The organism is Paenibacillus pabuli NBRC 13638 (assembly GCF_001514495.1).
In the GTDB taxonomy this organism is placed as follows: domain Bacteria; phylum Bacillota; class Bacilli; order Paenibacillales; family Paenibacillaceae; genus Paenibacillus; species Paenibacillus pabuli.
In genome coordinates, this window is the sequence record NZ_BCNM01000006.1 from 115343 (window position 1) to 278244 (window position 162902).

The 162902-nt window shown below is 48.9% G+C and carries 146 protein-coding genes and 3 riboswitches (1 of these 149 cut by a window edge); of the genes, 116 read left to right on the forward strand and 30 right to left on the reverse strand.

The window, feature by feature from the left end; genetic code table 11:
- On the forward strand, positions 1–97 hold the 3' portion of the coding sequence (locus PPA03S_RS10435; protein WP_062322497.1) for a hypothetical protein. Its footprint begins 89 nt before the window's first position; only the last 97 of its 186 coding nucleotides appear in the window; the start codon falls outside the window, past its left edge; it ends in the stop codon at positions 95–97.
- A gap of 177 nt (positions 98–274) precedes the next feature.
- Here the strand turns inward: PPA03S_RS10435 and PPA03S_RS10440 are convergent, their stop codons facing one another.
- On the reverse strand, positions 275–706 hold the full coding sequence (locus PPA03S_RS10440) for an NUDIX hydrolase (RefSeq protein WP_062322499.1): 432 nt from the start codon (positions 704–706) through the stop codon (positions 275–277).
- A gap of 429 nt (positions 707–1135) precedes the next feature.
- Here PPA03S_RS10440 and PPA03S_RS10445 point away from each other — a divergent pair, with 429 nt between their 5' ends.
- The 7 genes from PPA03S_RS10445 to nfsA all read left to right on the forward strand — a co-directional run bounded on the left by PPA03S_RS10445 (position 1136) and on the right by nfsA (position 8170).
- Positions 1136–1618, forward strand: a complete 483-nt coding sequence (locus PPA03S_RS10445) for a GNAT family N-acetyltransferase (RefSeq protein ID WP_062322501.1) — start codon at positions 1136–1138, stop codon at positions 1616–1618.
- A 154-nt stretch (positions 1619–1772) separates the two neighbouring features.
- Positions 1773–2174, forward strand: coding sequence for a metal-sensitive transcriptional regulator (locus PPA03S_RS10450; protein WP_411835342.1), 402 nt, complete (start codon positions 1773–1775; stop codon positions 2172–2174).
- 48 nt (positions 2175–2222) lie between these two features.
- Positions 2223–2423 (forward strand): copper ion binding protein, encoded by a 201-nt coding sequence (locus tag PPA03S_RS10455; RefSeq protein WP_053779829.1) that lies wholly within the window; start codon positions 2223–2225, stop codon positions 2421–2423.
- Positions 2424–2590: 167 nt separating this feature from the next.
- Positions 2591–5119, forward strand: a complete 2529-nt coding sequence (locus tag PPA03S_RS10460) for a heavy metal translocating P-type ATPase (RefSeq protein WP_082704085.1) — start codon at positions 2591–2593, stop codon at positions 5117–5119.
- Positions 5120–5449: 330 nt separating this feature from the next.
- Positions 5450–6610: a YhgE/Pip domain-containing protein gene (locus PPA03S_RS10465; RefSeq protein ID WP_062322502.1), complete on the forward strand. Its 1161-nt coding sequence runs from the start codon at positions 5450–5452 to the stop codon at positions 6608–6610.
- Positions 6611–6834: 224 nt separating this feature from the next.
- A complete protein-coding gene (locus tag PPA03S_RS10470) occupies positions 6835–7443 on the forward strand; it encodes a TetR family transcriptional regulator (protein ID WP_062322504.1) in 609 nt (202 codons plus the stop codon).
- Positions 7427–8170: an oxygen-insensitive NADPH nitroreductase gene (nfsA, locus tag PPA03S_RS10475; RefSeq protein ID WP_062322506.1), complete on the forward strand. Its 744-nt coding sequence runs from the start codon at positions 7427–7429 to the stop codon at positions 8168–8170. Before PPA03S_RS10470 ends, nfsA begins: the two co-directional genes overlap by 17 nt.
- A 162-nt stretch (positions 8171–8332) precedes the next feature.
- On the opposite strand, the gene PPA03S_RS10480 is transcribed toward nfsA, so the two are convergent.
- From PPA03S_RS10480 to PPA03S_RS10510, 7 genes are all read right to left on the reverse strand, one after another.
- The gene (locus PPA03S_RS10480) at positions 8333–9139 is read right to left on the reverse strand and encodes a TatD family hydrolase (RefSeq protein WP_062322508.1); all 807 of its coding nucleotides are present in this window, start codon (positions 9137–9139) and stop codon (positions 8333–8335) included.
- 95 nt (positions 9140–9234) lie between these two features.
- Positions 9235–10044 carry an ABC transporter ATP-binding protein gene (locus tag PPA03S_RS10485; protein WP_062322785.1) on the reverse strand — a complete coding sequence of 270 codons (810 nt, stop codon included), beginning with the start codon at positions 10042–10044 and terminating at the stop codon, positions 9235–9237.
- A 133-nt stretch (positions 10045–10177) separates the two neighbouring features.
- The gene (locus PPA03S_RS10490) at positions 10178–10936 is read right to left on the reverse strand and encodes an ABC transporter permease (protein ID WP_062322510.1); all 759 of its coding nucleotides are present in this window, start codon (positions 10934–10936) and stop codon (positions 10178–10180) included.
- Entirely contained in the window at positions 10936–11226 is a 291-nt protein-coding gene (locus PPA03S_RS10495; RefSeq protein ID WP_062322512.1) for an MTH1187 family thiamine-binding protein, read from the reverse strand. Before PPA03S_RS10495 ends, PPA03S_RS10490 begins: the two co-directional genes overlap by 1 nt.
- 218 nt (positions 11227–11444) lie before the next feature.
- The gene (locus PPA03S_RS10500; protein ID WP_157284063.1) at positions 11445–12482 is read right to left on the reverse strand and encodes an ABC transporter substrate-binding protein; all 1038 of its coding nucleotides are present in this window, start codon (positions 12480–12482) and stop codon (positions 11445–11447) included.
- Positions 12483–12704: 222 nt separating this feature from the next.
- A riboswitch (TPP riboswitch) is annotated at positions 12705–12817 on the reverse strand.
- 145 nt (positions 12818–12962) lie between these two features.
- On the reverse strand, positions 12963–13718 hold the full coding sequence (locus PPA03S_RS10505) for an NAD-dependent epimerase/dehydratase family protein (protein ID WP_062322516.1): 756 nt from the start codon (positions 13716–13718) through the stop codon (positions 12963–12965).
- A 16-nt stretch (positions 13719–13734) separates the two neighbouring features.
- On the reverse strand, positions 13735–14121 hold the full coding sequence (locus PPA03S_RS10510) for a VOC family protein (protein ID WP_062322518.1): 387 nt from the start codon (positions 14119–14121) through the stop codon (positions 13735–13737).
- 219 nt (positions 14122–14340) lie between these two features.
- Here PPA03S_RS10510 and PPA03S_RS32785 point away from each other — a divergent pair, with 219 nt between their 5' ends.
- Positions 14341–14604: a DUF2798 domain-containing protein gene (locus PPA03S_RS32785; RefSeq protein WP_174532123.1), complete on the forward strand. Its 264-nt coding sequence runs from the start codon at positions 14341–14343 to the stop codon at positions 14602–14604.
- A 178-nt stretch (positions 14605–14782) separates the two neighbouring features.
- Here the strand turns inward: PPA03S_RS32785 and PPA03S_RS10520 are convergent, their stop codons facing one another.
- A complete protein-coding gene (locus PPA03S_RS10520) occupies positions 14783–16018 on the reverse strand; it encodes an MFS transporter (protein ID WP_062322520.1) in 1236 nt (411 codons plus the stop codon).
- 380 nt (positions 16019–16398) lie between these two features.
- On the opposite strand from PPA03S_RS10520, the gene serS reads away from it, so the two are divergent.
- The 35 genes from serS to sdaAA all read left to right on the forward strand — a co-directional run bounded on the left by serS (position 16399) and on the right by sdaAA (position 54378).
- Entirely contained in the window at positions 16399–17691 is a 1293-nt protein-coding gene (gene serS, locus PPA03S_RS10525) for a serine--tRNA ligase (RefSeq protein WP_062322522.1), read from the forward strand.
- A gap of 320 nt (positions 17692–18011) precedes the next feature.
- Positions 18012–19130, forward strand: coding sequence for an Ig-like domain-containing protein (locus PPA03S_RS10530; protein WP_245683570.1), 1119 nt, complete (start codon positions 18012–18014; stop codon positions 19128–19130).
- A 350-nt stretch (positions 19131–19480) separates the two neighbouring features.
- Positions 19481–20032: a GrpB family protein gene (locus tag PPA03S_RS10540; protein WP_062322527.1), complete on the forward strand. Its 552-nt coding sequence runs from the start codon at positions 19481–19483 to the stop codon at positions 20030–20032.
- The gene (locus tag PPA03S_RS10545; RefSeq protein ID WP_062322529.1) at positions 20019–20438 is read left to right on the forward strand and encodes a ribosomal maturation YjgA family protein; all 420 of its coding nucleotides are present in this window, start codon (positions 20019–20021) and stop codon (positions 20436–20438) included. Before PPA03S_RS10540 ends, PPA03S_RS10545 begins: the two co-directional genes overlap by 14 nt.
- An 18-nt stretch (positions 20439–20456) precedes the next feature.
- The gene (locus PPA03S_RS10550) at positions 20457–21014 is read left to right on the forward strand and encodes a GNAT family N-acetyltransferase (RefSeq protein WP_062322531.1); all 558 of its coding nucleotides are present in this window, start codon (positions 20457–20459) and stop codon (positions 21012–21014) included.
- A 51-nt stretch (positions 21015–21065) separates the two neighbouring features.
- A complete protein-coding gene (locus PPA03S_RS10555) occupies positions 21066–21359 on the forward strand; it encodes a DUF952 domain-containing protein (RefSeq protein ID WP_245683571.1) in 294 nt (97 codons plus the stop codon).
- A 70-nt stretch (positions 21360–21429) separates the two neighbouring features.
- Positions 21430–22020 (forward strand): DUF1572 family protein, encoded by a 591-nt coding sequence (locus PPA03S_RS10560; RefSeq protein WP_326099999.1) that lies wholly within the window; start codon positions 21430–21432, stop codon positions 22018–22020.
- Positions 22017–22607: a histidine phosphatase family protein gene (locus PPA03S_RS10565; protein ID WP_062322535.1), complete on the forward strand. Its 591-nt coding sequence runs from the start codon at positions 22017–22019 to the stop codon at positions 22605–22607. The genes PPA03S_RS10560 and PPA03S_RS10565 overlap by 4 nt, the downstream gene beginning before the upstream one ends.
- A gap of 3 nt (positions 22608–22610) precedes the next feature.
- Entirely contained in the window at positions 22611–23441 is an 831-nt protein-coding gene (locus PPA03S_RS10570; RefSeq protein WP_062322537.1) for a DUF2785 domain-containing protein, read from the forward strand.
- Between the two features lie 38 nt (positions 23442–23479).
- Positions 23480–24190 carry a 5-oxoprolinase subunit PxpB gene (gene pxpB / locus PPA03S_RS10575; protein ID WP_082704088.1) on the forward strand — a complete coding sequence of 237 codons (711 nt, stop codon included), beginning with the start codon at positions 23480–23482 and terminating at the stop codon, positions 24188–24190.
- Positions 24187–25212 carry a 5-oxoprolinase subunit C family protein gene (locus PPA03S_RS10580; RefSeq protein WP_062322539.1) on the forward strand — a complete coding sequence of 342 codons (1026 nt, stop codon included), beginning with the start codon at positions 24187–24189 and terminating at the stop codon, positions 25210–25212. Before pxpB ends, PPA03S_RS10580 begins: the two co-directional genes overlap by 4 nt.
- Complete coding sequence (locus tag PPA03S_RS10585) at positions 25212–25979, forward strand: LamB/YcsF family protein (RefSeq protein ID WP_062322541.1); 768 nt, start codon at positions 25212–25214, stop codon at positions 25977–25979. The genes PPA03S_RS10580 and PPA03S_RS10585 overlap by 1 nt, the downstream gene beginning before the upstream one ends.
- Positions 25980–26042: 63 nt before the next feature.
- On the forward strand, positions 26043–26501 hold the full coding sequence (locus PPA03S_RS10590) for an NUDIX domain-containing protein (RefSeq protein WP_062322542.1): 459 nt from the start codon (positions 26043–26045) through the stop codon (positions 26499–26501).
- Between the two features lie 415 nt (positions 26502–26916).
- Entirely contained in the window at positions 26917–27333 is a 417-nt protein-coding gene (locus PPA03S_RS10595) for a pyridoxamine 5'-phosphate oxidase family protein (protein ID WP_062322544.1), read from the forward strand.
- A gap of 473 nt (positions 27334–27806) precedes the next feature.
- Positions 27807–30086, forward strand: coding sequence for a bifunctional 2',3'-cyclic-nucleotide 2'-phosphodiesterase/3'-nucleotidase (locus PPA03S_RS10600; RefSeq protein ID WP_062322546.1), 2280 nt, complete (start codon positions 27807–27809; stop codon positions 30084–30086).
- A 213-nt stretch (positions 30087–30299) separates the two neighbouring features.
- Positions 30300–31343: an EAL domain-containing protein gene (locus PPA03S_RS10605; RefSeq protein ID WP_062322548.1), complete on the forward strand. Its 1044-nt coding sequence runs from the start codon at positions 30300–30302 to the stop codon at positions 31341–31343.
- 224 nt (positions 31344–31567) lie between these two features.
- Positions 31568–33670 carry a methyl-accepting chemotaxis protein gene (locus PPA03S_RS10610; protein WP_062322550.1) on the forward strand — a complete coding sequence of 701 codons (2103 nt, stop codon included), beginning with the start codon at positions 31568–31570 and terminating at the stop codon, positions 33668–33670.
- A 155-nt stretch (positions 33671–33825) separates the two neighbouring features.
- Entirely contained in the window at positions 33826–35118 is a 1293-nt protein-coding gene (locus tag PPA03S_RS10615) for an arsenic transporter (RefSeq protein ID WP_062322552.1), read from the forward strand.
- A 259-nt stretch (positions 35119–35377) separates the two neighbouring features.
- Positions 35378–37240 (forward strand): BglG family transcription antiterminator, encoded by a 1863-nt coding sequence (locus tag PPA03S_RS10620; protein WP_062322554.1) that lies wholly within the window; start codon positions 35378–35380, stop codon positions 37238–37240.
- Positions 37241–37257: 17 nt separating this feature from the next.
- On the forward strand, positions 37258–38136 hold the full coding sequence (locus PPA03S_RS10625) for a ketose-bisphosphate aldolase (RefSeq protein ID WP_062322556.1): 879 nt from the start codon (positions 37258–37260) through the stop codon (positions 38134–38136).
- 15 nt (positions 38137–38151) lie between these two features.
- Positions 38152–40077, forward strand: coding sequence for a PTS fructose transporter subunit IIABC (locus tag PPA03S_RS10630; protein WP_062322558.1), 1926 nt, complete (start codon positions 38152–38154; stop codon positions 40075–40077).
- A 495-nt stretch (positions 40078–40572) separates the two neighbouring features.
- A complete protein-coding gene (locus PPA03S_RS10640; RefSeq protein WP_062322562.1) occupies positions 40573–41499 on the forward strand; it encodes a phosphate ABC transporter substrate-binding protein in 927 nt (308 codons plus the stop codon).
- A 115-nt stretch (positions 41500–41614) separates the two neighbouring features.
- Positions 41615–42550 carry a phosphate ABC transporter permease subunit PstC gene (gene pstC / locus PPA03S_RS10645; RefSeq protein ID WP_062322564.1) on the forward strand — a complete coding sequence of 312 codons (936 nt, stop codon included), beginning with the start codon at positions 41615–41617 and terminating at the stop codon, positions 42548–42550.
- Between the two features lie 2 nt (positions 42551–42552).
- On the forward strand, positions 42553–43440 hold the full coding sequence (gene pstA / locus PPA03S_RS10650) for a phosphate ABC transporter permease PstA (protein WP_062322790.1): 888 nt from the start codon (positions 42553–42555) through the stop codon (positions 43438–43440).
- 12 nt (positions 43441–43452) lie between these two features.
- Positions 43453–44208 carry a phosphate ABC transporter ATP-binding protein PstB gene (pstB, locus tag PPA03S_RS10655; protein WP_062322566.1) on the forward strand — a complete coding sequence of 252 codons (756 nt, stop codon included), beginning with the start codon at positions 43453–43455 and terminating at the stop codon, positions 44206–44208.
- Between the two features lie 250 nt (positions 44209–44458).
- Positions 44459–45583 carry a phosphotransferase enzyme family protein gene (locus PPA03S_RS10660; RefSeq protein ID WP_062322568.1) on the forward strand — a complete coding sequence of 375 codons (1125 nt, stop codon included), beginning with the start codon at positions 44459–44461 and terminating at the stop codon, positions 45581–45583.
- A 217-nt stretch (positions 45584–45800) separates the two neighbouring features.
- Complete coding sequence (locus PPA03S_RS10665) at positions 45801–46511, forward strand: response regulator transcription factor (protein ID WP_062322570.1); 711 nt, start codon at positions 45801–45803, stop codon at positions 46509–46511.
- Positions 46508–47977 (forward strand): HAMP domain-containing sensor histidine kinase, encoded by a 1470-nt coding sequence (locus PPA03S_RS10670; protein ID WP_062322572.1) that lies wholly within the window; start codon positions 46508–46510, stop codon positions 47975–47977. Before PPA03S_RS10665 ends, PPA03S_RS10670 begins: the two co-directional genes overlap by 4 nt.
- Positions 47978–48006: 29 nt before the next feature.
- Positions 48007–49098: a LolA family protein gene (locus tag PPA03S_RS10675; protein WP_062322574.1), complete on the forward strand. Its 1092-nt coding sequence runs from the start codon at positions 48007–48009 to the stop codon at positions 49096–49098.
- 30 nt (positions 49099–49128) lie between these two features.
- Complete coding sequence (locus PPA03S_RS10680; RefSeq protein WP_062322576.1) at positions 49129–49623, forward strand: PH domain-containing protein; 495 nt, start codon at positions 49129–49131, stop codon at positions 49621–49623.
- The gene (locus PPA03S_RS10685) at positions 49616–51124 is read left to right on the forward strand and encodes a PH domain-containing protein (RefSeq protein ID WP_062322578.1); all 1509 of its coding nucleotides are present in this window, start codon (positions 49616–49618) and stop codon (positions 51122–51124) included. The genes PPA03S_RS10680 and PPA03S_RS10685 overlap by 8 nt, the downstream gene beginning before the upstream one ends.
- 218 nt (positions 51125–51342) lie before the next feature.
- A complete protein-coding gene (locus tag PPA03S_RS10690) occupies positions 51343–51786 on the forward strand; it encodes an MFS transporter (protein ID WP_062322580.1) in 444 nt (147 codons plus the stop codon).
- Positions 51787–51789: 3 nt separating this feature from the next.
- Entirely contained in the window at positions 51790–52008 is a 219-nt protein-coding gene (locus tag PPA03S_RS32790; protein WP_167666011.1) for an MFS transporter, read from the forward strand.
- 372 nt (positions 52009–52380) lie between these two features.
- Positions 52381–52503: riboswitch (glycine riboswitch) on the forward strand.
- Positions 52504–52507: 4 nt separating this feature from the next.
- Positions 52508–52646: riboswitch (glycine riboswitch) on the forward strand.
- A gap of 108 nt (positions 52647–52754) precedes the next feature.
- Positions 52755–53444: an L-serine ammonia-lyase, iron-sulfur-dependent subunit beta gene (gene sdaAB / locus PPA03S_RS10695; protein ID WP_062322582.1), complete on the forward strand. Its 690-nt coding sequence runs from the start codon at positions 52755–52757 to the stop codon at positions 53442–53444.
- On the forward strand, positions 53434–54378 hold the full coding sequence (sdaAA, locus tag PPA03S_RS10700) for an L-serine ammonia-lyase, iron-sulfur-dependent, subunit alpha (protein ID WP_062322584.1): 945 nt from the start codon (positions 53434–53436) through the stop codon (positions 54376–54378). The genes sdaAB and sdaAA overlap by 11 nt, the downstream gene beginning before the upstream one ends.
- Positions 54379–54623: 245 nt before the next feature.
- Here sdaAA and PPA03S_RS10705 read toward each other — a convergent pair whose 3' ends face one another.
- Complete coding sequence (locus PPA03S_RS10705; RefSeq protein ID WP_062322586.1) at positions 54624–56378, reverse strand: alpha-glycosidase; 1755 nt, start codon at positions 56376–56378, stop codon at positions 54624–54626.
- Between the two features lie 209 nt (positions 56379–56587).
- Between PPA03S_RS10705 and PPA03S_RS10710 the strand changes: the two genes are divergently transcribed.
- From PPA03S_RS10710 to PPA03S_RS10735, 6 genes are all read left to right on the forward strand, one after another.
- Positions 56588–57271, forward strand: coding sequence for a response regulator transcription factor (locus PPA03S_RS10710; RefSeq protein ID WP_062322588.1), 684 nt, complete (start codon positions 56588–56590; stop codon positions 57269–57271).
- Positions 57268–58788 (forward strand): HAMP domain-containing sensor histidine kinase, encoded by a 1521-nt coding sequence (locus PPA03S_RS10715; RefSeq protein ID WP_062322590.1) that lies wholly within the window; start codon positions 57268–57270, stop codon positions 58786–58788. Before PPA03S_RS10710 ends, PPA03S_RS10715 begins: the two co-directional genes overlap by 4 nt.
- Positions 58789–58890: 102 nt before the next feature.
- Positions 58891–59805 carry an ABC transporter ATP-binding protein gene (locus tag PPA03S_RS10720; RefSeq protein WP_062322592.1) on the forward strand — a complete coding sequence of 305 codons (915 nt, stop codon included), beginning with the start codon at positions 58891–58893 and terminating at the stop codon, positions 59803–59805.
- A complete protein-coding gene (locus tag PPA03S_RS10725; protein ID WP_062322593.1) occupies positions 59802–60518 on the forward strand; it encodes an ABC transporter permease in 717 nt (238 codons plus the stop codon). The genes PPA03S_RS10720 and PPA03S_RS10725 overlap by 4 nt, the downstream gene beginning before the upstream one ends.
- The gene (locus PPA03S_RS10730; protein ID WP_082704092.1) at positions 60519–61253 is read left to right on the forward strand and encodes an ABC transporter permease; all 735 of its coding nucleotides are present in this window, start codon (positions 60519–60521) and stop codon (positions 61251–61253) included.
- 294 nt (positions 61254–61547) lie between these two features.
- The gene (locus tag PPA03S_RS10735; RefSeq protein WP_062322595.1) at positions 61548–64256 is read left to right on the forward strand and encodes a PAS domain S-box protein; all 2709 of its coding nucleotides are present in this window, start codon (positions 61548–61550) and stop codon (positions 64254–64256) included.
- A gap of 114 nt (positions 64257–64370) precedes the next feature.
- Here the strand turns inward: PPA03S_RS10735 and PPA03S_RS10740 are convergent, their stop codons facing one another.
- A complete protein-coding gene (locus PPA03S_RS10740) occupies positions 64371–65324 on the reverse strand; it encodes an L-lactate dehydrogenase (RefSeq protein ID WP_062322597.1) in 954 nt (317 codons plus the stop codon).
- A 498-nt stretch (positions 65325–65822) separates the two neighbouring features.
- On the opposite strand from PPA03S_RS10740, the gene PPA03S_RS10745 reads away from it, so the two are divergent.
- The 4 genes from PPA03S_RS10745 (at position 65823) to PPA03S_RS10760 (ending at position 70038) form a co-directional block, all read left to right on the forward strand.
- A complete protein-coding gene (locus tag PPA03S_RS10745; RefSeq protein WP_062322599.1) occupies positions 65823–66482 on the forward strand; it encodes a polysaccharide deacetylase family protein in 660 nt (219 codons plus the stop codon).
- A gap of 140 nt (positions 66483–66622) precedes the next feature.
- Positions 66623–67444, forward strand: a complete 822-nt coding sequence (locus PPA03S_RS10750; protein WP_062322601.1) for a serine/threonine protein kinase — start codon at positions 66623–66625, stop codon at positions 67442–67444.
- 648 nt (positions 67445–68092) lie between these two features.
- Positions 68093–68839 (forward strand): type I methionyl aminopeptidase, encoded by a 747-nt coding sequence (gene map, locus PPA03S_RS10755; protein ID WP_062322603.1) that lies wholly within the window; start codon positions 68093–68095, stop codon positions 68837–68839.
- 185 nt (positions 68840–69024) lie between these two features.
- Entirely contained in the window at positions 69025–70038 is a 1014-nt protein-coding gene (locus PPA03S_RS10760; protein WP_062322605.1) for an NADP-dependent oxidoreductase, read from the forward strand.
- Between the two features lie 93 nt (positions 70039–70131).
- Here the strand turns inward: PPA03S_RS10760 and PPA03S_RS10765 are convergent, their stop codons facing one another.
- The gene (locus PPA03S_RS10765) at positions 70132–70617 is read right to left on the reverse strand and encodes a CcdC family protein (RefSeq protein WP_174532124.1); all 486 of its coding nucleotides are present in this window, start codon (positions 70615–70617) and stop codon (positions 70132–70134) included.
- Between the two features lie 465 nt (positions 70618–71082).
- Here PPA03S_RS10765 and PPA03S_RS10770 point away from each other — a divergent pair, with 465 nt between their 5' ends.
- Entirely contained in the window at positions 71083–72213 is a 1131-nt protein-coding gene (locus PPA03S_RS10770) for a hypothetical protein (RefSeq protein WP_062322607.1), read from the forward strand.
- A gap of 404 nt (positions 72214–72617) precedes the next feature.
- Here the strand turns inward: PPA03S_RS10770 and PPA03S_RS10775 are convergent, their stop codons facing one another.
- Both PPA03S_RS10775 and PPA03S_RS10780 read right to left on the reverse strand, forming a co-directional pair.
- A complete protein-coding gene (locus PPA03S_RS10775) occupies positions 72618–73190 on the reverse strand; it encodes a TetR-like C-terminal domain-containing protein (protein WP_062322608.1) in 573 nt (190 codons plus the stop codon).
- The gene (locus PPA03S_RS10780) at positions 73187–73912 is read right to left on the reverse strand and encodes an MBL fold metallo-hydrolase (protein ID WP_062322610.1); all 726 of its coding nucleotides are present in this window, start codon (positions 73910–73912) and stop codon (positions 73187–73189) included. Before PPA03S_RS10780 ends, PPA03S_RS10775 begins: the two co-directional genes overlap by 4 nt.
- A 431-nt stretch (positions 73913–74343) precedes the next feature.
- Between PPA03S_RS10780 and PPA03S_RS10785 the strand changes: the two genes are divergently transcribed.
- Positions 74344–74808 (forward strand): RrF2 family transcriptional regulator, encoded by a 465-nt coding sequence (locus PPA03S_RS10785; RefSeq protein WP_062322612.1) that lies wholly within the window; start codon positions 74344–74346, stop codon positions 74806–74808.
- Between the two features lie 247 nt (positions 74809–75055).
- The gene (locus PPA03S_RS10790; RefSeq protein WP_062322614.1) at positions 75056–75682 is read left to right on the forward strand and encodes a nitroreductase family protein; all 627 of its coding nucleotides are present in this window, start codon (positions 75056–75058) and stop codon (positions 75680–75682) included.
- Positions 75683–75830: 148 nt separating this feature from the next.
- Here PPA03S_RS10790 and PPA03S_RS10795 read toward each other — a convergent pair whose 3' ends face one another.
- Positions 75831–76517 (reverse strand): S-layer homology domain-containing protein, encoded by a 687-nt coding sequence (locus PPA03S_RS10795; RefSeq protein WP_062322616.1) that lies wholly within the window; start codon positions 76515–76517, stop codon positions 75831–75833.
- A gap of 147 nt (positions 76518–76664) precedes the next feature.
- On the reverse strand, positions 76665–77540 hold the full coding sequence (locus tag PPA03S_RS10800; RefSeq protein WP_062322618.1) for an AraC family transcriptional regulator: 876 nt from the start codon (positions 77538–77540) through the stop codon (positions 76665–76667).
- 197 nt (positions 77541–77737) lie between these two features.
- On the opposite strand from PPA03S_RS10800, the gene PPA03S_RS10805 reads away from it, so the two are divergent.
- The 6 genes from PPA03S_RS10805 to PPA03S_RS10830 all read left to right on the forward strand — a co-directional run bounded on the left by PPA03S_RS10805 (position 77738) and on the right by PPA03S_RS10830 (position 84780).
- Positions 77738–78793 (forward strand): lactonase family protein, encoded by a 1056-nt coding sequence (locus tag PPA03S_RS10805; RefSeq protein ID WP_062322619.1) that lies wholly within the window; start codon positions 77738–77740, stop codon positions 78791–78793.
- Between the two features lie 253 nt (positions 78794–79046).
- Positions 79047–80921, forward strand: a complete 1875-nt coding sequence (locus tag PPA03S_RS10810; RefSeq protein ID WP_062322621.1) for a rhamnogalacturonan lyase — start codon at positions 79047–79049, stop codon at positions 80919–80921.
- 478 nt (positions 80922–81399) lie between these two features.
- Positions 81400–82479: a sulfate ABC transporter substrate-binding protein gene (locus tag PPA03S_RS10815; protein ID WP_062322623.1), complete on the forward strand. Its 1080-nt coding sequence runs from the start codon at positions 81400–81402 to the stop codon at positions 82477–82479.
- Between the two features lie 82 nt (positions 82480–82561).
- Complete coding sequence (gene cysT, locus PPA03S_RS10820) at positions 82562–83398, forward strand: sulfate ABC transporter permease subunit CysT (protein WP_062322624.1); 837 nt, start codon at positions 82562–82564, stop codon at positions 83396–83398.
- A 40-nt stretch (positions 83399–83438) separates the two neighbouring features.
- Positions 83439–84314 carry a sulfate ABC transporter permease subunit CysW gene (cysW, locus tag PPA03S_RS10825; protein WP_062322626.1) on the forward strand — a complete coding sequence of 292 codons (876 nt, stop codon included), beginning with the start codon at positions 83439–83441 and terminating at the stop codon, positions 84312–84314.
- Between the two features lie 226 nt (positions 84315–84540).
- Entirely contained in the window at positions 84541–84780 is a 240-nt protein-coding gene (locus PPA03S_RS10830; protein ID WP_062322628.1) for a YezD family protein, read from the forward strand.
- Between the two features lie 154 nt (positions 84781–84934).
- Here the strand turns inward: PPA03S_RS10830 and PPA03S_RS10835 are convergent, their stop codons facing one another.
- Positions 84935–85852, reverse strand: coding sequence for a hypothetical protein (locus PPA03S_RS10835; RefSeq protein ID WP_062322629.1), 918 nt, complete (start codon positions 85850–85852; stop codon positions 84935–84937).
- A gap of 116 nt (positions 85853–85968) precedes the next feature.
- On the opposite strand from PPA03S_RS10835, the gene PPA03S_RS10840 reads away from it, so the two are divergent.
- From PPA03S_RS10840 to PPA03S_RS10850, 3 genes are all read left to right on the forward strand, one after another.
- Positions 85969–86394 carry a GNAT family N-acetyltransferase gene (locus PPA03S_RS10840; RefSeq protein WP_062322631.1) on the forward strand — a complete coding sequence of 142 codons (426 nt, stop codon included), beginning with the start codon at positions 85969–85971 and terminating at the stop codon, positions 86392–86394.
- 263 nt (positions 86395–86657) lie between these two features.
- Positions 86658–87290, forward strand: a complete 633-nt coding sequence (locus PPA03S_RS10845) for an NAD(P)-dependent oxidoreductase (RefSeq protein ID WP_062322633.1) — start codon at positions 86658–86660, stop codon at positions 87288–87290.
- Positions 87291–87446: 156 nt separating this feature from the next.
- Positions 87447–89120: a bifunctional ADP-dependent NAD(P)H-hydrate dehydratase/NAD(P)H-hydrate epimerase gene (locus PPA03S_RS10850; protein ID WP_062322635.1), complete on the forward strand. Its 1674-nt coding sequence runs from the start codon at positions 87447–87449 to the stop codon at positions 89118–89120.
- Between the two features lie 485 nt (positions 89121–89605).
- On the opposite strand, the gene PPA03S_RS10855 is transcribed toward PPA03S_RS10850, so the two are convergent.
- From PPA03S_RS10855 to PPA03S_RS10875, 4 genes are all read right to left on the reverse strand, one after another.
- Positions 89606–91258 (reverse strand): methyl-accepting chemotaxis protein, encoded by a 1653-nt coding sequence (locus PPA03S_RS10855; RefSeq protein WP_062322636.1) that lies wholly within the window; start codon positions 91256–91258, stop codon positions 89606–89608.
- A 27-nt stretch (positions 91259–91285) separates the two neighbouring features.
- On the reverse strand, positions 91286–92293 hold the full coding sequence (locus tag PPA03S_RS10860; RefSeq protein ID WP_245683572.1) for a BMP family lipoprotein: 1008 nt from the start codon (positions 92291–92293) through the stop codon (positions 91286–91288).
- 418 nt (positions 92294–92711) lie between these two features.
- A complete protein-coding gene (locus tag PPA03S_RS10870) occupies positions 92712–94322 on the reverse strand; it encodes a gamma-glutamyltransferase family protein (RefSeq protein ID WP_062322640.1) in 1611 nt (536 codons plus the stop codon).
- A 130-nt stretch (positions 94323–94452) separates the two neighbouring features.
- Entirely contained in the window at positions 94453–95352 is a 900-nt protein-coding gene (locus PPA03S_RS10875; protein WP_062322643.1) for an SDR family oxidoreductase, read from the reverse strand.
- Between the two features lie 172 nt (positions 95353–95524).
- On the opposite strand from PPA03S_RS10875, the gene fosB reads away from it, so the two are divergent.
- Both fosB and PPA03S_RS32795 read left to right on the forward strand, forming a co-directional pair.
- Positions 95525–95944 (forward strand): metallothiol transferase FosB, encoded by a 420-nt coding sequence (fosB, locus tag PPA03S_RS10880; RefSeq protein ID WP_062322644.1) that lies wholly within the window; start codon positions 95525–95527, stop codon positions 95942–95944.
- Positions 95945–96073: 129 nt separating this feature from the next.
- On the forward strand, positions 96074–96271 hold the full coding sequence (locus tag PPA03S_RS32795) for a hypothetical protein (RefSeq protein ID WP_157284072.1): 198 nt from the start codon (positions 96074–96076) through the stop codon (positions 96269–96271).
- 127 nt (positions 96272–96398) lie between these two features.
- Here the strand turns inward: PPA03S_RS32795 and PPA03S_RS10885 are convergent, their stop codons facing one another.
- On the reverse strand, positions 96399–97649 hold the full coding sequence (locus tag PPA03S_RS10885) for a helix-turn-helix domain-containing protein (RefSeq protein ID WP_062322646.1): 1251 nt from the start codon (positions 97647–97649) through the stop codon (positions 96399–96401).
- Positions 97650–97833: 184 nt separating this feature from the next.
- Here PPA03S_RS10885 and PPA03S_RS10890 point away from each other — a divergent pair, with 184 nt between their 5' ends.
- From PPA03S_RS10890 to PPA03S_RS10970, 17 genes are all read left to right on the forward strand, one after another.
- The gene (locus PPA03S_RS10890) at positions 97834–98130 is read left to right on the forward strand and encodes a hypothetical protein (RefSeq protein ID WP_062322648.1); all 297 of its coding nucleotides are present in this window, start codon (positions 97834–97836) and stop codon (positions 98128–98130) included.
- A gap of 114 nt (positions 98131–98244) precedes the next feature.
- Complete coding sequence (locus PPA03S_RS32250; protein ID WP_062322649.1) at positions 98245–99255, forward strand: 3-oxoacyl-[acyl-carrier-protein] synthase III C-terminal domain-containing protein; 1011 nt, start codon at positions 98245–98247, stop codon at positions 99253–99255.
- Positions 99194–100582: a preATP grasp domain-containing protein gene (locus tag PPA03S_RS10900; protein WP_062322651.1), complete on the forward strand. Its 1389-nt coding sequence runs from the start codon at positions 99194–99196 to the stop codon at positions 100580–100582. The genes PPA03S_RS32250 and PPA03S_RS10900 overlap by 62 nt, the downstream gene beginning before the upstream one ends.
- Positions 100583–101869: a diaminopimelate decarboxylase gene (gene lysA, locus PPA03S_RS10905; RefSeq protein ID WP_062322654.1), complete on the forward strand. Its 1287-nt coding sequence runs from the start codon at positions 100583–100585 to the stop codon at positions 101867–101869.
- Between the two features lie 18 nt (positions 101870–101887).
- Positions 101888–102148 (forward strand): acyl carrier protein, encoded by a 261-nt coding sequence (locus PPA03S_RS10910; protein ID WP_068964052.1) that lies wholly within the window; start codon positions 101888–101890, stop codon positions 102146–102148.
- A gap of 44 nt (positions 102149–102192) precedes the next feature.
- On the forward strand, positions 102193–103026 hold the full coding sequence (locus PPA03S_RS10915) for a hypothetical protein (RefSeq protein ID WP_062322659.1): 834 nt from the start codon (positions 102193–102195) through the stop codon (positions 103024–103026).
- Between the two features lie 18 nt (positions 103027–103044).
- On the forward strand, positions 103045–104031 hold the full coding sequence (locus tag PPA03S_RS10920) for a 3-oxoacyl-[acyl-carrier-protein] synthase III C-terminal domain-containing protein (protein WP_062322661.1): 987 nt from the start codon (positions 103045–103047) through the stop codon (positions 104029–104031).
- Positions 104018–104752 (forward strand): hypothetical protein, encoded by a 735-nt coding sequence (locus tag PPA03S_RS10925; RefSeq protein WP_062322664.1) that lies wholly within the window; start codon positions 104018–104020, stop codon positions 104750–104752. The genes PPA03S_RS10920 and PPA03S_RS10925 overlap by 14 nt, the downstream gene beginning before the upstream one ends.
- A complete protein-coding gene (locus PPA03S_RS10930) occupies positions 104749–105906 on the forward strand; it encodes an acyl-CoA dehydrogenase family protein (RefSeq protein ID WP_062322666.1) in 1158 nt (385 codons plus the stop codon). Before PPA03S_RS10925 ends, PPA03S_RS10930 begins: the two co-directional genes overlap by 4 nt.
- Positions 105899–106867 (forward strand): hypothetical protein, encoded by a 969-nt coding sequence (locus PPA03S_RS10935; RefSeq protein WP_062322668.1) that lies wholly within the window; start codon positions 105899–105901, stop codon positions 106865–106867. The genes PPA03S_RS10930 and PPA03S_RS10935 overlap by 8 nt, the downstream gene beginning before the upstream one ends.
- Positions 106868–106886: 19 nt before the next feature.
- Positions 106887–108272: an MATE family efflux transporter gene (locus tag PPA03S_RS10940; RefSeq protein ID WP_062322670.1), complete on the forward strand. Its 1386-nt coding sequence runs from the start codon at positions 106887–106889 to the stop codon at positions 108270–108272.
- 27 nt (positions 108273–108299) lie between these two features.
- Positions 108300–109481 (forward strand): arginase family protein, encoded by a 1182-nt coding sequence (locus tag PPA03S_RS10945; RefSeq protein ID WP_062322672.1) that lies wholly within the window; start codon positions 108300–108302, stop codon positions 109479–109481.
- A complete protein-coding gene (locus PPA03S_RS10950) occupies positions 109481–110461 on the forward strand; it encodes an LpxL/LpxP family acyltransferase (RefSeq protein ID WP_157284075.1) in 981 nt (326 codons plus the stop codon). Before PPA03S_RS10945 ends, PPA03S_RS10950 begins: the two co-directional genes overlap by 1 nt.
- A 23-nt stretch (positions 110462–110484) precedes the next feature.
- Entirely contained in the window at positions 110485–111783 is a 1299-nt protein-coding gene (locus tag PPA03S_RS10955) for a M16 family metallopeptidase (RefSeq protein WP_062322676.1), read from the forward strand.
- 16 nt (positions 111784–111799) lie between these two features.
- Positions 111800–113023: a M16 family metallopeptidase gene (locus PPA03S_RS10960; protein WP_062322678.1), complete on the forward strand. Its 1224-nt coding sequence runs from the start codon at positions 111800–111802 to the stop codon at positions 113021–113023.
- A gap of 16 nt (positions 113024–113039) precedes the next feature.
- Positions 113040–113750: a 4'-phosphopantetheinyl transferase family protein gene (locus PPA03S_RS10965; RefSeq protein WP_062322680.1), complete on the forward strand. Its 711-nt coding sequence runs from the start codon at positions 113040–113042 to the stop codon at positions 113748–113750.
- 120 nt (positions 113751–113870) lie between these two features.
- Positions 113871–115682: a S9 family peptidase gene (locus PPA03S_RS10970; protein ID WP_062322682.1), complete on the forward strand. Its 1812-nt coding sequence runs from the start codon at positions 113871–113873 to the stop codon at positions 115680–115682.
- A 120-nt stretch (positions 115683–115802) separates the two neighbouring features.
- Here PPA03S_RS10970 and PPA03S_RS10975 read toward each other — a convergent pair whose 3' ends face one another.
- The 4 genes from PPA03S_RS10975 to PPA03S_RS10990 all read right to left on the reverse strand — a co-directional run bounded on the left by PPA03S_RS10975 (position 115803) and on the right by PPA03S_RS10990 (position 121617).
- Positions 115803–116837 carry a phosphotransferase family protein gene (locus PPA03S_RS10975; protein ID WP_062322684.1) on the reverse strand — a complete coding sequence of 345 codons (1035 nt, stop codon included), beginning with the start codon at positions 116835–116837 and terminating at the stop codon, positions 115803–115805.
- A gap of 18 nt (positions 116838–116855) precedes the next feature.
- The gene (locus PPA03S_RS10980; RefSeq protein ID WP_062322686.1) at positions 116856–117830 is read right to left on the reverse strand and encodes an SMI1/KNR4 family protein; all 975 of its coding nucleotides are present in this window, start codon (positions 117828–117830) and stop codon (positions 116856–116858) included.
- A gap of 193 nt (positions 117831–118023) precedes the next feature.
- The gene (locus PPA03S_RS10985; protein ID WP_062322688.1) at positions 118024–119055 is read right to left on the reverse strand and encodes a ribonucleotide-diphosphate reductase subunit beta; all 1032 of its coding nucleotides are present in this window, start codon (positions 119053–119055) and stop codon (positions 118024–118026) included.
- 228 nt (positions 119056–119283) lie between these two features.
- Complete coding sequence (locus PPA03S_RS10990) at positions 119284–121617, reverse strand: ribonucleoside-diphosphate reductase subunit alpha (RefSeq protein WP_062322691.1); 2334 nt, start codon at positions 121615–121617, stop codon at positions 119284–119286.
- 781 nt (positions 121618–122398) lie between these two features.
- Between PPA03S_RS10990 and PPA03S_RS10995 the strand changes: the two genes are divergently transcribed.
- The 7 genes from PPA03S_RS10995 to PPA03S_RS11020 all read left to right on the forward strand — a co-directional run bounded on the left by PPA03S_RS10995 (position 122399) and on the right by PPA03S_RS11020 (position 127728).
- Complete coding sequence (locus PPA03S_RS10995) at positions 122399–122725, forward strand: MTH1187 family thiamine-binding protein (RefSeq protein WP_062322693.1); 327 nt, start codon at positions 122399–122401, stop codon at positions 122723–122725.
- 212 nt (positions 122726–122937) lie between these two features.
- Complete coding sequence (locus PPA03S_RS11000) at positions 122938–123306, forward strand: hypothetical protein (protein ID WP_062322695.1); 369 nt, start codon at positions 122938–122940, stop codon at positions 123304–123306.
- A 25-nt stretch (positions 123307–123331) separates the two neighbouring features.
- Complete coding sequence (locus tag PPA03S_RS11005; protein ID WP_062322697.1) at positions 123332–124564, forward strand: exo-alpha-sialidase; 1233 nt, start codon at positions 123332–123334, stop codon at positions 124562–124564.
- Positions 124565–124670: 106 nt separating this feature from the next.
- Positions 124671–124775 (forward strand): sporulation protein YjcZ, encoded by a 105-nt coding sequence (locus PPA03S_RS33660; protein ID WP_192262833.1) that lies wholly within the window; start codon positions 124671–124673, stop codon positions 124773–124775.
- A gap of 166 nt (positions 124776–124941) precedes the next feature.
- Positions 124942–125256, forward strand: coding sequence for a hypothetical protein (locus PPA03S_RS33860; RefSeq protein WP_062322699.1), 315 nt, complete (start codon positions 124942–124944; stop codon positions 125254–125256).
- A 411-nt stretch (positions 125257–125667) separates the two neighbouring features.
- Positions 125668–125952, forward strand: a complete 285-nt coding sequence (locus PPA03S_RS34495) for an anti-sigma factor (protein ID WP_062322701.1) — start codon at positions 125668–125670, stop codon at positions 125950–125952.
- A 246-nt stretch (positions 125953–126198) separates the two neighbouring features.
- On the forward strand, positions 126199–127728 hold the full coding sequence (locus PPA03S_RS11020) for an HD-GYP domain-containing protein (protein ID WP_062322703.1): 1530 nt from the start codon (positions 126199–126201) through the stop codon (positions 127726–127728).
- On the opposite strand, the gene PPA03S_RS11025 is transcribed toward PPA03S_RS11020, so the two are convergent.
- Entirely contained in the window at positions 127721–128374 is a 654-nt protein-coding gene (locus tag PPA03S_RS11025; RefSeq protein WP_062322704.1) for a phosphatase PAP2 family protein, read from the reverse strand. The genes PPA03S_RS11020 and PPA03S_RS11025 overlap by 8 nt on opposite strands.
- A 233-nt stretch (positions 128375–128607) precedes the next feature.
- On the opposite strand from PPA03S_RS11025, the gene PPA03S_RS11030 reads away from it, so the two are divergent.
- The 4 genes from PPA03S_RS11030 to PPA03S_RS11045 all read left to right on the forward strand — a co-directional run bounded on the left by PPA03S_RS11030 (position 128608) and on the right by PPA03S_RS11045 (position 132625).
- The gene (locus PPA03S_RS11030; RefSeq protein ID WP_062322707.1) at positions 128608–130023 is read left to right on the forward strand and encodes an ATP-binding protein; all 1416 of its coding nucleotides are present in this window, start codon (positions 128608–128610) and stop codon (positions 130021–130023) included.
- A 154-nt stretch (positions 130024–130177) separates the two neighbouring features.
- Positions 130178–131389: an MFS transporter gene (locus tag PPA03S_RS11035; RefSeq protein WP_174532125.1), complete on the forward strand. Its 1212-nt coding sequence runs from the start codon at positions 130178–130180 to the stop codon at positions 131387–131389.
- Between the two features lie 30 nt (positions 131390–131419).
- Positions 131420–132100 carry an oxidoreductase gene (locus PPA03S_RS11040; protein WP_062322711.1) on the forward strand — a complete coding sequence of 227 codons (681 nt, stop codon included), beginning with the start codon at positions 131420–131422 and terminating at the stop codon, positions 132098–132100.
- A gap of 150 nt (positions 132101–132250) precedes the next feature.
- Positions 132251–132625 (forward strand): RidA family protein, encoded by a 375-nt coding sequence (locus PPA03S_RS11045; protein WP_062322713.1) that lies wholly within the window; start codon positions 132251–132253, stop codon positions 132623–132625.
- A gap of 136 nt (positions 132626–132761) precedes the next feature.
- On the opposite strand, the gene PPA03S_RS11050 is transcribed toward PPA03S_RS11045, so the two are convergent.
- Entirely contained in the window at positions 132762–133520 is a 759-nt protein-coding gene (locus tag PPA03S_RS11050; RefSeq protein ID WP_062322715.1) for a TspO-related membrane protein, read from the reverse strand.
- Positions 133521–133708: 188 nt separating this feature from the next.
- On the opposite strand from PPA03S_RS11050, the gene PPA03S_RS11055 reads away from it, so the two are divergent.
- The gene (locus tag PPA03S_RS11055) at positions 133709–134701 is read left to right on the forward strand and encodes an arsenic resistance protein (protein ID WP_062322717.1); all 993 of its coding nucleotides are present in this window, start codon (positions 133709–133711) and stop codon (positions 134699–134701) included.
- A gap of 169 nt (positions 134702–134870) precedes the next feature.
- Here PPA03S_RS11055 and PPA03S_RS11060 read toward each other — a convergent pair whose 3' ends face one another.
- Both PPA03S_RS11060 and PPA03S_RS11065 read right to left on the reverse strand, forming a co-directional pair.
- Positions 134871–136502, reverse strand: coding sequence for a response regulator transcription factor (locus tag PPA03S_RS11060; RefSeq protein ID WP_062322719.1), 1632 nt, complete (start codon positions 136500–136502; stop codon positions 134871–134873).
- A gap of 5 nt (positions 136503–136507) precedes the next feature.
- A complete protein-coding gene (locus tag PPA03S_RS11065) occupies positions 136508–138334 on the reverse strand; it encodes a sensor histidine kinase (RefSeq protein ID WP_062322721.1) in 1827 nt (608 codons plus the stop codon).
- 142 nt (positions 138335–138476) lie between these two features.
- Between PPA03S_RS11065 and PPA03S_RS11070 the strand changes: the two genes are divergently transcribed.
- From PPA03S_RS11070 to PPA03S_RS11160, 19 genes are all read left to right on the forward strand, one after another.
- Positions 138477–139358 (forward strand): carbohydrate ABC transporter permease, encoded by an 882-nt coding sequence (locus tag PPA03S_RS11070; protein WP_062322723.1) that lies wholly within the window; start codon positions 138477–138479, stop codon positions 139356–139358.
- Complete coding sequence (locus PPA03S_RS11075; protein WP_062322725.1) at positions 139359–140195, forward strand: carbohydrate ABC transporter permease; 837 nt, start codon at positions 139359–139361, stop codon at positions 140193–140195.
- 327 nt (positions 140196–140522) lie between these two features.
- A complete protein-coding gene (locus PPA03S_RS11080; RefSeq protein ID WP_062322727.1) occupies positions 140523–141821 on the forward strand; it encodes an ABC transporter substrate-binding protein in 1299 nt (432 codons plus the stop codon).
- Positions 141822–142228: 407 nt separating this feature from the next.
- Positions 142229–142849 carry a TetR/AcrR family transcriptional regulator gene (locus PPA03S_RS11085; protein WP_062322729.1) on the forward strand — a complete coding sequence of 207 codons (621 nt, stop codon included), beginning with the start codon at positions 142229–142231 and terminating at the stop codon, positions 142847–142849.
- 78 nt (positions 142850–142927) lie between these two features.
- Positions 142928–144949 (forward strand): alpha/beta fold hydrolase, encoded by a 2022-nt coding sequence (locus PPA03S_RS11090; RefSeq protein WP_062322730.1) that lies wholly within the window; start codon positions 142928–142930, stop codon positions 144947–144949.
- A gap of 228 nt (positions 144950–145177) precedes the next feature.
- Complete coding sequence (locus tag PPA03S_RS11095) at positions 145178–146128, forward strand: DUF1177 domain-containing protein (RefSeq protein WP_062322732.1); 951 nt, start codon at positions 145178–145180, stop codon at positions 146126–146128.
- Between the two features lie 96 nt (positions 146129–146224).
- Entirely contained in the window at positions 146225–146896 is a 672-nt protein-coding gene (locus PPA03S_RS11100) for an AroM family protein (protein WP_062322734.1), read from the forward strand.
- A gap of 19 nt (positions 146897–146915) precedes the next feature.
- Entirely contained in the window at positions 146916–147869 is a 954-nt protein-coding gene (locus tag PPA03S_RS11105; protein WP_062322736.1) for an aminopeptidase, read from the forward strand.
- 228 nt (positions 147870–148097) lie between these two features.
- Positions 148098–148730: an aspartate/glutamate racemase family protein gene (locus PPA03S_RS11110; protein WP_062322739.1), complete on the forward strand. Its 633-nt coding sequence runs from the start codon at positions 148098–148100 to the stop codon at positions 148728–148730.
- A gap of 380 nt (positions 148731–149110) precedes the next feature.
- Positions 149111–150643, forward strand: a complete 1533-nt coding sequence (locus PPA03S_RS11115) for a PucR family transcriptional regulator (protein WP_062322741.1) — start codon at positions 149111–149113, stop codon at positions 150641–150643.
- Positions 150644–150953: 310 nt separating this feature from the next.
- Complete coding sequence (locus tag PPA03S_RS11120; protein ID WP_174532126.1) at positions 150954–151964, forward strand: ABC transporter permease; 1011 nt, start codon at positions 150954–150956, stop codon at positions 151962–151964.
- A 51-nt stretch (positions 151965–152015) separates the two neighbouring features.
- Positions 152016–152891, forward strand: coding sequence for an ABC transporter permease (locus tag PPA03S_RS11125; protein ID WP_062322800.1), 876 nt, complete (start codon positions 152016–152018; stop codon positions 152889–152891).
- Positions 152892–153170: 279 nt separating this feature from the next.
- Positions 153171–154754 (forward strand): ABC transporter substrate-binding protein, encoded by a 1584-nt coding sequence (locus tag PPA03S_RS11130; RefSeq protein WP_062322743.1) that lies wholly within the window; start codon positions 153171–153173, stop codon positions 154752–154754.
- Positions 154755–154850: 96 nt separating this feature from the next.
- On the forward strand, positions 154851–156197 hold the full coding sequence (locus PPA03S_RS11135; protein WP_245683573.1) for a M20 family metallopeptidase: 1347 nt from the start codon (positions 154851–154853) through the stop codon (positions 156195–156197).
- Between the two features lie 59 nt (positions 156198–156256).
- Complete coding sequence (locus PPA03S_RS11140) at positions 156257–157234, forward strand: ABC transporter ATP-binding protein (RefSeq protein ID WP_062322745.1); 978 nt, start codon at positions 156257–156259, stop codon at positions 157232–157234.
- Positions 157231–158193, forward strand: a complete 963-nt coding sequence (locus tag PPA03S_RS11145) for an ABC transporter ATP-binding protein (protein ID WP_062322747.1) — start codon at positions 157231–157233, stop codon at positions 158191–158193. The genes PPA03S_RS11140 and PPA03S_RS11145 overlap by 4 nt, the downstream gene beginning before the upstream one ends.
- Positions 158194–158456: 263 nt before the next feature.
- A complete protein-coding gene (locus PPA03S_RS11150; protein ID WP_157284087.1) occupies positions 158457–158909 on the forward strand; it encodes a chemotaxis protein CheW in 453 nt (150 codons plus the stop codon).
- 370 nt (positions 158910–159279) lie between these two features.
- Positions 159280–162483, forward strand: a complete 3204-nt coding sequence (locus PPA03S_RS11155; RefSeq protein ID WP_062322751.1) for a DEAD/DEAH box helicase — start codon at positions 159280–159282, stop codon at positions 162481–162483.
- A 163-nt stretch (positions 162484–162646) separates the two neighbouring features.
- On the forward strand, positions 162647–162902 hold a 256-nt coding region (locus PPA03S_RS11160; protein WP_157284090.1), incomplete at its 3' end, for a hypothetical protein.

Below are 162902 nucleotides of genomic sequence, written 5' to 3' on the forward strand. Positions count from 1 at the left end.
AATTTTGAGCGGTGTGGATATTGAGCCGCAAGCAGACGAATGGTCTGCCAAGCCATCACCTGTAGCATTTGATGAAGGCAAATCATCCAAAGAATAAGAGGAACCAAATATAGCTTAAAAAGAAGCGGGTACCGTTAAGGTATCTGCTTCTTTTTATAAGGCTATGTTAAAGTCTAATGTTGATTTTCCAGCATAAGAAAACCGCCTTGGTGAATAAGGCGGTTCTTTGAGCTATGGTCTCAGATAGTTGAATAGACTAAATAATGCTCCCAGACTATTCAAACCACTGTCTTGGTCCGATGATGTGGAATAATTGATTACTATCAGTATTCAAAGCTTCCTGTATACGTGCAATAGTGAAGTCGCTAATCGGTCTAGGCAAATCATCTACATTGTAATATTTACATTCTGTTACCTCCGCAGCATCAGGCTGTGGTTGTTGATTATGGACTACCTTACACATGAATGCAAAATGATGCATATCGTGAGCGGGTTCATAATACACGCCTGTTAAGCGACCTACGGCGACTTCAAGACCAGTTTCTTCAAACACTTCTCGCTTTGCAGTATCCTCTGCGGATTCATTAAGCTCTGATAACCCTCCTGGTAGTTCCCAATTGTATTTTCCGTAGTTATGTTTTACTAGAAGAATTCGCCCTTCTGAATCCATGATCACAGCAGCTGCCCCGACTGTTTTTTTTGACATTTCGTATCCCCTTTGATTTTTTTAGAAATAAGTTCCATATTTTAGAGGTGATTACCTGTATTTGTTGCGGTCTATTAAAGTAATCTGCCAGTTAGCTTAACAAGAATAAGCAGATAGCCGAAGTTTGGTATTCGTATCGGCACAGTAAATAGATATGATTTTACCAACATATTCTCCTTATTCGATGAGGTATTCTCATATTCCTTGCTGTCTATATAACGGAACCAAGCCAATTAATGTTGCAAATATTTGGTTGCAGCACCATTGAAGCGGTCTTTTATAAAATAAGAAAAGGATAAGCTCTGGAGGATCATCGTTCTGATATTTAAGGGAATTTTCCGCAACACGCAGTCGGGGTTCATGAATCACATCGACAGATGTTTTTTTATTGTATAATCATGGAAACGTTTGTGAGGGGAGAATGTGAAGATGAGTGAGATTAACATTAGACGGGCTGTCATCGGAGATTACACGGGAGTATCTGCATTAATGGATGAATTGCATCACTTGCATGTGGAGGCTCGGCCAGACGTATACAGAGAGTTGCAGACGAGAATGAGCCATAAGGAATATGAGCAACTACTGGGGACGGATCAGCGGTATCTATATGTTGCAGAAATGCTGGATAACAGTGAAATTGTTGGATATGCGAGCGCACAATTAAATGTTATTCAAAATGTGGACTTGTTACTGGATCGAAAGATGCTGTATATCAATGAAATCATTATGGGCAGCAAGCATCGTGGACATGGGAGAGGCAAACAATTGATGCAGGTATTAATTGAGCTTGGTAAAGAGATCCAGGTCGATAGTGTTGAACTGACCGTGTCTACGTTTAATACCGGTGCCCAGGCTTTCTATGAGCAGATGGGTCTGGCTGTACGCAGCAGCAGAATGGAATACATACTATAATGCGCCTGTACAAAGACTAATGGAAATGTCGACGTGATTGTGCAGTTGTGGGAAGCTAAATTCATCCATTTGGAGTAAAATAATGAAATGGTCTTGCATACCCCCATGGGGTACGTTAAACTTATAACAGAACGAAAGAAAAGGGGTGTTCGTGATGGAACATCAGAGCCATCCCAAGGAACCTTTGAATTCATCCGTAACAGAGATGAGTGAAGTCTCGCAGACAGATGATCTGCAAGCCACTTCATGTCATACGGCAGGCAGTGACGGGAAGCATGTGCGCAAGAGCCATCATTCCCAGCAGATGAAGGGCAACCTGATTTCCCGTTTAAACCGTGTTGAAGGACAGATCCGCGGGATCAAGGGATTGATTGAGAAGGACACTTATTGTGATGATGTGCTGACTCAGATCGCTGCGGCTCAGTCTGCTCTCAATTCGGTAGGCAAGCTGCTGCTCGAAGGTCACATGAAGAGCTGTATCGTTGAGCGCATTCAGGCCGGAGAACATGAGGTTGTGGATGAATTGTTGGTAACGGTAAGGAAGTTAATGAAGTAACTATTTTTGAATGAACTCATCATTTATATATCCAAGGAGGAACTACTCATGTCAAATATTACGTTGAACGTTACAGGAATGTCTTGCAATCACTGTGTGAAATCGGTTGAAGAAGCCGTGAAGAATGCGGGAGCGAATGGTCAGGTTGATCTGGCAGCAGGAACTGTAGCAGTTGAATATGACGAGCAAAAAGTTAATGTGGATCAGATTAAAGCAGCCATCGAAGATCAAGGGTATGACGTAGTCTAATCATTGCAGGCTTAAACTGAACTTCCCTATGCATGGAAAGGAATTCAACAGATCTTTTCCAATGAATGAGTTCATGGTTTAAGCCTGATTTTCTGTCTTTTATATACCCCTTGGGGGTATGGATCATACGATATATTTCATATCTCATGAAGAAAGGAGCTAATCACATGGATAAGTCAACGACAACGGAAAACACATCAGCATCAGAACCCGTACCTTCACCGGAAACAGCAGGATTACAGACAACACTGCAAATTACAGGGATGACCTGTGCTGCCTGCTCTACCCGGATTGAGAAGGGGTTGTCCCGAATGGAAGGGGTCAATCAGGCGAATGTTAACCTCGCCATAGAACAAGCAACCGTATCCTATGATCCGAAGACAACGAACATCAATGCATTGCGGGATAAGGTGGAGGCACTTGGCTATGGTACAGTAACGGAATCCGTGGATCTGGACATTACAGGCATGACCTGTGCTGCTTGTTCTGCTCGAATCGAAAAGGGTCTTTCCCGGTTGCCGGGTGTATCCCGTGCAAACGTGAATCTGGCGCTGGAGACGGGACATGTGGAATTCGCAGCGGGAACGTTGAAAGCATCCGATATTACGGCGAAGATCAAACAGCTTGGTTATGGCGCAGAATTGCAGCAGACACAGGAAGATACCCAATCGGTGCGTGAGCGTGAATTACAGCGCAAAAAGTGGAAATGGATGATCTCCGCTTTGTTATCTTTGCCATTGTTATGGGCCATGGTGGGTCACTTCTCATTCACCTCGTGGATCTGGGTACCGGATCTGTTCATGAACCCGTGGTTCCAATTGGTACTGGCAGCGCCGGTACAGTTTGTCATTGGATGGCAATTCTACGTGGGAGCCTATAAAGCGCTGCGTAATGGCAGTGCCAATATGGATGTACTGGTTGCTTTGGGTACAAGTGCGGCGTTCTTCTACAGTCTGTATCTGACCCTGATCAGCGGCAATGCAGCTTCGACCATGATGGATCATGGTGGGGCGGGAATGGCTGCAGCAGCCATGCCAACTGTGGAACTATATTATGAGACGAGTGCAATCCTGATTACGTTGATCCTATTGGGAAAATGGTTCGAAGCTGTAGCCAAAGGGCGCTCTTCTCAGGCGATCAAGAGCCTCATCGAACTGGCTCCGCGTGAAGCCAGAGTGATTCGTGATGGACAGGAGGTTATTGTACCGTCGGCGTATGTAGCGGTAGGTGATCTGGTTCTGGTAAAACCCGGGGACAGCATTCCTGTAGATGGCGTCGTGGAGGAGGGGCAGTCTTCTGTCGATGAATCCATGTTAAGCGGAGAGAGCCTGCCCGTGGATAAAAAACCAGGGGACACCGTTACAGGCGCTACGCTGAACAAAAATGGAGTATTACGACTGCGTGCCACCCGCGTTGGCTCGGACACGGCATTATCTCAGATTATTAAAGTAGTTGAGCAAGCGCAGGGTTCCAAAGCCCCTATTCAGCGGATTGCCGATGTGATTTCAGGCATTTTTGTTCCGATTGTTGTAGGCATCGCGGCAGTGACATTCCTGATCTGGTATCTGTTCGCAAGTCCCGGTGATTTTGCCGGTTCGCTGGAGAAGGCGATTGCTGTTCTGGTCATTGCCTGTCCTTGTGCGCTGGGCCTTGCAACGCCAACGTCCATTATGGCTGGATCAGGACGTGCGGCTGAATATGGCGTGTTGTTCAAAGGCGGTGAACATCTGGAATCAGCACAGCAGATCCAGACCGTTGTACTGGACAAAACAGGTACAGTTACCCAAGGCAAGCCCGTGCTTACGGATGTGGTGACGGCTCCAGAATGGACGGAAGCAGAGCTGCTGCAGCGGGTGGGAGCGGCAGAGCAGAGTTCGGAGCATCCTTTGGCTGAGGCGATTGTGGAAGGAATCCGAGGTAAAGGTCTGGAGTTAACCCACTCAGAGCAGTTCGAGAACATCCCTGGTTATGGTGTGCGAGCCCGGGTTCAGGGACAAGAGATCCTGGTCGGGACACGCCGACTGCTTATGGATGCGAAAGTGAGTGTTTCCGAAGACATTATGCAGCAGATGAACAACCTGGAAGAACAAGGACGTACGGCAATGCTGGTCGCGGCGGATGGACAATGGGCAGGGATCGTTGCTGTGGCTGATACCATCAAGGAAACGTCCCGTGAAGCGATTGGCAGATTACAAGCCATGGGAATCGATGTCATTATGATTACAGGAGACAATGAGCGCACCGCTCGCGCCGTGGCAGAACAGGCCGGAATCGGTAAAGTTTTGGCTGAGGTACTGCCAGAGGGTAAAGCCGCCGAAGTGAAGAAGCTCCAGGAGAGCGGCCTCAAGGTAGCGATGGTTGGGGATGGTATTAATGATGCTCCTGCCCTTGCTACAGCCGATATTGGCATGGCGATTGGAACCGGAACGGACGTGGCGATGGAAGCGGCGGATATCACGTTGATGCGCGGCGACTTGAACAGTATTGCGGATGCGATCGAGATGAGCCGGCGCACCATGGGTAATATTAAGCAGAATCTGTTCTGGGCACTGGGGTATAACGTTATCGGTATCCCTATTGCAGCAGTAGGCTTTCTGGCCCCTTGGCTGGCAGGGGCGGCAATGGCGTTCAGCTCGGTGTCGGTTGTATTGAACTCGCTTCGCCTGCAGCGAATGAAACTGAGACGCAGTGACTGATGTTCATTAGTGGATGTGGTTCAACTTTTCATTATGCTCAAGCGTGAGCATATTGCACGGTCTGCTGCGGCGGACCGTGTTTTTTATTGAGGAAAGGTGTTTGAGATATGTTAAAGGAACCTCCCTTCCCTTGTTAATAGAGGCGAGATGTGAAGTAATGATCTTTTATGAAATGGAATTCATTGTTTGCGAAACAACATCTCCTCTTTCTGAACCTTTCAGAAATAGATTGACAATATAGACATATAGACTTAAAATTTAAAACGATCGTTTGATTTAAACAATCGTTTACATCAAATTTGAACTAATCAGTAATGGAGGATATCATTTATGTTGCAGGCTTTACGCATTTTGTTAAAAAAACCGCCAGTAATTGTGGGGATCGTGACAGCACTTATGTTCCAAGTGATCTTCAGCGTGATCTGGATGACAGCATATTCCGGAGTGAATGACCGGGTGAATGAATTGACAGTTGCCGTGGTGAATGAGGATGGAGAGCAGTCCAAGGGGATTGCAGATCGCATAGCTGAGACGCTTCCTTTCCATACGGTATCTAATCTGAGTGCTGCTGAAGCACTGGATCAGTTGAACCATCGCAAAATTCATATGGTGCTGAATATTCCAGCTGGCTTTAATGAGCTGATTCAAACAGCCGGTTCCACTGCCGAAATCAAGTACAGCATTAACGAGGCTAACCCGGTTACGATCAAAAGCATGATGCAAGGTGTATCGCAAAGCGTGACGAACACGATTAACAAGCAAGCAACAGCTCAAGGTGTACAGACGGTATTAACGGCGTCCGGAGCGCCTGCGAATCAGGCGGCTGAAGCTGCTGCCAACCTGACTTCCCGCGTGGAGGGCACGACCACATCGATCAACCCGGTCAATGGTATGAACAATCAGATGGTACCGATGATGATGGTTCTGGCTTCATATGTGGGAGCCATGATTATGGGGATGAACTTGCAGACAGCGATGGGTATGCTGTCCGCTACGCACTCCCGCTGGACATTGTTCGGCGCAAGAGTAGTCATTAACATCGGGTCTGCTCTCTTGGTTTCCCTGCTGGGATCATCATTGATTGTGGCGCTGGGCGGACAGATCGAGCAAGGATTTATCGCATTCTGGATGTTCCAGGCGCTGTTCCTCTGCACATTCATGTTCTTCTCCCAGTTCTTCCTGATCTGCTTCGGACCAGCAGGAAGCCTGTTCAACATCATTTCACTGTCACTGCAACTGGTATCTTCCGGTGCAATGGTGCCACGTGAACTGCTGAACAGTTTCTACAGTGGTATTGGTCAGTATCTGCCAGCCACATATGCCGTTCAAGGTGTTCTGAGCGTTCAATTGGGCGGACCAGGAGTTCAATCCGCTGCTGGCTCAGTTGCCATTGTACTGCTCGTGGCTGTGGCTCTCTCTTTGGTCGTGACGTCGTTAAAAAAACAACGTATGCCAGCTGGGGCTCCAAGCCCAGCTCCAATGAACAGCTAATTTGCAGTAGATGTACGGGTCTTCATAGGAAATAAACAAGCCTCCCGGTGATTCTTCGCCGGGGGGTTTCTGTTTAATAATAGGTTGAGGTGGCTGGTTTTGGAGGATCAGGCAGCACACCTTGCGCTTTGATGCACAAACTTTCATAATAATACGATAGAGCAGTGTCGCTGCAGCCCCATGAGCTGGAGCAATGAATAGAACGGACAAGAGGAGCGGACGGAATGACGGAACCGGAATTGGATATAAAAATGAGGATTTTGCTTGCAGCCAAAAAACTTTTTGCACAGCAGGGGTATGACGGGACAAGTGTTCGTCAAATCTGTGATGAGGCGGGTGCGAATGTGTCACTGGTCTCGTACCATTTTGGCGGGAAAGAAAAGGTGTTCGAAGCATTATTTGAGCACTTCTTTCCTGATCATATGATGAACGAGCTGGCTGAAGAGTCCATGTCCTCCCCCGTGGAGGGTATCCAACGAATTATAGGTGAAGTTGTGAAGTTCACGATGACGGACCGGGAGATGAGTGATATTGTGCAGCTGGAAATTACGCTGCGTACCCACCGCACAGCTACCGTGTTTCGTTTCTTGGACCCCGTCTGGACCAAAGTAAGGGAACTGCTGCGAGAAGGAAAAGAGCAGGGCGTGTTCCAAATACAATCCGTATCTTATGCAATGCTTCAGGTCATGGGGGTAGCTTTGGCGCACAAACGAGCCAAGAACTCACGGTTTAGCTTTGATTATCAGGATATGAACACAGATGAGCTGGCTGAGCAGACCATTGAATTTGTACTTCGAGGATTGGGAGTGAAGGATCATGAACGAAACCATTGAATTAATGATGAAACACCGCTCTGTGCGCAAATTCAAGCCAGACCCGGTAAGTGAGCAACAGCTCGCGACCATCGTAGCGGCCGGGCAGATGGCTTCCTCTTCAAGTAGTGTGCAGGCCTATACAGTGATTGCAGTCACCGAATCGGAGCAAAAGGCCAAGTTGGCTGAATTGGCAGGTAATCAGTCTTACATCAACGAATGCCCTGTATTTCTCGTATGGTGTGCTGATCTTTACCGTTTGAGTGATGCTGCCAAGCGTCATTTGCCAGAAAAGGAATCCTATGAGGACTCAACAGAAAACTTTATGGTTGCTACTATCGATGTTGCACTTGCATCACAGAATGCTGCACTTGCGGCAGAGTCACTTGGATTCGGAATCGTTTATATTGGCGGGCTCCGTAACCGTATTGAGGAAGTCAACGAAGTGTTGGACTTGCCAGAAGGCGTTTATCCGGTTTATGGCATGTGCATCGGCGTTGCTGACCAGGAGACAGGCATTCGTCCGCGTCTGCCGCTTGATGCTGTGCTTCACCATGGCCGCTATAATGCCGAGCAGACGCTCAAAGGTGTGGAGAGCTATGATGAAACGACAGCTGCATACATGAAGGAACGTACCCAAGGGGAACGTTCTACACCATGGTCCGAATTGATGGCGAAGCGTCTTACCGAGCCGGTACGTTTACAGATGAAATCGTTTCTCGAAGGCAAAGGGTTCATGAAGCGATAATATAAAGAACACCAAATAAGTCAGTTTGGCTGGATGCCGACTGACTTATTTTTGTGTTGCACTTCTTTTATTGGGAAACCGCACAAGGTTGCGGGGGATCACTCTGATTAAATTTACTTCCTTGGCGTGAGAGTTACCAGGGTAATGGATACGCCTAAGTGCCTAAGGCAGACCATAGAAGCGTTTCGTATTCTGATAAAAGAGACGCTCGGCCCGCTCCGTTCCCATCCCGGTCACTTCGCTCCAGGCTTGAATGACCTGTCGGGTCATGGCAGGGTGTGTCATTCTCCCCTGAAAAGGACCCTCAAAGGGCCAAGGCCCATCGGTCTCTGCCATAACCTGCTCGGAGGGATACTGTCGAGCTAAGTCGCGAATTTCCTCTTCGTATAGGATATCAGGTGTGAAGGAGACAAAGTATCCGTTGCCAGCCATTCGCTGGACGGTCCGTTTGGAACCTTTGAACCAGTGAAAGTGAGCCCGGCGATAATGATACTGCTCCAGCAGATCACAGGCGATATCGGCGTCCTCGTATACAGCATGCAGTACAATTGGTTTACCGTGCCGTTTGGCTAGCTGGATAAATCGCTCCAATAGATCAATATAGCCGCTCTGATCAAAGTGCTGTCCTGCTTGTTCGGCTTCCTGTCGATCGTAGTAAGGTAATCCGACTTCCCCAATGGCTGCGGCTCGTCCGATATGTTTCTCGATCCAGTCGAACAATAGATCCTGTTCTGCCAATGGCGGAAGGGACTGTTCGGGATGGAAACCGAAGGCCGGATATACGGCACGAGGGTACTGTGAAGCGAGTTCCAGGTTGGTCCGTGCAGAAGCCAGATTCATGGAAACGGCGATGACAGCTTCAACCTGCTGGGCAGGGAAGGAATGCAGCATCTCACGTTGTTCTTCGGGTGTATATTGGTCCAGATGAAGATGGGCATCGATCAAGGGTACAAAAGCGGTTGATTGCATGGATGGACCCCTCCTTTTTGTCTTTTACCAATGATACGCAGTGTGGTCTGTGTTGGATCACCAATTTTAGGAAAATAATAACTTAAGAACCCGCACTATTTGGATAGGCGGGTTTTCTGTTGTTCTTCTCTCATCCACTGGGAAATCTGCCGTTTACGCGCAAGAAAAGCCGATTCATCCGTAATCGCTTCACGACGCGGACGATCAAAGGGAACATTGACCTCGTGTAGTACAGTCGCAGGCCGATTGGATAGCACATAGATCCGGTCAGCAAGCAATAATGCTTCCTCGATATTATGCGTGATGAACAGTACCGAGCGGCGGTTCTGTTCCCAGATATCGAGCAGCCAGCGCTGCATGTCACTGCGCGTCAGTGCATCCAGCGCACTGAAAGGCTCGTCCAGCAGCATCAGCTCCTGAGGACTGAGCAGAGCGCGCAGAAAGGCAACCCGCTGCTGCATGCCGCCCGATAACATATGCGGATAGGCTTGTTCGAACCCGGTCAGGCCCACACTGCCCAGCCACTTGCGGGCTTCTGCGAGCGCCTCCGTCCGGGATGGAGCATTTGCGGATACTTCGCCTGCAAGCAGTACATTGTCTTCAATGGTGCGCCAAGGGAAGAGGGCAGGCTGCTGCGGCATATAGCTAATCTTGCCGCGCTGTCCGGTGACATCCTGACCGTTCATCAGGATCTGGCCTTTCTGTGGCCTCAACAGGCCGCCGATGATGTGAAACAGGGTGCTTTTGCCGCAGCCGGAAGGACCGACGATAGCTACGAATTCTCCTTGTTCTACGGTCAGGGACAAACCATCCAGAACGGGCAATGTACTGCGTCGCTCGCGGAACGAGGCATGTATATCCAACACCTCCAGCGCGGGAGGTGAGTTGTTTTCTTTTATAGCCATGGCTCCATGTTCAGGACCTCTGCCACTCGTTGGAGTGGGTACAGCCCCATCCGGCGGAGTAGCTGACCGCTCGTTGTGTTCGGGTGTCATCTCGTTATCACTTCCTAACCTTTATGTGGGGCTTATATCAAAGTTATCGCTTTTGTGGCCGCCAGCGTACGAGCAGCTTCTCCATCAGCGCAATGAGCAGGAAGAGCAGCAGACTCAGTGCCACAATAATCATGATTGCTACAAATAGACGATCTGTCCGATAGGCGGACTTTTGCAGCATCATATAGTATCCAATGCCTTTGTCTGCACCGATCCATTCGGCGATAATCGCACCCATGACGCTGTACGTAGCGGCAATTTTGATCCCCGAGAACACCGAAGGCAGCGCATGTGGCAGTTCGAGCTTCCAGAAAATCTGACGCCGTTTCGCGCCAGCCATGCGCATATAGTTCATCATCGCTGCATCGGTGCGGGTCAATCCGTCCATGGCAGCTACAGCCACCGGGAAGAAGCAGACCAGGATGATGGTAATCAGTTTGGGCAGCAGCCCAAATCCGAACCAGATCAGCAAGAGCGGCGCCAGCGCGATGGTCGGAATATTTTGGCTAAGAATAAGTAAGGGATAGAGAGCGGATTTCAGAAATGGAATCAGATGCAGTACCATCGCAATCAGTAATCCCACGAGCGTTCCTGCTGCAAATCCGATCAACGTCAGCTGAATGGTCGCCCAGGCGTGCATGCCAAGTCTCCCAGCCTGAGACGATGCTTCATGAGCGATATCCGAAGGCGCAGGCAGCATCCATTTCTCAATATGGAACAGGGAGACGGCTCCCTGCCATACCGCTATAAAGAGAATAACCGCCACTAAGGGCGGCCATACGCTTTTCCAATACGCATGCATTAGCGATATTTCTCCGTCAGGGTGTCCATGCTAAGGCCATTCGGACTATGGGCGATCTTGATCTGCGAAATGATGCTGGGGCTGCCGGCTTCCACCAGAACTTCATGCATTTTGCGTACAACCTCCAGCAGCTCCTCCAGTTCTCCCTCCATCGTGGTGTCGAGTGGGTTAACCTGATATTTCAGGCCGGACTGCTGAATGACTTCAATGGCACGATCAACGTAAGGATAGGAATTTTCGCCATTTGGCGTTTTGGGAATGACTTGAATGCTAAGTAGTGTGCTTGCCATGAAAGATCACGTTTCCTTTCGGGTTAAGTTGCATGAGTTGAACCAGCTTTACACTTTACCACTCCGATTGCAGTACCCTCTTCCGATCACTGTTATCCCCGGATTTCTTTAATGAATTTTAACGGAGGAAATCCGGGGATAAAGGTGAGCGCTTCGCTTCTTCAGATGGGTTCTGCACTCTTCGTTCTGGTGTAAAAAAAGTTAAACTTAAACAACTTTTATTGGGGTAGAAATTCGTTTGTATACGCTTTGGATACATCAACCTGCTTATCAAGCAGTTTTTTGCTAAACATCCAATCGGTGTAGTTCTGCCATACTTCCTGCTTCTGCTCACCCCAGCGCGGAGCATCATCCTGATATTTCGGACTCAGCCACTTCTGGCTCGCGAGCACAAGATCCTTATCCAGATCCGGTACGGCCTTGATCAGAATGTTGGCAGCATCTTCTGGATGTTCGATCGCATATTGATATCCTTCGGAAGTAGCTTTCAAAAACGCTTTAACCAGCTCGGGATCGTTCTGAATCGTCTGTTCATTCGTTACGAGTACAGGTGTGTAGTAATCCAGTGCTTCGGAATAATCCTTCACATACAGCATGTCGATCGGTTCGCCCCGAAGTTCGGCTTCAATGCCCGTCCACGCGTAGAAAATCCAGGCGAAGTCGATATCACGTTTCACAGCGGTGAAGAAGTCTGCATCGCCCATATTAATATTTTTTACTTTGGATACATCAGCGCCTTCGCCTTCCATAATGGACTGCATCACAGCTTCTTCCACCGGGGAGCCCCAGCCACCATAAGTTTTGCCTTCAAAATCTTTGGGAGACTTGATGTTCCGATCTACGGGAGCGGCAAATCCGGACGTGTTATGCTGAATGACTGCAGCGATGGACACGAGCGGTACGCCTTGTGTGCGGGCCTGGGTCACACTTTCCTGGTAGCTTACGCCAAAGGGTACTTCGTTCGAAGCAACCATCGTATCCGCACCTCCGGCACCTGGCTGTACAATCTCGACATTTAAGCCTTCGGCTTTGTAAAAACCTTGATCTACGGCCGCATACAGGCCGGTATGATTCGTATTTGGTGTCCAGTCCAGCACCACTTTAATGTCCTTGAGGGCTGCGTTGTCACCCTCACTGCTGTTTTCGGTGTTAGTGCTGCTGTTCTCTCGTGCAGCTTCTTTGCTGCTACCACATGCGGCCACAGTTACCAGCAGTACGCACAAGAGCAGCAGACCCATCATTTTACGCCATCTCATCTTCATTTCTCTCCTTCATGTTGTCCGGCCAGTGGCGCGGGGTACTCCTTGGCTTCATATCCAAGCTTCTTGCATAAATCGACAGATTTATACCAGCTATGATCCGGATGACGTCACTTTTTTTAGCTCTCTGGCTATATAAAAGAACATTAAAAAAGCGCCCCGGTAATCCGGGACGCGTGCAGGCGTTAGAGGTGTGGCACTCCAGCAAAGAGGCTGGGCCAATTCGATATACTCCGATTCCTACGCTGGCATGATCCAGATCAGGTCTAAGGGTCAGTATCTTGGTGGGATACACTCTCAGCCGGCCATTTCCGACTCCCCTGGGAAACTATGAAGTTAAGGGCAATAATAGTTGTAATTATAGGACAGAGGCCTATGCATGTCCAGTCAGGAACTGGATAGGGGGATGGAGGCAGTAATCAAAGAGGCCATTATATATGTGTATAACGACCGCACTTGATGTGTAATATTTAGCATTTATCGTGGCGAATCATATAAGGAAATCTGACTGAGTGCAAAAGCATCGGATTTCGGGTCATAGCCTACCTGTTTTTGAGTCGCTTCCAGATTCAATCGTTTAAACCGATTATTCGAGATTCCATGCAGTATGGTGAAGGGCTCCAGATCTGCAGCTGTAATTGCTTTGAACATCAAATCACACATGTCAGCCGGACTAATATACGCACTCATATCCCGTGCCTCCAGCACAGGTCCATCCGGTTGAAAATCATCGTATGCACCAATACGTATCGCAATACTTTGTAGACCTTCGGCATAAGCAAAATAGGAAGCGAGCGATTCACCAAAACATTTGCTAACCCCGTACAAATTCCGTGGGCGTGTCGGCATGTCCGGATAGACTTGAGCATCAATAGGATACCCCTCAATCGTCTGTGCACTGCTTGCCAGAACGAGTCTTCGCACACCTTGGTCCTTAGCTGCACGGAATATATTAAATGTACCTTTGATATTGATGTCCAGCAACGATTCATAGAACCCTGCATGCGGGGAGGGATCACCCGCCAGATGTACAACCACATCCATGCCTTCGCAAGCGTGCTGACAGGCTTCGGGATCTGTCACATCAAGGGTCATAATCTCATGGCCTGCCTCTTGATACGTATGCAGTCTGTCCGTATTCAAATCCGTTAGTCGCAGGTGAAAGGCTTCTGACAAGTGTTGGGACAAGTCACGTCCAATTTTTCCGGCTGCGCCGGTTATTAAAATGTTCATAAATCAGCTCCAATTCTTAGCGTTGGAAGAACTCAATCCATTCCTTCTCGGGTCCATAGATGAAGAAATAACGATATCCGTTAGGCAGTGTAACCATCTCTCCGTCAATAAACTCGGCTTCGGTTGCCTGAATACGTTTGTACTCGGAATCAAGATCATCGACATGGATGGCAAAATGGTGCACTGTTCCTTCAGAAGGCAGCTTGTCGCTGTACCCCTGAATCAACTCAATCTCGGTCTCGTCGCTTCCATTGAAGCCGAGAAATGCCAGTTGGATGACTCCATTGGTATGAGTCACCCGGTCCTTCAATTCAAGACCCACAATCTCCGTGTAGAATCGCAGTGTGGTCTCCAGATCACGAACGGCAATGCCGATGTGGTCAATACGCTTTTGAAAACTCATGATGAAAAATCCTCCTTGTATTCAATTAATAGTTCTACCATTTTAAGGGATATCATAGGGCTGCACACTAGGGTTGTCAAATGGGAATGTTCCATTATCCGCAAGAGGAAGACTATGAAGAGAGACTTTCCAATGGTTATGGAGTTCACAGAATGTTCACTTATGTAGGGGGATCTCTGATCTTTATACTTGTCAAAGTAAACAGAAAGGATGAGAGAATTGCCAACAACAAAGAAAGAACATATTATTTTCGGATTGATGATGTGTACGGGGATGGTTCTGATGATGTCCATATACGGAATGATCTCGGCATCTCTTGCCCATCAGCCAAGCAGTGCTTCTGTATGGAGCACGTATCTTCATACGATCGCTCGAAATTTTAGCCTGGCGCTTCCTTACCAACTTATTATTCTGGGACCACTTGTGCGATATGTATTCGGTAGGTTCATCAAGGGTAAAGGAAGTGTGATTCCTTCAACCTAATAACGTTAATTCCGATCTGGAGCACCTGAAAGTATTTCCTGGGTAATCGTCCATTGCCCTGAGATAAAGAAGTAATTGTTCATTTTTAAATCAAAAAGGCTTCGTAGCGAATGCTACGAAGCCAATCTTTTTACAGCTATGATTCATTGAATTTAATTTATCTTCTGTTCTGTAGATGTTACGATGCTGAGCTTACAGTATATCTGCGCTGCCATTGATAAGTAACCACACTGATTACCAGCAGCCCGACTGCAAAAATGGCAAGCATCCATGCAGACTGATTTACCTCCAGGTGGTCGAGACTCCAGCCTGTCACCAGAGGCAGAATGGCTCCGCCCACTCCACCGGATGCAATCAGGATGCTGGGCGTGGACTCTTCTGTTCCTGGGAGCATTTTACTGGCGAAGACGAGGGCGATGGAGAACACGCCAGACAGTGCAAGTCCCAATAACAGAATGATTAGAAAAGCCGACCAGATCTGGTTGGTGAACGGAAAGATCATCAATAACAGAACGGCCGCGAGGCAGCTGTATAGAACGTAGACGCGATATTGAAACTTCTCTGCAATATATCCGGCGAAGAGTCGCCCAACGGACATCGCAATCCAGAAGCAGGTAACGCTAAGCGTGGCTCCCGCTTCCTTCATGTTCATTTTCTCAATCAGAATGGCGGGCATGAAGTTGGCAAGGCTCATTTCGGTGCCGACGTAGAGAAAGAAAAACAGAACAAATAAGGACAGAAGAGCCAAATTGCGCCCGCGATAGGTTGAACGAGACGGCTCAATGTCTGAAGGTTTTGCACCATTTGGTGATGATGCAGCATGAGCGTGTACTGAAGTGTCGTCTGAGCTGCGTCGACTCAGCTCGCTGTCCAGCTCACCGAATGAACTTTTGGCCCAGAAAATGAAGGTCATCGCTGCACAGACAGCAACAACGAGGAACGACAGCCGCCAATATCCGGCCGAGATCAGACCGCTGGCAATGAGCGGCATGACCATGGCCCCGATACCGAATAACACTTCGAGTCGGCTCATGGCAACCGCGGTATTATCTTTAATGGCAGCAATGATGATTGTACCGATGACAGCCTCAATCATTCCGAACCCGAATCCGGCTGCAGGAGCAATGACGAACATCCAGCCCCAAGGTGGCAGCAGCATGTAGGATAACTCTGCAATGCAGAGCAAGGCCGCGGCAATTAACAGACCGCCTCGTTTGCCAAAGCGTCTATTCAACCACGGAGATAACAGTACACCCCCCAGGAACCCGGCAAATTGGGCGAAAATAAGCGTTCCTCCTTGACTGTAATCCTTGCCATAATGTTCAAGGGCAACAGGCAGGATGGAGCCGAGAACGACGTGGGCAAGTCCGATGAGGAAATAGGACAAGCAGCCAATCCAAAGCAATTTTTTCATGAAGGACTCCTTCTGAAATGATGTATAAAATGAAATATGTACAAGCTGATTCAGGGCTTTCCTGAAAACAAACAAATTCTATCATAACAGCACAGGTCAAGTTGTGCACGCGGACTTGCAATTCTGGCGAAAGTTCGTATATACTGAAACACAACAATTACAGATCGGACCATGCCGTTGAAGAGCATCCAACTCGGAGGCGTTTTCGCCAGGGGAGCGATGATTTCCCCAAGTTAACCGGAACCGCCCGTTATCGCGGACCAAGAGGCTGAACCAGAATATCTGGTTCAGCAAGTTGGGTGGCACCGCGAGCAGAGCGCTCCTCGTCCCAAGGGATGAGGGCGCTCTTTGTATTTTTACAGCCAAAGGAGACGGTGACCATGTTGGAAATGAAGTGGATTCGGGAGCATGCACAAGAGGTGCAAGCTGCGGCAGACGGAAAACGAATCGATGTGAATATCCGTGAGTTATTGGAACGGGATGATGAACGGAGAATGCTTTTGCAGGAAACCGAAGAAAGGCGCAGGGAACGGAACACCTTATCGGCGAATATCGGCAGACTGATGCAATCCGGGGATCGCGAACAGGCGGAAGGTTTGCGGGCTCAGGTGAGACAACTGAATGAGCAGCTGGAGCAGATTGAAGCCAAACTTGCGATTGTGCAAGAGGAAGTGACAAGGCTGCAATGGCTGGTACCTAATGTTGTATCGCCGGATACGCCAATGGGTGCATCGGACGAGGATAATGTGGAGCTGCGGCGTGTGGGGGAGACACCGATGTTTGATTATGCGGCCAGGGATCATGTTGAGCTGGGTGAGCTGCATGATCTGATCGATATCCCGCGCGGGGTGAAAATCGGCGGAACACGAAGCTATGTGCTGAAGGGAGCGGGATTGCTCCTGCATCGGGCCGTCCAGCAACTTGCGCTTGATCTGCTGCTGAAGCATGGATTTACCCCGATGGAGGTTCCCTTGATGGTGAGGGAGAATACGCTTTTGAACACAGGGTTCTTCCCAACCGGACGGGATCAGGTCTATGAATTGGAAGGCGAGAACAAGTGGCTCGTGGGTACATCGGAGGTACCGCTGGTTTCGTATTATGCGGACGAGATTGTGGATGTAAAGGAGCCGATCAAGCTGGCTGCGGCATCGACGTGTTTCCGCAGTGAGGTCGGATCAGGCGGGCGGGATGTGCGGGGATTGTACCGCGTGCATCAGTTCGCCAAGGTGGAACAGGTGATTATTTGTGCTCCTGCTGCGGAAGAGTCAGAACGTATGCTGCAAGAGATCACGGGACACGCCGAGGAGCTGCTGCAATTGCTGGAACTGCCTTACCGTGTGGTGGCTGTGTGCACAGGGGATATGTCGCAAAAAACGTACAAACAGTATGATATCGAGACATGGATGCCAAGCCGCGGTGCGTATGGGGAAACACATTCGTCGTCGAATCTGCATGATTTCCAGGCTCGCCGTTCGAACATCCGTTGTCGTGATGCCGAAGGAAAGCTTGCATACTGCCATACGCTCAACAATACGGCGGTGGCTTCGCCACGTATTCTGATTCCATTGCTGGAGAACCATCAGCAGTCCGATGGAAGCATTCGCATTCCGGCGGCACTTCAGCCCTATATGGGCGGTGCTGAATATTTAATTTTGCCAGAGCGGCATGAATAGGAAAAGAAAAGTGGTTAGCTAAAATAGAAAGCAAATAAGGGATGTTCCAGAAGTCATGCGTATGACTTACGGGACATCCCTTTAGGGTTATTGGGTTCTAACGAATCATGTACACGCTATTCGCTCCCTTTTTCACTGGACGGAGATGTAACGAATCATAGAGACGTTATTTCCGTCGATTAGGCGTTAGGCGAAGTCATATATATATAAATGTCGAATGTTCCTCTTGTTGAAATTCTGCTCCGATAATATTCACTTTTATACAATACGTTTCCGATATAATATAATAGAAGTAAAATTATGGATTACAGGAGATGGAGATGAAGATGAAGATGAAGCGAATGAAAATAGGACTTCGAGGAATGTTTGCTCTAATTATGGTACTTGCAGTATTGGCTCCTTCTTTTGCATTGGCGGCCACAGGTGACGTGACATCTATCGAAATAACCAATAGCAGCCCACAGAAGATGAGTGTATCCGAAACAGCTAAGCTTCAAGTCATGGCGGTTATTGAAGGATTCGATAACAAGCAGGATGTCACGGAAGGAGTCACATGGTCCACAAGTAACGCGGCTGTAGTAACCATTACCAAAGGCAAAATCAAAGCTATTGCGGCTGGTGAAGCAACGGTATATGCCCAGGTTAATGGTGCGAAGGCCCAGTTATCGGTGCAGGTTCAAGATAAAATTAAAAGCATTACAGCTTCACCGAAATCCTATAATTTTGTTAAAGGCAGTGAAAGTGCTCTCCCTAAAGTAAGCATCAAACGTGCGAACGGTAAGGAAGAAGACGTCACGTCTGAGATCGTATGGTCGGTATCGAGTGCTTCGGCAGTGCTGGAGAGTGGCAAAATTAAAGGAATTACGCCGGGCCGAGTGCTTTTACAAGGCAAGTATGGCTCAGTGACTGTTAAAGTTCCCGTGGCGATCACCGATGAGATTACCAAAGTTGAAGTAACCCCTGCTGTCATGCAGCTGAATATTAAGAAATCGAAGGCGTTGAAGGTCATCGGGACCTACGCGAATGGCAAAACGATCAACCTTTCGAAACAGGTAACTTGGATCTCTTCCAATAATAATGTAGCTACAGTGAAAAACGGGACGGTCAAAACGCTGACCGAAGGACAAGCCACCTTGACAGGAACTTATCAAAATCAGACAATAAAGGCAGAGGTTACCGTCGTCCCGTTGCTCAAAAAGCTGATTACAGGTCAGAAGAAACTTATCTTATCGCCACAGGGAAGTACAACACTGAGTGTGATGGCCCAGTATGATACAGGCAAGACCACGATTGTAACGGACAGTGCGGTGTGGAGCAGCACCAAGCCAAGTGTGGCTACAGTAACAGGTGGCAAGATTGTGGCTGTAGGTAAAGGTAAAACTTCGATTACTGCCAAGTGGGGCAACAAAAAAGTGAGCATCCCGGTAACGGTAAAATAAACTTTCATTGAATGAAGCTTATCCATTGAGTTAATTTCAACATCATGAACAGAAACAGATGGGGCGTAGACATACGCCCCTTTTAGGTATAAAAAATTTCGGGTTATTGGAACCAGATGCTTAAATTAAACAAAAACGGTATTGGATGTGATGAAGCTGAATTCTTCAATTACAAGCTCAGATAACAATTTCAATGGTTTGGCTTACTTGAAGTATCTTCTTTTCACCCTATTTTCGATACTGACATTGGGGATGAATTCCACGGTTGAGGCTATGAAGAAATCAGCCTATTCGAAGTACTTGGAAGAATTTCGAATGAAATTCAGTCCTGAAAAGGAGGGAACATCTGAATGACAGATCACCTGCAACCGGAGAATTGGCCAGCGTGGGCGACAGAATCGGTAGAGATTGTGGAGCACAATCCTGAATGGAGCTCACAGGCTCTGGAAGAAATCCAGCAGCTCAGAGACTCGTTACAGCACCTCAATATTCATAGATTTGAACATATCGGGAGCACGTCCATCCCGGGATTGCCGGCCAAGCCCATTATTGATCTGATGGGAGAAGTGCAGTCGTGGGATCACATGCATATAATTGCTGAACATCTGAATCCGATAGAATGGAACTACGTTCCACCTGAACTGGACGGTCGGGAATATAGACGATTCTGGGTCAGAGTGAAAGATGGCAAGAGGGCTGTACATCTTCATCTGATGCGCCCAGGCGAGGAACGTTGGAATCGCCAAGTCCAGTTTCGGGATGTGCTGAGACAGCGCCCGGATCTCGTAGAGGCTTATGCGGCCTTGAAAGCTAAACTTGCCGATGAAAATAAGGACGACAGAGAAGCGTATACCGCTGCCAAAACGGAATTTATTTTACAAGTGCTTGATGAAGGCATTTAATCCTGTGTTAACCTTATTTATCAAAGGCAGGCTGATTTATTTCATTGCAGTTATCCTAACCATGGCAGCAGGACTGGCGTCCAGACACTTTGGTGAACTTTTACCGTACTTTGTGCATGAGCATTTCGGGGATGCCTTGTGGGCAGGAATGATCTATTTTGGGATGCGTATGGTTTGGATTAAGCGCAGCAAAGAGTTGGCGCTGATCGTGAGCCTGATTTTTAGCTGGGCCATCGAATGTTCGCAAATGATTCAGACCTCTTGGCTGAACGACGTGCGTTCCACGATGCTGGGTGCGCTTATTTTGGGGCATGGATTTCTGGTGATGGATTTGCTGAGGTATGCTGTCGGCATTCTGTGTGTGTATACGATTGATCGTTATTTCTTAAGAAATAAGAAGGCTTGATGATGGGGAGTGGCTTACGTGAATATTGAGAAGCTTTTTGCGAAATCACCCGAGTTTGAGACAGAACGGTTGATACTGAGACGACTTACGCAGGAGGATGTGGACGATTATTTTAGGTTTGCTTCCGATCCGAGCGTAAGTCAGCAAAGTTTGTGGAACTGCCATGAGACGTTGGACGACTCCGTTCAATATATTCAAAGAGTGTTAGACAATTATGAGAATAAAAGTGTCTATATATGGGCCTTTATTCTGAAGGAAACGGGGAAGCTGATTGGCCGAGGTGGCATTTTTCATCTCAATGAATCCATGCAAAGTGCTGAACTGGGGTACGCGATTGCTAGCAGTTGCTGGGGCAAAGGTCTAGCAGCAGAAGCGATGCAGCCTATTGTGGATTATTGCTTCCGGGAATTGGACTGCAATCGGCTGGAGGGGAAATGTAATGCAGGCAATATCGGCTCCGCTCGAGTGATGGAGAAGCTGGGCATGTCACATGAAGGGTTACTGCGCAAACAACTGAAGATCAAAGGTGTGTTTACAGATCAGAAATTGTACTCCCGTATCCGGGATGATCTATAATACTCCCAATGACGTGCAGGATACATAGAAGAATTTGAAGGAGGCGGAACGATGATCTACAGTATTATTTCCCAAGCGGTATGGGAGCAGGTATCCAAGCAGAGCGTGTATGCACCGGATAGCCTGGAGACGGATGGTTTCATTCATTGCTCCACCAAAGAACAGATTCCATGGGTAGCAGCCCAATACTATCAGGGACGTACGGATTTATTATTGATTGGTATTGATGAGAAGGCTTTGAAGCCTGAGTTGGTGTACGAGGATCTCTATGAGTTGAATGAATTATTCCCACATATTTATGGTGAGCTTAATCTGGATGCTGTTCGGAAAGTCATTTCCCTTTGAACCGAATGAGGACGGGACGTTTTCTTTTCCTGAATAAAGACATTTTGTGAAGGGTTGTGAACGTATGGATATGAATCAGGTATTTCTGGATACAGCCGAGAAGCAATTTTTGTATTACAAGCAGCTTGGGGAGAAAGCCATGGAGCAATTGGAATCCGAGCAGCTGTTTCAATCCTGGAATGAAGATGCAAACAGCATTGCGGTTATTGTGAAGCATCTATGGGGCAATATGCTGTCCCGTTGGATGGATGTGCTGACAACCGATGGAGAAAAGCCATGGCGTGAACGTGATGCGGAATTCGTGAATGATATCTCGACCCGGGAAGAGCTGCTCGCCAAATGGGAGGAAGGCTGGAACTGTCTGCTTGGAGCCATTCGTTCTTTTACACCGGAGCAGCTGTCTCATATCATATACATTCGCAATGAAGGACATACGGTCATGGAGGCTGTTATTCGGCAATTAGCACATTATCCCTATCATGTGGGGCAGATTATCTATGCAGCCAAAATGCTCAAAGAAACCTCATGGAACAGTCTTTCCATTCCTAGAAACGGTTCGGATCAATATAATGGCGGCAAATTTGCCAAGCCGAAGGCCCGAAAACATTTTACAGATGATGAATTACGCATAGAAAAAGGTAAAGGTGAGGAGCAGCAATGACACAGATCGCATTGATTCGCCATGGAAGCACGGCGTGGAATAAGGAAAAACGTTCCCAGGGGCAGACGGATAATCCGCTGGATCAGGAAGGAAGAGAACAGGCGCTATTGCTTGCTGCGAGACTGAGTGAAGAAACGTGGGATGCCATCTATGCAAGTGACCTGGAGCGTGCAAGTGAGACGGCCCGCATTATTGGCAACCGTTTGGGAATTCAGGAGATTCGTCTGGACCCGAGGCTGCGTGAAATGGGCGGTGGGCAGGTGGAAGGTACGACCGAAGCTGAACGTGTAGCTCAATGGGGGACGAATTGGAGTGATCTCGATTTGGGCCGGGAGCTTGCGGTTGCAGGTACGATTCGGGGCAGTGCCGCGATAGAAGATATTGTACGGCAGCATCCCAATGGAAGAGTGATCGTTGTCAGCCATGGCGCTATTCTCCGGAATACACTGCGAGGTCTGGTGCCTGAACTTGATGTGAGTGCAAAGCTGTCCAACACGTCGATCACCCGGATCACTAAGGAAGCGGAGTCCTGGCAATGCGAGTTATACAATTGCAGCGTTCATTTGGGCTCCTCCAAGGAGTTGTGATAAATGAATGCTTTGGCTTTAAAAAAGAAATTGCAGCATATTCAATCGGCTAATCTATCCACCCACGAAGTGGAGCACCCTTACGAATTAGCTCTGCATATGATGCAGCATATTGGCAGTCCAGACCCGGTTCTGCGGGATGAACTGATCTATGTTACGTTTGCGACCTGGATCGGACAGGATGTATTTACGGAAGAACAGCTTGGTCAGCTGCTACAGATGGCGCTGGATGATCAGCACCTTTTTCATGAAATCGGAGAACAAGGGACGGACAGTGTATTTACCCGAACCTTCTCTGTGCTGCTCCTGCCTCCAATTCTGAGTGTGGATCGTCAGCGGCCTTTTCTGAAAAAGGAAGATATAGATGTTATTCATCACCGGTTGACTACGTATCTGGAGCGTGAAAAAGATGTTCGCGGCTATGCCGATGATAAGGGCTGGGCGCACGCTCCGGCACACGCGGCAGATGCGGTTGAAGACCTGGCACAGTCGCCTTATATGGAGCGGGCAGCCTTGCGGGAGCTTTTGAAGGCGCTCACTGTGAAAATTACCGAATCCGGTGTAGTCTACATCCATGATGAGGATCAGCGGATGGCTCATGCAGTGGTCACCATCCTTCGTCGCAATCTGCTGGAGCAAAACGATATTGCGTCTTGGATCGATTCTCTGAATCCGACCAATAAGACGGAGGGGAGATCTCTTCTGGAGATCAGCCAGATGAGCCTGAATGTGCGCGTCTTTCTGCAGACGCTCTATCTTGCCATACGGATCGAAGACGCCGAGCCTTTTCCCGCTGTTCGCTCACTTATTTTAAAGGCTCTCGAGAAAAAATGATCAAGAGATTATAAACTTGTGGACAAGGAAGTGATAGCATGACTGAAATGCCGTATTTATGGACTGAAGAAATGCTGTCTCCTCTGGGCGAAGCAGGGGTTATGATCCGTTGTGGGGAAACGATATCCGAAGCAGTGCACCGGAGGGTCATGTCGGTATGTGCTTTGCTGGAAAAGAGCCAACTGTCAGGTATCATGGAGTGGCTGCCTTCGTTTGCATCGGTCACGCTGTTCTATGATCCATTGATTTCCCCGTACCATGAGATATGCAGGATGCTGCTTCATGAGCTGAACAAGATGGTAGAAGCGACGCTTGACCTACCCAGAACGATCATTATTCCCGTATGTTATGGTGGTGAATTGGGTCCCGATCTGGAATATGTCGCTACTGAACATGGGCTTACACCAGATGAGGTTATAGCTATTCACACATCCGGCGATTACCTGGTTCACATGATCGGATTTGCACCGGGTTTTCCGTATCTCGGCGGATTATCGGAGAGGATTGCTACGCCCAGGAGAGCCACACCGCGGCTTTCGGTCGAAGGGGGGACGGTGGGCATTGGCGGCAAACAAACGGGAGTTTACCCGGTGACAACTCCCGGCGGTTGGCAATGTATTGGACGCACGCCGCTGGCACTATTTCGTCCGACGGAAAATCCGCCAAGCCTGCTGGCAGCAGGTGATCGGGTTCGTTTTGCATCGATATCACTTCAGGAGTATCTGGAACAAAAGGAGGGCGAACGATGAGTATTGAAGTCATTCGCCCTGGTCTGTTATCCACCATTCAGGATCAAGGGAGAATGGGATTCCGCCGATATGGAGTACATCCGGGCGGGGTTATGGATACCTTTGCAGCTCGAGCTGCCAATGCATTAGTTGGGAATTCCCATGATGCGGCTGTGCTTGAGATGACGATGATGGGACCGGAGCTTCGCTTCCATGGAAATCAGCTGATTTCTTTATGTGGTGGCGATCTGTCGGCTGCTGTGGATGGCCACCCAGTTCCACTATGGCGACCGGTCTTGTTGATTGCAGGAAGTGTGCTGAGATTTGGACGATGTCGTTCCGGTTTGCGGTCCTATATGGCGATTGCTGGTGGAATCGCAGTACCTGAGATCATGGGCAGTCGAAGTACGGATCTTAAGACAGGTTTTGGTGGGGTTGAAGGACGCGCCTTGAAGGTGGGAGACAGGTTGTCGGCGGGGGAGTCTTCTCATGAAGCGCAAGCTGCTTTGCATGGATTGAGCCTGCACGCTGAGAAAAACAATCGGCGAATGCATGCACCTGCCTGGTATTTGTCTAGCAGGGAATGGCCCGTCTACCATGCTGAACCTGTGGTTCGTGTCATGCCGGGCAAAGACAGCGCAGCATTTGATGAAGATAGCATGGAACGATTCTATAAGGAGCAATATGTGATCTCTCCTCAATCGGATCGGATGGGGTATCGACTGAAGGGTACGAAGCTGGAACTCAGTCAGCCAATGGAGCGGTTATCTGAAGCGGTCACTTATGGCACGGTTCAAGTGCCAGCGGATGGTCAGCCCATCATATTGATGGCCGATCATCAGACCATTGGGGGTTATCCTGTGATCGCACAGGTGGCCCGGGTAGATTTACCGATACTGGCACAGGCTAGGCCGGGGGCAAGAGTTGGTTTTGAACGGATTACATATGAAGAAGCACAGCAACTATTCCTAGAGCAGGAGTGGGAGTGGCGGCTAACCGATCAGTTCGTTCGCAGGAGATTGGCAGGAATGGGGGACCATTAATGAACAAGGTGGATATCAATTGTGACCTTGGCGAAAGTTACGGAGTGTACCGGATGGAGTCGGATGAGGCGATTCTGCCGCTGATCACTTCAGCCAACATCGCTTGTGGATTCCATGCGGGTGACCCGGCAACGATGCGACAAACGGTGCAGCAAGCGATGGAACATCAGGTCGCTATCGGCGCCCATCCCGGTCTGCCGGATTTGCAGGGCTTTGGCAGAAGACGTATGGACATTACGCCAAGGGAAGCCTATGACATGGTGGTATATCAGATTGGCGCGCTGGATGCCTTTGTTCGTTCATGCGGGGGGCACATGCATCATGTGAAGCCTCACGGAGCCTTGTATAATATGGCTGCTGAGGACGATCAGCTCGCTGAGGGAATCGCCGAGGCCATCTATAAAGTGCAACCGGAACTGTACCTCTATGGCCTTGCCGGAAGTGCGCTGATACAGGCAGCGGATCGCATTGGACTGCGCAGTGTTAGTGAAGTTTTTGCGGATCGAACTTATGGCGTTGATGGGACGCTAACACCGCGTAATCAGCCGGGAGCCGTCATTGAGCAGACGGGACAAGCTCTTGCTCAAGTGCTGCGGATGGTGAAAGAGGGGATCGTGGTGTCCACAAAAGGTACGCTTGTCCCCATAAAGGCTGAGACGATCTGTATCCACGGTGACGGAGCGCAGGCTCTTGCGTTTGCTCAAGAAATCCGCTCGTTGCTTGAGTCTGAGGGAGTCACCCTGTCTGCAATTGGAGTTGCTGGATGAGTACTTCTGTTTATAAGGATCTGAGGGCGAACCATAATAATGGGCAAGGAGTGAAGGTGAAGCATGAAACCGATACGTAATTCGGCGAAAGCCGTCATTATACAGGATGAACGTTTGCTGGTGATCCGGCTGGAGGATCAATATGGCGACGCTTATGTTTTCCCCGGCGGAGGACAGGAGAAGGGCGAAGAGCTCAAGGATGCGGTTGCTCGTGAATGTCTGGAGGAGATCGGCCAAGCGGTGAAGGTGGGAGAACTGCTGCATATCCGGGAGTATATTGGCAGTAACCACGAATTTGCCGAGTGGGATGCGGATGTCCATCAGGTTGAATTTTATTTTGAGTGCAGATTGATGGATCCGAGGGCTGCGATCTTTGAAGGCTCCAATCCAGACGATCATCAGGTAGCGGTAGAATGGATTCCTCTTGAAGAGCTGTCTCAGGTACGTCTATATCCAAAAACAATTGGTGAGTTATTGCAAAATAAGGGTTCTTCACGCATTTACCTTGGAGATTTGAATTAAAATCAATCCAAATCAGAGAGTTATCCCTTATGTAAACATTTTAACAATTTTTCCAAAATGGTCACGTCTACGAACGGGTTCATGGATTCACCATAGTTGAGGTGGGTACACTATAAGTACAAGCTTATATACAACAACCGTGATATAAGCAAAGACATCAGAGATAGGCAATCAAGTATGCTTCTCTTTGAGATTTTAGCTTATCTACCCTAATGTTGAAGAACAGTGGAAGTAGTGAAGGGGACGGAATCGATTCTGAAGAAGCGTAGCGTGCGCCTTTATCCCCGGATTTTATCCTATGAAATAGGATTTCAAAAAAATCTGGGGATAACAGCGATCGGAAGAACGATCCGTAACCCGTAACGGCTGCCCACAAGGTTCTTCAAATATCCCCCAAACCGAAAGGAGCATTTCCATGAACCAGACTGAATTGGAACAAAATATTGTAAAAGCATTGGAAAACAACCCGTTTTGCAGTTTCTCCACGGTGGAGAATGGTAAACCGAAATCCCGCTATATGGCGCTGTTCAACGATGGAATGAACATTCATCTGGCAACGAATCGCCGTACACATAAGGTTGAGGAGTTGGAGAATAATCCGCACGTCAGCCTTTTGCTTGGTTATGAGGCGGGTGGCTCCAAGGAAGTGGTTGAGATTGAAGGCACATGCGAAGTGACAAAAAATGAAGGACTGCGGGAGCAGGTATGGAATGATGAACTGAAAGCATGGTTTGACGGTCCAAACGATCCCAATTATGTCATTCTGGACATTACACCAAGTCGCATTGAATACACTGGCAAAGATCACGAGCATCATGTGTGGGAACAGTAATCCTAAATTATGACAATCATTTCCGCATTGGATGGCAGTGCCGACGATTCGGAAAAAACATATTAAACCGTGGATGCCAGAAGGCTTCACGGTTTTTCGACTTGAATTAATCTAATATGGATATATATGTAAGGTATATGTAATATACGTTTTTAACAGCACAAGTAAACTATTCTCATCCAAAAACATGCAAAATTTGTCGAAATCACGCATGTTAACGTAAACTCAAGCGAGTATGTGCGGATAAAGTAAAAAATAATGCTTTTCAATGGTTGAACATTGCGTTATGATTTGGAATGTAAACGATACGCACAGATATGAATAGATGTTCATGTGAGATAAACTAACCTGGAATTTTGATAGGTATAATCAGAGAGCCGGTACACACAACCCATGAAATCTACCTTTATTTCTGCGCTTATTCGTTTGCTCATTAATGCATGATTCAATGTACATAACCGGGAGGGGTTATTTTGAGAAAGAGTAAAAAAGTATTATCGAGCCTGACTGCCGCTTTGGTTGCATTAAACGTGCTTGCGGTATTTCCGGTGCCTGTATCGGCTGCGGACGCTACCAAGGTTAAATTGCGGATCATGGAAACAACGGATATTCACGACAACTTGATTAACTATGACTACTATTCCGACAAAGAGACAGACCAGTATGGTCTGGCGAAGACGGCTACGCTGATCAAAAAAGCCCGTGATGAAGCCAAGAACAGCCTGCTGTTCGACAACGGTGACCTGATCCAGGGTAACCCGCTCGGGGATTATGTAGCGAAGATTGACCCACTCAAAAAGGGTGAGACTCACCCTGTATATAAAGCGATGAACCTGCTTGATTATGATGCAGGAAACATTGGTAACCATGAGTTTAACTATGGTTTGGATTTCCTCGACATGACGCTGGAAGGTGCGAACTTCCCTTACATTAATGCCAACGTATATGTAGATGACGGCGATGCCGATGAGACGAATGACAAGAACTATTTTACCCCGTATAAAATTTTGGACAAAAAAGTTACCGACGAGAGCGGCAAAGAGCACACCATCAAGGTGGGTGTCATCGGATTTGTACCGCCACAAGTAATGCAGTGGGACAGCGCTAATCTGGAAGGCAAAGTCATTGCCAAAGACATTATCGCTACTGCGAAAAAATTCATTCCACAAATGAAGGCTGAAGGTGCCGACATTATTGTAGCTATTCCTCACTCCGGGTTTGAAGATATTCCACAAACGGATCTGATGGAAAACTCGGTATTGTATCTGAGCCAGGTTGAAGGCATTAATGCCATTCTGTTCGGACATGCCCACAAAGTGTTCCCGAGCGCTGATTTTGCCGGTAAAAAAGGTGTAGACCTTGAAAAAGGTACAATCAATGGTGTTCCTTCCGTTGAACCAGGCTTCTGGGGTGACCACCTTGGAATTATCGATCTGGATCTGGAACTGGTAGACGGCAAATGGAAAGTGGCTGACTCCAAAGTGGAGGCACGCCCAATCTATGATACAGCCAACAAAAAGGCGCTGGTAGATGCGGATAAAGAGATCGTTGATGCTGTTCATGACGAGCATGAAGGTACGCTTAAGTATGTACGTGGTCCAGTTGGTGAAACGACAGCTCCAATCAACAGCTTCTTTGCACTGGTTCAGGATGACCCATCCATTCAGATCGTAACGAATGCACAGAAATGGTATGTTGAAAAACAGATGCAAGGAACAGAATATGAAGGTATTCCTGTATTGTCTGCTGGAGCTCCGTTCAAAGCAGGTGGACGTTCGGGTGCTTCGTATTACACAAATATCCCTAAAGGCACAATTGCCATCAAAAACGTAGCTGACCTGTACGTGTATCCAAATACGGTACATGCTGTTATGGTTAACGGCGCTGAGCTGAAAGAGTGGCTGGAATGGTCTGCAGGCCAATTCAACCAGATCGACCCGGCAAAAGGTGGACAACAACAGCTCGTCAATATGGACTTCCCAACGTATAACTTCGACGTTATCGATGGTGTTACGTACCAAATTGATGTAACTCAACCAGCGAAATACGATGGCAAAGCAACGATTGTAAATGCATCAGCTAACCGGATTAAAAACCTGAGTTTTAATGGTAAACCGGTTGATCCAGCACAAAAATTCATCGTGGCAACAAATAACTATCGTGCTTCTTCGTCCAAGTTGGCCAACCCGGACGGTAAACGTATCGTCTTGGCTGCACCGGATGAGAACCGTCAAGTGATCATTGATTACATCCGTGAGAACAAAACGATTAACCCGACAGCAGACGGCAACTGGTCACTTGCGCCGATCAAGCCTTCCGCAGGTGTGACGGCAGCAGCAATTAACGATCTTGAAGTGGTGTTCGCGTCTTCCCCGGATGCCAAAGCGCTGGTTGAAGCGAACCCGGCAATGTCCTTCATCGGTACGAACGATGATGGTTTTGCTGAGTATGGCTTGAAATTGACAGGAGAAGCTACCACGACACCAGAAACAGGTACGGAGCCTGCTCTAACACCTACGAAGCCGGACCCAACGCCTACTAAACCGGACCCGACACCTACTAAACCTACAACCAAGCCACAACCTGAGAAACCAGCAGGCGGCAAAGTGGTCTATGTGGTGAAAAAAGGAGATAACCTCTACCGTATCGGCTTGAAATACGGTGTGGACTGGCGCAAGCTGGTTTCCGCAAACAAAATTACAAATGTGCACAATCTCAAAGTTGGACAGAAAATCGTAATTCCCGCTTCTTAAGATCCATTAGCGGTAAATGAAGACCGACAGTCATCAGACTGTCGGTCTTCTTCATGCTATGCGGATACGTTAATCTATCAGTAACCGTCATCGTTGAAGTCACCAAAACAGTAAAGATAAATTTCAAGACCCATGCTATAATATTTACAAACTTTGGGTATATACCAGTAAACATTAATGAGATAGAATCACAAACTGGCAAGGGGGTTCTACATGAATTGCAGTGGCTGCAGTCCAATTCATCCTATAGAGGATCAAGGTACCCTGTATATGCGTCCCATCTCCCCCGCTTTGCTGAAAGCACTGCAAATGCAGGGAAGGCATGTCGAACATTCGGATGAACTCATCTGGATGCATTTTTCGAATCTTGAATCTGTACAACATTGTATTGAAGACATTCTCAAGATTGAAGCAACCCTGCCAGATACGCTAATGGTTCAGGTCACTCCACTGTATGGTCAGGCAGCTGATGATAGCTGGATTAGTCTCTCCATGCAGAATTCTCGTTTTAAGCATGCGGATCTGGTTTCCGTTATTGTGGAACATCAATTCAGCAGTCATATGCAGCCGATCGTAGATGCGTCGGAGCAGATTATTGGATTCGAATTTTTACTTCGTCCTGCTGAACAGGGCAGACCTTTCAGTGCATATGAATTATTTGAAGTTGCACGGGATACCGGATTGCATTCTTTTCTGGATCGGACAGCACGTATGGCTGCCATTGAGACGAGTGCCGTTCTATTACCACATGGTGTCAAACGGTTCGTAAATTTCCTGCCCTCCTCCATTTATAACCCCAAATATTGCCTGAATCACACATTTGAGACGATTGAACGTCTTTCGCTAGATCCTAAGGATTTCGTATTTGAAGTGGTGGAAACGGAACAGATTCAGCATATGTCCATCTTGCAGCATATCTTTGAGGTATATCGTTCTCATGGAATGTCGGTTGCCTTGGATGATGTGGGTGCCGGATTTTCGACCATTGAAGTCATGAACAAGTTGGAACCGGATTTTGTCAAAATAGATCGGAGTCTCATTGATCGTTGTGATCATGATTTGACCAAACAACAGCAAATTATCGATATTGTTGAGATGTCACGCCGATTTGGCGGGCGAGTGCTTGCGGAAGGGATCGAACGAATCGAGGAGTTTGAATTCTGCCGTTCTGTAGGGATCGACCTGGCTCAAGGGTATTACTTTGGAAAACCGGCGGCATATCCGCCACAAGGACCCTATCGAAAAACCTCTGCCTGACATGCCGTTCACATGATTGAACAGACAAGCCACTTTGCACTATGGGAGTGGTTTGTTTGACATGTTGTATTATTTTGTCACTCAAATAAATACGTTCTTTCAGCCGATATATAAGGTAGACCTTCAGATTACATGGACGTCGATATGACACCTGATTATTCAGAAGCAGGAAGGTTCTACATAAAAAGAAAAAGGGCAGATTTATTTGGAGGGGGAGAAGTGCAATGAGTGAAATTCGGGAAAAAGAGCAAGAGAAGGCAGCAACCAAGCCAGTCAAACCAAAAGATAATAAACCGAAAAAGAAGAATAAAAAGAAAAAAGGTTTTGTCTGGAACATAAGAAATAAACTGTTGGTGTCTTTTCTGGCCGTTCTACTGATACCAAGTCTGACCATAGGAATCGTTACACTGCTTATCGCCGATCATAAAGTGGAAGACCAGCTGATGGATAGTGCCAAACAGAGTGTGGACACAACAAATTCCATTATTGAGACGCATGTGGATGCAAAGATCCATGATATTAACTACTTTGCCGGTGTGATTGAGCAGGTCATGATTAATAGTCAAGGGGACAGCCCGGAGCTGGAGACGAAACTCAAACAGTATCTTGGACTGCATCCGGATGCTTTGAATATTTTTGTGGGGACGAATGAGGGTGTCATGATACGTGGTAAGGATAAGGAGTCTGCGGGAAATGCGCAAGGATCGGATTATGACCCCAGGGAACGGGAATGGTACAAGCTTGCAATGGAGAAACCGGGTACTCCAGCAGTTTCACCTGTGTCAAAGAATACGGATGGCATTGCGGTAGTATTTGTGTCCAAAACGCTTGAGGATCAATCGGGTGTTGTGGGTTTGTCCCTGAATCTGACTGAGCTGCGTGAGCAGGCGTCCATTAAGGTAGGCAAAGAAGGGTATGTCGTTATTTTGGACGCGGACAAAAACTATGTCGTATCGCCCGTTGTGGAAGCAGGTACACAAGAAGAGACGACAACACTGGATCCAATGTACGAAAGTAACGAAGGCAAATTCGATTATATCTATAATGAAGAAGCCAAAACGATGATATATTCAACCAATGAAGCGACAGGCTGGAAAATTGGCGGCACGTTGTTAAAGAGCGAAGTATCCAACGCCAGCAAAGAGATCCGGGTGGCTACCTTAATGGTAATTGTGGCGGCTACTTTTCTAACGTTGTTGTTCATTATCTGGTTTACACGTTCCATGCTTCGTCCAATCAAACGTCTGCAGGAATCTGCCAGAGCAGTAAGCAAAGGTGATCTGACCGTGAAAATGGAAACCGGGCGCAAAGATGAAGTTGGCGATCTGGCGAAGTACTTTGAACGAATGGTCGATAATTTGCGCATGATGATTCTGGGTGTACAGGAAACGACGGAGCAGGTATCTGCCTCTTCACAGGAATTGTCAGCCAGTGCAGATCAAACAACCAAAGCGATTGAACACTCTACAATGGCGATTCAGGAACTTGCCGAAGGTGCCGAGCAGCAAGTGAAGAGTGTAACGGATGGATCGGGAATGATGAGTCGTATGGCAGAAGATGTTCGCTTGATGTCCGAACGTGTGCAATCCATTACAGAGAACATGCGGCACACTTCAGGAGCGGCTTACTCCGGAAATGAGGCTGCAGGCCAAGCTGTGGAACAGATGAACAGCATTCAGGAAACGGTGGAAACATTGGCGACCGTGATTCAGACCCTGAATGCCCGGTCCGTCGAGATCGGCAGCATGGTCGATGTAATTGCCACCATCTCGAAACAGACCAACCTGCTTGCCCTGAATGCTTCTATTGAAGCGGCAAGAGCGGGTGATGCTGGCCGCGGATTCGCTGTTGTAGCAGGAGAGGTGCGCAAGCTTGCAGAAGAATCAGGTACCTCGGCAGCGCAAATTGGTGAGCTGGTTCATAATATCCGTCAGGATATGGATGCTGCCCTGAACGCTATGAATGCAGCTCAGACTCGGATGGGAGATGGGCTTCAGGCCGTGAACACGTCCGGACAATCCTTTGCCCAGATTCGAGAGGCTGTGGAAGAGGCGGTTCATACGCTGGATGAATTGTCCGAAACCACGAAGCAGCTGGAGAGTGGTGCTTCCCATGTTGCCAAAGCGATGAACGATATTTCCATCGTAACCCAGGAATCTGCTGCGAATACGGAATCCGTCTCGGCATCCTCGCAGGAACAGCTGGCATCGGTGGAAGAGATTGCTTCGTCTTCGGCACATCTGAACAGTATGGCAGAACAATTGCAAGGATTGCTCGGCATGTTCAAGATGGTGGAGGATACACCGAAAGATGGCGGCAAATCTTAACGTTTGAACGGTGCAACCGAGTACATTTTATATAGATAAAAATAAAGATAGACATTCCTCCTGCAGCCCTGTATAAATATATCGTCCGGTTGATTTCGCAAAGATTGTCGCAATCAGGGATTAGATTGATTTCGATATAGATGTAGGAGGCTCCAATGGCATATATAGCAATACTTATTTTTGTACTGACCATCACACTGGTCATCTGGCAACCACGTGGATTGGGAATCGGCTGGTCTGCCATGGGCGGGGCTTTGCTAGCGTTAATATGCGGTGTGGTCAGTCTGAACGATACATCTGATGTGGCATCTATTGTATGGAATGCTACGCTGGCCTTTGTCGGCATTATCATGATTTCATTAATACTCGATGAGACAGGTTTCTTCGAATGGGCTGCTCTTCATATGGCTAGATTGGCAGGAGGGAATGGACGCAGATTGTTTATCTATTCCATTTTGCTGGGGGCAGCGGTGTCCGCTCTCTTCGCCAATGATGGTGCAGCGCTTATTCTGACCCCGATTGTGCTGGCCATGGTACGTGCATTGAAATTCGATGAGCGCATGGTACTTGCCTTTGTTATGGCTAGTGGATTTATTGCAGATACAACCTCGTTGCCGCTGGTGGTCAGCAATCTGGTCAATATCGTATCTGCTGATTATTTCGGTATAACCTTTGTGGAATATGCGGTGCGGATGATCGTACCCAATCTATTTTCCATCGTGGCAAGTACAGGCATGCTGTTTTTGTTTTATCGCAAAAGCATCCCGCTTCGTTACGATGTCTCCGCTGCGCGTGAACCGCAGGAAGCCATTCGTGATCCGCGGATGTTCCGCATCGCATGGTTCATGCTGGTGCTGCTGTTAATAGCCTATGCTTCCAGTGAATTCTTGCCGATTCCGGTTTCGGTTATCGTTGGCACAGTCGCCCTTTTGTTCGCTATATTAGCCAGAAAGAGCGAAGTCGTTGACATGAAACGTGTAATCAAAGAAGCTCCGTGGTCGATTGTGGTGTTCTCGGTAGGCATGTACATCGTTGTATATGGACTACGCAATGCCGGGTTAACCGATTACCTCAGCCGCTGGCTTGATGCCATAGCAGATCATGGTCTGTTGGCTGCTTCCATAGGGATGGGTATGATTGCAGCAGTATTGTCTTCCTTAATGAACAATCTGCCCACCGTGTTAATTAACGCATTGGCGATCCAGGGTGCACATACCGAAGGCATTGTGCGTGAGGCACTGATCTATGCCAATGTGATTGGTTCTGACTTGGGTCCGAAAATGACCCCGATCGGGTCACTTGCCACATTACTGTGGTTGCATGTGTTAGCCCGCAAAGGGGTGAAGATTACATGGGGATATTATTTCAAGGCAGGGATGATCTTGACAATCCCCACACTATTAATCACATTGGCTGGATTGGCGCTGTGGCTATGGATATTGGGTTAGTAAACCTGGTGGTGTTGCAGGGATCGTACTGATTGTTATTGGTGTAGTGGTACCATATAAAAAAGCCAACCTTTATAAAGGTTGGTTTTTTTGCGTTTATTTTCATTCCCATAAGATTCCTAAATAGCGTACTAACTTAGTTTCTAAAAAGTGGGCATCATTAAACAAATACACGATCACTTCCTAACTATTAGGAAAGAGTATAGGCTTGGTGGATATAAAGCGCTTGCATTAGTATGAATGTGAGGAGGAAAGCCAAATGAGAAAACGTTACATTAAGCTATTGGAGCATTTAAAACAATCTGAGCATGATTTTGTGAGTGGAAGCGAATTAGCTAATTTATTTAATGTAACGACTAGAACGATTCGCAATGACATCAAAGAAATAAATGAAAATTATTTAGATAAAGCAATGATTACTGGCAATACTCGCAAAGGATACAAGTTAGTCGGGGATTTATCCAGCCTGCATAAAAATGAAGATGATGACGAAGAAAGAGCGTTTCACATTATCAAAGCTCTGTTATCGCAGACTGATTTTATTACGTATGAAGATCTTGCTAGAACACTTTATTTTTCGACTCAAACGATCCGTAAAGACGTGCAAAAATTAGTACAAACCATTCAAGCGGAAAAGCAGAACATCGAAATTGAAGCGATTATTTTCCAAGGTATAAGGCTTAAAGGAAGCGAAGTCGAGAAACGGATTTTGCTCAAAAAACTAGTCACTACCGGTTGTCTCAAACACATGCCGATAGACGAAGCACTGCAATACTATTTTGGCGATTGGTTCAGCGAATCTTCGATTCATTTTATCTGCGCTTGTATTGAAGAAGAGGTTGCCAAGTATAATTTATTGCTAAGTTTTCAAGAGTTATTCTCGATCTGTGTGAATGTTTTGATCAGTCTTAGACGGGTAAGTCTTGCACGAAAAATAACTGAACAAGATATGAGGCTGGATCATACAAGCTTTGAAGAATTAAAAATAGCCCAATCTATTCTGATCCGTCTGGCTCAAGAATTGGATGTTCCTTTTGATGAATATGAGTATCAGTATTTAGGTTACCTGCTTATCGCATTGCAGATCTTACCTAAAAAAAATGAAGAAATTGGGTATGAACACGTTAATGAAATGGAACAAAAAATCTTATCAGTGATCCAAAAAGTTGGAGAGCAATACGGATTTATCAGCCACAAAAACCAAGAGTTACTTGATCGATTATTAGCTCATATTACCAAATCATTATACCCATTAAAGTATTATTTCCCTGTCGAAAATCCTTTTATTGCCCAAATAAAATCAGAATATACCAATGCTTATAATGTCGCAGTTGTGTTGGCAAAAGAATTGCAATTTTGCTTAAATATCAAAATACCCGAAAATGAAATCGGTTACTTGACGTTACACATTATGGGCATTATTGAGAACTCTCAAGATAACAGAAAACGAATTGCAATTATTTATGGCAAAAATCTATTAGTCGGCAAGCTGTTGGAGCGTAAGATCAATCTTTATTTTCCGAATATTAAAATCGATAGTTTACTAGCTAATCATGAAATACATCTTCTTCCCGAAGGAATCGAAACGATTATTGCAACGAGCGAAATTGTAGAGAAGCAGGTGAATGTACAAAATGTCATTCTGGTAAGTGAAATGATTACCAGTGATGATATGAAAAATATTTCGATTCAGTTAAATCGTGGACTACTCAAATACTATTTATCACCAAATGATATTTTTTTCCTGGATGAAGATAATCCAATTGATTTGTTAAAAAAACTTACAGAGCTAGGCGATATTCAACATTTATATACAAGTATTGTGGAAAGAGAAAAAATGTCGAGTACCAATATGGGAAATTTGGTCGCGATGCCCCATCCATTTGAGTGTGGGGATAACAAGAAACTACGTGTACTGGTGGCAATTAATAAGCAAAAAATAATGTGGGGCGATCAGATGGCGCAGATCATTTTTCTGTTTATTCCACCGAAAAATCAGAAGGTGAATAACACCAAATTTTTCGAAGAAATTTACGATGTGTTTAGGCAGACCAATATGACAGAAAGACTGCTCCATATCACTAATTACGATGAATTTTTGGAAGTCTGGTCTTCCAAATAAACTCAGGAGGAATTTAAATGTTAATCAATATGAAAGATTTACTTAAAGTGGCGTATGAAAATAAATTTGCAGTCGGATCATTTAATGTAGCCAATAGCGAGTTTGTTAAAGTGGTGATTACAGCCGCGGAAGAGCAAAATTCACCTGCAATTATGCAGATCCACCCGAATGAAATTGATTTAGTCACTGACGGGTTTGTAGCTTATGTGCGAGAAGCCGCCTCCAAGTCTAAAGTGCCGTTTGTTATTCATCTGGATCATGGAGCGACGATTAAAGATATAACGCGTTCGATTCGCAATGGGTATACGTCAGTTATGATGGATGCATCTCATTTACCTTTTGAGGAAAATATTGCGGCAACCAAAGAAGCGGTTGAACTAGCTCATCTGGTCGATGTATCAGTAGAAGGTGAACTAGGTACGATCGGAAGTAATGAAGGCAGCTCGGAAGGTGGAGCCGACGAGATTTTGTATACGAATCCAGACGAAGCGGCGATTTTTGTAGAACAAACAGGTATCGATACACTTGCTGTCGCTGTAGGCACTTCACATGGGATTTATCCTCAATCCAAAGATCATTCGATCAAAATCGATCGTTTGAAACAAATTCATGAAAAAGTAAACATTCCGTTAGTGCTACATGGTGGATCAGATAATCCTGATGAAGAGATTAGTGAAGCAGTGAAGCATGGGATAGCGAAGATCAATTTATCAACCGATATGAAGCGAGCATTCTATAACCAATTAAGAGCGACACTCGATGCGAATCCAAATGCATATGAACCGGATCAACTGATGCCCGAGGCGACCAAAGCAGCAACAGAACTGGTGAAGAAAAAAATGGATCTGTTCGGTTCTACAGGAAAAGCATCCCTTTATAAACTGGGAGAAATTTAAGAGGAGAGATCCATCATGAAGATTTCTAATGTCTTAAAACCAGAAAATATCATATTAGATGTCAACGCGACGACCAAAGCCGAATTAATAGATGAATTGTCGCAAAAGTTAAACGATAACGGCTATTTAAGCGATATCGAGCAATTTAAAAAGGATATCTGGGCACGTGAAGAACAAGTTCCTACAGAAGTGGGGTTCGGAATAGCCATTCCGCATGCCAAGTCTACTGGAGTACAGTCCCCTGCGATTATTATGGGCAGATCATTAAGCGGTATTCAATATAGTATCGAATCATGTAATTTATTTTTTATGATTGCAGTCGATCAAAACTCTTCATCAGAGCATTTGCAGACATTATCCAAAATTTCGACTTTTTTGATGGATGAACTATTTAGAGCGAAGCTTATCCTTGCTCGAGATCAAGAAGAGATTGTTCGCTTATTTGAACAGGCAGAAGAGCAAGATGCGCAGGCGCTTCATCGTCCTAAAAAGTATGCTGGCAAAAAAGTGGTTGGAGTTACAGGCTGTCCTACAGGAATCGCCCATACGTTTATGGCAGCGGAAGCATTGAAAAATGCGGCCGAGGAACTCGGTGTACACATTAAAGTGCAAACCAATGGATCAACAGGTGTTGGAAATCCATTGACTCCTGAAGATATTGCTGAAGCTGATGGGATTATTGTAGCGGCAGATGTCAAAGTCGATATGGATGTTTTTGGCAATCGTCCAGTGATCAAAACATCTGTCAAAAATGGAGTTCATCATGCACAAGCGTTAATTGAAGATGCCATTGCTGGAAAAGGTGTCGTTATGAATCAAGTTAACAGTAATCTTAAAGAAGCAAAAGAAAAAACACGGTTAAAGCAGCCTAAAATATACAGCCATATTATGAATGGTGTATCATTTATGATTCCTTTTGTAGTCGCAGGCGGTATATTGATTGCGCTTTCTTTTATGTTTGGTATTCATGCGGCTGATCCAACTAGCCCGGACTATAATGCTTTCGCCGCTTTTTTAAGTACAGCAGGGGGGAGTGCTGCTTTTGCATTGATGGTTCCTGTATTAGCAGGGTATATTGCGTATAGTATTGCTGACCGTCCAGGTTTAGCACCTGGTATGATTGGTGGGATGCTGGCAACTATTGGAGGTTCAGGATTTTTGGGAGGTATGCTAGCTGGATTTATCGCCGGTTATACGATCCTAACTCTGAAAAAATTAGTCAAAGGCATCCCCGACTCACTGCAAAGCCTGTCACCTGTGCTGATCTTGCCATTAGTAGGTTCATTTATAACCGCCTTGATTATGTACTTTGTCATCAACAGTCCGATGGCTTGGATCAATGAGTCGTTACAAGGTTGGCTAAATGGCTTAACAGGTTCGAATGCTATTTTATTAGGAGCACTTCTTGCAGGAATGATGGCATCTGATATGGGAGGGCCGATTAACAAAACAGCGTCTGCATTTGGACTGGCGATGTTCGCCAATCAGATCTTTGAGCCTTCTGCTGCTTTGATGGTTGGAGGTATGGTTCCTCCACTGGGTATTGCATTAGCCACAACGTTATTCAAAAATAAATTTTCAACTGAAGAACGTAATGCAGGTAAAGCAGCCTATATTATGGGCGCATCGTTTATTACAGAAGCTGCGATTCCGTTTGCCGCAAATGATCCATTGCGGGTTATCCCATCCAATATAGTAGGCGCAGCGATTGGTGGAGGGATGTGTATGGCTCTAGGTATTTCGTTACAGGCTCCTCACGGTGGAATCTTTGTTATTCCGATTGCGGCAAGTAATCCATTGCTGTATATTGTCTGTATTTTAGTTGGTTCCATCGTTACAGCCTGTATGATTGGATTGTTAAAGAAACCTGTATACCAACCACAGAGTAATACAAGCGAGTCATCAGAAACGAAAGCCGTAACCACTATGAAATCTGCCTAATCGTTAAAGAGGTGGATCACTAGAAAAGTGGAGTAACTTTAATAAAGTTCCCAGCGTATTCCGTTAGAATAAATAGATTCTGCTTCTCATTAAGCATGTACACAAAGGCCAGCCTTTTATAGGGCTGGCCTTGTTTTTGTTCCTTCCCCAGGCTGAGGATTAAAATGCCTGAGACCACAAGCGCTGACACAGCGCAGGGAACGGAACGATTGTGTAAAAGCGAAGCGTTCGCCTTTATCCCCGGATGTATTCCTTGAGAAAAATAAATCATATAAATCCGGGGATAACAGCGATTGAAACAACGTCCGTTCCCGGAGCGGCCAATTCAGCGCAGCTTTCTCAAATTCATTTCAATCCTTAGTAAACATTTTTAACATTGCGTTTACAAAACAATGATTTTGAGATGACATAACAAAACTACAATGAGTAAAGAGTTGATGGTGATCAAACAAATTCACAAAACGCCATCACTAATTTGGGGGAGGAAAACAAAACATGTTTAAAAAGTTGCCGTTTATTTTGATGACCTTAACGTTCGTACTGGTGCTCGCAGCATGCGGATCGAAAAATGAAGCGGGTACAGATGGTGCCGCAAGCAATGGTGCAGGCGAAACAGCTACTGAACTCAGCGGAAATATCCTGGCTGTTGGTTCAACAGCACTGCAACCTCTGGTAGAGCAAGCTGGACAAAAATTTATGGCAGTTGATGAATATAAGAACGTAACGGTACAAGTGCAAGGCGGCGGTAGTGGTACGGGTCTGACACAAGTATCCGACGGACAAGCAACAATCGGTAACTCTGATGTATTTGCAGAAGAGAAAATCGACGACGCAGCAAAAGTGAGCGAACTGAAAGATCACCAAGTGGCTGTAGTAGCAATCGCTCCGGTAAGCAACAAAGATGCTGGTGTACAAGATTTGACGAAGCAACAACTAATCGACATTTTCTCCGGTAAAATTACAAACTGGAAAGATGTTGGCGGCAAGGATCAAGCAATTGTTATCGTAAACCGTCCTAGCAGTTCCGGTACGCGTGCAACATTTGAGAACTTTGCACTGGGTACGAAAGTAGAAGATATCCAAGGTTCGATTCAGGAAGATTCCTCCGGTACAGTTAAGAAGTTGGTAGCTGAAACACCGGGCGCGATTGGTTACCTGGCTCTGTCCTACCTGGATGACAGCCTGCAAGTGTTGAAATACGAAGGCGTTGAAGCGACGGTTGAGAACGTAGAAGCAGGAACTTATCCGGTGTGGGCTTACGAGCACATGTACACCAAGGGTGACCCTGATGCAGCAACAAAAGCATTCCTCGACTACATCCTGAGTGATGAGATTCAACAAAAAGACGTGACTGAGCTTGGTTACATCCCGGTTTCCGGCATGAAAGTAAAACGTGATGCAGCAGGCACAGTGACGAAGTAATCTTTGAACTTGCGCATACAGCGAGAGAGGCGGACCCAGGTCCTGCCTCTTTGCGCGGTTTGCTCTGAAATTCTCCCATATTTTGCATGAATTCTACTATAGAAGGATGGTTGTTATGGAACAGACCGAAAGGGGAACGGTAATGAACAACAAGTTGAAATCGCGCCGGCCCTTGAGAGAAAAGCATTACTGGGAAGAGTGGACGGGACGTATCTATACGTCGATTTGTGTCGTTTTCCTGATCGTTGTCATGTTTTCCATCGTTTATTTTGTAGCTTCCAAAGGCTTGTCGACCTTTTTCCAGGATGGCGTAAGTTTGCGTGAGTTTTTGTCCGGCAAAACGTGGAATCCAACGGGAGAACCCGCTGCCTATGGAGCGCTGCCATTCATTACAGGTTCTTTCATAACGACATTTCTTGCAGCGTTGATTGCAAGTCCGCTTAGCCTGTGTGCCGCGCTCTTCATGACGGAGATCGTACCAGGCAAAGGTAAAAAAATCTTGCAGCCTGCGATTGAGCTCTTGTCCGGTATCCCTTCCGTTGTGTACGGTTTTATCGGTCTAAGTGTGATCGTACCACTGCTGCGCAGTATCTTTGGAGGAGCGGGCGTCGGGATTGCAGCCGGATGTCTGGTTCTGTCCGTTATGATTCTGCCCACCGTAACCAGTATTATGGCGGATGCATTGTCTGCACTGCCAAAGGGTCTGCGTGAATCATCCTACGCCCTGGGTGCGACTCGCTGGCAAACGATCTATCGGGTTATTATTCCGACCGTTCTGCCTGCTTTGCTGACAGGGATTGTACTGGGAATGGCCCGCGCATTTGGCGAAGCCCTTGCTGTACAGATGGTCATCGGGAATGCACCGCATGTACCGACATCCTTGCTCGAATCGGCTTCAACGTTAACAAGTGTAATTACCCTGAGTATGGGTAACACAACGATGGGTTCTGTTCATAACAATGCACTGTGGAGTATGGCGCTTGTCCTGCTGGTCATGACCTTTGTCTTCGTCATTCTGGTTCGCCTGCTTGAAAGGAGGAACCGGGTATGAAAATGAAGGCTAAAACGGTAGATAAAATTGCAACTTCCGTTATCGTTGTGCTGGCCCTGTTCATTGTTGTTCTTCTGCTCGGCTTGCTCGGCTTCATTCTGGTACGGGGAATTGGTCAGATTAACTGGCATTTCCTGACCAGTGCACCACAGTTGCTCAAGGGCGGCGGCGGGATCGGCCCGCAGCTGTTTAACTCGATCTTCCTGCTTGTTCTGACCTTGATTATTACGATTCCGCTTGGATGGGGCGGCGGTATCTATATGGCGGAATATGCCAAACCAGGACGGATTACAAGCTTTATTCGTCTGGTGGTCGAAGTGTTATCTTCCTTCCCGTCCATCGTTATTGGTTTGTTCGGACTTTTGCTGATCGTTAACACATTTGGCCTCGGCTTCTCCCTGTTATCGGGTGCCATGGCGCTTGCCATATTTAATCTTCCACTCATGGTTCGGACAACGGAGCAAGCGTTCCGGGCCGTACCGAAGGAGCAGAAGGAGGCGGGTCTTGCACTCGGATTGTCCAAATGGAAAATTATCACTTCCATTCTGCTGCCAGTGGCTTTGCCCAGCCTGATTACGGGTACGATTCTGGCATCGGGCCGAATCTTCGGTGAGGCAGCAGCCCTGATGTTTACGGCAGGCATGAGTAGCCCGCCGCTGGACTTCACGGACTGGAATCCAACCAGCCCAAGATCGCCGATCAATCCACTGCGCCCGGCAGAGACGCTCGCCGTGCATATCTGGAAAGTGAACAGTGAAGGCATTGGTCCGGATTCCAAAGAGATAGCAGCTGGCGCTTCAGCCGTGCTTGTAATTCTCGTGCTGGCGTTTAATCTGAGTGCACGCTGGATCGGACGGGTGGTTTACCGCCGTATGACAGCATCGAAATAAGGAGGAACCAACATGGCCATACCTTTTGGTACGGAACAGTTAAGCATATATTATGGACACTTTCAGGCTGTGAAGCAGATTAGCCTGGCTTTTCCCGAAGCGAGTGTTACCGCGCTCATCGGGCCGTCTGGTTGTGGTAAATCCACGTTCTTGCGGTCGCTCAACCGGATGAACGACGAGATCGCAGGCTCCCGCACGGAGGGACATATCTGGATGGATGGCAACGATCTGAATGAGCCGGGAACCGATGTAATCAAGCTTCGTCAGAAGATTGGCATGGTGTGGCAGAAGCCTAACCCTTTTCACAAGTCCATCTACAACAATATCGCGTTTGGCCCCCGCTACCGTGGTATCAAGAGCAAGAAGGCACTGGATGAAATTGTGGAAAAAAGCTTGCGCCGCGCTGCGCTCTGGGACGAAGTGAAGGACAGACTGAACGAGTCTGCCCTATCTCTCTCGGGTGGGCAGCAGCAGCGGCTGTGCATCGCCCGCGCCCTGTCTGTCGACCCGCAGATTCTGCTGCTTGATGAGCCGGCATCTGCTCTTGACCCGGTATCTTCGGGTAAAGTTGAGGAATTGATCTCGGAGCTCAAAAAGGAGCTGCGGATCGTGATTGTTACCCATAATATGCAGCAGGCGGCACGCATCTCGGATTATACAGCTTATTTTTATCTGGGAAGCATGATTGAGCACGGGGATACGGAGCATATTTTCACCAACCCGGACAACCGCCTGACTCAGGAATATATTATGGGACGTTTCGGTTAACTGTTATCTGGGATGGAGTATGAGATAGAGATAGATTTATAGAGATAGACGGAAGCATAACACCTGGGCGAGGTCGTTCGGGGGTTATGCTTTTTTGATGTACACTTTGGATTGATTTGGGATTGTTTGCCATAATAAAAAGGATCGTGATACGATATTCGGAGTGAATATAGCGTTTTCAGAGATATGCATCATCGTTCAGAAATGGAAGGTGAAGCTTCTCTAATGTGATATAACGAAGGAGATGTGGATGATTACTACGCATACAATGTCCCATGACAACATGGCAGCCGAAATAATGAAGCTTTATTCCATGGAGAAGCCTGTGGTTTCTTTTATCCGTCATAATGAGAATCTGACGTATCAAGTCGTTGATGAAGCAACTCGGCAGAAGTACCTGCTGCGTATACATCAAGCGGCTTTTGCAAGCATGGCGGGTATTCAGCATACACAGCCAGCCCTTGAAGCCGAGATGAATCTGCTTCAAGAATTGCAGGCTACCGGTCCATTGCGTGTACAGACACCCGTCCGCAATACATCAGGAGAGTGGGTTACCCTCTGGTTGGACGAAACAGGAAAAGAGATCTGTTGTACCGTTCTGGAATGGATAGAGGGCAGGGATATTAAGCAGGGGGAGCGGCTGACAAAAGAACAAATTCATGATCTTGGCGTGCAATTGCAGACGCTGCATCAATATGGACGGCGATCAAAGGAAGCGCTCAAGCCGCAGGCAGGTCCAGAGAATTCTGAAAGTGGACAGAAGATGAATGACCATGAACAGCAAGCGGATAAGGCGATAACCTCGGAGACATCTAGTCATAGTCCTGTCTTGCAGCAAACGGGAGTACGACCAGCCTACGGATCAATCAAAGAGAATCTTGTCATGCTGGAGCAATTGGAGGAAGGCGTCAGACGTGGCATCTTTACTCCTGAGGATTTCGATCTGATTCGCGAGACGTTTGAGAACATTAACGGGCAACTCGAAACGTATCCCCACAATGCCGAGACATGGGGAGTGATTCACGGGGATATTACTCGCGGCAATCTGTTAGTGTCGGATCAGGGCATATCGATGATTGATTTTTGTTTATACGGTTATGGCTACTATCTCTTTGACGCCGGAGGTGCAGCTCTTATTTTTAATCGGGAGGAACGGGATGTCTTTCTATCGGGTTATACGGAGCAGACAGGACCACTGGCGAAGCGTGATATTCGGTTAATGGAAGGATTCATGCTGATCTTTACGTTTGGCTACTTCGCGTTTCAGATGGAGAACGAGGCGAGGCATGATTGGATGAAAGAGCGGATGCCCCTCATATGTAGCAAATTTTGCAGACCATATCTACAGAACGAGAGTATTTTCTACGAACTATGAGGTTGGTCTTTCCTATTGGATGAGTTCATCTGTATGATAAATAAATGCTAGTATATAATGTGAAATAATGAAAGGGCGTCCTGAAGATCAGGAGGCTCTTTTTGTATTCGTTTGTATTCGTTTGATGATGTATGCAGCCATTTATAAAGAAAGTATAAACTCTGCGAAGAGATGTATATTCTTCGCTACAATACAGCTATGGGAGGACGGGACAGCAATGAGAGACAGCGTGAACATACTGCTGGTGGAGGATGACCCTGAGATCGCCCGTATTCTTCGAGATCATCTGCGGCATGAGGGATATGAAGTGACTTGGGCATCAACTGGCATGGAGAGCTGGGAAGACTTCAAGGAGGGGACGTATCAGTTAGTACTGCTGGATCTGATGCTGCCGGAGATGGATGGGTTCACGGTATGCAAAAATATCAGGCTGATCAGTGACGTGCCGCTGCTCATGATGAGTGCACGGATCGAGGAAGAGAGCAAAATTAGGGGTCTTGGCCTGGGGGCCGACGATTACATTACCAAACCTTTTAGTCTGGCTGAACTCAGTGCACGCATTGAATCCCACCTGAACAGGTACCGAAGATATCAGGGTAAGAAGCTCGATTCGGGTATGCAGTCGTACAATGACGGGTTACGAATCGATACGTTGAATCAGCAGGTGCACCTTCATGCAACGAATGTGATCCTGACCAACAAGGAATGGAGCTTGCTTACACTGCTTGCCTCTCACCCAGGTCGTGCATTCACCAAGGCTGAACTCTATGAACATGTCTGGGGTCAGCCGGAATCGGGAAACTCCAGCACGGTCACGGTTCATGTGAAGAGTCTTCGAGCGAAGCTTGGAGACGAACCGCATCATCCACGCTGGGTGCAAACGGTATGGGGCAGTGGTTATCGATTTGTCGGGGAGCCCGTGGAATGAAGTTGAAATACTGGTTGATGATCGCTTTTCTCATTGTGATGTTCCTGCCTGTTGTTACTGGATGGACGCTGTTCTCGCTATACAACCATTACAACGATCAGCGAGCCGTGTCCGAATATGTGGAACTGTCCAGTCGTATGGCTCCCATCGAGCAGGCATTATCTGATCCAAGTCTGTACCAGTTGCAATCCTCGCAACCTCATGAAGAGCTCTCCAAACTGGCAAATGATCAGGTTAGCTTCAACCTCTATTTGCCATCAGGCATACGGGTATACGCATCTGAATCTGACGCACTGTCTGTGGGTGTGGGGGGTTATAACGTTAGAGGTGCGGAATTGTATCGGGATCTGTACGATATGCAATTGAAGCACCGGACCTTTTCACTCAAGAAGCCTGTATGGGAAAAGGGTGAGTTGATCGGTATTTACGAGATAACGATGCTGCGTACAGACTGGCTGGAAGGCATTTCCTTGCGCACCGCATGGGTGGTAGGCTGCTTGGTGATTTTCTTTGCTGCTCTCTATGGGACGGTGCTCTGGCTGCTATCGAGAAAACTCTTTCGTCCCATGCAACGACTGATGGAGCGAATGGATGCTTTTGCTCAAGGAACAGATGTTAAGGATTCATTCCCGGTTCGCTATGATGAAATGGGGATATTAATGCAGCAATTCGATGCGATGCAGGATACAGTCAGGCGGACGCAGATCAAAGTGAAGCAGGAGCAAAAAGAGAAAGAGCTTATGGTCGCTTCGCTATCCCATGATCTGAAGACACCATTAATGTCCATTAGTGCCTCTGCGGAAGTACTTAGCGATGATCGGCAGCTGGAACACCTTGAAAGGCGGGAATACCGGGAAGTGCTGTTTGGAAATGTGAAGCGGATGAAACAGATGATTAGTGAACTTGAGATGTATACGGCACTGGGCTCTAGTGAGTCGGAGATGGTCATGGTTGAGGTGGAAGGAGAAGAGTTCTTCGACATGTTGCTGGGAAGGTATGGGGGGCTCGCCGAGCGTGAACATGTTGATGTAAGGACGGTTGTTCGCACAGACCACCTGTACCGGGTTCATCCCGAACAACTGATGCGCCTGACAGATAATCTGATTACCAATGCACTACGCTATACGAGGACGAATGGTGTAATGGGTTTGGGGGTAATCGCTTCAGATCAGCCGCTGCCGAAATGGATCATTCCTTCGCTGGGTTTGGAGTTGAATGAGTATAGGATAGGATCTACTTTGATTCTGGTCCATAACGAAGGGCAGGCTATTCCAGGGGAACAGCTTGATCGCATATTCGAGCCCTATGTTCAACATCTGAACCAGAAGGGGAAGGGGGGAGCAGGCAGTTCGGGTCTGGGATTAAGTATAGCCAAACGGATTGCCATACGGCATGGAGGAGATATGCGTATGTGGTCATCTGAGGGATATGGGACACTGGCAGTATGTCGATTGCCCGAAATATAGAACATTCGAAACAGGAGAGGAAGATTAGAATGATGAATAAAGGATGGATGATGATTGCTACTGCCTTGCTGGCAGGCTCATTGTTTGGAGGATGTACGGAGAAGGGCATGGTCGCTATGTCAGGTGATGAGATGATCGAGAAGGTTGTATCTGCGGAAACAGAACCCGCCTCATATTATGCTGAGGGTGTGATGAAAGTATGGACAGATGACAAGCTAACTAACACGATGCATATCAAGGAATGGGTAGACGGTCAAACTGGACGAAAGCGCACGGAAACAGAGGAGAATGGCAAGGTAAGCTATGCAGTCAATAACGGAACGGAGATTACAATCTACGAAAAAGAGACGGGAACAGCGTATTCGATGGACGTATCCGACATGGGTGAACAGCCTAAACAAACCCAGAAGCAGATGTTGGTCGATCAGCTGGAACGATTGCGGGATTCCCATGATGTGGATATGAAGGGACAGGAAAAGCTTCACGGACAGGATGTCATCCATATTAAACTGACGCCGAAGGAGGAAGGTGTATTATCCATTTCTTCGGAGTATTGGGTAGATCCCAAAACGTGGATGATTGTTAAAGTCATCAGCGAGTATGGTGATGGGAAATCAGAAATGGTCTACGATCCGATTCAATATGATCCCAAATTTGCTGAGGATACCTTCGTAATCAACATTCCGAAGGGGGTTGATGTGAAGAACCTGAATGATCTGAGCCAGAGCTCGGAAGTGACCCTGGAGGAAGCGGAAAGCGCATTGGGACAACCCTTTTTGCAGTATAAGGGCGAAGGAATGAAGCTGTCGCGTATTGAGATGTCCCATACGGGTGGTGAGCTGAACCGGGATGAAGTGACCATGTATTATGTGCGCAACGATAAGGTTGAAATAAGCCTGACAGTATTCAAGTCGCCGGAAGAAAATGTGGACGAAACGCTGCTGCCCGATGAGTCGTCGATTGCAGTTCGGGACACACAGGGTTTGTATATGAAGAGTATCCGGAACATATCATGGAATGAGAGTGGGCTGCGTTACTCTGTTATGGGTGAGAATGAGGATTGGACGAAGGAGAAACTTCAAGCTTGGACAAAAGAACTGAAGCTGCCCAATCAGTCTTAATTTTATTGTAGGAGAGAGTTGAGTCACGCAATGAATAATACAGAACATAACACCGGAGAACTGCGGCGTCTCCACCCGAAAGTTAAAAAGGCAACAGCCCTGACGGCCCTGATGGTCAATGGGCTGTTGACTCTTCTTGCCATCATTTATCTGATCGTAGCATGGGTTCAGGACTGGGTACTGTGGCCGGGATGGATCAGTTTGGGTCTCTTTGTTCTGTCCCTGATCTGGTACGCCGGGGTTCTTCCCGGATTGCGTCACCGTCATTTCAGTTTTCGGGTTGCCGAAGATGAGCTGGAGATTCATTCAGGCTGGCTGTGGCATACGGATACGATTGTGCCGATGACGCGTGTACAGCAGGTGGAGCTGGAGAGCGGCCCGCTGCTGCGGAAGTACGGGCTTGCCAAAGTCAGCATCGTTACGGCTGCGGCTACACTCCACATTGCCGGCCTGGAGCGGGATGAGGCGGAGAAGCTGAAACGGAGTATCGGACATCTGGCAAAGGTGGAAGATCGCGATGAATGAACCGAAGCGACTGCATAAGCTGTATATCTTATTTCCTTTTATTAGTGCAATGAAGTCTGTTATTCCGGTCATTATTTTGCTCATTATCAAAGGCGTGAACTGGAGCGAGTTTCCCTGGTACGATTATGCTGCAGCAGTTGTATTGGTTACGCTGCCTTTTATTCTGTATGGCTGGTTTAGATGGCGTAAATTCAGCTATACACTTCAGGCAGACCGGATTGTGCTGCGCCGGGGCATATTTGTTCGGGAGGAAAAATCAATTTTTTTCAGCCGCATTCATTCCATCCAGACACAACAGCCCCTGATTCAGCGCATATTCCGGCTGGCACAGCTTAAGATCGAGACGCCAGGTGGCAATGCAGAAGCCGATGGTTTATTGCCCGCTCTGGCGATTGCAGAGGCCGAGCAGGTTGAACAGTGGTTGTACCAGAAGCGAAGTGAAGCGGCTAGAAGTGACCAAGCAGTTGTCTTCCCTGAAGGCAGTGTGGAGCAAGTTGACGTTGAGACACCAGAGGGTCCAGAGAAGAGAGAGGTACCTCCATTTGTATCCGAGCTGCCTGTACAGCGTGAGCAATTGCTTCGCCTTTCGGCCGGCAGGCTGTTTGCCGGAGCGCTTACAACGATGAATTTACCGCTTGTCGTGGTATTTGGTGCAGGGGTCTATTCATTCGCGGATGATCTGCTGCCGGATCACTTCTATGAAAGTCTGGTCGAGCAGGCTGGGCAGCTGCCAGCGATCTGGTGGCTTGGACTAGTTCCAGTCATGTTTCTGTTGGCTTGGATTCTGTCGGCTGTGCTGTTTACGATTAAGTACGCCGGATTTACCGTGGAGCAGGAAGGTGGGAATATTGCCATAGTCTCTGGTTTGCTGGACCGGAAGAAGCATGTATTTTCCCCTGGTAAGGTACAGGCAGTGGAGGTCAAGGAGGGCCTGTTGCGTCAGCCATTTGGCTATGCCGAGGTGGAGATTTATGTTCTGACTTCCGAGACTGAGAAAAAAATGATGCTCCATCCGTTGCTGCCGATGCGTGACGTGAACGAACTATTGGGTCGAATTGTGCCACAATTTGAATTGCAGCTAACTGCTGTACGGCCTCCGGCTCGCGCTCGCTGGCTTTTCCTACGTTGGAAGCTGCTTGTTGCAGCAGTGTTGGGTACGGCAGGAACCGTGTTCCTTGGTCCCATTGGTGCATTACTGTTCCTCCTTCTGCCTCTATGTGCTGTATGGGGATATGGATGCTTTAAGGATGAAGGACTTAGTATTCGTGGCAAACAGCTGATGCTCCGCCACCGGGCAATATCCCGATCTACGGCGCTGATGCGCCGCCCTCATGTAGTCACGGTTGATACGGTCGCCACGTCGGGGCAGCGAAAACGATCGTTGTTAACGGTTAGAGCTAGGCTAATGGTGAACCGGGGCGGCTGGAAAGCGACGTTCATGGAACAAGAGCATGTGAGCGTGGTGAAGGATTGGATGCGCCAGGCTTCCACCTCTGTGTAGGGATGAAAATACAAAGTGCGAAATGATAAATGAACAGATTGAAGGCTGCCGTGTTTGAAAAGGCAGCCTTTTTCTATGATTTACATCTGGAATGGTGCTGATCCACGCTGTATTTTAATATTTTGCTGCTGCGAATGAAGTTTAAATGGCAAATAATACATTTATTAGGTTTATTTTTGAGGCATAATGAAAGGGAACAAAGGGGAGGGGGTCTAGCTGTGAATGACGATCGTCAAAAGGACGATGTGACAAACAGCCAGCCAGGTGGATGGAAACATGCCGGATTGCTGCTGGATGGAGTGGGCATATCGAATCTGGGAGATTTCATATACATCGTGGCGATTAACCTCATGGTGCTGAACATGACCCATTCCCCTGCGGCTGTAGCGGGTCTGTGGATCATCTCGCCTATCACCTCGGTATGCACCAAGTTTTGGTCTGGAAGTATCATTGATCGCTATGATCAACGACAGCTGATGATTGGTGCCGATCTGATACGGGCTTTATTGGTGGCGGCGCTGCCGCTGATGTCCAGCTTATGGATGATGTACGCAGTGATGTTTCTGATCAGTATGTCTTCCTCCATATTCGTTCCCTCTTCTCAGGTGTATATTACCCGGCTGGTGCCTGCTGAGGGGCGCAAACGCTTTAACTCCTTGTAAGCCTTGATCAGCTCAGGAGCGTTTATTACCGGCCCGGCAGTCGCAGGAGTGATGCTGATTTATCTATCACCAGCGGCTGCGATTTATGCCAATGCGGTTTCCTTTGCGGGTTCTGCGTTGATTTTAATGTTTCTTCCGAAGTTGGGCATTGGAGAGCAGAACAAAGGAAGCGGAGGTCGACTGACGCCCCGAATTAATGCTCAGGATTGGGAGCAGTACTGAGCTTAAGCAAAGCCGAAGGTGACGATCGAGTATCTTCATTGCTGAACGATTAATGGTAATGGGTGCCTGAAAACCCAAACCGAACTGTGGCTCATACATACAGTGTAATAACCACAGATAGTGCACAAAGGAGTGATTGTTAAGCGGGATTAGTGTATGCGCTTTCCTGTTTAAACGTATTAACTCATTTATGTGATAAAAGCTTACAATGAATAACGTAATCATGCAGAGGAAATGGAAAAGAGCAAACATTAACAAATAAATCGTTAAGTTTGTTGACACTGATCTTCCGGTCGATTAATCTTAATGAGAAAGTAGTCAAAACTTCAATTATCATTCTGATCCAAGATCAGAATGATACCATACAGCGAATGAAAACGAGCGGGAGAGACCTGGGCAGGCTGAGATATGGCTGGCATTCAGGCACCGAAGGAGCAAGCTGCTGCGCACCCGGCGCAGCGGTTAATCTCTCAGGTAAATGTACCATCGTTGGACGCAACTCTGGAGAGTGCGCGAAATGCGCCACCCAAGGGGTATATGATCAAGCGGCAAGGTAGGCAAGGTGTGTAACCTGTGAAATCCAGGGAAGGCATCTAACGTGCTTCTTATCATGAAACTCTCAGGTATCGAGGACAGAGAGAGGGCTAAAGGCCTTCTCCTGTCCTTTTTCATGTCAACATTCAGTAATGAAGGAACATTATGGTTCAGGTCTGGATGGAATGACTATTATAAATGGAGGGTTTACGATGCGTTTTAAAGACGTTTTTTCAATTATTGGTCCGTCAATGACAGGTCCATCAAGTTCACATACAGCTGGAGCGGCACGATTGGGACGAATTGCTCGACAATGGCTGGGATGCACGCCGGAACGCGCTCGGCTTACTCTGTACGGCTCCTTTGCCGATACGTATCAGGGACATGGCACGGATCTTGCGTTAATCGGTGGTTTGCTTGATTATGTCACCGATGATCCGCGTATTCCAGATGCCGAGCAATACGCAGAGGAAGCGGGTATGGAAGTAGAGTTTTATACAAGCGGCCTACCGGCTCCCCATCCGAATACGGTCAAGATTGAATTGTGGCATGGAGAGCGCGAATGTTCTTTGATCGGTGCATCCATTGGTGGTGGCAGTGTATCGGTACATGCATTGAATGATTTCCGGGTACAGATCAGCGGAGAGTTTCCGACGCTTGTTCTGCGTCATTCAGACAAAGCCGGGGTACTTGCTTCAGTGACGTCCACAATCAGCTCGTCAGGTGTGAATATCGGTTATATGCAAGTGGATCGGAAAGCCCGGGATGGCGAAGCCTTGACTGCGATGGAGATGGATGGTGTGCCAAACCCCGAGATGTTGAATCGTCTGCGATCTCTGGATCATGTTCTTGAAATTCGCGTCATCGATTTGAAGAGAGGAGTGGAGCCGGATGCGATTTAAACATCTACATGAACTGAATACCATCTGTACAGCGGAGTCCAAAACCATTGCCCGGTTAATGATTGAGGAGCAGGTTCAGGAAACCAATACTCCAGAAGCGGATGTTGTGAGGCAGATGTCGGATTACTATCAGGTGATGAAGGAAGCGGTGCACAAAGGGCTGACAGAAGATACGACATCACGCAGCGGTTTGACAGGCGGAGACGGCAAAAAAATGGCTGAGTACATTCGCCAAGGCGAGACTTGCTCTGGGGATGCTTCTGCATTAGCCATGGCGTATGCCCTATGTGTATCGGAAGTGAACGCCTCCATGGGCCGGATCGTGGCGACACCGACAGCGGGATCCTGCGGCATTATTCCAGGTGTGTTTATCAGCTCCCAGGAGCGATTTGGTTGGACGGACGAACACTTGGTTAATGGGTTGTTCTGCGCGGGAGCGATCGGGTATGTCATTGCCAACAATTCCTTTATCTCCGGGGCCGAGGGTGGCTGTCAGGCGGAAGTGGGTTCTGCGATCGGCATGGCTGCGGGTGCGATGGTTGAACTACGCGGAGGAACACCAGAGCAGGTGGTTCATGCGGTAGGACTCGCGTTAAAAAATACATTGGGACTCATCTGCGATCCGGTTGCTGGCCTTGTGGAAATCCCATGCATCGTTCGTAACGGACTCGGTGCAGTAACCGCGCTGGCTGCTGCCGATATGGCACTGGCCGGGGTACGCAGCGCTATTCCGTCTGACGAAGTGATTGACGTCATGCTGGAGGTAGGCAGCGCAATGCCAAGCAGGCATCGTGAAACGGCTCAAGGTGGACTCGCTCAAACGCCAACGGGACGGAAAATGATGGAGAAGTTGGCCAAACCGAAGGCGAAGCGTGCCGAACCTGAGTCTGAAGCGCAGTCTTCTGCTGAAAATGAACCAGAAGCTAAGGCGTAAAGCTTTTGGCGTGAATCAGTTTTAACTGCTGGAGTCTTTTATTATAAACGGAATAAGGAACCATTTTGATATGAAAAGCCAATAAAACCCTTCCAGAAGCAGCTGGACCAGCCCGAATAAAATGAATGCCCAAGAAGCGCCCTACAGATCCGGTAACCGATCTTAGCGCGCTTCTCTGTTTTTAAATCGAGATACAAACAATCCTTCTCTTATTCAATGAGAGGCTATAGACAAAACAGGAACGTTTATCTGATCTCCGTTCTTACTACGGCATACCCATAAGCAGGCAGCTCAATGGCCAGAACATCACCATCCCTGGCTGTACGGTGGTTGCCGTCCAATAATTCGGTCCATTCCCCGGCACCTGCATCCAGTTCAACGATCGCCGTCTCCTCCGAACGATTGAACAGAATGAGAATGCGTTCCTCGTCACTCTGCCGTTCCAGAACCAGCTGGCTTCCCGCGGTACGGGCCTGGAGGAATCGAACCTTACCTTCTGCTCGCAAGGCAGGATGAGCATGACGAAGTGAGATGAGCTGTTGATAAAAGGTGAACAGCTCACGGTCCTGCTTCGCTTCATCCCACTCCATGCATTTCCGGCAGCCTGGATCAGCCCCGCCATCCAGTCCAATCTCATCCCCGTAATAGATGCACGGCGTACCCAGGTACGTGAACTGGAACAGGGCCGCCAGTTTCATTTTGCGCTGATCCCCTTCGCATAGCGTGAGCAGCCTCGGGGTATCATGGCTGTCCAACAGGTTGAACGCCACTTCGCTCGCCTGAAGCGGATAACGAGACAATTGTCGGCCGATGGAGCTCGCGAATGCTTCAGCATCCATTTTATTTTTGACAAAGAAACCATTCACAGCATCGGTAAACGGATAGTTCATGGATGCGTCGAACTGGTCACCTTGCAGCCAGGCTGAGGATTCATTCCATATCTCCCCGAGAATATACGCATCCGGATTCGCAGCTTTGACGACTCGGCGAAAATCGCGCCAGAACGCGTCGTCCACTTCGTCTGCAACATCCAGACGCCAGCCGTCCATACCCACTTCCTTGATCCAATACTCGGCGACCTTCAACAAATAGTCTTTGACCTCGGGATTTTCCGTGTTCAGCTTCGGCATGTGAGGCTCGAATCCAAAGGTCTTATAGGTAGGAATGCCATCCTTCACATCCAGCGGGAACTCGTGTACGTGGAACCAGTCCTTGTACTTGGACTTTTCTCCGTTCTCCTGCACATCCACAAATGGTGCAAACGTCTTCCCGGAATGGTTGAACACTGCGTCCAGGAGCACCCGAATGCCACGCTCATGGCATAGCTTAACCAGTCGTTTGACGGTGTCTGCATCACCGAAATGCCGGTCTACCCGCAGATAATCCTCGGTATCATACTTATGGTTGGTGGTGGCTTCGAAGATGGGGGTGAAATAGATTGCGTTAATGCCCAGCTCGCTGAGATAGTCCAGATGATTCATCACACCCTGGAGGTCCCCGCCGAAGAAGTTAAATGGTGTAGGTTCACCGCCCCAAGGCTCGACATTCTCTGGATTAAGTTCAGGGTTGCCATTGGCGAAACGCTCGGGGAAGATCTGATAAAAAACAGCATCCTTCACCCACGCAGGCGGTGTAAAAACAGCACCCGGATGAATATAGGGGAACTGAAACATCTGTCCGGGATCATCGGGTTCATGTTCCTGGAAATCCGTTTCGGACATCCAGAGCTGCTCGTCTCCGCTTTTCAGCAAAAAAGAGTACTTCAGGCGATGATAGGGAGGCTTTATTTCACCCTCATAGTAGTCAAACATGGCATCGGAGGTGAATTTGGTCAAGGGAATAAGCTCTTTGGTATTTTCCCATGCGTATTTATCGCCAGTCATGGCGTATACCTCAGTGAGATCATTCTTTTTGGCGCGAAGACGCAGACGAACGGTATCCTTGTCGTAGGCGTAGGCCCAATTCCGTTTGGGTTGATGATAGATGGCTTCCAGCAGCATGTTAAAATTCCTCCCGTCTATGCATGTAGTATGTACTTCATGAACGCTATGACATGATATTTGTGAAGCTGGAGATTAAGGTATAATACAAATAACATGAACGGAGTGTCCCATATGCGGAGCATCGTTTCGTTTATACATACAGCTTACTCCATTATGTTCAGATATATAATTAACCCAAAGGGGACTGAAAGGAAACGAATTCACAGATGAAAACAAAACTGCTATATATTGAAGACGATTTAGAAATTGCGACATGGGTCAGAGCTGATCTGGAGGAACGCGGTTATGAGGTGGTATGGCTTGGAAGCGGTGAGGGTGCGGCTGAAGCGGCCGGGGCCTGCTCGCTGATTATTTTGGATGTCATGCTGCCAGGGCTGGATGGATTTACGGTAGGTCAGCGGCTCAAAAAGGAACACCCGTCCGTCCCGATCGTGATGCTCTCAGCCAGAACGTCCATTGACGACAAGCTGCATGGGCTGGATTTTGCCGATGATTATGTAACCAAGCCGTTTCATCCCGATGAACTCGCTGCGCGAATTGAAGTTCAATTGCGGAAGGCGGGAACGGCAGTCTCGTCCGAAACGGTCGTAAAACTGGATCATCTGTCCATCTATGAGAAGGACCATCGGATCGTCAATGAGGAGACGGGGGAAGAAATTATTTTATCGGGGAAACAATTTCATATCTTCGCCTATCTGCTCAGGCATATGGGCATGATTCGTACAAAGGAACAGATCTACGAGGCCGTTTGGAATGAACCTTATCTCGACGGGGACAAGACACTAATGGTACATATTCGACATTTGCGTGAGAAGCTGGAGCTTGATCCGGCGAACCCTGCTGTTATTCAAACGATCCGCGGTGTAGGGTACCGCGTGAAGAAGCCATGAAGTGGAGATCCAGAGAACGAGAGCGGATGAAGGAAAAAGGGCGTAAGGATCTAAATTCGGCAGGGAAACGTAAGCTGCGCTTTGGAAGGTCCCTGATGTCCCGTTATATGCTGCTGATTCTGGCTGCGGTTTTATTTGTTCCGGTTGTGCTTCCGATTACATCCATCATCTATGTGGTGGTGGTGAATAATACGAATACAGACACTGCAGCGCCCTATGGAGATTCTACGAAAATCAGCAACCTGTGGTCCAGGGAATCCAAAGAACTGGATGGTACTGCCCCGAAAGAGATTCATAAAAGGTTGGAACAGTTACACGGCATATATCCAAAATCGTCGATGTACTATGTGAACAAGAAGGGCGAAACGGCATATATACTCGGAGGGGAAGACGTTAAGGTAACAGAGTCAACGCAGGCCGGAATAACGATAACTACGTTGAAGTGGTCACGGAATGACAAGAATGTGGCAGTGACCCGAATTCCCGGCCGATGGGATGCAAACTCTGCCCTCGATTTTATGAAAGAGGCTTCCTATCGTGATCCACTAACCGTGGTTTCTTTTGTGGGAGGCGACAACAAGGACAAGGGACAGGGCTTTATGGTGATTGAGGTGCCGCGGTATCTTCTGGAAAAGTCACAGAGTAATTGGCCCATGGAACTCTTGTATTTGGGCCTTTTGATGATGATCATCTTCCTGTTCTTCATTGTCATGTCGATCCTGTTCTTTGCGCGAATTCGCAAGCGACTCATTCGGCTGCAGACAGCAATGATGACTCCGGGGAAGGAAGGTATTCCGCTTCCTGTGGATATTCGCAGATCCGATGAGATCGGACAGTTGGAAGAATCATTCAATGCCATGGTCCATCAGCTGACAGACAGCCTGTACCGGGAACGGGAGGAAGAACAGCTGCGCAAGCGTCTCGTTGCGGGGCTGTCGCATGATTTGCGTACACCGCTGACGGTGATCCGTGGGCATATGCATTCTCTTCACAAAGAGTTGCTAAGTCCAACTGCGGACAGTTCATTGCGCCGAATGGAAGCCAAAATGGACGACTTGAGCGAGCTGATTGATAACATGTTGTCATATAACCTGCTCGCCAGTGGGAAATATACTTTGAAGCTGGAACAGAAGGACATCCTGCGAATTGTTAGGGAGACCGCTGCGGCTTGGTACCCTGTTTGGGAGAAAGAACAATATGAGATTGATATTGATCTGCCGGAAGAACCATTAATGTGGCAGGTGGATGAACAGGGCATTCGCCGTGTTCTTGATAACCTGTTTCAGAACGTGATTCGTCACGCAGCGAGCGGAAAGTATATCGGCATATCGACAAGTCTGGTCCAAGGAAGAGTTGCGCTTGTTATTCAAGATCGGGGACCAGGAATTCAGGAGGATTCCGATACGAAAGGAACAGGTTTGGGCTTATCCATTGTAGATCTGCTGATTCGTGAGATGGGACTGCGCAAGAAGGTGGTTAGCTCGCCGGAAGGGGTCCAAATATATATCTATTTATAGAAGCTTAACGTTCGAACAACTGTTAATTTAAACTAAACTTAAACTTGGAGAGAACTTCGTTTTAACCTTGGAAGGTTACGATATTATCCGAGGTGATTAACAGTGAGTAATAACATTATTCAAACCGCTAACTTATGGAAAACATATCGGGACCGTGCGGCGGTTCGTGAACTTGACTTGCATATTAAAAAGGGTGATATCTACGGCTTCCTCGGTCCCAATGGTGCCGGCAAGACAACAACCATCCGCATGCTTCTTGGCTTAATTAAACCAACCAAAGGAGTCATCCGAATATTCGACAAAGATATCCGCAAAGATCGCATGGAGATTCTGCGGCGTGTAGGTTCCCTGGTTGAATATCCATCGTATTACGGACATCTGAACGCGGTGGAGAATCTGGAAGCCATTCGCCGGATTATCAATGTCCCCAAATCGAGAATTGACGAAGTACTCTCCATTGTCGATCTGACCCGCGACGCGAAACGCTCGGTAAAAGGATACTCTCTTGGCATGAAGCAGCGTCTGGGCATTGCCAGTGCATTGTTGGGTGAACCGGAACTGCTTATCTTGGACGAGCCGACGAATGGACTCGATCCTGCGGGAATTCAGGAGATTCGGGAGTTAATCAAACGCATGCCACTGGAACATGGTATTACGGTACTCGTTTCAAGCCATTTGCTGAGTGAAGTGGAACAGATGGCAAGCCGTGTTGGCATTATTCGTGAAGGCAAGATGGTGCTTCAGGATACCATTGCGAACCTGCATAGCCAGACAGGGAGTTCCATTCGACTGACGGTATCCGAGCCGGAAGAGGCAATAAAGCTTGCAAGGGAGCAGGGACAGTTCGGCGAGCGGCAAGGAGCGGCCCTGACGTTCCCTTATATGGATAACAACGCGATTGCCTTGCTGGTACGCCGGTTGGTTGAACAGGATCATGCGGTCTATCGTGTGGAAGAGCATCGTCAATCCTTGGAAGACTTGTTCATGCGGGTGATCGGTGAGGGGGCGACCGTATGACAGGCCGAGCATTATCGTCCGATTGGCTCAAGATCCGTGGCAAAGGTATCTGGTTTCTCGTGTTTCTGGCGCCCATTGGACTGACGGCAATGCAGGCGTTGAACTTCGGATTGCGTCTGGATTATCTGAAACAGCAGTATGGGGATGACCTTTGGGGTGGCTTATTGAACAATGTGGTCGTTTTTGTACCTCTTGCCTTAATGTTGGGGGCGACCATTCTTAGTTCGATGATTGCCAATGTTGAACATGAACAGGGATCATGGAAACAGCTTCTGGCATTGCCAATTCCGAGAACAGCCGTGTATCTGGCAAAATTCTTGCTGGCTTGCATCTTGCTCATCATTTCCTCTCTATTGTTGACTGTGGGGATGGTGGGTCTGGGTCTGGTGCTCGGATTCGATGCCGGTGAGATACCATGGACGGATACCATCAGACTGGGGCTGCTGCCTTTGGCTGGTGCACTACCTGTATTGTCATTGGAGCTATGGCTCACGATGGTCACCAAAAATCAGGCACTTCCCGTAACCCTGGGCATTATTCTGGCCATAATGGGGATGTTCTCGCTCAGCATCTCACCGTACTTCCCGCTGGCTTGGGCACAAATGGCCTGGAATGGACCCCATCCATGGATGTACGCAGGTATGGGCATAGGTTTGGGCTTGTTAATCATGTTGCTGGGCATGATGCATTTCAACCGGAAGGATGTGGCCTAATTGAGCTTTGCGACAACTTATTTCCGAATTCTGTCCGCGGAACGGCTGAAAATGATCAAGTCTCCGGTGTGGCTTCTGATCCTGCTGAGTCCCTTAATTGCGCTGCTTATTGGGCTGTTATCCACCCCCTCCGGGGATTGGCGTGTATTAATGACAACGATGGTCTTCCTGCATGGTTTATTGTTGCTGCCGATTCTGACGGGGGTATTTACTTCCTTTGTCTGCCGCTTCGAGCATGCAGGAGGAGGATGGAAGCAGATGTTGGTCTTGCCGCTCACCCGTACGGGCGTATATGCCGGCAAACTGACAATCGTGCTGCTTCTTCTGGTGGGGACGCAACTATTGTTGCTGGGTTCCATTTTGCTGGCGGGTCAGCTGCAGGGCATAACAGCTCCTGTGCCATGGGGATTCCTTGCGGAGAAGTTGTTGCTGGGCCTGTTCGCCTGTTTGCCGCTTACCGCTCTGCAGATGTTTGTTTCATTGGTATGGAGCAGCTTTGCGGCGCCGCTGGCATTGAATTTTGCGTTGACAGTACCCAATATTTTGATCGTCAACTCGGTCACGTTTGGCCCGTATTACCCATGGGCGCAGCCGATGATCCTAATGACGCCGATGGAAGGCGAGGGATTTGGAGCTTACAATGTTCCGCTTGAGACGATGCTGGCGGTCGTTGGAGGCAGTGCTGTTCTCTTCATGCTAATCGGAGTTATATATTTTAGAAAAAAAGAAATTTGAACGACAAGAAATAATCTAGATATCATTAATAAATATGCATGCAAAATTTCCCTTCTATAATTAAAAGGTATATGTCGCAATGATTGACGGCAGGTATCCCTAGAGGGGATTTTTTGTCGTTTTAACGCGGTTTGTTAAAGAGATGGTAAAGCAAAATTGAACTGGAATCTGATAAAATATAAAAAGCTGTTTCTATATCGCTTAACCTGGTTATTCGAGGATAAGCCCATTCTTCCGGAAGTTAGAATTATCCGGTGTTTTATGGATTAAGGCTATAGAAAAGAGGGGTAAGCCTTGGATATTAATAAAACGGAAACTCTAAAGCGCATTATTTCTGAGGGGAGTTCTTACCAATCACTGTTTTTTAATCATCCTGATGCCATATATGTGATGGACATCCATGGGAACTATATTGATGCCAATCCCGCCATTGAGCGGATTTCAGGGTATACCTTTGAAGAACTCCGTTCGTTGAATCGAGATCGAATCTGTCCTCCTGAGAGTGAGGACTTAAGAAAAGAATATATTAATGAGGTGTTGGCTGGACATTCAGTCAGCAATTCGATCACATTTTATCATAGAGACGGTTCTCTCAAACAAGCCGAAATTACTTATGTACCCATAACGGAGCAAGAAGAGGTTGTAGGCATATACGGTATCGCTAAGGATGTAACCGAGATAGTAGAAGTGGAACGTAAATTGCAGGAAACGCAGGAGAAGTATCAGATGCTGGCTGACCATGCTCAGGACCTGATTACTACAACCTCCCTGGACGGCAAGCTGCTATACGTTTCCCCTTCTGTCTATCCGTTACTCGGTTACCGTCCAGAGGAGGTGACAGGAAGGCTTCTGAGGGATTACTGTCACCCGGAGGATTATCCTGTGCTGCAGGAACTGTCGTCGACGGGGAATGGCTGCAAGATGCGAGTGCTGCACAAGAAGGGGAACTATATCTGGATGGAAACCCTGGCGAAGCCAGTAGCCGGAGAGGTGCACAAGGGCACACAGATCGTAAGTATCAGCCGTGACATTACACAGCATAAGGATGCAGAAAGACGTCTGCGGGAGAGCCGCCAGCGTTACAAATCCTTATTTGAGCACAATCCAGCTGCGGTCTACTCGTTGAATCTGGTAGGGAATTATAACGCAGTGAACCGCAATTTGGTGAAAATGCTGGACATCCCTCGAAACCAGTTGATGGGTCAGTCCTTTCTCACTCATCTGGATGAGTGTGAAGTTCACGCCGGAAAAGCTTATTTTGAACTGGTCAAACAGGGTAAACCCCAGCATTATGAAACACGGATCGTGAACGCTCGCGGCCGAAAGATTGATGTATCCATCATTAATGTCCCCATTATTGTGGATCAGGAACTCGTGGGAGTGTACGGAATTCTGTCTGATATTACGGAGCGTAAGGACTATACGGAGCAGATTCAGGAACTTAGCAAGCAGCATGCGCTGATTCTTAACTCGGTTACAGAGGGGATCTATGGATTGGATGCAGAGGGGATTACCCGCTTCATGAACCCGGCTGCAGCATCCATGTTTGGTTATACCGTAGAAGAGTTTATTGGCAAAAGCTCACATCCCATCATTCACCATTCCCGTGCAGACGGCAGTTATTTCCCCAAAAAAGAATGTCCTATTCAGATGACAGTGATGGATGGGCAGTGCCGTACGGTTAAGGAGGATGTGTTCTGGCGTAAAGACGGGACAAGCTTCCTGGTGGAATACCAGGTTACACCGATCATCGACGAAGGTCAGATCCAGGGCGCTGTTATCGTGTTTAATGATGTGACTGGCGATCGTGAAATTATGCGCGCCAAGGAGACGGCTGAGCTTGCGGCACAGGCCAAGTCGGAATTTCTGTCCATGGTCAGTCACGAGATTCGTACACCGATGAACGGAATTGTAGGCATGACAGAATTATTAATTGGCACCGATCTATCGGAGGAACAGCGTGAATATGCCGAGATCATCCGTGAGAGCGGGGATGCATTGTTGAACATTCTGAATGATATCCTGGATTTCAGCAAGCTGGAGTCTGGCAAAATGGCTCTGGCCTACGAACCATTCTCGTTACGCAAAATGTTGGAGCAGGTAGCGGAACTGTTCTCGCCTGGGGCAGAAGAGAAACAATTGAAGATACGGTATCGTCTTAATCCGGATATCCCTGAATTTATGGTGGGTGACGCGATGCGTATTCGGCAGATTCTCGTCAATCTGGTCAGTAACGCCTTGAAGTTTACAAATCAGGGCAGTATTGATGTCGCGGTTGATATCATTCGCGGCAGCCGTCCGGAAACGAGTGTGCTGGACTTTGCAGTAAAGGATACAGGAATTGGTATTCCAGAAGATAAACTGGATCAGCTATTTCAATCCTTCTCCCAACTTCACCCGGTCATTAACCGCAAGTATGGAGGTACCGGTCTCGGGCTGGTCATATCGAAGCGGCTCGTAGAAATTATGGGTGGAAGTATCAGTGTGGAAAGTGAGGAGGGGAAAGGTTCGACCTTCCGTTTCGCAGTGCCTGCAACAAGTGTAGATGTATCTGCGGAGAAGTCAGTACGCCAGTTCAGCCATGATCGTACACGCCAGGGCGATAAGGTAGCGATGCGTATCCTGGTGGCCGAGGATCATCCGGTTAATCGAAAAATTCTCACAGAGTATCTGGAGAAGCTTGGTTATCAAGCCGATGTATGCACGAATGGGGTCGAGGCGATCGAAGCCATTTCGCAGAATACCTATGATATCGTATTGATGGATCTGCAGATGCCTGTCATGGATGGGCTCAAAGCGACAGACCTTGTACACCGATTGATTCCGCAGGAGCGGATACCCGCTATTATTGCGGTTACCGGTAATGCCAAACGCGAAGACAAGGAAGCCTGTTTGGAGATTGGGATGCGTGACTTCATTAGCAAACCGGTCATGCTGAGTGAATTGAAACGGGTACTTCAACAATGGGGGCCGACAGATGAACCCCAGCTTGCACCAAGCTGAGCTGTGAACGGATATATTACAGGTAAACATGCAATGAATAAGCCAATAAGCCTCCGCCTCGGAAGCTCATCGGCTTATTCAAGTTGAGGATTATTTCATTGCAGAAGGGATGGATCATACCAGGGTTAGACGATTAATGTTGCCCGACAATACTTCACAGGAACGCTCGAATTTCTCACGTTCCGCGGTATCGAGATTCAATTCGATGATCTCCTGAATTCCGTTCCCGCCGATAATGGCTGGTACACCGGCACAGACGTTGCTCTGTCCATACTCTCCATCCAGAATCGCAGAGACGGCGATGATTTTGTGCTCATCGTTGAGAATTGAACGGGTAATGTGTGCGAGTGCATTACCAATTCCGAATTGGGTGGACCCTTTACGTGTGAAGATTTCCCACCCGGCATCTTTTGTTTTGCGGGCGATATCCTCCAGATCCAGATGTTTAAAACGTTCTTTGTGCTGCTCCATAATATGCATGATCGGTTTGCCTCCGATGGTCACATGCGACCATGCCACGAATTGGGATTCTCCATGCTCTCCGAGCGCGTATCCATGCACGCTGCGTGGATCAATGGAGAACACCTCAGACAGCAGCGTTTTGAGCCGTGATGAATCAATGGACGTCCCCGTACCGATGACGCGTTCACGAGGAAGGCCGGACAGCTTCCATACCATATAAGTTACTATGTCAACCGGATTGGCCGCGACGACAAAAATTCCCCGAAATCCGCTATTCATGATGGGAACGACAATATCTTTGGCAATGGACTCGGCTTCCTCCAAAATATCAAGGCGAGTCTGTCCCGGCTTCGGATTCGCTCCGGCAGTCAGTACAATGACATCCATGCTGCCGCAGTCCGCATAAGTGCCAGCATAAACCTTCGTTCGGTTATGTGTGAAATCCATGCAATGGGAAAAATCCAGTGCCTGCGCAACAGCACGGTCATACGTCCGGTCAACCATCATAATTTCTCTGCATATCGACTGATTAATCATGGAATACGCACAACTTGAACCGACAAGTCCCGCCCCGATCACCGCTACTTTACCTGATTTGCCTAACACTGCCGTTCAGCCCCCATTTACATTTGATTTATCCGTTTTTGATGAGACTTATGTTAAGTATAGTCCTTTATTTTATGCCAGAAACAGCTTCTACGTTACATAAGATAACACATGGAAAAGCCGTGCAGCAATGATATCCTCTGTCGCGGGAGCGAATTGGAGTGGTGGAGTTAACAATATTGACATGGATAGTATATCTTATCCATTGCGACGGCATTTGCATGGCCGAATTTCGACATGACAGCATTCATGTTTGATGTCGGATAGAGGGTTATTTTTACGAATAAGAGGCCCGACAAAAGTTCTTATGAAACCACAGAAACAGAAGAAATGCGTCAAAGGGTTCTGAAAGGAAGCTGACGAATACATACGGACAAGCCAATGAAATGTGTATTTGATCCATGAGACAGGTTGACCCGATCCGATGACAGTTTCAGAAGGGAACACTGACGCCACCATCTTGTTTTCAAAAAGACTTCATTCCGGGAGGGAATAATAATGATCGAAGAAGCAGGAGCAACGACGGAAACGGCCAAGAGCCTGGGCATTGGTGCCAGTACTCTTCGTAAATATGCGGCAGCACTTGAGGAACAGGGGTACCGATTCGAGCGCTCCGCCAATAAATCCAGGTTGTTTAAATCAGATGATATCTTGTGCATTGAACGACTCATGACAGAACTCAGGGAGCATAACCTGCCCCTGGCGGATGCAGTGGTTACCGTATTGACTCCGGATGTGCCTGTGATGGCAATCGAAAGTTCTTCAGTGGAGGAATGTGCGGCAGCCGTCGTGCCCGAGGTTTTCCCTGAGGGGCCTGAACCGATGCTAACGGGTACCCTAAGAGCTTATGAAGGACTTGGACAACTGGTAAGTGAAGTGACTCACGGTGCTGTAGAACAGCAGGATGATCGCGTGCAACTGCTGCAACAGCGGGTGGACGAGCTGGAGTTAACACTGCAGCATCTGGCGGATACCCATCTTGCTCTCCAGGAGCAGATGGAGAAACAGCGCTTATGGATGAACGAGAAGCTGGAAGAGGAACGGGACCGGGAACTGGTCACCAATCTGCGCAGCTTTCAGGGCAGAAAACGCAAACCCAAGGGGACATCTCTGCGCATGTTATTTGGCCTGCTGCCAAAGAAGCATAAAGAAGCCTGAGAGCGAGGTTTGGGCATGTCGTGATTTCGTCCAACCAGCTTGATATAATAGTCTCCATACAACATCAAGAAGACTGGCTGCTGATCTACCCTGTTTATACAAGATAAGGTTGAGATCAGACGGCTGGCATGGGAGGATCTGTGGAGCTGCGACGAAGCTGGCAAAGACTGCTGGGCCTATGGACAGACCGCCCTCGGCGGAAAGGTACGATGATTGCAGGCCGTTATACGATACATGCATTACTCGGCATGGGGAGCTATGGACTGACATATCTCTGTACCGATGCACAGACCGGCAGGGATGTGGCGTTAAAAGAATCCAAACCCAGCAAGGGCAAACTTGCTGCACGGCTGCTGGCCAGGGAAGCGGATGTGATGAACCGTATGAATCATCCGTCCATTCCGGATTTGCTGGACTCATTCACCTACCGGGGACGCCGTTATATCGTTATTGAGTATGTTCGGGGGGAGACACTGGAGCAGTATATATTTGAGCAAGGCCGAACCTATACGCAGCGGGAATGTCTGGAACTGGTAAGCCTGCTGCTGACTCCCATCGCTCATGTTCATGAGCAGGGATTTATCCATGGGGATGTACGTATCCCGAACGTTATTTTGCGTAACGGGCAAGTTCATCTGATTGATTTTGGCCTGGCACGGCGCATGGGGGAGCTGCTGCTGCCTGAGCTGAAACGCCGGATGCGTGAATTGCCCGAGCCTGATGACGAACGGGCCGCCCCTGAGCAGGATTTGCAGGATCTCGGTCATTTTCTGCTGTTTATGCTGTATTCGGCTTATGAGCCGGAGAAGGGTCGGAAACCTGCCAGTTGGCAGGAAGAACTTGAGCTCACACCTGAATTGCGCCATATGCTGGAGCGACTTCTGGGGCTGCGTCCTTGTTATGAAGCAGGGGCTGCGGAATTACAGGCCGAGATAGAGTGTATGCTGCTGAATATGCGGTAAACGAAACGCTGCTTATCCTATATATTTGCTATTCATGACCTCTGGGTGTCTTTCTGCAGGGGTCTTTTTCCTTTTTTTATGAGAGTTTCATAACGTATCAGAAATAAAATAGGGGTGTTCCGCTGACCGTGCAATACGGCTGGCAGACCCCCTTTATTACATATGCCTATTAATTATTTTGGCACTGGGCTAGCTGATAAGAACAATGCTGTTGGAATACAGTGGCAGCAGCTTAGCTGGAGCTGTATTTTCTGCTTTTATAATAATCGGAGCCATGTCGGTTATCCCGGTGTTTTACATCCGAGGACGAATAACGTCTGTACCCACGTTTGCCTGAAGAACTGCTGTAACGTTTATAAGATCGTCGATCCGATGAGCTGTTACGCCTACGGTGAGATGAAGATTTAGAATCGAGAAGTTTGCCTATAATCTTTTTGAACATCAAAGTTCATCCTTTCGTCTTCAACCGTTTTTAGCTTATACGGGGTTATCCCGGAAGGGGTTTCACTTTTTCGCGAGAAATGTATTCATTGGACAATGGCTTGGCGTATAATAGAATGTTGATGACTACACGGAATTTTTTATTTTGAACGTTTCGCGTTACAATAGAAGACAGGATAAGATTTTAACGGACAAGGAGTAGTTGTAATGATTACGTTGAAGACCAAAGAACAGATCGAACATATGAAAAAGGCCGGAGAGATTCTTGCCGCATGCCATAGAGAAATCGCAGGAATGATTCGCCCGGGGATCACAACACAAGAGATCGATCAGTTTGCAGAGGCGTTTATGAAGAAAAATGGCGCCACGCCGGAGCAAAAGGGATATAACGGATACCAGTATGCGACATGTGCATCGGTTAATGATGTGATCTGTCATGGATTTCCGGGAAAATATGCGCTGAAGGACGGCGATATCGTTACAATTGATATGGTTGTGAATCTGAACGGCTGGTTGGCCGATTCCGCATGGTCTTACGCCGTGGGTCAAGTTACTCCTGAAGCGCAGCACCTGCTGGATGTGACCAAAACTTCCCTTTACAAAGGGATTGAACTGGCAGTGGTTGGCAACCGGATCGGAGACATTTCCAATGCGATTCAAACATATGCGGAAGGCGAAGGCCTGTCGGTTGTGCGTGAATTTATCGGTCACGGAATTGGTGAGAAGATGCATGAGGAACCTCAAGTACCTCACTACGGCCCTCCACATCGGGGCCCGCGTCTCAAGGAAGGTATGGTTATTACGATTGAGCCGATGTTGAACATCGGTACGTATCGCAGCAAGCTGGACTCGGATGGTTGGACGGCACGTACCCAGGATGGAAGTCTGTCTGCCCAATACGAGCATACCATTGCCATTACTGCGGATGGCCCTGTGATTCTGACTGCTCAATAATCACTCCCACCCTGCATGCTATTGCTACAATGTGGTGATATTTGCATATTTCAAGGCGGCCCACGTTTGTGATCCGCCTGTTTCGGTTTAAACTAATAAGAGGCGTTACACATAGAGCCGGTGGTGAATGAAATCAGCTGACAGAGGGTCAACCCTGGTCCACTGGCAAGAAGGAGGTTATTTTGGTGTCTGAAAATAAACAGATCGTACTTGCATCACGTCCCGAAGGTGCCCCATCCAAAGAAAACTTCCAATTCATTAATGCACCGCTTCCTGAACCGGAAGCAGGACAAGTTCTGGTACGTACACTATATTTGTCTGTAGATCCGTACATGCGGGGCCGGATGAAAGATACAAAATCTTATGCTCCCCCCTATGCTTTGAACGAAGTGATCAAGGGTGGGACGATTGGGCAGGTTGTAGAGTCGTCGGAACCGAATCTGCGCAAAGGTGACCTGGTATCAGGAATGTGGGGCTGGCAGCAATACGCAGCAGTAAATACAGCAGATATTACCCTGATTGATACAGAAGAGGCACCGCTCACAGCTTATCTGGGTGCGCTCGGTCTGACGGGCCTGACGGCTTATTTTGGCATGGAAGACATCGGTAAACCGAAGGACGGCGAGACGGTTGTTGTATCTGGTGCGGCCGGAGCTGTGGGTATGATCGCAGGTCAGATCGGCAAAATTGTAGGTGCACGTGTAGTCGGGATCGCAGGTTCTGACGAAAAATGTACGTACCTGAAAGAAAAACTGGGATTCGACGTTGTATTGAATTATAAACACGAGCAGGATATGTCAGCTGCCATTGAACGGGCTTGTCCGAATGGTGTGGACGTATACTTCGACAACGTTGGCGGTGACATCTCTGATGCCGTATTGCGTCATATCAACCGAAATGCGCGCATTCCGCTCTGTGGACAGATCTCGTCCTATAATCTGGAGAAGCCGGACATTGGTTTGCGTCCACAGACGCTGCTGCTAACCAATACAGCGTTAATGAAAGGTTTTCTGCTGGGTGATTATGCCAAGTCCTTCAAAGAGGGCCGTTCCAAATTGGCAAAATGGATCAAGGAAGGTCATATCCAATACGAAGAGAACATCGTGGATGGTTTTGAGCGCACGCCGGAAGCTTTTATGGGCCTTTTCTCCGGAGATAACCTGGGCAAACAACTGGTGAAAGTTGCAGACCCTGAATAGATATGGATTGACTTCTAGCGTATCTCACATGAACAGCAAAAGACACGTTCCGCACTCAATGAAGTGCAGAGAACGTGTCTTTTGGTTTGTCTGTTATGATTCAGCAGTCACAACTTCCTTGTAGTGCTTGTACATATATACGCGCCAGCGTACGATCATGCCGAAGGCCAGCAGGAAGAATAATCCGCCTGTTTGCGGGATGCTCACATAGCGCTGGATGAGTTCATGCAGAATCAAACGAACTGCCAGCAATCCAAGCAGAATGAAAGCAAAACTTCGTGAACGAGTGGCGAAAATTTCATCGTTAACGCGTTCAAATCGGGTACTGCGAATGAGGGGGTACGAGAAAATAAACCAGCCCACCAGCAGTGCGATGAATGCCCACAGAAGCGGAACATGGGTCTCAGGCACAACAAACATAAGAAAGCCCGTACTCATGCCCAGCGGAGGGATAAGGATTTTGCGAATGGTAACCGGGCGATGGCTGGCTTTCATTCGAATGAAAATGGCAAGCAGGGCCATGATGAGCATCCCCAGTGTTGCGCCGATCTGAAGGTAAGACGGACTGATTTGAGCCACGTAGAACTCCCTCTTTCTGGAATGATATGTTATCCGGATATCCGGAACATGATGCCAATCACCGGAATTTTCTGTTCCTATTATATCACAAACGCAGAAAGCCGATAGAATGCTTAGTGTCTCATCGACCCGGAATGAACATACAGGATGTATTTGGAAAATTTGTATTTATTGTACCCCGCGTGAGGCGGTTTATTCGAGTAAGGGGAATCAATATTTTCTAATCAGTGGCCTGGGGCTGGTGCGAGCTAGTCCTGCAGCTGCACAACGCATGAAACAGATGAAAGGGCGTGGACGTATTATATACATCCCCCACTCATCTGTATGTCCGTGACCCGCGACGTGTGGAGCCAGCTTTCGGAAACAGCGTTTGGGCTGGCAGAGACAGCTTGCGGGCAGGCTGTGGTTTACGAAATGAAAAGGAAAAGGAATACCTTGGAACAGAGCAAGGAGGAAAACGCTTCGATGAATAGAACTCACAGACCAGTCAAGGTATGGACGATGGCTTGTCTGACGGTGGTTTCGGTAGTTCTGGTTGTGCCCTGGATCTTGTGGCAATCGCAGGCTTCGACACCACTGAACATCATGATTATCAACAAAAGCAAACCTGATCTTTCCTATGCAGCACATAAGGGATTGGTATGGCTCCTGAATCAGCAGAAGATTGTGCAGCAGACCGGGGAGCGTTACAGGTACGAGGAAGATTACTACGGATATGACACCCGGGACGGCACTCTTCCGATGAAGCGACCCTTACCTGATGAGGTGACGGATACGGACCTGATCTATCTGACGTCACACCAAAATATGTCATCGGATAATCCAGACGAACATCAACAGGGCCAAATCGTGGAAGGTCTCACGATATACGATGCCCAAAAAATTCGGGAAGCTGCCTATAAAGGTGTATCGATTGTCGCTGAGTCCAGTGCCTTGTCGAACATCGCTTCTGACCTGACAAAAGAGCAGTTGTATCCCGTTCTGGGCATGAGAAGCAGCGGGTGGCAGGGCAGATCCGTATCGGATCTACAGAATATGGATGAAGTATCGCAGAGAGTGCGAATGAACTATGAACGCAGCGAGAAGAAGAATTGGTCTTTTCATGGAGCGGGCATTGTTCTTGTACATGAGAATGGTCGGGTGATTGTACTCCAGAAAGGGCGGGATGTGAGGACGGAGGATGTCCAATTTTCCTTCACAAGAGAAGGTGCAGAATGGAGTGGGATTTCTAAGGATATCCGTTATAGCAGCTGGTTTGACGTCATTGTACCGGAGCAAAAAGATTCCGTACTGGCCTGGTATGGAACCGACCTGACCAAGGAAGGTCAACAGAAACTGAAGGATTCAGGCATACCAATACCATTCCCCGCACTTATTCGTCATGAGGACCATAATCGGTCTTACTATATGGCAGGAACATTCGGTGAGATGAAGCATTATTCGTTCTGGCGACGCATCAAGGGATGGGAGGTACTGAGAAACAAGCTTACGCCGAATGAAAAGGGGATTCCGGACCTGTTTTACTGGAAAGTCTACGTGCCTGTTATGAAGAAGATTTTGCAGGAAGTGCAGACAGGGCGACAACCCTGGCAATAGAAAAGCCGTTTCAGGACAAGGGACACCACCGGGATACATATGGAGGGGACTATCAGGAAAGGGCTTCCACTTCAGTAAGCATGAACGCACGGCTGCACAGCGTAATACGCCAAACTTGTAAGGTGCCTAACGAATCTACCGCACCATAAACGGTGATTCTCAATACATACCGATTTTAACGAACTTCAGTGGCGTTAGTTCAGTGCAAACACGGCCTCAGAGCCTAAAAAGCGACGTAACCGATAAAATAACGTCTCTGTGATTCATTACATTTTAGGACGGCGCCTATGAGAGATAATCCGTGTGCCAGGTTCATTAGATCATAATAATGATAAAAAGGGGCGCCCATCGTCATGCTTATGACTTATGGGAAAGCCCCTCTTCACTATGGTTTATCGAAACGGTCAGGCTTGGTGAAGGTGATGCAGCCCCTTCAAAAAAGCGGCAATGGTCAGACGCAAGCTTTCGTCCGGGTCAAAGTCCATGCCGAAGCCGCCTTGCGCGCCCATGGAGGCGAAGCCATGACACAGGCTGCGCAACCCACGGACAGCATGCAATGCTTCCGCTTCGGTTAGCGGGTAGGGCTGCAGAATATGAAGCAGCACCTCCAACGCAGCTGTGCTGGCTTCAGCGAGCTGCGGTTCCTCGCGGTCCGGGGCATGAAATGAGGCTTCATACAGCCCCGGATGCTCTCGGACGAAGCCGATATATGCGGTAGCAACCGCTTGAATGGCTTCGTCGCCCGAGCGGTCAGCCGCCGCCGCGGTTAATGTGCGGCTGAGCTGCTGCACAGACATCAGCGCCAGTTCCTGGCGAAGCCCTGGAAGCCCGCTGATGTGGTTGTACAGCGATGGGGAGCGCACATCCAGCCGCTGGGCCAGTGCGGCCAGCGTCAGCGCATGGAATCCGTCGCTGTCGGCAAGCTGGGCGGCGGCGCTTAACAGAGCGCCGCGATCCAGGCCCTGCCGCGGGCTCACAGCTGCCCCCTGGCAGGGCGCAGCCGCTGCTCTGCGTCAGCCGTCGCAGCGTGCATGGCCGCCGCGGGTTGGCGCAGCAGCCGTCCGTGCCCTACAGCGAGCACGGACGGCTCCAGCTCAGCCAGGCGTTTCGCGCTGGCAAGAGCAAGTTCACGGTTCCACGTTGCAAGCGCCGGGAACGGAAAGAGCGGGCGCAGGCGGCCGGATACGGCGAGACCGCCATGCAGCTGGTACGCGTCGCCAGCGATCAGCACGCGGCTGCGCATATCCATGAAGGCCATGTGGCCAGGCGTATGGCCCGGAGTAGCAATGGCGACCAGGGAGCCGATCTGGTCGCCGTCATCCAGCAAGCGATCCGGTCGGGTGCGTATCGCTTTGGGCACGCTGCCCCGTATAGGAGTTTGCGGTTCATCGGGAAGCAGGGAAGCATCTCCGGCCAGCAGCGGAGCATCTCGTCTGGAAATGCAGACCTCAGCTTCGGGCAGCGCATCCTTAAGGCCATCAAGTGCACCAACATGGTCGCCATGAGCATGAGTTAGAATGATTCGGGTAATGGGTTTGCCGAGGGATTGTGCAGTAGACAGAATCCCCTTGAGGCTGAATGGCATTCCGGCATCAATCAGGGTAAATCCCTCATCTTCTTCGACAAGATATACATTCACGGGGAAAAGCCGTGGAAGAAATGAAATTTGAATGACAGCATGTTCATGGGTGATTCGCATTATAAAATCCTCCTCAAAACTAATGGTATTAGTAATATAACTAATGTCATTAGTTTTGGCAATCCCCTTGTTGATATTCTTTTCGAACAGAAAAATTTTAAATAATGACCCACTTGACAAAAAAAGCGTTTTCAAAATGGCGATAACCGATTATAATAATCACGTAAGCCCTTTCATATGTCTATCTTATTGGAGCCTGTCGCGAAGCGACTGGCTCACTTTTTTGTTCTTTTTTCATGGAAATACGGTTCGAATTTGAGGATATACAATCGACGAAAGCAGGTTGTAAATACGGTTATATCAGGGTAAATCCGGATTCCTAGCCAACTGTTGGAGAGTGTTGACAAACATAACTGTTATTCCTATAATAACAGTTATACTTACCTTGGAATGAATTTTCATCGGTGAAGGTGCCGGGAAGGGAGTAAGTAATGAACAGTGAATTTACCATTGCTGTGCACTGTCTGGTCTTTCTGTCTATGAACAATGAATGTATGGCCAATAGTGAAGACTTGTCCCAAAGTGTTGGTACACATCCAGCCAGGGTACGCAAGGTTCTTAGTGTTCTGCGGAAACATGGATACCTGACCACCAAGGAAGGTGCCCACGGAGGATATTTGCTCAGCCGTCCGAGTGAAGACATCAAGCTTGGAGAACTGTACAGACTGGTAGCGGGCGGGTCGCTTGGTCCCAGCTGGTGTTCGGGAGAATCAGGCTCACCATGCGTCGTTTCTTCCAATATGAAAGAAGTGATGGGAGGCATCTACGATGGAGGCGAACAAGCGCTAAGTGCTTATTTTGACCGCATATCCATTGAGGATGTGAAGCATCGGATCAGCAATGGGGAAGAATGTTCCTTGTCCAGAGAGCTTTTGCCCACAAAGGATAGATCATGACGGATCAACATGCTAACGCTTCTTCATGATCTGGCCTTGGACTGCTGCTGACAGGTGTGTTGGACAGGTATAAGGACGTTTGCTCCGGTTGTAAGATCCGTTCATGATTTTAGGCGATTCCGGGCATAACGTGAACACAGATGGAAGCGATCGTCTGCGCTGATGTTATTTTCGGAGGGTAAGTACTCGGTAGAGTTTGGCCTTGCGAACGTAAAAAAAATAAAAAAGAACTTGGGGAGTGGAACACATGTCCAGCATTGAAAACAATGAAACACTTCGCGTGATTAACGAACGTCACGCTGTCAAAAAGTATGAAAAAGATTTTGTTATGCCTGAAGCGGATCTGAACGCGATCCTGACTGCCGCTTCCGAAGCACCGTCTTCATGGAATCTGCAGCACTGGAAATTCCTCGTGATCGAATCCGAAGCGGACAAAGCCAAGTTGCTGCCAATCGCTTACGGCCAAAGTCAAATCACAGACAGCTCCGTTACTATCGCTGTACTCGGAGATCTGGAAGCGAACCGCAACGCCGTGATTTATGACCAGGCTGTTGAAGCAGGTGCGATCCCAGCTGAAGTTCGTGACGCATTGGTTGGACAGATCAACAATGCTTACCAAAATCCGCAAATCGCCCGTGACGAAGCGATTCGCAATGCATCTTTTGCTTCACAGAATATTATGCTTGCTGCACGTTCCCTGGGATATGATACTTGCCCAATGGGTGGTTACAACCCGCAACAATTGATCGAAACATTCAACATTCCATCACGTTACGTGCCAACGCTGTTGATTACTGTGGGTAAGGCAGCTCAACCAGCTCGTCCAGCAGGTCGTTTCCCGTTGTCTGAAGTTGTGGTTAAAGGATCGTTCTAATCCTGATCTGAATACCGGTATACCGGCGTACAATCATATATTAGAAGATATAACAGAAATAGCCGCATGTTCCTCTTGAGGGAGCATGTGGCTGTTTTGTTTTGCTTTTAAATGTGGATCAGGGAGGATCAGAGGCCTCCCGTAGTCATTACTTTTCAGGTGCCTCGGGGATTTTCGGTGCATTGAAGTCTTCCATATAGGCCTTGGCGTTATACATCATAACCGCAGCTTCAGCGCGTGTAATGGTATCTTTCGGATTGAAATTGCCGTCCGCATCGAGCGTATTAATCTTCAAGACAAGGGAGCGTTGAACAGCGCCTTGGTATTCGGGAGTAAGCTCCTGTTCGTCCGTGATATCTACCGGTTTGATGTTAATCATCGGCAGACCACCTTTGGCTTCAATGCCCTGCATCAAGAACAGGGTGTACTGTTCACGGGTCAGTGCTTTGGATGGATCAATATCATCTGACATTTTGATTCCATTGTATTTGGCGCGGATAAAAGCATCGCTGTACCATACGCCATCTTTTACGTGGGAGAAGGAGTCACTTGGCAGTGGTTGTTTGATGAATCGGATCGTGTCCAGATTCAGATCCAGTCCATCGGCAATGAGCTGTATGCCCTGAGCAGTATTTAATTCCTGTTCCGGCTTGAACAAGCTATCACTCACTCCCTTAATTAATCCATCCTGATGCAGGGATTCAATCTTGTCTGCTCCCGCAATGCCTTGAATATCGGTGAATCCCGCTTGAGCAGCGTGAATTGGACCAGCGCTCAGAGAGAGTGTAAGTAAAGCTCCGGCGGTCAATGCAGCCAACTTATTATTTTTTTTCATTACAGATTCGCCTCACTTTTCCAGGGGTCATCCCTTTATATAAAAGCTATTTGCCCCTATAGACGACCCTTCCCTTCAAAAGGTTGCTGTTATTTCCCATGCTGTATTCCAAAATATTCATAACAAATCATTTGACGCTTCGATGATCTACCCTTTTGATTTATTGCGATAGTCCGTGGGTGAACGTCCCATCATTTTGCTGAACAGGCGTGAGAAATAATAGGGGTCCTTGAACCCCAACTCGGAGCTGATCTGTTTTACGGTCCAATCGGTAAAATCAAGATAGCGGCAGGAATGCTGAATTTTGAGGCGCAGGAAATAATCAATGGGTGAATGTCCCGTAGCCTGTTTGAACAATTGGGAGTAGTGAGGTGCAGACAAACGGGCTTGTGCAGCCAGTTCCTTGAGGGTAACCCCACTTTCAAGGTGCTCCAGCATATACTGCACAGAATGTTCTGCTGCTCTTTTGCTGCTGACCATCCCGCCTTCTGTTTCGTGTCCATAAGCGAGCATGCCTAACATATAACCCGCAATCTGGGAAGTGTAGGTCAAGGTTTGCAATGAATAACCAGTCTCCAGTGTGCTGTAACATTCATGAAACAGTTCCAGCCATTTCTGCGCCTTGGTGGGAGAAATCGAAGGCATGATATCTGCAACCAGCGGCTCGATATAAGTAGAGGCGTGTTCGCCGCGCAGATGAATCCAATAGATGCTCCAGGGATCAGCCGAATAGGCTCCGTAGACGTGAGCGACATGGGCAGGCAGGATCACCAGATTTCCGGCGGTAACATCATACCGCTTGCTGCCGGCGAGCGTATACCAGCCCGTACCCTGGACACAGTACATCACAATATGCGAAGCACATCCTTCGGGCCGGTCCCGGTAATGGTGCTCAGCTTCGTGAAAATATCCAATATCGGTAACGTGCAGCCCTGACGTGACAGGAGCAGCCGCAGCTTCCGCCAGTAGCGGGTCAGGCAATACAATAAGTTTTTGCATATGGAATCCGTCGGATTTACGCATTGGGGTTGAACTATTGTATGGTCTCATACTTTGTATTATGGTGAGGGAGGATAGGAGAGTCAATGGCCTATCTGCAAGCGCTCCCATGATATGCATATCCATAAGAATGGAGGCCAACCAATGAAGCAATCGTCTATGATTTGGGTAAGTACATAACAATGGAATTCATACTTGAATGAATAGGGGGAGAATAGCTAATGGAACCCATAGCAACCAATGAAACATTTTTCTATACAGGTACGTATGCATCAGCGGATCAACCTGGAATATTTCTGTGTGCATTGAATACGGATACAGGTGAGATGCGGATAATGAATGAAACGGATGGTGTGGATAATCCATCCTATATGGCTTTGTGCCCGGATGGGAGCTGCCTCTATGTGGTGAGTGAAACGGACGAGGGAGAGGTGCTTGTCTATCGCCGGGATGCGGCAACGAGTGAACTCCATCTGATGGATCGCAAATTGACGAAAGGTGCGTCACCTTGTTATGTGTCTGTTACGAAGGATGGCAAGTGGGTGCTTGCGTCCAACTACAGCAGTGGCAGTGTGAATGTATTTCCGATCGGAGATCAGGGGACGCTTGGGGAGATGAGTGCGCTGGTTGAACATACGGGAAGAGGGTTGAACGATGAGCGTCAGGAAGGGCCACACGCACACTCCATTCAGCCAGATCCTTCTGGGCAATATGCCGTTGTCTGTGATCTGGGGTTGGATCAGATTATTGTGTATCGGTTGGAAGAGGGGCGCCTGGTTACTCATCGGGAGACGAATCAACCTCCTGGCTCAGGACCAAGACATCTGGTCTTCCACCCGAATTCGCAATGGGCATATGTGATCAATGAATTGAGCAGCACCGTTACGGCATTCACGTATGATGAGCGTAGAGGTGAATTCAATACATTGCAGCATATATCCACACTGCCTGAAGGACATTCGGGGGAAGGTACGGCAGCGGACATCCGTGTGTCCCCGTGTGGTCGCTTCCTGTATGCGTCCAACCGTGGGGACGACAGCATTGTGCTGTATCACATTGACCAGGAATCCGGCGAGCTGGAGGCGATCGAGTGGACTTCAACTATTGGTCAGACTCCGCGCAACTTCAACTTGCTGCCAGGGGGCATTCTACTGGTTGCCAATCAGGATAGCAACAACCTTGTTGCTTTTCAGATCAATGGTGAAGATGGACGTCTGACACACAACGGATTCAAATTGGAGATACCCCGCCCGGTGTGTATTGCTCCGGTGGTGTAAATCCTAGGGGGAAAGTCAATAATGTTAATATTAGCTGTGGAATCCTGTCTATGACAGGGCTTCACAGTTTTTTGGTGTCCCTGGAAATATAGTTTTAAAAAAGTGCTGTGTATCGTTCTCGTGAAATTACTAATTGAGACCTATAGATGGAATTATATGTTTAATTTAAAATAAATTAAGTAAAGCGCTTACATATAAATGTGCTAACGAAGGACAGCGGGCTTACCAATTCGATTGGGGAGGCAATGGTCTTATGGGTAAACGTTCTTTATGGAAGCTCACATTGCGGACTGCGGGGCTATCCCTGCTGAGTTCTGCGTTACTGGTTACTTCGCTTGGTCTTGGAGGTATCCCGGTCACGCAGGCTGCGGGTGCGCGTCAGATGGAATTTTTGGATCGTGGTGTAGTTGCAGTAAAGACAGGGGCGGGTGTGTTTGTCAGTTGGCGGCTTCTGGGTACGGAAGGGTCGAATGTGTCGTTTAATGTCTACCGGGATGGAACCAAGGTGAATGCATCGCCCATAACAAACAGCACCAATCTCCAGGATGCAAGCGGGACAAGCAGTTCCAAATACACGGTTCGAGCTGTACTCAGTGGAACGGAGCAAGCTGCTTCGGCAGCAGCGAACGTATGGGGCAATAATGATTTGACAGTGCCTCTAAGTGTACCCGCAGGCGGAACAACGCCGGATGGTGTAGCGTACACGTATAGTGCCAACGATGCGAGTGCAGGGGATCTGGACGGGGACGGCGAGTATGAATTGATCGTGAAGTGGGACCCGTCGAACTCCAAGGATAACTCTCAAAGCGGCTACACGGGTGAAGTGTTTATCGATGCCTACAAGTTGAATGGAACCCGTCTATGGCGCATTAGTCTGGGTAAAAATATCCGTGCGGGTGCTCATTATACCCAATTCATGGTGTACGATCTGGACGGAGACGGGAAGGCTGAGGTGGCCATGAAAACGGCAGATGGCACCAAGGATGGTACGGGTGTGATCATCGGCGATGCCAGCAAGGATTACCGTAATTCAAGTGGATATGTTCTGTCAGGACCGGAGTTCCTTACGATCTTCAATGGACAGACCGGCAAAACACTTTCCACCGTGAACTACGAACCGGCACGCGGCAATGTGTCCGATTGGGGAGACAACTACGGCAACCGGGTCGATCGATTCCTTGCAGCGATTGCGTATTTGGACGGGGAGCGGCCAAGTCTGGTCATGGCGCGTGGATACTACACCCGGACGGTGCTGGTGGCGTACAACTGGCGGAATGGACAATTGACGAAACAATGGACGTTTGATTCCAATACATCAGGTCATTCCGGTTATGCCGGACAAGGTAATCATAATCTGAGTGTGGCAGACGTGGACGGCGATGGCAAAGATGAGATCGTATATGGCGCGATGGCGGTAGATGATAACGGCAAAGGACTCTACACGACAGGACTTCATCATGGGGATGCCATGCATCTCAGTGATCTGGACCCGGATCGTGCGGGACTTGAAGTATTCCAGGTGCATGAGACAGCATCCAATGCCGGAGTGGAATTCCGTGATGCGCGTACAGGTCAGTTGATCTGGGGCATACCTACGACAAAAGATATTGGACGCGGCATGGCAGCCGATATCGATCCACGTTATAAGGGTGCCGAAGTGTGGGCAGATGGTGGTTTGTATACAGCCAAAGGACAGAAGATAGGGACAACCCTGCCTTCCTCCACGAATTTTGGCATCTGGTGGGACGGTGACCTGCTTCGCGAATTGCTGGACAGCAACCGAATCGATAAATGGGATTATGCCAATAGCAAAACGGTTAATCTGTTAACTGCTTCCGGTGCTTCTTCCAATAATGGAACGAAATCCACTCCGAATCTGCAGGCAGACCTGTTTGGAGATTGGAGAGAAGAAGTGGTATGGCGGACCAATGACAGCTCTGCCCTGCGCATCTATACGACAACCGCCGTTACGGACAAACGGATCTACACCCTGATGCATGATCCGGTATACCGTCTTGGCGTAGCTTGGCAAAATGTAGCCTATAACCAACCGCCGCATACTGGCTTTTATTTGGGAGAGGGCATGAGTACACCTCCCGTACCGAATATCCGGTATGCGGGCAAATAAGCAAGAAAGGGCATGAACTCATGCCAATCCTGAAATGAGTTACAGCGAATAAAACATACCGCTGACAAGGGAACAACGGACTTTGGTTCGTTGTTCTTCTTTCTCTGCCCCTTAAACAGAAAATCGGCAGAAAACGGAAAAAATGTTTGACAGTCATATGCACTGCCCTTATGATACGTATATAACTTACTAAACAGGTAGGAATAATAAAAATGGCATTGCTTTAAATTCCGAAAGCAGTCATTTACAGTCACATGAGAGATTGTAACGTGAACAGAATAACGTTCTCACCGTATAGACGGAGGAACACCGCAGCGCATCATTTCTGGATGAAGCATACACGGCCTTTGGGCCGGCATGACTTTATGAGGGAGAAGTGCGCGGGGGTTCCTCCGTTTATTGTTTTTTTTCGGTGCGTTCCATGCTGTTCAGCTTGCCTGAGGTAATCTTGCAGATCCATTCGGGGGGAGTGTTATCTATGAAAAAGAGAATTCATAAGGGTATTCTGGTTGGTCTGGCATTGGTGTTAACAGGGGTACTGGCGGCATGTGGATCGGACAGTGGTGGCAAGAATGCGGCAGGAACATCGGGGGGAACGGAAGGCGGCAAAGAAGGGGCAAAAGCGATTGAGCTGCTGAATGTATCCTATGATCCGACACGTGAACTCTATGAGCAATATAATAAGGCGTTTGCGGCGTATTGGCTGAAAGAGAAAGGTCAAGAAGTAACAGTTAAGCAGTCTCATGGCGGTTCAGGTAAACAAAGTCGTTCCGTTATTGATGGGCTGGACGCGGATGTGGTTACTCTGGCATTGGGATACGATATCGATGCTATTGAAGATAAAGGTCTAATCAATGCGGGCTGGCAGGATAAATACGAGCATAACAGCTCTCCGTATACATCAACGATTGTATTTTTGGTACGCAAAGGCAATCCGAAAGGCATTAAGGACTGGGATGATCTCATCAAGGGAGATACCCAGGTCATTACCCCGAATCCCAAGACGTCAGGCGGAGCACGCTGGAACTATTTGGCGGCATGGGGATATGCGCTCAAACATAACAACAATGATGAAGAGAAGGCCAAAGCTTTCGTTGCAGAATTGTTCAAACATGCGCCTGTCCTTGACTCCGGAGCACGTGGAGCGACGACTACGTTTGTAGAGCGCGGTATTGGTGATGTACTGCTTGCGTGGGAGAATGAGGCTTTCTTATCGGTTAAAGAGCTGGGTCCGGACAAATTCGATATTGTTGTACCTTCGGTCAGTATTTTGGCTGAACCACCAGTAGCAATCGTTGATAAAAATGCAGACAAAAAAGGCAGCCGCGATGTGGCGGACGCCTATCTGAAATACCTGTACAGCGAAGAGGGGCAGACCATTGCTGCCGAGAACTATTACCGTCCAACCCTGGACAGCGTGAAGGAGAAGTTCAAGGATCAGTTCCCGCAGCTTGAGCTGTTCACATTGAAGGATGTATTTGGCACATGGCGGGATACACAGGCCAAGCATTTCAATGACGGCGGGATCTTTGACCAGATTTATGTTCCGGGCAGCTAATGCCTTGGATGTCGATGTTGTTGCGTGATCATGTGAACGGCCAACCAGTCCTACCGACTGAAGGCAGAGAGGATGAACGTCCATGAGCAAGGTGATGGCGGCCCGGAGTCGCACACTGCCGGGATTCGGATTAACGATGGGTTACAGTGTGCTCTACCTGAGCCTGGTTGTACTTATTCCACTAGCAGCGCTCTTGTTTAACTCCACAGGGTTGACCTGGTCCACACTGATTGAGGTGGCGACGAATCCCCGAGTACTGGCTTCTTTCCGGGTGAGTTTTCTGACTGCAGGTGCAGCGGCTCTGATTGATCTGGTCCTCGGGCTGCTTCTGGCTTGGGTACTCGTCCGGTATGAGTTCCCGGGGAAACGGCTGTTTGATGCCGTCATTGATCTGCCTTTTGCTTTACCGACGGCAGTGGCGGGGGTTGCCTTAACGGCGCTGTATGCCGGAAATGGCTGGATTGGGCAGTTGGTGGAACCTTTGGGCATTAAGCTGGCCTATTCACAGGCAGGCATTACGCTCGCGCTGATGTTTATCGGGATTCCGTTTGTGGTGCGTACGGTGCAGCCTGTTTTGCAGGAGCTTGAGGCAGAGGTGGAGGAAGCCGCAGCTACGCTCGGAGCGGGAAGATGGCGGATATTCCGTAAGATCCTGCTTCCGGATCTGATCCCGCCGCTGCTGACCGGCTTTGCGTTAGCCTTTGCCCGAGGCATAGGTGAATATGGCTCCGTGGTATTTATCTCAGGCAATATGCCGATGAAAACGGAGATTGCGCCCCTGCTGATCATGGCGAAGCTGGAGCAGTTCGATTATGCGGGAGCTACGGCCGTAGCCTTGCTGCTGCTGCTGGTCTCCTTTGTCCTGCTCTTGATTATTAATTCACTTCAACGCTGGAGCCGTAAGGCAGGCAGAGCTTAGTGAGCAGTGAACCAACCTAAACCAAAAGGAGGTATAGAATATGGCGGGTTCCGTTCCATTGACGCCTGCTTCCCGTGTGCGAACCGGGCCGGGGCCAAACCGTGCAACCACGGAAGCACCATGGGTTAAATGGTTGTTGATCGGATTGGCAAGTCTGGTGCTGCTCTGGCTGCTCATCTTACCGCTGGTGATCGTGCTGATGGAGGCGTTAAAGCAAGGCTGGGGTGTCTACATTGCTGCGCTTACCGAGCCAGACGCGATGTCGGCATTGAAACTTACACTGCTGGTTGCCGGGATTACCGTACCGCTCAATACGATATTCGGTGTGGCGGCTGCATGGGTCATTACCAAATTCCAATTCAGGGGCAAAGGACTTATGATCACCCTGATTGATCTTCCTTTTTCGATCTCGCCTGTCGTGGGCGGGTTGATCTTTGTCCTGGTCTTTGGTTCGAATGGGTGGTTTGGACCGTGGCTGGCCGACCATGATATCAAAATTATTTTTGCGCTGCCCGGCATTGTCATCGCAACATTGTTCATTACGTTTCCCTTCGTTGCCAGAGAACTGATTCCGTTGATGGAGGATCAGGGCACGAGGGAAGAAGAAGCGGCGGTTACACTGGGGGCGTCCGGGTGGCGGATCTTCTGGAACGTGACACTGCCCAACATTAAGTGGGGTCTGCTGTATGGCATTATTCTGTGTAATGCGCGGGCGATGGGTGAGTTCGGCGCCGTGTCTGTTGTATCAGGACATATTCGCGGGGAGACTAACACCTTGCCGCTGCATGTCGAGATTCTGTATAACGAGTACCAGTTCTCGGCATCATTTGCTGTCGCTTCCCTATTGCTGATCCTGGCTTTAGCTACCCTGCTGCTTAAGAGCTGGCTGGGGCATAAAACAATTTCCGAAAAGTGATGTAGCGCTGTGAAGTCCATGCGTAATCTATTTGTTTTGGTAAACGTTTGGAATAAAAACGGATTTGGTCTCATAATCATAAAAATTCGGATTGACAGCTACTGGAAGCCCTGCTAATGTATAAACCAAGTATATAGGTTGGATAAGAATGAATTATAAGTCGGGTTGGATGACAGCACACTTAAGAAATATAGCGGGCAGCAGCCCGAGAAGAGGAGGCGGCTCTATGGCTAAGCCGTTAAAAGTGGATGAGGTATGGATGGACCGCATTGCCGGACAGCTGAATGACATGGAGTTTGGCTCGCTGCACATCGTTGTACACGAAGGTCAGATTGTACAGATGGAGCGGACCGAACGCAAGCGTTTTGAAAATACGCCCTCCGGCAGCGCCTCCAAATCCGGCAGCACTGCACGAAGCAGCTCACCCCGCTCGTTGCGCTCATCGAATGCAAGCGCGAAGGGATAGGCTTAATGTAATGTTATAAAATTAGAATCGAAGTATGCAACATGCTGAAAGAAGTAAGAAATCAAAAAAAGAGAAGCCGACGATTCGAGGCTTCTCTTTTTTGGTGTTGAATGAAACTGGAGAGTGATTCATCCGTCCAACCGAGTTAAAAAGTTCACTTTTCGGAGATGGCTCCGGGTGTGCGTGGTTTATGGAGATTCAGCTCCATGTCCGAGTTCTCATTGGCGTATGTATCTGTACTTATATTCAAATCGTCATCAGAATCGGTGTGTCCCGCATAGGGACGATCACTGCGAGAAGGGCTTCCTGTCAGGCCGAAACCGGAGAGGAACAGAATGAGCTGCAATCCGAGCGCATAGGGAGCAGCAGCGAGTCCAATCAGATGCAAAAGGCCGCACAATGCAATCAGCAAGGATAACGCTTTGGAAACTGTTCCTTCTGTATCCTTTCTTGGGCTGGCCCAGAGCAGATAACCATAGAGTATGGTAATCATCAGGGAAACGAAGCGAATCCAGGGCAAGGCTGCCTGCCAGGAATCGATGGAAACCTCGAGAAGACGCTGACGGAATATCAGATCGATCGTGAGAACCGACACCGCAAACAGCGCAGCGGGTTCAGCGGCAGGCCGGATGATTTTCCAAACGGCTTTTCCCCAATGATCGGGCTGTGTATCCCGGCTGAGTTCATCGGATAATGCTGTACTCTCACGTTCCAAAGCCCTGTGCATCAGAGCGAGTCTGGCCGGATCATGATCCTGAACACAGTCGCGGATCTGATCCTGAAGCTGAGAGGATAGGCAGGCTGCGGACTTACAGGCCAGAATGCCCGTTAACCATTCATGATGTTCATGTTCCGAAAGTTTATATTTCCGATTTTTGATGTCGGCAAGTTGTCCCAGAAGTGGTGTACTTATGTATAATGTATCTCGTATTCTCCGCATTCGCCGGTCACGGCTGCGGCGAACTTCAGTGGCAGACCATATGTATATGCCCAGAAGCACAGCCATTACCCCGAACAACACAGCATCAGAGCCTGGTCGTGATGTGACATCATCTATCCAGTGTTGAAGCACATGTGTTCCTCCTTTGCATGAACTTGGTGTATCATGAAATACGAATCAGTTCAGCTTCTCTCAACTATTACACAGGAAGTACGTGAATTCAAGCAGGAACAGAAGGAGAATGATCCATGGACCGAGTCAACGTTGAACACATACCGCCCTCAGCAGCAGAGTACCTTGCGTTACGGAAGATCGCAGGTCTCAGTGCGATGAGCAAGGAGGGGGCGGAGATTGGACTGCCGAATAGTCTTTTTGCTGTATGTCTGCGTGAAGAAAATGAAATTGTAGGTATGGGCCGGGTCATCGGAGACGGCGGTTGTTTCTTTCAGGTGGTGGATATCGCTGTACACCCTGACCAGCAGGGCAGAGGATATGGCAAATTGATCATGAGTGAGATCATGAATTATTTGCGTGAACATGTGCCTGCTCGCGGTCTGGTCAGTCTGCTGGCAGATGTTCCTGCGGATCGTTTGTATGCTCAATTTGGCTTTGCCTACACCAGTCCGAAATCGGAAGGCATGTGGTGGAGGCAAGAGGAAGATGGAACGGAATAAAACAGCGGGCTGGAAAATGAAGAATGAATAAGGGACTATGAAGAGATTCCGTTTCTTCTTAATTAGGAGGTCACTGTAGAGCCGCATATTGCGGCTTTTTTCATGTGGATTAAAAGGACTGGAAAAGTTTTCTCACAATGGTTTACAAGTGTACACAGACGGTTTAAGATGGCGTGAGCCGTTTAAGGTATATAACAATGGGATTAAGTATTAAAATAACGGTAAGTTGACAAGATGATATTTACTGAAAAGAGGGATTTAATATGAAAGTTGCCATTTTTGGAGCAACCGGAGCGATTGGAAAGACGATACTGTGGGAGTTAATGGACCGTGGTCATGAGGTAACGGCGATTGTTCGTGATCCCTCGAAGGTTGAGATGGATCATGAGCGTTTGCGTGTGGTACAGGGGGATTTGCTTAACCCGGACCAGGTTGCCGATTTTACAGCCGGACAAGAAGCTGTTGTGAGTGCCTATGGACCGAAGTTTGGCGCGGAGGAAGAGATATTGGAAGTTACACGTTCATTAATCGAGGGTGTTCGCCGTGCAAAAGCAGGACGTTTGGTTGTCGTTGGCGGAGCAGGAAGCTTGCTTACGGATTCTGGAGAAATGCTGATGGACACACCTGGATTCCCTGAGGAAGTCAAGCCACTGGCGAAGGCACATGTTGATGCGTATAACCTGATAGAGGCATCGGATATTAACTGGACCTACATGAGTCCTGCGGCTACGATCACAACAGGAAGACGGACAGGCCTATTCCGGGTTGGCATGAATCGTGTGATCACCGATGATCTGGGTGAAAGTTCGATTTCCGTTGGCGATTTTGCAGCGGCTTTGGTGGATGAGCTGGATGATCCGCAATTTATTCAATCCCGGTTTACGGTGGGTTACTAAGAGCTATTTATCCGGATCTGATAGGCAAGAAGGAGAAACGGACCGGTAAACGGAACTGGATTCTGAGTAGAGGGTCTGGAGAAGTGAAAGCACAGTAGTTCAGGTACACTAGGGATGAAATATTTCTAAAGGGTTGTCACCGGGGAGGGATGAACGTTGTTTATCGTAACCGCTGAACAGATGAGAGCTGTGGATGAGCATACGATTCACAAGCTTGGCATTCCTGCAGCCAGTCTGATGGAGAATGCAGGCAGAGCCATTGCGGAGGAAGTTATCCGGCTGTGCCGGGAAGAGGGCTCGGGGAGTGGAGTGGAGCGAGGAGCGCAGTATGAAAAGGTGGCGTCAGATTCCATGGCCCACACCGGGCCCGGGGATCGCCATGGCCATGGTGGCGACATCATCGCCGATCCGGCGCTCGTGATGGAGCAGCCCGGTGATCAGCAGTGGTACATGCTGATCGGCAAGGGCAATAATGGCGGCGACGGGCTGGTTGCGGCGCGCCATTTGGTTGAAGCGGGGCTTGGCGTGACTTTGGTATACGCCGATGCGCCTGCTGCGCTGCGGGGCGAAGCTGCAGTGCAGCGGGATGCCGCCGCGCAGCTCGGCATCCCTGCTCTGGTCCACGGGCGCGAAGCCGTGGACTTCAGCCGGTGCACAGGCATCGTGGATGCGCTGCTGGGCACCGGCTCGCGGGGGGCGCCGCGCGGAGCATACGCGGCGCTGATTGAGGCGGCGAACAGCAGCGGCAAGCCTGTCGTGTCCGCCGATGTGCCAAGCGGGCTGAATGCCGACACCGGCGAGGTATATGAGCCCTGCATTCAGGCCCGGGTGACGGTATGTCTCGCGCTGCTTAAGCGCGGGCTTGTGCAGTACCCGGGCGCATCTGCCGCGGGGCGCATCGTGGTGCGCTCCATCGGCATACCCGCGCGGCTTGCGCCGGAGCATGGCCCCTCGGTCCGTCTGCTGACGGAAGAGGTGCTGCGCAGTACGCTGCGCGTGGACACGGGCCGCCTCCGGGCACCGGACGGTCACAAGGGCACTTACGGCCACGTGCTGCTGGCCGCAGGCAGTCTGCCGATGAGCGGCGCAGGCCTGCTCTCGGCCAAGGCCGCGCTGCGCGCTGGCTGCGGGCTCGCCACATGGGCGCTGCCCGCGGCACTGCTGCCGCATGTCATCGGCATCGTGCCCGAGCTCATGCTCGCTCCCGCCGCAGATGGCGAGAGCGGCGAGTGGAACGCGGCTTCCGCCGACGCCGTGCTGCGTCTCGCGGAAAGCCGCGACGTGCTCGCGACCGGCCCCGGCCTCGGTCGCTTCAAAGGCGACACAGACTGGCTGCGCCGTCTGTGGCAACATACGGATCGCCCGCTTGTCATCGACGCGGACGCCCTCAACATGCTTGCAGACGCTGGCCCAACTGGGCCTCGCGACTGGGGCAAACGAGGTTCGGCGACCATCCTGACGCCGCACCCCGGGGAGATGGGCCGACTGCTGGGCATGTCGACCCCCGAAGTGCAGCGTGACCGAATTGGACACGCTGCACGGTACGCCCGCGAGCAGGGCGTGACCCTTGTGCTCAAGGGAGCACGAACGGTCATCGCAACGCCATCCGGCGAGGCGTACATCAACACCACCGGACACGCCGGCATGGCAACCGGCGGTGCAGGAGACGTGTTGACTGGCATCATCGCCGGTCTGCTCGCCCAAGGGCTCAGCGCGGAGCAGGCTGCCGCCTTTGGCGTGTTTTTACACGGCCAGGCAGCGGAGAGAGCCGCGCTGCTGCGCGGTGATCCGGCATCTCTGCTTGCCGGGGATATCATGGATGCACTATAAATCAGGGTTATGATTGGTGCTGCACTCTGGGTATCTCGTTACTTCTTAAGCTGCATTTACACCGCTTTGGGCTCGTGTAATATAAACCACTCATAACATAAAGAAGGGGATGTCCCATAGTCATGAACATGACGAGGACACCCCCTTTTTAGCGTATTACCGTTTAACGAACGAACACATGCTATTAACTGTATTTCCACAGGTCTGCGGTGTGAGGAACGGACCATATGCTGTTAGCTGTAATTGTCCTAGATCTGTGGTGTAACGAATCCCAGCGACGCTATTCCTCCGATCGGCAGGTCCTGCCGCAAGTTATGTACTGGAATCATCGGAATAACGTGACTGAAGTTCGTTAAACTGTGCATTCGTCACGAATCCTCTTATTAGGGTCTGGCCGATTCGTTAGACTCGCAAGTGTTTGGACCCCAGAGAAAGAATTCACTTTCGTCTTGCGTGTGGTATAGCCCCTCTTTATTGTGACTCCACTACAATCGGAACCGTAACAGCTCCTGATGCATCTCTGCACTGATATCCCGCAGGGTTTTCACCTTAGTGCTTGCTTCGGCGAACGAACGTTGCTGCTCAGCCGTTGAAGCTGTAATTTCCTCACTGCTTGCCGCCGATTGTTCTGTAATGGCACTGATGTTTTCAATCGCCTGCTGAACCTGTGTGCTAAGTTCACTGGACTGCTGCATGTCTTCCGTAAGCTGGTTAATGCTTGAACTGATTCGCTCTACACTGTGACGAATTCCGGAGAAGGATTCACCGGTTTTTCCAGTGGCCCGCTCCTGTTCTGCAAAGAGCTGAATGCTCTGTGTCACAGAGTTTTTCACTTTGCCCATAGCTGCTGTGATCTCACCAACAGCCGCAAAGATATGCTGCACCGATTGTTCCGATTGCTCGGCCAGTTTCTTCACTTCCCCCGCGACGACAGCAAAGCCGCGTCCGGCTTCACCTGCACGCGCCGCTTCAATGGAAGCGTTCAGAGACAGAAGGGTTGTCTGCGTTGCGATGTCTGATACATAGGCAGTCATGGCTGCGATTCGGGAGGCGCTCTCTTCCAGTTCCTGGACGGTCTGTTCTACCTCAGACATGGCAATCCGGTTCACTTCAGCCAGTCGAAGCTGTTCCTGTACGGCAATGTGTCCCTCCTGCACGGAACTCAAAACCTCATTTCCATAGATCGCAGATTGTGAAGTCGCCTGAAGATTGCTTTCAAACATATGCTGCATCTTGTCCACGACCATGACCGTGTCACTTAGGTCCTCGGCAATTTTCTGACTGCCAATCGACAGTTCTTCGGTCGTTCGTGATACTTGCTGCACAATGGCCTGCACGGTATCATTGCCGCGATCAATATCCTGTGCCATCCCATCAACACGATTTCCTGCCGCACCGATGGATTGGATGATACTGCGAATATTCCCCGTCATAAGGCGGAAGGAGCGGTTTAAGTCATCGAGTTCATCTTTGCCTCGTGCCTCCGGAAGCTGCTGTGTAAGATCGCCGTTCGCAATTTGTCCTGCCGCATCCTTCAACGTGCGGATGCGTCTCGCCAAATTTCGCGATGTGTACATGTTGAACAACAGGACAGCAATAAGCAGGATGATAGCTCCGACGAGAGCAATCTGCCAGGTCCGTTGAATATCTTGTTCCAGATCTACTGTATATTGGTTATACCGATCCCGGGTCACCTCATTCAGCATATAGATATCATTTTGTATGCCTTTGACCCGTGAACTGAAACGTTTGGCATCCGAGCTGTTCATGGCTGTGATGGCTTCCGTGGCGCCCGTGTCCAGAGCCGTCAATTTGGTTTGGATCGATTGGATCAGGCGAAGCTGTTCATCCGTTTCCAGCAAGCCTTCTGTGAGCTGCTTTACCATGGTCTTACCCTCATCCAGCAATCGGGTTACATTATCCTGATTGCCAGCTGTCATGGAGAACGAGTATACATCAAGCGCCTGCTCGGTCTGTATCTGATTGGCGTTCAGCTCAGTGACTTTCAACATGGCTGGCACCAGATTTTGATTTTTGGCATTCATGTTCAGCAATTGAATAATGATATAGGCTACTAGCAAAAGGCATAACAGTAAAGATACGATGGCATTCAATATCAGTTTTCCCTGCAATTTCATAAGCGTGCCTCCAAATTAGCAATCTGTTTATTGATCAAGAGTAATTTTGGTTTTGCCGGAAGCGATCTGTGCTTTCAAATCTTCGAACGTTTGCTGTTGTTCGTCCGTGAGAGTGATGTTATGTAGGGCTGTTAAACCTACGCCGTTTTCTGCCAGACCATAAAACATTTCTTTTTCGGGAAATGAATGTTGGTTCTGATTGAACGTATTAATGGCGTTGTGAAGAGAGACATCTACATTTTTGAGCATGGAAGTGAGTACTGCTTTTTCTGCTAAAAAGAACTGATCTTGGTCCACGCCAATGGCGTATTTACCCAATCGCTGAATCTCCGAAAGTGAGCCTATGCCGGTAAGTCCGGCAGCAACGTAAATGACGTCAACATGTTGTTCCTGAATCATCTGCGCCGCGAGCCTTCCTCCAAGATCAGGATTGCCAAAATCCCCGGCGTACACGACATGGACTGTGGCATTCGGATTAGCGGCCTTTACCCCTTGCTCAAAACCTTGCTGAAAATCGTGAAGCACCGGAATATCCATTCCACCCAAGAAGCCTACATGGTCTTCGGTTGTTGCAAAGCCGGCAATGATACCTGCAAGATAGCTGCCTTCTTCTGCTTTGAAGGACATGGAGGTCACATTGGGGAGATCGGAATGCCCATCAATGATGAGAAAGTGCTGATCAGGATACTTCTGGGCAACCTTCTCCATATCGGTTTTTATCGTGTCGCTTAGACCAATAATCAGATCAACCTTATCCTTCGCAAATTGCTCAAAAGCTGCCTCGGATGTCAGATCCTTTCCCGGTTCCTTGTAATCAAAAACAATACTGTTCTCATTTCTTGCCTGTACCAATCCCTCAAAAGATGCGTCACTGAAAGAATGATCACCCAAGCCGACATCCGTAAGAACGATTCCGACTTTGGTTCGTTGATCTGCGGGGGACACCTTATCGGCTGCCGAACATGCTCCCAGCATCAGAATAACCAGAACCATCATCATGGTGAACCCGAATTTGATTTTCCATTGTGTTTTCATGTGCATATGCCCTCTTTTCTGTAAGATGGAGATGACGTGTGAGGTGAGCAATTCCTCTCTATGTATATCGGACAGGAGCAGAGACTCCATAATGGGTATGGGTGAAAATTTACGAAAACCCAGTGAAACGCCAATGAAACCCATGAATTATACATGGGATTTACATTTGAAGAGGTATGATTCTGGACAGAACCTGTGCCTACTGATGGTCAACGGGAAAAAGAAAGACAAAAAAAGGGCAGAGAAGCGACCGATTAGATCTCATCTTTGCCCTTTTCCTGAAACTAACGAATGATGAATGACTACATATCATGAATCAAAAAATTCATTTATATGAACGGTTTTCCCTGTTCCCTCATCTTATGCAATACTCCTGAGCGTAGGGTTACCGCTCTCATTCAGCTGCACTTGCAGCGTATTACCACGCTGCTATCGAGCCATCGGCCCGGCTTTCCGTGCCGCCGCACAATACACCGTTGTCCGGGCTGCGCCAGATGATCTGGCCGCGTCCAAACATCGATGGATCGAGGGCGGCCTGTATATCATGCCCTTTGCGGGCTAATGCCTGTGCAATATGCTGAGGGAATCCGGGCTCAACCAGGATCGTTTTGCCTTGGGTCCACTGCCAGCGCGGAGAATCAAGCGCAGCCTGTGGATTGAGGTGGAAGTCCACCGTATTCATGACGACCTGCACATGACCCTGGGGCTGCATAAAACCGCCCATGACCCCGAAGGGTCCGACCGCTTCACCGTCGCGTGTGAGGAAACCCGGAATAATCGTATGAAATGTCCGTTTGCCCGGCTCCAGCGCGTTGGCGTGATCGGGATCAAGCGAGAAATTATGTCCCCGGTTTTGCAGGGCAATGCCTGTGCCTGGCACAACCAGCCCGGATCCGAAGCCCATATAATTGCTCTGAATGAAGGAAACCATGTTGCCCTCACCATCTGCCGTTGCAAGATACACCGTTCCGCTTGCCCGTGGATCGCCCGCCTCAGGCGGAAGTGCCATATCACCAATAAGCTTGCGCCGTTCGTCTGCATACGCTTCGGATAATAACTCCTGCACGGTTACGCCCATCTTGCATTCCTCGGTAATGTATCTTTCCCCATCGGCAAACGCCAGCTTCATCGCTTCCAGCTGCCTGTGGTAAGCCAGAACGGATTCCTTTTCGTCAAAATCAAAGCCTTTCAACAGATTGAGCGCTGCCAGAGCAATCAGCCCCTGACCGTTTGGCGGGATCTCCCATACATCATATCCGCGATAGGAGACCGAGATCGGATCAACCCACTCAGGCTGGAATGCGGCCAGATCACCTTTGGTCAGATAACCTCCATGCTCTGCCATAAAAGAATGAATACGCTCCGCCAGTTCGCCTTCATAGAAGTCTCGCGCTCCGCTCTCGCCAATCCGGCGCAGGGTTGCCGCATGATCCGGCGAACGCCACATCTCGCCCACGGCCGGAACACGCCCGCCCGGGGCAAATGTCTCAAACCACGCCCGCCCGGCTTCCGCATCGCCTTGGCGTGCATACACTTCGGCTGCCCGTGCCCAATGGCGGGCCAGCCCCGGCGCAAGCGGGTAACCTTCTTCCGCGTAACGGACAGCCGGTTCCAGCGCTTCCGCCAGCGTGAGCCGCCCGAATCGGCGGCTCAGCTCAGCCCAACCCGCCGGTGCGCCAGGCACCGTCACCGGAATGACCCCTAGCTTCGGCATCTCCGTGTGGCCTGCCGCCTTGAGCGCCTCAATCGATATACTCTGAGGCGCAGGACCGCTGGCATTCAGGCCGTGCAGCTTGCCCTCGGTCCAGACGAGGGCAAAGGCATCGCCCCCAATGCCATTGGACGTCGGCTCCAGCACAGTCAGTGCCGCCGCCGTTGCGATGGCGGCATCGATGGCGTTGCCGCCCTTTTTTAACACATCCAGACCGGCTTGTGCAGCCAAAGGCTGTGAAGTGGCGACCATGCCTTGCTTGGCATAGACAGGCACACGGTAAGACGGATACGGTTGGTAGAGTGGATCATAGTTCATCAGGTTGTTCAGCTCCTTGTCGCAAGATGTCAGGTTCCGGATTGACCGGATCGATTTACGAATGTACTCCTGACCCTCTTCGCAACAAGACCGCCGTTCTCCTGCTGACCGTCCGGAATCCAACCTGGAATTAGGTCGTTACCATATCGCCGCCATTGACATGAATGCATTCACCGGTGACGTAGGAAGAGTCGCGAGAGGCGAGATAGACGTAGGCAGCCGCTAGTTCATAAGGTTGACCTGCCCGGCCCATCGGCGTCTCGGTACCGAATACCTGCACATCTTCGGCGGAGAAACTCGAAGGAATGAGCGGTGTCCAGATGGGGCCAGGAGCCACGCAATTTACCCGGATTCCTTGAGAGGCGAGTGATTTGGCGAGTACCCGGGTCAAAGAAACCACCGCCCCTTTGGTAGAGGAGTAATCAATCAGCTGCACGTTCCCTTTATAGGCCGTAATGGATGCCGTATTGATGATGGAAGCACCTTTACACAGATGAGGAAGAGCTGCTTGAATGAGAAAGAAATAGGCAAACACGTTGGTCTGGAATGTATGGTACAGCTGTTCTTCCGTAATATCGACAATGCTCGGCTGCACGTATTGCACGCCATGATTGTTGACCAAGATGTCCATTTTGCCGAAGGTTTCCATGGTCGTGCGAATGACCGCCTCGCAGTTTTTCTTCAACCGCAGATCAATCTCGATCAACAGACACCGTTGTCCCAGCTCTTCAATGCGATTACGTGTCCTCTCGGCGTCGGTCCGTTCATATAGATAAGCGATGGCGATATCTGCACCTTCCTTGGCAAAAGCAATGGCTGCGGCTCTGCCGATTCCGCTGTCACCACCGGTAATAATGGCCACCTTGCCCTCCAGCTTGCAGCTGCCGATGTAGGCCGGATCTTCACTGATCGGTTCCGGTACCATCAAGGTTTCCAGACCTGGCTGCTGATCCTGATGCTGGGGTGGGAAAGCCAGTTTTTGTTCCTTGCACACCGTTTTCTCACCGTAAAAAGGATAGACAGGATTCATTTTTTTACATCCTCCTCGCACATTTGTTCATACGCCTAAACTATGCATTCGCCCAGAAGAAGGTGCGACAGGAGGAAGAAGCGCATTTGTTTTTAGCGCAAAATATACCCATAATAAGGATGTACCTATCCTATTGCAACAGGTCATGAAAATATGGAGGTGTCAGAAGCCAATGAATATTCAGGGGATCAATCATCTGTGCTTTTCCGTATCCAATCTGGAACGGTCCATTACCTTTTATGAGCAGGCTCTCGGTGCCCGTATTCAGGTGAAAGGCCGAAAGCTGGCGTATTTCGAACTTGCGGGACTATGGATTGCTTTGAATCAGGAAGACGTCATTCGCAACTATACGGAACGAACCTATACACATATTGCATTTACCGTAAAAGAAGAGGAATTTGACGAGTCTGTACAGCAGTTGAGAGCAGCCGGGGCTGACATTGTTCCCGGAAGACCGCGTGATCCAAAGGATGCATTATCCGTTTATTTTACGGATCCCGATGGTCATCTGTTCGAGCTGCATACAGGCAGCATGAAGCAAAGAATGGATTATTATCGTGAGGACAAACCGCATATGACTTTTTATCCATAATTTCATTGTGTAAATGGGGGTAAATGGTAATTAACGTATTTAATGTCACTGCAATTATCCGTAAAATAAGTCTCAGGTTCACTGAGGATATGATCTATTGCCAAATGATACACATAAGGAGAGATGGGCGTGGAGAGTAGACGATCTAAATTACGGGTAACTGCAAGTGGACTCTGCATGGCCACTGTCGTGCTGATTTCAATCCTTACAGGGGAGATTCAACCTTCGGGGGAACGAACTGGGCTTGTTGGACTTACGGGTCAACAGGAGCAAGGAATTTTACCTGCAACCCTGCTTGATCTGAATGATCCGGTCCCTCTTAAATGAGTATGTTGATTGATCATGTGTCATTTTATCGTATAAGCCTGGGAATGGGGCCTCTGTCCAGAGACCCTGAATTCCTTGAATCCTTTTCATTGGTTTCTACAGTTGTTAGGAGAAGATGATCGTCGTCTTATTTGATCAATGTTTTGTAATCGTTGTATTCCATTTTGCCATTCTGCTTGCTCAGAAGGAGTAATTGGTGACTGATGTTCGCTTCACGGTCTGCATAGATGCGTTTGAGCAGGTCGTGGCTCATTCGAAGAAAGTAATAACCTTCGTCCGGGTTGTCTTTCTCATGGAACACCACACCAAGAAGGCGATATAGTTTTGCTCGCAATATCCCTTCATCTCGCTGATCCAGCAATTGAAGGGCTTCTTTGATGGCAGCCTCTGCCTGCAGCGGCTCGCGCTCTTCCAGATAGATTTTACTGATTTCCTCCAATATGGAAGCCTTCTTGTGGGGCAGATTGCGTTTGTCGTATATTTCGGCGCACTCAGCCAGCAAGGGAAGGGCTTCTTTTTTTTGCCCCATATAGAGCTGAATAACGGCAAGATTGTGAAGGGCCAGCACGTAGGATTCGCTTTTTGCCCGTTTATATGAATCTGCCGAGGTTTTGGTCCATTCATAGCTTAAGGACAGATGCCCATCCTGCTCGGACATGTAGTAGGCTTTGCCCAAGCCAAGCGTAATCTCACCATAAAGTTCCTGCTGTCCTGTCATCCGGGCTTTTTTTTCTGCTTTATGGTAGAAATCCAGACCTTGATCCACATTCCCTAGGCGCAAATGAGTGGTTCCAAGATACGTCAGTGCACGAATATGCTCATCCTGCAAGTGTTTAAGCCTGCTGCTGTAAGTATATGCCTGTTCATAATATTTGCGGGCTGCATGAAACAGCTCTGCGTGAAAAGCGGATCGCCCCATCTCCAGATAGTATTGAACAATGCGCTCCCGATCTCCGGTACGGGTTACTGTAAAGGCTGCGGCCTCTCCTTTGTCCATGGCTTCGCGATGTTCACCCATTCGGTTATAGCTGCGCATAATGAGGAGATAGGCATCTGTCTGGTCCAGGGCATCCTTGGTCAGTGTGAGCACATTGTGAGCCATGCGAATGCAGGCACGGTCATTGTTCTCCTCGTGATAGGCCTTCGCTTTATCCAGCACAGCTACCCCAATATCCGTATCTACCCCTGTACTTTCTCCCGAAAAATACTCCATAGGTGTGTTTAAACGCTTGGCAATAATCTTCAACATACGCTGAGAAGGAACAGCTCTGCCTTTTTCGATAAGGCTGATATAAGAGCGTGTCATATCCTCTCCCGCCAGTTGCTTTTGCGAGAGACCAAGCTGCTCCCGGATTTCCCGGATTTTGGGTCCGAGCATGTTCGTTCACCGTCCCTTGAATATAGTTTGATTTTACTAGAGTAGTGAGTTGTATGTTGATTCGATGGAGTGGCATAAGCAAGGGGTAAGGGGTGTAAGAGAATCATTTACCTCCATTTACAGTTTAATTCCAATTTAGGAGATTATAGAATGATAGTATCCAAGATGAAAGGAGGAGAAATGAATGGTCCTTAAAGCGACTCCCATTACACTGGAGCAATTGAAACGCAAAGAAATCGAAGCAGCACAAATGGAAGCTAACGTACTGGGTGAGGCTCGTGAAGTTAGTGCGCGTGCAGTAGAAGCCCGTGCGGTATCTGCTCGTGCAGCAGAAGCTCGCGCAGTAGAAGCTCGTGCGGTATCTGCTCGTGCAGCAGAGGCTCGCGCAGTAGAAGCTCGTGCAGTAGCGGCTCGCGCAGCAGAAGCTCGTGCAGTAGCGGCTCGTGCGGCAGCAGCCCGCGCAGCAGCAGCCCGTGCCTGATCTTACTTACTTATCGCATTACGTTTGATTCATAGATGAGAGCTTCCACGGAAGCTCTCTCTCCCTATATTCAGAGAGATTCGCATGTTGGTGATAACGAGGTGTCTTGAGCCGATGCATATCAAGCAAATATGGTCTTATATTCCAGAACATACCGTACCCATTCGGGAACTGAACGATGCTCTGGGACTCAACAATGCCCAGACGAAAGTACTGGAAAAAATTCATGGTTTGAAACAGGTTCGGCAAGACAGGGATGGAGATCTGGCGGCACTGCTCGGGCATGTGCTTGCCCAGGTAGTAAACCATCCGACCGTAGCCCTTTCTTCAATTAAGTATATCATTTATTGCCACACAATTCAGGAAAATTTCCCCTTTCCTATGAAAGTTTTGCAAGGCCTGAAACGGGCGTACGGATTGCAGCATGCCATCGCATTTTCGCTTACGCAGCAGAACTGCGCATCAGGTTTGGTTGCCCTAAATGTTGCCGAGACATTGCTGCCTTCATTGGAAGCGGATGATCATATTTTAATTTTGACAGGGGAGAAAACGTTTAGCCCCGTTGTGCAACTGATTCCCAACACAACCGTGATGGGGGAGGCAGCCGCGGCTGTCCTGGTTGGCAATATCGGAGAAGGAAGCCGAATGGTTGGACTTACGAACGTTACGCTGGGTAAGTACTGCAATGTGCTGACAGGGAATCCCCAATTACAAAGGGAATTTCAGGAGATCTACACGCCCCGGTTATGCGAGGCCATTCTGTCAGCTGTGGAGCAGGCAGATCTGGTACTGCAGGACATTCGATATATCATACCGCACAATGTGAATTTATCTTCCTGGAAGAAAGTAGCTGCCGGGTTGTCGTATCCCCTCGAACGTATATATACATCGAATGTGGAAGAGATCGGTCATTGCTTCTGTTCGGATCCGTATATCAATCTTCAAGCTGTTCTGGAGCAGGAGCTTCTGCGACCGGAGGATTACTATCTGCTTGTCACGGTTGGTCTTGGGGTTACCTTCAGCGTAGCGGTGATGCAATATGCAGGAATTAGGGGGGATAGGCGTGACGACAGTGTTGACCGATTTTTCAAGCCGGTTGAAGTGGGCGTTAACGGGCCAGCATGATGTTACTTTTATATTCCTGAACAACTTTGAGGTGGAGGAATATTGGAGTGATCCGGAAATTCTTAAGCTGCCTTCATTGAGTATTGGCTCTGCTGCAGACGTTGTTAACCGGATGGAGGAACTGGGGCTTTTTCTCGCCGGCGAGAACGATATCATTCTGCTCAAGAGTGTGCCGGATCAAGCTTTTATGGCCGAGGCACAGTCACTCGGTTTTGGTCGGGCAAGGTGTGTTGCTGCAAGATGCAATGAGCCGGCTCTGAACATTACTGCTAATCTTCTGAATTGTTCAGAGACTCTGGACAAGCTGCGAAGTCTGTCTGAGGAGTCTGGAACTCGTGCTTTTCTAGTTCCCTTCGGGACATCAGCCCAGGAAGAAGAGCTTTCCCGCCTTACGGGAATTCCTCTTGCCGTTCCCTCCGCAGACGTGTTCCGCAGGGTGAATGACAAGGGTTATTCGCGCCGTCTCAACGCCGAACTGGGCATTCGCCAGATTCCTGGCGTAGAGTGTACGTCTCTGGAAGAGCTTGCATCCGGTTTCGAGCGTCTGAAGCCTGTACTTGAACAGGGCGGGCGCCTTGTACTGAAGGATTCCATGGGTGTATCGGGCAAAGGCATCACCGTCATTGCCGATGAAACCCGGTTTCAAAAATGTATGAGCATGCTGGAGAAGCAGGCGAGTAAAAAGGACATTCACAGGATCAATTATGTGCTCGAACAATGGATTGACAAAATCTGTGACCTGAATTATCAGATCCTCATCGATCGATCCGGTGGAGTCGAATTCCTCGGCGTAAAGGAGTCGCTGGTAGAGCAGGGTGTACACCAGGGACATCTCATGCCCTCTCGCCTGGATGATGTTCAACTGGGCATCATTCGGGAGGCAGCCATGCGAATCGGCGCAGCTTTGCACCGGGATGGGTATTATGGCATCGCCGGCATGGACGCAATTCTGGACGAGGATAGCACGGTTTGGCCGAATCTCGAAATCAATGCAAGGTTTAATATGTCGACTTACCAGACGAATATTCAAAACCAATGGCTTCCGGACGGCATGTTCGGCCTGGCGAAAAAGTACACTTTGCGGCTCATGCATCTGCTGGAGTACGGGGAGCTGCGCTCAAGACTGGGCGGGCTGATGTTCAAGCCGGAAAATGGCGAGGGACTGTTAATCAACAACTTTGCAACGGTTAATGCGGCATTCAGAAGTGAAGGAAGCCTGTTTTCCGGGCGCCTGTATGGCGTAATTATTGCGTCTTCCCCTGAACGGCTGCGAGCTATCGATGAATCGGTAGAAGCCGTTTTATCTTGCATAAACGAGGTGATGTGAATGTCAGCGGAATATCAGGTTCAGCAGCTGCCCATCTCGGAAATAGCCGAGAGATTCGGGACGCCCCTGTATGTCTATGATGGGGATATACTGCGACAGGTGTATCAAGAACTCAGGGGCTCGCTTACGCCCCATGTGGAGCTGTTTTATTCACTGAAAGCCAATCCGAATATATCCATTGTACACATGCTGCAGGAGATGGGCGCACAGGCAGAGGTATGCTCCCTGACCGAATTGCATACGGCTGTAAGTGCAGGAGTACCGCCAGAAAGCATTATTTTCCTTGGACCTGGTAAAAGCGATGAAGAGATTGCAGCCTGTATACGTTACGGCATTTATGCTATCGTGTGCGAATCGTTTCAGGAACTTGAGCGCATTGAGATGATCGCCGCGAATGAAGGGCGGATTGTATCCGTGGCTCTCAGAGTGAATCCTTCCTTTTCTGTTAAAGGGTCAAGGCTGACTATGGGCGGCAAACCGCGCCAGTTCGGTATGGACGAAGAAAGTGTTCTTCAGGGGAAGAAGCAGTTTGAAGGCTGCTCGCATGTGGAGATTATGGGACTTCACGTATACATGGGAACCCGCATGTTAGAAGTAGAACCCATTGCCGAGAATACCCGCCATATTCTGGATCTGGCGGAGCGGCTTGAGAATGAGCTTGATATTAAGCTGCGCATGGTCGATGTCGGCGGGGGATTGGGCGTGCCGTACCATGAAGGTGAACAGCCTCTGTCCATTGCATCCCTGACGGAACAAATAAATCCGCTGTTCGAAGCCTTTCGTCTTGGGCACCCGAATACCCGGTTGTTCATGGAGCTTGGGCGATATTTGGTAGGTACTTGCGGCATGCTGGTCAGCCGTGCTTTGTACGTCAAACAATCGTATGGAGAAAACTTTGTTGTGACGGATGGAGGGACGAACTGTCATATGGCAGCAGTAGGTACAGGTTCCTACGTGAAGCGCAACTTTCCGATTGCATCCCTGACGCGTTACGGAGAAGCGCCTGTGGCCGAATACAACATTACGGGTCCCTTATGTACGCCCAACGATGTTGTGGGCAAACGTGTTCAGCTTCCTCTTATTACACGGGGGGACTTGATTGGGGTGTTTCACTCCGGAGCCTACGGGCCAACGGCTTCTCCAACGCACTTTTTGAGTCACGGAAGTCCGGCAGAAGTTCTGATTGTCGGCGGAGAGGCCCACTTGATCCGGGATAGGGATACTCCGCAGGATCTGCTGGGCAAACAGCATTTGATTCAAGTATCCCACACGGCAATAACCAATTGATAAGGAGAGATGATGAACATGACGACTGCATTGTTGCTTGAAGAGATTAAGGGTGCTATTGCTGAAGTATTGAATACGGAAGCCCGGCAGGACATCCAATTGAGCACATCTTTATTTGACGAACTTTATCTGGATTCGACTTCGGTACTGGAACTGCTGATGACGTTAGAGGATCGGATTGAGGGCCTGGAGATTGATCCGGACGAGCTGGAGCCAGATGTGTTCGATACGGTAGGCTCTCTGGCTGCTTACATCGAGAAGCAGCTGATCGCGGCTTGATGGCTTCGCCTGTTGCCATTCGGAAGATGGGGGTCAGGCTTTTTTTGGACAAAAATCCTCCATTTGAGCATCCCGATTTGCTGCGCTTACACCAGGACATGTTTGCCGATACTCCGGTAAAATACAATGTTGATCTTCTACAGGAACGAAACAACAATGCCTATCATGACATGAGCGTGGAACTGTTGGAAGCAACGGGACTTGATGGGATGATGCAGGATGTAGATGTACTGCTGCTCGCTTACAATTTCCCGAATATTCGCCCGGACATTTCAATTGTGAATTATTTGATGGATCGATATCAGGCGTCCTTTACCAGCTTTGCTGTAAATGATCTTGGTTTTGGCGCTCCTTTTGTGGCACTTCACATGCTTCAGCACTATTTGAGCCGGGAAGGTTACAACAAGGGCATGCTGCTGATCATGGATCAGACTTCTCTTCCGTATGAAACCATGGAATTGAATGTAACGAACGGTCCGGATACCGCTGCAGTGATTTTGCTTGACCGGAGAACAGGCAGGGGACCCTGCCTGTTGGGCGTGGAGATGATACATGCCGATCAGTCCATATCCGATACGGCGGCTCTGGTAATGGATCGATTATGCACGGAGACATCCATTCACCGGAGTCAGGTTACCTTGTTGATCCACCCTGATCTGGAACAGGAATGTATGGGGCGTTCATGGTACGAGGATTTTGGATGGAAGGGGTGTTACGATCCATCACGCTGGAGCGCAGCTCCGTTCTTTGCATTACAGGAACTTCTGGAGGATGAGGACAGGAGTGAGTACATATGCCTTATGCATCTGGAGCATACCGATTCATTCATTCACGCCCTGTTAATTCAAACTGGCGATGCAAGGGTGGACGGTCAGTAACAAGGAGGAGGGAACAACGTGACGTTCGGTATTGTGGATATTGGCGTCTATCTGCCTGAACAGATCCAGCAGCCGGAAGAGGTGCTGGCTGCCCTGGAACTGGGGAAGGGTGAACTTCAGTTTTTGCGCAAGTGCCATCACCTGGAAGGCGTACCTATGACGGATTCGAGTCAGATGCTGGACGATACGATTGCGCTAGCTGTGGAATGCCTTCAGGGCAGGCAGTCCCTCGCCGCCATAGACCTTGTTCTCTATGTCCATTCCTTCCAGGTGCAGACACCTGGCGACTACAGGCTGATACAACGTGTACTGCGACGTTTCGGAATGGAAGATGTACCTTTCTATGGCATATCCCAAATGAACTGCGCTTCGTCGATAGCTGCTCTTCAATGGCTTGAACGCATTGCACAAACACAGCCTCACATTAAGGATGTGCTGCTTGTCTGTGCAGATCAATTCAATTTTCTGCCTTCCGAATGGCGTTATCTACGCAAATCGGCGATCCTGGGTGATTCCGCCGTAGCCGTTCTGTTAAGCAGGGAGAGTCATCAGCATGTCGTTCAGGCGACGCATATTTTTCGGGATACCCGGTTCCATACCGGCTATCACGCAACGGCCGATGAGATTACGGCATTTAACCGATTGTATGTGGATCATATCATTCAAGGCATGGAAGAGCTGCTGTCCATGAAAGGCCTGACTCTTCAGGATGTGGATCATATCTTCCCCCATAACGTCAACTGGACAACCTGGAGGGAATTCTCGCGGCGAACGGGGATGGCGCAGGAGCGGATATATCTGGATAACATTCAGCGAATCGGGCATACCTTCTCTACGGACCCGTTTATTAATTTGAGTTCGGGGTTGGAGCAGGACTGGGTTTGCAGGAAGGGACGCTCCATCATGGTCAGCATCGGGCTGGGCAGTTTTTTCGGTTTTGCATTGGTGGAGCATGGAGGAAACGAAGAACGAGTGAACAGGAGGAGTGACAATGCAGGTCATTGAATTCCAGGGAGCGGGAGCGAAACCTGCTGGACTGCAAGCGGCTGGCGACCCCGTTGCCCCAGTCTCGGAATTATTGGAGGATGCAACTGTGCGGTGGAGCAACCGTCCCGTGCTTTTGGCTGCAGGGGCATATCTGCTGGCGACAGCCCGCTTGATTGAACAAGAACCTATGGTTTGGCATGAAGCATCCGGGGGGCTGTACCGTTGGGATCAGCTGCATGTCGTGTTTGTGCAGGACCGGATGCTGGAACCTTCCGCAATTCAACTATACCGTGTGCAGCTGAATCCGGGCGAGGAGGCTCAGGAGTCCGGCAATGACGAGGGAACGAACTGGGGCGATGTTTTGAAAATCGGATTGCTCCAATTCCGGACCGAATTGTGCAGGGCTGGTTTGGAACAGATGCGCAGACATTTGTCTGGTCGTATATCTGGTGGGCAATCCACCTTCCAGCATCAACTGGTGAAAGGCATGGTCGCGGATATTCTGACAACGCTTTATATGACGGAGACGTTGCCTCAGGATCACTTCCTGTCAGCGAAGCCAGACCTTCCGTCTGGCCGGGTTCACGAATGGATACATCAGGAACTGGATGAGGCCTTTAGACAGATCCAGCGCCTTGGTGGAGGCTTCGGATTTTTGAGACAGGGTGTATCTTCATATATATATACGGGCCAATTGGTGAAAAACATGCTGTTAACAGGCGAGGAGGATTATCGATGATCACACCTTCAACCATTGCGGTCTTTGAGCATGTCATGAAGCAGTATGCGGCGGAGCTCCGTGAGGTCGGTCTTATCATTGACCGCGAGCCTGGGCGGATTCAGGAGTTTCTGCACTTGCCTTCCATGCAGGCCATCAATCATATGATGATTCCACCGGAGTATGGGGGTCAACCGATCGTAACGGTAGGCAATGAACGATATTATGGACTTTCCTCTCTGGAACGGGTAATTACGATTGAGCAGCTGGCAGCAGGAGATGCAGGAGCTTTTCTGGGTGGGCCAGGTCCGTCGATGTCCAGTATCGTTATGATGGATTTAGCCGATGAGGAGCAGAAGGAACGATTTTATAGCCATTTTTTGAAGGGCGCATCATGGGCCTTTTTTGCCATGTCGGAACCGGAGAAGGGTTCGGATGCTACCGATATGGGGACACGTATCACGCGTCATCCAGGCGGGGATATCGAGCTGAACGGTCATAAAATCTACATAGGAAACGGAAGCCGCGCAAGTGTCGGTCTGGTGTTTGCCCAGACCAATCGTACACCTCTTGGCATTCAGATCGCACTTGTTGACCCCTCCATGAAGGGCTTTACGGCAACCCCGCTGGATACGATGGGGCTGTGCGGACTGCAGATCAGTCATTTGAAGTTTGAAAACTTCGCACTGGAAGAGAAGGATATTATTGGACGTCATCTTAGTCCTACCAAACGGGGCTTGTGGGGAGCGCTGCGTACATTCCATCGCATGCGTCCTAGTGTAGCCGCATTGGCGCTTGGGGTTGCGCAGGCTGCGTACGATTACGTATTGGAGCACAGATCCATTTTCAAGGAGCAGGAAAAGATGGAACTGGAGAGAATGGAGATGCGTCTGCATTCGCTTCGAAGCATGATTCGCAATGCTGCGGCAGAGATTGATCATGATGCCCAAAAAGGGTACCTGGCCTCCCTTAGCAAAATTCGCGCAGCTGCGCTTGCCGAGGAAGCGACGGAAATGGCATTGGGTATGATGGGCCCCGGCTCGATGATGGAACATCCTTTGCTGAATAAATGGTATCGCGATGCCAGGGCATTCGAGTTTATGGAAGGAACCACTTCCATTCAGAAGATCAATGTGTTCCAAGCCTATGCCAACGGGAAGATGCAGCATGCCTGAACAATTGCTTAATGCTGCTGGCGCCCCTATCTATGTGGATCATATCTGCTGGGTTACAGCGGAGGATCATCTGTATACGCTGGACTGGCCAACGCCGGATGATTATTTTTACGTTTCCCCCCACATATACATGGAAGATCACTATTATGGTCGCGTCGGAACGCTTACCCGTTCGCTTATGGCGGATGGGAAACGCATGACAGCTGGGGATCTTGCGCTCATGGTGATGGAGCAGTTGTCCACGGACGCTACGTGGGACTGGTTGATTTTTGCGCAGACCTGTCCCGAGCGCCATGCTCTTAATGCCCCGCTTGCCCGTATGCTCGAAACGGCTCCGTGGCACGTGAATTATCCGCTAGGATTGTCACATATGGGTGCGCTGGCCGGTACCGAGGCCATTCAGGCCGCCCAGTGGAGCATATGCCAGAAGGAACGCGCAGCCATTGTCCTGGTGGAACAGCGCGTACTTCATGACGATGGTCAGGTCGGTTATGGCCTGCAAGCCGAAAATCAAGGTGATACGGCTGATATGGCAGTTGCCCTTCAGGCGTGCAACGAACAAGGTGCATTGCAGGTACGCTATGCAGGGAGAAGAAACATCCATTCCGACGAAGCCGGTTCTTTTGCCTCCGAGGTGATGGATATTATCCGTGAACTGATGAATGAATGCACAGCCGAACATCTCATCCTGCAGTCGAGGCTCGGGCTGCACATAAGCGGCAGCTCTATTTTGCATATTGGCCCTTCCCAGACGGTGTGTGTTCCGCATACGGATTACCAGAGTGGAGATGTATGGATACAACTGGCAGAAAAATTGCAGCGGGGAATGATTGCGCCGGACGAACGGGTAGTCATGGTCTCGTGGGATGGCGACCGCTTGATATCCGCTTGCTGCGTGCATGTGATACATTTACCGCTGCTCAGCAGGCTAACAATGATTCAAGAAATCAGGACATCATGAATTGTGGAGGTGACTTACGATGCAAGGGATCGATTATACGGCCGGTTCGATCCAACGTTTGCTGTTCCGAACGGCCGTCCCGATGCTGCTTGCTTCTCTGGTCAATGTAATTACGCAGCTGGCCAATGTATTTTTCATGGGACATACGAGTCAGAGCGTTCTGTATGTGCTGTCGCTGTACATCCCGGTCTCATTCGTGATGATTGCTATCATCGAAGCGATGCAGCTGTCGGTTCAGGTGGCGGTGGCCCGCAGTCGTGCCGGGGGTCCACGGGTTTTCACACAGCTATATGTCCATATGATGGGAAGTGCAGTGCTGCTGGCTATCCTTACAGGCGGTGTTGTTATGCTGCTGACTCCCGTGCTGTCATGGTTTTATGCTGTGCCTGCCGACATTAACCCCATGTTTACGCTATACGTGGGGGGGATGATGGTCGCAAGCATTCCTGCTGTTCTGGCAGCAGTAAGCGGTGCAGCACTTCGGGGGCTGGGTCGGGCGCAAGCGGCATCGTGGAATTCGGTAGGCTTGGCCGTGCTGAATATTTCCCTTGTGTACATGTTTGTATCGATTTTCGGACTGGATCTGAAAGGGATCGTGTACGCCAACTTGATCTCATCGACATTGTCCTTGGTCATATCCCTGTTAATTCTGTTTCTTCGCAAAGAAGTACTTATGGAGCGTTTGGTTTTTGCAAAAAGGCATTTTGTTACGCTCAGGCATGTAGGTATTCCGGTGTTCATCTCATATTGCATGATCTTTCTGAGTACTTTTTTCTTCAATAAAATTGTCAGCCATTTTGGCGAAGGTGCCGTTGCCGGATTTGGCGTCGGTTATCGAATCCAGACGATGGCGATTCTGCCTGGCATTGTGATTGGCTCTGCGATTGGTATCATGATTAATCACAACTTGCAGTCCCCTCATCGGCCAAGGGCCTACGCAAGCTATCGTCAGGGTCTGCTGCAATCCTTCGCTCTCTACGCAGTCATAGCCGTTGCGATCTGGGTCTGGAGAGAACCGCTTACTTCGTTCCTGATTGAAGATGCGGCATCTCGTGCGGAAGCGGCCCGTTATCTTTCCGTGGTTGCTCTTTCCTATATTGGCATGGGACCCATGATGACTACGCTGCTTACGATGGAACAGAGTGGACGGGGGTATCAGGCCATGTTCCTTAATGCAATATATTTTCTGCTAATTATTTTACTGGGTTGGGGATTGACTCGACTGTTCAATCAGGTTATCTATTTCTATGGTGTCATTGCTGGCATGAATGTCATAGGCATGTCTTTCTTCCTGCCTTTCATGCGAAGGCTGAAGCGGGATTATGTAGAGCCGTCTGGACACGAGGAAGGAATCTCAGCGGACGAAGCAGCTATGTCCAATCAGGGCTATTCTACACAGTCCTGAAATCAAATACGGACAGGAGGATCATGCATGAACTATTCCGAACCCGCTTATCTGGTGCGTCGCATCGGAGATACATGGATTGCTGCGGATAAAACATTCAGCCAGTTCTATGAACTTGAGCCTGAGCACAAGCTGGAGCCACGAATCTCTCCGGATTTGCCGGGGGTTGAACCCCCGGAGGTCCCTTTTTTTTTGTATGAGCCACGCATTGGAGATGAAGTTCCGAAACTCTGTATCGTGGGCATTCCCTATTCCGGTGGCACGAGCCTGGTCCATTCATCCGTATCCGGACTCGTGCACACGTTACGTACAGAATCGTATAAAAAAGTATTGTATCCTTCATTACAACAATCCGGGAATTCGGGATTATATGACATTGGCAATGGAACGCGCTTACTTGAAGACGTGATTATGCAGGATTGGGGTTCTTGCCTCATGGATGGAGCAGATGCGAGTGCAGAGGTGCCGTATACAAGAGGACTTGACTCCGCTCTGGAGCATGCGAGGGAGCAACAAGCGCTGTTGTGTTGCTTGGGTGGCGACCATTCGATTACGCATGGCGTGCTCCAACGGATGCCAAAGGCCGCAGGCAGCCATAGGGTTCTGGTCCAGTTCGATGCCCATCATGATTGCGGCATTGATGCCATTCATCAGGAGCACCCCAGTCACTCCAATTTCGTGAGGCATCTGCTGGAAGATGGGACGGTTGATGCTGTTGTACAGATCGGTCTGCGCGGCCTTCGCTCGGCAGATCAAATGTACAGGCATCCAGGGTTGGTGCAAATATCGGCAGAGCAAATGACACCGGAGAAGGTAAAGGAAGCTCTTCTTGAAGTTCAACAAAGGTATGATATCGATTCGGCTTATTTGACCTTTGATCTGGATTGCCTTGATCCGGGGAGCTTCCCATATGTGGACTTTCCGATTGGCGGAGGGCCGACCTGGCAGAACATTCGAAACTGCGTTGTTGCAGCGTTGGAGGTTCCGATACCCTATCTCGGTATGGACATGGTTGAAGGGCATGGCGTGGAGCGGGACGGACACATCCCAGGGCAATATGAGTTGGCGCTTCGCATGCTGGCTTACATGCTGGATGGCATAGACCGGAATCGTCGCTGGTTTGATTCGCCTGTCTGTGGGGATATTTCACATGCAGGCATACTGACGGGAACCGCAGCATCAATGAATACAGGGACAAAGGAGACGTGATGATGAAGGATTTCCGAGCATTATATACGTTTCACCGGGAACAGGTCCAGGAGGAGTTATATAAGGAAAGGACAGGCGGCATTCATCTGGGCTACTTCTATGCATTGATGAATATTGTGAAGGAGCTTGCACCGCTTCAGCCAGCATTGTCTTCCGAGGCAGTCTGGATGGATTACCTGGCTTTTTTGCGTACGATTGATGAACACAAAAAAAGCCCGTTCTCCTTTATGGAGTGGGATGAGGTAGAGGGACGCGAACATCTGAGGACTACGCTTGAGGAAGGTGGAGCGCTGCTGACCTGGCACTACGGTTTTGTCAGACATAACATGATTACGATTGGTCAGGAGATTCGTGCTGGACATACGAAGGCCAAACTTCCTTTTTACCTGGTCGCCGAGCAGGGGACCGTGGAGCAGGAGCAGAAGCTGCAAGCCTGGAATTCGATCCGGCAGTATGCAGGGGCGGAGCTGCTTAATGCGGAGGATGAGATGATTGGCATACGATTATATTCCCATTTGCGGAAAGGGGGCTCATTCAATCTTTTTGTGGATGGACAGACCGGATTCAATGCGGATAACCGCGCAGTGGAACTTCCTTTTCTGAGCTCACGGATTCGGACGAGGAGCGGCATATTTCGTATTTTAGCGAAGGCCCGCAAGCCTGTATGTCCCTATTTCATGACGTTGACTGAGGATTTTCGTTCGAAAATCGTTTTCCTGCCTCCGTTCACATTGGAAGAGGATATCCAGGTTTCGGCAGGCCGTGTATATGAGCCGTTTCGTGCTCAGCTGCGGAAACAGCCTGCACTCTGGCGATTTTGGGATCGACACCATCAGCAGGTTATTCATTGGAAAGAAGACGAGATCCCGCTTCAATCCGAAGAAACGGAGAGTCGGCTGGACTGGTTCTCCAGACCGCTGGATGGATTTGGTCAACTTGGACTGAACACCGGGAGTGGTATGATCTACAATTTGGGGTAACCGCCAGACAAGGGGGTGTAGGAATGCAGTCTTTTATTACGGAGCAGCACAATCAACTATCGGTTCATGTAATGCCCACTCGCCAATATGTAAGCCGCTATATCCATCTGAGTATCGTTAACGAACAGGGGAGAATTCCTTCAGCGGTGTTTATGGTCATTGTTCGTCTGCTGTTCAACCCAAGGCGGGGGTCCCCGGATAAAAGACAGTTGCTCCAGCGTCTATGGACCTGCTATATGGACGGGCTTGGATGTGACTTTGAATACAAGGGGGATGCCCAGCTTGCCTCCATTCGTTTGCGTACTCCCGGAAGTTTGCTGCCCCGATTGGAGACGCGAACGAAGGAGGCACTGGGGCTGCTTGCGGAGATATTGCTTGAACCCGTCTCTAATGATGGCTTTGATTTTGAGGAGACGCTGGTACAGGAAGAGATCGGATGGGCCGAGCATCATGCCGGTTATGATGTTTCCGAGTGGGACAAGGTGGTGCGGGGGCGTTGTCTGGAATGGCTGGGATATGCAGATCAGGGCAGGGATGGGGAGCTTGAGAAGCTTCGGGATTGTGTACGTGATGGTGAACTCCCGGAGTGGTATAGGGAATTGCTTCGTTGTCCAATCCATATTCATGTTATCGGCGATTTCGAGCCTGATCCGATGATAGCCCATGTCTTGGCGACGTTTCGAGCATTGAATGAAGTGGGAGGAGCGGCTGGTGATAAGCAGGCCTCATACTTAACACATGACCCTCATACTGCTGAACGGCGGGAAGCTGATGAACTGATGATGGAACTCGTGGATGTTCAGCAATGCAAAATCAATGTGGCCTTTACGACAGGGGTGGGGTTCGGGTCCTCCAACTATCCCGCCTTGTTTCTTTTTCATTCGCTGTTTGGCGCCACGCCTGCCTCGAGGCTCCAGTACAGGCTTCGTGAACGAAAGCAATGGGTATACCAGATTTACAGTACACTGGACGATTATCGCGGCACGCTTCATGTGACAACGGGAACAAGCAGCGGATATGTTGCAGAGGTTCTCGAAGCGATAGATGCGGAGTGGTTGCAATTATGCAGCGGAGACATCAGGGAGCAGGAGCTGCACAGAGCCATTCAGAATGTACTGCATTATGTGCAAGTGGGCTACGACCTACCTGACCAGGTGATTACCCTCCATATCGATCGGCTGCTCAATCAGGTTTCAATGACTACTCCGCAATTTCTGGATGCCATAGCGGGTGTGACCTCAGAGCAAGTGGCAGAAGTGGCCGCCGGAATGAAAAAAGAAGTGACTTGGATTTTGTATCCCGAGAGCGAATATTCGGCATAGCTGTAGGAGGAGAATCATGAATATTGCTGTGAATACCACGCCCATCCAGCGGCGCTTGTCCAATGGTCTCTACGTCAGCATCTTTCCCGAGCCCCATTTCCACCATACTTTTGTTTCGTGGTCTGTGTCTTATGGATCAATTCATGATGCGGTACTGCCGGGGAGGGCACATTTCCTTGAGCATATGATGTTCTACAACCCGGATGAGCAGCCTGTTAAGTCGCTATTGCATGCTCTTGGAGCCTCGACATCTGCACTGACACGTTATGATGTAACGACATACCAGATGGCCTGCACGGGGCAGTTCGAGCAAAGTATGGACCTGTTTACCCGAATGCTGGCAGCACCGTATTTTACTCCAATACATATTGAAAAGGAACGGGCTGCTATTCGTCAGGAACTGTCCATGTTTGCAGATCAACCATCCTGGCGATCCTTGCAGCTGCTGACCCAGATGATGTATGGCAGTAATCACCCCATTACATTGGACGTTGCGGGTACACCGGACAGTCTGTATCAAATGACAATGGATGAGCTAAATGATGCATACAATGAACATTATGCTGCAGGTAAAATGGCCGTTGCCGTGGCGGGTCCAGTTGTACCGGAGGCGATTATCGAGATGCTGGAGCGGTTCCCGGAGATGTCACATCATACAGCTTCCCGGCAGGGTGGGGTCCCGTTGGGCCGGATTCGGGAGGAGTCCAGTGAACGTTATATGGAACTTGAATACGGGTTGCCCCTGCCTCTTGTGAGGTTCGGGTTCCGGGCCGAGGAAGGGATGCAGCTGAAGGATCAAATGGCTTGCATCATTGGCATTGAAGCGCTTCTGGGTGAAACTTCCGATTTTCATACGGAGTGCTTCGAGTCAGGCCTGCTTGGCAAAGGAACCACCTGGGACCATTATTATCGCCAGGAGTTTGCGTTTTCGAATACTTGCGTTTATTCGGCAGATCCGGCTTCATTGTATACCCGTATTGAACAGCAGTGTGATCGGATTCAGGAGGGCGCCATGTCCCTGCACAATCTGGAGGTTGCACGAATGAAATGGCTAAGTGACTATTATGCGGATATGGATTCACTAAAACAGCGATGCATGAACGTCTCGGAGCATGCGGTGATTGGTTTGGACTATGTGCAGATCGGTGTGTATGTATCCAGGCTGACAGAAGAAGAAATCTTAATCGGTTTGAGAAAGATGGCAGCGCCTGCTCATCTGCGGATGGTCGTTTTACGCTAACAGAAAGGGGCAAGCCATGTCGAACGCGAGGAAAACAGAGGTCCATCTATGGAAGCAGGCGCTGCCTACAATCGAGTATCAGCTGCAGTCAGCAGTGGCAAAAGGCCTAGATACACTTGCTCCAGAGGAACAGCAGCGCATGTGGAAAATCGGAAAAGCCTCCCTGCTTGAGGCGCATAGCTGGATGACTTCAAGGCTTTTCCTTCGAAATGTGCTGGCACAGTATATGCAGCAACAAGCAAGGGATATCCAAATCAAATATGGCCCCTCTGGAAAGCCGTATATTCACGGTGGGCCTCGCTTCAGCCTGTCTCATACGAAGGGGTTGTGTGTGCTGGCCGTTACATCCAGTAATACGGAGCTTGGAGTAGATATCGAGTGGATGCGTCCGTTGCTGCGGCAGCAAGCCATTATTAACCGATTCCTGACCGAGGAAGAGCAAGGTTATGTTCTGGATATCGCGTGTAATGGAGGAGAGCCTTCCACTCTGTTGTGGGAGATGATGACTCGCAAGGAGGCTTGGATCAAAGCGTGCGGCCAAGCACTGTGTGGACAATGGAGGGCGCTGAATACGGTGGATGAACGTTTCACTAAGCTGGATCTGGTTGAGCGCGAGGGGTGCTTTTATATACTTCGCAAACTGGATGTAGGTATGGAGTATAATGCCACTCTATGTGTTGAAGGAAAAACAGAGCCTTCGATCCGATGGATGTCTTTCGTTGTTTAAAATGGAATAGGAAATAGCTTACATATCTATTGTATAAACAATGGAATGACCTGTAAGATGGACAAGTAAACCCTTAATTTACCATTGTTCAACGAACCACCAAGTTGGAGGAGGAATGTCATGATTCAGTTTCCCAAACCGGATGTAGAGCAATATTTTCAGACGTATCGGATATCCCATTTTGCTGTATCGGCCGACGAGAAGCACCTGTATTTTGACAGTAATCTGAATGGTCAGCCTAATATCTGGGCGATGGATTTGCCGGGTGGATATCCCTATCCCTTGACGTATTTGAATCAGAGCAGTCAGTTTATTAAACCAGACCCGCAGGGCCGTCATATCCTTACGGCGTTTGATCGGGATGGAGATGAGAACTACCATCTATATGCACTCAAGCCGGAAGGCGGCGTTCCGTTTCCCGTTGTTCCGGCAGAGCCGAAGGACCGGTGTTATTACGCCCACTTATCCGAAGATGGACAGCGTTTATATTATGTGACAAGCAGGGATAACCCGAACTATCTCAATTCACGCCGGATTAATCTGGAGACGGGTGAGGATGAGCTTCTTCATCAGGGGGAAGAGGTCACAAGCAATCTGATTGCTGTGAGTTCGGATGAACAAGCCTACGTGATTCTGAATGTATACTCCAATACCTACCAGACGGCGTACCTGTATCGGAACGGTGAGTCGGAATCCATTATCCCGGTTTCCGAGCGGCAGAGTCAGATCTCATATGTGCTGTTTGCAGATGATAACAGACTTCTGATGATTACCAATGATGACGAAGCGTATTCCTATGTGGCTGAGTACCGGATGGATACCCGTGAATTTCGCCCATTATGCAGAGTTGAGGGTGAGGATGTAGAAGACATTCGTTGGCACAAGGCTTCAGAGACGTTATACTTCTGGACGTTTACAGGTCCCGAGAATCGAATGTATGCGCTGGACAATGGTGCCGAGCAGCCTCGTCGTGTGGACATGCCGCTGGATACGGTGGATCAAGTGACGTTGACCAAGGCTGGCAACGTGTATATCCTGGGGCGTGGAGCCGTCCAGCCGCATAACATTTATCGGTTGATGGCAGGCCATGAGTCTTGGGAACCGTTGACTGCCAATCGGGTAACAGGGCTTGACCCGAGTGATCTTGTTTACCCGGAGGTTATTCGCTATAAGTCCTATGACGGATTGGAGATTGAAGCGCTCTTGTTCAAGGCGAAGCCGGAACAGGCTAATGGCTATACGGTATTTTGGCCGCATGGCGGGCCACAGGCATCGGAAGCGAAGTTTTTCCGTCCGATGTTCCAATTATTGCTTGCGCAGGGCTATCATATTTTTGCACCAAACTTCCGGGGAAGCACGGGCTATGGGGCTGAATTTGTCAAAATGGTCGAGAGGGACTGGGGTGAGGGCCCGCGCCTTGATTGTGTTGCCGGAATTCATTGGCTGTTTGACGAGGGTATCGCGTCATCGGATCGTCTGTTCGTGGTGGGAGGCAGTTACGGTGGATATATGACTCTGCTGCTGGCTGGGCGTCACCCGGAGTTATTCCGGGCTGCGGTCGATATTTTTGGGCCGAGCAACCTGTTCACATTCCTGGAATCCGTGCCGGAAGACTGGAAGCCGATGATGGACAACTGGTTGGGTGATTCGGTCAGGGACCGCGAACGCTTAACGAAGGATTCACCGATTACGTATCTGAATCAGATGGTGAACCCGATGCTGGTCATTCAGGGGGCTAACGATCCAAGGGTCGTGAAGGCTGAATCGGATCAGATTGTGGCAGCGCTCCAGGAGAAAGGGGTAGATGTGGAATACGTTGTTCTGGATGATGAGGGTCACGGTTTCTCCAGAAAAACCAATGAGATTCTCGTTTATCGGTGGATGCTGGAGTTTCTACAGAAACATCAGGAAGCTCCGGTTCCGCAATCCTGATGCCGATTGGTGTTTACCGTTAGCTTCAACTTTCATGATGGAATTAATGTATAAGGAAAACCGTCAGCATGAGAAGTCCTCATCGCCTGACGGTTTTTTTTGGCGAGTTATTTGATTAGTCTAGTCCAGCAAAGCTACAACCGAATCCAGATACTGCTCCGCCCATTGCGCAAATGGCATATCTGAATTCCAGGTCACTCGGCCTGTTGCTTTCGCTTCACCCCACAACAATATACGTTGATATAGCAGATGTATTCTGAGGCGTGCAGCGAAGTGCTGGCATCGCTCTGCGTCTGCTGCACATACAAGCTCCCGGTAACCGGATAAGAAACGTTTAGCGAGTTCTGGAGAGCCCTCGCTTACATACCTGGCTGTCATCTTGGTGAGATCGGCCGTACCGTCTCCAAAGTAGGAAGTCGTAAAATCAAAAAGGCCACTAATTTCCCATTCCGAAGCAAGGCTGCCATTCTTCTGAATTACAAAGTTTTCGACCTTAAAGTCCCCCATCACAAACCCGGGAACAGCAAAGGCATGAAACGCAGATTCAGCTTCTCTCAATTGTTCGTCCACCCATTCTAGATCTTCATCCGTAATTACAGAATACTTCGCAGCATCCTGCAGCCAGTGACGGATCGTACCGTAAAGCCAGTCCAGGTATGTTCCGGCAAAGGGGACAATCCTTCCCGCTACAGGGTCGTATTCACCAGCGTCGGGTACTTTCCAGCGGTGTAATTCTGCCAATGCGTTGGCGAGCATGGTTGCGATATTTTCCTGTTCCTCCTGGGACAGTGAAGCCTTAAAGGACGTCTCATGCAGGTGCCTTCCAGGTAATCGGGGCATAATGGCATAGCTCCAGCCCAACGTGTCGGTGTCTTCATCTAGCAGATACGGATCAGGCACAGGAATTTTGGTGTGAGTCGTCAGCTGTTCTACGAAAAATTGTTCTTCCTGGAACTGTCCCGGATATAGGGGGTTTCCTTTCAGGATATACTCCCCGTGGGAGGAACGAACGAGCAGCGTCTGGCCCATCATGCCTTCTTCTGTCCGCTTATAATCGATCAGCGTTCCCAGATTAAAATGATGCAGTGCATCTTGTAATGAAGCAGAGGAAATCTCTCCAAGTGTATTGGAGCCAAAGTAAATCCGGGTTGTCATAAAGCTCCCTCCTCATGTTTAATCCTCAACTTCTTCGTCAGACAGGTCCATCGTATCCGCATCAACCAGACCGCGTATAAATGCTTCAAAATGGGGCGCAAGATATGTAATCTCATAATCGTCTTCCTGATCCACATGAACGACAGCAGGCTCGCCTTCCGGGCCGCAGAATCGATAGTCCAGCATCACCACATCATGCCCGGCGGAAGGACAATCACAGATGACAATCCCGAGGTCGGGATATCCCCATTCTTCGATCATGAAACGACTTCCAAATTCCCCGGCCAACGTATTGGATTTGTCCCGACCGATTCCAAGGATTCCGGTAATGGCGATATGATCCTCAGCCCATGAAGTTGCTGCTTCAGTTGGAAAAGCGGTGCGTGCAGGAATGCCCCCGTTTTGTGTATTCATTAGCTGAATATAGGAAGCGGGGAGCTTGTACCCCAACTCTTGTTCAATGGAGACAATTAAATCTTCATCAAATGGCGGAGATACATAGCTTTCCAGCGCATATTCACTTTGCTCCCAAAATGTTGCGGGTGCATATGTGCCCGATGCCGCTCTTAGATGATTCATCGTACCACTCTGCTCCAATGCAAATCGTTTCTCTTCATGATGCTGACGGTCCCGCTGCATCTTTTCGGCTTTTGGACGTACCCATCCAAGGAATTCGATGGTCGATTCATCATGGGGCGAGAGCTCGTCTGCCATCTCAAAAGCTTGCAGCGCCTGTTCATACCTGGCCATATGATAATAGGCGTACCCCAGACGGTAGTGCCAGAGCGGATCGTTTGCTCCCTGCCCGTTAACGTATAGTAACTGTTGGACAGCTTCGCGGTAACGTCCTTCATTGTTAAATGCCCTTGCGAGTTGCCCAATCAACTCATAATCCCGATCAGATTCAGGGATGCGTTGAATACGTTCAATAATCAGACCGAATTGGTCTTGTTCATGCCACAAGTCTAGTTGTTCCAGCAGTTCCTTTTCCATCACCAGGCCTCATTTCGATAGGGGGAATGTGAACCTCTTTCCATTATATCTTACAAGCTTGCAGGATGAATGGGTATAGTATCCTATCCCGTTGAATAGAAAAAAACACTCCCCATGCTGAAAGCCATCAAGACAGTTCAACAAGGGGAGTGTTGTATATTTGTTTTATGCTGTGTTCAACTCATTAATTAACTTACAGATCGTCAAATCCGTTATCGTCGCCAACTTTACCATAGTTACGGGACTTCGCTTCGAAGAAGTCTGTCTTAGTTGCATTCAATGCTTCGTCAGAGAACGGCTTGATCCAAGGCATGCAGTTCACATCCACGCCTTCATAAGCTTTTTCCATACCCATCAGACGCAGACGTTTGTTGGCGATATACTTGATGTAATCCTCCAGCTCGTTCAGGTCAATTCCGCGTACGTTGCTGAGTGTATAGTGTGCCCAGTTGGTTTCGAGCTCAACAGCACGGTGAATCGTTTTGTATACATAGTCCATGTTCTCTGGTGTATTCAGCTCAGGGAAGTCCACCAGCAGCTGTTTGTAAACTTCAGCGAAGAAGTAGCAGTGTTGGTTCTCATCACGCTGAATATAAGAAATCATCTGGCTGGTTGCCATCATTTTCTGGTCACGGGCCAGATTGTAGAAGAAGGCAAAGGTACTGTAGAAGAAGATACCTTCAAGTACCAGATCGGCTACCATAGCTTGGAAGAACGTCTGTGGAGACGGATTATCCCGGAACGTTTGGTAGATGTCGGCGATGAACCGGTTACGGTCAAGCAGCACCGGATCATGTTTCCAGTATTCAAAGATTTCCTTTTGCTCCCGATCAGATACGATGGAAGAAAGGACGTAGGAATAGGATTGATTGTGTACTACTTCCTGTTGTCCAATAATGGCCGAGATGGCTTCCAGCGAGGAATCAGTGAAATAACGTTTCACGTCACCGACAAACATGGTCTGCATGGAATCCAATACAGCGAGCAAGGAAATATTGACTTTAAACGTGCGCTGTTCTTCCGGATCCAATTGGGCAAATTGGGAAGCATCCTTGGACATGGGGATTTCATCCGCAATCCAGTGATTGAGAAGCAGTACTTTGTACAGCTTGTACATATGAGGCATGCGAATATCGTTCCAGTTCAGAATGCCGGAGCATTCACCTTCAATGATACGGGTAGACTGGTTAGGTGCTTCGGTATTGAAAATTTTCTGCAATTGCATTTCCGTTCACTCCTTGAATGAATTTACATTATATAACTACGATGACGGAACAACCTTCCGATCGTTGTTTCCTTTTAATCCGGGATAGGGCATCTATATCAACATCTCATGATGTTGTGGTCGTGTTTTGGGCAAAAAAGTACCAGGGCAACGCCATTTTGCAATCAAAACAGGGATGCCCTGGTGGTCATCTTGGATCTAGTGAATCTTCTTCATCACTGATTAAACTTAGCTTGCACAAGAATCACATTCTTCAATAGTCAAAGCCCGGCTGCGAACATAATAAGTTGATTTAATGCCGGCTCTCCAGGCGTGCAGATGCAGTTCCAGGAATTCCGTTGCTTTGATATCTGGACGAACATACAAGTTGAAACTTTGTCCCTGATCGACGTGGCGCTGACGGGCAGCAGCCATATTGATGGAAGCATGTTGATCTACCATGAACGCTGTTTTATAGTACCAGATCGTTTTTTCAGACAGATCAGGTGCCGGGTTGGCAATCTTGTATGTCGTTTTTTCTTCATAGGACAACAGTTCGTAAAGCGGATCAATGCTGGCTGTAGAACCGGCGATGATGGACGTTGAACCATTCGGTGCAATGGCGAATAACCAGGCGTTACGTACACCGTTTTGCTGTACTTCCGTTTGCAGTTCTTTCCATTGATCCGTTGTAACAAATTTGCCTACGCGCTCACCTGTCGTGTACTCCCGTTGATCGAAGTATTTACCTGTTTGCCAATCGGAACCTTGGAATTTCGGATAATGTCCTTTTTCCTTGGACAGCTCCATGCTGGCTTTAACGAGCAGATAGTTAATTTTTTCATACAGATTATCGTTATACGTGACTGCTTCTTCCGATTCCCAACGAATGCCTTCAAGAGCGAGCAGGTGGTGGAGTCCGAATGTTCCCAGACCAACCGCGCGGTACTGACTGTTGGTATATTGGGCCTGCAGCACTTCAATATTGTTGATGTCAATAACGTTGTCCAGCATACGAACCTGAATTGGTACCAGACGCTCCAATACATCATGCGGCACAGCACGTGCCAAGTGAATGGAGTTCAGGTTGCAGACTACGAAATCGCCCGGCACTTTGGAAATCACGATGCGGGTTTGTCCATCCTTCGTTACGAGTTCTTCCTTTTCAACTACAGTTGCAGATTGGTTCTGCATGATTTCGGTACAAAGGTTGGATGAGTACACCATACCATGGGCGCTGTTCGGGTTCGCACGGTTGACGGTATCCCGGTAGAACATGTAAGGCGTACCCGTTTCCAGTTGGGATTTCATGACGCGTTTCATGATGTCAATGGCTTGAACCGTAATCCGGGACAGCAGCGGGTGGTTGACCGCTTCCTCATATTTCTCACGGAATGCGCCTTCGCCTACGGACTCATCATAGAAATCTTCCAGTCCGAGTGGACGACCATTCTCATCTTTCCAGCCCATCACTTTTTTCGTTTCATGCGGGCAGAACAGGCTCCATTCGCCGCGGCTGGCTACTCGCTCCATGAACAGGTCCGGCAGGCAAATGCCATGGAATACGTCATGCGCACGCATCCGCTCGTCACCGTTGTTCAGCTTCAGATCGAGGAAGGCCAGAATATCTTTGTGGAATACGTCCAGATAAACGGCAATTGCACCTTTGCGGGTACCGAGCTGGTCTACGCTGACTGCTGTGTTGTTTAGTTGGCGAATCCAAGGGATAACGCCGGAACTTGTGTTTTTGTGACCACGGATATCCGAACCACGGGCTCTGACTTTACCCAGGTAAACGCCAATGCCGCCGCCCATTTTACTCAGACGTGCTACATCCGTGTTGGAATCGAAGATGCCTTCGAGTGAGTCGTCCACGGTATCAATGAAGCAGCTGGAGAGTTGTCCTGCCACTTTTTTGCCTGCATTGGACATCGTAGGCGTAGCGGCAGTCATATACATGTTGCTCATGGCCCAGTAAGCTTCCTTAACGAGATCCATACGTTTCTCCGCAGGCTCCTGATGCATCAGGTACATGGCAATAACCATATAACGCTCTTGAGGCAATTCCATGACTTTTCCGTCGAAATCGTGAGCGAGGTAACGTTCTGCCAGTGTAAGCAAGCCGATGTAGTCAAACAACAGATCATTACGATAGTCGATGCATTCAGCAAGTTCGTCGATTTGCTCTTTGGTGTAACATTCCAGCAATTCTTCGCGGTAGATACCTTTCTTCACCAGATCTACGAGAAGAGGGTGGAACGCGCCGTACGGCTCTTCCGGATATGACTTGTATCTGCGGTTGGTGGCTGCTTTTTTGTAAAGGGACGTCAGCAGGGAGCGTGCCGCTGCAAATTTCCAGTTAGGCTCTTCCTTCGTTACCAGCTCCAGTGCGCTCATCATAAAAGCGTTGCTGATCTCGTCTCCGGTAACTTCGTCGCGACGGAGCTTGCTATTAACTCCGCGTACCAGACGTTCCTTATCCAGCATGTCCAGTCCTTCCAGAATACGATCCGCATATACCGAGATGCGCATATCATCAAAGGCAAGCTGGCGGTTGTTCGGCTTGGTCACAACTTGTGGCATGAATATTCCTCGCTTTCGCATGTTTAAGAGATAAAATGGAGAAATTCTTTATATAAAGAATTGAGTGTCTTCTTACGGTGAGATATTGATATAGATATAGACATATGCTGCGTAATGCGGACTGAACGGTGGTGACAGGGCGCCGTGCCTCATCTTGCAACATAGGGCAGCATACAGAACATGATCCATATACAAGATATTCTCCTCGTCTTGCGACTGAAAATGCCCATGGATGGGATGCTCTGGCTTCCTTATGATCATTAAAGATGAGCAATAATGACATAAAAGGGTTCTTATGTAATCTTTTGTCTATTGCAAACGCGCCTGTAAGATGAGGATACCGGGTGCAGTCCAAACAGCCCCGTTAACCTCAGTGTCAGCTCTGTTTCGAGAAAGCGATTTACACCTACAGGGACGCGCCTTTGAAGGTGATTTCATCCTGTTTTTCACGAGATTTCAGAAGGTGACTCATAGAAGTGGGGTGATTCGAATTTACTACATTTTGTTACTGTTATCATACTGTAACCCAACATATAGTGTTTGTAAACAGGGTCAACACCGTGAAACGTAATTCCGAGTATACCATTTAAGCCAGGAATCCGCAAAGGAAAAGGACTGGAAGATTTGAAGATTGTTCAAAAAAATTTTTGGGTCAAATCAGATGACGTCTTCACGTCAGTTTGAATTGTTACGCATTCAACTGGTAGAATAAAAGTAGTCAAAAATCGACTAAAATGAGCGGCAACGGTGAATCACGGGGCCCAGAGGAGGCGGAGCGAAAGTGGCAATAGCAGAAGTGACCGTAATTCCAATTGGAACCGGGACGACCAGCTTGAGCAGTTATGTGGCGGATATGCAGAGAGTATTGGAAAATCAGCGGGGCATTACATATCAGTTGACCTCCATGAGCACCATTATTGAAGGCCCGTTGAATGAGGTGTTCACCGCAATTGCAGCCTTGCATGAAGCTCCGTTTCTATCTGGAGCCCAGCGTGTCTCCACCTCCGTGAAGATTGATGATCGTCGTGACAGACCTGATGCCTCGAGCGTACAGAAGTTGCAATCTGTTCAGGATCAACTGGCATCTCGTCAGGCACGGCCCAATTAATGGGGGTCAAAAGAGAATAGAAAATAGTCTTATATATTGCTGCAAGTCCCTGTTTCTGGGACTTGCAGTTTTTTGCATTTTATTTGATTAAATAATTGGATTCTTACAGACAAGAGTGGATTCTGCCGTGCCTTTCGGGTGGAAAGCACATATTTTATTGTATGCTGTCAAGCTTTGTCAGCGGGGATGTAAAAAGGAAAGGAGAAATTGCAATGCCGTACAGTACAGGTCTCCTCTTTAACTCTCCAACAGGGAGTAACCGTGCAACACAACTGATTGTTACCTGTTTGAATGATTCTCTCAATATTCCAGCCAATATCGAGCTTCAGGTCTTTCGTTGGGATACTTCCCAGACTGCGAGAATTCCGATTGGTCATGATCTGTTTCAGTTACCTCCTCAGGCATCCAGAACGTTGTTATATGCGCTAAACACAGCGGATTATTTTGAGGTTCAGAGCGATTATTTCAGTGCAACAAGCACGGTTATTCAAGTATTCAGTTTGGACTCCACCAGTAATATTTTGCAGCGTGTGCTGCAATCGGAGATGGTGTGGGTAGACCGGTTTACGATTATTCCATAACTTCAATATGACGGAGGTGAATGAAATGCCTGTTGTAAATATTACAGGGGCATTGGGCGGCAACCAGTTTGAACCGTCGATTGCGGTCAATGAATTACTCCCCAACATCATGTGTGTTGTAGCTGTCGATACAAGTACTGGACCGACACGAATCGGGCTATACCGCTCCATTGATGGAGGGCAGACCTGGTCAACGACTATATTATCTCAACCTGCCGGGTACGCTGGAGCGGAAGCTCCCACGGTTGATTACACCTTTCCCAGTACGTTTATTGTGACAGTTCACGTTTTTAATGGGGAAAACGACGGGACGATCATTAGTTATACTTCAATGGATGACGGTCTCACGTGGGCTCCTCCGGTGTTTGTTAACAAGGGATATGGTCTCATTGTGCACAATGATGAACCGTTTGTTGCATGTGACCGTACACCAGGCAGTCCATATCGCGGTAATTCTTATGTGGGGTACACACCGCTGGCAACGGCTGCATCTTCTATTTTTATACAAAGATCTCTGGATCAGGCTTCCACTTGGCAATCACCAAGCCGCATTTCCAGTCCGAGAGGGATTCATGATCGTGCAGCCATAGCCATTGGATTTACGGGTGAAGTCTACGCTGGGTATATAACCACAGGTCCGGACAGCCCTTATGCGTTACTGAGGATCTCCTACGATGGTGGTGCGACATTTCAGCCTCCCGTGAATAATCAGTCTACCCTGGTTGCTTCGGTCGTCCCGGCACCTTCGCCCTTGCCTGTAACCGGTTATGCGTTTCGTGTTCAAACGAATCTGAGTCTGGGTGCAGATATTTCAAACAGTGTTTACAGCGGTACAGTCTATGCAGTATGGAATGATGCCCGGAAAGGATATACGGACGTATTCATGTCCCAGTCTCCAGATGGTCTGCTATGGAGCGAACCTGTAAGCATTACGGGAGCACCCGCAGGATCGCAAAATTTCTTTCCTTCGATCACCGTATCTCCATTTACAGGGACAGTACGGGTCATCTATTACTCCAACCAGATCGATGGATTCTTGCTGGATGTGTATGTGGCCGAGTCTTTTAATGGTGGTGCGACATTTACAAATCGGAGACTCACAACGACTTCCTTTAATCCGAATGGCAATTCACCCGTACCGACAGTACTCATTGGTGACTATATCACGGCATATACACAGGCACCGGACAATCTGGCTGCCGTATGGATGGCAACAACACAGCCAACAGGGAAACTGGACATCTACTTTGGTTCATAGCCATGCCAACCTTAACGGTAGCCCTGCCCATTTTTACCTGGAGCCCGGTCTCACCAATGACTTTTGCATATAGTGAATTGTACCTCAAATTAAAGGAGGGTTTTACATGAGTGGAGTTGTAGGTGGATACGGCGGCGCTTGGACATCGACTGGTGCCATTTTGGTTCTGTTCATTCTTCTCGTTATCATCACTAAATCTTTCTGGGTATAATGTGTTGAACTCCACCGGTTTACCGGTGGGGTTTTTTTTAGGTTATGGACAAGCCCAGATGAACAGTGAAAACGCCTATTTTGTCAAAGGAGGGCGATAGCCCGGTCCAGAGGTAGGCAGGATACATAGCTTAGGGGTGTAGGCAAATGTTAAGGAGGAATGAACAATGAGCGAAGTTAAACCGAATTCACCGAACGGACAGGGACACGTATACGGACATATGGGAGGGTATGAGCACATGCAAGGATACCAATACACAGGTCATGAAATGCATGGGTACGGATATGGATATGGATGTACAATGCCAACGGGATATGGCTACGGATACGCACATCATGCCAATCATGCTCCAATGCTGCATGGTTATCAGCAGGGTTGTGGAACTTCCTATGGACATGGTGGAGGAAGCTGGGGGTCCATGGGTACGATTCTTGTACTGTTCATCCTGTTGGTCATTATCTCCAAAACAATGTTTATCTAGATCTTGCGATAGCAACTGGTTCAGGGAGTTGATCCATACAACTCCGATGAAAGGCGCCGAGATTGTATCGGCGTCTTTTGGCTGTCTGGCGCTGCCAAAGCTAATATGGCTTCAATCCCATGATTTCGGTGTGCAGACATGGAAAAACACCCGGAACCCAATTCCGGGTGCTTTGTGTATGTTTTCAATCTTCTCAAGAATAAGTGACATCCAAAACAACAAAAGCCCTACCTCTCTTTTGTCCTTGCGGCTCCGATGACCGCGCCAGTGTGAATGGGAACATCTTGTGAAACTCTGTACTACCGGGTTATTGTGATTCAGGTTCTTCAATCTTCATAGGTTAATGTGCATGTTCGCTGCGGTCGCAGCATGAAGAAAATATTCCGGGGTTAAAAGAAGACAGAAAATCATATGAGGTTGTTTAAAAACCAACTCTTATACTATACCACAGGCTGTAATTTTTTGCAATTAAAAGGAAGGTTGACGAAAGGGAATGAGGCGTTCCAGGTTTGGATGATCAAGGGGGATACTCCTCAGAATGCGGGGACATTCCTCAGTCGTGACGGTATGGGGGCGGTGTATTACACGCTTGACTCTGCCAACGACTACGATACGGTTGCCATCACGCTTGAGCCGGATCCCATGGGTAAGGAACCGCACGGCACGATGATTCTGGCTGCCAAGATTAAAGGATAGAAAATACCAAATCTAAAAGACTGTTCCCCCGTGGGGAAGTCTTTTTAGGTTGCTGCATGAGTATAGATAGGAGTGGAAAGAATGATTCTAACCACCCACTAAAGGTGGTTTCTCGGTTCTTCTCTATCGGCTGAATGAATTAATTTTTTAGGCCGAATAGCCGATAACAAATAGGAGGCAATACCCTGGGTCTCCCTCTGTCATTAATAGGGAGAACTGGTTGTACCTAGAGAGTGAGGGGTTGGGGTGGAAGTATACCGTTCATTTATCTTTCGTCTATTGCGCAATTATCTGATCGGTTCAATAGCGGCTGTTTTTGTGGTTGGTTCCGTGGTTATGGTGTCTACCTTACAACTACCAAACATTCAATTTATACGACTTATTATCATTGTGCTGATTTCACTCTTGTTCATGCTTGTCGCTGAACTGATTACCCTATGGGCGCAGCTTGGGCCCATTCGGCAATTTTTTGCATCAGAGCATCATGAGAAGGCGGATCTGACCAAGATGTATGAGAGCATCCACCGTTTTCCTGGACAAACGATTTATCGTATTTTGGGTCCGCATATGCTTGGCTTTTCCCTGCCGGCTGCCGGACTGACGATATGGATGATTTCTACCGGGGGACTGGAATTTCCGTACGGATACGTCGCAGTTGCAGCTGCGTGTGCGTTATTGATCACCGTTATGCATGCCTTGATTGAGTATTTCCTGACCGTTCGGACGGTGAGACCATTGCTGCTGGAAGTTCGTCGCAGAGGCAAAGAGCAGCATGGCATGGAGCCATCGCTTGGTGGACGTGTTCTGGTTTCCATTCAGCGTAAATTTCAGCTGAGTACGGCACTGATTGGTTTATTTCCATTACTTCTGTTCTTCATGGCTACATTTATCCGTCTTCAGTATATGGATAGCGAGTTTGCGCAAGAGTATATTCTGTGGGCAGTTCTTATCGTTGTGCTGGGCGGGGGATTTGCTCTTGTGGGAAGCTGGCTGCTGATTCGAGATGTTCGCGGTCCGATTACGGAGCTGACGGAGGAGATGACCCGAATTCAAGAGGGAGACCTTGGCAGAAGAACCCCTGATCTGTACGCGGATGAATTCTCTGCGCTAATCTCCGGATTCAATATGATGATTAACCGGCTTGAAATGCGACAGGAACGCAACCGGCAGTTGCTGCAGAGTTATTTTTCGACCCTGGCGGCTGCACTGGATGCACGGGATAAATATACGGCTGGTCATTCTATGCGAGTCGCAGAATATTCAGTTCTGATTGGGAAGTTGAGCGGAATGAATGAAGAGCAAGCTGATCTGTTATACAAATCAGCGCTGCTGCATGATATTGGGAAAATCGGCATACCCGATGAAGTACTCCTGAAGGATGGAAAACTAAGCGATGATGAATTCGCCATTATTCGCACGCATCCCGTGCTCGGGGAGAGTATTCTGCTACAGATTGAGCCGATTGATGCAATGGCAGATTTTCTGCCGGGTGTCAGATCTCACCACGAAAGATATGATGGCAAAGGATATCCGGACGGCATGGCTGGTGAGGAGATTCCGCTGTTTGGCCGTATCATTGCCGTAGCCGATGCATTTGATGCGATGACGTCTGACCGTCCATATCGGAGTGGGATGAGCCATGAGAAAGCGTTATCTATTTTGGAAGAAGGAAAAGGGACCCAGTGGGATCCCTATTTTGCCGGTTTGTTTATTGACGAGTGGAGAAGGCAGCAACAACAGCATGTTCAGGAGCCAGCCGAGCGAGGGGTCAGCTGATCCCCTCTGTCCACTTCGATTCTTTTCTTCGCCGACGGTGAAGAGCAAGTCCGGATATGATGGTGAAAATGCATTCGCCAAGAACAACTGCGCCCAGAGCGTCATAGATGACGTGTTGTTTGATCATTAAGGTGGACAGTATAATCAGGGCTGCACCCGCAGCTATAAACCATTTGACCTGTTTTCGAATGTTCTGAACGGATAGAACTGCACGCATAACCAGATACGAATGAAGAGCATGAATGCTGGGAAAACAATTATATGGACGATCCTGGCTGTATAGCCATCCAAGAACAGAAGCGCCGAGACCTGTACCTGTTAACTCGGGACGGGGCACCATAGTCTGAAAATTAAAGTAGATCAGGTAACAGATCCAGACACAGATATTCATAGATAACAGGACACGGTAATAAGTGAGCCGATCCTTCGCGCATAGATAAGCCAGCACGCCAAAAACAAATGGATACCAGGCTAGGTATGGAATGGACATGGCAGGTACATAAGGAATTATCCGGTCGATCGGGGAGTCAAGTATAGAGAATCCGCGTTCCGGACTATTCAGAATATCATAGAACATTCCCATGACAGCCAGGGAAAGCATTAAGCTTAATGACAGCCAATAGGATTTGCTTTTTAACAAGTGCACAACACCGTTTCTCCTTTCATCCATGTTCGCAAGGAACAGGATCACAGCAATTAAAATTTAAACAACAATATATTCTACTACGTTCTACGCACAAATTGAATCCTGATTTGTGTATTTTTGTGCATTTTTTTTGATGGCAAGGGAATGTCGAAGGTTGAAAGGGCATGATATGATAGAGGTACATACGGACTTCGGTTTGCTGCCAATGAATACACAACAACAGGAGTGAGTGAATGCAATTTTCAAAAATGTTCGTATTGAATATGGGGATGCTGATTACGATTGCTTACCTCGCTAGTGTATTCTATAAATACATCATAATTCGTGCTTCATCACGAGTGAAACAGATCAGTTCGTTATTTGTCCTTGTATTTGCTGGCTGGATCAGTACGGTATTTGGGTTTCAGCTTAATGATGAAGTGGTCTTCGATCTTCGTTTTGTTCCTTTAATTGTTGCGGTTTTGACGTACAGACAACCCTATAGTGCTATTATCGTAGGGGTTGGAATTGGACTGACCAGGTTAACTTTCGGTATCAATGAGGCTACGTTGGCTGCACTGATTAATATGTCGATTCTGGGTGTGGTGTGTGCCGGGTTGAATATATGGATGAGACGCAGTGACTATAGGCTGATTATTAAAGGCGTCCTTGTTACAGTGATCGTAAATGTGATCAATAGTTTAAACATCGCTATTTTCGGTGTTATCCCGGCTGCTTACTTTTTCTCACATATTATGCCGTATACCCTTCCTGTCGGTATTGTACTCAGCCTTATTTTTGCTTTTATTTTACGTGATTTCCAGAATGAACAGAATCGGATTTTGCTCATCCAGAGCACGAACCGTTTATTATCTGTACAAAAGGAAGAATTGCAGAAAGCGAAGATAGTCCTGGAAGAACGCGCCAAACAATTGATGATCGCTTCGCAGTACAAATCCGAATTTCTGGCGAATATGTCACACGAGCTGCGAACTCCGCTGAACAGCGTGATTAACTTTGCCCAGATGATCAGTGAGAACAGCGATACAATGGAGCAGGAGGATATCAGCCGTTTTGCAATGATGATCGAACAATCTGGTCAGGAATTGCTCGCCTTAATCAACGACATTCTCGATCTGTCCAAAGTGGAAGCAGGCAGACTGGATATCGTTTTGGAGGATATCAGTGTGGCACAACTCACGGAAGATACCATGAACCACTTCCAACTGGCTGCCGAGAAAAAGGGAATCCAGCTGCATCTGGTCAAGAAACCAGGATTGCCAGAGACCCTTTGGTCCGATCCCCAGCGGGTTCAGCAGATTTTGCGCAATCTCATGTCTAATGCCATCAAGTTTACGCATCAGGGGAGAGTCACACTGACCGTGAGTACCAAGCAGATCAAGAAGTCAGGTTTTCAGAGTCAATGGATTGTTTTCTCGGTGCAAGATACGGGGATTGGGATTTCTGAGGATAAACATCAATCCATCTTTGAGGCGTTTCAACAAGCGGACGGGTCCATTAGCCGAAAATTTGGGGGAACAGGTCTTGGCCTGTCCATCAGTCGTGATTTGGCCAGATTGCTGGACGGATCGATTGAACTGGAAAGCGCTGAGGACAAGGGGAGCACCTTCCATCTCTATCTGCCGTTGAACCGTGAAAAAATGAGTTGACAACCCTCACGCTGTGAGTAGAATTTGGGGTGACAACTAGCATCGACCGGCACTTGGAACCCGGTCTAAGGAGTGTATCCCCATACAGAAGACGGTCAACGTTAACCCTCCTCCGTTTGCAGGCAAACCACGGCGCAAGGGTTCAACACAACGCATGAATTTATCCATTGCAACATGGGAGGGTGTACCGGCAATTATTTTGCAGACATTGCTGGGAGGCCCATTTTTAACCGGATTTCTGTTGTACCTCGGGGCCGGGTCAAGACATATCGGCTTTGTGCTCGCCATCACGACATTTGTGAATATCGCCCAGATTGGAGCAGCTTACTGGATGCAGCGTATTCGCAGCCGCAAACGCATGCTTATCGTGTTTGTGGGAATGCATCGCATACTGTGGAGTTCAACGGGTCTAATCCCGTTCCTGTTTCCCAAGGAGTGGTGGGTAGGCATCTACATCGGTGTGTATACGGTTGCATTCATAGCCAATACAATTGGCGGTATGATCTGGACTTCGTTGATTGGTGACATTGTTCCTGCCAAGGTGAGAGGGCGATATTTCGGAATTCGGAACACGATTCTGAATGCGCTTGGAAGCGTATGCTTATTTGCAGGAGGCATCGTTCTGGACCGTTTCCCCGGGGAGACGGGGTTCTTGATCCTGTTCATTCCTGTATGGATCTGTGCCATCGCGAATACGGTGATTTATTTCTTTTACCCGGATGTGCCGTTTGAGCGTTCCACTGAAAAGGTTTTCTGGAAGATGTTCAAAAAGCCGTTTCAGGATTCTTCCTTTCTGAAGGCTGCACTGTTCCTCGCTGCCTGGTTACTGATCCAGACGTTGATCGTTCCGCTATTTTCCTACGTGATGCTTGACCTGCTTCACATTAATTATCAGACGGTATCCATCATTACTGTAGTGCAGACGCTCGTCATGATGGCCGGATTCTATATCTGGGGCAATCTGAACGCGAGATTCAGCAACAAAACCTTATTATTTTGGACATTACCGATCATTGCACTCTCCTGTTTGTCATGGGGATTGATGTCGTTTATGCCTGTTTTGATAGCGCTCTTTTTATCTCATATTTTCCTCGGCATTGGTGTGGGTGGATTTAACCAACTTGCCTTCAACTTTACAATCGGGGATACACCAAAAAGTGAAAGACCAATGTTTGTCGCCGTTTATTCGGCTCTGACCGGAGTGACATCGTTTCTTGGGCCGCTGATAGGCGGCTGGTTATATGAGAGAATGGAAGCCTGGCCGGATGCGTTGACCTGGGTTTCTGCCTATGGGTTCCAGGTGGGTGTCGGTGCAGCCATGCTGATTCTCACTTTTACACTGGGCCGCCGTGTACTTCTGAAATAAAGATCCGGATTGGCGATTGGAGGGGTGTTATTGGAGAGTCTTGAACGGAATGCCATCGTGATTGGAGCTACAGGGCTTGTTGGTGGATTATTGGTGCGAAGCCTGCTAGAGCATCCGGGATATCATCGAATTCGAGTGCTGGTCAGGCGACCGCTGGAATGGGAACATCCGAGGCTGGAGCAGCATGTTGTGGACTGGGAACAATTGGAGAGTTACGCAGGGCTGTTTGATGATGTGGAGGACTTGTATTGCTGCCTGGGGACAACGATTAAAAAAGCAGGCAGTCAGGAAAATTTCCGTCAAGTGGATCTTCACTACCCCGTAAGAGCTGCCGCACTTGCCAAGGAGCAGGGAGTAACCCAAATGCTCGTCATTTCATCCATGGGCGCGTCTGCCGATTCCCGATTGTTCTATAGTCGAACCAAGGGGGAGATGGAGGAGGCATTGTCGGCTATCGGTTTTCGTTCCTTGCATATATTCCGTCCGTCCTTAATCCTTGGCGATCGCAAAGAAAAACGGTTGGGAGAGAAGTTGGCTGCTCATGTCATGACATTCCTGGATCGATGGATGAAAGGCAGAGTGGATAAATACCGGGCAGTCCAGGCTTCCGCCATAGCTCGAGCCATGATTAACATTGCCATGGTTCGAGCTATGGGGAATCACGTGTATTCCAATGACGTCATCCATGTGCTTGGTTTGGATGAGTCTTGAGATATTCATGTTTATCCGCTATCAAAATGAGAGTTAAGGATAGACGCTTCTTGCCTGAGCGGGATCGTGGTATAATAAGCTTCAAAAATGAGTTCGAGACTTGTCTCCTCGCGGCGGCAGGACAGCGAACATGAAGGAGAGAACTCGTTCATGAAAAAACCAATCTCCACCGATCAGGCGCCAGGCGCTATTGGTCCATACAGCCAGGCCGTTGATGCAGGTGATTTTATCTACACTTCCGGTCAGCTTGGTTTGGACCCGCATACGGGAGAATTCGGAGCGAATGTACAGGAGCAGACTCGTTTGTCCCTGAGCAATGTAAAAGCAATTCTGGAAGCAGCAGGTACGAGTATGGATAAAGTTGTGAAAACAACGGTTTTCCTGAAAGACATGAACGATTTTGTTCCGGTAAACGAAGTGTACAGCACATTCTTCGAACAACCTTATCCGGCACGCAGTGCGGTTGAAGTCGCTCGTCTGCCAAAGGATGCACTTGTGGAGATCGAGGTCATTGCTCTGAAATAGAGCTGAAGGGTATTGCCCAGCAGGATCAGTATGTTGCATCATTTGATTTAATTCGCTTCAGGGTATGATACATAAAAAGCCGATATCAGTTCAGCGTGACTGAAATCGGCTTTTTGAATTATTTGGGAAATGAGGCTCAGTCCCGATCCTGATTACGGGCGAAGAACAGCCATACCGCATAAATGGCCAGTACGATCGCAATGGTAATTGCCGTATAATATATGGAAGTGACGTCTTTTTGTTTGAGAGCAATGGCAATGTAAGCCCAGGTAAAAACAAGTGGATACGCGCTGTCCCGGTAAGGGAAGCTCACGAATACAGCCAGCACCAGACCTACAATTAACATAATGATGGTCCAGGCAGGTTCACTGAGCCCGAAGCCATCCCATCCGACTTTATATAATAATACAGCCGTATTGATAATGGTTGCCACACTGACCCACCCCAGATAGATGCTGAATGGCAGCTTCACGAGCCAGATTTCGGCAGTCGTGGGGAGGGTAATTGCACGTGTTTTTACATACAGCATGATCAGGGACAGCAGTAACAGAACGATAATGACTAATGCGAGACCAATGTGTAGATTTTGAAAAGCAAAGATCCACGCTACATTAAAGGCACAGCTTGCCAGGAACCAGTAACCGAGGCGGGTAATGGAATCCCTTTTCCACGAAGCGGGAACAAATTGATAAATGACAAAGCCTGCGAGCAGCAGATAGATCAGCCCCCAGATGGAGAAAGCATAACCTGCAGGTGTGAGCAACACAGGGTACATATCCGATACTTCCTTGTTGGTCCTGCCACCGATCGGAAGTGCGTTGGAAAGGTAATTCACGACGATAACAGCAATAAAACCAATGGCATTCAACCACTTGTATGGATTATTACGTGACATTGTGTTTCCTCCTTGGTTTAACGAAAATGAATGAACCACGGGTCAGTCTATAATGAATATACCCAGTTCTTTTGCATTCTAATAAGAAGCCGCAAAAAATTCACAGGATCGTTGTCTAGCTATCCTGCGGTTTGCCGCTCTCTTATTCGCTGTGCTCCGTCTCAATGTACGCTGATTGAAACAGAAATATGCCCCCTTCGGAGGAGGAAAAAAGGTTGTTTACAAGAGAAACAATGGAGAAGCAGCAAACGTGGTTTTATGTCGCTGCCCTGTTTGTAGGAGCGGTAATGGGACTGGGCGACCCTGATTGGGGGGAAGCACTGCATTATACGGTTTCACCTGTGCTTGCCATTTTGCTATACAGCATGTTTGCGCAGATTCCTTTTTTACAGCTCAAAGAATCTTTGTCCAACCTGCGATTTATTGGAGCTTTGCTAATCGCTAATTTTATCGTTGTCCCTGTAATTGTCTGGTTATTAACGTTGGTATTTCCCCAACCTCCCGCTGTACTCATAGGCGTGTATCTCGTACTGCTAACTCCATGTATTGATTACGTTATTGTTTTTACACAGCTGGGCCGGGGCAATGAAAAGCTGATGCTGGCTGCAACGCCAATCCTGTTTGTTATACAAATGGTCTTACTGCCGATATATTTGTGGTTGTTCATAGGGAAGGAAGCGGCAAGGGTGATGCAGGTGGGGCCTTTCGTGGAGGCTTTTCTGTTCCTGATCGTCATTCCGCTGCTGTTGGCAATCCTTACTCAAGTCTTGACCCGAGGCAAAGCTGGAGGAGAATGGGTGATGGACGCAACCGCTTGGCTGCCTGTACCCATGATGGCTCTGGCATTGATTGTGGTTGTCGCATCGCAGATCGGGAAGGTCTATCATGATTTTGCTGTGATTGTGGATGTTCTGCCCATCTATATTATTTTTCTGATGGTTATGCCGTTCGTATCACGAATCATTGCTGCTCTGTTCCGTCTCGATACAGGTGCAAGCAGGGCCGTTATTTTCAGTGCAGGAACCCGAAATTCACTTGTCGTTCTGCCATTGGCACTTGCATTGCCACAAGAGTGGGCGACCATTGCTGCAGCTGTGATTGTAACCCAAACGATCGTCGAGCTGGCTGGAGAATTAATCTATATTCGTGTTGTTCCTTCCGTCATATTGCGGGATCGATGATCCTTTAGAATAGAAAAGAAGATCAGGGTGTATTCATCGAAATGAATGCTTATATGTAAAAAGGAAAGGGGCTATTCCCGGAGTCATGAACATGACGGGATGCCCCTTTTATCGTTTAACGAATCGAGCATGTTCTATTAGACGGATCACCACAGTGCCGACGGCTCAATTAAGCATTTCCATCAGATAACGTTTTGCGGTACTCCCCCGGTGTGATGCCCTCCATTTTTTTGAACACTTTACTGAAGTACTTCTCGTCTTGATAGCCGACCATCTCTGAGACTTTTGCAATTCGCAATGAAGGATTCTGTAACAGCAGCTTGGCGTTATTGATCCGCAGTTTGCCCAAATACTCCGACCAGTTCAATCCGAACTGCTGTTTGAATTTGCGTGAAATATATTCGCGACTCAGGTAGAACCGTGCAGCAATCTGCTGTAGAGACAGGTCCTCCTGATAATGGGCATCCATATAACGTGCGATCTCACTCATCGGGTCCGGTGTGGCATGATGATGTGCAGTGAGGGCTTTTCCGGCTGCGAGCAACCGCTGTTCCAGCAGGGAGCGGAGTAAGGGCAGTGATAACAGTCCTTCACGATCCAAAGGTAATTCGGCGAATGGAATGGACTGTTCCTCTATCGCTTCATCTTCCTCCTTTGGTGGGGCGCCTGCGGCATCGTCGAGCCAACGACCAATCATCCATTCCATCTCATCCATCCATTGCTGTATCTGCTCTGCTGTTACGACATCGAGCCGGGTGATGGGATCAATCCATTCGGCAACCGCATTGGACACGCTGGAAGCACGCCCGCTCATAGACGCGAGTCGTAAGGATTCCTCAAAGGTAGATAACCGCAGCCCCTTGTTTCCGTTGGAGGACTCCAATGCATCATGAATGCACTGCTTCGTTTGCAAGGCATTGCGTCGCCACAACCGCAAACTAGCTTCCTGATAGGCTCCCGAGGTTCCCGCAGGATAAAGCTCACAGCTGGATATACCAAAATGAAGACGGCGCTGTATAGTCTGCTCCAGCCCATCGTTCACTTTTTCGAGAATGGTATGAAGTGACGAGCATTGACCCCAGTACAGGAGAACGACCTCATCCGGTTGATCAAGCTGTCGGAACACGACACCTTCGGCAGGTGGGGACAACATCTCTGCACAGATATTCAGGACGGAGAATACAAGCAGGTCAGGCTGACTGCGGTATTTCGCCAAACATTCTGCATCCAAATGGGAAAGGCTGGTGACTGCCACACTGCAACTGTCGATCTGCTTGGGCAGATTCAATTCATCCCGCAGCCGCTGGAATTGGGTGTTGTTACTCCCGCGGCCAACGACCAGCTCCGTGAGCAGCCTGTCATGATAGTGTGGGCGCATCTGGTTAACTACCATAGATTGTCTGGTGGACTGCATCCGCACGGCATTCGCTTCTTTCCAGGCTTCAACGGCCCTGAATAAGGATGAATTCAGTTCATCTGCTTCAACAGGTTTGAGCAGGTAGTCTGTACCTCCATAACGAATCGCATGTCTGACCAGTTCAAAATCATCATACCCGCTGATGACCAGTACCTTGCTATGCGGGGCATGAACGGATATCCATTCAAGCAGAGCCATGCCATCCTTGCCAGGCATTCGCATATCGCTGAGTACAATTTGCGGTTGGTGGGCTGTAATGGCGGCGACTGCCTCATGACCATCTGCCGCCTCATACAAGGTATCAATTCCTGCCGCATCCCATTGGCCAAGCAGCCGAATCGCATCGCGGACGTGTTTTTCATCGTCGACAATCAAGGCTTTCATGTTATTCACTCTCCCGCGTATAGTTTGACTATAATCTCCACGCCATTCGGTTCCAGATTGCCAATCGTAAGCAGCGCATTGTATCCGGGCGGTGAGTTCAGTTGGAGCCGGCGGATCACGTTACGCAGTCCAATTGACTCGCTCTCTTCTGTATCCTGAGTAGGGACGGAAGAGATGGATGTTTCCCGCAACCAACGTTGAATTTCGGATAACTTGTCTTCCGGGATGGATGGCCCGTTATTTGTCAGATGAATTTCAATCCAATCGTCAGGTGTCCTGCGGCTGGTGATCTGTATCCTCCCTTTACCGGGCTGGATATCGGCTCCATGTTTGAAATAATTCTCAATCAAAGGCTGCAAAGTCATTCTTGGCATCTCGGCGCGCAGGGTATCTCCCGCAAAATCCAGCTCAACTTCCAGGCGGTCACCGAACCGCTCTTTTTGCAGTTCCAGATAGAGCCGTGCATGTTCGGCTTCTTCGTGCAGCGTGACCTGCGTCTGGTCGCGCATGCTGTAGCGCAGCATTTTGGATAGCGAAGAGAGCAGTACATACACCCGTTGTCCTTGCTGTTGAAGCGCCAGTGTACCAATGGATTGCAATGTATTGTACAGAAAATGGGGGTGAATCTGGGCTTGCAGTGCTTTAAGCTGATTGGTTTTATTGGCAATCTCCAAGCGATATTCCCGCAAGATCAAATTGTTCACCGTATCCATCATATCCCGAAAGTGGCGGGCGAGCACACCGATCTCATCTCGACTCGTCAACCGGATATCCACATGAAGACGTCCTGCCTGAATTTGGTTCATATAACGCATTAATTGCTTGAGCGGTCCAGTGATCCGAATCGAGATGAACAGGGTTGCCACAATGACCAATAACAGGGCAGCAATGGCGATCATGGCGTTATTCCACGTTAAGGTGGTGGCACTGGCGTACAGCGTTTCATTAGGAATCTGCTTGATAATGGTCCAGTTGGCAAATGGACTGCCTAATTGTTGGTACACATACATCGAGTGATCTTGTTCAAAATGTCCCGACGCAGTCTGGGCTGTCCCTGTACCGGCACGTACTGAATTCAGCTCAGTCGCCGCCTCCTGCCTCAATACATTCGTTTCACTGACTTCCGACTTTCCTTCATAAATCATCTGGTTCTGATTGTCGATGACATAGATCTGTTCCTTTGCCGGATCATACAGTCTGCTGCATATTTCGGCAATCGTATCCATATTCAAGTCAATGGCGAGCACACCCAGTCGTTCAGTCGAAGGTACATCCTTGATCACACGATGAAGGGTGATTACTGTTCTTGGAGGATCATCCGCTGAGGCCGCCTTGAAGCCGTAGGAATGACTAAGGTGCGCCGATTCGACCCAGATGTCCGGGTTGCTGCCAGCCGCTATGCCGTGGAGCGAGTCAGAAAAGGCCTTTTTTCGCTCTTCCCGCTTTGGAAAAGGATTCGCAATCAATGTTGATTGATTGGCAACAAAAGAGTGCAAATACAGCTGGAAAACATCCGGTACAGCTGCGCGGATCGTCTGCAAAGTGGTGTATACCTCGGCAACTGCTCGATAGTCACCTGGGATTTTCGCCAAATTTCGCAAAAAATTCGGATCATTGTACACAGCAAGCGAAGCTCTTGCCACATTATCCACATAATTGTTGAGATTGGTCGACGCCTGAAAGATCAGGCGTTTGTTCTCTTCGACAGCCTGCTCGCGCAGAGCAGTCTTGGTCTGGATAAACGTCATGCTGATGGATGCCAGCAGCGGAATCGTCGTGGCAATGAGCATAAAAGCGATGAGCTTGGTGCGAATACTGTAGTATTTTGACATCGGACACCCCTTCTGGTTGCAGGATAATAGAGGACAATATTTTACACCCAACTGTTCACCAGGGTCGGTGTTTCCCTGCCCGAGATTGGGGTTTAATAGAACAAGAGACCAATTTCATCCATCTAAAGAAGGGGAGAACGATATGAAGCATCGCAAGTCTTCACAGCTGTTACAGCAGCTTGTGTTCGTGGGTCCCTCCATCGTCTTTTTTATTCTCATTATCGTGGTCCCTTTCCTGCTTGGCATGGTATATTCCTTTACCGACTGGAACGGGGTGTCAGCTAACATTCATTGGGTAGGATTCGATAATTTTAAACAAATTTTCTCGAATGATCCCAAGTTTGTATCTGCGTTTTGGTTTACGGTGCGCTTCACCTTGGTTGGTGTCATCTTGACCAATCTTATCGGTTTTTTCCTGGCGTATTTCCTGACCAAACCGCTCAAGACGAGAAACATTCTGCGTACGATCTTTTTTATGCCTAACGTGATCGGCGGGCTGTTGCTCGGTTTTATCTGGCAGTTCATATTTGTGAAAGGGTTTTCAGCAGTAGGCGATGTAACGGGTTGGTCTTTCTTCAACCTCCCATGGCTTGGAGATGAACCGACTGCCTTCTGGGGGATCGTCATTGTATTTGTCTGGCAGACCGCAGGGTATCTCATGGTGATCTACATCTCGTCCTTGACCAACGTATCGCCTGATCTGCTGGAAGCTGCCGAAATTGATGGTGCCAGCCGCTGGCAGGTACTGCGCAGCATTATTTTTCCGCTCATTATGCCGGGAGTTACAATCTGTCTGTTCTTGGCAATCTCCTGGTCGTTCAAAATGTTCGATCTCAATCTGTCACTGACCAAAGGTGGACCGTTTGGATCAACAGAGTCGGTAGCTCTGAATATTTACAACGAAGCTTTTGTGAATAATCGGTACGGCATCGGTACAGCCAAAGCGCTTGTATTCTTCGTAATCGTTGCCATTATCACGATGATTCAGGTACGTGTGACGAAGAGCAAGGAGGTGGAGGCATAGATGGAAACGTCGAAAAATTATCGCTTCAGTACCATTGTAACCGAAATTATTATGGTGCTCATTGGATTATTGTTCCTGGTTCCGTTCTACTTCCTGTTTGTCAATTCGGTCAAAACGTTCGGTGACCTGCTTACCAATTCAGCTGCTTGGCCGGAAGCATTCCAATGGGGCAACTATGCGAACGCTTGGGAAAAAATCAAATTCCCGTCAGCGCTGATGAACTCGCTCATCGTTACCGTGGTCAGCAACCTGCTGCTGGTGTTGATCAGCTCCATGGCTGCTTACCGAATGGTACGCAGTGATACGCGCTTCAACCGGATTCTGTTCGGTATGTTCATTGCCGCCATGGTGATTCCGTTTCAGTCTATCATGATTCCGCTTGTTACTGTAACCAGTAATCTTGGACTCATCGACAGCCTGTTCGGACTCATCATCTGTTATCTTGGTTTTGGCGCACCGATGTCTGTCTTTCTGTTCCATGGATTCGTCAAATCCGTTCCTGTGGAGATTGAAGAGGCAGCACGGGTGGATGGAAGCTCAGTCTACGGCGTGTTCTTCCGGATTGTATTCCCGCTCATGAAGCCGATGTATGTTACGGTCATCATTCTGAATACACTTTGGATCTGGAATGACTATCTGCTGCCGTCCCTGATTCTGCAAAGCTCCAATTTACGTACCATCCCGATTGCGACCTTTGCGCTCTTCGGACAATATACGAAGCAATGGGATCTGGCTCTGCCTGCACTGGTGCTTGGGATTATGCCCATTATCATCTTCTTCCTGCTGATGCAGAAATACATCATTCAGGGGATTACCGCCGGATCAGTTAAAGGCTAGGTGCGAAGGGTTGGAGCCGCTCCGGGATCATGTGCGCTTTCGGTCGCTGTTGCTCCTCGGTGGCCTGAATGAATTAAGGCAAAGAAGCCACCGAGTATCAAAGGCGAGTGCTCCGCTCCTCCAGCGCATCATGATCCCTCCGCTCCGACCTCGCACGGAGGTGGGCAGGGGGAGTCATGCCCGCATAGCTTGGGCCTGCTCCTGGGTGGAAAGACCAAGGGCGATGGGATGAAAAGACGCAATTGTGTGAGCACTTCCTCTGAGGAGGAATGATATATTCTCGGGGGGAAGCTGTTATACTGAAACTACTATAGGGAGAGTGTATGTATGAAAAGAATGACCAAGTTGACGTTGCTTATGCTGATTGCTTTTTCTGTAATGCTTGCGGGTTGTGGCAACGGAGATAAGAGTGGAAGTCCTGTTAACACAGACGCCCAAGGTGGCGGAGAGGCGGCAGCAGGGGACAAAACCATCAAAATCTTTCAATATAAAGTCGAAATTGCGGAAGCGCTTAACCGTCTCAAGGCGGAATATGAGAAATCCCACCCAGGCATCAAGCTGGACATTCAGACCGTGGGTGGCGGCAGTGACTACGGCGCTGCATTGAAAGCCAAGTTCGCCGCTGGCGAACAACCGGATATTTTCAACGTTGGTGGTTATCGTGAACTGGACACATGGCTCGAATATCTGGAAGACCTGTCAGGTGAAGCATGGGTTAAAGATGTGCTTGATGTGGCCAAAGAGCCAATGACCAAAGACGGCAAATTGTATGGACAGCCGCTGGCACTGGAAGGCTATGGTTTCATTTATAACAAAGACCTCTTCCAAAAAGCTGGCATCACCGAAATTCCAACCACGTTGGAACAATTGGATCAGGCTGCACAGAAACTCCAAGCCGCAGGGATTACCCCGTTCTCAAATGGTTATCAGGAATGGTGGGTACTCGGTAATCATAACGTAAACGTGGCATTTGCGAATCAAGCAGATCCGGTGAAATTTATTCAGGGTCTTAACGAAGGTAAAGAGAAAATCCCTGGCAATCAGGTGTTCGCGGACTGGATGAACCTGCTGGACTTGACGCTGAAATACAGCAACAAAAACCCGCTCACAACCGACTACAACACACAGGTAACCCTGTTTGCCAGTGGCGAAGCAGCGATGATGCAGCAAGGGAACTGGACGCAAGTACAAATTGATGGCATCGATCCTAATCTGAATCTCGGCATTCTGCCGATGCCAATTACGAATGAGCCGAATGACAAACTGTTTGTTGGTGTACCGAACTACTGGGTTGTGAACAAGAATTCGCAAGTAAAAGCGGAAGCAAAAGAGTTCCTGGAATGGCTCGTGACATCGGATATCGGTAAACAATACATGACCAAAGAATTCAAGTTTATCCCGGCATTCAGTTCCATTCAGGCATCTGAAGAGGATCTGGGTGACCTCGCAACCGATATCATGAAGTACAGCCAGGAAAACAAAACATTAAGCTGGAACTTCAACCGTTTCCCTGAGGGTGTTCCACAAGAATTCGGCAGCACGATTCAGGCTTATGTAGCAGGCAAATCGGACAAAAAGGCGCTGCTTGACGCCTTGCAGCAAAACTGGGATAGTCTGAAAAAGTAACCAACTCGGATTAGCTATCCGTAAAAGTGAAATAGTGATGTCTCATCCTTGAATGGTTATCCACATACTAGTATCCACAGGCTATCGGAGCCATTCGCATATGATTTGGATGAGCAGCCAACTCCAATAGGTCAACCAGAATTGTTCTGGTTGGCCTATTTTTTAGTTGGAGGACTTTCCGCTATCGCAGATCGGAAGAATATTTGCGATACGGCCCCTGAAGTGTGGATAACCCCATCAGATTTAGAGGCTCAACGATAAATTTAACACGGAGTTAATACTATATGTGGATATCCTGTGTGTATAATATTCTAAATGTGGACAAGTGAGAGGGATTATGGACAATGATCATCTTTTGTTAACAATATAACTTGTGTTTGTTTAATTAGTACTGTATAGTTCTATTTATGACAAATCAAAAATCGATCTCGGGTGCTGTGAAATCCAAAAGTTCCAATCCGGTTAATCGGACCAAGGCAGTCGAAGTGGCCGCTCAGTTATTTTTGCGTCAGGGATACAGCTATGTCAGCATGGACGAAGTCGTGCGGGCAAGCGGGGTATCCAAATCAAATATCTATTATCATTTCAAAAATAAGGAGGAATTGCTGCAGGCCGTGGTGCAATACTGGATTGCCCAGTATGAATCGGGGCTATATCTACTGCTCAGTCAGCGAGACCGAGAGGTGACAGAACGAATCTATTCGTTCATAGCGTCACTGTCTGCTGGCATGGAGGGACGCGATTATAAAGGGAGTTGTCCGTTTATTACCCTGTATATGCAGACACCAGCCAGCGCCCCCGAAGTGAAAGAAAGTATAGCCCGCTTCTTCCGTGATCTGCAGCCGATGATGGAAAAGCTTTTGCAGCAAGGGCTGGATCGTGGCGAATTCCGTAAAGGGCTTGAACCGGGACCGGCGGCTTCGTTATTTATTGCAGCGTTGGAAGGTTCGCTTGTACTTGCGGAGACTGCACGCGATATAGGGATTATTGAGCAATCAGCACGTACATTTTGTCAGATGCTTCGGTAAACGAAGCTCTTTTTTTGAATTTAATTAGTACTATGTAGTACTATAATACACGTTGCTAAAAAGGGAGAGAGATTAGAAATGAGTATACATAATTCATCATTATCAAAGGCAGAACGTAAGGCTGACCCTAATCCGTCGAATAAGAACAACAAGGCGACTGAATCAGCCACTATTTTGATGACCGGGAGTACCGGATTTATAGGCAAGGAGGTAGTGAAACAGCTTGGGGGCAGTCAGGCGCAATTATTGCTGCTTGTACGCTCTGAATCCAAAGCGAGGAAGGCTCTGAATGCATACGGAGTCACGGATTTTAGCCGCATAACCTGTATTCAGGGGGATTTGTCAGCTCCAGGTCTCGGTCTAACCAATGCTGATCGTGAGCGTGCTCTTCAGGCCAATATCATTATTCATGCAGGGGGAACGATGGATGTCACATTGAAACCATTGGTGGCGGAGCAGGTTTTTATGAACGGGGCAAGAGAGATTGCCGAACTTGCCGAAGAAATCCAGCGTACACAGGGATTGAGGCATTTTATCCACGTGGTTGGTTTTATGAGTCCTTACGGAAGGAAGGATTCTCCGTCCGGTTCTTCAACCGATGAAGATCGTGGGAATAAGCCTAATCGGCAGAGGTCATTGCTTGGCCAATATTTTCATTCCGAGAGTGCTTATGAGCATATGAAATTCGAAGCGGATCGCTATATTCGACAGCATGCAGAGCAGCATTCGTATGCCTTATCTGTTGTTAACCCGAGTACGGTTGTAGGTCCGCATCCTACAGGTATAACCGAACAAACGGGCGGAATTGGCATGATGATACAGGCGATGAGAAGGCGTAGAATGCCGTTGATTCCCGGTGGTCCACAGCACTGGCTGCCCCTCGTATCCAATGACGTGGTTGCGCAGACTATTGTCTTCCTGACTCGTGACAGAAATCCCTCCGATGGCACATATCCCTTATTGTCCAGAAAAGCGGACAGTCCGGATATGAAGGAGTTGATTCGGTTGCTGGCGGCAGAGTTGGATGTATCTGCACCTCGATGGTCGGTGCCTCTGCCCATAATTCATGCAGCCATGAAGGCTGGCGGCACAAAGATCAGCGGAATACCGCCTGAATCCATCGCGTTTATTACCAAACAGGAGTTTGAAGTGCGGCAGACGGAGCGATTATTTCAGCGAATGGGACAAAAGTTGCCTGAAGTTAGCGAACTATTGCCTTACGTGACAGCCGATTTGGATTATCGTTTCAGCTACCCTTCACAGGAGGATTTGCCTCAGGGTTGGACACGGACACGTAAGGGCAGTCTTGCGGTACTGGTTCATGAAGGCCAGGGGGAGCCATGGGTGATTGTTCATGGCCTGATGAGCGGTGCTGACGATATGATCCCCCTGGGAGAAGCGTTATGGAGTATGACGGGAAACCCGGTATGGCTTGTGGATCTTGCCGGATTCGGGCGTTCCCCGGTGCATCGGAACAAGGCAAAACGAACGGCTTTCACAGGACAGGTTGAGGCGGTAAGAAGTGTACTGGAAGAGGTGCAAGGTCCGGTCAATTTGGTAGGGCATTCCGTAGGCGCAGCGATAGCCGCGGTGGTCATGCAGGAGAGTGGACGTGAAAATATCCGGCTTGCCATGCTGCAGCCCGTATGGGGAGCATCGAAGGATGGGTTGCAGCGCCTAATATCAAGGTTCCCGAGAAGAATGCTGCAAGGACTGTTGTCGCGGATGACTCCTCAGCAAGTGGCTGCGCAGCTCAATAGAGCAGATGCTTCGGAGATCCATCCAACCCTGCTAGAAGGTTATGCGAGGAGAACTTCTTCTGGTTTGAAGTCACCTCGCATCGCAGGAGCGAATGCCGATTTGCTCCACTGGATACAGTCCCATCCAAACGATAAAATGTCGCAGACAAATGTAAATGCACAGTGCACACTCATGGCTTGGGGGACAACCGATAAGGGATACGCGCGCCCAGAAAATATCCATTCATCCGTTCAACATGTGGAACTTCCCTATGGACATCAATTTCCCCTGTTTCATGCGGAAGAAACGGCTTCACTGCTTCTAAAATGGCAAATGAATAGAAGTGAAAGATCGAATTGAAGAGTGCAATCCCCAAATTACACAATATCCAGGTCGCTCGATAATAAAATGTTAAATTATATAACATATCCAGTCAGATAAACCGTGTGAAAGCGTTATTTTCATTCCCATTTATACTTGCCGCACAAGAAAAGCATGCTCATTTTGGCAAGGCAGTACATTGTGACCCTCTTCTGAACTGCGATAGACTTGATCTCAAGATCAACAGCTAAGAGGAGGATGTGTACGATGCCACTTCAGAAAACGTTATTGGCACTGGACGCGCTGGACAGCGCTTATGTGAATGGTGAAAGTGTAAAACAATTATTTGTTCAATATCCACAGGTATCCGTTGAAGTGCTGACTGTACATGGGGAAAAGGGGAGCACGGATTTTGTCAAAATCATCATCCCTGGTACGGAGGGCAAGCGATCAGGAGGACAAGCTCCGACCATGGGGATTGTAGGACGCTTGGGTGGAATTGGTGCCCGTCCAACGCGCATTGGACTTGTCTCGGATGCCGACGGTGCCGTCGCTGCTATTGCAGCAGGCTTGAAGCTCGCTGACATGCAGACCAAGGGTGACTCGCTTAAGGGGGATGTCATTGTGACGACACATATCTGTCCTGATGCACCTACTCTGCCACATGAGCCGGTAGATTTTATGGACTCTCCGGTCGACATTATGCAGATGAATGAACATGAGGTTCTACCCGAGATGGAAGCGATTTTGTCTATCGACACAACCAAAGGAAACCGGGTAATTAACCATAAAGGCATTGCGATTTCACCAACGGTGAAAGAGGGATACATCTTACGGGTGAGCGATGATTTGCTCCGCATCATGGAGATGACGACAGGGCAGCTTCCTGTGACGTTCCCGATTACGACGCAGGATATTACACCTTACGGTAATGACTTATACCATATCAATTCCATTTTGCAGCCAGCGGTGGCAACTCATGCACCCGTGGTAGGCGTAGCTGTAACAGCCCAATCGGCAGTGCCGGGATGCGGCACAGGTGCAAGCCATGAGATTGATATTGCAAGCGCAGTTCGTTTGGTTGTGGAGACTGCCAAGGAATTCACCAATGGCACGTGTTCTTTCTACAACGTGGAGGAATATAACCTGATTACTCGTCTGTACGGATCAATGAAAGTACTTCAGACCCCAGGGATGCAGGCAGCTCCCTCTGCATAGTGTTCCTGAAGAGGTAACGACTGAAGCGGCAGAGGGGAACGCTGATGTGGGCATGCACAGCGTGTACCGCAGATCTGAGATGTAGGGGGCAATAAAATGATAAAGCAGCTTGGCATGATCACAATTGGACAAGCTCCGCGAACGGATGTGGCGCCTGTCATAGAAAAGTACCTGGAGGGGCGTGCAGAACTTGTTCAGGTTGGGCTGCTGGACGGACTTTCAGCAACTCAGATCGCTGATCTGGCCCCGGAACCTGGTGATTATGTGCTAACTTCCCGTCTGCTGGACGGCAGTGCGGCTATCGTATCCCGAGAAAAAATCAGGCCGATTCTGGATCGCAAAATCCGTGAATTCGAAGGTATGGGTATCTCCAATATTTTGTTGCTGTGTACAGGTTCATTCCCAGGTCTGCGATCAGCCAAGGCGCACCTCATTGAACCTGACCGTATTATTCCTCCAGCGGTACAGGCCATGGCCGATGGGCGCCGACTTGGGCTGATCGGGCCCTTACCCGAGCAGGCGGGGCAGCTTGATCTGAAGTTTTCCTCCCTGGTCCAGCCTGCGTTTGCTGCAGCTTCTCCCTATACATCCGGTGAAGCCGAGTTCCGGCAGGCGACTGAATCACTGAAGGGGCGTGTTGAGCTCATTTTACTGGACTGCATGGGGTATGATGAGCGGCACCGTCAGTGGGTTGCCAACGTCTGCGCAGGAATCCCCGTCATTTTGTCGAATGCTCTAATGGGTAAGCTAGTAGCGGAAATGGTCTGACACAGGAGGAGACGAACAAATGAACCAGCAGCGAATTGACGTCAGTAAAAATGTTTTGGTGGAATGCCTTGGACTTCGCAGTGGTGAGACACTGGCTGTCGTAGCGGATGATGCCAAGAGAGAACTGGCCGAATCCATATATGAGGCAGGCAAGGCATTGGGAGCAGATGCGGTACTTATGGTAATGAAAGAACGGAGTAAATCCGGTGAAGAGCCACCTGCACCGATTGCCGAAGCGATGAAGCGTGCTGATGTTGCAGTGTGTGTAACCCGTTATTCACTAACCCATACACAGGCTCGCAAACAGGCGGCAGCTGCCGGAACCCGGGTAGCCACAATGCCGGGCATGACGGACGATATGTTCATGAACGGTGCAATCACCGCAGAGTATCCCAAAGTGAAGGCTTTGACCGATAAGGTTACAGGCATGCTAAGTGCGGGGAGCAGCGTTCGTATCGAGAAGGATGGGCACCAGCTGTCATTCTCCATTCAGGGACGCAATGGCGTGCCAAGTACAGGCATGTACCTCAATCCAGGGGAGTCCGGCAATTTGCCTTCGGGTGAAGCTTACATTGCACCCGTTGAAGGCAGGGGCGATGGTGAGATCCTGGTGGATGGCTCCATCGCAGGAATAGGCGCGATTAGCAGCCCTGTTCTGTTGACGGTTAGAGAGGGCCGCCTTGTTTCGGCAACCGGCGCCGAAGGAGACAAGCTGCTATCCATGCTTGGAGAAGGTGATGGCCGGATTCTTGGCGAATTCGGCATTGGTACCAATGACAAGGCCCGAATTACGGGTGTTGTCCTGGAAGACGAGAAAGTCTACGGGACGATTCATGTTGCTTTTGGCAGTAACAATACCTTTGGTGGTACAGTTGCAGCGGGGGTTCATATTGATGCTGTCGTACAGAAGCCGGATGTCTACATTGATGATGTCCTGATTATGCGTCAGGGAGAACTGCTTGATCAGAAATAGAGCAGAATAATCATGAGATAACCTTGTGGATCAAAAAAAAAGGTGTATGAGAGCGTACCCACAACCTATCCACAATGGGGGCAGATGCGTAAATTTCGCGGTAGTTTTAGCGACAAATACACAACATATTCACAATATATATATAGATATCCACAGGGTTGGGGGTAACTATCAACAGACTGTGGGTAACATATGCACAAGATATCCACAGCCTGGGGAGGAACGCCAATGTTGGGTCTTATAAGAGTGATTACGCTTCATGATGAAGAAGATATCCACAGACACGGGGCATTGATTGAAGGGCGATACGGCATTCGGGTCTGCAGTCGATGTATTCCCGAGCAACCGCTGGGTGTGTATGATCAGGCTACAGAGCTTGAATCGATTCCCAAAATTGTGGATCTGGCGCGGCAGCTGGAACACGAAGGGTGTACATCTATTGGGATTAGTTGTGCAGCTGATCCGGGTCTTGCAGAAATACGCGCCGCTGTTCGGGTACCCGTATATGGTGCTGGAGCTTGTGCTGCACATCTTGCACTCACCTCAGCTGCACGGGTAGGTGTATTGACGATTCTGGAGGAAGTGCCTGCCCTGATTCGTGACATACTTGGAGAGGCTTATATCGGGATGGGCCGACCCGAAGGTGTGGTTACAACCCTCGATCTGAACACGCCTACAGGACGGTTGGCGGCAATGGAAGCCGCTAGCAGACTGAAGGCTGAAGGTGCTGAGTCCATTGTTCTCGCCTGTACCGGCTTTGCAACGATGGGTTTCGCTTTTGAAGTGGAAAAAGAACTGCATATCCGCGCGCTCGACCCGATCTATTCCTTAGGTGCAGCCGTGTCTGCGGTGAATGCTTAATCTATAGAGTGCCGGAATTGTATTTTAGCAGAAAAATATAGCTTGATTCTAACGCCGATGCAGTTATTCACAACTGTATCGGCGTTATTTGTGTTACTGAATACATTTCGGTCCGTGGGGCAGCTGAACTCTGTATGGAAAGTGAATAAGCGAAGTTTGTTTCCTAATGTGACGCGATAAAGTGTTAAAATTATTTATAAGATTATATACTGGAACTAACAACGTGAAAGGTTTGTTTTATTTTATGAAAGTAATCCAAGTCATGCGGATATCACAGAATTTCCCGTTTTTTTTGATCAGATAGTCTGGTAAACTATCCAAAAAAATGAGATGCAGTATGCGAGGAGATTTGCAAATCTGGCTGAGGGTGGTCGATAGGCTTGAAAACGACAGGTATAACACTGAAAGAACTGTTGAATATTCCTATACTCAGTAAGGCCAAGGTGATCAGCGGCCATCAGGGATTGGATCGGGTTGTTCGGTTTGTGGATATCATGGAGGTGCCTGATCTGCAAGGATGGTTACGGGAAGGCATGCTCATGTTGACGACGGCCTATTCGATTCGCGAAAATCCCGGTCTGCTTGGGGAACTGATCTATACACTTAATGAGGCGGGAGCAGCTGCTTTGGCTATTAAACCTGCCCGTTTTCTCAAAGAAATTCCGGAAGAAGCCATAGCAGCCAGTAATGACTGCGGCCTGCCCATTATTGAGATTCCTCCCGAAATACCCTACATGGATATTACGCAACCTGTTATGGAATTGGTGCTCGACCGACAGGCTGCCCTGCTTCGCAGGTCCGAGGAAGTATATCGAACACTGATGACTATGGTCCTAGAAAACAGCGGGATTCAGGCTGTGGGAGACAATGTGGCCGAACTGCTCCAGGCACCTGTAGGTGTCATCGACAATGGTGGACAGATCATTGTATCTTCACCGCCTGATTATGACTGGAAGGAAGCAGTAAGCCCGCTCGTTTGGGAGATTAATCTGGACCGCAGGAAGGTTGCGCGGCTGCTGGTGGATAAGGGCTCGCTTGATGAAATGGAACAAGTCGGAATTGAACAGGCCAGATTGGTGTTATCCCTGGAATTGATGAGAAACAAGGTGGCGGAAGATACCGAATTGCGTCTACGGGGCAATTTCATTGATGAACTTCTGACACCGCCCCTGCTCTTGCGGCATGAAGCTGAATCCAGAGGCCGTAAGCTCGGAATGAATCCAGAGCATTTATGGGAAGTGGCCGTAATGGAAGGCGAGGTTGCCCCTGATGAAGACTTGTTGACTGAATTGCTTGCACATGAAGCCAGAAAACGGAGAGTGACACCGCATATTGAGTTCCGGACCAACCGGGCTGTCCTCTTTCTGCCAACACCGGAGTCCAAGGATGCGGTATGGATGGAGGACATTCAATCCTGGACTGAAACCATCGCGGTATGGATCGAAGATCCGGCAAACAAGTTGGGACAATTTAGAGTAGGTGTTGGCACGCAGGTTTCGCTTTGGAATATACATCAGAGCTATGGGGAAGCCAGGAATGCCCTGATGGTATCCTCCCGTTTATCGGGGGGGCGTACGACCCGGTTTGAGGATGTGGAGGTATATCACCTGCTGAGCGAGACGGCAGATGATCCGGGTTTTGCAGCATTGTTTGAGCGAAAGCTGGGAAAATTGCGTGACTATGACGAAGAACATAGCGGCGACTTGCTGCGGACCTTTTTTTATTATCTGGAGAGCCGGGGGAGTCTGATTGAGACAGCAAATCGCCTCTACATCCATCGGAATTCGGTCAAATATCGACTGGAGCGAATTAGAGACATCACAGGCTTTGATCTGAACCACCCGCGTGAGCAATTTGTCTGTCATCTGTGCCTGGTGTACTACTACATGAGGCAGGACAAACAAGAGGTTTAGGTTCTGCTCACCGGGCCCAGTTCCTGCAGTAGAATCAACCATGAGTTTTACGGAAGATAAAGGTCGAAATATAGCGAACTGTGTCTTAGAGTGTAATTTAACATGACATATTGGGGAGACATTAGTGCACAATCGACAAACGGTTGTGCTTTTTTTTAGCTAAATGGGACGTAGTTCGACGCTTGGTTTCTAGGTAAAATAAGCACAATTACAAAGAAGAGACGGATGACAGACATGCTGTCTACATTGGGCCGTCCACAGAGAACTGTAAAACAGCAAGTGAGACATCAGAGTTAAAGGGGTTGATCGATTGTTTGCTTACACGCTCCGAAGGCTGCTGCAGATGATTCCGGCGCTGATCGGCATCGTGGTGATTACCTTCATCCTGTCCCGTGTTCTTCCGGGAGATCCCGCCATTGTCATGGCTGGTGAACAGGCCACGGATGATGTCATTGCCAAAATCCGAATGGACATGGGATTGGACAAGCCGCTAGTTGTACAGTTTTTTAGCTACGTTGGACAATTGTTTCAAGGCAATCTGGGGTTCGCCTACCATACCGGTCATACGGTGCTAAGTGATTTCGGTACCCGCTTTCCGGCAACCATTGAGCTGACGCTGGCCAGTGTGATTATAGCGATCTGTGTTGCGATTCCGGTAGGCATTATCGCTGCAACCCGCAAAGAGTCCTTTATCGACCACATCTCCAGGGTATTCTCACTGATTGGAGCATGTGTACCGATTTTCTGGCTGGGACTGCTGTTTATTTACATCTTCTATTCCATCCTCGGCTGGGCTCCAGCTCCAATGGGACGCATCAGCGGAGACCTCAATCCACCGACTCATATTACCGGATTGTACGTGATAGACAGTCTGATGACTGGAGATATGGTCGCACTCAAAAGCAGTCTTGCGCATTTGCTGCTCCCGGCCATCTGCCTGAGTACAGGAACAATGGCGATTGTGGCCCGTATGACCAGGTCCAGCATGCTGGAAGTCATCGGGCAGGATTATGTGCGTACCGCACGAGCCAAGGGTTTGAGCGAAACCGCGGTCGTCGGCAAACACTCTTTGATCAATGCCCTCATTCCCACGTTGACCGTTCTCGGCCTTCAGTTTGGAGGACTACTCGGTGGTGCGGTAATCACGGAAACGATCTTCTCCTGGCCCGGCGTTGGCGGTTATGTCACAGATTCGATTCTGGCTGCCGATTATGCACCAATTCAGGCCTTCACACTGGTAAGTGCCATTCTGTTCAGCTTTATAAATCTGGCGGTGGATCTGGTCTATGGATTGATTGATCCACGAATCCGTTATGAATAGGGTCGCCGCGAAAGGAGGAGTACCGCTGTGAGTACTGCCGCACCGACTTCCATGGGAACCAAACCTGCACCAGCGGTTGTTCCCAAACCAAAAACCTTTCTGAGACTATTGCTTCGCAATCGGCTCGCTGCTATAGGTCTAGCTTTTATCGTGATGTGGACTGTGATCGCAGCGATTGCCCCCTGGATCGCACCATTTGATCCCTATATGACGAATACGGCTGTGAAGCTGGAATCACCGTCAGGCGGTCACTGGTTGGGTACAGATAACTACGGCAGGGACATTCTTAGTCGTGTGCTCTACGGAGCCAGAATCAGTATCTGGACGGGCCTGATTGCCGTCAGTATTTCGTTTGTCATCGGTGTTCCGCTAGGTGGAATCGCCGCTTACTACGGCGGACGTACGGGCAATATCATTATGCGGGTGATGGATGTGCTGCTTGCCTTCCCGTCACTGGTCCTGTCGATGGCCATTGCGGCTTCCATCGGCAACGGCCTGACGAGTGCCATGATTGCTGTAGGGATTGTGGGTATTCCCGAATTTGCCAGATTGATGTATGGACAGACGGTATCTCTGCGCGAAAAGGAGTACGTGGAAGCGAGCAGAGCCGTAGGTGTAAGGGACAGGGTAATTCTGTTTCGCCACATTTTACCGAATGCTTTGGCCCCGCTGCTGGTACAGGCAACGCTCGGTATGGGTTTTGCGATTTTGACGGCATCCAGTTTGAGCTTTCTTGGCCTTGGTGTCAAACCACCAACAGCCGAATGGGGAGCCATGATCTCTGAAGGCAGGGAGTATATCATTTCCGGACAATGGTGGCTGGTGACCTTCCCTGGACTGGCTATAGCCACATCCATTCTTGGATTTAACCTGCTCGGAGATGGTTTCCGTGATGTTCTGGATCCGCGGTTGCGTTCGGGAAAATAGGGGTTGTTGAGTTGTTGACCATCGGCCTCTATAGAACCGGTTCATAGATAGCCGGATGGTGGAACCGATTTGCGGGGAATGCCTGAAATAACGGCATGCAGGGTTCCATCAGCGGCAGAAGACTGATCGGATGCTGGCGTTTGGCACCGGGGGTACAGTACTGGTAAGCTGCCCTCCCGGTACTGGAATAATACACATTCACTCTTTCTAATGAAAGCTGCAACGTTTTACAGCTGTATTGCATCATAAGACTGGTTCGAAAAGGGGAGGAAACTAAACATGAAAAAGCTCAAATGGTTTTCTGCAATAATCGCTCTTACGGTTGTTCTTGGCGGCTGTGCCAGCAATGCCAACCAGCAGCCTGCGGCATCCGGTTCAGGAGAAGCAGCGAAGCCTGCGCCGACACTGACTGTTGCGTATTCTGAGGGTGGAACGACGATGGACCCGGCGGAGGCGAATGATTTGACCTCCGATACATTGGTACTGGCAACCTACGACCAGCTGGTAACCTATGGGGTCAAAACGGTAGATGGTGCGGACGTGGCCAATACAGAGGATATTCAGCCGATGCTCGCCGAGAGCTGGGACGTATCCGATGATAACACGACTTATACATTCAAAATCAAAAGCGGGCTGAAATTCCAAAGCGGAAATCCGGTCAATGCGGATGCGGTTGTGTACTCCTTTGACCGTGTAGCGAAGTCCAGCTCCGGCAGCTTTCTTTATGGGATGGCCGACATCAAGAGCGTGACCGCCAAGGACGATTCCACGGTCGAGATCGTATTGAATAAAGCCAACCACATGTTCACCCAAATCATTGCCATGTACACCTTCTCCATTGTGGACCAGAAGCTAGTCGAGGAAAAAGGTGATGATTATCTGAAAACAAATGCCGCTGGCTCTGGCCCGTTCACACTCGAAAAATGGGACCCAGCCAGTGAAGCCGTTTTCCAGGCCAACAACGAGTACTGGCAGGGTGCACCGAAGCTCGGCAAAGTCACACTGAAATTCACGAAGGAAGCCTCCAACCGTGTGCTGCTGCTGAACAAGAGTGATGTGGACATGGCGATCGAAATCCCTCCAAAAGATGTTTCAGCTTTGCAGGAGAATGCTAATCTGACGATCAAGTCTAACGCAAGTAACCGGATTTTGTTCTTCGCCATGAACAACAATGTCAAACCGTTTGATAATGAAAAAGTGCGTCAGGCCGTTAGCTATGCGATCCCTTATGACCAATTGATCAATGATGTCATGTACGGACAGGCCAAAGAGATGAAGAGTGCTGTAGCGAGCAACACACCAGGCTTTACGGATGCAGGCTATGTGTACGAGTACAATCTGGACAAAGCCAAGGAATTGTTGAAGGAAGCAGGCTATGCAGAAGGCTTCAGCTTTGACTTTACCCTCGGCTCTGGATTTGACGATTGGGAGTATGATGCGGTACTGATTCAAGCGGAACTGGCCAAGATCGGTGTCAAAATGAACATCAACAAAGTTGCTCGTGCACAGTTCCTGGAACAGCAAAAAGAAGGCAACCTGGTCTCCTATATCTCCAAATGGACTTCTTTTGTTAATGATCCTGGATACCATCTCGGCTTCCTGCTCTACGGTGAAGGATCCTCCAACTACATTCATTACAACAATGCGGAAGTCAACCAGCTGTGGAAAGAGGCAGGCGCAGAGCCGGATCAGGCGAAACGCAATGAGCTGTACATGAAGGCACAGGAGATTATTACGACAGAAGCACCATGGGCGTATCTCTACGAATACAACCGGGTTGTCGGCATGAACAACAAAGTCAGCGGTTATGTATATTACCCGGATGAGGTTTTGCGTTTCTACCCACTTAGCAAGGAACAGTAAACGAAACGGACGAATCGGGGGGCAGGCAATCTTGCCTGTCTTCTGACCATTCGCGGCGAGCGCGATTCAGCCAATATTGGAAGGAGCCTGATCAGAATGGATTGGAAAAAGAAAGTTCTGGAAGCAATCGAGGAAGGCCAAGATGAATTACTGGAGTTATGTTCACAGTTGATTCGCTTTCCTACGGAAAACCCTCCAGGAGATTCTCGCGAAATTAGCGCTTTTATTATTGAATATCTGCATCAGGCAGGAATCGATACCAAAGTACATGCGGCCACGGAAACCATGTTTAACTTGATCTCTACGTTAAATGGGGAAGGGGCGGAGAAGTCAGACAAACATCTGATCTTCTGTGGTCATACGGATGTAGTGCCAGCCGGGGACCTTTCGCGATGGGATTTTGATCCGTTCTGCGGTGAAATTAAGGACGGCTACATGCTTGGACGGGGTGCGTCTGACATGAAGGGCGGGCTTGCGGGTCTGATCTATGCGACGGTTATTCTGGCGAAGCTGGGTGTACCTTTGCGCGGTGACCTGTCCCTGATGATTGTCCCGGATGAGGAAACGGGCGGCGATCTGGGTGTGCCCTGGGTGTTGGAACGCGGCCTGGCAACGGGTACTGCAGCAGTCATAGCGGAGCCGTCCAGTCCGCAGCATCCGACGATTGGACAAAAGGGGAGCTGCTGGTTCGAATTTACGGTGGAAGGCACACCGGGTCATGGCAGCCTGCAGCCTATTGTAGGCGATAATGCGATTGTGAAGGCGGCCAAGGGTATTGAGGCTTTGCAGCGGTTGTGGGATATCAAGCCGGACATCCCGGAAGAAGTTAAGGACATTATCCGTATCTCGCAGGAGTATGCTCGCGACCGGGAGAAGGCAGGTCTGGCCTATCAGGTGTTCGATCATGTAACCGTGAATATCGGTTCGATTCAGGGTGGAACCAAGGTGAATGTGGTAGCGGATCGCTGTACGGTCCAGGTGGATTCACGTGTTCCATTTGGTGTGGATTACCGGGATGTGCTTGATCGTGCTCGTTCGCTTCTGCTTGAAGCGGGAATTGAGTCGGAGCTGAAGCCGTTTGGCTTCCAGGGCAACGCAAACTGGACTCCGCCGCATGAGCCGATTGTCAGCCAACTGGTAGAGAGCATCAGCGAAGTCAGCGGCGAAGAGGCATACGGTGTACTGCAATGGGCTTCCAGCGATGCACGTCACTTCCGCAATCACCAGATTCCAGTATTGCAATATGGCCCAGCGGAGCTGTCCACGATTCACAATTTCAACGAAAAAGCACCGGTATGGCAGATTATCCAATGCGCCAAAGTGTATGCGCTGAGTGCTCTTAAATATTTGGGTGTGGAAGGCATGGAAGATGAGGCATCAGTGAAGAATTCGAAGGGTTTGAACGGTGCAGCTTCCGAAGAAGCCACGATTGCCAAGCACTAATTTATATATAAGAAGAAAAGCAAAAGGTTCAGAACGTAATGGTATGGGAGGGGAACAACATGACTGAACTGCTCGAAGTTTCGGATTTGCGGACCGAATTTATAACCGATGCGGGCGTAATCCGTGCCGTGGACGGAATTAGCCTTTCCATACGGCAGGGAGAGGTGCTGGGTATTGTCGGGGAGTCGGGCTGCGGGAAAAGTATTACCTCGTTATCGATTATGCAGCTTCTTCCCAAAAAAATCGGCCGCGTTGCTTCAGGAGAGGTCCGTTTCCAGGGGAAAGATATGCTCAAGCTGTCCGGGCGGGAGATACGCCGAATTCGGGGCAACCGAATGGCCATGATCTTTCAGGAACCGATGACTTCGCTCAATCCGGTATTCAAGATCGGCAAACAGATCTCGGAGGCGGCACGGTATCATCTGAAGCTGGGCAAAAAAGAGGCTTGGGCACGGTCGGTTGATATGCTTCGCAAAGTTGGTATCCCCCGTCCCGAAAAAATTGCAGAACAATACCCGCATCAGCTCTCCGGCGGCATGCGCCAGCGCGTGATGATCGCCATGGCGATGGTATGCAGCCCGCAGCTGCTCATCGCAGATGAACCGACAACCGCCCTGGATGTGACCATCCAGGCACAGATTCTGGATCTGATGCGTGACCTCCAGCGGACGGAGAATATGGCAATCATGATGATCACCCACGATCTCGGCGTTGTAGCTGAGATGTGTGATCGGGTCATGGTAATGTATGCCGGACAAGTGGTCGAAGAGACGGATGTCAAAACCCTTTTCGCCGATCCCCAGCATCCGTATACCCGTGGCCTGCTCGCTTCACTGCCACAGCTTGCGGGAGATCAGGACCGTCTTCAGTCCATTCCGGGTCAGGTTCCGAATCCCGCCCATATGCCGTCAGGCTGCCGCTTTGCCCCTCGTTGTCCGGTGAAAGAAGCGCGGTGCGAGACGATACAACCCGAATTACTTGAGACGGCACCAGGTCACAGCTGCCGCTGCCTGCTGCAACAGGAGGGGATGATATGAGTACGATATTGGAAGTCAGAAACCTCAAGAAGCATTATCCCATTCGCAAAGGTCTATTCTCCAAACAGGTCGGTGCCGTCAAAGCGGTGGATGGTGTAACGTTGTCCGTGGAGCGCGGCGAGACGCTTGCCGTGGTCGGGGAATCCGGTTGTGGCAAATCCACCACGGGACGTGCGATTTTGCGATTGATAGAGCCGACGGATGGCGAGGTGCTCTTCGAAGGCAAGGATGTACGAAAGCTGCCCCCGGAAGAGCTGCGCCGTTTCCGAACAGACATGCAGATGGTATTCCAGGACCCGTATGCCTCCCTCGATCCGCGCTGGACGGTACAGCGTACGCTGGAGGAGCCGCTGCTTACCCATCATAATCTGGGGAAAAACGAATTGAAGAGCCGAATCGAAGAACTGATGGAAGTGGTCGGATTATCTCCATATCAGGCACACCGTTTCCCGCATGAATTCTCGGGTGGACAACGCCAACGGATCGGCATTGCCCGTGCTCTCGCATTGAACCCGAAATTCATTGTGTGTGACGAGCCAGTATCAGCGTTGGATGTATCCATTCAGGCGCAGGTACTGAACCTGATGCAGGATCTGCAGGAACAATTCGGACTGACGTATATGTTTATCTCTCATGATCTATCCGTCGTCAAGTTCATCAGTGATCGTGTGGCCGTCATGTATCTGGGCAAAGTAGTGGAGCTTGCGCCCACCTCCGAGCTGTTCACCGAGGCGCTGCATCCGTACACGAAAGCCTTGATGTCTGCTGTTCCCGTTCCTGACCCGAATGTGCAAAAGGAACGAATTGTCCTGAGCGGTGATGTGCCCAACCCGGAGAACCCGCCGTCAGGCTGCACGTTTCATACCCGTTGCCCGTATGTGAAGGACGAGTGTCGCTCCGTTATCCCGGAGCTGCGGGAGATTTCCCCGGGACGCCAGGTGGCGTGTCATCTGTATTAGAGTGATTATTACAGTGAGGAAAGACGAACAGAAACAGAAATGCAGACAGAAATGCAATCAGAAATGCAGACAAGTCTCCGGTGTACGCGGGGCTTTGTTTGCATTTTTATTTTCTTTAAGGCCTACGTATCAGGCCAGTAATTGAATCCTAAAATTTTTCCGGATATGAACCGATATAAACACAGAGAAAGCAGCAAGAGAAGGATTATTCATGATCAGGATTACGATAAAAATCTTCTTATCGAAACTGAAACAAGAAGGGTATGAAGACATCTATGGATGAGGAAGTTCAAGTTCAATACATTAATTTCTCAGTCGGAAATCAGATTTGTGCGATTCGTATTGATGAAGTTCATGAAATTATCAAAATGCTCCCGGTAACCACTGTTCCTTTTGGCAGTCCGGAGATCAAGGGCTTTACACCGCTGTACGGAAAAGTGGTTTCGGTTGTTAGCGTACGCGTTCTACTGGGTATGCCTGACGAGGAGCCTACACCTTCCACTCGCATCATTGTCGTGCCGTACCACAATGATTATGTACCGCTCGTTGTCGATTCCGTGGATTCGGTGGTGATGTATGATCGGTTTGAAGAACCTACGGAAGAATATCGTCGTTACACTACGGGATTATTCAAGGAAATTGCACACAATGACGATCATGAGGCTGGTATTCTTAATCTGGACGTATTGCTCGGTAATTTAACCCGATCACAATAAGCACTGCCCTTAAGGATGTTATATACGAAGCATGTAATCAGTTAGTAATGAGTTATGAGTTATGAAAATGCTCCTTGCCCTTTCCGGGGATGAGGGGCATTTTTTTTGTGTAAGCATCCTATTTCCGAATGTCATTCACATACTGTGTTTCACCTTTTAACAATCGTAGACAATATAGTATAAAGGGGTTTGGATGGTTTTTTTTGAAGTGATGCGGAAGCGGAGAAAAACGGATAAGGAACTATTTTTCGGTACAGATCAGAGGGGATGGGGAATAAAAGAAGCATTTTTTATGTGTAAAAGTTTTTAAATCCGAGCATTTTCGTATATGATGGAGAGTAACAATGCGAAGGGATGACGGGAGACTGTAATGATGCAATCGCTGTATGGAGTATGGCTTGGTGACGTATTTTTTTGTTTTTCCGGTGAAACATCGGAGCCGCGTGTGGATGCGTGGAGCCACGTGGTACGGAAGCTGAATTTTGGCGACGGGGGTCGTCTGTTTCAGCCTGCCGCCCTGCGTCTTGCGGAGCTTCGTTGGCCCAATCCGATGCGTAATGCCGCGGAAGCGAAGGGTACGAAGCGGCGTCAATTGCTCGGACGGACGTTGGAAGGGCTGGCGATTTCACCCAAAGATACATTCAAGCTGCTGCTCCACTGGGACGACAGTATATTGAATGCGGCGGGAATTCAGGCTGGAGAAGAGATTCGCTACTGGGTAAAGGCAGCACAGTTTACACAGGAACTGCTGCTGCGCGGAGAATTTGCGCCTTCTGCTGAGTTTGCTGCCAAGACGGGCGCGCGCCGCCGCACCGGACAGGAAACGCTGACAGGCGTATGGCGCCCGCGTCTGTTGCAGGAAGCGGATGTGGAGCGTTTCCGGGAACTGGCAGAATCCATGCCGCCGATCGGACTATCTGCTCCGGGAGCATACGCTTCTTCAGACCCGGAATCGAGGGAGGAAGCGGGAGCGGCTGTACTATTTTCATTTATGAGCGGGCTGGTCCATGCCGTTGTTACGGGTGAGATGGAGGGTATGGACAGTGAGTTGTCCCGCTACCGAACCCCGTTCCGGCGTGGATCTTCTCCGGTAGCGGAATTATGGTGGAACAGCCTGATCTCGATATTCCGCCCGGTGACGGTGCAGGGCCCGACGGAAGAAATGACAGAACTCATTGGCACGTTGCAAGAAGCGGGCGGAACAGCGATGCCTCTCGTGGGAAGCGAAGAGACGGCACCGACGGAAGGACAACTGAAGTTGGTGCTGCGGCTTGAACCTCCCCTGGGTGAGCATGAATCGTTGTGGGGAATTACCTTCTGGGTAGACAGTGAGCAGGAATCTGGTCTGAGATTGCCTGCACGTACAATCTGGGCCCATCCGGACCGGGATCTGGACCGGGGCAAGGTGTGTTATATTTCGGCTGCAGAACAATTGCTGATGGCGCTGGGTCAGGCAGCAGAACTGGCACCGGAGCTGGAAACGGCGCTTCTTCATGCAAGACCGGAAGGAATGAAGCTGGAACAGCAAGCCTTTTTTGAATTTTTGACGTATGCTGTGCCTCGTCTGCAGAAGGCGGGAATAACGGTATTAATGCCTTCACGCTGGAGCCGGGCAGGGAAGCGCCGTGCGGGATTGCGTCTGCAGATGCTCAATCGTGGAACGGAAAGGCCGCTCGGAGCCCCGTCTGCACTGGGCATGGAGCAGCTGGTCGCTTTCAAAGCGGAACCGATGCTTGACGGCAAACCTGTGACGGCGGAGGAACTGGCTGCTCTCGCGGAAGCTACAGTGCCCTATGTGATGTTCCGCGGCGAGTGGATTGAAGTGGATACGAAAGAGATTCGCCAGGTTCTGCGTTATATGAAAAAAGAAGAAGAACAATATATGCCGCTCTCCGAATGGCTGCATCTGGCAGCTGAGGAAGGTGAGGATACCGCATGGAAGGGGCTTTCCGTCTTTGGTGCGGAATCCGAAGGACTGCTCTCCTTTCTGCTCGACGGACAGGTGCTGCGCAGTATTGAGCCGCGTCAGGTTCCGACAGAGCTGCATGGTGAACTAAGACCATACCAAGAGCGGGGTTACCAATGGTTATCCGCCATGCGTGAGCTTGGGTTTGGAGTATGTCTCGCGGATGATATGGGACTGGGGAAGACCATTCAGGTGATTACCTGCTTGCTGGACTTGAAACATGAGGAACAACAAGCAGCAGCTGAAGAAGCGCGTGAACATGAAGCATTTATGGGCAGGGAAGGACTCTCCTTGAATGGTGAGCAGCTGAACATGCAGGGTGTACATCTGCCTGCACTCATTGTGTGCCCTACCTCTTTGCTTGGGAACTGGCAGCGTGAGCTGAAGCGATTTGCCCCGAATCTGTCATTGTATATCCATCATGGCGGACAACGGCTGCACGGTAATGCATTCCAGGCGGAAGCACAGGCCCATGATATTGTGCTGACGACCTATCATCTGGCAGGCCGGGATGGCCCGGACCTGGCCTCGCTGCACTGGTCTACCGTTGTGCTGGATGAGGCACAATATATTAAGAATTATCGTACAAAGCAAGCGCAAAGCGTCATGCGTCTGTCTGCGCCGCATCGCATTGCGATGACGGGTACGCCGGTTGAGAATCGGCTAAGCGAGCTGTGGTCCATTTTCCAATTCCTTAATCCGGGGTATCTGGGTACAGCTTCTTCATTCCGCCAGCGGTATACGGGACTGGGCCCATCCGAAGAAAATGCGGCGTCCCTGCGTGAGCTTCATCGGCTTGTATCGCCCTTTATGCTGCGCAGGCTGAAAAGTGATCCGGATATCCGCAAGGATCTGCCGGAGAAGCTGGAGCTCAAATCCTATTGTTCCCTGACACCGGAGCAGACCGTTCTGTATCAGCGGGTGGTGGATGATCTGATGGGTGGGTTGGATGGACGAAACGGTATTGCCCGTAAGGGAATTGTGTTGTCCTCACTGACCAAGCTGAAACAGATCTGTGATCATCCGGTGCTGGCAGACAGCAGTCGGAAAGAACATGGCAAGGCTGAGGCATCCGGCAAAATGGAACGTTTGCTGGAATTGCTCGATGCGATCCGTGATAACGGGGAGTCCGCGCTGATTTTTACTCAGTATGTGGCGATGGGGGAACTGCTTGTATCCCGGCTTGCACAGCGGTATGAAGAAGAACCGTATTTCCTGCATGGCGGTGTTTCGAAGTCGCAGCGGGATGATATGGTGGAAACCTTCCAAAAAGGGGAGGGTCCATCCCTGTTTGTCCTGTCTCTTCGTGCTGGCGGTGTGGGCCTGAATCTGACGCGTGCCAGTCATGTCGTTCACTATGATCGGTGGTGGAATCCTGCGGTGGAGAATCAGGCGACGGACCGGGTATTCCGAATCGGGCAGAACCGCAACGTACAAGTGCACAAGCTGATCTGTCAGGGTACTCTGGAGGAACGGATTGATGAGCTGATAGAGAGTAAAAAGGCACTTTCCGAGCAAGTGGTTGGCTCGGGTGAGAACTGGTTGACCGAGATGTCGGATGATGAGCTGCGCGGCTTGATCTCGCTTCAGGGTGAGACGTGGCTGTAAGCTGCTATACAAGTTCAGCTAATGGATATTTAAACTGGCACTCTGATGACAGAACAACCTTCCGATCGCTGTTGTGTACATGTTTTGTTAAACATTTGAACATATATAGATAGATACGCACTCACAATACATGCAGAGTGTAAAGATAGGAAGGGGGATTGTTGTGAGCGAAAAATGGAATGTAGAGCTGCATATGTCCCCCGGTGGATGGACAGCAGAAGTGAGTACAGCTCCTGATGCAGGCCAAGAGGCAGCAGGAGACGCAGTAAAGACGGAATCAGCCGCAGGCCTGTTCACGGTAACAGGTACGCTGCCGCAGCTGAGTGAAGCCGCACGCGAGGCCGTGCTTGACCAGCTGCGGCAGCGCCCGCTGGCGCTGTACACGCTGCTGCGCGGCGGCCCTGCCCCGGCGGAGCTTG

What these genes read in the sequence shown, in the direction of transcription:
- pstB (WP_062322566.1), top strand. Translation starts at nt 43,453, where the DNA reads ATGGCCATACCTTTTGGTACGGAACAGTTAAGCATATATTATGGACAC.
- PPA03S_RS11075 (WP_062322725.1), top strand. Translation starts at nt 139,359, where the DNA reads ATGGAAACGTCGAAAAATTATCGCTTCAGTACCATTGTAACCGAAATT.
- pstC (WP_062322564.1), top strand. Translation starts at nt 41,615, where the DNA reads ATGGAACAGACCGAAAGGGGAACGGTAATGAACAACAAGTTGAAATCG.
- PPA03S_RS33660 (WP_192262833.1), top strand. Translation starts at nt 124,671, where the DNA reads ATGAGTGGAGTTGTAGGTGGATACGGCGGCGCTTGGACATCGACTGGT.
- PPA03S_RS10500 (WP_157284063.1), bottom strand. Translation starts at nt 12,482, where the DNA reads ATGAGATGGCGTAAAATGATGGGTCTGCTGCTCTTGTGCGTACTGCTG.
- PPA03S_RS11125 (WP_062322800.1), top strand. Translation starts at nt 152,016, where the DNA reads ATGGGAACCAAACCTGCACCAGCGGTTGTTCCCAAACCAAAAACCTTT.
- PPA03S_RS10785 (WP_062322612.1), top strand. Translation starts at nt 74,344, where the DNA reads ATGAACAGTGAATTTACCATTGCTGTGCACTGTCTGGTCTTTCTGTCT.
- PPA03S_RS10870 (WP_062322640.1), bottom strand. Translation starts at nt 94,322, where the DNA reads ATGAACTATGATCCACTCTACCAACCGTATCCGTCTTACCGTGTGCCT.
- PPA03S_RS10640 (WP_062322562.1), top strand. Translation starts at nt 40,573, where the DNA reads ATGTTTAAAAAGTTGCCGTTTATTTTGATGACCTTAACGTTCGTACTG.
- PPA03S_RS10680 (WP_062322576.1), top strand. Translation starts at nt 49,129, where the DNA reads ATGAATAATACAGAACATAACACCGGAGAACTGCGGCGTCTCCACCCG.
- PPA03S_RS11060 (WP_062322719.1), bottom strand. Translation starts at nt 136,502, where the DNA reads ATGAAAGCCTTGATTGTCGACGATGAAAAACACGTCCGCGATGCGATT.
- PPA03S_RS10565 (WP_062322535.1), top strand. Translation starts at nt 22,017, where the DNA reads ATGACACAGATCGCATTGATTCGCCATGGAAGCACGGCGTGGAATAAG.
- PPA03S_RS10590 (WP_062322542.1), top strand. Translation starts at nt 26,043, where the DNA reads ATGAAACCGATACGTAATTCGGCGAAAGCCGTCATTATACAGGATGAA.
- PPA03S_RS11045 (WP_062322713.1), top strand. Translation starts at nt 132,251, where the DNA reads ATGAAAAAACCAATCTCCACCGATCAGGCGCCAGGCGCTATTGGTCCA.
- sdaAB (WP_062322582.1), top strand. Translation starts at nt 52,755, where the DNA reads ATGCGTTTTAAAGACGTTTTTTCAATTATTGGTCCGTCAATGACAGGT.
- PPA03S_RS11065 (WP_062322721.1), bottom strand. Translation starts at nt 138,334, where the DNA reads ATGTCAAAATACTACAGTATTCGCACCAAGCTCATCGCTTTTATGCTC.
- PPA03S_RS11000 (WP_062322695.1), top strand. Translation starts at nt 122,938, where the DNA reads ATGCCGTACAGTACAGGTCTCCTCTTTAACTCTCCAACAGGGAGTAAC.
- PPA03S_RS11130 (WP_062322743.1), top strand. Translation starts at nt 153,171, where the DNA reads ATGAAAAAGCTCAAATGGTTTTCTGCAATAATCGCTCTTACGGTTGTT.
- PPA03S_RS10465 (WP_062322502.1), top strand. Translation starts at nt 5,450, where the DNA reads ATGTTGCAGGCTTTACGCATTTTGTTAAAAAAACCGCCAGTAATTGTG.
- PPA03S_RS10540 (WP_062322527.1), top strand. Translation starts at nt 19,481, where the DNA reads ATGACAGATCACCTGCAACCGGAGAATTGGCCAGCGTGGGCGACAGAA.
- PPA03S_RS10455 (WP_053779829.1), top strand. Translation starts at nt 2,223, where the DNA reads ATGTCAAATATTACGTTGAACGTTACAGGAATGTCTTGCAATCACTGT.
- PPA03S_RS10630 (WP_062322558.1), top strand. Translation starts at nt 38,152, where the DNA reads ATGAAGATTTCTAATGTCTTAAAACCAGAAAATATCATATTAGATGTC.
- PPA03S_RS11030 (WP_062322707.1), top strand. Translation starts at nt 128,608, where the DNA reads ATGCAATTTTCAAAAATGTTCGTATTGAATATGGGGATGCTGATTACG.
- nfsA (WP_062322506.1), top strand. Translation starts at nt 7,427, where the DNA reads ATGAACGAAACCATTGAATTAATGATGAAACACCGCTCTGTGCGCAAA.
- fosB (WP_062322644.1), top strand. Translation starts at nt 95,525, where the DNA reads ATGAATATTCAGGGGATCAATCATCTGTGCTTTTCCGTATCCAATCTG.
- PPA03S_RS10830 (WP_062322628.1), top strand. Translation starts at nt 84,541, where the DNA reads ATGGCTAAGCCGTTAAAAGTGGATGAGGTATGGATGGACCGCATTGCC.
- PPA03S_RS10935 (WP_062322668.1), top strand. Translation starts at nt 105,899, where the DNA reads ATGCCTGAACAATTGCTTAATGCTGCTGGCGCCCCTATCTATGTGGAT.
- PPA03S_RS11110 (WP_062322739.1), top strand. Translation starts at nt 148,098, where the DNA reads ATGTTGGGTCTTATAAGAGTGATTACGCTTCATGATGAAGAAGATATC.
- PPA03S_RS10485 (WP_062322785.1), bottom strand. Translation starts at nt 10,044, where the DNA reads ATGGCTATAAAAGAAAACAACTCACCTCCCGCGCTGGAGGTGTTGGAT.
- PPA03S_RS11095 (WP_062322732.1), top strand. Translation starts at nt 145,178, where the DNA reads ATGCCACTTCAGAAAACGTTATTGGCACTGGACGCGCTGGACAGCGCT.
- PPA03S_RS11140 (WP_062322745.1), top strand. Translation starts at nt 156,257, where the DNA reads ATGACTGAACTGCTCGAAGTTTCGGATTTGCGGACCGAATTTATAACC.
- PPA03S_RS10460 (WP_082704085.1), top strand. Translation starts at nt 2,591, where the DNA reads ATGGATAAGTCAACGACAACGGAAAACACATCAGCATCAGAACCCGTA.
- PPA03S_RS10790 (WP_062322614.1), top strand. Translation starts at nt 75,056, where the DNA reads ATGTCCAGCATTGAAAACAATGAAACACTTCGCGTGATTAACGAACGT.
- PPA03S_RS10925 (WP_062322664.1), top strand. Translation starts at nt 104,018, where the DNA reads ATGCAGGTCATTGAATTCCAGGGAGCGGGAGCGAAACCTGCTGGACTG.
- PPA03S_RS10665 (WP_062322570.1), top strand. Translation starts at nt 45,801, where the DNA reads ATGAGAGACAGCGTGAACATACTGCTGGTGGAGGATGACCCTGAGATC.
- PPA03S_RS10620 (WP_062322554.1), top strand. Translation starts at nt 35,378, where the DNA reads ATGAGAAAACGTTACATTAAGCTATTGGAGCATTTAAAACAATCTGAG.
- PPA03S_RS10710 (WP_062322588.1), top strand. Translation starts at nt 56,588, where the DNA reads ATGAAAACAAAACTGCTATATATTGAAGACGATTTAGAAATTGCGACA.
- PPA03S_RS10940 (WP_062322670.1), top strand. Translation starts at nt 106,887, where the DNA reads ATGCAAGGGATCGATTATACGGCCGGTTCGATCCAACGTTTGCTGTTC.
- PPA03S_RS10845 (WP_062322633.1), top strand. Translation starts at nt 86,658, where the DNA reads ATGAAAGTTGCCATTTTTGGAGCAACCGGAGCGATTGGAAAGACGATA.
- PPA03S_RS10840 (WP_062322631.1), top strand. Translation starts at nt 85,969, where the DNA reads ATGGACCGAGTCAACGTTGAACACATACCGCCCTCAGCAGCAGAGTAC.
- PPA03S_RS10510 (WP_062322518.1), bottom strand. Translation starts at nt 14,121, where the DNA reads ATGAGTTTTCAAAAGCGTATTGACCACATCGGCATTGCCGTTCGTGAT.
- PPA03S_RS11100 (WP_062322734.1), top strand. Translation starts at nt 146,225, where the DNA reads ATGATAAAGCAGCTTGGCATGATCACAATTGGACAAGCTCCGCGAACG.
- PPA03S_RS11005 (WP_062322697.1), top strand. Translation starts at nt 123,332, where the DNA reads ATGCCTGTTGTAAATATTACAGGGGCATTGGGCGGCAACCAGTTTGAA.
- PPA03S_RS10805 (WP_062322619.1), top strand. Translation starts at nt 77,738, where the DNA reads ATGGAACCCATAGCAACCAATGAAACATTTTTCTATACAGGTACGTAT.
- PPA03S_RS10570 (WP_062322537.1), top strand. Translation starts at nt 22,611, where the DNA reads ATGAATGCTTTGGCTTTAAAAAAGAAATTGCAGCATATTCAATCGGCT.
- PPA03S_RS10970 (WP_062322682.1), top strand. Translation starts at nt 113,871, where the DNA reads ATGATTCAGTTTCCCAAACCGGATGTAGAGCAATATTTTCAGACGTAT.
- PPA03S_RS10685 (WP_062322578.1), top strand. Translation starts at nt 49,616, where the DNA reads ATGAATGAACCGAAGCGACTGCATAAGCTGTATATCTTATTTCCTTTT.
- PPA03S_RS10955 (WP_062322676.1), top strand. Translation starts at nt 110,485, where the DNA reads ATGCAGTCTTTTATTACGGAGCAGCACAATCAACTATCGGTTCATGTA.
- PPA03S_RS10530 (WP_245683570.1), top strand. Translation starts at nt 18,012, where the DNA reads ATGAAGATGAAGATGAAGCGAATGAAAATAGGACTTCGAGGAATGTTT.
- map (WP_062322603.1), top strand. Translation starts at nt 68,093, where the DNA reads ATGATTACGTTGAAGACCAAAGAACAGATCGAACATATGAAAAAGGCC.
- PPA03S_RS10660 (WP_062322568.1), top strand. Translation starts at nt 44,459, where the DNA reads ATGATTACTACGCATACAATGTCCCATGACAACATGGCAGCCGAAATA.
- PPA03S_RS10985 (WP_062322688.1), bottom strand. Translation starts at nt 119,055, where the DNA reads ATGCAATTGCAGAAAATTTTCAATACCGAAGCACCTAACCAGTCTACC.
- serS (WP_062322522.1), top strand. Translation starts at nt 16,399, where the DNA reads ATGTTGGAAATGAAGTGGATTCGGGAGCATGCACAAGAGGTGCAAGCT.
- pstA (WP_062322790.1), top strand. Translation starts at nt 42,553, where the DNA reads ATGAAGGCTAAAACGGTAGATAAAATTGCAACTTCCGTTATCGTTGTG.
- PPA03S_RS10810 (WP_062322621.1), top strand. Translation starts at nt 79,047, where the DNA reads ATGGGTAAACGTTCTTTATGGAAGCTCACATTGCGGACTGCGGGGCTA.
- PPA03S_RS11070 (WP_062322723.1), top strand. Translation starts at nt 138,477, where the DNA reads ATGAAGCATCGCAAGTCTTCACAGCTGTTACAGCAGCTTGTGTTCGTG.
- PPA03S_RS10705 (WP_062322586.1), bottom strand. Translation starts at nt 56,378, where the DNA reads ATGCTGCTGGAAGCCATCTATCATCAACCCAAACGGAATTGGGCCTAC.
- PPA03S_RS11050 (WP_062322715.1), bottom strand. Translation starts at nt 133,520, where the DNA reads ATGTCACGTAATAATCCATACAAGTGGTTGAATGCCATTGGTTTTATT.
- PPA03S_RS10815 (WP_062322623.1), top strand. Translation starts at nt 81,400, where the DNA reads ATGAAAAAGAGAATTCATAAGGGTATTCTGGTTGGTCTGGCATTGGTG.
- PPA03S_RS10950 (WP_157284075.1), top strand. Translation starts at nt 109,481, where the DNA reads ATGATGAAGGATTTCCGAGCATTATATACGTTTCACCGGGAACAGGTC.
- PPA03S_RS10975 (WP_062322684.1), bottom strand. Translation starts at nt 116,837, where the DNA reads ATGACAACCCGGATTTACTTTGGCTCCAATACACTTGGAGAGATTTCC.
- PPA03S_RS11105 (WP_062322736.1), top strand. Translation starts at nt 146,916, where the DNA reads ATGAACCAGCAGCGAATTGACGTCAGTAAAAATGTTTTGGTGGAATGC.
- PPA03S_RS10560 (WP_326099999.1), top strand. Translation starts at nt 21,430, where the DNA reads ATGAATCAGGTATTTCTGGATACAGCCGAGAAGCAATTTTTGTATTAC.
- PPA03S_RS10980 (WP_062322686.1), bottom strand. Translation starts at nt 117,830, where the DNA reads ATGGAAAAGGAACTGCTGGAACAACTAGACTTGTGGCATGAACAAGAC.
- PPA03S_RS32250 (WP_062322649.1), top strand. Translation starts at nt 98,245, where the DNA reads ATGCATATCAAGCAAATATGGTCTTATATTCCAGAACATACCGTACCC.
- PPA03S_RS10670 (WP_062322572.1), top strand. Translation starts at nt 46,508, where the DNA reads ATGAAGTTGAAATACTGGTTGATGATCGCTTTTCTCATTGTGATGTTC.
- PPA03S_RS11135 (WP_245683573.1), top strand. Translation starts at nt 154,851, where the DNA reads ATGGATTGGAAAAAGAAAGTTCTGGAAGCAATCGAGGAAGGCCAAGAT.
- PPA03S_RS10440 (WP_062322499.1), bottom strand. Translation starts at nt 706, where the DNA reads ATGTCAAAAAAAACAGTCGGGGCAGCTGCTGTGATCATGGATTCAGAA.
- PPA03S_RS10520 (WP_062322520.1), bottom strand. Translation starts at nt 16,018, where the DNA reads ATGAAAAAATTGCTTTGGATTGGCTGCTTGTCCTATTTCCTCATCGGA.
- PPA03S_RS10860 (WP_245683572.1), bottom strand. Translation starts at nt 92,293, where the DNA reads ATGAAAACACAATGGAAAATCAAATTCGGGTTCACCATGATGATGGTT.
- lysA (WP_062322654.1), top strand. Translation starts at nt 100,583, where the DNA reads ATGTCAGCGGAATATCAGGTTCAGCAGCTGCCCATCTCGGAAATAGCC.
- sdaAA (WP_062322584.1), top strand. Translation starts at nt 53,434, where the DNA reads ATGCGATTTAAACATCTACATGAACTGAATACCATCTGTACAGCGGAG.
- PPA03S_RS11090 (WP_062322730.1), top strand. Translation starts at nt 142,928, where the DNA reads ATGAGTATACATAATTCATCATTATCAAAGGCAGAACGTAAGGCTGAC.
- PPA03S_RS33860 (WP_062322699.1), top strand. Translation starts at nt 124,942, where the DNA reads ATGAGCGAAGTTAAACCGAATTCACCGAACGGACAGGGACACGTATAC.
- PPA03S_RS10615 (WP_062322552.1), top strand. Translation starts at nt 33,826, where the DNA reads ATGGCATATATAGCAATACTTATTTTTGTACTGACCATCACACTGGTC.
- PPA03S_RS10990 (WP_062322691.1), bottom strand. Translation starts at nt 121,617, where the DNA reads ATGCCACAAGTTGTGACCAAGCCGAACAACCGCCAGCTTGCCTTTGAT.
- PPA03S_RS10495 (WP_062322512.1), bottom strand. Translation starts at nt 11,226, where the DNA reads ATGGCAAGCACACTACTTAGCATTCAAGTCATTCCCAAAACGCCAAAT.
- PPA03S_RS10875 (WP_062322643.1), bottom strand. Translation starts at nt 95,352, where the DNA reads ATGAATCCTGTCTATCCTTTTTACGGTGAGAAAACGGTGTGCAAGGAA.
- PPA03S_RS11055 (WP_062322717.1), top strand. Translation starts at nt 133,709, where the DNA reads ATGCCCCCTTCGGAGGAGGAAAAAAGGTTGTTTACAAGAGAAACAATG.
- PPA03S_RS34495 (WP_062322701.1), top strand. Translation starts at nt 125,668, where the DNA reads ATGAGGTTGTTTAAAAACCAACTCTTATACTATACCACAGGCTGTAAT.
- PPA03S_RS10610 (WP_062322550.1), top strand. Translation starts at nt 31,568, where the DNA reads ATGAGTGAAATTCGGGAAAAAGAGCAAGAGAAGGCAGCAACCAAGCCA.
- cysW (WP_062322626.1), top strand. Translation starts at nt 83,439, where the DNA reads ATGGCGGGTTCCGTTCCATTGACGCCTGCTTCCCGTGTGCGAACCGGG.
- PPA03S_RS10795 (WP_062322616.1), bottom strand. Translation starts at nt 76,517, where the DNA reads ATGAAAAAAAATAATAAGTTGGCTGCATTGACCGCCGGAGCTTTACTT.
- PPA03S_RS10490 (WP_062322510.1), bottom strand. Translation starts at nt 10,936, where the DNA reads ATGCATGCGTATTGGAAAAGCGTATGGCCGCCCTTAGTGGCGGTTATT.
- pxpB (WP_082704088.1), top strand. Translation starts at nt 23,480, where the DNA reads ATGACTGAAATGCCGTATTTATGGACTGAAGAAATGCTGTCTCCTCTG.
- PPA03S_RS11155 (WP_062322751.1), top strand. Translation starts at nt 159,280, where the DNA reads ATGATGCAATCGCTGTATGGAGTATGGCTTGGTGACGTATTTTTTTGT.
- PPA03S_RS10480 (WP_062322508.1), bottom strand. Translation starts at nt 9,139, where the DNA reads ATGCAATCAACCGCTTTTGTACCCTTGATCGATGCCCATCTTCATCTG.
- PPA03S_RS10545 (WP_062322529.1), top strand. Translation starts at nt 20,019, where the DNA reads ATGAAGGCATTTAATCCTGTGTTAACCTTATTTATCAAAGGCAGGCTG.
- PPA03S_RS10450 (WP_411835342.1), top strand. Translation starts at nt 1,773, where the DNA reads ATGGAACATCAGAGCCATCCCAAGGAACCTTTGAATTCATCCGTAACA.
- PPA03S_RS10885 (WP_062322646.1), bottom strand. Translation starts at nt 97,649, where the DNA reads ATGCTCGGACCCAAAATCCGGGAAATCCGGGAGCAGCTTGGTCTCTCG.
- PPA03S_RS11085 (WP_062322729.1), top strand. Translation starts at nt 142,229, where the DNA reads ATGACAAATCAAAAATCGATCTCGGGTGCTGTGAAATCCAAAAGTTCC.
- PPA03S_RS11035 (WP_174532125.1), top strand. Translation starts at nt 130,178, where the DNA reads ATGAATTTATCCATTGCAACATGGGAGGGTGTACCGGCAATTATTTTG.
- PPA03S_RS10745 (WP_062322599.1), top strand. Translation starts at nt 65,823, where the DNA reads ATGATCGAAGAAGCAGGAGCAACGACGGAAACGGCCAAGAGCCTGGGC.
- PPA03S_RS11080 (WP_062322727.1), top strand. Translation starts at nt 140,523, where the DNA reads ATGAAAAGAATGACCAAGTTGACGTTGCTTATGCTGATTGCTTTTTCT.
- PPA03S_RS10675 (WP_062322574.1), top strand. Translation starts at nt 48,007, where the DNA reads ATGATGAATAAAGGATGGATGATGATTGCTACTGCCTTGCTGGCAGGC.
- PPA03S_RS10555 (WP_245683571.1), top strand. Translation starts at nt 21,066, where the DNA reads ATGATCTACAGTATTATTTCCCAAGCGGTATGGGAGCAGGTATCCAAG.
- PPA03S_RS10780 (WP_062322610.1), bottom strand. Translation starts at nt 73,912, where the DNA reads ATGCGAATCACCCATGAACATGCTGTCATTCAAATTTCATTTCTTCCA.
- PPA03S_RS10585 (WP_062322541.1), top strand. Translation starts at nt 25,212, where the DNA reads ATGAACAAGGTGGATATCAATTGTGACCTTGGCGAAAGTTACGGAGTG.
- PPA03S_RS10595 (WP_062322544.1), top strand. Translation starts at nt 26,917, where the DNA reads ATGAACCAGACTGAATTGGAACAAAATATTGTAAAAGCATTGGAAAAC.
- PPA03S_RS10715 (WP_062322590.1), top strand. Translation starts at nt 57,268, where the DNA reads ATGAAGTGGAGATCCAGAGAACGAGAGCGGATGAAGGAAAAAGGGCGT.
- PPA03S_RS10890 (WP_062322648.1), top strand. Translation starts at nt 97,834, where the DNA reads ATGGTCCTTAAAGCGACTCCCATTACACTGGAGCAATTGAAACGCAAA.
- PPA03S_RS10855 (WP_062322636.1), bottom strand. Translation starts at nt 91,258, where the DNA reads ATGAAATTGCAGGGAAAACTGATATTGAATGCCATCGTATCTTTACTG.
- PPA03S_RS10625 (WP_062322556.1), top strand. Translation starts at nt 37,258, where the DNA reads ATGTTAATCAATATGAAAGATTTACTTAAAGTGGCGTATGAAAATAAA.
- PPA03S_RS10605 (WP_062322548.1), top strand. Translation starts at nt 30,300, where the DNA reads ATGAATTGCAGTGGCTGCAGTCCAATTCATCCTATAGAGGATCAAGGT.
- PPA03S_RS10800 (WP_062322618.1), bottom strand. Translation starts at nt 77,540, where the DNA reads ATGCGTAAATCCGACGGATTCCATATGCAAAAACTTATTGTATTGCCT.
- cysT (WP_062322624.1), top strand. Translation starts at nt 82,562, where the DNA reads ATGAGCAAGGTGATGGCGGCCCGGAGTCGCACACTGCCGGGATTCGGA.
- PPA03S_RS10580 (WP_062322539.1), top strand. Translation starts at nt 24,187, where the DNA reads ATGAGTATTGAAGTCATTCGCCCTGGTCTGTTATCCACCATTCAGGAT.
- PPA03S_RS10770 (WP_062322607.1), top strand. Translation starts at nt 71,083, where the DNA reads ATGAATAGAACTCACAGACCAGTCAAGGTATGGACGATGGCTTGTCTG.
- PPA03S_RS10930 (WP_062322666.1), top strand. Translation starts at nt 104,749, where the DNA reads ATGATCACACCTTCAACCATTGCGGTCTTTGAGCATGTCATGAAGCAG.
- PPA03S_RS11150 (WP_157284087.1), top strand. Translation starts at nt 158,457, where the DNA reads ATGAAGACATCTATGGATGAGGAAGTTCAAGTTCAATACATTAATTTC.
- PPA03S_RS10965 (WP_062322680.1), top strand. Translation starts at nt 113,040, where the DNA reads ATGTCGAACGCGAGGAAAACAGAGGTCCATCTATGGAAGCAGGCGCTG.
- PPA03S_RS10470 (WP_062322504.1), top strand. Translation starts at nt 6,835, where the DNA reads ATGACGGAACCGGAATTGGATATAAAAATGAGGATTTTGCTTGCAGCC.
- PPA03S_RS10725 (WP_062322593.1), top strand. Translation starts at nt 59,802, where the DNA reads ATGACAGGCCGAGCATTATCGTCCGATTGGCTCAAGATCCGTGGCAAA.
- PPA03S_RS10505 (WP_062322516.1), bottom strand. Translation starts at nt 13,718, where the DNA reads ATGAACATTTTAATAACCGGCGCAGCCGGAAAAATTGGACGTGACTTG.
- PPA03S_RS10910 (WP_068964052.1), top strand. Translation starts at nt 101,888, where the DNA reads ATGACGACTGCATTGTTGCTTGAAGAGATTAAGGGTGCTATTGCTGAA.
- PPA03S_RS11145 (WP_062322747.1), top strand. Translation starts at nt 157,231, where the DNA reads ATGAGTACGATATTGGAAGTCAGAAACCTCAAGAAGCATTATCCCATT.
- PPA03S_RS10960 (WP_062322678.1), top strand. Translation starts at nt 111,800, where the DNA reads ATGAATATTGCTGTGAATACCACGCCCATCCAGCGGCGCTTGTCCAAT.
- PPA03S_RS10445 (WP_062322501.1), top strand. Translation starts at nt 1,136, where the DNA reads ATGAGTGAGATTAACATTAGACGGGCTGTCATCGGAGATTACACGGGA.
- PPA03S_RS10945 (WP_062322672.1), top strand. Translation starts at nt 108,300, where the DNA reads ATGAACTATTCCGAACCCGCTTATCTGGTGCGTCGCATCGGAGATACA.